The sequence below is a fragment of the Streptomyces daqingensis genome (assembly GCF_014645895.1).
In the GTDB taxonomy this organism is placed as follows: domain Bacteria; phylum Actinomycetota; class Actinomycetes; order Streptomycetales; family Streptomycetaceae; genus Streptomyces; species Streptomyces daqingensis.
This window is the reverse complement of the sequence record NZ_BMMP01000009.1, coordinates 1-230,686: the sequence shown is the minus strand read 5'-3', so window position 1 is coordinate 230,686 and position 230,686 is coordinate 1. Positions and strand designations below refer to the sequence as shown.

Here is a 230,686-nt window from a genome sequence, read left to right as displayed (position 1 = left end):
AAGGAGCTGGCTCTGCTGCGGGCGGTCGGTGCGAGCCGGCGGCAGGTGACCCGCTCCGTCCTCATCGAGGCGCTCGTGGTGGGGACCGTCGCGGCCGTCGCGGGTCTCGCGGCAGGCGTCGGGATCGGGGCGGCGCTGCGTTCGCTGATGGGCGAGATCGGCGCAACGGTCCCCGACGGGCCGCTCGTCGTGGACAGTTCGGCCGTCGTCACGTCGCTCGTCACCGGCATCGTGGTCACCGTGCTCGCGGCGTGGCTGCCGGCCCGGCGTGCCGCGAAGATCCCGCCGGTGGCGGCCATGAGCAGCGTCCACGCCACCGCCACCGTGCGTTCCCTCGTCGTGCGCAACTCGATCGGGGCGCTCTTCGCAGCCGCGGGCACGGCACTCGTGCTGTACGCGGCGACGCTCGACAGCGCCGGCGAGGGCGACCTGCCCATGGGGCTCGGCGCCGCCGTGCTGCTGATCGGCATGTTCGTGCTGACGCCTCTGCTCTCGCGTCCCGTCATCGCTGCGGCCGCTCCCCTGATGCGCGTCTTCGGGGTCTCGGGGAAGCTGGCCCGCCAGAACTCGGTGCGCAACCCGCGCCGTACGGCCGCGACCGCCTCGGCGCTGATGATCGGCCTGACCCTCATCACGGGCATGACCGTGATCGCGGGCAGCGTGCAGGAAGCCATCGACAAGATGGCGACCCAGTCGTTCAAGGCCGACTACACCATCAGCATGGCCAACTTCACGCCGCTCGCACCGCAGGTGGAGAAGAAGCTGGAGCGGGACGGCCAGATCACGGCGTCGAGCCCGATGCGCAACTCCCCTGCCCGCGTGGGCAAGGAAGTCGAGTACATGACCGGCGTGAACGGCGAGACCATCGGTGAGCTCACCGATCTCGACTTCACCTCCGGCAGCTTCGACGGCCTCACCGGCGACAAGGTCGTCGTCGACAAGAAGACGGCCGACAGCAGGAAGTGGAAGGTCGGCTCGGCCTTCCCGGTGGTCTACGAGGACGGCAAGAAGGGGACGCTGACCGTCTCTGGCGTCTACAAGGGCAACGAGATGCTGCAGGGCATGCTGCTGGACACCGGCACTCTCGATCCGCACATGGAACGCATCACGAGCATGCAGGTGATGGTCAAGACGGCGGACGGCGCGAGCGAGTCGGCCAAGTCCTCGCTGGAGAAGGCTCTCGGCAACAACCCGGCGATCCTCGTCCAGGACAGGGAGGATCTCTCCGAGTCCATCGCCGAGATCTTCACGCTGATGCTCAACATGCTCTACGGGCTGCTGGCGATGGCCGTGATCGTGGCGGTCCTAGGAGTCGTGAACACCCTGGCCATGTCCGTCTTCGAACGCTCGCAGGAGATCGGCATGCTGCGGGCCATCGGACTCGAACGCCGGGGCGTCAAGCGGATGGTGCGGCTGGAGTCGCTGGTGATCTCCCTCTTCGGCGGGGTGCTGGGAATCGGTCTGGGCGTCTTCTTCGGCTGGTCGGCCGGCGAGCTGATCGCGTCCTCGCTTCCGCAGTACTCGCTGGTGGTGCCGTGGGAGAGGATCGGCCTCTTCCTGGCGCTGGCGGCCGCCGTGGGCATGCTGGCGGCGCTGTGGCCGGCGCGACGTGCGGCGAAGCTGAACATGCTCGCCGCCATCAAGAGCGAGTGAGACGCGAAGACTGAGGCGCACTCCGCCTCAGCGGCGGGCAGTGGCCCGGCCCCCGGTAGACGGACGGGGACCGGGCCACTGCCGTACGCGCACCGGTTCCGGCCGGGGCGGCTGTGCGCCGCCCCGGCCGGCGGCGCTTCAGCGCGGCGGGTCCCCGAAGTCCGGCACCGCCAGCCGCTCGCCGTCCCTGCGCGCCGAGTCGTGGGCGACGATGCCCGGCACGGTGTAGCGGGCGGCGACCCAGGCGTTCACCGAAGGCAGCGTGCCCTCGTTGACGGAGTTGACGAAGTCGTCGACGAGGAAGTGGTGCGAGCCCTCGTGTCCGTTGGGCGCGTGCGCGAACTCGCGGGGCAGGCGCGAGCAGTCGTGGACGGGGGCCGTGCCGGAGATGAAGGCGTCCCGCAGCGCAGGCGCGACGTTCTTCAGGGACGGGTCGTCGGCCGCGAGCGTCGGCACCGCCTGGAGGTGTTCGGACACGTCCTGCACACCCGTCTTGTCCTGCCAGAAGCTGACGGTCGCCAGCTGCTCGAAGCTGGCCTCCGTGCCGAAGAAGCGGAAACGGGACTCGCGGATGTGGGAGGGGTAGCCGACCCTCCGGAACTCGTTCGTACGGAACGAGCCGCCGCCGGCCACCTCGAAGAGGGCGGTGGCGTTGGAGAAGTCGTTGCCGAACTGGCTGATCCCGCGGTCGAACACGCCGTCCCCGCGGTCGTCGGGGACCCCGACGGCGCTGACGCTGGTGGCGTACGTCTGCCACGCGCCGAGGATCCCGCCGATGGAGTGCGTGGGGTAGAGCAGCGGCGGGTAGCTGGCCGTCTCCTTCCACCGCTCCCCGCCGCTGTACCTGTACGCGTCGTAGAAGCCGAGATCCATGTCGTGGACGTAGTCGCCCTCGGCGTAGAAGAGGCGCCCGAAGCCCTCGGCGGCGATCTTCTCGCGGGCGTAGACGGTGGCGGGGTTGTAGTGGCTCGTCTCGCCCATCATGTACGTCAGGCCGGTCTCCTTGACCGCCTCGATGATGGCCTCGGTCTCCTCCAGGGAGACGGCCATAGGCACCGCCGAGTAGACGTGCTTCCCGGCGCGCAGCGCCTGCACCACGAGCGGCCCGTGCGTCCAGCGCTGGGTGAAGAGGGCGACTGCGTCCACGTCGCTGGCGAGGAGCTCCTCGTACGAGGCCACGCTGCCCGCCAGGCCCAGCTGCTTCACGAGTCCGTCCGCACGCTCGGGAAGCAGGTCGGTGACGTATATGTCACCTACACCGGGGTGCAGTTGGAAGAGTTTGGCGAACGAGCCGGCGAACTGTCCGGCGCCGACGATTCCGATGGAGAAGGGCACGGTGAAGCCTTTCCTGTGCGTGCCGTCATGGGATGACCAGCGAGGTGGTGCCAGTTGTCGTGCTGGCTCAATCGTCTTGCTGGAAGAGGAAGTTGACCTGCTTGTTCGTGGTCGTGAGGGAACTGGCCGGTGAGTCCCCCGCGTAGACCTCCTGCATGGCCGGGAGCATGATCGCGTTGATGTCCGCGGCGTGGTCCGTCACGGGGAACGAGAAGGTGGTCCCGTCCTCGATGTGGCGGGTGAACGGCGTGACGTCCAGCCCGTTCTTGCGGTGAGCGGCGACGGCCTTCTCCGTGCCCTCGGGGGTCGCGGGGAAGACGGTCGCGTCCTTGCCCACGATGTTCTGGCATTCGGCGGAGGCGAGGAAGGCGACCCATTTCGCCGCGCCCTTCTTGTTCTTCGCTCCCTTCGGTATGGAGTCGGCGAGACCGCCCATCATCGACGCGCGCTCGCCAGTCGGCCCCTTGGGCGTCGGCGCGATGCCCAGGTCGACGCCCTTGAGGCCGGAGAACGCGCTGAGCTTCCAGGAGCCCTCCGTGGCCATCGCCGCCTTCCCCGAACCGACCTGTACTTCCGGGAAGTTGGTCTGGGAGTAGTCCTCCAGCGGGGCCATGTAGCCCTTCTCGGCGAGACCGAAATACCAGTCGATGGTCTCCTGGAAGCGCTTCTGGTCGTAGTTGTAGCGCTCGCCCCACGGGTTCTTGTCCGTGTACTTCCAGCCGTTCGAGCCGGTGAAGGCGCTCCACTGCGACTGGCCGTGGTTGTCCCCGCCGGCGTCGTTGGTGGCCAGGCCGTAACGCACGACGTTGTCCTTATCGAAGCCCCGCTCGTCGCCGCGCTTGCCGTTCGCGTCGATGGTCAGCCGGGCGAGGACCTTCTCGAAGCTGCCGCCGTCCTCGGGGTTCCAGGCCATGTCGCGCAGTTCGGCGTCGCTGACGCCCGCCTCCCTGGTGACCTTCTTGTCGTAGAAGAGGCCGACGGTGTCCCAGTCCTTCGGGGCGCCGTAGCGGTGGCCGTCCCGCCCCGTCCAGGGCTTGGCGAGGCCCGGCTCGTAGTCCGACGCCTTGATCCCGCGGGTGGGGCCGAGTTCGTCCAGCGGGCTGAGCACGCCGATCTTCTCGTACTGCGGGTAGTGGGCCACGTGGTTGGTGAAGACGTCCGGTTCGGTGCCCGCGATGAAGCTCGACGTCAGCTTCGTCCAGTACGAATCCCACCCGATCTGGGTGATCTTCACGCGGAGTCCCGGGTTCTTCTTGTGGAACGCCTTGGCGCACTTCTCGTACGCCGGCTGCTGGGCCGCGTCCCACATCCAGTACGAGACGGTCTTCCCGTCCCCGGCGGAGCCGGCCTGCGGTGCGCAGCCGGCGGCGGAGACGGCGAGGGCGAGGGCCGCGAAGGAGGCCGCGCAGGCCCTGGCGGACGTGCGGCGCTGGTTGCCGCGTTGTGCGGTGCTCATCCCACTCTCCTTCACTTGATGCCGCTGAAGCCGATGGAGTTGACGATGCGCTTCGCCAGCAGGGCGAACAGCACGACCATGGGCAGCGCGGCCACGAACGTGGCGGCCATCAGCCCGGCCCAGTCGGTGCCCGTCTGCGGGGTCTGCGCCCGGAAGATGCTCAGCGCGACGGTGAGCACCCGCGAACTGCCGCTGTAGGAGACCATCAGCGGCCAGAAGTACTCGTTCCACGCGGTGATGTAGGTGAGGATGCTCAGCGTCGCGATGGGCGCCGTGGACATCGGCAGCACCAGCTGGAAGAAGACGCGGACCCGCCCCGCTCCGTCGATGAGAGCGGCCTCCTCCACCTCGTGGGATATCCCGAGGAAGAACTGGCGCAGGAAGAAGACGGCGAACGGCATCGTCATGAACACCATCGGCATCGTGATGCCGAACAGGCTGTCCACCAGGCCGGCTTCCTTGATCAGGACGAAGTTCGGCAGCAGCGTGAAGACCGCCGGGATCATCAGGCCGCCCAGCAGGAACCCGAAGGCGGCGTCCCGTCCGCGCCAGCGCAGCCGTGCGAACGCGTAGGCCGCCATGGAGGCGAAGAGCATCTGGCAGACGGTGACGAGCGTGGCGACGAGCACCGAATTGGCGAGGTACCGCCAGAAGTCGAGCGAGCCGCCCGCGCCTCCCTCCGCGAGCGCCTCCTCCGTGCTCTGCAGGCCGAACACCCGCAGGAAGCCGCCGAAGCTGAAGTCCACCGGAAGCGGGGAGGCCGGGGCCTGCGCGAGCGCGGTGTTGGTGGAGAGGGCCGTCCTCAGCATCCAGTAGAACGGGAAGAGCGTGAGCAGGGTGATCACGCCCATCGCCACCCAGGCGAGCACACGCCCCCACGACAGGGGCCGCCGCTCGCGCCTTCCGCCGTCCGGCTTCTCGCGGGCCTCGGGCCCGCCGCCGGTCTCCGCGTGCGTCATCGTTGCCGTCACTGCAGACCTTCCTTCTCAGCCGAGGTCCGACCGGCCGGCGCGCATGAGGCGGTACTGCATGACCGTGATGACGGTCAGTACGAGCATCAGCGCGACGGAGATGGCGGAGGCGTAACCGAACTGCAGGCGGTCGAATGCGAGGTCGTAGACGTACAGCTGCAGGACGTTGGTGGCGTTGGCGGGCTTGCCGTCGGTGGTGACGGAGACCGTGTCGAAGACCTGGAAGGAGCCGACGACGGTGATGATCAGGACCAGTGACAGGACCGGCCGCAGCAGCGGCACCGTGATGGAACGGAACATCCGCCACTCGCTCGCACCGTCGACGCGGCCCGCCTCGTAGACCGTCGGGGATATGGACTGCAGGCCCGCGAAGATCAGCAGCGCCGTGTAGCCCACGTGCCGCCACACGTTCACCAGGGCGATCGTCGGTATCGCCCACGAGGCGTCACCGAAGAAGGCGATCCTGTCGAAGCCGAGCCATTCGATGACCTCGTTGCCCACACCGAGCTGCGTGTCGAGGATCCACAGCCACACGATTCCGGCGACGACGTTCGAGACCAGATACGGCGCGAGGACGATTCCCCGCACGACGGTCGAGCGCGTCAGCCGGTGCATGAGGACGGCTATCAGCAGCGCGGCGACCGTCTGCACGCCGATATTGATCATCACGTACTGCAGCGTCACGCCCAGCGAGTCCCAGAAGACCGGGTCGTTGACCAGCCGCCTGTAGTTGTCGAGGCCGGTCCACTTCTCCTCGCTCAGCAGGTCGAAGCTGGTGAAGCTGAGGTAGACACCGCGCAGCGTCGGCCACACGAGGAAGACCAGATAGCCGAGCATCGCCGGGGCGACGAAGGCGAGGGCGACCCGGGTGTCGCCCCTTCTGCGGTTCGGTGCCGCGCTCGCCGACTTGATGACGGCCATCGGCAGACCCCCTCCTCCGCGTCGTCTCCGGCTTCCGCGTTCGTCGCCGGATCCGGCACTCCGGGGCGAGCGCCGACCGGATTACTTCTACGTGGAAGTTATAGGGCTGTCAAGGGATCGCACAGCACCTGATTTCCTCGGCTTTTGCCGTGGCTCCGCGACTCCTCCAGGGGGCTATAGTTTCAGATGGAAGTTACACGCTCCCGGCATAAGCTGAGGAGCCACCCATGAAGTGCCGTAGTGGAGGCCGCGGTTGACCAGCCCGAGCAATGCCAGCAATCCAGCGCCGAGCTGGAGACCCCTGTCGCCCACCGAGCGCGCGGTGGCGATCGAGGTGCTCACCAACGGGCCGAGCTCGCGCAGCGAGATCGCCCGTCGCCTCGGCATGTCCGGAGGCAGCCTCACCCGTCTCGCCAAGCCGCTGATCGATTCGGGGCTGCTGCTGGAGGTGCACCAGCCCCCGCAGGGCCTGACGGTCACTCTGGGGCAGGGGCGCCCCGGCCGGCCGCTCGACATCGTCACCGACCCCTGGCACTTCGTCGGCCTCAAGATCACCGGCGACACCGTTTACGGCGTCGTCACCACCCTGAAGAGCACAGTCGTGCGCCGCGAGGACCGGGTGCTGGAGTCGCACGAGCCCGAGGCGGTGGCGGACGCGGCTCACTCGATAGTGCGGTCCTTCTCCGAAGACTTCCCGCAGCTCGCCGGCATCGGCGTCGGAATCGGCGGCTCGGTGCGGGACCGCTCCGTCGCCGTCGACGCCCCGTGGCTGCACTGGCAGGACGTGCCCTTCGCCGATCTGCTGCGGGACCGCACGGGGCTCCCGGTGGTCCTGGAGAACGACGTAGCCGCCCTGGTCGAGGCGGAGACGTGGTTCGGCGCGGGCCGGGGATACGACCGCTTCGCCGTACTGACCATCGGCGCCGGCGTGGCCTACAGCCTCGTCATAGGCGGCGAGCCCATCCGCCCCTCGGACAACTACACGGGCACCGCTGAACGCTGGATCCTCGACCCGAACGGGCCGCTGACGCCCTACGGGGAACGCGGCAGCGCCACGTCGCTGCTCACCGTCCAGAGCATCGAGTACCAGGTACGGGCGGCGACCGGCCGGTGGGTCGGCTACGAGGAGATCCTCGAGGCCGCCGGAGACGGCGAACCGGCGGCCGCCCGCGTCGTCGACGAGGCAGCGCGGGGGCTGGGCTTCCTCATCGCCCAGATCGCGAACTTCGCCATGCCGGAGAAGATCCTGCTCGCGGGAGAGGGCGTCGGGCTGATGGACGTGGCGGGCGAGAAGGTCCACGAGTCCCTCGCGGCGAACCGCAATCCGCTGGCGGACCCGGTGAACCTGGAGACGAAGGTGTCCGACTTCCACGACTGGGCCCGCGGCGCCGCGGTTCTCGCCATCCAGGTGCTGGTCCTCGGCGGGGCCGCCGAGGACTGAACGCGGGACCGCCGCACGGCCCGTGGCCGTGCGGCGGACGAACGGCGCGGGAGTGTCAGCCGCCGAGCCACTCCCTCGTCCGCAGCGGAAGCCCCGACTCCCCGCTGACGGGTGTCCTCACCGCGAGGATCTGGTTGACGCCGATCCGGTTGCGCTCGAAGGCGAGCGCGCTCGCCGCCATGTACAGCCGCCAGACCCTGGCCCGCCCGGGCGAAGTGAGCGCTGCGGCACGGGCGAAGGCCCCCTCCAGGTTGTCGACCCAGGCCCGCAGCGTCAGGGCGTAGTGCTCCCGCAGCGACTCCACGTCCCGCACCTCGAAGCCCGCTTCCTCGAGCGCGCCGGCCGTGCGGGCGAGCGGCGCCAACTCGCCGTCCGGGAAGACGTACGCCTCGATGAAGTCGTCCACCTGGTAGGCCGATTCATCGCGCATCGGGCGCCGCGCGATCTGGTGGTTGAGCAGTCTCCCTCCGGACTTCAGCAGCGAGTACAGCCCGCTCGCGTACTCCAGGTAGCGCTCCCTGCCGACGTGTTCGGCCATGCCGATGGAGGCGATGGCCTCGTAGGGGCCGTCGGCGACGTCGCGGTAGTCCTGCACCCGGATCTCCACCCGGTCGGCCAGGCCCTCCTCCGCCACGCGTTTGCGTGCGTACGTCGCCTGCTCGTGCGAGAGCGTGATGCCGACGGCGCTCACGCCGTATTCGCGCGCCGCGTGCAGCACCAGCGAGCCCCACCCGCAGCCGACGTCGAGTAGCCGGCTGCCGGGGGTGAGCGCCAGCTTGCGGCAGACGAGGTCGAGTTTGGCGTGCTGAGCCTCTTCCAACGAAGGCGTGCGCCCTTCGTTGCCCGGCTCCCAGTAGGCGCACGAGTAGACCATGCTCGGGCCGAGCACCAGCTCGTAGAAGTCATTGCCCACGTCGTAGTGGTGCCTGACGGCCTGGCGGTCGCGCCCCGGCGTGTGCCGCACTCCGAAACGCCGCCGCCTCTCCTCACGGGGCGGCGCGGGAGGGGGCAGCGGACCGCCGAGGGACAGCAGTTCACGCACGGCCACCCGCACGTCCGGGTCGCGGACGAGCGCCGTCACGCGCTGCCGCGCGTGGCTGTCTTCGCTCTTCTCCCAGATCAGCGGGGCCAGTTGGGCGAGCAGGCCGTACAGGTCGCCGTCGACGTCGAGTTCACCGGCGACCCAGGCCCGGGCGAGGCCCAGCTCACCGGGGGACCACAGGACGCGGCGCAGCGCCCGGCGATGGCGGATACGCAGTGCGGGGGCGCCGGGCGGCCCGGCCTCACTGCCGTCCCAGGCCCTGATGCGGACCGGAAGCGGTTCCTCAAGCAGTCTCTCGGCGAGCGCGGCGAGCCGCGGCGCGACGTCGGTCAATGCACACACCTCCAGGACGGAAGGGGGCGAATCTCCCTTATGCAACCTGATTGTCGTGCAAAATATGCCGAACCACACTCAGTTGGGGACTATTCGTCACAGCAGCCGCGACCGTCCGCAACCCCGTCCGCACCCCGAACACGGCGCACCCCGAACACGGCGAAGGGGGCGCCCGCCCCACGGATGGCGGACGCCCCCTTCGCGGGGCTCTCGTATCTCTGTCTTACAGCCGTCAGGAGGCCCTGGCCTCTTCCCGCCGCTGCGCGCGGTCCTCCTTGACCTGGGTCTTGCGCTCGGCCTCCGCCACTTCGCCGGCGGCCCTGGAGACGGGCGACGCCGCCTCGTAGAACTCCTCTCGCGGGTGCTCCATGGCCCCCAGCGAGACGACCTCCCGCTTGAGGAACATCGCCAGCGTCCAGTCGGCGACGACACGGATCTTGCGGTTCCAGGTCGGCACGGCCAGACCGTGGTAGCCGCGGTGCATATACCAGGCGAGCCGGCCCTTGAGCTTGATCCGGGTCCTGCCCAGGACGATCATCGCGACGCCCTTGTGCAGACCGAGGCCGGCGACTGCGCCCTTGTTGGCGTGCTTGTAGTCGCGCTGCGGGAAGCTGCGCAGCCGGGAGATGACGTTGTCGCCCAGCACCTTGGCCTGGCGGAGCGCGTGCTGCGCGTTGGGCGGGCAGTACGCCTGCTCCTTGCCGGCCGCCAGGTCGGGGACCTGCGCGTTGTCGCCGGCGGCCCAGACGTGGTCCGTGCCGCGGACCTGCATCGTGGCGTCGACGTCGACGTGGCCCTTGGGGCCGAGCGGCAGACCGAACCGGGCCAGCGCCGGGTTGGGCTTGACGCCGGCCGTCCACACGATGGTGCTCGACTCGACGTCGAGGCCGTTCTTCAGCAGGACGCGGCCACCCACGCAGGACTCCAGCGAGGTGCTGAGGTAGACCTCCACGCCGCGGCTCTTGAGGTGCTCCAGACCCCACTCGCCCAGCTTCGGGCCGACCTCCGGCAGGATGCCGGGCGCCGCGTCGACCAGGATGAACCGCATGTCCTCGCGCCGGACGTTCGGGTAGTACTTCGCGGCGTCGCGGGCCATGTCCTCGACCTCGCCGACGGTCTCGGCACCCGCGAAGCCGCCTCCGACGAAGACGAAGGTCAGCGCGCGGCGCCGGACGTCCTCGTCGTTGGTCGAGTCGGCCTTGTCCAGCTGCTCGAGCACGTGGTTGCGCAGGCCGATGGCCTCCTCCACGCCCTTCATACCGATGCCGTTCTCGGCCAGGCCGGGGATCGGGAAGGTGCGGGAGACGGCTCCCATGGCGATGACCAGGTAGTCGAAGGGGAGGTCGTACGCCTCGCCGACCAGCGGGGCGATCGTGGCGACCTTGCGGTCCTGGTCGATGGTGGTGACGCGGCCGGTGAGGACCTCGGCCTTCGGCAGCACACGTCGCAGCGGCACCACGACGTGGCGCGGCGAGATGCTGCCGGCAGCGGCTTCGGGGAGGAAGGGCTGGTACGTCATGTACGAGCGCGGGTCGACGACAGTGACCGTCGCCTCGCCGTAGCGCATCTTCTTCAGGATGCGGCGCGCCGCGTACAAGCCGACGTACCCGCCGCCCACTACGAGGATTCGGGGACGCTCCGTGGTGCTCATGTCTCCGAGTATCCACCCGGCACCCGGGGGGACCTCGTGAGGGGCTTCACAAGCACCCTCCGAGGTGGTGCTACACTGCGCCGCCACGCATCGGAAGCCGTCCGGCCCGCCACGGGCCCGTTGCACGCCCGGAGCCCCCGCACACCCCTTGAACTGCACTTATCGTCGCCTCCACGAGAACAATGGAGGGGGCGCCGGCGCACGCGTCACACGGCTGGAATTCGCCGTTCACGCAACAGAGCCGCGGGCGAGGCCCGAATCGGGCTCTCAGCGGTGTGATACGCGCCCGACGAGGCACTTTCCCAAGTGAATTATTTCACGAGACTTCTTCGCGGGGGCTTGCGGAGGCGCTCTCCGGCCTGTTTCAAAGGAGCTGAGGGGGTGCTCAAGTGAGGCTCCACGCAATGCCGTCGAGGATGTCGTGCTCGCTGACGACGACCTCGCGCGCACCCGTCCGCTCCATGATCATCTGCAGTATCAGCGCTCCCGCGACGATCACGTCCACCCGTCCCGGATGCATCACGGGGATCGCGGCGCGCTCCGCGTGCGTGCTGTCCAGCAGGCGCTGGACGATCTCCCGTACCTGCCCGGCGGAGACGCGGGAGTGATGGATGGCGGCCGAGTCGTACTCGTTCAGCCCGAGCGCGATGCCGGCGACCGTCGTGACCGTCCCCGCGAGCCCGACGAGAGTCCGCGCCTCGGCCAGCGGGACGCTCCGTGCGGCCTCGTCGAGAGCGGCGGCGACGTCAGCGCGCATCGCCTCGATCTGGTCAGGAGTGGCGCGGTCCGAGAGGCCGTGGCGTTCGGTCAGCCGCACGCAGCCGACGTCGACGGAGCGCGCCGCGCGGACCTCCTCCGAACCCACCACGAACTCGGTCGAGCCGCCGCCGATGTCGACGACCGCGTAGGGCCGCTCCACGTCCTCACGTCCGGCGAGCTCCTTCGTGGCGCCGGTGAAGGAGAACTCCGCCTCCTGGTCACCGCTGATCACTTCCGGCTCCACGCCGAGGATCTCCACGACGCCGCGTACGAAGTCGCCCCGGTTCTCCGCGTCCCGCGACGCCGACGTGGCGGCGAAACGCAGGCGCTTCGCGCCGTGCTCCTCGATCACCTGCGCGTACTGGCGGCACGCGGCGAACGTCCGCTCCAGCGCCTCCGGCGCCAGCCGGCCCGTGCGGTCGACGCCCTGGCCGAGCCGGACGATCTCCATCCGCCGGTCCAGGGTCCGCAGTTCGCCGGTCGCGGGATCGACGTCCGCCACCAGAAGCCGGATCGAGTTCGTACCGCAGTCCACAGCGGCGACACGGGGCATGCGTTCTCCTCACGGCAGCCGCCTGCGCGACGGCCGCCTCACGACGGGCGGGCCACCAGCGTATTCGGCTCCGGCACCGGACCGGCCCGCTCCGCCCGTCAGTCCTCGCCGGGCCCGGCCGGGTCGGGGGTGACGCAGGGGCCCTTGGCCCACCATTCGGGCAGCATCGCCAGCGCCTCGTCTCCCAGCGGATTGACGCCGGGCCCCGCGACCAGGGAGTGCGCGACCAGGACGTGCAGGCACTTCACTCGGTCAGGCATGCCGCCCGCGCTGGGGAAGCCGACCAGCTCCTCGATGGCGTCGCGGCGGGCGATGTAGTCCTCGTGGGCCGCGCGGTAGGCGGCGGCCAGCTCCTCGTCCTCCTCCAGCCGCGCCGTCATCTCCCGCATCACGCCGTTCGCCTCCAGCGTGCCGATGGCGGAGGAGGCACGCGGGCACGTCAGGTAGTACGTCGTGGGGAAGGGGGTGCCGTCCTCCAGCCGGGGCGCCGTCTCCACCACGTCGGGGAGCCCGCAGGGGCAGCGGTGCGCGATGGCGCGCAGACCGCGCGGGGGGCGCCCCAACTGCGCCTTGAACGCGGCCACATCCGCGTCCGTCGGGGGCGTGGGCCGGGTCTGCGGCGGGGGCGATTCCATCGGTCGTCGGCTCTTTCCGGGTGAGGCGGTGGCGGGCGGGTTCAGGCCATCGGCGGGTCGGGCAACGGGCGGGCAGGCGTCGGGGGCGGAGGACGGGCTCGGGCGGACGGGGTTTCCGGCGAGCCCGGCCGGTGGGGCCGCGGAAGGGCGGCCCGGACGGAGGGGACGGTAGAGGACGCGGACGGGCCGGTGGACAGTTGGGCGTCAGCGCTTTCCGTCGGCCTCGTCCACGCCGTCCCACAGGTTCTGGTACCAGGCGCGGTCCGGACCGTGGTCCGAGGGACGGTGGGCGGCGCCCGTACCGTCGCGCACGGTGTAGCCGACCTCGCCGGGACGGACGAAGTGCAGGTGCTCGCGGGCCTGTTGCTCGACGAACGCCGGATCCTCCCACCTCGCCCGCAGTTCACGCAGCTGCTTGACCTTCTTGCGTGCGTGCTCCGCCTGGCGCTGCTGCTCGGCGATCTCCGAGCGCTGCGAGACGTACTGCCGCATCGGGTAGGCGAGCGCCACGACGAGGGAGCAGACGACCAGGGCCAGCAGCGCCGCACGTCCGGTCAGGCGGCTGCGGCGCGGTGTGCGCACGGTGCGGCCGCGGGCCCGGTAGAGACGTTCGGCAGCCTGGGCGCCGAAGGCCCTGATCCTGGTCGCGGTGGAGAACCGATCCGCGGGCACGTTCCTCCCCTGTCCCCTTCATCTGTTCATGGCCCGGTCCCGGCGGCCGCCGGCGGAGCACCGGCGAGCGGCTCCCGGGACGAAGCCCCCGCCACCGTACGGGAACGGGGGCGGGGACGGGCGCAGCGACGGCCGGTCGGGCCGGCCGCCGCTGCGCCTGTCGCGGGCCCGGACCGGTCTCAGCCCTTGTAGCGCGGGAAGGCGCTGCGGCCGGCGTACACGGCGGCGTCGTCGAGGATCTCCTCGATGCGCAGCAGCTGGTTGTACTTGGCGACCCGCTCCGAACGCGCCGGGGCACCGGTCTTGATCTGGCCGCAGTTGGTGGCGACGGCGAGGTCGGCGATCGTGACGTCCTCTGTCTCGCCGGAGCGGTGGGACATCATGCACTTGAAGCCGTTGCGCTGCGCCAGCTCAACGGCGTCCAGCGTCTCGGTGAGCGAGCCGATCTGGTTGACCTTCACCAGCAGGGCGTTGGCGGCGCCGTCCTCGATGCCGCGGGCGAGCCGCTCGGGGTTCGTGACGAACAGGTCGTCGCCGACGAGCTGGACCTTCGTGCCGAGCTTCTCGGTGATGGTCTGCCAGCCCGCCCAGTCGTCCTCGAACAGCGGGTCCTCGATGGACACCAGCGGGTAGGCGTCGACGAGTTCGGCGTAGTAGTCCGTCATCTCGGCGGCGGTGCGGTCCTTGCCCTCGAAGGAGTAGACGCCGTCCTTGTAGAACTCGGACGCGGCGACGTCGAGAGCGAGGGCGATGTCCTGGCCGACGGTGTAACCGGCCTTCTGGATCGCCTCGACGATGAGGTCGAGCGCCTCGCGGTTGGAGCCGAGGTTGGGCGCGAACCCGCCCTCGTCGCCCAGGCCGGTGGCCAGGCCGCGCTCCTTCAGCACGCCCTTCAGCGCGTGGTACGTCTCCGTACCCCAGCGCAGCGCCTCCGAGAAGGACTCGGCGCCGATCGGGGCGATCATGAACTCCTGGACGTCCACGTTGGAGTCGGCGTGGGAGCCGCCGTTGAGGATGTTCATCATCGGCACGGGCAGCAAGTGCGCGTTCGGACCGCCCAGGTAGCGGAAGAGCGGGAGGTCCGAGGCCTCCGACGCGGCGTGGGCGACGGCCAGCGAGACGCCGAGGATGGCGTTGGCGCCCAGGGACGACTTGTCGGCGGTGGCGTCCAGGTCGAACATCGCCTGGTCGATGAGGCGCTGCTCAGTGGCGTCGTACCCCACGAGCTCGGGGCCGATCTGCTCGATGACCGCGAGCACGGCCTTCTCGACGCCCTTGCCGCCGTAGCGGCCCGTGTCGCCGTCGCGGAGCTCAAGGGCCTCGAAGGCACCGGTCGAGGCACCCGACGGGACGGCAGCACGGCCCGTGCTGCCGTCGTCGAGGCCGACCTCGACCTCCACCGTGGGGTTGCCTCGCGAGTCGAGAATCTCGCGGGCTACGACGACGTCGATGGACGGCACGAGGGTCTCCTTCGTGAAGGGTCTGGCTTACTGCACCAGAGCCTAACGGGCGCGGAGGCCTGCCCTGCCCGTGCACTCGTGTCGGGCGGGACGACGGCCGGCGAAGCTCCAGCTCAGGAGGTGGAGAGTCGCCCCCGATTTTGTTTGACAGCGGAAGAAAAGGCGTGCTCCCGGCAACGGACCCGCAGGTCCGTGCCGGGAGAGCACGCTCGCGTGAAGGCGAAATGGGCGCGGGGAGCCCGGCGCGCGGGGGCCCGGCGCTCGGGGAGCCTGGCGCGCGGGCGCAAGGCGCACGGCAGGCGGGGGCGAGCCCGGCGCGGGTCCGGCGGCTGCGCGTCAGCCGCCGGGGAGTCCCGCCGTTGTCGCCGCAGCCGTCAGAAGCGCAGTTCCTGGCCGGGGCGGATCAGGTCCGGGTCCGAGCCGACGACGTCCCGGTTGTTCTCGTACAACTCGGGCCAGCCACCCTCGACTCCGTACTCCTCGGCGATACCGGAGAGGGACTCCCCGGGGGCGACGCGGTGGTCCTCGGCGTCCGCACCGGAGCCGGGGCGTGCGTCGTCGCCTTCGCGGGAGGGATGTTCGCCCGCGTCGCCGCGGCCCCCTTCGGAGCCGTCGCCGGAGCCGCCGGAACCGGAACCGGAAGAGTCGCCGGAGTCCGCGGAGCCGTCCGAGCCGCCGGAGCCCCCGGTGGCGCCGCCATCCGAACCGTCACCCGACTCCGAGTCGCCGCCGGGGTATGACGGATAGTCCGGATATCCGGACTCGTCCGGATCAGCGGATTCACCCGAGCCGTCCGATTCACCGGACCCTGAGGAGTCACCCGAGTCGTCCGGCGTGTCACCCGGCGAGGGGGACGCCTCATCGGACCCCTCGGAGGTGTCGCCGTCGCCCGAACCGCCGTCACCGTCATCGGACGAACTGCCGTCGTCCTCGGGCGCACTGTCCGACGGGTCCGTGGGATAAGGGCGTTCGGGAACGGGTTCGTACGATTCCTCCGAGCCGTCCGGTTCCGTCACATCGGGCGACTCGCCGGAATCCGCCGAAAGTCCCGCACTCTCAGCGCAGTCGGACCAGACCTCTGTCCCGCGGCCTTCGAGGATCTTCTCCGCGACCTCGATCTGCTGGCCGCGGCTTGCGAGGTCCGGGCGCTCCGCGAAGTCGGTTCCGCCGAACTCCTCCCAGGTCTCCTGGTCGAGTTGGAGTCCACCGTAGAAGCCGTTGTCCTCGTCGGCGCTCCACAGGCCGCCGCTCTCGCACTCGGCCACCTTGTCCCAGGTCGAGGCGTCAGCGGCGTTCGCACTGGTGGCTCCGAGCAGCGGGAGTGCGATACCCGCGCCCGTCACGCCTGCCGTGACCACGAAAGAGGGCGCCTGACGCGGACGCCGGTGGCGTCCGTTCCCGGAAAACAAGGGCGGCATGGGGGACCTCTCGTAAGGACTCGGAAGTTCGCCGCCCGAAGCTATCTTTGAATGTTCATCATCACAAGGCCGTGTCACACAGATCACGCGAAGGTCACACGGGGTTCAGGCGCCACACACGTCACAGTGATTCGGCCCGCCGAGTCCCGGCACCGCCCACCGCGCCGAACTGGACGGGCAGTTGGCGGAGCCCGCGCATGATCAGACCGCCGCGCCACCGCAATTCGGACGGGTCCGCTGCCAGCCGCACATCCGGAAGCCGGCGCAGGAGCGACTCCAGTGCCACCCGCCCCTCCAGCCGGGCCAGCGGGGCCCCCAGGCAGTAGTGGATCCCGTGCCCGTAGCCGAGGTGCTGGTTGTCGCGGCGCCCCAGATCCAGCACGTCCGGCCGGTCGAACTTGGCCGGATCACGGTCCGCGGCGGCGAGTACGACCAGCACCGGGTCCCCCTCGCCGATACGCTCCCCGCCGATCTCCAGCGGCTCGGTCGCGAAACGCCAGGTCGCCATCTCAACGGGCCCGTCGTAGCGGAGGAGTTCCTCGACCGCCGTGGCCAGCGCCGCATCGTCCCCGCCCTCGACGGCGCGTGTCAGCTCCGCGCGCTGACCCGGGTTGCGCAGCAGCGCGTACGTGCCGTTGCCGATCAGGTTGACCGTCGTCTCGAAACCCGCGAACAGCAGGATGAACGCCATGGCCGCGGCCTCGTTCTCGGTGAGCTGCTCACCGTGGTCGCTGGCGCGGGTGAGGCCCGAGATCAGGTCATCGCCCGGCTTCTCCCTTTTGCGGTGGATGAGTTCGGCCAGGTAGTTGCGCATCTTCTTCACCGCGCGCCCGACGCCGCCTCGCGGCGGGCCGGGCTGACCCGGCTTGTGGTGGCGCAGCATCATCCCCGCCCAGTCGCGGAAGTCGTCCTGGTCCTCGGCGGGGACGCCGAGCATGTCGCAGATCGCGTAGATGGGGAGGGGGAACGCGAACTCGTGGATCAGGTCTGCCTCTCCGCGGGCCGCGAAGCCGTCGATGAGCTGATCCGTCAACTCCCGTACGCGAGGCTCGAACTCCGCGGCCCGGGCCGGCGTGAACGCCTTCGAGACGAGACGCCGCAGCCGGGTGTGGTCGGGCGGGTCGATGTTGAGCAGGTGCGTCATCAAGTTCGCGCTGCGCTCGCCCGGGATGCCCACCTTCCCCTTGCCGTGGGCCGACCGCTCGCTGTGATGCCCGGGGTTCTTGCTCAGGCGCTGGTCGGCGAGTGCTTGCCGGGCGTCCGCGTAGCGCGTGACGAGCCACGCTTCGACGCCGCTGGGCAGTTCGGTCCTGCGGACGGGTGCGTGCTCGCGCAGCCAGGCGTAGGCGGGGTACGGGTCGGCTGCGAACTCCCAGTCGAACAGCGGGGGCATGGGGCACGGCGCGGCGGCGGGAGCCCCGGCGTCGGGAGAACCGGCGTCGGGAGAACCGGCGGCAGGTGTCCGGTCTGCGTCTGCGGGGTCCTCCGCTGCGGGGGGCGGCTCCGCGCCTGCGGGGGTCGGATCCGTGCCTGCGGGGGTCTCGTCTGCGGGCTTCTTGTCTTGCACACGTCGACGCTAGCGGGTGCGCAGGATCGCTCCGGGGCCGCGGCCGCATAGGGGGCGCGGGAAGGGGGCGCGGGGCTCGCCCAGCTCCAGCCAGTACGGGCCGCACCGCGGGCGGCCCTCACCGCCGCGCCATCAGCGGCACCCCGCCCCTCGGTACGACGAACGACGGTTCGACGGTTCGACGGTTCGACGAGCAGCGTGCGACGGGCGGGAGGGCTCGCGGCCCGTCTCACCCGCCGCACGATCGCAGCTCAGGAGCGTCCGGTCGGCGGACTCAGTGGTGGCCCAGGCCACCGCTCCCGAACGAACCGCTGCTGCCCTCGTCCCACTTGGGCTGAGGTCGTTCGTGTTCACCGGGGTGACTGTCGGAGTCGTAGTCCTTGAACTCGTAGGGCATGCGCCGCTGCCCGTCGTGCGGCACCTCGTCAGGGACGCGGTGACTCGTCTCGTACCCTTGCGGCTCCTCCGGCCCTGGCTCCCCGGGGCTGGACGGGCGTTGGTCACCGCGGCTGCGGATCCGGATGCCGTACGAGACGGCCAGAATCAGGCCGACCACGACCACAATGCCTGCCACCAGTGGAGCGATTCCCACCAGCAGGTCGCGGTTCTCGGCGAGCGGAATCATCGGAGTGTTTCCGGCGAGAGCTGCGTACATGGCCTACGGGTACCCCCGATCGACCGGATATGCGGTCCCTCCACAGGGGGTGGAGGCGAGGGGGGTGGAGGCAGGAGCTGGAGCGGGTCCCGGCGGGGCATTCCACGCGGGAGCACCACGTCGGGGCCGCCGACGTGCCCCATGGACACCACCGCAGGTCGCCCGGAACGGGATCACCACGCGGGACGGGAGAACCATCCCCCGGCGCGGAAACGGCAGCCAGGTTCTGGAGACCATTCGGACACCGTCCGCGGAGGGCCAGTGCCGCCCGCCGGGGTGGGCAGGGGGATCACCGTACCGAGCAGAGTGCACTGTCCCGCTGCGAGAGCACCAGACCGGGTCAGGCTGGACCCGAGCACCGCGCCGGGGCGAGAGCATCGCCTCGGAACAAGAGCACCGCGCCGGGAAGAGAGCACCGCCTCGGGCAAGAGCACCGCGCCGGGAAGAGAGCACCGCCTCGGGCAAGAGCGCCACTCTCGGACTGGCACGGCGTTCCGGGTTCTGTGCGCCGCTCTGAAAACGTCGCTCCGAACGGAGCACTGCTCTCACCGGCGGACGGTGCTCTCAGGCGCCACGGAGAGCGGAGAGCGAACAGGAGCGAGAGCGCTGCTCTCCACGCAGAGCTGCGCTCACGGGCGGCACGGCGCGTACAAAGGGAGAGCACTGCTCTCGCCCTCACGAACCTGCACCGCCCGGCCCGCCCCGTCCCACAGCCACGGATCACTCCGGTACCGCTTCCCCAGGCCCCCACCAGGCCCCGCCCGCTCAGGGCCCCGCTCAGGGCCCCAAGGCACACGCGCCCGCTGAGACCCCGCGCAATCAGTGCACTCAGACCCGGCGCCTGCGGGACCGCCCAATCAGGGCCCGGCGGCTGCGGGACCGCTCACTCAGGGTCGGCTGCGCCTTCTGCGGCGCGGATGGCGTCCCGGTACGTGCGGGCGGCGGCGCGAAGTGCCGTCTCCGGGTCGACCCCGTCGGCCTCCGCGCGTACGGCCAGCGCCAGAAGCTCGTATCCGACGCCGGGTCCCGCCGGCACTCCGTCCGGCAGTTCCAGTCCGGCCAGCCGCACCCGGCTTGCCAGCTTCGCGGCGAGGGCCAGAGCAGGCTGCCCCAGCGGGATCCCCTCCGTGACGGACTCGCGCTGCTTCTCCTCGGCCTTGGTGCGCAGCCAGTGGGCCCGTACGTCCTCGGCCGTCGCGGCCTGCTCCTCGCCGAAGACGTGCGGGTGCCGGTGGACGAGCTTCTCGACGATGGCGCCGGCGACGTCGTCGACGGAGAACGGCTCGTCCGGGTCCTCCTGAGCGATGCGGGCGTGGAAGACGACTTGCAGCAGCACGTCGCCGAGTTCCTCGCACAGCTCCGCGCGGTCGCCGTTCTCGATGGCTTCGACGAGTTCGTACATCTCCTCGATGCCGTACTTCGCCAGACCTTCGTGAGTGCGGGCGCCGCTCCACGGGCAGTCGCTGCGGATGCGGTCCATGACCTGCACCAGGTCCAGGAACCGAGCCCCGGGCAGGTCGTAGGAGCCCGGAAGCAGTTCCAGCTCGGGCATCGCGGTGCGGCCCGATCCGGCGAGGGCGGCGAGCGAGTCGGTCAGCTGCGTCTCGCCTTCCGGTGCGGCGATGACGACCGTCGTACGGCCTTCGGCGCCCGCGTCGACCAGGTCCTGCGCCTTGGGCTCGCTCCCGGCGTCCACCTCGATCCCCGCTTCCCGCACGTACGGCAGCTGCGGGTGGTCCGGGTCGGCGCACACGACGCGGTCCGCGTTGCGCAGAGCCTCCCAGGCGGGCCAGGACAGCAGTCCCGGAGCGACGCGGTGGCTGGTGGTGAGGAGGACGATGCGACCTGCGGGAACTGATGTGCTCACGCGTCGAACGTACCGCAGGGGCCGGTCAGTCCGGCCCTCGCGGCTACAGGTCGATCCCCCGGTGCCTGCCTGTGGCGCGCTGCGCCCGTCAGGGCTGCTGCTGGTGACGGTCCGCCTGCCGGCCGGTGGTGTCCTGCAGCCACGGCTCGGTGCGGTTGCCGAGCACGGACTGCTTCACGTCCCACTTGCCGAAGCGCGGGTTGACGCGGATGTGCATGCTCTTGGACGTCTTCGAGAACTTCTCGGACAGGGCCTTGTTGCTCTCGGGCGAACCCGGCTGGATGCCCGAAGCCTTGGCGATCTTGTCCACGGCGAGCTGCATGCGCAGGCGGTCGTCGATGTCGCCGGGAGCGATGGCCTGCTGCTGGAGCAGGGCCTCCTTCAGCTTCTTCGACCCGCCCGCCTGCTTCTCCAACTGCGCCCGCGCCTCGCCGACCTCGCGGCGGGTCACAGAGACGCCGGCGTCGTCGGCGGCCTTCTTCACGATGCGGTCGCGGATGAGGTTGTCGAGGGTGGCGCGGGTCAGCTGACCGCTGCCCTTGATGATCTCCTCGCCGCGCGGGGCCTCGCGCTGGGCGTCCCTGACTTCCTTCACCTTCGCCTGGAGCTCCCCCACCGTGATGCGTTCACCGCCGAGCACCGCGGCCGCACCGGGGTGCGCGTCGTTGCCGCACGCGGTGAGCAGCGGTGCTGCGACGAGCAGCGCGGCTGCACCGCAGACGGTGAGCACGGACCTACGGCGACGGCTTCCCTGTGTGCTGCTGTGCATCGATTCTCCCGGACGGCGGCAAGGGTCGTGCGAGGGTGCATGACCTGGCGTTGCTCGATGTTAAGTAGATCGCGGTGGTTGAGACCACCGCTTCAGCTCTCTTCCCGACAACGATTCGACGTTCCCGTGGACTCGCCCTGACCGCGATGGCCCTGCAACGGCTCCCTTGCGGCCGTGGAAGAGCGAAGAGCACGACTCCCGCCCAACCGCGCCTCACCCCCCGACCGCTCCGTCCCGCCCCGCGGTCCGCTCCGCCTCGTTCCCCTCCCCCAGCGGCCCCCAGCGGCCCCGGCAATCCCGGCAACCCCCCGGCGGCCCTTGGCGACTCCCGGAGACGCCCACCGGCCGGATCTTCGGCTCGGGTTAGCCCCACTCCCCTTCAGGGGCCTGCCGGATGGCCGCACCCGTGCCACGCGCCTAGCTTCCCTTCCATGCCTCTGACGACGTTCCGCGCGCACCGCCGTGCACCGTCCGCCGCCGTGCTCGCTCTCGCCCTCGCACTCGCCCTGCCGTTCGTGACGGCCGCCGACGCGGCAGCCGCGGCGGGAGGCGCGGGGACCGCCGCCCCACCGGGGCCGGCAGTGTCGACGCCGGACCCCGCCCGGGCAGCGGCGCCGGGCACTCCGCCCGGTGCGGTGCGCGAGAGGCTGGCGATTCCGCGTCCCTCGGGCCCGTACGCCGTGGGCGGCGACACGCTCCACCTCGTCGACCGCTCCCGTACCGATCCGTGGCAACCGCAGGCCGGGGCTCGGGAGTTGATGGTCTCCGCGTACTACCCGGCGCGACGCGGCACGGGCGGCCCCACGGCCCCGTACATGACCCGGCGCGAGGCCGAAGCCCTGCTGGAGGGTCAGGATCTGACCGGGAAGGTGCCGGTGGAGACGGTGACGTCGGTGCGCACGAACGCGCGGACAGACGCCCGCCCCGTCCGCGGCAGGCGGCCGCTGGTCGTGCTCTCCCCCGGTTTCACGCTGCAGCGCACCACGCTCACCGTCCTCGCGGAGGAACTCGCGGCGAGAGGTTACGTGGTGGCCGTCGTGGACCATGCCTGGGAGTCGTTCGGTACGTCCTTCCCCGGCGGACGGCTGACGACGTGCGCCGCCTGCGACGCCGTGGAGGAGGTGCCCGACGGGGACGAGTCGCGGGCGGTGCTGGCGAAGGTCGCGAGGGGCCGTTCCGCTGATATGTCCTTCCTGATCGACGAGTTGACCGGCCCCCGTCCCGCCTGGCGGCACGCTCGCATGATCGACCGTCGGAGCATCGGCGTGGCCGGCCACTCCATCGGCGGCAACTCGGCCGCTCAGCTCATGGCCGACGACGAGCGCGTCCGGGCAGGCGCCGATCTGGACGGCACGTTCTTCTCCCCCGTCCCCGAAGAGGGCCTGGACCGCCGCCCGTTCCTGATGATGGGCACCGCCGCGGGCCACAGCCCCGGCGGCGAGGACGGGACGTGGGACGCGGCATGGGAGCGGCTCGACGGCTGGAAGCGGTGGCTGACGGTCGAGGGCTCCGGGCACTTCACGTTCAACGATCTGCCGGTGCTGGCAGGGCAGTTGGGGATGACCGATCCCGATACGCCGCTGCCCGGCGACCGTTCGGGGCAGATCACCCGCGCCTACACGGGTGCGTTCTTCGACCGGCATCTGCGCGGCATCCCGCAACCGCTGCTGCGTGGGCCCTCACCCGCGAACCCGGAGGTGCGCTTCCACCGGCCGTGACCTGCGTAAGCCCCGCCGTCCTCGCGCCGCGCCCGCAGTCCCGGGAATCCGCGGGCCCCGCCCCCACGCGCCGTCTCCCGGTCAGAGTCGCGCGCCCCCGCTCCTACCGGTCCGGCCGCCGCCGCCTCACGCCCCCGGCACCGACGTGAGGAACTCCCCGACCCAGGCCAGCAGTTCACGGCCGACGACGGGCTTCCCGCCGATGCCGCCCGCCTTCGGACGCGGCACCAGGACCTGCCGCGTCGCGCTCTTGACGACCGAGCGCGGGTAGAGCCGGTTGAGCCGCAGCTCCTGCGACTCACGCAGCTCCACCGGGCTGAACCGCACGTTGTTGCCCTGGAGCGTGACGTCCGTGACGCCGCACGAGCGGGCGAGCATGCGGAGCCCCGCTACCAGCAGCAGGTTCTCGACCGGCTCCGGCAACGGCCCGTACCGGTCGGCCAGTTCCTCGCGGACGGCGGCGATGTCCTCCTCGGAGTTGGCGGAGGCGATGGCCCGGTACGCCTGGAGGCGCAGCCGCTCGCCGGGGGCGTAGTCGTGCGGTACGTGCGCGTCCACGGGCAGTTCGATCTTGACCTCGAGCGGGGCCTCCTCGGCCTCGCCGCCTCCCTCTTCCAGCGCCTTGCGGTAGTCGGCGACGGCCTCGCCGACCATCCGCACGTACAGGTCGAAGCCGACCCCGGCGATGTGGCCGGACTGCTCTCCGCCGAGGAGGTTGCCGGCGCCGCGGATCTCGAGGTCCTTCATCGCGACGTACATGCCGGCGCCCATCTCGGTGTGCTGGGCGATCGTCGCGAGGCGCTCGTGCGCGGTCTCCGTCAGCGGCTTCTCCGGCGGGTAGAGGAAGTAGGCGTAACCGCGCTCCCGGCCTCGCCCGACCCGGCCGCGCAGCTGGTGCAGCTGCGAGAGGCCGAAGTTGTCGCCGCGTTCGACGATGAGGGTGTTGGCGTTGGAGATGTCGATGCCGTTCTCGACGATCGTCGTGGCGACCAGCACGTCCGACTTCTTCTCCCAGAATTCGACGACGACCTGTTCGAGGGCCTGCTCCGACATCTGCCCGTGCGCCGTGGCGATCCGGGCCTCCGGCACGATCTGGCGCAGCCGCGCCGCCGCCCGCTCGATGGACTCCACACGGTTGTGGATGTAGAAGACCTGCCCCTCGCGCAGCAGTTCGCGGCGGATCGCGGCGCCGATCTGCTTCTCCTCGTACGGCCCGACGAACGTCAGCACGGGGTGACGCTCCTCGGGCGGGGTGGTGATCGTCGACATCTCGCGGATGCCGGTGACGGCCATCTCCAGGGTGCGCGGGATGGGGGTGGCCGACATGCTCAGCACGTCGACGTTGGCGCGGAGCTTCTTCAGCTGCTCCTTGTGCTCGACGCCGAAGCGCTGCTCCTCGTCGACGATGAGCAGTCCGAGGTCCTTGAACTTGGTGTCGGACGAGAAGAGGCGGTGCGTGCCGATGACCACGTCGACGGAGCCCTCGCGCAGCCCGTCGACGACGGCGCGGGCCTCGCTCTCCGTCTGGAACCGCGACAGCGCCCGCACGTTGACGGGGAACTGTCCGTACCGCTCGGAGAACGTGGAGAAGTGCTGCTGCACGAGCAGCGTCGTCGGTACGAGGACGGCGACCTGCTTGCCGTCCTGCACGGCCTTGAACGCGGCGCGCACGGCGATCTCGGTCTTGCCGTAGCCGACGTCTCCGCAGATCAGCCGGTCCATCGGGACCGACTTCTCCATGTCCTCCTTGACCTCGCCGATGGTGGTGAGCTGGTCGGGCGTCTCGGCGTAGGGGAAGGCGTCCTCCAGCTCCCGCTGCCAGGGCGAGTCCTGGCCGAAGGGGTGCCCCGGGGCCGCCATGCGCGCCGAGTACAGCTTGATCAGGTCGGCGGCGATCTCCTTGACGGCCTTCTTCGCGCGGGCCTTGGTCTTCGTCCAGTCGGCGCCGCCGAGGCGGTGCAGCGAGGGCTGCTCGCCTCCGACGTACTTGGTGACCTGCTCCAGCTGGTCCGTGGGGACGAACAGCCGGTCGCCGGGCTGCCCCCGCTTGGCGGGCGCGTACTCCACCAGCAGGTACTCGCGGGTGGCCCCCTGCACGGTGCGCTGGACCATCTCGACGTAGCGGCCGACGCCGTGCTGCTCGTGCACGATGTAGTCGCCCGGGACGAGGGTGAGCGGGTCGATCTGCTTGCGCCGCCGCACGGGCATGCGGGCGGCCTCCCTGCCCGCGGCCTTCTGCCCGGACAGGTCGGTCTCCGTCAGCACGGCCAGCTTCAGGCCAGGGTCGACGAAGCCGTTGTCGAGGCATCCCTGCGCCACGTGCACCACGGACGGCGCGATCTCGCCCAGGTCGCTCTCCAGGCGGGCCGCGATCCCCTCGTTCCCGAGCACTTCCGCCGTGCGGACGGCAGGCCCGTGCGCTTCGGTGACGTACACGCAGCGCCAGCCCGCCGACAGCCAGCCCTTGGTGTCGGCGAGGGCGCGGGCGGTGTCGCCGCGGTACGTCTCGGGCGCGTGCATGCCCAGCCGCAGGACGTCGTCCCCGCCGGTCTCCGGGCCGTCCGTGTCCAGGTCGGCGTCGGCGCTGAAGGGGCTGACCGACCACCACGGCATCCCCAGTTCGCGGGCGCGCTCCCGTACGTCGGCGATGCCCCACAGCGAGGCCGCGCCGAGGTCGACGGGCGCCTGCCCCGAGTCGGACATGGCGGTCGCGCTCCAGGAGGCCTGGAGGAACTCCTGCGACGTGGCGACGAGGTCGGCCGCCCTGGTACGCACCCGCTCCGGGTCGCAGACCACGGCCATCGTGCCCTCCGGCACGACGTCGAGCAGCAGCTCCATGTCGTCGACGAGGACCGGCGCCAGCGACTCCATGCCTTCGACGGCGATGCCCTCGGCGATCTTGCCGAGCAGTTCGCCGAGTTCGGGGTGGTCCTCCGCGAGGTCGGCGGCCCGCTGCCGCACCTCGTCCGTCAGCAGCAGCTCCCGGCACGGCGGTGCCCACAGACCGTGCTCGGCGGCTTCGAGGGAGCGCTGGTCGGCGACGCGGAAGTACCGGATCTCCTCGACCTCGTCGCCCCAGAACTCCACCCGGAGCGGGTGCTCCTCGGTGGGCGGGAAGACGTCCAGGATTCCGCCTCGTACGGCGAACTCGCCGCGCTTCTCGACGAGTTCGACCCGGGAGTAGGCCGCCGCGGCGAGGGCGTCGACCGCCTCGTCCATCTCGACGCTCTGCCCCTGCCGTATCGCGACGGGCTCCAGGTCTCCCAGGCCCTGCACCTGCGGCTGGAGCACGGACCGTACGGGTGCGACGACGACGCTGACGGGCCCGGCGCCGGGGTCGCCGGCGTCCGGGTGCGCGAGGCGGCGCAGCACGGCGAGGCGGCGGCCGACGGTGTCGGAGCGGGGCGAGAGCCGCTCGTGCGGCAGCGTCTCCCACGACGGGTACTCCACGACGCCCTCGGGCGGCAGCAGCGAGCGCAGCGACTCGGTGAGGTCCTCGGCCTCGCGGCCCGTCGCGGTCACGGCCAGCACGGTGCGGCCGGAGGAGCGGGCGAGCGCGGCGACGGAAAGGGGCCGGGCGGCGGCGGGGCCGACGAGGTCGACGTGGTGCCGGTTGCCGTCGGCGGCGGCCTTGACGGCCTCCTCGAGTGCGGGGTCGCGGGCGACGGCGTCGAGCAGTCCGGTGAGACTCATGTGGGGCTTCCCGTCCGGGGGTGGGCAACGCGAGATGCCCCGCAACGGCGCGACGCGGACGTTCCGGGGGTTTCCAAGCGTACGGCGGCCGGACGACCGCCGCCGACCCGATCGGCGGCGGCCCCTCGCAAGGGGGACGGGTCCGCCGGGACGGCCCGCCTGCCCCGCAGCGGCGGGACGACGGGCCCGGCAGCGGGCGGCCGAACACGCGGGCGCGGCAGGAGGGGCCGGCGCGGAGGCGGAACGGGCGGAGGCAGAACAGGCGCGGGGCCCGGGTGGCGTCCGTCACGCGCACCCGGGCCCCGCGTCGGGCCCCCGCCCGGGACCTACTCCGTGGCGATCGCGTTCAGGACGTTCATGCGGCCCGCGCGGAACGCGGGGGCCAGCGCCGCCACGAGGCCGACCAGGGCCGAGCCGACGAAGACGGCTCCGATCGTCTGCCACGGGATCTCCAGCACCCCCAGCCCCTCGAGCGCGAGCAGCTTCTGCGCCGCCGCGCCCCAGCACATGCCCAGGCCGAGGCCGAGAAGGGCGCCGAAGAGGGCGATGACGACCGACTCCAGGCGGATCATGCGGCGCAGCTGCCGCCGGGAGAGACCGATGGCCCGCATGAGGCCGATCTCACGGGTGCGTTCGACGACGGACAGCGCGAGGGTGTTCACGACGCCGAGCACCGCGACGATGATCGCCAGCGCCAGCAGCCCGTAGACCATGTTCAGCATCTGCCCTACCTGCTCCTGCAGGGTCTCCTTGTAGTCGGCCTGGTCGCGCACCTGGTACTGCGGGTACGGCTTCATCTGCTTCTTCAGGGCGGCGTACGCGGCCTTCTCGTGGCCCTCGTCGGCCGTGGCGAGCACCATCCAGCTCAGGGGGAACTGGTCGGCGGGCAGGTACCGGCGGGCGGTGTCGACGTGGATGTACTTCGCGCCCTTGTCGACGTTGGTGTCGTCGGAGGTGATCGCGGCGACCTTCAGTTCCGCCTCGCGTCCGCCGGAGAAGGCGACCTCCAGGGTGTCCCCGACCTCGACGCCGTGCTTATTCGCGTACTCGGCGCCGACCGACATGGAGTCCTTGCCGTACGCCGCCGCCAGGTCGCCCGACGTCGTCTCGCGCCGCAGGGCGTCCATGTACGCGGGTTCGGTGGCGGCGAGGTGCTCGGCCGCCGTGGAGCCGTCGGGGGCGGTGACGCGGGCGCCGACCATCTTGTACGTGGTGACGGTCTTCAGCCGCTCCGACTTCCGGGCCCTCTTCTCGGCCGCTGCCGTCACCGGCTGGCCGTTGTTGGACTGGACGATGAAGTCCGCTCCCACGGAACGGTCCAGTTCCTCCGTGGCGGAGGCGACCATCGAGGAGCCGACGACCGAGAGCGACGCGACGAGTGCGAGCCCGATCATCAGCGCCGCGGCGGTCGCACCGGTACGGCGCGGGTTGCGCAGGGCGTTGCGCTCGGCGAGGCGGCCGACGCGCCCGAAGGGGCGCAGCGTCACCACCGAGAGCACCCGCACGAGCCCGCCCGCGAGCAGCGGGCCGACGACGACGAAACCGACGAGGGTCAGCACCACGCCTGCCGCCAGCCACACCGATCCGTCCGAGGCCTTCTCGGCCTGCGTGGCCGCGTACAGGCCCGCTCCGCCGCCTGCCGTGAGGAGGAGGCCCAGCACGCCGCGCACCGTGCCGGCTTTGCCGTCGGCGGGGGTTCCGGCGTCCCGCAGCGCCGCCATCGGGGAGACCCGTCCGGCGCGCCGCGCCGGCAGGTAGGCCGCGAGGAGGGTGACGAGGATGCCGAGGACGAGTCCGGCGACGGGTGTCGTCCAGGCGAGCGTCAGCTCCGAGGTGCTGAGGTTCATGCCCAGGGCGCCCATCAGCTCCATCAGGCCGATGGCCAGGCCGACTCCGGCGCCTACGCCGACCACGGAACCGGCGACGCCCAGCAGCAGCGCCTCGATCATCACCGACCTGTTGACCTGGCGGCGGCTGGACCCGATGGCCCGCATGAGGCCGATCTCGCGGGTGCGCTGCGCGACGAGCATCGAGAAGGTGTTGACGATCAGGAAGATCCCGACGAGGAGCGCGATGCCGGCGAAACCGAGCAGGGCGTACTTGAGCACGTCCAGGAAGGAGCCGATCTGCTCGCGGCTGGAGTCGGCCGCCTCCTTCTTCGTCTGGTACGTGTACGTGCCCGCCCCGAGGGCTTCGGTGACGTTCTTCTTCAGCTCGGCGTGCGTGACGCCGCTGCCGGCGGTCACCGCGACGCCCGTGTAGGCGTCGGTGGCCCCCAGCAGCTCCCGCTGCGCTGTGCGGGTGTCGAAGTAGACGATCGCCGCGCCGGGATTGGTGACCTGGAAGGTCGCGATGCCGGAGATCCTCGCCTCGATGTCACCGGTCGCGGTGATGGTGCGCAGTTCGTCGCCCAGCTTCAGCTTCCGCTTCTTCGCCGTGTCGGCGTCGACCATGACGTCGGAGGCGCCGCGGGGCGCGTGCCCCGAGGTGATCTTCATCGTCGTGCGGTCGCCGGTGGTCCAGTTGGAGGCGATGGTGGGGGCGCCCGTCGTGGAGCCGATGTTCTTGTCGTCGCCGTCGACGACGGTGACCTTCTCGCTGGAGACCATGCCCTCCACGGACTTGGCGCCCTCCGCGGTCCGCGCCCCGGCGAGGGCGGACTCCGGCACCGACGGCGGACGGCCCGTCTCCTGCTGCGCCTTGTCGTCCTTCGGCTTCTTCGGGCTGACGGTGACGTCCGCGGACGTCGAGGCGAAGAGCTTGTCGAAGGTGGTCGTCATGGTGTCGGTGAAGACCAGCGTCCCGCAGACGAACGCCACGGACAGCACGACCGCGACGGCGCTGAGCGCCATGCGCCCCTTGTGCGCCAGGAAGTTGCGCAGGGATGCCTTGAGTACGGTCACGACGCGCTCCCGTGGGTGCCGTCGGCGCCGGGGACGTCCTCAGCGAGGCGCAGCATGCGGTCGAGCACCGCCTCGGCCGTGGGACTGTCCATCTCGTCGACGATGCGGCCGTCGGCGAGGTAGAGGACGCGGTCGGAGTAGGCGGCCGCCACCGGGTCGTGGGTCACCATCACGATGGTCTGCCCGAGCTCGTCGACGGAGCGGCGCAGGAACCTGAGCATCTCCGCGCCCGAACGGGAGTCGAGGTTGCCCGTCGGTTCGTCCGCGAAGATGATCTCGGGCCGCGCCGCCAGGGCGCGTGCGACGGCGACGCGCTGCTGCTGGCCGCCGGAGAGTTCGCTGGGGCGGTGCTTGAGCCGGCCTTCGAGGTTCACGGTGGCGATGACGTTCTCCAGCCACGCCTTGTCGGGCTTCCGGCCCGCGATGTCCATGGGGAGCGTGATGTTCTCCAGGGCGTCGAGGGTGGGCAGCAGGTTGAACGCCTGGAAGATGAAGCCGATCCGGTCGCGGCGCAGCCGCGTGAGCTTCTTCTCCTTCAGTCTCGTGATCTCCTGTCCGCCGACCCGGACTTCGCCCTCGGTCACGGAGTCGAGCCCGGCCAGGCAGTGCATCAGGGTCGACTTGCCGGACCCGGAGGGTCCCATGATCGCGGTGAAGGCGCCCCGGGCGATCTCCACGTCGACGTGGTCGAGCGCCACGACCCGGGTCTCACCGGAGCCGTAGGCCTTCACCAGTTTCCGGGCGGAGGCGGCGACAGCCGAACGTGCCCCGTTGCCCCCTGTCGCGGGTGTCGTCACAGCCGTCGTCACTTCTCTTCTCCTCGTTCGTCTGGCGGGCGGCCCGGAAGGGCAGCGGATCTCTCGGACGGGTCGGCGGCGGTCGCTCGGGACGCGTGGTGCCGGGCAGCGGTGCCGCCGGTGCCCGGCGCGGACGCCGCGGGGTGCCGCTTCGGACCGTCGGCGGACCGCCTCCGCATGCCGAGGGTCGGCGGGGCGGCCTGTGCGGCGGTTGCGGCCGCCGCACAGGCCAGCCTTACGCAGGAAGACGGCCGTCGCGATGGTGCCCGTACGCGTTCGCGTGCGGGGGTTACCCCCACCCCGAGCCGGATCCGGGCGCGGAGTGGGTGCGCGAGTAAGGAACAGGAACTGCCCCTGCCGGTACGGACGTTCCGGCAGGACGTATCAGCAGCTTATAGACCGCCCCAGCCGGACTCCTCCTGCCCCAGGACGAAACTCCCGGACCCGGATCAACCGGGTGCCGACAGGGGCCACCCCTAAGGGGCATTGACACTTTCTGTTATTACCGTAAGTAACAATGTGGAGTTTGTGACGGGTTCTCACGCAGCCCTTCCACCCGGACTCGACCCGCCGGTAACGTGCCGACGACCTCGGGTTTTACGCACTCCGGGCAGAAGGAGAGCCACGAATGGCGTTCAGTACCGATGATCATCGTGGGTTTCCCGACGACTACGGAACGTATCCACCTCCGCCCCCGTATCCCCCCTGGCACCCCCAGCCCCCGCCGCCCTCCCACGGGCCGCCGCCCGGCTACCCGCCGAGCGTCCCGGCACGGGAGAACACCGCCCTGCACCAGCTGCGCTCCGCGTACCGCCTGCTGCGCCGCGGCATGGCGGCGGCGCTCCTCGCCTACTACTCGGCCTTCCTGGTGATGGCCGCCTACCTGCCGGACGTCATGGGCGCGAAGGTCGCCGGGAACCTCAACCTCGGCGTGTGCCTGGGGCTTTCGCTCGTCCCGATCACCCTCGCGGCGATCCTCGTGTACGAGTTCCTCGCCCGCTCCACCGTCGACCCCGTCGCGCACCGCGTACGCATCGTCGAGGCCGAGGCCCGCGAGAAGGCCAGGGCACAGCAGAGGTGGAGCCGATGAACTCGCAGACAGTGGACGCCAGTTCGCAGTCGCTCTCGTTCGCGATCTTCGCGGGGCTGGTCAGCGTCACGTTGCTGCTGTGCATCATGACGAGCGCTGAGCGGGACGACCTCGACGAGTTCTACACCGGCTTCCGCACCCTCGCTCCCCTGCGCAACGGCCTCGCCATCGCGGGCGACTACATATCCGCCGCGACCGTCCTGTCGACCATCGGCATCATCGCCCTCACCGGCTTCGACGGACTCATCCTCGCTCTGAGCACCGCCCTGTCGCTCCTCCTGCTGATGGTGCTGCTCGCCGAACCGCTGCGCCACGCGGGCCGGTTCACCATCGGTGACGCGCTCACCCACCGGGCGCCCAGCCGCAGCGTGCGCCTCGCGACGACAGCCGTCACCCTGGCCTCGCTGCTGCCCCTGATGGTCTTCCAGCTCTCCGGCGCGGGACATCTCGTCACGCTCGTGCTGGGATTCGAGGGCTCGTCTGTCCGTACGGCGACGATCATCGCCCTCGGAGGGCTCATGATCGGCTACGCGGCCATCGGCGGCATGAAGGGCACTGCCCTCATCCACATCATCAAACTCGTCGTGCTCTTCGCCGCCTCGGCGCTGCTCGCCGTGCTCGTCATGGACAAGGTCGGCTGGAACCCCTCGCGCCTCCTCGCGCTCGCGGACCAGGGCAGCGGCGCCGGGCCGGCCTTCTCCCGGTCCGGGCTGCTCATCGAGGCGACGCCGCTGGGGAAGGTCGACCTCGTGTTCAGCGCGCTGACCGTGGTCTTCGGCGCGGCCTGCCTGCCGCACGTCACGATGCGCATGTTCACCGCGAAGAACGCGCCGGCGATCCGGCGCGCCATGTCGTACGCCGTGATGATCATGGGCGTCTTCGTCGTCCTCATCGCGGTCGTCGGCGCCGGCGCCACCGCCCTGCTGGGACGGGGCGTCATCGAGGCGGGCGGCCCCCAGGGCAGCACCGCGATCCTCCAGCTCGCCCAGGCGATCGTCGCGGACTCCGCGTCCTTCTCCACGCTCGTCTTCACCACGGTAGCCACCGCGGTGTTCCTGACGCTGCTCTCCTCGGTGGCCGGCATGATCCTGGCCTGCGGGAACTCCCTCGCCCACGACCTGTACGCGCACGTCACCACCCGCAAGGGCACCGAGCCCGAGCCACGGCGGGAGCTGCTGATCGCGCGTGCCGCGGCGTTCGCAGTAGGCGTGCCCGCCATCGTGATCGCCGTGCTCGTCCAGGACAACGGCCTGCGGGCGCTGATCATCCTGTCGTTCAGCATCGGTGCGTCCGCCATCGCGCCCGCTCTCGTCCTCAGCCTCTTCTGGCCGCGCTGCACCCGCACCGGTGTGCTCGGCTCCCTCATAGGGGGAACGGTCTCCGCGACGGTGGTAACGGTCTTCTCCACCACCGTCTCCGGGACGCCTCAGTCCCTGTTCCCCGACTCGGACTTCGACATCTTCCCGCTCACCACCAGCGGCCTGATCAGCATGCCGCTGGGCTTCCTCCTCGGGTGGGCGGGAACCCTCCTCAGCCGGCCGGAGAGCCAGGACCGGCAGATCCAGGAGTATGCGGCGGCCGAGCCGCGCCTCCTGGCGGGGGCGGAGCGGCGGTGACGGCGGAGGGGCCGCCCGGCCCCTCCGCCCGGCCCGTCCCGATGCCGTACGACTGCTACCCGTGGAAGTCCGAACTCCCCGCCTTTCGGGGCTCGTTCAGCGCGAGGACCCACCGGGCTGCTCGCCCTGCCCGGGCACGATGACCTGCGGGCCCCCCGCGGCGTTCCGCCCGTCCGTCCGCACGTCACGGCCGGCCGGTCCGTCCGCGCCCTCGCCGTCCGGCTCGGGCCCCATGTCCGGCTCACGGCCCGTGAGCGACGCGAGGGTGCTGCGCACGCGCGTCATGTGCTGCCTCAACTGCTCGGCCCGCTCTGCGTGTTCGTGCAGCACCCCGGCGGTCTCGCGCTCGACGGCCTCCTCGCGCACCCGCGCCTCCGCCAGCAGCTCCTCCCCCCGCGCGACCGCCTCCTCCTGCTTCAGCCGTGCCGCCTCCTCCGCCTCCGCTCGCTCCGCCCGCGCCTCGCGCAGCAACTGCTCGCCCCGCGCGGCCAGGCTCTCGATGTAGGCCTCGACCTCCCCCTCCCGGGCAGCGAAGCGGCGCTCCGCCTCCTCCTGCGCCTGAGCGCGGGCCCGCTCCTGCTCGGCCATGGCCTCAGCGCAGCGCCGCGAGACCTCCCGCAGGTTCTCCTCCGCGCCGGTACGGGCCTCCTCCGCCGCGGCGCGGGCCTCCGAGAGCAGCGTGACGGCCTCGCTCCGCGCCGCCTCGACCGTGCGGGCCGCGCCGGCTGCCGCTTCCGTACGCACACGCTGCGCGTCACGCTGTGCCGCCTCGCGCCACGCGACGGACACCGACTCCGCCTCCAGCATCGTCCGCCGCGCCTCCGCCTGGCCGGCCTCGCGCAGCCGCGCGCTCTCGGTCTCCGCCAGCGACAGCAACTGCCCCGCGTTCTCGCCCAGCGCCGCGTACTCCTCCGGTGGCCTGGCCGCGACCGCGTCCTGCAACCGGGCGGCCTCCAACCGCAACTCCTCTGCCCGTGCGGTGAGTTCGGCGACGTGCTCCCAGTCCTGCCGGGACTGCTCGATCAGGCCGGCCACCATCCTGTCGACCTGCTCGGGCCGGTAACCACGGCCCCGTACAACAGCGAAGGCATGCGGCGACGCACCCATTTCGAGCCCCTTACTCAGCGATCGGCAACACTCAACGGCGGAGAGGCACATCTTTCTTGATCCGAGCGAAGCGGGCATAACGCAACACTCCATACGAGCGCATCACGTACGGGGCGCGGAGTCACCAGGCCGCGCCGGAGCGGACGCGGCCAGGGCGTTGACCGGCCGGATTCGGCAGCAGGCGCGGGAATCGGCGGCCCGCGGCCCGCCGGTGTGCACGGGACGGCGCACCATCCGCGCGAGTGACAGGTCAGGCGTGGAGAGCCGCCGCGAAGGGTGAACGGCGGGCGCACCCCGGCTGCGAGATGCGGCTGCGGGGATGCCTGGACGCACGGATACGCAGGGGCGTACGCACACGGCGCGCTGCTCGCGCGGGCAGCCCCGCGGTGCCTCAACTCCCGGGAAAGACGCAGAACTCGTTGCCCTCGGGGTCGAGCAGGACGGCGTGGCCGTCGTGACGGGCCTGGACGGTCGCGCCCAGCCCGGTCAGCCGTCGGACCTCCGCCTCCATGTCCGGGGCCGTCACATCCAGGTGGGCCCGGTTCTTCACGCACTTCGCCTCGGGCACCAGCTGGAACCAGAGACGCGGCCCTCCGGCCGCCGGCTCCACGAGCACGGTCGGATCGTCCTCGACGCTGGTGATCCCCCTGGCCCGCAGGCGGGCGAGTTCCGCCTCGTCGTACGGGGCGACGGCGTACCCGTCCAGCACGGAGGCCCAGAACCGGGCCGCGGCCGCCGGGTGCACGCAGTCGAAGACGATGTCGCGAAGTCGCGCCATGCAGCCATCGTCGACGTCCACCCGGCAGTTGTCACGAGGGCCTCGGCCACCCCCGCGGGGCCGGCGGCGGTGACGGCAACGGCGGGGGCGGGGGCGGGGGCGGGTCTAGAAGAGCCCGTCCCACATCTGTTCCAGCAGCACCGCCCACCAGTTCTCCGGCGAGGAGAGCGCCGCCGGGTCCAGCGCGGCCAGCTGCAGCTGGAAGTCGACCGTCCAGCGGCCCGCCTGCTCCTGCGTGAGCCCGAACCGCAGCGGCCACATCCGGCCCAGCGCCGCCATGCAGCGGACGAACTCGGGCAGGCCGGTGTTGACGAACTGCGGCTGCGCCGCCCGCCCTTCAGGGCTTCCCTCCAGCGGGACGGCCACGATGTGGGCCGTCCCGTACTGCACGCACAGCTGACGGCCGAAGTCGTTCCCCATCACCAGGTACGACCCGGCGTCGGAGGCCGGCAGCACGCCGCGTTCCTGCGCGAGTTCCGCGAGCGTCGGCACCGGACGGCCGGGCTGGGCCTGCCCCCAGAAGAAGGGGTTCACGTCGACGGGGACGCCCGCCCACATCAGCGTCTGCCCCACGATGTCGGGCACGCCCTGCCGTGAGACCGCGTGCTGCTCGAAGCGGAAGACGCCCTGCGGGCCGAAGGCCTGGGCAAGTTCCTGCCCGACGGCGTCCGGCGGGAGCGGCGGCATGGGCGGGATCTGGTGCTGCGGCGGCAGCGGCACCCGGAACGGAGCGGGCCGCGCCGGACCGTCGGCGACCTGGTGCAGCTCGCCCTGGTGCTCCAGCAGGTGCCGCACGCCCTGCTGACGGGAGGCGTGGTCACGTCCGTACGGGGCGGTGTGCGTGATCCGCACCTGAGGCCAGGTCTCCCGGACCATGCGCGCGCAGTAGCCGCCCGGCAGGTCGCAGGACTCCAACTCGGTGTGCAGCTCCACCACTTGCTGCGGCGGGACGTTCATGTTCCGCAGCTCGTGCAGGATCTGCCACTCGGGATGCGGGGTTCCTGGAGCGGAACGCCGGATGAGCTGCTGCTCCGACCCGTCGGGCGCCCGGTAGCTGAGCACCGCCATGTAGCCGGGACCGACCGTGGGCTGCCCGCTGGGCTGCTGCTGTTGTTGTTGCTGGGGGTATCCGTACGCGGGCGGCGGTCCCCCGGGCTGCGGACCCGGCGCGCCCTGCGGGAAGCCGTACGCCTGCGGCGACACGCCCCCGCCCGGGGCGGCGGGCACTCCGGGAGGCGCGCCCGGGACGCCGGGCGGGGGCCCGGGGGGTGCGGGCGCGGCGGGGCCGCCGCTCTGTGCCGGGCCGGCGAGCATCGTCGCCGCATGGTGGACGTCGCCCCCGCCGCCCGGGGGAGGCGGAGTACCGGGAGCGGGAGGCGGAGTGCCCGGTGCGGGAGGCGGAGGCGGTGGGCCGCCCGGACCGCCCTGGGAAGGCCCCGCCAGCATCGTGGCCGCGTGGTGCACACCGCCCGAGCCGGGCCCCTGACCCTGGCCGCCGCCCTGCCCGGAGGCCGGTCCGGAACCTCCGGAGGAGCCCTCACCGCCGCCGGAACCACCGGCGGGCTGCCCGTTCTCGCCGAGCTGGCCCTCCACCTCGGCGGAAGAGACCAGCTGCGTCGGCACGTAGCCGCCGCCGGACGGCCCGGATGCGCCGGAGCCGTCTGACCGGGCACCGGGCGTGCCCGGGGCTCCCGGCGGGGGCGGCACGGACGGCCCGCCGCCCCGCGACGGGTTGTCACCGCGCGCGGCACGGCTCGTGTCGGCGTCGGCGAAGTCCCCGGCGCTGCCGGGCGCCCCCGGCGGAGCCGGAGGCGGAGGGGGCGTACCGTCCGGGCCCCCGGAAGCCGGACCGGCGAGCATCGTCGCCGCGTGGTGCACACCGCCGGAACCGGCGCCCGTTCCCTGGCCCGGAGCCGAACCGGCAGGCGGCGCGGGGACGTTCGGCGGCTGGGACGGGGGAGGCGGAGCCGAGGGCCCGGAGCCTGCCCCGGGTTCGTCCACTGCCGGGTTCACGGCCGTGCTGGGCAGCGGGCGCGTCTCCGGCATCATCTCCGTCTTCGCCTCCCACCGCTCGTCGTCGCCGCCGGAGTACTCGTCGTCGCTGCCGGAGAGCGGGGGCGCGAAGACCGTCGCGGGCGGCGACTGCGCTTCACCACCACCCGAACTGCTGGTGTCCGCGGCGTCCCAGGGGCTCACGCCCTCCGCGGCCGGAGCCTGCGGGGCGGCAGCGGCGGCGGCGTTCTGACCGGCGGTGCCGGACCCCGGCGACCGCCGGTCCGGGATGCCCATCTGGTCGGCCGCCTCCTGCAGCCACCCCGGCGGGGTCAGCAGGAACGACGTCGCCTCCAGGTCCAGGCGCTGCGGCGGTACGCCCGAAGAGGCGGGAACGGAAACAGAGTTGCCGTACTCCTCCTCGTAGCGCCGGATCACCTCGCCCACGGGCAGGGCGGGCCACAGGGTGGTGTCCCCGCTGTCCCGCGCTATCACCAGACGCTGACGGCCGACGCCCTGGTCCGCGCCGCCGTCGGAGTACTCCTCGGACGCCTCGGCCCACGCGACGAACCCGAGGTCGAACTCCCGGACCCGCACCTCGAACCGCCGGCGTCCCGGCTCCTCGGGGACACCCCCGTTGACCCAGCGCTCCGCGCGCTCCTGAGCCTGTGCGAAGGTCACCATCGCGTTCTCACCCCACCCTCACGTCACCCTCAGAGCTGGACGGCACGTGCGAAGCCGCCGTCCACCATGAGGTTCGCCACGGTCTCCAGCTCCGGCGGACTGCCGGCCAGCCGCAGCAGGAACTCGTCGAAGTCGGCACCGCACGGACGCAGCAGCCGCTCCGTCCGCTCCTGCACCTGGAGCCCGTCCCTGTCCCGTACGTCGTCGAACGGGCAGAACCACACCGAGCCGGCGGCCTCGCCCTTCACCTTCACGGCGAGCAGCCCGCCCTGCACGAACCCCACACCGAGGAAGTCCTTCGTGAAGTGGTCGCGCAGGCACTTGTTGACGTAGACCACGTCGTTGACGGCCGCGTCCTCGCGCACCGTGAAGAACGGCTGGTCCACCAGCAGCCCCAGCTCCGCGTCCAGGGCCACGCCCCGGGGCGCGCAGCCGCCCGCCGCCTTCAGGAAGGAGCGGTACGCGCCCGGCAGCCGGTACCCCAGCCGCTCCTCGACCTCCAGCACCTGCGACTCGCTCACCGCCGGTCCGTGCGGCACCGCGAAGTGCACGGGCCGGGTGTCCTGCAGAGGCCGCGTCCCCGTCTTCCCGTGATCGACGGCAGCCGCCGCCAGGCCGCCGTGATGCCGCAGCAGCGCCTTGACCTCCACGGGCACCAGCTCCATGCGCCGCCCCGAGGCGACGTGGTGCCACGTCCAGCCGTGCGGCGTGGCCACGGGCGGGAGGTCGGCCCACAGTTCGTGCCCGGCGGCGTGCAGAGCGGCGTTAGCCGAGACGTAGTCCGTCAGGCGCAGTTCGTCGCCGCCGAAACCCTCGGGCGGCTCCGCGATCTCGGCGGCGGCACGCGCGTACGGCGAGAAGTCGGGCAGGCCGTGCTCGTCCACCCGCACCCCTCCCGGATGGCGGGCGGCACGCACCGGATCGGGGAAGTTCACGACCTGCCCGGCGTAAGCCCGGTTCGGTGGCGCGGCGATCCCCGAGCCCTGGGAACCGCTAGGCGCCCCCAGCCCGAGCCGACCTGTCGTCATGGCTTTGGCCCCCTGCTGCACGTCCGGCTGACTCGTCACAGCCTATGCGGTAGGGCGAGAGCTCAGCACCGCCCGGGGACGCCCCGGCCCCCGGCCCGCCGGGACCTCCGCGCGGCTCCAGGCGCCCGATCCGGACACGGACGGACAAGCAGCGGGCGGACGGGCATCGGCGACGAACCCCGAAACCCCGCCGGGACCGGACGCGGACCCCGGCCAGACCGCACCGGCGTCCGGACCAGGGCGGGCGGTCGCGAATCAGTGCGGAGAGGAGCGGGCCGGAGCGCGCCCCGCCCCGAGGCTGCCGCCGTCGGTCGCCGTCAGCGGCCCCCGCCGAGCGCCGCCAGCTTCTGGTGCTGCTTCACCGCGAGGGCCTTCTCCACGGGCTGCGGCTTCCCCGAGAGCGAGATCGACATGAACGTGGCCGTCCTGCCGCCGGTCCGGACGACCGTGAAGACCAGCGGCGAATCGCTCTGCTGCTTCACGCGCAGCGTGAACTCCACCGAATCGTCCCCCACCACGCCCACCGGCCCCCGGGACGCGGTCAGCCGCACCTTGTCCCCCGCACCGTCCTTGGCGGTGAAGGACTTGCAGCCGCCCAGCGCCCTCTTCAGATCGGACAGCCACGCCTCGGCCTCGCCCTTCCCGTACGAAGCCAGCAGCACCTGCTGCACCGCACCGCCCGCCGAAGGCGAAGAGCCCTTCTGCAGCACGCCGTTGATGTACGCGGTACGGGCCCGCACGGGGTCCGAGTCCATCACGTCGGTGACAGCCGAGCACTTCCGCTCGTACGACTCCACGGTGCTCTGCGCGGGGAGCGCGTCCTTCTTGCTGCGCTGCACCCGGTACCCCTTCACATCCCCCGACTTCAGCAGCGCGGAAGCGAGCCGTTTCTCCTCCGCGGCCCCTCCCCCGCCGGAACCGCTACCGCCCTGCCCGGCCGAACCGCCCGAGCCCGAACCGCCGGAACCGCGCTCCTCCCGGCTGCCGTCCTTCTTCCCGCCGTCCCCCGCACCGTCCGAACCCGCCCCGCAGGCCACCACGGAGACGGCCAGCACCGGCACGCTCACCGCGACCCCGACGGCGCGCCGCACACGCGCGGACAGAGCACTACCACTCCGACCACACGTTCGAGTGTGACGGTCACGAGCATCGCGACGCCGTATAGAGGTGCTGAGCATTACCGGACTCCTGCCTCGAGGTTGGACGTACCGCGCATGCTGGCTCCCGCTCCGCGGAACCACCACCCCTGTTCCACACCACGTCGGAAACCGTCACAACTCCATGACATACGACGCGACATGATCGACTCGACGCCCACACTGCATACTTGGCGCCACACGCAGGCGACACACACGACACAAACGGCAGAAAGGGCCGTGCGGGGAGGAATCACCACATGAACACCGCACCGCTGCGCTCCGCACGGCTGCAGTCCACGCCGCCGCAACCCGGACCGCCCCCCGCGGGACCGCCCTACACCGGGCCCTCCCCCGCCGGCACACCCACCGCGACCGGCGCCGCAGCCGCGCCCGGCACCGCCCCGGCCGACCCCCGCCTCGGCTGGACCGCCACAGGCGACGACCACGCACCCCCGCTCCAGCACCGCCGCGACGGCATCCTCCCCGCCATCGCGGCCGCCCTCTCCGTACGCGGCCAGACCCTCACCTCCACCGCACACAAAGGCGACCAGGGACCCGCACCCCACCCCCTCGTCCAGGACTTCCTCGACACCCTCGCCACCGAACACCGCACCCGCCACACCGGCCGCTGCCCCGAAACCGTCCTGCTCTCCCGCTTCCTCACCTCCGCCGAGGACACCCGCACCGCCAAACGCACCCACCGCAGGACCACCGTCAAACCCCGCCAGATCACCCACAGCGAAGCCCGGCGCGCCCTCAAACACTCCAAGATCACCGCACGCCACATCCGCGAGGACGGCGACCCCCTGCACGGCCGCTACGCACCCCCCTGCCGCACCTGCGCGGCCCTCCTCGCCCACTTCGGCGTACGCCCCGTCGACCCCGCTGCCGCCGCCGAGGCCACGACGTGAGCCCACCCCGATCGCGCACCTCGGCCACCCGCTTCCCCATCGCCGTGGACGACGCCCTGCGCACCGCAGGATGGGAACCCGGCCGCTGGAACATGCTGCAGGCGGAACAGTGGGCCGACGCCCTCCGCGGCCACACCACCCCCGGCGGCCACCAGCACTCCGTCAGCGCCGCCGCCGTCGAAGTCTGGGCCGAATTCGGCAACCTCCCCATCGACCCCACCGGCCCCGGCACCCAGATCGCCCCGAGCAGCCTACGCATCGACCCCCTGCTCGCCCTCCACGCCGCCCGCACCCTCGCCGACCTCGGCCGCGCCCTCGACACCGCGATCTGCCCCCTCGGCACCGACGGACCCGACGCCGCCCTCCTCGCCATCGACACCGACGGACGCGTCTACAGCCTCGACCACACCGGCGACTGGTACCTCGGCCGCGACTTCGACACCGCCCTCTCGGCACTCCTCACCGGCACGCGGCCCCAGCGCCTCACACGCGAGAGCACACGCCCCGCCTGAGACCGCCGCACCCGGCCGGCCCACCCCCGGCGCTACCGCCGCCGCGCCTCCGGCCCACGCGCCGGAATCACCGCCGACACCCGGAACCCCCCCGAATCCGTCGGACCCGAAACGAAACCCCCGCCCAGCGCCGCCACCCGCTCCTTCATCCCCACCAGGCCGTTCCCCCCGCTCGGCAGCCCCGCACCCGCCGCGTCCCCGCCGTCCTGCGGCCGCTCGTTCTCCACCTGCACCGCGACCTCCCCCTCACGGTGCGCGAGCCGCACCCGGGTACGGGCACCCGACGCATGCTTGTGGACGTTCGTCAGCGCCTCCTGCACCACCCGGAACGCCGTCTGCTCCACACCCGGCCCGTAACCACGGGAGGCACCCGCACCGTCCACCGAGAACTCCACGGACATCCCCGCCTCACGCGACTGCCCGACCAGGGCCTCCAGCTCCTCCAGGCAAGGCCCCCCGTCCTCCCGGACGCCCGGCCCCCCGGAACCGCGTGACACGGACCCACCGTTCGACGCCGGACCACCCGACGCGGAACCACCGCCCGAACCCCCCGCCGGGCCGGCATCCCCCGCCTTCGACGACCCGGCCGCCGCCACCGCGAACTCCGCCAGCCGCTCCGACACACCGCCCTCCCCCGCACGGCCCTGCTGCCCCGGAAGGCCCGCCTGCCCGCCCTCCGGAGAACGCAGCACCCCGAGCATCGTCCGCAGCTCCGTCAGCGCCTGCCGCCCCATGTCCCCCACCAGCGCGGCGTTCTTCGAAGCCTTCTCCGGATCCTTCAGCGCCACCGCCTGCAACGCCGCCGAATGCACCACCATCAGACTCACCCGGTGAGCCACCACGTCGTGCATCTCCCGCGCGATACGGGTCCGCTCCTCGTTGCGCGCCCACTCGGCACGCTCCTCCGCCCGGTCCGCCAGCAGCGCCAACTCGCGCGCCAGACCGTCCGCCCGCTCCCGCAGCGACTCCACAAGCCGCCGCCGCGCCCCCACGTACAGGCCCATCAGCACCGGCGGCGCTGTCAGCACCAGAGCCAGGGCCAGGGACATCAGCGGAATGAACCACGCCGGCGGGTTGAACCCGCGGTCCTGCCCGATGCTCTGATGCATGCGTATCAGCGTGATGACCACGCCCGCAGCGGCCTGCATGCCCGTCAGCAGCACCAGGATGCGGCGCGGCACGTCGGCCACCGCCAGGCTGTAGAGCCCGACGAAACCCAGCAGCAGTCCCATCTCCGCCGGAGACACGGCCACCGAGACCAGCACGACAGCCACCGGCCACCGCCTGCGCAGCACCAGCGTCGCCCCGGCCAGAACCCCCAGCACCACACCCGCCGCGGCCGGCAGCCCGGCCGACTCCGCGAAACCGACCCCCTGGACACCGCACTCCGCCGACGACGCCGCAGCCAGGACGACGTCCAGCGCCATGCTCCTGCGGCGCTCCCACCACCAAGGCCCGCCGACCGCCGCCCGGCTCTCCCCCGTCTCGGTCATACGGCCCAGCGTACGACCGGCCGCCGGGCGTTTTCCCGCCTCCACCGAGGAACCGTCCATTCCGCCACAGAACCCGAACACTCCGTCGCACAGCCAGGACAGGGGCGACATCGCAATGGAAACGCAATTTCCCTACTCGAACTGGTGAATAACCCTCCAACTCGCCCCCACACGGTTCGGCCTGCACGGAGGCTGCCGTCATGGTGCAGGCGAAACCCGAACTGAAGGCCCGCGCTCGGGAGCTGCGGCAGGCCGGCAAGACGTACGACGAGATCGTCGCGGAACTGGGGGTGGCCAAGAGCTCGGTCTCCCTGTGGGTGCGCGATCTGCCGGCTCCGAAGCCCTCCGTGGCACGGGCCCGGATGATGGCCGAGGCGAGATGGGGCCCCTACAGGCATGAGCGGGATCTCGCCCGCGAAAGGACGGTGGCACAAGCGGCCGCGGAACTCGGCCGGCTCTCGCCGCGAGATCTGTTCGTCGTGGGAGTGGCTCTCTACTGGGCCGAGGGCACCAAGAGCAAGTCCTACCGCTTCAGCGAATCTGTCACCTTCGTCAACAGCGACCCGGACATGATCAAGGTCTACCTCGCCTGGCTCGGACTCCTGGAGGTGGCACCCGCTCGCCTGCGATTCTCGGTCATGATCCATGAGTCGGCGGACGTGAGCGCCGCGGAGCGCTTCTGGGCGGATCTCGTCGGACGGGAAGTGGCCGACTTCGGGAAGACGACACTCAAAAGGCACAACCCGAAGACCGTCCGCAAGAACGTGGGCGCCGCCTACCGCGGCTGCCTCGTCGTACGGGTCCTGCAGGGGGCCGATCTGTACCGTCGCATCGAGGGCTGGTGGTCGGGCATAGTATGTGGAGTCCGAGAACCCGAGACGGGGGATCGGGTGCAAGATCCTTCCCGGGTCGACTAAGGGCAAGTCCTTGGTTTTTGGTGCCAATGATGGGGGTTCGAATCCTCCCCCGGGAGCTCACCGTACGTAACCGCCGCGTTCGAGTTCCGCCCCTCCACATCCCCGGGGCCCGCTCGCGTGTCCGCGAATCCCGGCCTTACGCAACCCCCCGGTATCCTGCGGGTGTTCCCCCTGACCCCGTAGCCGAAGGGCACCCCCGTGAGCGCCAACCGCCCGGCAGCCGTCGTCGTACTCGCAGCGGGTGAGGGCACCCGTATGAAGTCCGCGAAACCCAAGGTCATGCACGACATCTGCGGTCGCTCCCTCGTCGGCCATGTCGTCGCCGCGTCCCGCAGTCTCGATCCGGAGCACCTCGTGGTGGTCGTCGGTCACGGCCGGGAGCAGGTGACGGCGCATCTCGCGGAGATCGACGCCGGTGTGCGCACGGCGGTGCAGCACGAGCAGAACGGGACCGGCCACGCGGTGCGGATGGGCCTGGAGGAGCTGTCCGACAGCGGTGTCGCGCTGGACGGCACGGTCGTCGTCACGTGCGGGGACACTCCGCTGCTGACCGGGGAGACGCTCCAGGCGCTGGCGGACACGCATGCGGCGGACGGCAACGCGGTCACGGTCCTGACGGCTCAGGTGCCGGATTCCACGGGTTACGGCCGCATCGTGCGCGACGCGGACAGCGGCGCGGTGACGGACATCGTCGAGCACAAGGACGCCACGGAGGCGCAGCGCGCCATCTCCGAGATCAATTCGGGGGTGTTCGCGTTCGACGCGCGGCTGCTGGTCGACGCTCTGGGCAAGGTGCGGACGGACAACAGCCAGGGCGAGGAGTATCTGACCGATGTGCTCGGCATCCTGCGCAGTTCCGGGCACCGGGTGGGGGCGTCGGTGGCGGGTGACCACCAGGAGATCCTGGGGATCAACAACCGTGTGCAGCTTGCGGAGGCGCGCCGTCTGCTGAACGGGCGGCTGCTGGAGCGGGCGATGCTGGCGGGTGTGACGGTGGTGGATCCGGCGTCGGTGCTGCTGGATGTGACGGTGTCGTACGAGCAGGACGTGACGGTGCTGCCGGGGACGCAGTTGACGGGTTCGACGCATCTCGCGGCGGGCTGTGAGGTGGGGCCGAATTCGCAGCTGGCGGACACCGTTGTGGGTGCGGGTGCGTCGGTGGGCAACACGGTCTCGCAGGGGGCGGAGATCGGGGCGGGCGCGAAGGTGGGTCCGTACACGTATCTGCGGCCGGGTACGCGGCTGGGTGCGGGGGCGAAGGCGGGCAGTTTCGTCGAGGTGAAGAACGCGGAGATCGGTGAGGGCACGAAGGTGCCGCATCTTTCTTATGTGGGTGACGCGTCGATCGGTGATCACAGCAACATCGGTGCGGCGTCGGTGTTCGTGAATTACGACGGGGTGAACAAGCACCGGACGACGATCGGGTCTCATTGCCGTACGGGTGCGGACAACATGTTTGTGGCGCCGGTCACTGTCGGGGACGGTGCTTATACGGCTGCGGGTTCTGTGATCACGAAGGATGTGCCGGCGGGTTCGCTCGCTGTGGCGAGGGGTCAGCAGCGCAATATCGCGGGCTGGGTGGCGCGTAAGCGGCCTGGGAGCGCCGCGGCGCGTGCGGCGGCGGGAGCCGGGGAGGCCGGTGACGCGGAGCGCGGGGAGGGCGACTGACGTGCACTGTCGGTTGCTGCCGGGTGCGGTGGGGGTTTCGCTGGGGCGTACGGTTGTGTCGCACGCACGCCCCGCGGAACTCAAGGAGACGGTGCAGTGACCGGGATCAAGACGACCGGCGAGAAGAAGTTGATGCTCTTCTCCGGCCGCGCCCACCCCGAGCTGGCGAAGGAGGTCGCGGATCAGCTGGGTATCGGTGTGGTCCCGACCAAGGCTTTCGACTTCGCCAACGGTGAGATCTACGTTCGTTTTCAGGAGTCGGCGCGTGGTGCTGACTGCTTTCTGATGCAGAGCCACACTGCTCCGATCAACAAGTCGATCATGGAGCAGCTGATCATGATCGATGCGTTGAAGCGGGCGTCCGCGCGCAGCATCACGGTGATCGTGCCGTTCTACGGTTATGCGCGGCAGGACAAGAAGCACCGTGGGCGGGAGCCGATTTCGGCACGGTTGATGGCGGATCTTCTGAAGACGGCGGGTGCGGACCGCATTCTGACTGTGGATCTGCACACGGATCAGATTCAGGGTTTCTTCGACGGTCCTGTGGATCATCTTTTCGCTCTGCCGGTGCTGGCGGACTACGTGGGCGGGAAGGTCGACCGCGACAAGCTGACGGTGGTGTCGCCGGACGCGGGCCGGGTGCGGGTGGCGGACCGGTGGGCCGACCGGCTGGGTGCGCCGCTGGCGATCGTGCACAAGCGCCGTGATCCTGAGGTGGCGAATCAGGTGACGGTGCACGAGGTGGTGGGTGATGTCGAGGGCCGGGTGTGCGTCCTGGTCGACGACATGATCGACACCGGGGGGACGATCTGCGCGGCGGCTGACGCGTTGTTCGCGAACGGCGCGGAGGACGTCATCGTGACGGCGACGCACGGTGTGCTGTCGGGTCCGGCGGCGGACCGTCTGAAGAATTCGAAGGTGAGCGAGTTCGTTCTGATGAACACGCTGCCGACGCCGAGTGAGCTGGATCTGGACAAGATCACGGTGTTGTCGATGGCGCCGACGATCGCGCGTGCGGTGCGTGAGGTGTTCGAGGACGGCTCTGTGACCAGCCTTTTCGACGAGCAGGCGTAGTTCTGCCGCGGTTTGTGCGGGCCGTTGCGGCGGCCGCGCGGGCTGCTCGTTGATCGATTTCCGCACGGCCTTCCTCGCCGCGTAGACTCCTGGGGTCGCTCGGCGAGGGAGGCCGTGTTCGTGCGTGGACGTGCGGGCCCGGCTCATCCGTTATCGACGCGCGCTCTTCGTCAGGGCTCCTGGGACGGTTCGTTCGTGGTCGGCTCTGCGGCGTAGCCGGTCTGTCGTGGACGGACCGAGTGACACCACAGATGCGGGATCCGTTTCGATTGCGAGGAGCGCAGCATGGCTGACGTCAATCTTTCCGCCAGTGTCCGTACCGAGTTCGGCAAGGGTGCGGCGCGGCGTCTGCGCCGCGAGGAGAAGGTCCCCGCGGTGATCTACGGGCACGGCGCTGAGCCGGTGCACGTGGCGCTGCCCAGCTACGACATGATGATGGCGCTGAAGTCCTCCAACGTGCTGATCCACCTGGAGGTCGACGGCAAGAAGCAGCTGGTCATTCCGAAGGCCGTGCAGCGTGAGGCTATCCGCGGCTTCCTGGTCCACATCGACCTGCTGATCGTCCGCAAGGGCGAGAAGGTCAACGTCGACATCCCGATCCACGTCGAGGGCGACCTGGCGCCGGGGCAGCACCTGCTGGAGCACGTGCTGATGGCTCTGCCCGTCGAGGCGGAGGCGACGCACATTCCGGAGTCGGTGACGGTCTCCGTCGAGGGTCTTGCCGCGGGTGACGCGGTGCACGCGCACGAGATCCAGCTGCCGAAGGGCACGTCGCTGGCGATCGACGGCGACGACATCGTGATCCAGGTTCTGTCGGCGCAGGCCGAGGAGCCGGCTGCCGACGAGGAGACCGAGGGCTCGGTGGAGGCTCCGAGCGAGGTCGCTCCTGAGTGATCCGCTGTCGCGGGTCGCCCGCCGGTGAGGTGCCTTGCGGGGCTGCCGCCGGGTGACCGTGGCTTTCCGCGGCTGCCGTCGCGTTCTCCGGCTCGTGCTGCTTGTGCGGCCGGGTGCGCGGCGGCAGTTGTTCCTCTTTCTTCGAAGGTTTCTCGAGGTCTTCCTCCCGGAGGTCTCTCTCGTGGCCTTCTTCTTGAAGCTTTCTTCCGAAGATTCTTCCCGAAGGTTTTCTCCCGAAGGACCGCATAGATGACGACCGATGCCAGTACGGGTGGGACGGCCGGGCCGTGGCTCGTGGCGGGGCTGGGCAATCCGGGTCCGGGTTACGCGGGCAACCGGCACAACGTGGGTTTCCTGGTGACCGATCTGCTCGCTTCGCGTCTCGGTGGGAAGTTCAGGACGCACAAGTCCCGTGCCCGCGTGGTGGAGGGGCGTGTGGGTGTGCCGGGGGTTTCGGGGCGGCGGGTGGTTCTGGCCCAGCCGATGTCGTTCATGAATCTTTCGGGCGGCCCTGTCGGGGCGCTGCGTGATTTCTACAAGGTGCCGGTGGAGCGGATCGTCGTGGTGCACGACGAGCTGGACATCGATTTCGGTGCGCTGCGCCTGAAGAAGGGCGGCGGTGACAACGGCCACAACGGGCTGAAGTCGCTGACGAAGACGCTGGGTCCGGACTATTTCCGGGTGCGGTTCGGTGTGGGCAGGCCGCCGGGCCGTATGCCGGTCGCTGATTACGTGCTGAAGGATTTCTCCGGCGCGGAGCGCAAGGAGCTGGACTACTTCGTGGACCGGGCCGCGGATGCGGTGGAGACGCTGATCGTCGACGGTCTGGAGCGGGCGCAGAGCACGTACAACTCGTAGACGGTTGACCCGCCGGTAGGTTTCCCAGAAGGATCTCGCCATGTCCTCCTCGACGAGCACCGTGAAGCGCAGCCGTACCCGCAGAGCCGGGGAGAGCGCGTTCGGGATGCTTCTCCTGGTCCGCAACATCGTGCTGCTGCTGGTCTGCCTGCTCGTGCTGGCGGGCGGGGCGTGGACGTCGTGGAAGACGGCGGGGCCCGCTCTGACGGGTGACGAGCGTGGCACTGTGCGGGTCACCAGGTGTGTGGCCGACGAGTGTTCGGGAACGTTCCGGCCGGCGTCCGGGGGTGGTCCGGACGTGCGGCGGGTGAAGGTCGCCGAGTCGGTCTCGGGGGTCGTCGGCGAGCGTCTGCAGGTGGCGTTGGTGCCGGGTTCGAAGGAGGCCGTGCGTACGGGGCCGGCGGGTGCTCTCTACGGTGCGGTGCCGTTCGGCGGTGCGCTGATGCTGGCGGCGCTGGTGCTGTGGCTCGGGCTGCGGTGGCGGGGTACGGCGCTGGTGGTGGGGTTGCTCGGTGCGGCTCTGACGATGACGTCGTGGGCGTTGCTGACGTTCTGAGCGTGTCCCGGCGGCCGCTGTGCGCGGGCCTGCCGTCTCTGATTTCTCTGTGGGTGCGGCTCGGCGCCGCCGCTGCGGGTGGTCGTCCGCTGCGGCGGCGCCGTGGCCGTTCCGCGGCCGGTGAGGGTCTCACCGGCCGCCCGGGGGTCAGCCGGTGTTGCGCAGTCCGGCGGCGACGCCGTTGACGGTCAGCAGCAGGGCGCGGCTGAGCATCTGGTCGGGTTCCTCGCCGCGTTCGGCTGCCGCACGCTGCCGGTGCAGGAGCGTCACCTGGAGGTAGGACAGCGGGTCGAGGTAGGCGTCGCGGATGGCGAAGGTCTGCTTGAGGACGGGGCTGGCGTCGAGGAGTTCGCGTTCTCCGGTGATACGGAGGACTTCCCGCACGGTCAGTTCGTGTTCGGTGCGGATGGTGCCGAAGACGTGCTTGAGCTCGTCCGGCACGAGGGTGTCGACGTAGTGCTGGGCGATGCGCAGGTCGGTCTTGGCGAGGGTCATCTCGACGTTGGCGAGGAAGTTCTGGAAGAAGTGCCAGTGTTCCTGGGCCTCTTCGAGCACTTCGCCGAGTCCTGCCTCGCGGGCGGCGGCGAGGCCGGTTCCGACGCCGAACCAGCCGGGGACGATCTGTCGGGACTGCGTCCAGCCGAAGACCCAGGGGATGGCGCGCAGTCCGTCGAGTCCGGCGCCGCTGTCGGGCCGCCGGGAGGGGCGGGAGCCGAGGTGGAGTTCGGCGAGCTGGTCGACGGGGGTGGAGGCAAAGAAGTAGGCGGGCAGGTCGGGGTCCTCGACGAGCCGCCGGTACGCGCCGTGTGCCGCGTCGGAGACGGTGTCCATGGCGGCGTCCCAGCGGGCGAGCGCTTCGTCGGACTGGCGGGGCGCGGTGTGCAGCGCGGACGCCTGGAGGGTGGCGGCGACGGTCAGTTCGAGGTTCTCCCGGGCCAGGGACGGCACGAGGTACTTGTCGGAGATGACCTCGCCCTGTTCGGTGACCTTGATCTCGCCTTCGAGGGTGCCCCAGGGCTGGGCGAGGATCGCGTCGTGGGTGGGGCCGCCGCCGCGGCCGACGGTGCCGCCGCGGCCGTGGAAGAGCCTCAGCCGCACGCCGTGCCGGTGCGCGACGTCGCGGAGGCGCCGCTGGGCGCGGTGGATCTCCCACTGGGAGGTGGTGATGCCGCCGAACTTGGAGGAGTCGGAGTAGCCGAGCATGACCTCCTGCAGGTCGCCGCGGAGGGAGACGAGCTTGCGGTAGGAGGGGTCGGAGAGCATCGCGTCGAGGAGTTCGTCGGCGATGCGCAGCTCGTCGGTGGTCTCCAGCAGCGGCACGATGCCGATGCGGGCCCAGCCGGCGTGCAGGTCGACGAGGCCGGCTTCGCGGGCGAGGACGGCGGCGGCGAAGACGTCGTCGGCGCCCTGGCACATGGAGATGATGTACGACTCGATGACTTCGGGTCCGAAGGTCTCCAGCGCCTTGCGGACGGTGGTGAACACTCCGAGGGTCTTGGCGCCCGCCGCGTCCAGTGGCGCGGGCGAGGGCGAGAGCGGGCGGCGGGAGCGCAGCTCCTTGGCGAGGAGGCGCTGCCGGTAGTCGCGGGGCATGTCGATGTAGCGCCAGGACTGCTCTCCGAGCCGGTCGAAGAGCTGCCCGAGGGCGTGGTGGTGGGCGTCGGCGTGTTCCCGTACGTCCATCGTGGCGAGTTGCAGGCCGAACGCGGCGAGTGTGCGCAGGACACGCTCGAGGCGTCCGTCGGCGACGAGTTCGCCGCGGTGGGCGCGCAGCGACGTCTGGAGAAGCTTCAGGTCGTCGACGAGTTCGGTGTTGCCGAGGTAGTCGCGTCCGTCGGCGTGGGGGGCTCCGGAGGCGAGCCGGTCGCGGGTGTTGAGGAGCTTCTGGCGGATGCAGGTGGCCTTGAGGCGGTAGGGCTCTTCGGCGTTGAGGCGCTTGTAGCGGGGGCTGATCTCGGGCAGCTGCTCCAGGTCGCGGCCGAGGGAGTCGAGCAGTTCGCGCGTGGCTCCGCTGTTGCGGATCGAGTTGGACAGGGCGCCGCGCAGCTCGTCGATGTGTTCGAGGGCGTCGGTGATGCCGTGTTCGTGCTGGAGGAGCAGCACTTCCCAGGTCACTTCGGGTGTGACGTTGGGGTTGCCGTCGCGGTCGCCGCCGATCCAGGTGCCGAAGGTGAGGGGGCGGGTGCCGGGGGGCAGGGGGGCGCCGGCACGGGCGAGTTCGGCGGCGAGGTCCTCCAGTACGTCGCCGACGGCGCCGCGGTGCAGTTCGTCCAGGTAGTAGACGGCGTTGCGGGCTTCGTCCGCGGGTTCGGGCCGTGCGACGCGCAGTTCGTCGGTCTGCCAGACGAGGTCGACGTTCTCCGCGAGGCGCAGGTCGGTGCGTCCGCGGTCCGTGGGGTCGGTGTTCTCCAGCAGTTCGGCGATCTTGCGGAGCTTGGTGAGGACGGAGCGGCGGGCGGCTTCGGTGGGGTGCGCGGTGAAGACGGGGCGCACGCCCAGGTTGCGCACGGTGGCGGCCAGGTGCGCGGGGTCGGCGTCCTTGAGCATGTCGGCGGTGCGGGAGAGGTTGCCGCCCTCGGCGGCGCGCTTGGCGCGCAGTTCGCGGCCGCGGTGCACCTGTTCGGTGACGTTCGCGAGGTGGAAGTACGTGGAGAAGGCCCGTACGAGCTTGGTGGCGGTCTCCAGGTCGGTGCGGCCCAGCAGGGCGGCGGCGGCTTCGCCGTCGCTGCGGGTCAGGGCCCGTACGCGTTCGACGAGTTCGAGCAGCTCGGCGCCTTCCTGGCGTACGAGGGTCTCGCCGAGCAGGTCGCCGAGGCGGCGGATGTCGGCGCGCAGCGCGCTCGTGGACTCGGCTTCCGCGGCGGTGCTGTCCGGGGGTGCGGCCTGCGCCGCGGAGTGGGTTCCGGTGGCGGTCGGCGCCTGATGTCCGAGGTCGTCGGCACGGTTCACATCGGCACTGCTCACAGGTGCGGCTCCTTGCAGATCTTGCAGTGTTCGCTTCTGGCAGGTCGCGGACCGCGCTGTCCGGCGCCTCCCAGGATAGGCGGGGCTACTCAGCGTCCGGACGTGCCGTCCGATGGGTGAGCACGGTGCCCGCTCCGCGAACCCCCTCTTGATAGGCCACTCAGGGCTGCCATACTTACGAGGCCGTAGGTTACGGTTCCGTAGGGCTTGGGTGGGTACCCGCCACCGGCCCGTTCCGCTTTCGACTCCCCGACTCCCCGACTCCCAACCCCTTACCGCTCTTGAACAAGGGACATCTATGACCAGCAGCCCCCCTGACGTACTCGACTCCCCGAAGACCGAGACCCGACCGGACTCCGACGAGGCCGCCTCCCTGGCGACGCTGGGTGGTGACAAGCGTCATTCGGCCGAGCAGATCGCCCTGCTGCTCTTCATCGTCGTCCCCTTCCTCGCCCTGGTGGCGGCCGTGCCGCTGATGTGGGGCTGGGGGGTGAGCTGGCTGGACCTGGGCCTGCTCACGGCGATGTACTTCATCGGCTGCCACGGCATCACCATCGGATTCCACCGCTACTTCACGCACGGCTCGTTCAAGGCGAAGCGGCCGTTGCGCATCGCGCTGGCGATCCTCGGGTCCCTCGCCGTCGAGGGCCCGGTCGTGCGGTGGGTCGCCGACCACCGCAAGCACCACAAGTTCTCCGACGCCGAGGGCGACCCGCACTCGCCGTGGCGCTACGGGGAGAGCGTCCCCGCCCTGATGAAGGGCCTGTGGTGGGCGCACGTCGGCTGGATGTTCGACGAGGAGCAGACTCCTCAGCACAAGTACGCGCCCGACCTGATCAAGGACCCGGCGATCCGGGCCGTCTCCCGGCAGTTCGTGCTGTGGACGACGGTGACGCTGTTGCTGCCCGCCGCCATCGGCGGCCTGGTGACGATGTCCTGGCAGGGCGCGCTGACTGCGTTCTTCTGGGGTTCGCTGGTGCGTGTGGCGCTGCTGCACCACGTGACGTGGTCCATCAACTCCATCTGCCACGCGGTGGGCAAGCGCCCCTTCAAGTCCCGCGACAAGTCGGGCAACGTGTGGTGGCTGGCGATCCTGTCCTGCGGTGAGTCCTGGCACAACCTGCACCACGCCGACCCGACGAGCGCGCGGCACGGTGTGGAGCGCGGCCAGATCGACTCCAGCGCCCGCATCATCCGCTGGTTCGAGAAGCTGGGCTGGGCGTACGACGTGCGCTGGCCGACCACTTCGCGAATCGACTCCCGCCGCAAGGAGCAGTCCGGCCAAGCGGCATGATGGAGGCTGTGCCGATCGACGACAGCACCGCCAAGCCGGCCAGGGCGCCCAAGAAGGAAAAGCGCGCTGCCCGGCGCCGCATGACCGGGAAAGAACGCCGCGAGCAGCTCCTCGACATCGGGCGTGCCCTCTTCGCCGAGCGCGGCTTCGAGGGCACGTCCGTGGAGGAGATCGCGGCGAAGGCCGGGGTCTCCAAGCCCGTCGTCTATGAGCACTTCGGCGGCAAGGAGGGCCTCTACGCGGTCGTCATCGACCGTGAGATGCGCCAGTTGCTGGACATGGTGACGAGTGCCCTCACCGGAGGGCACCCCCGTGAGCTGCTGGAGCAGGCGGCGTTCGCGCTGCTCGACTACATCGACCTGTACACGGACGGCTTCCGCATCCTCGTGCGGGACTCCCCGGTCGCCCAGTCGACGGGCAACTTCGCCTCTCTGATCAGCGACATCGCCACGCAGGTCGAGGACATCCTCGGCCGGGAGTTCAAGTCGCGGGGCTTCGACCCGAAGCTCTCGCCGCTGTACGCGCAGGCGCTGGTCGGGATGGTCGCCCTGACGGGGCAGTGGTGGCTGAACGTCCGGAAGCCGAAGAAGGCCGAGGTGGCCGCCCACTTGGTCAACCTCGCCTGGCACGGCCTGGACGGGCTGGAGGCCAAGCCCCGGCTCATAGGCCACCGGCGGAACTGAGGCCCTCCCGCCGCGCAGCGCCCCGGCCCGGTGCGCTCGGTGCAGTTCCCCGCAGACCCGGAAGGGGCGGCCCGCACACCGCGGGCCGCCCCTTCGTCATGTCGTCCGCCCGCACGTCTCCGTGCGGGGCCGCACCGTCAGCGGGTGCCGACGAGCGCCTGCCACGTCTGCGGACCGACGGAGCCGTCGACGGCGAGGCCGTGTGCCCGCTGGAAGTCGGTGACCGCCTTGTCCGTCGCGGGGCCGAAGCTGCCGTCGACCTCGAGGCCCGCGCCGTAGACGTTCAGCTGGGTCTGCGCGGCGCGGACAGCGTCGCCGGTGGCGCCCTTCTTGACGGCCTTGATCAGCTTGGGCCAGGTCTTGGGGCCGATCTCACCGTCGGCGACGAGCCCCGAGCCGGACTGGAACGCCTTGGCCTGCGCCACGGTCTTCGGCCCGTACGAGCCGTCCGCCTCGGTCATGTGGCCGCGGGCGCGCAGCAGGTACTGGGCCGCGGTCACGTCGGCGCCGGTGGCTCCCTGGGCGAGATTGGGGTACTGCGCGCTCGGGGGCGTCTCCGGCGGGACCTCGCCGGTCAGCTTCACGGGGCGGTAGGGCTTGTACTCGCTGCCGGCGTCGAGGCCGTACTTCAGCACGCGGTGGTCGGTGCCGTGGCCGCCGCGCTGCTCGAACGCGGAGTAGGCGGAGTGCGAGGAGTCCGTCCACTTCTCGAAGATGACGACGTGGCGGGTGGTGTTGGAGCCGTCCGCGTCGATGAGCAGGTCGCCGGGCTTGAGGTCGGCGAGGCTGATGGGCGTGGTGATGGAGCGGTCGCCCGCGAGTCCGACGGTGTTGGGACCGGGCTTGGACAGGCCGAGCGTCATCGAGACGTAGCCGGAGCAGTCCTGGCGGTAGCCGTCGGACCAGGTCTTGGTCTGGCTGTAGGGGACCTGCGAGCCGTTGTTGGCGGTGAGCCACGTCGCCGCCCGGTTCAGCATCTCCTGCGGGCTCAGCTCGGCCGCGGCCTTCTGCTCTGCGGCGGCGGTCTGCACCGAGCCGGGCTCGCCCGCGAACGAGGACGGTACGAGGACGGCTCCGACGACGGCGAACGCACCGGCGACGGCGGTGGCCGCGTAGATTCTGGCTCTGCGGCCCAGTCCGGACATGAGCACGGTGGTACCTCCTGGGGTGGGGGGACGGTTGCCCGACGCACCCGGAGAGAGCGGGGGTGCGGCGGCGCTCATATGGTTGTCCAGTTCACGTCAACTCCTGAACGCGCGAGCTAAATCTTCACGGCTCCGCCACAATCGGAATCAGCCCAAGCACCTCATCGCGGGATGTTCGGCGCATCTTCCGGGGTGCGCCCGCGCGCCCGGCCGCCGCACGGGCGCGGCTCACTCCGGCGGATCGGGCTCCAGGAACTCCAGCCGGTTGCCGACGGGGTCCTCGGTGTAGAAACGCCGGTGCGCGGGGAGCCCGTCGTCCCACGTCACCGGTGCGCCTCCACGGCCGAGCCGGGCCGCGAACACGTCGATCCCCCGCACCCGGATGCCGGGATGCGCCTTGCGGGCCGGGCGGAAGTCCTCCTCCACGCCGAGGTGCAGCACCACGGCGCCCGCCGCGAACCAGCAGCCGCCGCGCACGGCCAGCGCCGGCGGTTTCGCGATCTCCGCCATGCCGAGCGTCCCCGCGTAGAAGGCGCGCAGCACGTCCTCGGAGCCCGGGGGCGCGGCGAGCTGGACGTGGTCGAGGGAGTCGATCACCGGTCCGCCTCCTCCTTCACGGCGACGACGAAGACACGGCGGAAGGGGAGCACCGTCCCGGCGGATTCGCCCCCTGGCAGCGGCGGATAGGCCTCGCGGAGCAGCGCCCCGTACTCGCCGACGAACTCCTCCCGTGCCGCCGGGTCGTCCTCGAGGAGGGTGAGGACGGGGCGCAGCGCGGTGCCCTTGACCCAGTCGAGGACGGGGTTCTCGCCGTGGAGCAGGTGGGCGTAGGTCGTCTCCCACGCGTCGACCTCGCAGCCGAGGGGTGTCAGGGCGGCGAGGTAGCCGGCGGGGTCGAGAACGGCGCCGCCCCGGGGCTCCGCGCCGAGCCGGTCGCGCCAGCGCGGCGAGTTGCGCAGCTTCCACAGGAGGGTGTGGCTCGGGGCGTCGAAGTTGCCGGGCACCTGGAAGGCGAGAACGCCTCCGGGGCGGAGGGCCGCCGTCCAGCGGCGGAGGAACTCCACGAGACCCGCGTCCGCTTCCCCCTCTCCCGTGACGGGGTGTACCCGTCCCTTGCCTGCGGCAGGGAGAACCCAGTGGAGGGCGGCGTTGGAGAAGAGGAGGTCGAAGGTCTCCCCCGGCTCGGGGCGCCACGTCGTGAGGTCGGCGTGGGTGAAGTCGAGCCGGCCGCCCGAGGACGTCGTGCCGGAGTAGGCACGCGCCTCGTGGAGCATGGCCGGCGAGTTGTCGTAGCCGGTGACGTGCGCCCCGGGCCAGCGCTCGATCAGCGGCAGCGAGGGCCCGCCCGGCCCACAGCCGAGGTCGGCGACGCGGGGCCTCTCCTCGTCGGGCAGCGTCGGAACCCGGGCCAGCAGGTCGAGGACGGGGCGCAGGCGGTGCCCTGCGTGGCGGGAGTACTGGTGGGGATCCCACACGGGTGACGTCATGGCGGTCACGCCTCCTCCGGGCCGAGTATCTCGACATCGAGAGACTTCATCCTTCAACGGCATTATCTCGATGTCAAGAGACTTCACGTCGACACAACTACTACACTGATCACTATGGAGGACGAGGTCGATCGACTGGTGGCAGCCTGGCGCCGCGAGCGCCCGGACCTCGACGTGGAACCCCTGGAGGTGCTCAGCCGTGTAAGCCGCCTCGCGCGGCACCTCGACCGCGCACGCCGCCTCGCGTTCTCCGAACACAACCTGGAGCCATGGGAGTTCGACGTCCTGACCGCGCTCCGCCGCGCAGGCACGCCCTACCAGCTCTCGCCCGGGCAGCTCCTGACGCAGACACTCGTCACCTCCGGCACCATGACGAACCGCATCGACCGGCTCGCCAAGAAGGGCCTCGTCGAGCGGCTGCCCGACCCCAGCGACCGGCGCGGCGTCCTGGTGCGCCTCACCCCCGAGGGCCGCGACAGGGGCGACAGCGCACTCGCCGGGCTGCTCCACCAGGAACGCGCCATCCTCGCCGAGCTCTCCACCGCGCAGCGCGCCGAACTCGCCTCGCTGCTGCGCCACTTGACGGCACCGTTCGACAACGTCCCCGGCTGAGACGGGCGTAGCGCGTCCCCGGCCGGAGCTTGCCGGCCGGCGGGCAGCGGCCCGGCGTGAACCCCCGTACGGCGTAACGCTGTTGACCGCTGCCGGGCCGGCGGAGTGCCCCGGTGCATCCGGCGGTGCACAGCCCGTAGCATCCCTGGCATGGGCGGACGTCATTCAGATCGTTTCGCGGGGCGCACCGTCCTCGTCACCGGCGGTGGCGCGGGCATCGGTGCCGCCACCGCACACAGGCTCGCCGACGAGGGTGCGGCCGTCGTCATCCTCGACAGCGAGGAGGAGGGCGGCCACCGCACGGCCCGTGAGATCACCGCTTCGGGCTCCCGCGCGGCCTTCGTCCTGGGCGACGTCACCGACGAACCCGCCTGGCAGCGTGCCGTCCGCACCGCGCACGACGGCTTCGGCCCCCTCGACGGCCTGGTGAGCAACGCCGCCCTCATGCGTCCGGGTCCGGCGCACGCGCTCTCGCTGTCGGACTGGGAAGGGCAGTTAGGCGTGAACCTGACGGGCGCGTTCCTCGGCGTGCGGGCGTGCCTGGCGGATCTGCGGGCGCGGCGGGGCTCCATCGTGCTGACGTCCTCCGTGCAGGCCCACTTCGGGCTCCCCTCCCGCCCCGCCTACGCGGCCACCAAGGCCGGCCTCACGGGTCTCGGCCGCCAACTCGCCGTCGATTACGGGCCGATGGTCCGCGTCAACTGCGTCCTGCCCGGCCCCGTCCTCACCCGCGCGTGGGACGGGGCCGACGAGGCGGACATGCGGCGGACGGTCGAGGAGACCGTCGCCGGCCGGCACGGCCACCCCGACGAAGTGGCCGCGGCCATCGCGTTCCTGCTCTCCGACGACGCGTCCTACGTGACCGGGACGAGCCTCGTCGTGGACGGCGGCTGGAGCGTCCGCAAGAACTCCCTCTGACCCGGCCCGCCTGCCGCGCCCCGCCGCGCCTCCGAGCGGGAGCCGTGCGCCGATCCGCCCTGCGCCGGGCGTCAGTTGGCGGGGCTCGACTCGAGGTCGGCCGGGCCGACGCCCGCCCGGCGCGCCAGCGCCACGGCTGCCAGCGTCGAGTGGACGCCCAGCTTGCCCAGCACGTTCTGCATGTGCGTACGGACCGTGTGCGGGGACAGGAAGAGCCGCTCCGCCACCGCTTTGCGGCCGAGCCCGGCGACCATGCAGCGCAGCACCTCGCGCTCCCGGGGCGTGAGCGACGCGACCAGGCGCTCGCTCTCCGTGCGGTGCTTGCGGGAAGCGGTCAGCTCTTTCAGGACGCCCGTCAGCAGCGCGGGCGGAAGGTGCGTCTCGTCCTTCAGGACACCCCGGATCACCTGGAGAAGCCGGGAGAGCGAGCAGTCCTTGGCGACCCAGCCGCAGGCACCGGCCTGGAGGGCCGACGCCGCCAGGCGCGGGTCGTCGCGCTCGGCGAGGACGACGGTGCGCACGGCGGGGTGGTCCGTGCGCACGCGGGCGACGAGGGGAATGCCGCCCGGTTTCGTCTCGGCGGCCGCCGCGCGGCCCCCGTCGGGCGTGGCACCCGGCGTTCCTCCCGGTGTGCCGGAACTGCCGTCCCGCTGCACTACCGCGGACAACTGGCCGGCGACGCCGTTGAGTTGGGCGCCCCCCGGGGCAGTGGAAGCACCGCCCGCCGGTGAACTCCGCTCCGCGGAGGCGGAGTCCGGCGCGCCCGGAGGGGCCGTTCCCCCGCCCGTACCCGGCAGGCCGAGGTCCGCGTCGACGAGCACGACGTCGAACTCGCGCCCCTCCACGGCAGCCCGCTCCAGACAGCGGAGCGCCGCCGGCGTGCTGCCTGCCGCCGCGACCTCGACGTCGGGCTCGGCGGCGAGCGCCGCGGCCAGTGACTCGGCGAAGATGCGGTGGTCGTCGACCACCAGCACCCGGATACGTTGCATTGGCACCCCCTGGCAGTGCGGGTACGTCACCCGGTGCGGAGGGAAGAGATCCGCGTGAGCTGTGGGTACCTCCCCCACCAAGCCAGTGGGGCGGACACCGCCGCGCCTCTGCTGTCCCACCCGGCAAGCGCTGCCCGGCGTCGCTGCCCGGCGCTCTCGCCCCCTGAAATAAGGCACCGGCCCCCACCGGTGCGTGCATCACACTCAGGGTAAGGCCGCGCTGTGACTACCGAAACCGATTGGCGAAAGTGCCGGACCGGTCCTGGGCCCCGGTCCGGCGGCCGGGCGGTGACGCACCGGCCGCCGACGGCGTCCCGGGGGAAAGCGTTTGCCGTGCACCCGCCGTGGCGGCCGGCTCAGGACAGCGGGATCCGACGGGCGCCGTCCCCGGGGACCGCCTCGAAGACGCGCGGCTCCCGGTACTCCGCCTTCGCGAAGGCCTCACGGACCGCGGCGGCGACCGCTGCCGCGTCCGCCTCCTCGACGAGCACGATGGCCGAACCGCCGAAGCCTCCGCCCGTCATCCGCGCGCCGAGTGCGCCCGCCGCCTCGGCGGCCTCGACGGCCAGGTCGAGTTCCGCGCAGGAGACGGCGAAGTCGTCACGCAGCGAGGCGTGCCCCGCACTCAGCACGGGCCCGATGTCCCGCGTCCGTCCGGCCTCAAGCAGTCGTATGACCTCGCTGACGCGGTGGTTCTCCGTCACGACATGCCGCACAAGAGGCCGCAGCCGCGCCTCCCCGAGGCGTTCCAGCGCCGCCGCCAGCTCCTCGTGGGGCACCTCGCGCAGCGTCCCGACGCACAGGGCCACCGCACCCGCTTCGCATCCGGCGCGGCGCTCCGCGTAGGCGCCGTCGCCCAGCGAGTGCTTCACGCGGGTGTCGACGACCAGCAGCCGCATGCCCTGCGCGGCCAGGTCGAAGGGCACCTGCCGCTGCGTGAGGTCGCGGGTGTCCAGGTGCAGCGCGTGGCCCCGGGTGCAGCAGGCGGACGCCATCTGGTCCATGACGCCGCAGGGCACGCCGACGAACTCGTTCTCCGCGCGCTGGCAGAGCCGCGCGAGACGGGGCGCGTCGAGACCCAGGCCGTACAGGTCGTCGAGCGCCACGGCGGTCGCGACCTCCAGCGCCGCGGAGGAGGAGAGTCCCGCGCCGGTGGGCACGGTGCTCTCGAAGTGCAGGTCGGCGCCGCCCACTTGGAGGCCCGCCTCCCGCAGCGCCCACACGACGCCCGCCGGGTAGGCGGCCCAGCCGCCGCGGTCGCCGGTGGCGCCCAGCGGACCGAGCTTGTCGACGCGCAGTTCCGTGACGCCTCCCCGCACGTCCGAGGAGTGCAGCCGCAGCACGCCGTCGTCGCGCCGTGCCGCCTGGACCGCGCAGGTGTGCGGCAGTGCGAGCGGCATGCTCGCCGATCAGGTTGACCCGGCCGGGAGCCGCCCACGCGCCGTCGGGCTCGGCCCCGTAGACCTCCCGGAAGCGCTCGGTCATGCCGGTCTCCGTCAGGCTCTCCGTCATGCCGCGCCCGCCCGCTCGCCGAGCTGCCGGGCGAAGTCCCAGGCGTCCTGGACGATCCGGGCGAGGTCGGTCCGCGAGGGGTGCCAGCCCAGTCGTTCGGCCGCGCGCCGCGCGGAGGCGACCAGCGTCGCCGGGTCGCCGTCCCGGCGGGGCGCGGCGGTCTCGGGCACATCGTGCCCGGTCACCTTCCGTACGGTCTCCACGACTTCGCGGACCGAGAAGCCGTTGCCGTTGCCGAGGTTGCAGATCAGATGCTCGCCTGTGCCGACGCGGTACGGCGCAGCGTCCTCCGCTCCGCCCGTGGTCTGCGCCTCCCCGTCCGCGACGGTCATCGCGTCCATCGCGAGGAGGTGGGCCTCGGCGAGGTCGGCGACGTGGATGTAGTCGCGGACGCAGGTGCCGTCGGGCGTCGGGTAGTCGTCGCCGAAGACGGAGACCGCTTCGCGGCGGCCCTGCGCCACCTGCAGCACCAGCGGGATGAGGTGCGACTCGGGGTCGTGCCGCTCTCCGAATCCGCCGTACGCCCCGGCGACGTTGAAGTAGCGCAGCGAGACGGCGGACAGCCCGTAGGCCCGGCAGTGGCTGCCGATCATCCGGTCGACGGCGAGCTTGGAGGCGCCGTAGGGGTTGGTTGGCGCCTCGGCGGCGTCCTCGGGGATGGGTGAGACGTCGGGCTCGCCGTACGTGGCGGCCGTGGAGGAGAAGACGAGCCTGCGCACACCGGCCTGGCGCATCGCGCCGAGCAGCTCGATGGTGCCGCCCACGTTGTTGCGCCAGTACTTCTCCGGGTCCTGCACCGACTCGCCGACCTGCGAGTGCGCGGCGAAGTGCAGCACGCCGTCGAAGCCCGCACCCCGGCCGCCGTCCGCGGTCAGCCACCTGGCCGCGTCCTGGATACGGCCCTCGACGAACTCGGCGCCCTCGGGGACGGCTTCGCGGAAGCCCGTGGAGAGGTCGTCGAGGACGGTCACCGCGTGCCCCGCCTCCAGCAGGTGCGCGGTGACGACACTTCCGACGTAGCCGGCTCCACCGGTCACCAGGTATTTGCGCGGAGGCACGGAACCCGGCACGCGGGCCGCCGTGGGGGGCATGTCAGTCACTCGCTACCTCTCGCAGTCGCTCGGCCGCGCTCTCCGGCGGCACGTCGTTGATGAACACGTTCATCCCGGATTCGGAACCCGCGAGGAACTTCAGCTTGCCGGAAGTCCGTCGGATGGTGAAAAGCTCGAGGTGCAGCGCGAAGTCCTCGCGGGTCACGGCTGCCCCGGGAATTCCGGCAGCCGCCGCACCGTCGTCCTGCCCGTGGCGCTGTCCGTACCGGGACGAGGTGAACGGCGCCTGGTGCCAGGCGGCTATGTAGGGCGTCGGCGGCTCCTCCGGACCGAAGACCCGGTCGAAGCGGCGCAGCACTTCCAGGTACATGCCGGGGAACTCCTCGCGGGCCTCCTCGCTCAGCGCGAGCAGGTCCGGGACCCGCCGACGCGGGTAGAGATGCACCTCGTAGGGCCAGTGCGCGGCGTGCGGCACGAAGGCGACCCAGTGCTCGCCCTCGGCCACCACGCGCCTGCCGTCGGCCAGTTCGGCGGCGAGGACGTCGTCGAAGAGGTTGCGGCCGCCTGTGCGCGCGGCGTGCCCGGCGAGCGAGTCGAGCATGCGCGCGGTGCGGGGGGTGGTGAACGGGTATGCGTAGATCTGCCCGTGCGGATGCTGCAGAGTGACGCCGATCTCCTCGCCGCGGTTCTCGAAGCAGAAGACCTGCTCCACGCCCGGCAGCTGGGACAGTTCGGCGGTCCGGTCCGTCCAGGCGTCCAGCACCAGCCGCGCCTGGGCGTCGGTGAGGGAGGCGAAGGACGCCTCGTGGTCGGAGGTGAAGCACACGACTTCACAGCGGCCCGCGCCCGGCCGGTGGGCGAAGAGGCCGTGCGGGGCGTCCGCGGCCTCCGGGCCCGGGCCTCCGGTGAAGGACGGGAAGCGGTTCTCGAAGACGGCGACGTCGTAGTCGGCCTCCGGGATCTCGCTGAGCCGCCCGCCGCGCGTCGGGCAGAGCGGGCAGGCGTCGGCCGGCGGGTGATACGTGCGGCTCTGGCGGTGGGCGGTCACGGCCGTCCACTCCGAGAGCAGCGGGTCGTAGCGGATCTCCGACGCCGTGGCCGTGCGGTCGAGGGGGCGCTCGTCGGGGGCTTCGCGGACGGCGTCGTCGCGCAGGTCGTAGTAGATGATCTCGCGGCCGTCGGCGAGCCGGGTCGATGTCTTCTTCAACGGGTCACTCCTCATCTTCCGACCCGAACATAATCGCACACAAAGAATCAGAGACCAACATGTGAGCGCATCCCACCTGCTCGTGGACGGCGGGACGGCAGCCCGGGCGGGGAGCCACGGCGCGCGCCGAGCCCATCTCACCGGACGCGGACGGCGGGCGGCCGAGGAGCGGCGGAAAGGCGCGGCAGACGACCCGGATGCAGGCATGGGGTCTGGGACATGGGGCTCGGGGATGCGGCTCGGGCATGCGGTTCGTGGCATGCGGCATGGCGTAGCGCACCGGCCGGGCTGCCGCGGTGCGAAGCGAGCGCGAGGGGTACGGGGCGGGGCAGGCTGCCGCCTCCGGCGGTCCGCGCGCGTTCCGCCGGGTTCAGTCCGGCGAGGCACCGGGGCGCGGGACCCGCTCCAGCAGCCCCGTACGGGCCGCGAGCGCGGCGGCCTCCAGCCGCGAGCCCACACCGAGCTTCATCAGCACCCGCTGCACATGCGTACGCGCGGTGCTCGGCGCGATGCGCATACCCTCGGCGATGAGCCTCGTGTCCTCGCCCTCCGCGACGCGTGTCAGCACCTCCACCTCGCGCGGCGTCAGCATCTGCAGGAGCCGGGCGCCCTCGTCGTCGGGCTCCGCCACGGGATTGAGCAGCTCCGCGAAGGACTCCTGCAGCAGCTGCGGCGCCACGGCGGACTCCCCCGCCCGCGCCTTCATCATGGCGCGTTCCACACCCTCGATCCGCTCGTCGTGCCGTACATAGCCGGACGCCCCCGCGGCGAACGCGGAGGCGATACCTCGCGGGCTGGGCACCGGGCCCAGCACCACCACCGCTATCTGCGGCTTCTCCCGCTTGATGCGGACCACCGGATCGAAGACGCCCGCCTCGGCGGGCACCGCGGTCCCCAGCAGGCACACCTCCGGCGCCCGGCTCAGCACCAGGTCCGCGGCGCCGGCGCTGGGCGCCGCGGCGGCGAGCACCCGGTGCCCGCGCAGCTTCAGCGCCGAGGCCAGGGCCTCGGCGAGCAGCCTGTGCTCGTCCACGACCATGAGACGGACACCCATGCGCAACAACCCCCACCATCCCGCGGAGGCCGCGCCCTCCCCTCGCCCCGGCGGGCTCGGTGTCCCGGGCCGCCGCGCGGCAGCCGTGAGACCCCACCCGGGCACAGCCCCTCTCCTGTGCTCCCGGAAGCTACACGCTCGTCCGCCGTTCCGCGCCCCTTCGGTCCGAGAAGGGCGCAGAACGGTGGAGGACGGGCGCGCGGGCGCCGGGACGGGCGGTGGCGCGCCGCCCGCGCGCGGCGGCACCGCGCGCGGGCGGATCAGACGGTCACGCGGTCACTGCGGGCCGAAGCCGATCCCGAGGTACTCCGCGTAGCTGCGGGTGCTGTTCCGGGAGAGCAGCGTGTGGTGCAGGAAGAGGCGCCCGTTCTGGTACAGGGGCGGTTCACGCATGGAGAGCGACGCGAAGTTGTTCTCCTGGCGCGAGGAGGTACCGGGGTTGTCCAGGTAGACCTCCTGCTTGCCGCCTCCGTCGGGCTCCAGTGCCACGACCTGGCCGCCGCTGCCCGAGTAGGTCGGCTTCTTGTACGCGATGACCTTCCCGTCGAGCAGCCGCACGGGGATGATCGTCCGCTGCTCGCCCGCGTCCGACTTCCACTTCGGCTTGCCGCTCTCGAAGTCGAAGGCGAACAGCTCGTTCGTGGACGAGGTCTGGCCCTCGTGCGTGCCGGTGGGCATGTAGACGTACTTCTTGTCCGCCACCGCCGTCGCGCACGACTCGACCTCGATGCCGCAGCCCGGGTCGTACTTCCGGTCGCCGAGGGAGATCTTCGCCTTCAGCTTCTCGTCCTCGCCCACCGTCATCACGTCGGTGGTGGTGCTGGTTCCCGCGCTGACGGCGAGCACGACGGGGTCGGTGGAGATGATGCGCACCCGCTCGACGCCGTCCGGCACGTCGAACTCCCACTTCGACTTGCCCGTCCTCGGCTCGACCTTCTGCACCTTCAGCGTCGGGTCGGAGTAGCTGCCGCACTTGACGACGGCCATGAGCTCCTTGCCGCCGGCGAAGCCCTCGTCCTGGCAGCTGCCGTCCTCCTTGGAAGCCCACAGCTGCTTGCCGTCGGAGACCTTGTAGGCGACCGAGCCGCCGATCCACTGTGCGGCGACGGTGTTCTGGCTGATCGTCAGGCTCACGCCGCTCGACGTGGCGAGGCCGGTGCCCGGCAGCGGCTTCTCCCACACCTTCTTGCCGCTGTCGACGTCGAAGACCGCGGTCTTGCTGCAGTCCGAGCGGTACGACTCGTTCTCTCTGAAGATCACCGCCGTCCTGCCGGAGTCGGTGACGTGCTTGGAGGCCGCGCAGACCTCGCCGTCGAGGGCGAGCTCCCACGCCTTCTCGCCGCTCTTGGCGTCCATGCCGACGATGCCGTTGACCGTGGTCTTGGCGAACACGTCGTCCGTGGCCCACGCGCCGGGGGTGATGACCGCCCGGTCATCGTTGATCTTCGGCGACTTGATCTTGAAGAGCTCCTCGCCGGTGGTGTCCCCCGGCTTCCCGCCGCCGTTCTCCGACGTGGGACCGGGGTTCTTCTTCGACACCGTGGTGCTGTCGTCGTTGACCAGGAAGAAGCCCACGGTGCCGATGACCACGACGGCCGCGACCGCCGCGGCGACGATGGCGATCACCTTGCCGTTGGCGCCGCCGCCTCCCGGGGAGCCGGGGCCGCCCGGGCCGTAACCGCCGGGAGGTGCCGTCGGGTACATCCCCGGGCCGTAGGGCGGCTGGCCCGGCTGCTGCGGGTAGCCGTAACCGGCCTGCGGAGGCTGCTGGGGGGCGCCGTAGCCCGCGCCCGGGGGCGGCGGTGCGCCGAAGCCTCCCGGCTGCTGCGGATAGCCGTAACCGCCGGGCGGCTGCTGGGGATAGCCGTACCCGCCGCCGGGCGGCTGGGGCGGTACACCGAAACCGCCCGGCTGCTGCGGCGGCGCGGGAGGCGGCTGCTGGCCCGGGGCCTGCTGCCCGGAGGCCGGCTGCTCCGGACCTCCCGGAGTCTGCTGCTCGGGGCTGCCCGGGCCGTTCTGGTCCGAAGCGGGCTGGGCGGGCGTCTCCTTGGACAGGGAGGGGGTGCCCTCCGGTTCGTCCGGGGAGGCGCCGCCGGGCGGCTGGTTGGGAGGCGGAGGCGGAGGCGGCTGCGACATGACGGGTCCCCTCGTTGATGAACAGACCGGACGTCCGCCCCTCAAACCCCCGTAGGGCGGAGCGAATCGGACATCAGGCCCGCCTAGCGGCTGGCTTTGTAACCGGAAGCTCTTTCTATCACCGGACAACGCGAACCGGCGGTCCGGTTCCCGCTGGGACGTACGGGCCGAAACGCGCTCGATGCGGAGCCGTTGCCCGGCCGTTAACGCACCTTCGGGCCCCTCGCGGCGCCCTCAAGATCCCCCTGTGTCACTGCCCTTCGGCGAGCTCCAGCCAGCGGGATTCCAACTCCTCGCGCTGGCCGCCGAGTTGGCGGAGCTCAGCGTCGAGGTCGGCTACCCGCGCGAAGTCCGTCGCGCTCTCGGCCATCGCGGAGTGCAGCGCGGACTGCTTCTCCTCGATCTTCTCCAACTGCCGCTCGATGCGCTGCATCTCCTTCTGTTCCGCGCGGGCTGCCGCCGCCGGCTTCGCCGGAGCGGACTTCGCCGCGGCACCTCCCGACGCACCGCTCCCCGGCGATGCCGCGCCCCCGGAGCTCGCGGACCCGCCGCCGGACGACTTCGCGGGCGCCGCCACGGCCTCCCGCTGCCGGGCACGCCTCTCCAGGTACTCGTCGATGCCGCGCGGCAGCATGCGGAGCGTGCCGTCGCCCAGCAGCGCGAAGACCCGGTCTGTGGTGCGCTCCAGGAAGAAGCGGTCGTGCGAGATGACGACGAGCGAGCCCGCCCAGCCGTCGAGGAGGTCCTCGAGCTGCGTCAGGGTCTCGATGTCGAGGTCGTTGGTGGGCTCGTCGAGGAAGAGCACGTTGGGCTCGTCCATGAGCAGACGCAGGATCTGCAGACGGCGCCGCTCCCCGCCGGAGAGGTCCCCGACGGGCGTCCACTGCTTCTCCTTCACGAAGCCGAAGCGCTCGCACAGCTGGGAGGCGGTCATCTCACGGCCCTTGCCGAGGTCGACGCGTCCGCGCACCTGCTCGACGGCCTCCAGCACCCGCTTCCCCGGGTCCAACTCGGCGACCTCCTGCGAGAGATACGCCAGCTTCACCGTCCTGCCGACCTTGACGCGTCCGCCCGCCACCAGCTCCGACTGCACCTCGCCGCCGCTGCGCGCGGTGTCCGCCAGAGCCCGCAGCAGCGACGTCTTGCCCGAGCCGTTGACCCCGACCAGACCCACCCGGTCGCCCGGGCCGAGCTGCCACGTCAGGTGTTTCAGCAGCGTCTTCGGGCCGGCCTGCACGGAGACGTCCTCGAGGTCGAAGACGGTCTTGCCCAGCCGGGAGTTGGCGAACCGCATCAGCTCGGCGGTGTCCCTGGGCGGCGGTTCGCCCTCGATCAGGGCGTTGGCCGCCTCGATGCGGAACCGGGGCTTGCTGGTGCGCGCGGGTGCGCCGCGGCGCAACCAGGCGAGCTCCTTGCGCATGAGGTTCTGCCGCTTGCTCTCCTCCTGGGCGGCGATGCGCTCCCGCTCGGCGCGTGCGAAGACGTAGTCGGAGTAGCCGCCTTCGTACTCGTGGACCGCGCCGCGCTGGACGTCCCACATGCGGGTGCACACCTGGTCGAGGAACCAGCGGTCGTGCGTGACGCAGACGAGCGACGAGCGGCGTGAGCGCAGATGCCGGGCCAGCCAGGCGATGCCCTCCACGTCGAGGTGGTTGGTGGGCTCGTCGAGGACGATCAGATCCTGTTCGGCGATGAGGAGCTGGGCCAGGGCGATACGGCGGCGCTCCCCGCCGGAGAGCGGGCCGATGACCGTGTCGAGGCCCTGGGGGAAGCCGGGGAGGTCGAGGCCGCCGAAGAGTCCCGTCAGCACGTCGCGGATCTTCGCGTCGCCCGCCCACTCGTGGTCGGCCATGTCGCCGACGACCTCGTGCCGTACGGTCGCGGCGGGGTCGAGCGAGTCGTGCTGCGTCAGGACTCCCAGCCGCAGCCCTCCCGAGTGGGTCACGCGGCCCGCGTCCGCATCCTCCAGCTTCGACAGCAGCCGGATCAAGGTGGTCTTGCCGTCCCCGTTCCGCCCGACGACGCCGATCCGGTCGCCCTCGCTCACCCCGAGGGACACACCGTCGAGCAGCGCCCGGGTGCCGTAGACCTTGCCCACGGCTTCCAGATTGACGAGGTTGACGGCCATTTCACTCCTGTCATGCGTGCTTCCCCCGGCCTTCGGCGCGGGGGCCCCACCGGGCGCCGGACGCGGTGAGCTCCGGCATCAGCCCTCCAGGGTACTGAGGTGCCCGGAGGCTCCGGCGGGTGCGCCCGCCGGAGCCCGTGCGGGCCGGTGGACGGCGGTGAGGAGCGGCCGGTGGGGCGGGCGCTTGGCGTACGGGCCGGGACAGGCGGGGTGCGTCCGGCAAGGGCGGCAATGCGTCCGGAGTGCTCAACTCCCGTGCAGCATCAGGGCGATGCCGCCGACCATCAGCATGGACGCGGCCACGCGCGGCGCCCCGAAGCGCTCCTTGAAGAACAGCGCCCCTATGGCCGCGCCCGCGATGATCGAGGACTCGCGCAGCGCGGCGACGGGCGCCAGGGGCGCCCGGGTCTGCGCCCACAGCACCAGCCCGTATGCGACGACGGAGAGGGCGCCCGCCGTCAGTCCGCGCACCGCGACGGGACGGATCGCGGGGCCGAGCTCGCGGCGCCGGGTGAGGAGCGTGTAGAGAGGGATGGGGACGCCCTCCAGGAGCATCAGCCACGCGACGTAGCTCACCGCGGAGCCCGAAGCGCGCACGCCTGCCCCGTCGACGACGGTGTAGGAGGCGATGGCCAGGCCCGTGGCCACGGCGGCGGTCAGCGCGGGCAGCCTGCTGCCCGCCCGGGAGGAGCGTCCCGGCCGCTCCTGTTCCGAGCCGCCGGCGGGGCGCTCCCTGCGGATCCCCCACAGCGCGACGCCCAGCAGCCCCGCGGCGGCGACGGCCACACCGGCCGTCTGCCAGGCGCCGGGCCACTCGTGCAGGAAGACGGCGGCGAGGACGGTCACGACGAGCGGGGCGGTGCCGCGGGCGATCGGATACATCTGCCCGAAGTCGCCGAGCCCGAACGACCGCATCAGCAACAGCTGGTAGACGACGTGCAGCACCGCGGAGAGCAGCAGCGGCGGCCACGCCGCGGCGGCGGGCAGGGGGCCGGCGAACGCCAGCGCGAGCCCGCAGAGCGCTCCGCCCGTCCCCACGAGGGTGAAGGCGATGAGCTGGTCCTCGATGTGGTGCGCCAGCGCGTTCCACGAGGCGTGGGTGACCGCGGCGGCCAGGACGGCCGCGACGACCAGCGGTGTCACGGCACGTCGGCGCTCTGCTCGCGTACGTCCACGACGGAGCCGCCGGCGTGGGCGATCAGCGTCCGGGGGTCGAGCGCGAAGACGGTGTGGGGCGTGCCCGCGGCGGCCCATACGACCTCGTGGCCGAGCAGCCGGCGGTCGGCGAGCACCCGCATCGTCGTGACGTGCCCGAAGGGCGGGACGCCCCCGATCGCGTAGCCCGTCGCCTCGCGTACCAGGCCGGCGTCGGCGCGCTGCACGCTCCGGGCGTCCAGCTCGTCCCGCACGAGGCGCACGTCGACGCGCGAGGCGCCGTCCATCAGGACGAGGACGGGTTCGCCGTCCGCGGCGAAGACCAGGGACTTGACGATCTGGCTGAGCTCGCAGCCGACGGCCTCGGCGGCCTGGGCTGCGGTGCGGGTGGCCTCGGGGAAGGCGCGGATCTCGACGTCGCCCGGAGGCCGTCCCGGCGAGGCGATCGGGCCCAACGCCGCGAGGGCGGCGGCGAACCGCGGGTGCGCTGAAGGAGCCTTCGTCATGCGGGCGACGCTACCTGCCGGAGGGCGGCGCGGGCGAAGCGGTTCCGGCCGCCCCGCGCTCACGGCACGCACGCGGGGCCGGGACGGCGAGCGACGCGGGGCGCAGGCAGTACGCACCTTGGGGCGCGGGCGGCGGGCAACGCGCCGCGGGCGGCGCCCCGTTGAGGGAGCGCCGCCCGCTGTGCGTGCGCGCCTGCCGCGGTGCCTCGCAGGGCACCGCAGCGGGTCAGCCGGCCGAGGCGTCCAGGATCTGGCGGACGACCGGTCCCGCGTTGTCGCTGCCGTGGCCCGAGGCCGGAACGACCGCCGCCGCCGCGAGGTCGCCCCTGTACGCGGTGAACCAGGCGTTGGGCTTCTTCTGGCCGTCGACCTCCGCGGAGCCCGTCTTGGCGCCGACGTCACCGCTGAGGCCCGCCATGGGCTTGGCGGCGGTGCCGCTCGCTGCCGTCAGCTGCATCAGGCTCTTCAGGTCCGCCTGCGTCTGCGGCTTCATGGCCCGGCTCGCCTTGGCGATCGTGCGGTCGTCCAGCGACGGCGAGACGATCAGCGGCTGCTTGAACGTGCCGTTCTGGACGGTCGCCGCGACGGAGGCCATGTTGAGCGGGTTCATGCGGACCGCGCCCTGCCCGATGAGGGAGGCCGCCATCTGCGCGTCCGACTGGGTGGGGACGCTGCCGTCGAAGGTGCCGGTGCCCACCTGCCAGTTCTGGCCGATGCCGAAGACCTCGCGGGCCTCCTTGCCCAGGTCGCCGTCGTCGAGCTTCTCGGCCTGGGTGATGAACGCGGTGTTGCAGGAGCGGGCGAAGCTCTGCGCGAACGTGCCGTTCTCGATCTCGAACTTGTCGTCGTTCTGGAACTTCCAGCCGCCGTAGGTGTGGAACTTGGGGCAGGGGTGCTCCTTGCCGGGCGACGCGAGGCCCTTGTCCAGGAGCATGGCGCTGGAGACGACCTTCATCGTGGAGCCGGGCGCGAGGGAGCCGCGCAGCGCCGTGTTGAAGCCGTCCGCGGGCGAGTTGGCGACGGCGAGCACTTCGCCGGTGCTGGGCTTGAGGGCGACGGCACCCGCCTTCGCCTTGCCCTTGACCGCCTGCTCGGCGGCGGTCTGCACGTCCTTGTCGAGCGTGGTCTTGAGGGTGCCGGGCCGGCCCTTGGAGAGGGTACGCAGGGTGGTGCCGGTGTCCTTGCCCTTGGCGTCGACGATGCGGGTCTCGACACCGGGGGTGCCGTCCGTCTTGTCGCCGTAGCGCTTGCGGAGGTCGTCGAGGACGCCGGCGAGCATCGGGTGCGCTTCCTTGGTGAGCGGGGCGCCGTTGCGGTCGACGGCCTTGATCGGCGGGGTGCCCGCCTTGCCCGTCCTGACCGACTGGCCGTCCTTCAGCTTCGGGTTGATCACCGTCGGCTTCCAGTCGACGACTGCCTCGCCGCTCTTCTTGTCGCGCTTGACCTCGAGGGAGGAGCTGTAGTTCCAGGTGGCGCGGGACTGCTGGTACGCGACCTGGGCGTTGACGTCGAAGGGCACCTTCGTCCCCGAGGCGGAACCCTGCGCCAGGCCGACCTTGGAGACGTGGGCCTCGTCGCGGTACCCCTTCAGCTCCTTCGCCGCGGCGGCGGCGTCGTCGGTGAGCTTCGCGGCCTTCGCCGGGTCCCCGGAGGACCAGGCCGCGAGGAAGCGCTTCGCCGTGGTACGGACCTCCGCCGCGCTGGGCGGCCCGGCCTCGGTCTCGCCGGGACCCTTCCCGTCGGACGAGGCGACGCCTCCCTTACCGCCCTTGTCGTCACCTCCGACGAGGGCGTAGACGCCGAAGCCGGTGGCCGCGACGACGACTGCGGCGGCGCCCCCGATCAACGCCATCTTCTGAGTGTCACGCATTAGAGATTCTGCCCCTCCACCCCGCCTCAGCCGACGCGCCAAGGACCGTGCGAGGCACCCTAGAGCACTAGGGCAACATCACGTGCCCCTGGTATCCCCGTTAGGGCGCATATGGCCGGGAAGCGGATTCGAATAATCACCGGATCGAGACTACGGAAGCCGAACACACCCTACGCACAGGGGAGTCGGGCGGTCAGATCCAGGTGTCGAACCACATGCGCTGCCGCCACTCCCCCATGGGAATCGGCTGCCCCGTGTAGAGGGGCCAGAAATACACGAAGTTCCACACGATGAGCAGCACCAGTACGCCCGCGCCGACGATTCCCGCGGTCCGTCTGCGTTCCCCCACTCCCGGCGGTCCGGCGAGCGCGCCGATCATCATGGTCACGGCAAGACACAGGAACGGCACGAAGACGACCGCGTAGAAAAGGAAAATGGTCCGCTCCTGGTACATGAACCAGGGCAGATAACCGGCTGCGACGCCGCACAGCACGGCCCCCGCACGCCAGTCCCGCCGGAAGAACCAGCGGTAGAGGACGTAGAGCAGGGCGAAGCAGGCCGCCCACCACAGCAGCGGCGTCCCCAGGGCGAGGACTTCCCGGGCGCAGTCCTCGCCCTGCGCGGTGCAGCCGTCCTTGCCGGCCTTGGGCGACTCGTAGAAGTAGGAGACGGGACGGCCCAGTACGAGCCAGCTCCAGGGGTTGGACTCGTAGGTGTGGCCGGAGGTGAGGCCCACGTGGAACTCGTAGACCTCCGCCTCGTAGTGCCAGAGGCTGCGCAGCGGCCCCGGCAGCCAGCCCCACGGGCCGGCCGCGCCCGCCTTGTCCGCCCAGTCGCGGAAGTAGCCGCCCGAGGTGGCGAACCAGCCGGACCAGGACGCGACGTACGTGCCCAGCGACACCACGACGAGGGACGCGAACGCCGGGAGGGAGTCACGCCGCAGCATCGCCGCGAGGGGGCGGGGCGCTCCGGCCGTGCGGCGGGCGCCCATGTCCCACAGGACGGTGAGGAGCCCGAACGCGGCGAGGATGTACAGGCCGTTCCACTTCGTGGCGCAGCCGAGGCCCAGGCAGAGCCCGGCGAGGAGCCGCCACGGGCGCAGGCCGAACCCGAAGCGGGCGCCGGTCTCCGGGTCGGGGCGGACAGCGGCCGGGCCCGGCCCGGACGGTGGGTCGAGCGGGTGGGGCGGATCGTCCGGGGGCAGCGCGCGGGCGAGGGCCGCGCGGGTGCGGTCCCGGTCGATCAGCAGGCAGCCGAAGGCGGCCAGCACCCAGAACATCAGCACCAGGTCCAGCAGCGCGGCGCGGCTCATGACGAAGTGCAGCCCGTCGACGGCCATCAGCAGCCCCGCGAGGCAGCCGAGGGCGGTGGAGCGGAACAGGCGCCGCCCGATGCGGCACAGCATCAGCACGGACAGCGTGCCGAGCACGGCCGTCATGAAGCGCCAGCCGAAGGGGTTCAGCCCGAAGAGCCACTCGCCGAGCCCGATCGTCCACTTCCCGACGGGCGGGTGGACGACGTACGCGCCCTCCGGTGACAGCGGGATCCGCTGGGGGGTGGCGAGGATGCGGTCGTTGGCCTTGTCCGGCCAGCTGCCCTCGTAGCCGTACTGGAAGAGGGACCAGGCGTCCTTGGCGTAGTACGTCTCGTCGAATATCACGGCGTGCGGGGAGCCGAGCTCCCAGAAGCGCAGCACCCCCGCCAGCAGCGCGACCAGCAGCGGACCGCCCCATGCCGCCCAGTGCGCGAGGCGGGCCGCGGCGTGCGGCGAGAGACCGAAGAGGGCGCCGATGCGCCCGTCCGGCGCGGGGAAGGGCGGCACAAGCCGCTCGCGGGTGCCGACACGCGAGCGTCCCGCGTAGCCGAAGCCGCGGAGCCGGGCCTGCCATGTCGGCGCGGCCTCCGGGGTCTCCGCGCGTGGGACGTCTGCCGCGGTGTCACTGGTCGTCACCGGGCCATCGTAGGGAACGGTCCCCCGCGGGGGTGGCCGCACGGGAACACGCGCAGCGCTCCGCACGCGGATCCGGCCCGGCGGCCCGCCGCCGGATGCCTCCGGCCAGGGGTCCGCGCGGTCCGGCGCTCCGCGGCGGGCTGGGAGGATGGCGGGGTGACTGGAACGCTCGTACTCGCCGGAACGCCCATCGGGGACGTCGCGGACGCGCCGCCGCGTCTCGCCCGCGAGATCGCCGCCGCGGACATCGTCGCCGCCGAGGACACCCGGCGGCTGCGGCGGCTCACGCAGGCGCTGGAGGTGCGGCCCGGGGGCCGGATCGTCTCCTACTTCGAGGGCAACGAGGCCGCCCGCACCCCGGAGCTGGCGGACGCCCTCGCCGACGGCGCGCGGGTGCTGCTGGTGACGGACGCCGGCATGCCGTCGGTGTCCGACCCGGGGTACCGGCTGGTGGCGGCTGCGGTGGAGCGGGGCATCGCCGTCACGGCGGTTCCGGGGCCGTCGGCGGTGCTGACGGCGCTGGCACTGTCGGGGCTGCCCGTCGACCGGTTCTGCTTCGAGGGCTTCCTGCCGCGCAAGGGCGGAGAGCGGCAGGCCCGGCTGCAGGAGGCCGCGGACGAGCGGCGCACGCTGGTCTACTTCGAGTCCCCGCACCGGCTGGAGGCCGCTCTGACGGCGATGGCGGAGGTGTTCGGCCCCGGCCGCCGTGCGGCGGTGTGCAGGGAGCTGACGAAGACGTACGAGGAGGTCCGCCGCGGGCCGCTCGGCGAGCTGGCGGAGTGGGCCGCGGCCGGCGTGCGCGGAGAGATCACCGTCGTCGTGGAGGGCGCGGCGCGGGAGGACGGACGGCAGCTGGACGCGGCGGAGCTGGCGGGCAGGGTGGCCGTCCGCGAGGAGGCGGGCGAGCGCCGCAAGGAGGCGATCGCCGCCGTCGCGAAGGACGCCGGCGTGCCGAAACGCGAGGTGTTCGACGCGGTGGTGGCCGCGAAGAAGGTTGCGCCGGCGGCGACTTCGCCGGGGGCGTCCGGTGGCGCCTCGTAGAGGCCTGCCGCCGGGCGGGGCGCGGGCGGGCCGGAGAGCCGACGGACGCGCGGAGCACGGCCGGTGGGCGTCCGCACCACGGTGCGGCCCGAGTTCTCCTCGGATTCCGGGCACGCCAGGCGCCTTTCCCTCCGGCGAGGAGTCCACTGGGAGTGGACCCACCTGCCGGAAATAGGTGCGCCGCGGACCGCTCCGGAACGACAGCCCACGAGGCGTACTCCTTCGCCCGCATGAGGTGCGGATACGGCTGGGAACAGCGATACGGATCAGGCATCTCGAATATCCCGACGGCGCCCCCGTTCGCGGCGTCACGCGGACGGGAAACGCGTTCCCTCGCCGATCAAGCACCCGGCGTGCGGGAATTGCGACGGTCGCCAATTGCGGATCATGCGTGCGGGAAGAGTCGCCGGCGCCCGGCCGCCTGTGAAACCGCGCACGTCACCGGGAAGGCCGTCACCGGGAACGGGGACGTCCGCGCCGTCCCCGTTCCCGGAAACACCGTCGCGGGCGGACCCGCTGACGCGCGGCGAATCCCGGAGCTCCCCGGGCCGGACAACCGCCGCGGAGAAGCCGCCGGACAAGCGCGAGGGACCCGGCGCGGCCCCGCACGGGCTTGCGCTTCTCCGGACGGCGGGACGGGACGGTGACGTGCTGAGGTGCCGCACCGAGCGGGCCGCACCGTCCGGGCAGGACGGGCCGGGCAGCGCCGCGTAGCCACGTCCTAGGATCGCGGGCATGCCCAATTCCTCGCAGCAGCCCGCACCTCCGCTGCCCGAGCCGCTCCGCGTGCCGGTCGCCGACTCGCACACCCACCTCGACATGCAGGAGCCGTCGGTCGAGGAGGCCGTCGCGGCGGCGGCCTCGGTCGGGGTGACCACGCTCGTGCAGGTCGGGTGCGACCTGGAACGCTCGCGGTGGGCCGCGGAGACGGCCGCCGCGTTCCCGTCGGTGCACGCCGCCGTCGCGCTGCATCCCAACGAGGCGCCGCGCGTGGGCGACCGGGCCGCCCTGGACGCGGCTCTCGCCGAGATCGAGAAGCTCGCGGCGCTGCCCGAGGTGCTCGCCGTGGGAGAGACGGGCCTGGACTACTTCCGGACGGGCGAGGAGGGCGTCGAGGCCCAGCAGTACTCGTTCCGCGCGCACATCGCCATCGCCAAGCGGCTGGGGCGCGCCCTCGTCATCCACGACCGGGACGCCCACGACGACGTGCTGCGCATCCTCGACGAGGAAGGCGCCCCGGAGCGCACCGTCTTCCACTGCTACTCCGGCGACGCGGAGATGGCGCGGCACTGCGCGGCGAGGGGCTGGTTCATGTCCTTCGCGGGGAACGTCACCTTCAAGAACGCGCAGCCGCTGCGGGACGCGCTCGCCGTCGCCCCCGCGGAACTGGTGCTCGTGGAGACCGATGCGCCCTTCCTGACGCCGGTGCCGTACCGCGGACGGCCTAACGCGCCTTACCTCGTTCCGGTCACGCTGCGCGCGATGGCGGAGACGAAGGGGATGTCGGAAGACGCCCTGGCAGAGCACGTTGCCGTCAACACCGCGCGGGCCTTCGGCTATTGACGAACAGCCCCTGAGGCGCGCCGAATTCACGCGAAGACAACTCTGTGTAGTGACGCCGCTTTGGAGAGTGACGCGACTCCGGCTACAGTCCGCGCGACATCCCGCCGGAAGTTGGAGTGCGTCGTTGAGCCAGTCGCAGTCGCAGGGAAGTCACCGCGCGGTGCGCCGGGCGGAGCGCCTGACACGCGTGCAGGCCGCAACCGTGCCGCGCGTACCGGAGCAGGGATACGGTCCCCCGCCGCGCGGGCACTCCGTGCGTCCCGGGCGTCCCGCGATGTACGTCCCGCCGGTGTACGCGCAGCCTCCCGGCCGTCTCCAGCCGGACCGCACGCCGTCCTCCCCCGCTCCCGGCGGTTACGAGCGGAACCCCGACGACACGTACCGGCCCTCGTACGAGGCCCGGCGCCCGTCCGGCGTGCAGGCCCGGGCAGCCACCGCACCAGCTCCGGCATCCGCACCGGCGGCTCCGCCCGGCGCGCGACCCGCGAGCACGCCGCGCTCCCGCTCCGTCTCCCGCCCCGTTCCCGGATTCGGGTCCGGGTCCGGGTCCGGCGATGTCCCGCGCCCGGCGCGCACCGCACGCCCGCGTACGGAGGCGGCTCCCGCGTCCGGCGGGCCGGTGGTGCGCCCCGCGGGCGGACGGGCCGCCGCCCGCCGCGCCGAACGCGCCCGCAGAGCGGCCCAGCGGCCCGAGACGCTCCGCCGATTGGTGCCGCAGGCCCTCGTCGTCGCCTTCCTCGCGGGCGGCACGACCGCTTTCGTCGCACACGACAAGACGGTGCATCTCACCGTCGACGGGCAGGCGCGTACCGTCCACACCTTCGCCGACGACGTCGGTGAACTCCTCGACGAGCAGGACGTGCCCGTCGGCGGCCACGACGAGGTCGGGCCTTCTCCGCGGCACGCCATCGCCGACGGGGAGAAGGTCGCCGTACGGCACGGCCGGCGCATCGACCTCACCCTCGACGGCGACCGCAGCAGGGTGTGGACGACGGCCGCCACCGTCACGGGCGCGCTGCGGCAGCTCGGCGTCCGCACCGAGGGCGCGCGGCTTTCGACCGCTCCCGACGCCCGGATCGGGCAGGACGGCATCACCCTGGAGGTGGTAACCGAGCGGAGCATCACGTTCCTCGCCGACGGGCGTGAGAAGACGGTCTCGACGAACGCCGCCACGGTGCTCGAAGCGCTCGGGGACGCGGGCATCGAACTCGGCGGCCTGGACGCGACGTCGGCGCCGATCGACAGCTTCCCCCGCGAGGGGCAGACCGTCACCGTCATGCGGGTCACCGGCCGGGAGAAGGTCAAGGAGGAGCACATCCCGTTCAAGACGGTGCGGCAGGCGGACCCCACGCTGCTGCGGGGCACCGAGGTCGTCTCCCGGGCGGGGAGGCCCGGCCTGCGGCGGGTCACCTACCGGCTCCGCACCGTCGACGGGGTGCGTGAGAAGCCGCGGCGCATCGCCGTGGAGGTGCTGCGGCGCCCCCGCGAGCAGATCGTCCGCGTGGGCACGAGCCCCCTGTCCGTGCCCGGTGCGGACCATCTGAACTGGGCCGCCCTCGCGCAGTGCGAGTCGGGCGGCAGGCCCGGCGCCGTCGACGCCTCCGGACACCACGGAGGGCTGTACCAGCTCGACCACAGCACGTGGAACGGCCTGGGCGGAAGCGGCCGTCCCGAGCACGCGCCGCCGGGGGAGCAGACGTACCGGGCCAAGAAGCTCTACGTATCGCAGGGGGCGAGTCCGTGGCCTTACTGCGGCCGTAAACTGGCGCGGTGAACGCAGTCCCCGCCCCCGGCCACGGCCCAGACCGCGCCACCGGTTCCGGAGCCGGCGGCGAGAGCGGCAGTTCCGGATCCGGCCCCGGTGCCGGTCCCGCCCCCGTGCCGCAGGAAGGCAGCGGCGGGGCGGACGCCCTGCTCGGCCCCTCCGACGTCCGCGAACTCGCGGAGACGCTGGGGCTGCGGCCCACCAAGCAGCGGGGGCAGAACTTCGTCATCGACGCCAACACCGTGCGCCGCATCGTCCGCACCGCCGACGTGCGCGCGGACGACACCGTCCTGGAGGTCGGCCCGGGCCTCGGTTCGCTGACGCTCGCGCTGCTGCAGGCCGCGCGGCACGTGACCGCGGTCGAGGTCGACGACCAGCTGGCGGCCGCCCTTCCCGGGACGGTACGGGCCCGGCTGCCGCGGCGCGCGGACGACTTCACGCTCGTGCACGCGGACGCGATGCAGGTGGACGCGCTGCCCGGCCCTCCGCCGACCGCACTGGTCGCCAACCTCCCCTACAACGTGGCCGTTCCGGTGCTGCTGCACATGCTGGCCACGTTCCCGACGCTGCAACGGGTCCTCGTCATGGTGCAGTCGGAGGTCGCGGACCGGCTCGCGGCGCCGCCCGGTTCGAAGGTCTACGGCGTCCCTTCGGTCAAGGCCGCCTGGTACTGCGACGTCAAGCGGGCCGGCGCCATCGGGCGCAGCGTCTTCTGGCCCGCACCGAACGTCGACTCCGGGCTCGTCTCGCTCGTGCGGAGGGACCCTCCGCGCACGAGCGCGCGACGCGAGGAGGTCTTCGCCGTCGTCGACGCGGCGTTCGCGCAGCGCCGCAAGACGCTGCGCTCGGCGCTCTCCGGCTGGGCGGGGTCGGCGGCGGCCGCCGAGGAGGCGCTGACCCGGGCGGGGGTCTCACCGCAGGCGCGGGGCGAGGCGCTGACCGTCGAGGAGTTCGCCGCGGTCGCCGAGCAGCACGCACAGCACAGGGAGACAGCCGCGTGAATGACGCCGAGCACGTGAACGGCGCCGGGTACGTGACGGTGAGGGTGCCCGCGAAGGTCAACGTCCAGCTCTCCGTGGGGGGTCTGCGGCCGGACGGCTTCCACGGCCTGGCGAACGTCTTCCTCGCCGTCGGCCTGTACGACGAGGTCACCGCGTTCCCCGCGGACGGCCCGCAGGTCACCGCCGAGGGCGCCGACGCTGCCCAAGTACCCCTGGACGAGAGCAACCTGGCCGTCCGTGCCGCGCGGCTGCTCGCCTCCCGGCACGGCCTGGCCCCCGACGTGCGGCTGCACATCGCCAAGGACATCCCCGTCGCGGGAGGCATGGCCGGCGGCAGCGCCGACGCGGCGGGCGCGCTGGTCGCCTGCGACGCCCTGTGGGGCACGGCCACGTCTCGGGACGAACTTCTCGCCATGTGCGCGGAGTTGGGTTCGGACGTCCCCTTCTCCCTCGTGGGCGGCGCCGCGCTGGGACGCGGACGGGGCGAGCTGCTGACGCCCCTGGAGACCGGCGGCGCCTTCCACTGGGTGTTCGCCGTCGCCGACGGCGGCCTCTCCACGCCCGCCGTCTACCGCGAATGCGACAGGCTGCGCGAGGCCGGCGGCGGAGGCGCGACCGTGGAGGCGGTCCCGGAGCCGGAGGCGTCGGGGGCGCTGCTGGAGGCGCTGCGCGGCGGTGACGCCCGCGCTCTCGCGGACGCCCTCTCCAACGACCTCCAGGCGGCGGCCGTCTCGCTGCGCCCCTCGCTCGCCGACACCCTCAAGGCCGGTGAGGCCGCCGGCGCGCTGGCCGCTCTCGTGTCCGGCTCGGGCCCGACGTGCGCGTTCCTCACCGAGGACGCCGCCTCCGCCGAGGCCGTGGCGGCCACGCTGCGGGCCTCGGGTCACTGCCGTACCGCACGCACCGCCACGGGCCCCGCCCCCGGAGCGACGGTCGTGCGCCAGGGCTGAGGCCCGCCGGCCCGATCCCGGCGGCCGGGGTCACGTCCCGGCGCCTCCGTCGTCCCGAACCACCTGCCGGAAGCCCGAGTTGACGGACGTGATGCCGCCGTCGACGGGCAGGGTGACGCCCGTGATCCACGCCGCGTCGGCCGATGCGAGGAAGGCGACGGCGGCGGCGATGTCGTCCGGGCTGCCGACGCGGCCGAGCGGGTAGACCTCGCCGAGGCGTTCCAGCACCTCGTCGCGGCCGGACCACGCCGCGGTGCGGACCGTCCCGGGGGCGACGAGGTTGACGCGCACCCCTCGGGGCCCGCCGGCCCCGGCCAGCGTGCGGGTGAGGCTCGTCAGGCCCGCCTTGGCCGCGCTGTAGGCGTGGTTGCCGAAGTCCTGGAGGCCGTTGACCGAGCCGATGTGGACGATCGCGCCGCGGCCGCCCGCGGCCGCCAGGTGGGGCATCGCGGCCCGTGCGCAGCGGAAGGCTCCGGTGAGGGTGGTGTCGATGTCCTGTTCCCAGCTCCCGTCGGGCTCGTCCTCCAGCAGCTCCACGTCGGGATGGCAGGAGTAGGCGTTGCTGACGAGGACGTCCAGCCGGCCGAACCGCTCGACGGCATGCGCCACCGCGGCCTCGACACTGTCCCGGTCGCGCACGTCGCAGGCGAGGGCCTCCGCGTGGCCGCCGGCGGCGTCCTGTCCGCCCGCGGCGTCGCGGATCTCCTCCGCTGCTCGTTCGGCCCGCTCTCCGTCCACGTCCGTCACAAGCACCCTGGCTCCCTCTGCCGCCAGCCGGCGGGAGACGGCCGCGCCGATCCCCTGCCCGGCCGCGGTCACCAGCACCGCGTAACCCTCGAATCGCCGCATCGGGCGAGGTTAACGCCGTACCCCGCCGGACGGCGAGAGCCGTCCGGCGGCGGGCGCCGGGGCCGGTGCGGAGGCGGGCGCGTCAGGGCGGGGATCAGTCCTTCTGCTCGCCGTCGCCGCCCGGGCTCGGGGTGCCGTCGCGGCCCGCCCGCTTGAACGGGAGGACGGGCGCCAGGTGTTCGGACTCCCCGTACGTGCCGGGCGCCGGGAGGTTTCCGGCGTGCGGGGACGCCGCTGCGGCCTCGCTCCCGTACCGGCCCGCGCCCATGAAGACCGCGAGGACCCGTTCCAGGCTCTCCCCCGTCGTACGGGCACGGATGCGGGCCGCCTCCAGCTGCTGCGGCGTCGGCCCGCGTCCGGGCCCCGGTGAGCCCTTGCTCACCGGGGCGTTCACGGCTTCCTGCCCACGCCCGCGTAGAGCGTGGCGCTGCGCAGCTGCTCGGCGTCGGCGTCGAGTCCCTGGCCCTCGTCGGGGCGCCACTCGTGGGCGGCGGTCACACCGGGGTCGAGCAGCTCCAGGCCGTCGAAGAAGAGCCCGACCTCGCGGTGGGAGCGGAGCTGCACCGTCGTGCCGCCCGCGTCGTAGACCTTCTTCACGCCCTGCCAGGCGGCGGCGTCGAAGTCGGTGGTGCAGTGCGAGAGGACGAGGAAGCTGCCGGGAGCGAGCCGGTCGACCAGACCGCGGACGATCTCGTACGGCTTGTTCTCGTCGGGGACGAAGTGCAGGAGCGCGACGAGGGAGAGCGCCACCGGCTCGTCGAGGTCGACGATCTCGCGCAGCTGAGGCGATCCGAGGATGTCGTCCTCGCGGATGTCGGCGCTGATGTAGGCCGTGCGGCCCTCCGGCGAGCTGCGCATCAGGACGTGGGCGTACTCGAGCACCGTGGCGTCGTGGTCGGCGTAGACGACGCGCGCGTCCGGCGCCACGCCCTGTGCGACCTGGTGCAGGTTGGGCGAGGTGGGGATGCCGGTGCCGATGTCGACGAACTGCCGGACGCCGTGCTCGGAGGCGAGGATCCGCGTCGCCCGGTGCATGAACGAGCGGTTCGTCTCCGCGGTGAGACGGATCTGCGGGCAGACCGTCAGCACCTTCTCGGCGGCTTCCTCGTCGACGGGATACCAGTCCTTGCCGCCGAGGTAGTAGTCGTACATCCGGGCAGAGTGCGGCCTGCTGGTGTCGATCTCCGGCTTGCCGGACGTGGTCATCGTTCATCCCTTTTCTGCCTGCGGGCCGCGGGAGCACACGGCGCGTGCTCCGCGCGACCGGTCGGATTGGTCTGTGGATCCGGGGATGGTGCTGGGATCCGCGCTGGTCGGGCGCTCGTCCTCGTGGTTCTCGGTGCTGCTTCGGTACTGCTCCCCCGCTGTCCCCCGGTGCGGGCTCCGGCCGGCGGCCGGCCGGCGTTCCGCCCGCGGGCCGCTCGGCCACCCTCAGCCGGTGCGCGACCCGGGCTCCGGTGCGGGGACGGTCATCTGGCGTACTCCTTGCGCAGGTTCATCAAGTACGTCTGCGGGTCGGGCACGTACTCGGCGGCCAGCAGCGAGACGCGGGTCAGCGCCTCCAGATGCGTGACCACGTCGGGTCTCTGGTCCAGGTAGACGGCGCTGGTGAGCCCCACCTCGGTATAGACGATGTCCTGCAACTCCCGTTCGCGGAAGCGGAAATAGGTCAGATGGCCACCCGTGGCCGGGTGGGCCCCCGCGGCCATGGGGACGATCCGCAGCGTGATGCTGGGGTCCCCGGCCGCCTCGATGAGCCGGTCCATCTGGCCCCGCATGACCTCCGCGCCGCCCACGTCCCGCCGCAGCGCCGCCTCTTCGAGCACCACCCACAGCGTCGGGGCGTCCGGCTGCTCCAGCAGCGCCTGGCGGCGCACGCGCAGGTCCACGCGGTGCTCCAGCGCCTCTTCGGGCGCGTTGGGGAAGCCCGCTCGTATGACGGCGCGCGCGTAGTCGCGTGTCTGCAGGAGGCCGGTGACGTAGTGGGGTTCGTAGACGCGGATCACCTGGGCGTCCGTCTCCAGGCTGACGTACGCCCGGAACCAGTCCGGCAGCGCGTCGCGGAACGGGTACCACCAGCCGGGCGCGTTGGCCTGCTCGGCCATCGAGATGAACTCGCCGATCTCCGCGTCGCCGACGCCGTAGAGCCTCAACAGCTCCTTGACGTACGGGACTTTGAGGCCGACCTGCGCGTTCTCCATGCGCCTGATCGTCAGGTGGTTGACCCGAAGGGCCTTGGCGGCGTCGTCGACGCGGACGCCCGATCCCTCGCGCAGCTCCTTGAGCCGCTTTCCGAGGATGATGCGCAGCACTGTGGGGGCACTCGACCCACTCGGCAGTGCATCAGTCACGCCCCACCTCCGGGGATCGGCGTCTGACAGCGGTTCTCGTTCACAGCGACGCTGACAGTGTCCGACATCTGTCGGGGCGTCAACTTCCGTCTCTCCACCGGGTCTTCACTCTGAAATTATCAGAAGGAAGCTTGCGAGTTGAAGACCGCAGCGCTCATAGTGAACTCCGTGCTCCCCTTGAGCGTGCCCCCCACGCACCTCCCAACGCGCCATCCGTCCGACACGACCACGGATTCACACGCGCTCCGGCTGCCGGCCGAGGACGTCAGCGTCCCCCGGGCCCGCCATGCCCTGGACCGCTGGCTCCGCGATCGGGGCGTCTGCCCCGATTTACGAGAACAGGCGGCTCTCGTCATCTCGGAGCTGGCCACGAACGCCGTGAAGCACACAGACAGCAGCTGGATCGTGTGCGCCGCCACCTCCTCGCCGTACGGCGGGGTGCAGTTGGAGGTCCACGACGACGACTCCGGCAGCCGTGCTCCGTGCCGCCGCACACCGACGGCGGAGAAGGAGGGCGGCCGGGGGCTCCACATCGTCGAGGCGCTGTCCGAGAGCTGGGGCGCGGCGGCGTCGCCCGTCACGCGCGGCAACGTCGTGTGGGCCCGGCTGCGGGACTGACCGCGGGCGTTGCCCGCCGGGCACGCGGACGCGTGCGGCGTCCGCCCCTGCGGCGGAGCCGCCCTACAGGCAGGCCCTCAGGGCCCGTACCACGGCGTGCGTACGCGGGTCCGACGTCACCGAGCGCTGCATGGCGGCGGTGACGTACGCGACGGCCGTGCCCGACTCGGGGTCGGCGAAAGCCAGCGAACCGCCGCGTCCCGGGTGGCCGAACGAGCCCTGGGCCAGCATCGGCGCCGAGGGGCTGTGCAGCATGAATCCCAGCCCGAAGCGGGAGTTGACGACCAGCACCCGGTCCGGTCCGCTCGACTCCTGCGAGCGTGCCTGGGTGAGCGTCGCGGGCGTGAACAGCCGCTTCTGGGACGCCTGTACGCTCCGGGCCGTCCGCCGTTCCGCGACGGCCGTGCGAGCGGTCTCCGGTCCCGCCGCGGGCCCGGCTCCGTGCGGTCCTCCGGGAGTGCGTCCGGCGTCGGGCAGCGGGCCGATGAGCGCGGCGTAGAAGCGGGAGAGCGAGCGCGCCGTGGCGACTGCCCCCGAGCCGGGGAGCCCGGCTGCGAGGCACGCGGGACTGTTCTCGTCGGGACGCGGGTCTATGGAGTCGAAGGCCCGCCTCGTCAGCGAGGCGGGGTCGCCGTAGGCCTCGGTGACCTCACGCTTGGGCCGCACCCGCAGCCCTGCAGTGGCGGACGGCTCGGGGGTGGGCACGTCGGCGAGGCGCGCGAGGCCGGGCGGACCGTGCCCGGCGTCGGGGAGGCCGAACCAGATGTCGAGCCCCAGGGGCCGCGCCACTTCCTCCGCGAACCAGCGGCCCAGCGGACGGCCCGTGGCGCGCTGCACGAGCTCGCCGAGCAGCCAGCCGTAGGTGTGCGGGTGGTAGCCGTGCGCCGTGCCGGGCTCCCAGTCGGGCGCCTGCGCGGCCAGGGCGGCGGGGCCGCTGGTCCCGTCGTAGGCCTGCTCCGGGGTGAGCGGGACGTCCAGCGCGGGCAGCCCTCCGCGGTGCGCGAGCACGTGGCGGACGAGGAGCCGGTCCTTGCCGTTGGCCTTGAACTCCGGCCAGTAGGTCGCCACGGGCGCGTCCAGGTCCAACTGGCCCCGCTGGTGCAGCAGATGGAGCACGGCCGCCGCCGGGCCCTTGGAGGCGGAGCGCACGACGGCCGCGGTGCCGGGCTGCCAGGCCCCGCCGTCCGCCTCCGGCCCGCCGTCCGCCTGCGGCCCGCTCGCCGCGTGAGGATCCGCGTTCGTGGCGCCGGCCCACAGGTCGACGACGATCCGTCCCTCGCGGTGGACCGTCAGCGCGGCGCCGGTCTCCCCGCGCGTGCGGAAGTTCTCGGCGAACGCCTCACGGACCGGTTCGTACCCGTCCGCCACCTCGCCCCGGACGTCCACAGCGTCATCCGCGTTCTCAGCGTTCTGCGCGCTCACGCCCTCGTCCGTCCGCTCGTACCGTCTTCCTGTGCACCTACATGGTGCTACCGCCCCGGGACCGTCACCGATCCGGGGTCGAAGCCGAAGGGCAGTTCCAGACGGTGCCGCGCCATCAGCCCTTCGTCGCACAGGAGTTGCTGTGTACCCCCGTCGGCGGCGATCACGCCGCCGCTCAGCACCACGGAACGGGGGCAGAGCTGCAGGGCGTACGGCAGATCGTGCGTGACCATGAGCACCGTGACGTCCAACGTGCTCAGGATGTCGGCCAGTTCGCGGCGGGAGGCCGGGTCGAGGTTGGAGGACGGCTCGTCCAGCACGAGGATCTCCGGGCGCATGGCCAGCACCGTCGCCACGGCCACCCGGCGGCGCTGGCCGAAGGACAGGTGGTGCGGCGGCCGGTCCGCGTGCTCCTCCATGCCGACCTGCTCCAGCGCGTGCCGGACCCGCGAGGCCAGCTCCTCGCCGCGCAGTCCCGCCGTGGCGGGCCCGAAGGCGACGTCCTCCCGGACCGTCGGCATGAAGAGCTGGTCGTCGGGGTCCTGGAAGACGATGCCGACGCGGCGCCTGATCTCGGCGACGTTCCGCGGCTCCAGGGGCAGCCCCGCGACGCTCACGGAGCCCGCTCCGGCGGTGAGGATGCCGTTGAGGTGCAGCACGAGCGTGGTCTTGCCGGCCCCGTTGGGGCCGAGCAGCGCCACGCGTTCACCTCGCCGGACGGTCAAGTCGACGCCGAAGAGGGCCTGATGGCCGTCCGGATAGGCGTAGGCGAGGCCGGAGACCTGGAGGGAGGGCGGCGGGCCGTCCGCGGGCTGCGGGCTGCGTGCGCCGGTGCTGTCGGTGCGCGTCACAGCGCCCATCCCAGCAGACACACCGCGAGCGCCGCGAGCGGGAGGGCCGCGGCACCGCCCCACTGGGCACGCGTCGCGGCGGCCTCGTCGAGAACGGGCATCGTGCCGGTGTAGCCGCGGCTGACCATGGCCAGGTGGACGCGTTCCCCGCGCTCGTAGGAGCGGATGAACAGCGCCCCCGCCGACTTGGCGAGGACGCCCCACTGCCGTACGCCCGTGGCGCGGAACCCCCGGGACAGGCGGGCGACGCGCATCCGCCGCATCTCGTCCGCGATGACGTCGCCGTAGCGGACCATGAAGGAGGCGATCTGCACCAGCAGCGGCGGTAGCCGCAGTTTCTGCAGGCCGAGGAGGAGTTCGCGCAGCTCCGTCGTGGAGGCGAGCAGGACGGACGCGGCGACGCCCAGCGTCCCCTTGGCGAGGATGTTCCAGGCGCTCCACAGCCCGGACACCGAGAGGGAGACCCCGGACAGCCCCGGCACGCCGCCCAGTTCCGTGTACGGGCCCTCCGCGACGAACGGCATCAGCACCGCGAAACCGACGAACGGCACCTCGATCAGCATCCTCTTGAGCAGATGCCCGTACGGCACCCGCGCCGCCGCGGCGACCGCCGCGAGCAGCAGCGCGTACAGCCCGAAGGCCCACACCGCCTCGCGGGGCGTCGCGACGACGAGGAGGACGAACGCGAAGACGGCGGCGAGTTTGCAGTGCGCGGGGAGGGCGTGCACCGGCGAGTGGGTGTGCAGGTAGAGCTTGTGGGCGTGGCCCGCGTGGCGCGTGCTCATGTGCCGGTACGGGCGGTGCCTGCGGTGGTGCCGCCGGTGTCCGCGCCCGACGGGGCGTCCTCGGGCTGCCTGCGGCGCACGGCCACGAAGACGCCGCTGCCCACTGCGAGGGTCACGCCGACGCCGATGGTTCCCGCCAGGCCGCCGGAGAGGCGCGCGTCGGCGATGTCCGCGAATCCGTAGTCGGCGAGCGGGGAGCCCGCGGCGTCGTGGTCGCGCGCCTTCTCGTCGATGCCGTTGTCCGCCGCGACCTTCTCCAGGCCGTCGGGGCTCGCGGAGGCGTAGAAGCTGACGACGCCCGCGCAGAGCACCGTGGCCAGCAGGCCGCCCAGCCACATCCGCCGGTTGCTCCTGGGTGCGGCGGGAGCCGGCGCGGCAGCCGGGGCGGCGGACTCGGCCGTCGCGGCAGCGGGGGCGGGACCGCCGGCCGTCCCCGCGGCGCCGCCGCCGGGAGTGGCGACCTCGACGGTGCGCAGCTTCAGCGGACCGGACGCCAACTCCCGCGCCCCGTGGACGAGATCGGGCCGGACGGAGATGACCGCGCCCACCGTGGCGGCCGTGATGACCGCCTCGCCGATGCCGATCAGCACATGCACGCTCGCCATCGCGGCGAAGACCTTGCCCAGGGACACGTCGGCGGTGCCGCCGAGGGCGTAGAGCCCGGTGAACGCGATCGCGGAGGCGGGCACCGACACCAGGGCGGCGACGAAGGAGGCGGCTGTGACGCTGCCGCGGCTGCGGGGCAGGACACGCAGCAGCCCGCGGAGCAGCCCGTACGCGACGACGACCGTGACCACGCCCATGAGGACGATGTTCACGCCCAGCGCGGTGAGTCCGCCGTCCGCGAAGAGCAGGCCCTGCATCAGCAGGACGACCGAGACGCAGAGCACCCCCGTGAAGGGCCCCACGAGTATCGCGGCGAGCGCCCCGCCGAGCAGGTGTCCGCTGGTTCCGGCCGCGACGGGGAAGTTGAGCATCTGCACGGCGAAGATGAAGGCGGCCACCAGTCCGGCCAGCGGCGCCGTGCGCTCCCCGCCCACGGCGGAGCTCGGTTCGGCGGCGCCGCCTCCGCCGCTCAGTTCGCGGCGGGCACCGCGCAGCGAGAGGGCGACCGCCCCCGCCGCCGCCACTCCCGCGGCCGCCGAGACAGGGGCGTCGAAGAATCCGTCGGGGACATGCATATCGCCGCTCCGCTTCTCGATCCGGATAGTGGTTCCCGTACGTGCAAACCGTTCGATGATAGGGCCTTACTGCAAACTGATTGCAAGAGCGCCGTCGTGGCTGGAGCGGTCCGGCCGCGAGGATCGATCGGCGCCGCGAACCTTGGACAGGCGCCCGGGCGGGTAGACGCGTCTGGGGGAATTCACGTCCGGGGGGGCGGTCGTTCACTCCCAAAACGGACTCTGTGGCGTAGCTCACCCGGGTTTTCAAGTGACGTTTCGCCTCCTCGCGCGTCTAGCAGCGAGAAGGGGCAACCCAGTTCTGAGCGGCCAGCCGCCCGACGACAGAGGAGCAGAGGATGTCCGCAGTCTTCGATCACCCCGTGACGGCCCGGCTGATCGCGGAACCGCCCGCCGATCGCTACTTCGGCGCCCGCCTCCGCTACGACGGGACGGATCCGCTCGCGGTGCGGCTGGTCTTCCCCGCGGACGCCTCCCTCGACGGCACCGAGGTCGCCTGGGCCTTCGCCCGCGACCTCCTCGACACCGGCCTGCGGGAGCCCGCGGGCGAGGGGGACGTGCACGTCTGGCCGCGGGACGGCTCCCGCACCGTCGTCGAACTGCTCTCCGAGGAGGGCGTCGCAGTGGTCGAGTTCGCGAGCGCCGACCTGCGGCGGTTCCTGCTGCGCGCCTACGACGTGGTGCCCGCCGGCCAGGAGCACGGCGAACTGGACGTCGAGAACGGGCTGGCCGTGCTGCTGCGCGGCGTCTGACGTGGACGGGGGCGTCTGACGTGGACGGAATCGCCGGGGCCGCTGTGAACGGAGACGTCACGGCCCTGATCGCGCAGCCCCCGGCTCCTCGGCGCGGGCACCGCATACCGGCCCCTCGGGGAAGGGGCCCCGCCGCCAGGACGGGCGGCGTACCGGGCGCAGACCGACGGCGCGCCCTGGACGTCCGGGCCCTCCACCGTCCGGCCCGGCTCGCGCGGACCGCGCACACCGCACGCTGACCGCGCCGCACCCGCATCCGGCCCTCCCGCGGCCGCCGGCGTACGCGGCGCTCCCGGAGGGCCCTTCGGCGCACGGCCGCGCCTCTCCGGGGCGGCCACGAGTTGCCGGGGTTCCCACCTGCTCGAACCATGGCAGACATGGCCATGCACAGCGAACCCCGGTCGTGTGACGGAAGCATCCGCAGGGTCGCCAGCCGGAGTCACGGAAGCAGCGCGTCCCGGGTGGGGCTGCTCGCGCTCCGCCTCCGCGGGCCGGGGCGGGGCACGCCGTGACCGACGCCGACGGGGCCGGCGTCCCGTACCTGCGCTTCCCGCACCTCCACGGCGACCTCGTCTGCTTCGTCGCCGAGGACGACGTGTGGGTGGCGCCGATGACGCCGGGGATCACCCGCCGCGGCGAAGGCGGCATCGACCGCGGGCGTGCCTGGCGGCTGACGGTGGACCGGACCCGCATCAGCCACCCCCGCTTCTCACCGGACGGCCGGCAGATCGCCTTCACCTCCTGGCGCAGCCTCGACCCGGAGGTCCATCTCGTCCCCGCGGGCGGCGGCCCGTCCCGCCGGCTCACCTACTGGGGTGCAGGGCAGGCCCGCGTCTGCGGCTGGACCCCCGAGGGCGACGTGCTGGCCGTCTCCTCCCACGAACAGCCCTTCAGCTACCACACCTGGTCGTACCGCCTCCCCACGGACGGCAGCCCGGGCAGCCGCCTGCCGTGGGGTCCGGTCGCCGACATCGCCGTCGCCGGGACCGGCGGGGCGCGCCGCACCCTGCTGCTGACGGGCAAGCCGCCGCACGATCCCGCGTCATGGAAGCGCTACCGCGGCGGCGCCATGGGCCGGCTGTGGCTGCACGGCGAGCGGCTGCTGCCCGACCTCGAAGGACATCTGGACTCGGTGATGGTGCTGGAGAACTCCCGCGTCGCCTTCCTCTCCGACCACGAGGGCGTGGGGAACCTCTACTCGTGCCTCCCGGACGGCTCCGACCTGCGCCGCCACACCGACCACGACGACTTCTACGCCCGCAACGCCTCCACCGACGGCCACCGCGTCGTCTACCAGTGCGGCGGCCGGCTGTGGATCGTCGAGGACTTCGCCGCCCGGGGCAGGCCCCGCCGCCTCGACATCGCGCTCGGCGGCTCCCGGTCGGGACGCCGCACCTATCAGGTGCCGGCCGCGTCCAACCTGGACTCGCTGGCCGTCGACGCGACCGGCCGCGCCAGCGCCGTGTGCGTACGGGGCAGCCTGTACTGGCTCACGCACCGCGACGGCCCGGCGCGCGCCGTCGCGGACACCCCGGGCGTGCGGGTCCACACGCCGCACATGCTCGGCGACACGGGGAAGATCGTCTACGTCACGGACGTCACCGGCGAGGACGCCGTGGAGGTCGCGGACCTGCCCAGGGCGACGGGGGCGGGCCCGCCCCGGCGGCTCGGGGCGGGGCTGCTGGGCCGGGTACGCGAACTGGCGGCCGCCCCCGACGGGAGCCTGGTGGCGGTGGCCTCCCACGACGGGCGGCTGCTGCTGATCGACGTGGAAGAGCAGGAAGGCGCGGGAAGCACGGGCACCCGCGCGGGCGGCCCGGGCGACCCGGACGGCAGCGGCTCAGGAGGAGGCCCCGGCGGCATCACCGAACTGGTCCGCTCGGACAACGGACCCGTGCACGACCTGTCCTTCTCGCCCGACTCGCGCTGGCTCACCTGGGCGCACCCCGGGGTGGGCCGCTCACTGAGCCAGATCAAGATCGCGAAGCTGGCGGCGGGAGAGGACGGCGGCCGCACCGTCCTCGACGTCACCGACGGCCGCTTCGAGGACGAGCAGCCCGTCTTCACCCGGGACGGCCGCTACCTGGCCTTCCTCTCGTGGCGCGGCTTCGACCCGGTCTACGACGTGCACACCGGCGACCTCTCCTTCCCGCTGGGATGCCGCCCGTACCTCGTGCCGCTCTCGCCCGCCACGCCCTCGCCCTTCGCCCTCTCCCCCGAGGGCCGGCCCGCGCCGGGGGGCCTGGACCCCGAGGACGGCGGCGGGGAGGAAGGCCCCGTCCTGGTGGACGCGGAGGGCCTGGAGAGCAGGGTCACCCCGTTCCCCGTCACCGCGTCCAAGTACTCGTCGCTGCGCGCGGTCGCCGGGGGCGGGCTCGTGTGGCTGCGCTACCCGATCTCGGGCGCGCTGGGCGAGACGTTCGCCGACCCCGCCGACACCTCCGGACGGCCGACCCTCGAGCACTTCGACCTCGCCAAGGCCAAGCGCACCGAACTCACCGGCGACGTCGACTGGTTCGCGGTCAGCGGCGACGGTTCGCGACTCGTCGTCAACGACGACGGCGACCTGCGCGCCGTCCCCGCCGACGAGGCCGCCGAGGAGGAGAACACCACCCACATCGACCTGCGGCGCGTGATGCACACGGTCGATCCGGCCGCCGAGTGGCGCCAGGCGTACCAGGAGGCGGGCCGGATCGTACGGGCCCACTTCTGGGAGCCCGGGATGGGCGGCATCGACTGGGACGCCGTGCTCGACCAGTACCGGCCGCTGGTCGAACGCGTCGCCTCACCGGACGAGTTCGCGGACCTGCTGCGCGAGGTCCTCGGCGAACTCGGCACCTCCCACGCCTACGTCTCGCCCGCACGGCGCGACGAAGGGCCCTCGCCCTACCACCGGCCCATCGGGCTGCTCGGCGCGAACCTCGCCCGCACCCCGTCCGGGGAGTGGCACATCCAGCGCATCCTGCCCGGCGACTCGTCGGACTCCAAGGCCCGTTCACCGCTCGCGGGCACGGGCGTACGCGAGGGGGCCGTGCTCACCCACGTCGACGGACGCCCCGTCGACCCCGTCGCGGGACCGTGGCCGCTGCTGGCGGCGGCCGGAGGCACGACCGTCGAGATCGGCTTCCGGCAGCCCGGCCAGGACGGCGAGGGTGCCGCACCGGGCGAGCCGTCCGGACCGCCGATGCCGCCCCGCAGGGTGGCGGTGCTACCCCTCATCGACGACCGTCCGCTGCGCTATCAGGACTGGGTCGCCCAACGCCGGCAGGTCGTACGGGAGTTGAGCGACGGACGCTGCGGCTACCTGCACATCCCGGACATGGGCGGCTCGGGCTGGGCGCAGTTCAACCGCGACCTGCGCATGGAAGTGGCCCGTCCGGCGCTGATCATCGACGTACGGGGCAACGCGGGCGGCCACATCAGCGAACTGGTGGTCGAGACGCTCACCCGCACCATCCTGGGCTGGGACCTCACCCGCGACGCCGAGCCCGTCAGCTACGCCGGGAACGCTCCGCGCGGGCCGATCGTGGCGCTCGCGGACGAGATGACGTCCTCCGACGGCGACATGATCACGGCCGCCTTCCGGCTGCTCGGTCTGGGACCGGTCGTGGGGACCCGGACCTGGGGAGGCGTCGTCGGAGTGACGGGACGGCACCGGCTCGTCGACGGGACGGCCATCACCGTTCCCATGCACGCCGCCTGGTTCGACGCGTACGGATGGTCGGTGGAGAACCACGGCATCTCCCCCGACATTGAGGCGCTGCGGTCGCCGGTCGACTGGGCGGAGGGGCGGCCCCTGGTGCTGAAGACCGCCGTGCGCACGGCACTGGAGCTGCTGGAGAGGCACCCGGCCGCCGCTCCGCCCGGGTACCGCCGCCTTCCCGACCTGCGCCGTCCGCCGCTGCCGCCTCGGCACTGACGCCCGGAGGCCCGGCGCGGTGCGCGGCGCGGGCCCGCCTTACGGGCGCGCCCGTGCCGGGGCGCGCCCGCGCGGCGTCAGCTCTTGGCGGCGCGCTCGCTCTCGTCCGCCGCGCCGCCCGCACCCACGAGCCCCCGGTGCGTGCCCTCCGCCGAGAGCCGCGGCTCGAAACGGCGCATCTCACGCGGTCCGACGAGGCCGATGACGCCGGGCACGTACCCGCGGACGCTCTGCATGCCGCGCAGCCACCACTGCGCGTACACGTGGTGCGACCTGCGTTCGATCCCGGCGACGACGCGGTCGACGGCCGGGCCGAGCGGGTAGGTCCGGTTCGCGGGCCACGGAAGCCGCTTGCGCAGATCCCGCATGACGTCGTCCTGGTCGGCGCCGCGGACCATGTCGGTGTCCGTCCAGGAGAGGTAGCCGACGCCCACCCGTACGCCCTTGTGCCCCACTTCGGCACGCAGGCAGTGCGCGAAGGCCTCCACTCCCGACTTCGACGCGCAGTAGGCGCTCATCATCGGGGCGGGGGTGATCGCGGCGAGCGAGGCTATCTGCAGGAAGTAGCCGCGCGACGCGATGAGCCGGGGCAGGAAGGCGCGTGCCGTCACGGCACCGCCGATGAGGTTCACCTCGATGACGCGGCGCCAGGACTCCGGGTCGGAGCCGGCCAGGGGACCGCCGGTCGCGACCCCGGCGTTCGCGACGACGATGTCGACACCGCCGAAGTGCTCCCCGACCTCCTCGGCGACCCGCGCCATCGCCTCGTGGTCCGTGACGTCGGCGTGCCAGTACTCGCACTCGGTGCGCAGGGACCCGGCGACCCGCTTCAGCTCGTCGGGCTCCAGCCCGATCAGCACGATCTTCGCGCCCCGCGCCGAGAGTTTGCGGGCCAGCAGCTCGCCGACACCGCGTGCGGCGCCGGTGACGACCGCGACCTGTCCGTTCAGACTCCTACGGCTCACTGGGTCTCCTCCTTCGTCGCCGCGGGCGACTCCTCTCCGCCGCGCCGGGCGCCGGGCACCTTCCCCGCTTCCCCGGCGAGGTGCTGCCGCACCGACTCCCGCAGCACTCCGCTCACTTCCCCGGAGTTCTCCATCGGCGTCATATGCCCCAGACGGGGCAGTTGGTGCAGGCCCGTGCACTGCGGCAGCGCGTCGGCAATGTCGCGGGAGAGCTCCGGGGGCGTGAGCCTGTCGTGGGTCCCGGTGATGACGGCGGTGGGGAACCGCAGCCGGGAGACCCTTTCCTGGATGTCCAGTCCGGCGAGGACGGAGCCCCAGGCGCCGCGCACCCGCGGCGGGCAGGCGTGTACGAGGCACGCGACCGCGGCGACCTGCTCGGGTGTCGCGTCGGGACCCAGCGTTCCGTACTTCAGGGCCTTCCTGGAGAGGGGGGTGACGGGCCCCAGCGGCAGTTTCGAGAGGAGGAGGATCCGCTGCGCGCGGGTGCGGACGTTCTCGGACCGGAAGGGGAGCACCTGCGCCTTGGAGAGCAGCCGGTGCGCGCCGGTGCTGCACAGGACCAGGGCCGCGGCGCGCTGTGCGAGCTGCGGGCGGTCGGCGGCCGCGATGAGCGTCATCGCACCCATGGAGTGGCCGCCGAGCACGGCCCGTTCACCGGGTGCGAGCGCCGCGTCCAGTACGGCGCACAGGTCGTCGGCGAGCACCTCGGGGCTGTAGGCGCGGGTGTCGGCCGCCGGTGTACGGCCGTGCCCGCGCTGGTCGTACGCGACGACGCGGTGCCCCGTGGACGTCAGCTCCCGTACGACGGGCGCCCAGAAGTCCGTCTTGCACGTCCAGCCGTGGATGAGGACGACGGCCGGGTCCTCGTCGCGCCCGTGCACCTCCACGTGGAGACGGGCGCCGTCGGCGGACGTCGCCGTCAACTCCCGTGCCGCGGGCGGCGGATCGTACGGTCCGCGCTCCCCGCCCAGTGATGCCGTGAGACGTGCCATCAGCCCTCCTCCGCCGCGTGGAACGCGGCTGTCGCGGCGCCGCGTCCGTCCGGGACGGCGGCGCTCCTCCTCGACGTTCCGCCCTTGCCGCCCGCACCGCCCGAGCCGGGCGGCGCCTGCCGCAGCACCTCGTACTCCTCCAGCCGCAGCTCCCTGGTGACCTTGCGGAACTCGGACGTCGTCCCCGGCCAGACCGTCGTGTTGCGCCCGTTGGCGTCCAGGTACCAGCTGTCGCATCCCGTGTTCCAGACGCTGCGGCGCATGCGGTCCTGGACGTGGGTGTTCCACGCCTCGACGGCCTCGGGGCGTGCGTCGAGGGCGACCCTGCCGGACTCGCCGCCGAGGGTCTCCAGCTTCCGCACGTAGTCGACCATGTAGTTCAGCTGCGCCTCGATGATGAGGATCATCGAGCTGTTGCCGAGGCCGGTGTTGGGCCCGATGACGGTCATGAAGTTGGGGAAGCCGCTGGCCGAGCAGCCGCGCAGCGCCTCCATGCCCCCGGTCCACTCCTCGGCGAGCGTCGTCCCGCGGGCGCCTTTCACGCGGTGCGCGATCGGCATGTCGGTGACGTGGAAGCCTGTGCCGAAGACCACCGCGTCGACCTCGGCCTCCGTGCCGTCCGCCGCCACCAGCGTGTTGCCGCGTACCTCGGCCAGCCCGGAGGCGACCAGGTCCACGTTGGGCCTGGCCAGCGCCGGGTAGTAGCTGTTGGAGAGCAGGATGCGCTTACACCCGATGCGGTAGTCCGGGGTCAGCTTGCGCCGCAGTTCCCCGTCCTTCACGGCGCGCTTCATGTGCGCGGTGGCCAGCGACTCGATGAGCCCCAGCACGTTGGGGTGCTTGGAGAACGCGGAGACCTGCAACTCCCTGACGGCCCACAGCAGTTGACGCCGCAGGTAGCGCGTCGCGGGCACCGCGTTGTGCAGCCGGCGCTCCAGCTTGCTGATCTTGCGGTCCGCCCTGGGCATCACCCACGCCGGAGTGCGCTGGAAGAGGGTGAGCCGCTCCACGTCCGGCTGGATGGCCGGTACGACCTGGATCGCGGAGGCCCCGGTGCCGATGACGGCGACGCGCTTGCCGCGCAGGTCGTATTCGTGGTCCCACTGCGCGGTGTGGAAGACCTTGCCGCGGAACCCCTCGATGCCGGGGATGTCGGGGATTTTGGCGTCGGACAGCGGCCCGGTCGCGTTGACGACGAAGTCGGCCGTGTACTGGTGGCCCCGGCCGGTGGTGATCGTCCAGTGCAGCTCGTCCGGGTCCCAGCTCATCAGCTCGACCTCGGAGTTGAAGCGGATGTGCTGCCGCAGCCCGAAGTTGTCGGCGACACCCTCCAGATAGTCGCGGATGTGCTCCTGGCCCGAGAAGTTGCGCGGCCAGTCGGGGTTGGGGGCGAAGGAGAAGGAGTACAGGTGCGACGGCACGTCGCACGCGCATCCCGGGTACGTGTTGTCGTGCCAGGTCCCGCCCACCGCTTCCCGGCGCTCGAGGACGACGAAGTCCGTCACTCCGGCGCGCCGCAGCCGGACGGCCGCCCCGAGGCCGCCGAAGCCGGATCCGATCACCGCCACCCGTACGTGCTCGTGTTCGCGCTCGGCCGCCATGGCGTCGCCTCCCGGGGGTCTGCTGCTACCGGCTCCACAATGTGCCAGTAATCACTGGCACAGTCGGAGCGTAGAGCAGAGGCTTACCGATGGGTAGGGGTCAGGCGAAGAAAGTTACCGCCGGTTGCACCTGCCGCCTCCGACGGGCCCCGCTCCCGGCGCCCGGTACCCGCACCGTCGTCCCCGCTGGTCACAGCGCTGGTTGAGCGGCTGGTTAAGCTGCGACCGTGACCGACGACAGAAGGCGAGCAGACACCACGGGCCCGGGCGGCTCGGACGACCACGACGGCGGCCCCCGCGAATACCGCACCGCCGAGCTGGCCGAACTCGCGGGCATCACCACCCGCACACTGCGCTTCTACCGCGAACGCAGGCTTCTGCCGCCGCCCCGCCGCGAGGGCCGCATCGCCTGGTACGACGAGCACCACCTGGCCCGTCTGCGCACCATCTCCGGCCTCCTGGCCCGCGGCCACACCCTCGGCGGCATCGCCGATCTGCTGGGCGCGTTCGAGAGCGGACGGGACTCGCACGGCACAGCCGAACTCCTCGGCCTGGAAAGCTCGATGATCACCTCGCTGTTCGCCGAGGAGACGCCGGTCCGCCTCACCCCCGAAGAGCTGGCCGACTACTTCCAGGGCGACGTCAGCGTGGAGAACCTGGCCGACTCACTGGACATCGGCTACATCGCCGTCGACGGCGACGAGTTCGTGCACGCGAGCCGGCGCCTGCTGGACGCCTCGTCCGCGCTCGTCGGGAAGGGCATCCCGCTCGCCGCGATGCTGGCCGCCGGACGCGAACTGCGCACGCAGGCCGAGACCATCGCCGACGTCTTCACCGCGCTCTTCCGCACCCATCTGCTGCCGAAGGAGCAGGCCGCCTCCCCTGACGGCCTCGACGCCGACCGCCTCGGCGAGCTGCTGACCCAGCTCCGCCCGCTCGCGAAGCAGGTCGTGGAGGCCGAGCTGGGCCTGGCACTCGACCGCCGCATACGGGCCGAGGCCGACCAGTGGATCGCCCGTAACGACGCGACGCCACCCGTGGACACCCCGTCCGGTGAAGAGGGCGGGGCCGACGGAGAACGGACGGCGGACGCGGAAGAGCCGAAAGGGCCCAAGTTCCCGCCCTGACAGGTGTGTTCGAGATCGTCGGTCACGACGGGACGCTTCCGAGGGGCTCCAGGCGCTCCGGGGGCTTCTCCGGCGACCGGGCCCGGCGCCGTCAGAGCGCAGCCGCCTCCGCGGCCCCGCTCACAGCCCGAAGTCGACGGTCACGGGAGCGTGGTCGCTCCACCGCTCGTCGTGACACGCGGCACGCTCGACGACGGCCTTCACGGCCCGCGCCGCGAGCCGGGGCGTCGCGACCTGGTAGTCGATGCGCCAGCCCGAGTCGTTGTCGAAGGCCCGCCCCCGGTAGGACCACCACGAGTACGGCCCGGCGCCCTCCGGATGCAGCGCCCGGACCACGTCCGAGTAGCCGCCGTCCGAGGGGTCGAAGATCCGGGAGAGCCACTCCCGCTCCTCCGGCAGGAACCCCGAGGAGCGGCGGTTGGCCCGCCAGTTCTTCAGGTCCTCCTCGCGGTGCGCGATGTTCCAGTCCCCGCAGACCAGCACGTCCCTGCCGCCGGCCTCCGAACGCTCCCGCAGCTCGCGCAGATACGGCAGGAAGGCGGACATGAAGCGCTCCTTCTGCGCCTGCCGCTCTGTGCCCACCTCGCCGGAGGGCAGGTAGAGGCTGGCCACGGTCACACCGGGCAGGTCGACCTCCGCGTACCGGCCCGAGTCCTCGAACTCGGCCGCCCCGAAGCCCACTTGGACACGCTCCGGCGCGCGGCGCGTCAGCAGGGCGACCCCGGAACGCCCCTTGTCGGCGGAGGGTGCGAAGACGGTGTGCCAGCCCTCGGGGGCCCGTACGCCGTCGGATAGCTGATGCGGCTCCGCCCGCACCTCCTGAAGGCAGACGACGTCCGCCTCGGTAGCGGCCAGCCACTCCCGGTAGCCCTTCTTCGCCGCAGCACGCAGCCCGTTCACGTTGACCGTCGTCACCTTCAGCATCCGGGTCACCATACGATGCGGACATGCGAATCGTCCGTGCGCGTTACGACCATCCCGACGCGATGAAGCTCAACGACGCCGTGCAGCAGGAGTACTCCGTGCGCTACGGCGACGGGGGCGACGTGACGCCGCTCGACCCGTCGATGTTCGAGCCCCCGCACGGGCTCTACCTGCTGGCCTACGACGGGGAGGAGCGTCCCGTCGCCTCGGGCGCCTGGCGCACCCAGGACCGCAACGCGGAGGGGTACGCGGACGGGGACGCGGAGATCAAGCGCATGTACGTCGTACCGGAGTCGCGGGGGCGCGGGCTGGCCCGGCGGATCCTGGCGATGCTGGAGGACGACGCACGCGCGGCCGGACGGACGCGCATGGTCCTGGAGACGGGCACCGCGCAGCCCGAGGCGATCGCGCTGTACACCTCCTCCGGGTACGAGGCCGCGGAGAAGTTCGGCGTCTACCGGTTCGAGCCGCAGAGCCGCTGCTACGCCAAGCCCCTGTAGCCGCCCCACGGGTCCTCGCCGCCGACCGCGCGGTCCGCCGGCCACTCCCCGTGCGCGTCCGCGGCGTCTCCCGCGTCCGCTGCGTCTCCTGCGGCGCCGACTCCGTTTCCGCCGCCCCCGCCGGCTCCGTCGCCCCCCGCGGACGCGCCGGGGGACGCGGCCCGGGCCGCGTCCGCGGCGTCCGCCAGGCCGTGCTCCTCCACCGACACGGCCCGCATGCCGGGCACGGCCGCCGCCGTCCGGCTCGTCAGAGCACGCCCGGGCGGCAACTCCACGCAGCAGACCGCCCCTTCGCCCGCGAGCGCCTCGGCGACCTTCTCCCACTGCACAGGACTCGCCACCGACCGGGCCAGTTCGTCGAGCACGGCGTTCGTGTCGCCCCGCAGGCTGCGTCCGTGCACGCCGCTGACGTAAGGCACCTTCTGCGGCCTCCGTTTGACGGTCGCCAGATGCTGCGCGAGGCGGATCGCGACGTCGCCCTCCGGCTCGTCGCCCCGCTCCAGCAGCTCGCCGCGCAGCCGCACCGCCCTCAGCGCCTCCTCCAGGGTCAGCACCTCCGCGATCACGGCCGCCGCGTAGGCCCCGACGTCCTCGCCGGCGACCAACGCGGGCACCACCGCCTCGTCCTCCGCCATGGCCCGGGCGCCCGCCACCCCCGCGACCAGCAGCGCGACGTGGCAGGCCACCGGGGACTTCTCCAGCGCCTCCGCCGTGTCCAGCTCCGCGATGCCGTCCGCATACTCCCTGCCGGCGGCGCGGGCAGCGCGCTCCGCACCCGCCGCGTCCGGCCCCGCCTTGGACGCGAGCCGCCGCAGCGCCCAGTCCGCCTCGGCCAGCACGGTCGCGGACGCCGCCGTGTCGGGCAGCCGGTGCAGCATGCCGGGTCGCTGCGAACCCCGGCCGGGGAAGAGGAAGGCGATGCTCATGGGGGTCAGCCTCGCGCGCCCCGCACCCGCCGCGCCACCCGGGTCCGCACCGCCGCCGCGCCGAACTCCCCCCTCAGCACGGCGAATCGCACCGGCGGCCCTCCCCGCAATCACCCGAGCGAGGGACGCCGCGGACAGGACGGGCGGACATCGGGCCCCTCGCCCGCGTCCGGCACGCGCGTACGGGCCGGACCGGACGAATTGCCCTGCCGCTGCCGAAACCGCCCACGCCCGGGCCGCCACCGTGTGAAGCTGACCCCATGGATACCCCCGAGGACCCGCGGCTGGCCGAGAAGCTCAAGACGGACAAGCCCCATTCGGCACGTGTGTGGAACTACCTGCTCGGCGGCCGGGACAACTACAGCGCCGACCGCATGGCCGGGGACATGATCCTCGACACGTTCCCCGGCATCGCCCGGATCGCCCGCCTCCAGCGGTACTTCCTCGCCCGTGCGGTCCGCTACCTGGCCGGTGAGGCGGGCATCCGCCAGTTCCTGGACGTGGGGACGGGGCTGCCCACCGTGGACAACACGCACGAGGTGGCGCAGCGGGTCGCGCCGGAGTGCAGGGTCGTCTACGTCGACAACGACCCGCTCGTGCTCGTACACGCCAACGCGCTGCTCACCAGCAGCAGTGAGGGCTCCTGCGACTACATCGACGCAGACGTCCGCGACCCGGAGTCGATCCTCGAAGGAGCGGCCCGCACGCTGGACTTCAGCCGGCCGATCGCCCTCACCCTGCTCGGCACGATGGGGCAGCTGCCCGACTCGGACGACCCGTGGGCGATCGTGGCCCGCCTCATGGACCGCCTGCCGCCCGGCAGCCACCTCGCGCTGAGCGACGGCACGGACACCAACAAGGCGCTCAACGAGGCCATCGCCGCCTACAACGACAACTCCGCCAGCGAGTACCACCTGCGCGGCCACGAGCGCATCGTCCGCTTCTTCGACGGGCTGGAGCTGCTGGAGCCCGGGGTGGTGCCCACGACCGACTGGCGGCCCGAGCTGGCCGAACCGGACGGCGGTCCGGACGGCGTGGACGCTCTCTGCGGGATCGCACGCAAGCCGTGACGCCACGCGGAAGCGGGTCCGGCACGCTGCCGGGGCGGGAACGGGGCGGAGAAGCCGCGGACCCGCCGTACGGGAGCGGTCCGCATCCGCTGCTGCGGCTCCTCCTCGACGCCGCCGACGGGCGCTTCCCGTCGGCGGACGGCGGCGTGACCCTGCTCGGCCCCCTCCCCGGCGGGCTGGAGTGCTCGGTGGCCTTCACCGGGCACGCCGTGATCGCGACCGCGCTCCCCGGCGACGAGGTGCGCCGCATGGCCCCCGACGGCTACGGCGCGAATCTCGCTCCGGAGCTGCTGCGCGCCATGGCAGGGCGGGAGGGCGAGATCGGCGTCGTCGACGTCACGCTGGCTGCCCGTGGCACCGGCGACTCCGGTGCCACGGCCGCGGCACCGCTGCCCGAACGTCCCGATCTGCACGGACACCCGCGGGTCCGGTACGCGCGCGAACTCCGCAGCCACGTACGGACGTTCGGCGACGAGCGCGGACTCGTCACGCTCTCCGGCGGCCTCGCCGGACGCCGCGAGGTGAGCATCGAACTGCACGAGCCGGGCGAGCGGCCCCGCGGCCTCGGACGCTCCCTGCTCCGGGACGCCCTTGCCCAAGCACCCGACGGGGAGCCGGTGTTCGCCGCGGTCTCCCCCGGAAACGCCAGGTCGCTGCGCGCGTTCCTCGCCGCGGGCTTCACGCCGCTGGGCAGCGAAGTGATCGTCCGCCCCGGACGGCGCTCCGGGGACGCCGGGCCCGGACGGCGCTCCTGTTGACGGCGCCGGAGCCGGTCCCGGTCCTCCCCACCGAGCGGCTGGTGCTGCGGCCGCTGCGCGCCGCGCACGCGACGGAGATGGCCGAGGTGCTCTCCGACCCTGAGCTGTACTCCTTCATCGGTGGCGCGCCTCCGTCCGTCCGGACGCTCCGCTCCCGCTACGAGCGCTGGGAGGCGGGCTCCCCCGATCCGGCCGAACTCTGGTGCAACTGGGTGCTGGAGGCGCGCGACGACAGCCGCCTGACGGGCACGGTCCAGGCGACCGTCACCCGCCATGACGACGGGACCCGCACCGCCGAGATCGCCTGGGTGGTCGGAACTCCCTGGCAGGGCTGGGGAATCGCCACCGAGGCAGCCCGTGCCCTGGTCGCTTGGCTGCGGGGGCAGCGCGTGACGCGGATCGTCGCCCACGTCCACCCGCGCCACCCCGCGTCGGAGGCGGTCGCGGCGGCGGCGGGGCTCAGCCCCACGGACGACAGGCAGGACGGCGAGGTCCGCTGGGAGACGCGCGTCCTCACCGCGGACCTGGACGGCCTCCGCGACGCCGTGCGCCGAGACGCCGGGGCGGATCAGGAAACGGGAGGCGAGGATGGTCCTTGACCGCCGGCCGACGGATCTCGGCGCCTACGAGGCCAGGACCCGCTCCGGTCCCTGCTTCGTCTGCGCCTTCGTCGCGGGCGACCCCGAATACGCCCACGAGACGGTGTACGAGGACGGCGAGCACGTCGCGTTCCTCGACCGCTACCCCACACTGCCCGGCAAGGTCCTCGTCGCCCCGAAGCGCCATGTGGAGCACGCCGTACGCGATCTGGACGAGTCGCGGTACCTGCGCCTGATGGCGGTCGTGCGCAGGGTAGCCCTCGCCGTGGAGGACGTCCTCGCCCCCGAGCGGACCTATCTGCTGTCGCTCGGCAGCCAGCAGGGCAACGCCCATCTCCACTGGCACGTCGCGGGGTTGCCGCCCGGAGTGCCGTACGAACAGCAGCAGTACCACGCCCTGATGGCGGAGCACGGCGTACTGGCGGCGACGCCGCGTGAGACGGAGGAACTCGCCGCGCGGCTGCGCGAGGCGGTCGCCGCCATGTGAGCCGGGCGGTGTGCGTCCCCGCCGCAGGCTCCCGCTCCGCGCGCCGGAGGCACTCTGTGCCGCCGTGGCGATCCGTGCTTGTCTTGAGCATGACGATGAGACGCCGGCACTTCCTCCAGTCGCTGACCGCGCTGTCGGCCACCGCCGTACTCACCACCGCTGCCTCGGGCACGGCCAGCGCCACCACCCCCGCCGCGGCCCCCGATTCGTGGATGTCGCAGCTCCCCGACAGCGTGCTCCTGCGCGAACTCACCATCCCGGGGACGCACAACTCCGGTGCCCGCCACGGCGGTCCGTGGACGGAGTGCCAGAACACCGGCATCGACGAGCAGCTCGCCGCCGGGATCCGCTTCCTGGACGTGCGCTGCCGCCTCTTCGAAGGCTCCTTCACGATCCATCACGGCCCCTACTACCAGCACCTCAACTTCGACGACGTACTGGGCTCCTGCCGCGACTTCCTGACCGCTCACCCCTCGGAGACCGTCCTGATGCGGGTGAAGCAGGAGTACTCGGAGGAGAGCGCGGAGAGCTTCCGCGCCGTCTTCGACGACTACCTGGACGGGCGCGGCTGGCGCTCCCTGTTCCAACTGGACGCCTCACTGCCCCCGTTGGGCGGAGCACGGGGACGCGTCGTACTTCTCGGCGACTCGGACGGCCTGCCCGGAGTGCGGTACGGCGACGGCTCCGTCTTCGACATCCAGGACGATTACATGGCCGAGCCGGAGGCCAAGTACCCGCTCGTCGAAGCTCACTTCCGCAAGGCGGCCGCAGAGCCGGGCAAGCTGTACGTCAACTACGTGAGCACCGCCGCGCTCCTCCCGCCCCGCTCCAACGCCGACCGCCTCAACCCCCGCGTCCGCGATCTGCTGACGTCGCCCGACGGCGCCTCATGGACCGGGCTCGGCATCGTGCCGCTGGACTACCCCAACGAACACGACGTCGTGGGGACATTGCTGGAACGCCAGCCCGTCTGAACCCCCGTCGGCGCGGCCGCGCCCACCGCCTCTGCCGACGCGCGGCAAGGCGGGGCGCGGCCGCTCGAAACCGTCGCGGAGTCCCGATCGTCGCGGAACTTCGCCCGGTGTCAGGCGCGCGCCGGTTCCTCCCGGGCGACCTCCAGGTTGATGAACCGCGGCTCGCCGTCGCACAGGGAACGCATCCGCTCCGCTACGTGCTGCGTCTCCGGCAGTTCGTTGTTCCTCATCGCCGCCTCGTAGGAGGGGAACTCGACGATGTCGACGTAGTGTCCGGGCTTCTCGCGGTCCCGCGTGTGCAGCTCCTGCAGGACGGTCCGCTTGCCCTCGCTGGCGGCCAGCCACTCGTCGAAGGTGTCCTCCAACTCGTCTGCACGGGACGTCTCGTACTCGATGATCTGGACGAATGTCATCGGACCGGACCTCCTGTCCCAGTCGTGCCTCTGACGTGTCCTCCCGCGCTGATCCGCACGTCACCACGTCCCAGGCCGTCGGCTCCGGGCCGGCCGCTCCGGGGCGCCCGCGGCCCGGTGCTCCCGGGCCTGCGGGCATGTTCCGCGCATGCGGACCCCGCACGTCCATGGTGCTCCTCGGCGGCCCGTGGGCCAAAACAGCCCGAACGGGGAGAGCGGCTCCGACCTGCTCCTTCTCCTCGCCGCACGGCCGTGGCAGCCTGACCCGGGGCGTCGTCCGCGGGCCCCGTGCACGGCCACCGGCAGGGAGAGCTGAACGTGAGACTGGGCTGCATCGCCGACGACTTCACAGGCGCCACGGACCTCGCCAACAACCTCGTCCGGTCGGGGCTGCGCACCGTGCAGACCGTGGGCGTCCCCGGCGGGCCGCCGCCGGCCGACGCGGACGCGGTGGTGGTCGCCCTCAAGTCCCGTACGGTCCCGGCCCGCGAGGCCGTCGAACAGTCGCTGTCGGCGGCGACGTGGCTCCGGCGGAACGGAGCGGAACAGCTCTACTTCAAGTACTGCTCCACCTTCGACAGCACGGACGAGGGCAACATCGGTCCCGTCACGGAAGCGCTGATGGACCTGGCCGGCTGCGACTTCACCGTCGCCGCCCCCGCGTTCCCCGACAACCAGCGGACCGTCTACCAGGGCCACTTGTTCGTCGGGGACAGGCTGCTGCACGAGTCCGGCATGCGGCACCACCCGCTGACGCCGATGACGGACTCCGACCTCGTGCGCGTACTCCAGGCGCAGTGCCGGCGCACCGTGGGGCTGATCGGGCACAGCTCCGTCGCCGCCGGTCCCGCGGCGATCGGGGAGCGGATCGGCCGGCTGCGCTCGGAGGGCGTGGGGCTGGCGGTGCTGGACACCGTGTGCAACGAGGACCTCGTGCACGCCGGAGCGGCCCTGCGCGGCCTGCCCCTGGTGACCGGGGGCTCGGGGCTGGGGATCACGCTCGCCCGCAACTGGGGCGTCGAACCGGACACGGCCGCCGCCCGGCTGCCTGCCCCCAGGGGCGCGGCGGCCGTCGTCGCCGGAAGCTGCTCCGAGGCGACGAACAGGCAGGTCGAGCACTTCACGGCCGCGGGCCTCCCGGCCCTGGGCCTGGACCCGGTGGAGATCGCCTCTGGGGCGGACGTGCCGGGGGCCGCCCTGGAGTGGGCGGGACGGCACCTCGGCGAGGGGCCGGTGCTGATCTACTCGACCGCCCGTCCGGAGGCCGTACGGGAGACGCGGCGCCGGCTTCCACCGGCGGCGGAGGCCGGGGAGATGATCGAGGACGTGCTCTCCCGGATCGCCCGCGGGCTGGTCGGGCACGGCGTGGGACGGCTCGTCGTGGCGGGCGGCGAGACGAGCGGTGCCTGCGTGCGGGCTCTGGGCGTCAGCCGGCTGCGCACGGGCGCGCAGATCGACCCCGGCGTGCCGTGGTGCCACGCGGTCGCCGAGGACGCGGGCGGCGTGCCCGTCCACATCGCGCTGAAGTCGGGGAACTTCGGCACGGACGACTTCTTCACCAAGGCGTTCGACGTGCTCGGCCGGTGAACCCTTCACGGCCTCGCGGGTGAGCCCTTCGCGGTACCGCCGGTGACGCCCGCCGGTGACGCCCGCCCGCGCACTCGTCCGCCCGCTCGCGCCCGTCCAGCCCCCTTACGCCTGCCGCGCGGCCCGTCCCGCCTGCGGCCTCGGGGCGTCCCTCCGTCGGTTTCGGGCCGGGGTGCGGGAGCTCTTGACAGGGGAGGAAGCCCGGCGCACCATCCTCGGAACGTTAATTAACTATCTAGTGCGTTAACTGCTCCGCCGAGCCGGGAGCCAGCCGCCCGGCCGTACGCTCCACAAGAGCACCCGCGAGGGCAGCGCCGCCGTTCCCGCACGTCACATCCGGCGTCCGGCCCGCACACCGCGTCCCCGCTCCCTCCCGCGTCCCCCGGTGGAACGCGGGACCGTCCCGGAGGAGTCAGTCCGTGTCCTCACATCCGGCCGACCCCGCGTCCGCACCACCACCAGGCGACGGCCCCGGCGGCCCGGACTCCCCGTCCGCCGCGCCCCAGGGCAAGCCCCGCAAGGCCGCGATAGCCGCCTGGATCGGCAGCGCCCTTGAGTACTACGACTTCTTCATCTACGGCAGCGCCGCCGCCCTGGTCTTCCCGAAGGTCTTCTTCTCCCCGGACGACCCCGCCACCGCGACGCTGATCTCCCTGGCGACCTTCGGCGTCGCCTACGCGGCACGCCCCGTCGGCGCGCTGTTCCTCGGGCACTTCGGCGACCGCCTCGGCAGGCGGAAGATCATGGTGCTCACGCTGATCCTTATGGGCCTCTCCACGTTCCTCATCGGCGCCCTGCCCACGTACGAGCAGATCGGCACGGCGGCACCGGTCCTGCTGGTGCTGATGCGGGTCCTCCAGGGCCTCTCCGCGGCCGGCGAGCAGGCCAGCGCCAACTCCATGACGCTGGAACACGCTCCGGAGCACCGGCGCGGCTACTACGCCAGCTTCACGCTGAACGGCACGCAGGCCGGCCAGATCCTGGCGACGCTCGTCTTCATCCCGGTCGCCGCCCTGCCGGACGACCAGCTCTACACCTGGGGCTGGCGCATCCCGTTCCTGCTGAGCGCGGCCGTCGCCGTCGCCGGGTACGTCATCCGCCGCAAACTGGAGGAGACCCCGGTCTTCCAGCAGGTGGCGGCCGACAACGAGGTCGCGAAGCTCCCGCTCGTCGAGCTGGTCCGGAACCACTGGGCCGACGTGCTGCGCGTCGTGGCCGGCGCGCTCATCGCGACCGTGAGCACCATCTTCACCGTGTGGGCGCTGTCGTTCGCGACCAGCGACGCCGGCGGCCTGGAGGACTCCTCCATGCTGTGGGTCGGAGTCCTCGCCAACGCGGTGGCGCTGGTGGCGATCCCGCTGTGGGCGAAGCTCTCGGACCGCGTCGGCCGCAAGCCGGTCTTCCTGACCGGGGCGCTCGGCTCCGGCGTGATGATCTTCGTCTACCTGTGGGCGATCTCGACGGGGAGCCTCCCGCTGGTGCTGCTGACCGGCATCGTCTTCTTCGGCGTCGTCTACAGCGCCGCGAACGGCATCTGGCCCTCCCTGTACGGCGAGATGTTCACCGCGCAGGTGCGCCTGTCCGGCATGGCCGTGGGCACCCAGCTCGGCTTCGCCATCGCGGGGTTCGCCGTCGGCTTCGCCGAGCAGGTCGCGGGCCCGGGCGGGGACGGCTGGATCGGTGTCGCCGCGTTCACCGCGGCCTTCTGCGGCATCAGCGCGCTGGCCGTCGCGACGGGCCGCGAGACACACCGCGTGCCCACCGCCGCGCTGGGTCTCAAGCAGCAGCCCGCGCCTGAGCACGACGCCGGCAGGCCCGCCGGGCGGCCGTCCGGAGCCGCCAGGTGACCTCGAACGCCCCCGGCTCCTACCTGACCGGCCTCGTCGGCTCGGGCATCGGCCCCTCGCTGAGCCCGCCCCTCCACGAGCGCGAGGCCGACCGGCACGGCCTGCGGCTGCTGTACCGCACCATCGATCTCGAGGCGCTGCCGTGGCCTCCGGGGCTGCGGGTTCCCGGCGGCGGCACGGGCGGCATCCCGGACGGCGGTACGGGTGACGGCGGGGCCGACGTCCCGGGCGGCGGGGCCGGACCCGGCCTCGCCGCCGGCCGGCTGCTGCACGCCGCGCGGACGGTCGGCTTCGACGGACTCAACATCACCCACCCCTGCAAGCAGTCGGTCGTGCCGCATCTGGACGAACTGTCGTCCGAGGCAGCCGAATTGGGGGCCGTCAACACCGTCGTCCTCCGCGCGGGCACCGCCGTCGGGCACAACACCGACGTCACCGGGTTCAGGAAGTCCTTCACCCGGGGCCTGCCCGGCGCCCCCCTCCGCCGTGTCGTCCAGCTCGGAGCGGGCGGCGCGGGTGCCGCCGTCTCCCACGCCCTGCTGGGCCTCGGCACGGACAGGCTCGTCGTCGTCGACACGGACACGGACCGCGCCGGGCGCCTCGCCGCCTCGCTCGCCGGCCGCTTCGGCGAGGACCGCGTGACGGCCGCGGGCCGGTCCGTCCTGGAAGGCGAACTCGCGGGCGCCGACGGCCTGGTGAACGCCACTCCCGTCGGCATGGCCGCCCATCCGGGGACGCCGGTGCCCGAGGGGTTCCTCCACCCGGGGCTGTGGGTCGCCGAGGTCGTCTACCGGCCGCTGGAGACCGAACTCCTGCGCCGGGCCCGGCGCATCGGGTGCCGCACCCTCGACGGCGGCGCCATGGCCGCATTCCAGGCGGCGGACGCCTTCCGGCTGTTCACCGGGCTGGAGCCGCACACCGGCCGGATGCTCCAGGACCTCGCCGACCTCGTCGGCGCCCCCGCCGGAGCGGCGCGGGGATAGCGGGGCTCGCGGCCGCCGCCGGGCGGGAGCCCCCGTCCGGCAGGCGTCCGCGAGAAGTCCGGACGTACGAGAACACCGGCGCATCCGAGGAGAACGCCATGCGCAAGTCCATCGCCACGGTCTCGCTGAGCGGATCGCTCTCCGAGAAGCTGACCGCTGCTGCCGCAGCGGGTTTCGAGGGGGTGGAGATCTTCGAGAACGACCTGATCGCTTCGCCCCTCACCCCCGAGGAGGTACGGGCGCGCGCCGCCGACCTCGGCCTCGCCGTCGACCTGTACCAGCCGTTCCGCGACTTCGAGGCCGTACCGGACGCGCTCCTGGAGCGGAACCTGCGCCGCGCCGAGAGCAAGTTCGAGGTGATGGCGCGGCTGGGCGCGGACACGATGCTCGTGTGCTCCAGCGTCTCGCCGGACGCGATCGACGACGACGGACTCGCCGCGGAGCAGCTGAACCTGCTCGCCGGACGGGCCGAGCGGCACGGCGTCCGCATCGCCTACGAAGCGCTCGCGTGGGGGCGGCACATCAGCACGTACGACCACGCGTGGCGCGTGGTCGAGGCGGCGGACCACCCGGCGCTGGGAACCTGCCTGGACAGCTTCCACATCCTGTCCCGCGCGTCCGACCCGCGCGGCATCGAGGACATCCCCGGCGAGAAGATCTTCTTCCTGCAGCTCGCCGACGCCCCGCTCATGGCCATGGACGTCCTCCAGTGGAGCCGCCACTACCGGTGCTTCCCCGGTCAGGGCGGTCTGGACGTCGCCGGGCTGCTGGCGCACGCGGTGCGGGCCGGATACCGGGGGCCGCTCTCCCTCGAGGTCTTCAACGACGTCTTCCGGCAGGCCGACGCGGGGCGTACGGCGCTCGACGCGATGCGTTCGCTGCTCGCCCTGGAGGAGTCCGCGGGGCTGGCGGCCCTGCCGGAACCCGTCGTGCCGTCCGGCTTCGCCTTCGCCGAACTGACCGCGGCGGACTCCGAACCGCTCATCTCCCTGCTCGGCTCCCTCGGCTTCGCCCGCACCGGACGGCACCGTGGAAAGCCGGTGGAGCTGTGGGAGCAGGGCGAGGCCAGGGTCCTCATCAACACCGCGGGCTCGGACCGGCGTTCGGGCCCGTCGCTGGCCGCCGTGGGACTGGAGTCCGCCGACCCGGCCGCGTCCGTACGCCGCGCCGAGACCCTGCTCGCCCCCGTGGTACCGCGCCGCCGCGGTGAGGGCGAGGCACCGCTGGACGCGGTCGCGGGACCCGACGGGACGGAGCTGTTCTTCTGCCGCACCGGCAGTCCGGGACATCCGAGCTGGACGGACGACTTCGCCCCAGCGGGTGCGGCGGGGACGCCCGGAGCACCGGACGACGGCGGCGGCACCGGGCTCGGCACCATCGACCACGTGGCGCTCCCGCAGCCATGGCACCACTTCGACGAGGCCGCCCTGTTCTACCGCAGCGTCCTGGGCCTCAAGCCCGACGAGAGCCAGGACCTGGCCGATCCGTACGGCCTCTTCCGCAGCCTCGCCGTCGCCGGTTCCGGCGGCACGCCGCTGCGCATCGCGCTGAACGTCGCACCCAGCCCGGAGGGCGAGGCGACCCGCAGCCAGCACATCGCCCTCGCCACGGACGACATCGTCGACACCGCGCGGCGGCTGCGCGACCGGGGGACGCCCGTCCTTCCCATCCCGGCGAACTACTACGACGACCTCGGCGCCCGGTACGAGCTGCCCGCCGAACAGCTCGCCCGGCTGCGGGAGTTCGGCATCCTCTACGACCGGGACGGCGACGGCGAGTTCTTCCACTTCTACACGGTCACCGTGGGCAGGGTCTTCTTCGAAGTGGTCCAGCGCACCGGCGGTTACGACGGTTACGGCGCACGCAACGCCACGGTCAGGCTCGCCGCCCAGCACGCAGCCCAACTCGGCGCCGTATGACGTTCGCACCCGCGAGTCCGTAGCCTGTCGGGACCGGCGCTCGCCGGACCCGCGGAGCACACCGCCGAACAGAACCGCCGAGGAGCAGCATGCCCGCCGCCGTCTCCGGCCCGTCGCCCTCCCAGCCGCGGCCTTCCACGTCGTCCCGCCCGGCGAGGCGCACCAGGGACGCCGCACGTACGCGCGCGGAGATCCTGGAGGTCGCGACCCGGGAGTTCGCGAGGCTGGGCTACGCGGGGGCGAGGGTCGACGAGATCGCCGCGCGCATCCAGACCACGAAGCGGATGATCTACTACTACTTCGGCAGCAAGGAGGGCCTGTTCACGGCCGTGCTGGAGGAGGCCTACGCGGTCATCCGCCGCAAGGAGCAGCAGCTGGACGTCGAGCACTCGGACCCCGTGGCCGCGATCCGGCGCCTGGCCGAGCTGACCTTCGACCACCACGAGGCCCACCCGGACTTCATCCGCCTCGTCGGCATCGAGAACACCCACCAGGCGGAGCACCTCGCCGCTTCCGAGAGGCTCGGCTCCCTCAACTCGCCCGCGATCACGGTCATCGAGCGGATCCTGGAGGCCGGCAGGGCGGAAGGCGTCTTCACGGCCGACGTGGACGCCCTGGACCTCCACGCGATGATCAGCTCGTTCTGCTTCTTCCGCGTCGCCAACCGCCACACGTTCCGCGCGATCTTCGGGCGCGACCTCACGGCCCCGGACCGGCACGAGCACTACCGGACGATGCTGGGCGACATGGTCATCGCCTATCTCACCTCGGGGAAGCGGCCTTCGGACTGAGTCCGGCCCTCCGCCGCGCCCCCGGCTCAGGGACGTCGGCACGCCGCGGCCGGACGGCCTCCGCGAAGCGCACACGAAGTTTTCACTCTGATGACAAAGACGGCCCCGCCCCCGGCGTCCGTCCTAAAGTCGGAGACCGCTTTCGCCTTCACAGGAGCGCTGATGAGAGACCAGTTGCCAGCGGCCCGGGCCGCTCGCGTCCGGCAGCGCGAGGAGGGGGCTCCGCCGCACGAGGGGGCCCCGTCCCGGCCGGAGACGCCCAGGCGGCACCGCAGGTTCGTCCTTCCCGTACTCGCCGCCGCCTCGGTCGTGGCACTGCTCGGCGGTTGCAGCGATTCGGGCGACGGCACGGCGTCCGTGAGCGCGAAGGGCACTCCGCCCAGCGTGGAGAAGCTCGGCGGCGCCCTGGAGTGCAAGGTGAAGGTCACCAAGAAGGTCGAGGACTACCGGCTGGGCAGCTGCAAGAAGGACAAGACCCTCTTCACGATGGTCACCTTCAAGGACAACAGGGCCAAGCGCGGCTGGCTCGACTACTCCAAGCCCTACGGCGGCACCTACCTGGTCGGCTCCCGCTGGCTCGTACTCGCCGACTCCGACAAGAAGCTCATCCCCGTGCAGGCCAAGTTCGGCGGGACGATCGAGCAGGGCGCGTCCCACGGCCACGGCCGCAGCTGACGCGGCCGGCCGGACCGCTCAACGCCGACGAGGCAGCCGATGCAACCGCACTCCGCTCAGCGCACCGCCCTCCGCCCGTGCAGTCATGTAGGTGCAGTACGGCTGGCGGCGGCGGTCGGTGGGCGAGCCGGGGTTGAGCAGCCGCAGCCGCCCGTCGTCCGTCGTGGTGTCCCACGGGATGTGGCTGTGGCCGAAGACCAGCACGTCACGCCCGGAGAAACGTTCCGCGCAGCGGCGCTCGCGGCCCTGCGCGGGACCGGTCTCGTGCACGACGGAGAAGCGGACTCCCCCCAGTTCCACGTCGGCCCTCTCGCTCAGGCGCTCCCGCAGTCCGGGGCCGTCGTTGTTGCCGTAGACGGCGACGAGCAGCCGGGCGCGCGCCTCGAACAGGTCGAGGGTGGCGGTGTCGACCCAGTCCCCGGCGTGGAAGACGGCGTCGGCGCGCTCGATCTCGTCCAGCAGCCGTCCGGGAATCTGCTTGGCCCGCTTCGGCAGGTGGGTGTCCGAGGTCAGCAGAAGTCGCACACGGCGACCATAACGGACACCGGCGGGAGCCCGGCAAGGGCTTACGGTCCGGCCGCCGGCACCCCCGTCCTCCCGGCGATAAGGGAGAGGCGAGGGCAAACGACTCGTTAACGGGCCTGTGGGTCATTCCTTGGATATGGCCCGAAATGCAGACGAGATTTTGCCCGGGATCTGGCTGATTGTGTTCGAGCACACATTCTAATAAGGGTTTCAGCGGACCGTCCCCAAAGGATCGACGGGGAAGGAATCCGGCACTCCGGTACGTCGTCGCCCTTTCGGTGCGAGACGGCGCGAGCCCTCTGCGCGATGGGGTGTGCGCACAGGCACGTACGGCCGGTGCCCCGTGGCGGCGGAAGAGCCCGCAGCGGCCCGCGAAGAGGCGCGGGCATCAAGGGAATATGCAGGTCACGCATGCCGACAACGCAAACGGGCCACCGCACTCTCGGCGGCGGCCGACGGTTTTCCGCGGCGCTCCGCCAGTCGGCCGGAAATCAACCGCCCGGGAAGGCGCGGGATGTACCTCCGCACCCGACTGCCGGCTCGGCCCCGAACACCACATCAGGGGAGCGCGGCGGAGCGTCCGCGGAAAACCGCGTGGAAACCAGGTTCCCGCCCGCCTGGGCGTCCGGGAACCGTACCGGTCACGGCCCTCGGGCCTATCGGAGGCTGGCTCCGTTCTCACCGTCGCCGGCCGCGGGCCAGCCCTGGCCGATGCGCTCGAACTGGGAGGTCAGGTCCGCCGCGAGCTTCTGCTCGCTGCCGCTCGGGGCCTGCCCGGTGATGTTCATCGCCACGGTCAGGACGCCGCTGACGGGCGCCGTCGGAGACAGCCGGACGGGGGTGCAGGTGAAGGTGAAGACCTGCGGCTCCTCGTAGTCGTAGGACGCGATGCGCGCCTCGCCGAGCGACGCCGTCTGGCCCGAACTCAGCGCACGGTCCATGGTCTTGAAGACGCCGACGGAGTCGAGCCCCGGAAGGACCTGCCGGCCCTTGCTGAGCTGCTGGACCCGGCCGAAGGCCGCGCCCTGCTTGGCGTTGGCGTAGCGCAGCACGTGGTCGGGGCCCTCGGTGAGCATGATGGGGAAGGGCGCCCCGTCGAAGATGGCGAACATCTCCTGCTGCTGTGCGAGGAGGCTGTCGCGCAGCTGGAACTCGGAGAGCAGGGTCGAGGCCAGGCTCTGCATGCTCTCCATGTGGTCGGAACTCCACTGGCGGGGCCGCATGTCCGCCACGCACACGGTGCCGAGGATCACGCCGGTGTGGTCCAGGAGCGGGGTGCCGAGGTAGGACCGCACGCCCATCTCGTTCACCAGCGGGTTGCCCTTGAAGCGGGGGTAGTCGAAGACGTCGTCCAGGGCGAGCTGCGACTTGTCGGCGACCACGTGGGGGCAGAAGCCGTAGTCGATGGGGGCTTCGCGGGCGACCTCGGGGAGGTTGCTCAGGTCGAAGGCGATGCCTTCGGTGCCGCCGCTGTCGTCGCCGCTGGGCGGCGTGTACATGCCGCGGAACATCTGGCGCTCGTCGTTGATGAAGTTGACCATAGCCAGGGGGGCTTGGGCGAAACGGCCGGCGAGCCGGGCCACGCGGTCGAACTTCGCTTCGGGGTCCGAGGTGTTGAGGCCGAGTATTTGCAGCCGCCGCCGGCGCTGCTCGCCCTCTTCCGGGGTGGGGTTGGGTGTCCGGGGTTCCATGAGTGCACATGAAACCAGACCCGGGACCGTACGTACTGTCCCCGAGGCAACTACGGGTACTTCTGGTCACAACTCTCTTACAGCGACGACCCGTTGACGGACCGTACAGCAGTGACGGAGGCTGCTGGCACGGCCGGTGAGGGGCCAGCCTGGCATTCTGTCCAGTTTTCTCCTTCCGAACCGGCCGACGATCACTTCCCGCCATTCCCCCGAGCGCTATCGAGCATGAACGGTCTCGCATATGACAATGGGTGCCGCGTGTTTGACGTGTGATCGGAGACACGCGGTTGCCCTTGCGGCGGATGTGACCGGAGAATGCCGGCTCCCGACGCATGGGCGGGGTGTGACCCCCTCCCGCCGACCAGCGGTGCGAGGGGCCGGACTTGAGCCAAGGCGTGAGGAGGGAGCGAAGCGTGGCGAGCCGCGTACGTCACTCCACGGGGAGCATCGTGCCGCAGGCTTCCGCAGCAGGGCCCTGTCAGTGAAGCGGTTATGAGCTATCTCCTAAGAACTCCACGAATTCCTACGAGGCTTGCGGCAGCGGTGCGCCTCCCACGCATCAGCCGGATCGGCCCACCCCCACGAACCACCCGCCGCACCGGCACCATCGGCGAGTACGGACACGCCGGCAGAACCGGCAGAACCGGCGCCGAGAGGGCGGTCCCCCCATGGCCGTGCCGTGCACGACGCCGCCGTACACGTGCGCCCGAGCGCAGGGAGCGTACGGCGGAGAACCCGGCAAGACACCTGGCCGGGTGTCGCTGACCCGCACGAAGTCAGAGTCATTCGCAGAGTGACGAGTTCCTGCCTGCCCGTTCCCGGGACGCCCTCCCCGGCGCGGCGGTTCCGAAGGCGCGTCAGCCGCCTTCCGGACCCCGCCCCGCCGGGAGCAGCGGCGCAGGTGAGCGCGCCGGCGCAGGAACATCAGGGAAGCATTGAAGGGGTGTACGGGTGAAGAGGTCGAAGGCGGACATCGAGGCACGGTCGGTGGCTGTGATCGGCATGGCGTGCCGGTTCCCCGGCGCGTCCGGAGCCGACGAGCTGTGGGACATACTGAGCGACGGCCGGGACGTCACGAGTGAGACGCCCGCCGACCGCTACGACGTGGACGCCCTGTACTCCCCCGAGGGGAAACCCGGGACGGTGCGCAGCCGCCGTGCGGGATACCTGGAGGACATGGCCGACTTCGACGCCGAGTTCTTCGAGATGTCACACACCGAGGCCGTCGAACTCGACCCCCAGCACCGGCTGTTGCTGATGACGACCTGGGAGGCGCTGGAGGACGCCGGGCAGCGGCCCGACGCGCTCGCCGGCAGCAGGACGGGCGTGTACGTGGGCAACACCCGCGCCGACTTCCTCGAGACGCGCTTCCGGGAGGGCCTGGAGTCCGTCACGCCCTCCGCGTTCCACAACTTCCGTTCGCTGCTTCCGGCCCGGCTCTCCTGGGTCTACGACTTCCGGGGCCCGAGCGTCACGATCGACACCGCGTGCTCGTCCTCGCTCGCCGCGGTGCACGCGGCCGTGCAGAGCCTGCGCGCCAAGGAGACTCCGCTGGCGATCGCCGCCGGGGTCAACCTCGCGCTCCGTCCCGACGAGACCGTGATGATGACGCAGGCCGGGACCCTCGCGACCGACGGCCGCAGCAAGTTCGGGGACGCGGACGCCGACGGCTACGCACCGAGCGACGGCGTCGGCGTCGTCATCCTCAAGCCGCTCACGGAGGCCCGCGCCGACGGCGACCGCATCCGCGCCGTCATCCGCGGCAGCGCCGTCAGCAACGACGGCCGTACCAGCGAATCGCTGCTGACTCCCTCTCTGGCGGGCCAGATCGAGGTGCTCAGATGGGCCTACGAGGACGCCGGGGTCTCCCCGTCGGACGTCGACTTCGTCGAGGCGCACGGCACCGGGTCGCCGGCCCTCGACCCGCTCGAGCTCTGCGCGCTCGGCCAGGTCCTCGGAGAGGGAAGGCCGCTGGACCGCCGCTGCTACGTCGGTTCGGTGAAGACCAACGTCGGGCACGCGGAGGCGGCGGGCGGCATGGCCGGCCTGATCAAGACGGTCATGTGCCTCGAACACGGCCAGCTGCCGCCGACCCTCCACCACGACTCCCCCAACCCCCTCGTCCCCTGGGAGAACCTGCCGCTGGAGGTCCCCACCAAGCTGCAGGACCTGCCCGACCACGGCAGGCCCGTCCTCGCGGGGATCACCGGGCAGGGCGGCTCCTGCCTCAACGCGCACCTGGTGGTCGCCCAGGGCGAGACCACCGCGGGCGGCAACACCCCTCTGCTGCGGCGGCCGCGGCTGACGAGCAGGGCGTACATGCTCCCGCTCTCGGCCCGGACCCCCGCCGCGCTGGACACACTCGCCCGCGACTACATCCGGTACCTGGGACCCGACGGGCAGGGATCCACCCACCCGCTGCGCGACATCTGCTACAGCGCCGCGACCCGCCGCCAGCACCACGCGCACCGGATCGCGGTGACGGGCACCGCGCACGACGAGATCGTCACCGCCCTCGAACGGTTCCTGAACGGTGAGGCGCAGGTCGAGGACAAGCGCACCAGGAAGCTGTCCTCCTTCGTCGAGCAGTACCTCGCCGGCCGTCCCGTCGACTCCGACCAGCTCTTCGGCTCCGGCTGCCGGTTCGTGCCGCTGCCGACGTACCCGTGGCAGACGCAGCGCTACTGGCCCGGCGAGCAGGGCCCCGCGGAGGACAGCGCGGACCTGGCGGCGGCGGTGCTCCGCGAGCACGCGCGCAACCCGCAGACCGAGTTCAGCGACAGCTCGCTCCTGTCGGAGATCGGCATCGACTCCCTGGCGCGGCTGCAGATCACCGTCAAACTGGCGGGCGACCACAACTACGACGTAGACGCGGAGGAGCTGGCCGAGCTGCGCACCGTGGGCGAGCTGCGGCACTGGCTCAACGGGCTGGAGGCGCAAGCCGTATGAGCAGCGGCGACCACCGGACCGCGGGCAGCGGTCCGCAGACCCTGTACGAGTGGTTCGCGGAGTCCGCGGTCCGGTTCGGCGGTGAACCGGCCCTGGAAGTCGGCCCGTCCGTTCTGACGTACGCACAACTGCGGGCGTCCGCCGAGACGTTGGCGCGGCGGCTCGTCGACGCCCGCGGCGGCGAACCTCCCCGCCGCGTCGGCCTGCTGGCCGGCCGCTCGCTGACCGCCTACGCCGGCTACCTCGCCGTGCTGCGGACCGGCGCCACCGTCGTGCCCCTCAACCCGGACTTCCCGGCCACCCGCAACGCCGCGATGGCCGCGGCGGCCGCACTCGACCTCGTCGTCACCGACACGCACCAGCCGGCGGGCACGGCGGACGAGCTGGGCGTGCCCCTGCTCACCGTCGACCCGGACCAGCTCGCGGGGGCGGCGGATGCGGGGACGCCGGAGGCACCCGCGGCCGCGCCCGGGACCGGCAGTGGAGACGCTCTCCCCCCGTGCCCCTCCACCCCGGACGACGTCGCCTACATCATCTTCACGTCGGGATCCACGGGCACCCCGAAGGGCGTCCCGGTCCTGCACCGCAACGTCGCCGCGTACCTCTCCCACGTGGTCCCCCGCTACGGGGCGGGCCCCGGCAGCAGGCTCTCCCAGGCGTTCGACCTGACCTTCGACGGCTCCGTGTACGACCTGTTCGTCGCCTGGAGTTCGGGCGGCACGCTCGTCGTCCCGATGCGCAGCCAGCTGATGTCCCCGGTGAAGTTCATCAACACGCGGCGCATCACGCACTGGTTCTCGGTGCCCTCGCTGGTCTCCTTCGCCTCCAAGCTGGGGACGCTGGCGCCGGGCAGCATGCCCACCCTGCGCTGGAGCGTCTTCGGCGGCGAACCGCTGCCCATGGCGCTGGCGCTGGAGTGGCAGGCAGCGGCTCCGGACAGCGAGCTGGAGATCCTCTACGGTCCGACCGAGGTCACGGTCTCCTGCACGGAGTACCTCCTGCCCCGCGATCCGCGGCGGCGGCCCGAACCGTCCAACGGCACCGTCCCGATCGGGACCTGCTATCCCGAGCTGGAGCACGTCGTACTGGACGAGGACGGAAGACCGGCCGCCGAGGGCGAGTTGTGCGTGCGCGGCCCGCAGCGCTTCCCCGGTTACCTCGACCCCGCCAACAACGCGGGACGCTTCATCTCCACCGGTCCCGACGGCGCTGTCCGTCCCTTCACGGGCGAGACGGCCCTGACGGAGGAGCACTGGTACCGCACGGGCGACCGGGTCGGCCTGCAGGACGGGCAGCTCGTCCACCTGGGACGCGTCGACCACCAGGTGAAGATCCGCGGCTACCGGATCGAGCTCGGGGAGATCGAGGCCATGCTCAGGGAGCAGCCCGGTGTCCGCGACGCCGTGGTCCTGGCCGTGGAGGGCCGCGACGGGCAGAACGACCTGGAGGGCGCCGTCACCGGAGAGGCCGTCGACCCGGACGGCATGTACAAGGCTCTGGGCGAGCGGCTTCCGGCGTACATGGTTCCGCGGAGGATCACCGTCGTCGACGAGCTTCCGCTCAACGCGCACGGCAAGACCGACCGCAGAGCCCTCGCGGCGGCGCTCGCCGGCTCCCCCGCGGCAGGCGCCACGACCGCCGGCGCCCGCTGAGCCACGCCCCGCGGAGCCCGGCCCCGACCCCGGAGGCTTCGGCCGGAAACAGACTTGCGGCCGACGGGGCCCGGCCAAGCCTGAGCGGGCATGGGGCCATGCTGCCCGGAACCTCGTATATTCCTTCTCTTTCGCGCCGTCCCGCTCGTCCCCGTCCGCCCCCGCTGCCTCGCCCCGTTCCTGCGCGCCGACCTCTGTGAGGACAACATGTTCGATGCGATCGTCGTAGGAGCCCGCTGTGCCGGTTCCCCAACGGCCATGCTGCTGGCCCGCGCGGGCTACCGGGTGCTGATGCTCGACCGGGCGGAGTTCCCGTCCGACACCCTCTCCACGCACCTCGTCCACCAGCCCGGAGTGGCGGCGCTCGCCCGCTGGGGCCTGCTGGACCGGGTGCGCGCGTCGGGCTGCCCGCCGCTGGACCAGGCGGTCTACGAGGTCGCCGACATCCGCCTCGAAGGCTGCAGCCGCGGAGTCGAGGGCCAGCGCTGCGGCTACGCACCGCGCCGCCACGTCCTCGACGCGATCCTCGTGGACGGCGCCGTGGAGTCCGGCGTCGAGTTCCGGCCGCACTGCTCCGTCAGCGGACTGCTGCGCGACGAGTCCGGCCGGGTCACCGGCGTGGAAGGCACGTACGGCGGCCGCCGGTTCACCGAGCACGCGCGCCTCGTCATCGGCGCGGACGGCATGCGCTCCCGGGTCGCGGAGCACTGCGGAGCGGAGTACACCTCGCGGAAGCCGCGGCTGACGTGCGCGTACTACGCGTACTGGGCCGGCGTGCCCGCCGATCTGGAGCTGTACGAGCGGCCCCGCAGCTGGGTGGCGGCCGTGCCGACCAACGACGACGCGACGCTCGTCCTCACCTACTTCCCCCAGGACCGCTTCGACGAGGTCCGTGCCGACGCGCAGGGCGCCTACCTCGCCCAAGTACGCGACGGCGCCCCCGCGTTGTACGAGCGCCTCCGGGGCAGGGAACGCGTCGAGCGGCTCCGCGGAACCGGCGACCAGCAGAACTTCTTCCGGCAGGCGGCCGGGCCGGGCTGGGCGCTCGTCGGCGATGCCGCGCACCACAAGGACTCCATCACCGCACGCGGCATCAGCGACGCGTTCTTCCAGGCCGAGTGCCTCACCCGGCACATCGGGGACCGGCTCGGCGAACCCGCCCTGCTGGACGCCGCGTTGCGCTCCTACGAGCAGGAGCGGGACGCGCAGCTGACCGAGGGCTTCGAGGCGACGCTGTCCGCGGCCCGTCTGGAGACGCACGAGAAGCGCCTCGCGCTGCTGCGCGCGGTGCAGGCGGACCCTGAACTCACCACGACGTACTTCGACATCGTCGCCGGTATCAAATCCGTCACGGACCTCTACACGCCGCGCCTGCTGGCGTTGCTGTGACACCGGCGCGGGGCGGCCGGGCCCGCCGGTCCTGACCGCGCCGGCGGACGGGCCGGCGTCCGGATACCGGTCAGCGCGCAGCGTCCGCCGGTGATTCTGCCGGGTAAGGGAGCAATTCCCGATTTCCGGGCGGCCTCCCGGCCGGACGCTACGAGGTGCGTTCCGGGGAAGTCGCGGACACGAAGTCGCGTCCCGCTTACGTATTTCCGGGACAAACAACCGGAATCGCCGCCTCCCGCCTTTCCCCGGAAACTGATAGAACAGGGGTCCGTGAGAGGGAAGTCCGCCTGGACCGGCAGCCGCAACCGCACGGGAAATCACCGCCGTTCACCGGCGCGCGCCCGCATAGTGCAAGGTCGCGGAGCAAGTGGCCTGCTCACGGCTACAGTTCGCGTTCAGGCTTCGATGCGACCCTGGTACCGTGCACCGGGTCGGTCGGCCGCTGGTGACGCACCCTCAGCTCGTGGGACGGCGCCCGCGGTACACCGCACGGACATTGTGCTCAGCTTCTCCGCACCTCCCATGCACCTCCACCATCGCCACCATCGTTCCGCTGCCGCACAAGGAATCAGATGCCAGGCATACGCGACCGGCACTCAGTGCCCAGGGCCCTCCACCGCAGATCTCTGCGTTACTCGGTGGCCCTGCCCATCGTCATTCCCATGCTCGCTCTCACGGGATTGTGGGGATACGCGGCGAACGGCCTCGTCCAGGAGGCGCTGACATTAAGAGGTGACGCGGAGACCGCCTCTACCGCGGGCAAGCCGGCGATCAGCCTCGCAGCTCGGCTGCAGGAGGAACGCCGGCTCACCGCCGCGTGGCAGGCCGCTTCCACGAAATCCGCGCGGACCGCGCTCGACAACGCGCGCAGCGGCACCGACTCGGCCGTCGCCGACTTCCGTGAGGCGCGCGTGGGCCTCGGTTCCGCCGACCCCGCGGTCCGGAACCAGGCGGACGACCTGAACGACGCGCTGGGCAAGCTCTCGAAGCAGCGCAGCGCCGTCAACGGCCGCAAGGTCTCCGCGCCCGGAGCCCTGAGCTACTACTCCGACACCGTCACCGAGGCCACCGGCCTGCTGGCGGCGACCGCCCGGACCGACGACGGCGGCCTGTCGCGTTCCGCGGCCGCCACGGCGTCCCTGACGGACTTCACCGAGGTGCTCTCCCGCGAGGAGGCGCAGCTCGCCGGCCCGCGTCCGAAGGTCGCGCCGAACCCGCTCGCGGAGAACCCCTCGGAGACCGCCGAACGCGCGGAGTTCGGCCGGTACCTCGCGGTGCAGCGGCAGACCCGCGCCGCGCTGCAGCCCGGGAACCTGGCCGGCGACGCGGCCGGGGCGTACGAGCGGCTGACCGGCACCCAGCAGTGGAAGACGCTGGTGGAGGCCGAGGAGGCCGCTTCGTCGCGTCCCTCGTCGCTGACGCAGAAGACCGACGAGTGGCAGGAGTCGGCCGGCGTCGTCGGCAAGGAGCTGCGGCGCATCGGCTCCGACTCGCTCAACGGCGTCGTCTCCGACGGCTCCGGCCGGGCGGACGGGCTCCTGCTGGGCGCGGCGGTCGGCACCGTCCTCGTCCTCGGCGTCCTCGCCGGCGGTGCCGTGGTGGCGGTGCGCTTCGCACGCTCCCTGACGGGCCGTCTCTCCCGCCTGCAGCACGCGACCGGCGAATGGGCGGGCAGCACGTTCCCCCAGCTGATCGCGCAGCTCGACGAGGACGAGAAGTCCGACCCCGCGCCGCAGTCCATGCCGGGCGAGTACGGCAGCGACGAGATCGCCTGGCTCGCCCAGGAGATCCAGCGGCAGTGGCAGACGGTCGTCGAGACGGCGGTCCAGCAGGCGCGCGGGCGTGAGGGCGCGGAGACCGTCTTCCTGGGCCTCGCACGCCGCACGCAGGTCCTCATCAACCGGATGATCCCCAAGCTCGACAAGCTGGAGCGGGAGCACGAGGACTCCAAGCTGCTGAAGGACATCTTCGCCGTCGACCACCTGGCGACGCGTGTACGGCGCCACACCGAGAACCTGCTGATCCTCGGCGGCGCCCTCCCCGGGCGGCGGTGGAGCAAGGCCGTCCCCATCTACGACGTGCTGCGCAGCGCCATATCCGAGACCGAGGACTACAGCAGGGTCGAGGCCCTGCCCGCCCCGCCGGTCTCCCTGGTCGGCCAGGCCGTCGCCGACGTCGGCCACCTCCTCGCCGAACTCATCGAGAACGGCACGTCGTTCTCCCCGCCGGACACCCGTGTGTGCGTCAGCGCAGAGAAGGTGGCCAGGGGCCTCGCGCTCGAAGTCGTCGACCGCGGCCTGGGCATGCCCACCGAGCAGTACGACGAGCTTAACCGCATGCTCGCCGACCCGCCGAAGCCCGACATGATGGCGCTGGGCGAGGCTCCGCGTCTCGGCCTGTTCGTCGTTGCCCGGCTGGCGAACCGCCACGGCCTCGAAGTCACGCTGCAGAAGTCGGCCTACGGCGGCACACTCGCCGTCGTGCTCCTCCCCTCCGATCTGCTGGAGGAGACGCAGTCCCTGCTGTCGACTCTCGTGACGGACGCCCGTCAGGAGGCGGACGAGCAGGAAGAGCTGCCGTCGGCACCCGCCGCTCCGGCCATCGCCTCCGCGGCGTCGACGCCGGAACTCACCGCGCCCGACACCTCGTACGCGGACCCGGAGCCGTTCCCCGTCGGCGCGACCGCCTGGACGAGCGAGCCCAGCGCCATGCCGGGACGTCCGGCGGAGAGCAACGGCGCACGCCCGGCGGCCGAGAAGCAGCCCGGCACGGAGGACGCCAGCCCGCAGCCGCACCTCGACCAGTACGGCGGCTACCCCGCCTACGCGGGCGCCGGCCTGCTGCCGTCGACCCCGGGGGCCGACTCCCCCGAAACCCTGGGCACCTCCCCGCTGAGCCCCGGAACGCTCAGCGTGCCGGGCCCGGGAATGCTCGACACCTTCGGCCGGGGCATCAGTCTCGGCTCGATGACGATGAGTTCGCCGGGCTCCGGCAGGAGCCCGCACGGCGCGGGGCTCCTCTCGGGGCCCGCCGACACGGAACCCTCTGTGGAGGACGCCCCTATGGCCGCGTCGCGCCCACACCCCCCACACAGCCTCACCGGCGAGGCGGAGCCGCCCGGACCCGCCGAGGACCGGGCGCCCCAGGAAACGCGCGACCAGCCCCTGGCGTCCCCCGCAAGGCTGCCCGTCAGAGTGCGGGGTGAGAACCTCGCCGAGCCTCTGCGCCAGTCGTCGCACGGCTTCTCCGTGCCGGAGAACCCCGACGCCGGCATGTCCACACCGGACAGAGCGGGCGCGACGATGGCCGCCATCCAGTCGGGAAGCAAACGCGCCCGCTCCTCCAAGCCTGCAGAGCCCGACGATGATCAGCAGGCGGAAACGCCCGGTCATGGGACGGGCGCCGATGATTCTGTGTGGAAGGACCTGTGATGACTGACCGGAACCAAACCGACGGCCGCCTGAATTGGCTGCTTGACAAGCTGGTGACCGGGGTCCCCGAGACTCACCACGCCATCGTGCTGTCTCAGGACGGACTGCTGCTCGCGCGTTCCAAGGACCTCAGCCGGGACGACGCCGAGCACCTGTCGGCGGTGGCCTCCGGGCTGCAGAGCCTCTCGCGCGGTGCCGCCCACCGTTTCGAGGGCGGCCAGGTCCGGCAGACGGTCATCGAGATGGAGAACGCGTTCCTCTTCGTCACCAACGCGGGCCAGGGAGCACGGCTCGCCATGCTCGCCTCGTCGGGAGTCGACGCCGGGATGGCGGCGTACGAGATGACCAGGATCGTCCAGCAGGTCGGCGCCTACCTCAGCGCCGCACCTCGCACGGGAGTCCCGGCCGCCGGGCAGCCGCGGTAAGGGTCTGTGGCCTCGAAGAAGACGTCCTGGTTCGATGAAGGGTCCGGATACCTGATCCGGCCCTATGCCATCACCGGCGGACGTACACAACCCAACGGCGCCGACTTCCCGCTCATCACACAGGTGGCCACTACTGGTTCTGCCAAGAGCAGCGCAGTCCAAGGCGTGCAGCCGGAGCTGGTGGCGATTCTCGATTTATGCCGGGAGCGGCCACTGGCGATCGTGGAGATCGCGGCCCTTCTGGACCTGCCGGCGAGCGTGGTGAAGGTGCTCTGCGGGGACTTGCTCGCCAAGTCCCTGGTCGCCATCAAGACGCCGGGCGAGGAGACGAGCGCCCCCAGCGTGGAACTACTTGAGAGGGTAATCCGTGGTATCCGCAAGCTCTGAGCGGCCGGGTGGCTCCGTCGCCATGCCGACAGCGCTGAAAATCCTGGTCGCAGGTGGTTTCGGGGTAGGCAAGACCACCATGATCAGCTCGGTCAGCGAGGTCCCGCCGCTGGAGACCGACGAGTACATGACGCAGGCCAGCCTCGGCGTCGACGACCTCGCCGGCACCCCGGAGAAGTCGACCACGACTGTCGCCATGGACTTCGGCCGCATCACGCTGGATCTCGACCATGTGCTGTACATGTTCGGGACACCCGGCCAGGAGCGCTTCTGGTTCATGTGGGACGACCTGGCGCTCGGTTCGCTGGGCGCCGTGGTCCTGGCCGACCCGCGGCGCCTCACCGACAGCTTCGCCTCCGTCGACTTCTTCGAGCAGCGCCAGATCCCCTTCGCCGTCGGCGTCAACTGCTTCTGGGGGCAGTCGGACTTCTCGGCGCAGGAGGTCCAGACGGCCATGAACCTGCGCACCCCCGCCCCCGTCGTCATGTGCGACGTGCGGCACCGCGGTTCCAGCAAACAGGTCCTGCTGGCGCTGCTGGAGTCCGCCAAGGCCCAGGCGGCCCGGCGCCTCTCCCCCTCGCCGGGGTACTGACGCGGCGTCACCGCCCCCGCCCCGCTGCAGAGGGACCTGCCGACCTGCCCCCGGGTCCCCGCACCGGGCGGGGTGAGCCGCCGTCGCCCCACGGGTAGAGACACGGTGGACGCACGAAGGGCCGAGCCGGGGGAGGGCAGCGTGCGTGAATGGATGCGGGCTGAGGACGGGCGCCAGCTCAGGGTGGAGTGGGCGGGGGATCCGAACGGGCGACCGGTCTTCCTCCTGCACGGCATGCCCGGCTGCCGGATGGGGCCCCGGCCGCGCGACATGGTCCTCTACCAGCGGCGCACCCGCCTGATCTCGTACGACCGTCCCGGCTACGGCGGTTCGGACCGCCAGCCCGGCCGGCGCGTCTCCGACGGCATCCGCGACGTGGTGGCCGTCGCGGACAGGCTCGGCGTCGACCGGTTCGCCGTCGTCGGCCGGTCGGCCGGAGCCCCCCACGCCCTCGCCTGCGCCGCGCTGCTTCCGGAGAGGGTGACGCGGGTGGCCGCCCTCGTCAGCCTCGCTCCGGTGGATGCGGAAGGACTCGACTGGTACGAGGGCATGGCCGAGTCGAACATCGACGACTTCCGCACGGCCGTCCGGGACCCGGAAGGTCTCGCCCGGCGCCTCATCCCGCGCTCGGAAGCGATCCGCACCGACCCCGCCCACCTCATCGAGGCGCTGCGGGACGAACTGACCGACGACGACCTGCGCATCCTCTCCGACACGGGGCTGAGGTCCATGCTGCTGCGCACCTACGTGGAGGCCGTACGGCGGTCCCCCTACGGCTGGATCGACGACGCGCTGGCACTGTGCAGTCCGTGGGGCTTCGACCCCGCGGAGGTGCGGACGCCCGTACTGCTGTGGCACGGGCGCCGGGACCCGTTCTCCCCGGCCTCGCACGCCGCGTGGCTTGCCGCCCGTATGCCCCGCGCGCACTCCGTGCTCGAACCGGCCGCCGCGCACTTCGCCGCGTTCCGGGCGCTGCCGAGGGCGCTGCGCTGGGTGGTGGACGGCGCGCCCGCGTAGGACGGCGGCGTCCCGTCGCGGGCCGCCACCCTCCTCCCGGCCAGTCGGCGCGGTCGTGCGCGGGCCCGTCCCGCCGGGACTCACACCGCGAGTGGCTCCAGGTCGCGGTAGATCCGCCGCTCGTCCGACGCGACCTGCAGGATGCCGCTGTCCTCGCCGAGCAGCAGCCGCAGTTCGCTGAGCGCGTCCTCACGCAGCCGGTGCGCCTCGCCCGGGAGTCCCAGCGCGGCCAGGGTGAGGCCCTGGTTGGTGATGACGCCCAGCGTCTCCGGATGGTGCGGCCCCAGCGTGCTCCGCAGGGCGGTCACGGCGGTCGCCTCCAGGGCCCGCGACTCCTCCAGCTCCCCCCCGTCGGCAAGGGCGTTGGCGTAGTTCACCGCGCAGAACAGGGTGTGGGGATGCTGGTCCCCGAGCACCTCCGTCATCCGCTCCCACGCACGCTTCAGCAGCTGCGACGCCTTCGCCGCGTCGCCGCAGCCCCAGTGGAACACCCCGAGGTTGTTGAGCGCGGCCTGGGTGTACGGATGCTCCTCGCCGGGGACCTTGATGTACTCCGCCAGCGCCTCCTCGGCGACACGGCGCGCGGCCTCGCGGTCGTCGGCGGCGAAGAGGTCCGCGGCCAGGTTGAGGTCGCAGGCCAGGCTGGCGGGCGTGGGGGTGGCGTACTGGGCGCGGTAGTGCGCCTGGGTGGCCTGCGTCAGGCGCCGGGCGTCCTCCAGCTTCCCGTCGCGGCGCAACGACACCGCGAGCGACTTGGCACAGGCGAGGGTGCCGGGGAAGGACTTGCCGAGTATGCGCTTGTGCGACTCGTACGTCCGCGAGAGCAGCGCCGTGGACTCGCTGTAGCGGCCGACCTCGCGCAGGTCCCGGCCGAGGGCCGCGGCCGAGGCGAGGGTGTAGGGATGCTCCGGGCCGAGGACTTCGACGCGGCGGTCCAGGACGTCCTGGTCGAGCGCGCGGGCCTCGCCGAAGCGGCCGACCATCCGGAGCGCGAGTGCCAGGTTGTTGGCGGCGGACAGGGTACGGGGATGGGAGTCGTGGAAGATCTGGCCGAAGCCCTCGTGCGCCTGGCGGGCCAGCTCGACTGCCTCCTGGTACTCGCCCAGCGCTGCGAGGTCGCTGGCGAGGCTGGAGGTGGTCACGTAGGCGTGCGGATGGCTGTCGCCCAGCACGTCCTTCTGCCGGTCGAGCAGGTCCGTGTCGATCTGCCGGGCTTCGACGTAGAGGCCCATGGAGCGCTGGATGTTGGCGAGCTGCCCGCGCAGGTACAGGTACTGCACGTCGTCCTCGCCGAGCAGCCCGCGCCAGTCCTCGATGAGGTCCTCGGCGAGATGGCGGGCACTGGGGAAGTCGCCGCGCTTCCACAGGTAGCGGACGCGGTCGATGAGCAGCCTGCGCGTCTCCGGTTCGACGCAGTGCCGGGCGTCGGACGCCCCCAGGTGGGGCCAGATCAGGTCGAAGCGCGGCCATGTGCCGAGGTCGTCGATCGGCTCGTCCTCGTCCGGTCTGACGCTGGACAGGACGGTGTGCACGACGTGCCGTGCCTCCCGCTGCTCCTCCTCGCTGAGCTGGGAGCGGATGATGGCCTGGACGAGCCGGTGCACCTGGATGCTGTTGCCCATCTGGTCGATCTTGGCCAGCGCGAACCGGCCGATCTCCCGGATGACGCGCCCCAGGACGAGCTTCTCCTGCAGCGCCGGGTCGTACGGCTTCAGCGCCTCGATCATCTCCCTGCTGTAGAGCAGCTGGTTCGAGATGGGCTCGGGAGCCAGGAAGGCGCACAGCTGCAGGAGGCGCACGGACGCCGGTGAGCGCTCCCTGAGACGGGCGATGGAGACGTTCCACGTCGCGGCGACCGACTCGGGGTAGCTGGGGGCCCTGTTCATCAGGGCCAGCACCTCGACGGTCTGCGCCGCGAGCTGGGCGAGGTACTCGTCCACCGGGCTGGCGGTCTCGGCGAGCCACGCCGCCGCCTGCTCCACGGCGAGCGGCAGGTCGCCGAGGGTGGCGGCCACCTGCTCCGCCTCGCCGGTGCTCAGCGCGGGTGCACGCCGCGTCAGATGCTCCACGCTCTCCTCGCGGCGGAAGACGTCGACGGGGAGGGAGGCACCGTGCTGCGCCCACGCCTGGTTGCGGGAGGTGACGAGGATGTGGCCGCTCCCCGCGGCGGGGAAGTACTGGGTGAGCTGCGCGGGGTCGTCGGCGTTGTCGAAGACGAGCAGCCACTGTTCGGTGGGGGTGCCGCGGCTGAGCAGGCGGACGGCCTCGGAGCACGCGAGGGCCATGTCGTCGGCGGGGGCGCCGAGCCTGGCGGCGAGTTCGGCGAGCGAGGCGACGACCTGCTCCGTCTCCTCGGCGGATATCCACCACACCAGGTCGTAGTCGGCGAGGAAGCGGTGCACGTACTCGATGGCGACCTGCGTCTTGCCGACGCCCCCGAGGCCGTAGAGCGCCTGCGGCTGCGGCAGGACGGCCGACACACCGCCGGCGAGCTGGTCGCGGAGCTGGTCGAGCACCTCGTCGCGTCCGGTGAAGGTGGTGTTGCGCAGCGGAGCGTTCCACACCGCCGGGACCCTGCCGGGGAAGCGCGGTCCGGGGCTCGCCCCGTCCAGCGCCTGCGGCATGAGGCCGGCGCATCGCAGCAGCGCGGCGATGCACTGCTGCTCGTCGGCGCGGTTGAGGTCGACGGGGTTGAACTCCTGGTACGCGGCGGGCAGCCGCGCGTCCTCGATGCGGAGCGGATACAGCCGGTGGTCCGGGTTCCCGGGGTCCCCGGCGTGTGTCAGGGAACGCCAGGCGGCCTGCGCCCAGCGGGACTTGATGAACGACGGCGAGAGCAGCACCAGCGTCCTGGCCTCGGGCCCCCCGGTGGCCGGCGTGCCTCCGGCCTGCTCGTAGGAGAGGTCCCGCTGCGTCACGTGGCACCCGGCATGGGTGAGGACGGCTTCGATCCAGTCCGCCCACATGCGGTTCTCGGCGACGTAGACGAGCGTGACCTCGGTCGTGGGGGTGTGGGGGCGCCTCCGCAGGAAGGCGTCCCTGCACCGCAGCCGCACCTGTTCGGCGACCGCCGGCAGCGACGTCACCTCCCCGTCGGTGAGGACCGCGGTGAGCCGCTCGAAGGAGGAGAGCAGCGAGTTGGCGACGCCCGGTTCGTCGCCGACCGTGGCGAGCGTCTCCTCGTACGCGTAGTACGGCCGGTACGGGATCTCCACCGCGCCCCAGTAGGTGGTGAGTTCCTCCCCCGTCAGTCCCCTGGGGAGCCCGTCGAACTTCAGGCGGGCCAGCGCCCGGCCCGCGTCGACCTTCTCCTTCTCTCCTTCGTCGATCCGCATCGGCACCGGCAGCACCCGGATGGGACGGCCCCTGTACCCGGCCTCGACGCTGCGGGCGATCGCGGCGGCGCCGTCCAGGGCCTGATCGGAGAGCGTGAAGCAGTCGACGAGCAGGTCGGGCATGTGGATGGTGCAGATGTCGGCGTTGTCGGACAGCCCGGTGCGGGAGTCGATGAGGATGTAGTCGTAGTGGGCCTTCATGTCGGCGCGGAGCGCGTCGAGGAACAGGCCGCCGCCGAGCCGCTCGTAGAAGTTGTCCCACTCGAACGACGACACGCTCGCGGAGTACTCGCGGTTCTGCCGGCCCGCCGAGAGGAAGTCGAGGGTGGCCTCCTTCGGGAACCGCCACCCCAGCCGCTCGGGCGTGAGGGAGACGACGTGCGGTTCGACGCGCGCGTAGTCCCGGTGCCAGGGGCCGGTGCGGGGCCCGCTCGTCGTCGCCTGCCAGCAGTACTCCGTGATGATGTCGATGACGCCGCTGGTCGCTCCGAGGACGTTCGAGTCGAGGAAGGGGTGGAAGAAGCGGTGCAGGCCCGGGGCCTCCAGGTCCCAGTCGACGGCGAGCACCTGCTTGCCGCTCGCGGCGAGGATCCAGGCGGTGTTGGCCAGCGCCATCGTCCGCCCGGTGCCGCCCTTGTACGAGTAGAACGTGATGATGCGTCCGTCGCGGGCAGCGTTCATGCGGACCCTCCAGGCGCGAGTGACGGCGGTGGCTCTCCGTCCGGCTCCCACTGTGTGGGGCCGGTGAGGCGGGGGCGCGGCATGCGCTCCCCGGCCGGCGGGTGAGCCTTGGCGTGGGTGAAGAAGAGGTTGGCCGACTCGGCGACGACCTTCGGCAGCACGTGGCTGAAGGCGTCCAGCGTCGGCACTCCGTCGACGGCGGTGCGGCAGCCCGAGAGTTTGCCCCGCGCGGTGAGGGTGGGCAGGGTGTCGGCGACGGATCTGAAGAGCCGTTCGCCCTCCTCGCCGCGGTTCTGCACGTCGTCGCCGCAGCGCGGCACGACCATGCTCGTCCACGGCTGCGCAGTCGCGTCGTAGGCGGCGAGCCGGCGGCGCCGCCCCTCGTCGCCGAGCGCCCAGAAGTCGAGCAGCAGGACGTTCGGCCTGTCGGCGCCCGCCGAGGCGCCCTGCGAGTCCGCCGCGGCCTGCTCGTCGAAGTCGGAGACGCTCAACTGGTAGTCGAGCGAGCGGATCTGCTCGCTGACGACCTTGGCGAGGGGCCGCGTCGTCTCCTGGTAGGGGCCCCATTCCTGTGCCGTCGTCCCGTACGGCGCGGGGGTCCGGTTCTCGGGCAGGGTGTAGCGCGTGGGCGCGGCGACGGTGATGTGGATGGAGCGGGCGCTGCTGCCCTGCGGTCTGAAGGCGCTGGGTGTGGACTCGTAGTCGCGGGGTTCGCACGGGGGCGGGGAGGACGTCCGCGCCACGTCGACGATGCGCCGGGCGAGACGGAAGACGGCCTCCGAGTAGGCGTCGTGCAAGCGCTTCACTTTGATCAGCCCGTAGAACCCGTCACGTGCGTACTCGGTGCCGTACTCAGCGTGGTCGACGTGGATGTGCCGGGCGGGCTCCGGTAAGTCGTTCAGCGGGACGGGAGTCCACAGTGCGGGCACGATGGCCGAGAAGTCGCCCTGGCCCGTGCGCCGGGCGCGTAGTACGCGGTCGTTGAACGCATACCATTCCCGCCCGCACTCCATGCTGCTGAAGTACCGGGGCGCGTACAGCGGTACGAACACCCGGCAGCCGGCGAGGTTCTGGCTCAGCTTGTCCGGCCAGCCGTCCCCCGCCCGCAGCTGCCTGTCCATGAACCCGGCGTCGGCGGCGCCCGGCAGCGTGGTCAGCTGGAGGATGTCCCGGCACAGGTCCTTGAACAGGACGCGTACCCAGTGGTCGGGGTCGGGGCCGTCGGGGTCGGCAGGCGTGTGCGCGTAGCTCAGGAAGAAGTACGGGCCCTCCTCCGTCTGTTGCGGCATGCGTCGCGTCCCGCCGTCCCCCGCCTCCATACACCCCCCTGGCCACGATCGGATACCTAATGTGCCCGATGATTCGGGGACGGTGGCCGCTTAATACAAGACATTCATCGGCGATGCGCGAGCATGTCCTTGCATGCGTGGTCGACGGCGTCGCGCAACCCGAAGAGTGAGACGGGCCTTCCCCGCAGGACACGGCGGGTGACGAGGCGTCCCTGCATCCGGGATCCGATAGCCGTGAAATCGCTGTCGTCCAGGACGACGTCCCGGTACGTGACCCAGCGCCCCGGGCTCCCGGCCACACAGCGGTACGAGCGCGTCGGCGGGTGGGGCCGAGCCCTGTACTCGGCCAGGTGGAAGGCGCTGCACTGCCCGAAGTCGGCACGCAGCAGGAGCACTTGAGCATCCTCCTCGTACAGCTTCCCGAGCGGCGAACGCTCTCCCAGGTGGCACTCCGGGTCGTGCCCGTCCATGAGCTGCGCGGCCCGCGCGCCGACGGCGGCGAACGACGACTGGGGGTGCGCGCTGCGGTACGCGTCCGGTGCGCACCGCACGTGCTCGGCGAGCGCCCCCATGGCCGGGCAGGGCGTCGTCCGCGGATCGAACGGCTTCATGGCGGCCCGGTCGGCCTCCCGCTCGGCGGGCGACATGTGCGCGGTGCGTTCCAGGTACGCCTGCGACGTGTCGGAGTTCTCGGGCGTGAACGCGGGGACCACCAGCGTGCCTTGGGCCCCGAGGACGGCGCGGAGGGCCGTGAGGACGTCCGCGGGTGTCATGCCGATTCCGCTGAGGGAGGCGTGGACGAGCAGCGTGCCTCCCGCTGCGACGCCCGACCCGGCCAGGAACGACACGAACTCCGGGACCGTGCGGGGGGTGCCGTGGTCAGCCACAGCGTCCCGCGGCGAGTTCCGCGCGCAGCCGGGCGGCGACCTCACGTCCGCTGCCCGTGAGGTGGCCGGACTCGATCGCGTCGAGGGCACGGCCGGCGTTGTCCCGGGCGTGGTCGCGGTCGCCGGGCGACCAGGCGAACACCGCCTCGGCGGCGGACCGGTCGGCTTCGTCGAGCAGCTGCCCCGCGGGGCTTCCGACGAGCGTCAGATCCGTGCACTCCCGCAGCGCCCTCAGCCAGCCCTGCCGCGTGGCGCGGAAGACCTCCAGCGCCAGCTCCTCGGGAGACGTGTCGATGCCGACGCCGAGAGCGCCCTCACCGTGCAGGCACAGATGAACGCCCGTACCCGGCCGGAGCGGAGTCACCGCGACGACCCTGCGGGTCTGCCCGGACACCCGCGACTCGAGGAGGCGCCGCGCCTCCTTCCAGAGCCCGGAGAACGCCTCGCGCTCCGCCTCGCTGAGGCGCCCGGCGTCGGGAACGCCGAAGCAGTCGCGGTGGGGGTCGGCGTCGTCGAGGAGCACCCCGTCGTGGAGCACTTCCAGCGGACGCCAGGCGTCCTCGCCCTGGCGGAGCACCACGGTCTTCTTGACCCCCGCGTCCTCGTCCCGGACGTCGAGGGTGCGGCCGTCGCCGTGGACGACCACCTCGATGCGGCCCTCGACCGCCGCTCCGCCTCCGCGGGAGCCCCTCATTCCGCCGAGGGTCAGGGTGCCGAGGGACGGCAGGTGCAACCGGGGCCCCTGACCTCGCCAGGACACCCTCACCTCGGTCCGGGAGCGCACCGCCGCAGCCACGGCCGTGGCACCGAGCCGGGCGGCGCCGGCGCCGCGTCCGGCGGCCGCCGCAAGGAGAGCACCGCGGACGTAGGGGTAGCGGAGCACGTCGTCGAGTCCCGCCGCTCCGGCCGGGGAGGCGTCGAGCGCGGTGAACGCCTCCCACACCGGCCCCTCCGGTTCGAGCCCGGCGAGCACGGTGCGGTTCAGCACCGACTGCTCGTAGGCGAGTTCGTCGTCGCTCCGCACCACCGGCGACGTGTCCCAGCTGGTCACGCGTTCGGCCACGCCTTGAATAAGCGACTTCAGGTCCGCGCAGTATACGGACGGGTTCCGGAAGCCGTGGCCGCTGCGGTAGCGGTGCGCGTACAGGCCGCCCCCGCAGGAGTCGACCACCGGGCAGGAGCGGCACTCCGCCGCCAGCCCGTCGATGCCGGTCTGTCGGGCCAGCACCCCCGGGTGCGCGGCCAGCGTCTCGAATCCGTGCCGGTGGACGTCGTATCCGGTCGCGGCGGCGCCGTCGAAGGCCGTCTTCAGCGAGTCCGCCTGCTCGAAGCTGCCGTCCGTCTCCACGACGGCCAGGTCGGACGGTTCCAGCCCCAAGGCTTCCGTGAGGCTCGGACCGCCCCGCAGGGTGGAGAGGACGGAGTCGAAGAGGCGCACGGGCGTGGCCTGCCCCTGCTCGTCCCACCGGTCGAATACGGCCAGCAGCCAGTCGGCGTAGGGAGTCTCCTCGCGCCCTGAGACCGTCACGGGGCGGCCGGGCGGGTGATCCCACGTCGCGTGCGGAAGCAGATAGTCGATCCTGGGCGGATCGAGCGCGACGAGCGCGTCGTGGACGGCCACGGGATCGTTGGCGACGTCGACCGTGCAGAGCAGCCCCTGGTACAGATGGCGGAACTCGGGCTCGCTCAGTAACTCCACGGCACGCAGCACGCGGTCGTAACTGCTGCGGCCCCGCCGGTCCCGCCGGTGCCTGTCGTTCGCGGCCCGGTCGCCGTCCAGCGAGATCCCGACCTTCACGCCCAACTCGTCGAAGAGCCGCAGGAATGTGCGGTTCAGCGTGACGCCGTTGGTGTGGATCCGCAGGTCGAGCGAGGTGACGGGCGACAGCTCCTCGATCAGCCGCTCGCAGATGGCCCGCATGCGCCGCGGGCCGACGAGAAGCGGCTCACCGCCGTGGAGGATGACGAGGACTTCCTCCAGCCCCTGGTCCACGGCGTACTGCGAGAAGCGCCGGGCCACACGGGCGGCCGTCTCCTCCGACATCACCTTCGGCAGCGAGGCCCAGGTGGAGTCGCCGTGCTCATAGATGTAGCAGTGGTCGCAGGCGAGATCGCATCTGCTGTGGATCTTGAGCACTAACTGCCGGAGCGCGGTTGACACCGGCACACCCTAGGGCGCGTTTAACGGCCATGCCAGGAGGGAAGACACTTTTTTTCGGCGTCGTGTCGGGACCGGCGGACCCGGACTGGCGTCACGGTACCGACGGACTCAAGTGAAGTGTCAGACGGCCGAGTTGAAGGTGGCGGACTTCAGAGGTCCCGAACCGGAGACCTGCAGCAGCCGTGTAGTCGTCCGGCGGACAGCGGCAGCACGGGGGTCGATCGCATGGAGGGCCGCCAGCCGCTTGGTCGCAGCGACGGTGTTCGTAACCACACATGGCTTCATGGCTCGCTGCTCTCGTGTGTGCTGGCGGGATATTTGCTCGCATCCTAGGGGCTGACGGCACGTCATGCACGTTCGCAACGAGAGCAGATTTTCGCCGAGGCCGACCTGACGGACTGGAGGCTGCCCGTGGCTCCCGTCGCTCCCCGAACGACCTTCGATGCTAACGATCTTGCCCCCTTGTACCTGGCCAACGACCGCCTCGCCGTCCACCGCCAGAGCGAGGCCGTGAAGGCGGTCCGCTCACAGCTCTCCCTGCTGCTGCTCGCCACCCTCATATCCGCCGTGGCCAACTGGGCCGACTGGTCGCCCGGGGCGTGGCTGGCGGCCGCGGCATATGCGCTGGCGCTGGGGGCCGGCATCCACACGAGCCGGAGGCGGGCCCGCGTCCATCACCACGCCCACCGCGCGGCCGCCGAGATGGTCAAGAGCCTCTGCTGGCTCTACATGGCGGGCGGCGGAGAGTTCCGGATCGGGACCCCCAACCCGGACGCGCTGTTCGCCACCCGCCTCGAGGACGGGCTGCGGGAGTTACGCAGGGCCGGCTGGGACACCGCGCGCTGCGGACCTCAGTCGGCCGGCGAAGGGCAGATCACGGAGGCGATGCGCAGGGTACGGCAGAAGTCGTTCCTCAGCCGCCGCGACATATACCTGCGGGACCGCGTCCAGGAGCAACTGGCATGGTACGGCGGAAAATCCGAGCGGTCCCAGCGCTCAGCGGCCGTCTGGTCGAGCGTCATCGCCCTGCTCACGCTCCTGGCCTTCTTCTCGACGGTCGTCAAGGCGGCCGGCATGATCGGCGACGACCTGACCGGACTGTGCTCCGCATGCGCCGCGGCGGCGGTCGCCTGGAGCGAGATGCGGCGCCAGCAGCCGCTCACCTACGCGCACCGGCTGATCTGGCAGGAGCTCGACGTGGCCGGGACGAGCATGCAGGAGCTCCCGGCGGGCGAGGAGCAGCACGGCGAGGAGCGCTGGGCCGAAGCCGTCGCGGAGGTCGAGCGGCTGGTGTCGCCGCAGCACACGGACTGGCTGGCCCAGTTCGGCAGCGCGTGAGCGCCACCGGGGCTCAGGCCCGGACGACGCCCTGCGGCCAGACGACCGTCACCGGGACGTGCACCTCGCGCGCGTAGGCGGCGATCTGCGCGGTACCGCCCAGGCCGCGTGCCGGGAGGCCGTCCCACACCGCGATGAGGTGGTCGACGTGGTCGACGATCCAGTGGCCGGCAGCCGCGTACGCCGGAGGGCCGCTGACGCGGTAGGGCATCCGCACCGTGCGGGTGCAGGACGCCAGAAGCCGGCGGTAGCGGGCGACGGCGGCGGCGCTCCCCAGGTGTTCCTCGTAGTCGTCGGCGGGGATCACGGCGGTGAGGGGAACGCGTGCCTCGACGGCGACGGCGGCGAAGAGCTGGTCGGCGCCGTCCGCCAGGCAGCTCAGCGCCTCGTCCGCCGGAGCCTTCAGCTCGCTGACGAGCCGGTGCAGGATCTCCGGCCGCGCGGCCCGGGGGATGCTCCGGTGCCCCGTGATGCCGATCCGCGTCATGACGCATCTCCTCGCTCGGACCTGCCGCGAGCAGCCGTTCGGCCCGCCCGCGGACCCGCCTCCGGCCGCCGTCATCGGTGACGTACCCAAGATGGCAATATCAGGCACTTTCGGCGCAACTGTGCTGAGAATCCCCATCGGCCGTGCCGCCCGTGCCGCCCGTGCCGAGCCAGGCGGACCGCCCCGCCGGGCCGGCTCTCAGGATTCCAGGTGGGCCCTGAGGAGGTCGTCCAGCGCGTCGTGGACTCCCGCTCCGCCCGCGACCTCCAGCAGGGCGCGAGCCATCGCGGAGTCGCGCTCGTGTGCCGCGACGACCAGGCCGACGCTGGGGCGGCGTGCCCCCTCCGGGTCCCTCAGACGTACGACCCGCATGCCGGCGGGGATGCCGAACATGTGGAGCCAGGCGTGGGAGATGGCGCTCGACCAGCGGCCGGAGGCGAGGTGCGCGTAGAGGGCGTCGACCGTGTCGGTCTCCACGGCGGGTGATGCCGCAGAACCGTCGGCGGCGAAGAACTCGTCGAGGACGCGGCGGTTGCGCATCCTCCGCGAGAGCAGCACCAGGGGCAGCTCGGCTGCCTGCGCCCAGCCGATCTCCGTCTGCGTGGCGCACGGCCCGTCCACGGGGGTGAGCAGGAGGTACCGCTCCTCGTAGAGGGGGAACTTGCGCACGCCCTGGAGGGCGTCGTCGTCCAGGTAGGTCAGGGCCGCGTCGATCTCGTACTCGGCGAACCTCCGCATGATGTCGCGAGAGGAGAGCGACTCCAGCGCGACCGTCACCTGCTGGTGCTGCTCGCAGAACGGGGTCGTCAGCAGCGACGCGACGGTCATGGCGGTCGGAATGGCCCCCAGCCGCAGGGTCCCGGTCAGCTGCCCCCGCATCTCGGACAGCTCCTGGTGCAGTGCGTCGCGCTCGTGGAGGATGCGCCGGGCCCGGTGCAGGACGCGCTCGCCCTCCGGAGTCAGCCCCTCGAAGCGGGCCCCGTGCTGGACGACGGGGACGTTCAGGTCGCTCTCCAGCTTCCGGATGCCCGCCGACAGCGAGGGCTGCGAGACGAAGCACGCCGCGGCGGCGCGGGCGAAGTGCCGCTCCCGGGCGAGGGCGACGAGGTATTCCAACTGGCGAAGCAGCATGCCTCAGCATGTCCCCGGCCCCCGAGCGCAGTCCAGAGACGACGCCAGGCGCACCGGTACAGGGCCCCGCGTACCGACTGCGGGCCTCCCCCGCCGCGCTCAGCCGTCGCAACTGCGGCTGGTGTGCGCGATTTACGCCGCTGTTGCCATGCGGATACCGCTCGACATCTTGCAGATGCGGCACCGAAGCCATACCTTGCGGGCATGCAGAGCTACACGATCGGCCAGGCGGCCCGGCTGCTGGGCGTCAGTCCCGACACCGCTCGCCGCTGGGCCGACGCGGGGCGGGTCGCCACCCACCGCGACGAAGGGGGACGCCGCCTCATCGACGGCAGGGACCTGGCCGCCTTCTCCGTCGAGGTCGGCCAGGGCGGCGCCGGGGAGGACGACGAGCCGTACACCTCGGCCCGCAACGCCTTCCCGGGCATCGTGACCGCCGTCAAGGTCGGCGACGTGGCCGCGCAGGTGGAGATCCAGGCAGGCCCTCACCGGCTCGTGTCCCTGCTGACGCGCGAAGCCGTGGAGGAACTCGGCCTGGAAGTCGGCATGCAGGCCACCGCCCGCGTGAAGTCGACCAACGTGCACATCGACCGTGCCTGAGCACACCCGCCTCGGACGCCGTGGCGGCCGGACCGCGCGCCTTCCCCAGGCCGTACGGCCACGGGCAGTACGCCCGCATGCGTCCCCCTGCCCGTCACGCCCTCACCGCCCGTCGCACCGCCGCCGCACCACTCCGAGGAGATCCGCAGCCATGTCTTCCACGGTCATACGGCGACGGTCCGCCGCCGCGTTCGCCGCGGCGCTCCTCGTGCTGCTCACCGGCTGCGGCAGCGGCGGGACGGACGGCGGCGCCAAGGGCGGTGCGCCGAACGGCGACCTGACGGTGCTCGCCGCCTCGTCCCTCACCGACGTCTTCAAGAAGGCCGGTAAGGCATACGAACGGAAACACCCCGGGGCGCGGGTGAAGTTCTCCTTCGCCGGTTCACAGGAACTCGCCGCGCAGGTCGAACAGGGCGCGCCCGCGGACGCGCTGGTCACGGCGGACACCAAGACCATGGACGGGCTGGAATCCGACACCGGCACTCCCACCGTCGTCGCGAAGAACCGGCTGGTCATCGCGGTCGGCGAGGGCAACCCGAAGAAGATCGGCGGTCTCGGGGACCTCGCGGACGAGCGGCTGAAGGTCGTACTCGCCGCGCCGGAGGTACCGGTCGGCCGCTACAGCCGCCAGGTGCTGGACGCCCGGAAGGCCGGCGTCCGGGCCGTCTCGGAGGAGCCGAACGCAAGGGCCGTACTGAGCAAGGTGGTGCTCGGGGAAGCCGACGCGGGCCTCGTCTACGCGACGGACGCCGCCACCGTCCCCGGCGAGGTCGACGCCGTCGGCATCCCCGACGGGCAGAACGCCGTCGCCTCCTACCCCGCCGCCACGCTCAAGTCGTCGGAGAACGCGGAGGCCGCGTCCGACTTCGTGAAGTGGCTGAGCACCGCCGAAGCGCAGAAGCTCCTGCGGAGCGCGGGCTTCCAGAAGCCCTAGCCGCACGCCGGCACCGACGCCGCCACCGTCCCCGTCCCGTACGAAACCTGGAACCGCCGATGAGCCGCCTCTCCGCGCCCGGGACGCGCGCCCGCACGCGTCCCCCCGCCGTCCTCGCGGTGCCCGCGCTGCTCGCTGTCGCGTTCCTGCTGCTGCCGCTGGCCGGCATCCTCGCCCGTACCGAGTGGGGCGAGCTCGGCGCGCACCTGTCCAGCGACGGCGTCCTGACGGCGCTGCGCCTGTCGCTGGTGGTGTCGGGCTGGGCGCTCGCGGCGTCCCTGGTGCTCGGTGTCCCGCTGGCCTGGCTCCTGGCGCGCGTCAGCTTCCCCGGCAAGGCGCTGGTGCGTTCGCTCGTCCTGCTGCCGATGGTGCTGCCTCCGACCGTGGGCGGGGTCGCCCTGCTGCTGGGGTTCGGCCGGCGCGGCCTGCTCGGCCCCTGGCTGGAGGACGACCTCGGGATCGTTCTGCCCTTCCACACCGCCGGAGCCGTCGTCGCGGCGACGTTCGTCGCGATGCCGTTCCTGGTCATCAGCCTCGAAGGGACCATCACCGGGCTCCCGACGAGTTACGAGGAGACCGCTGCCTCCCTCGGAGCGTCACCTGTACGGGTGTTCTTCACCGTCACCCTGCCCCTGGCCGTCCCCGGTCTGGCGGCGGGAAGCGCCCTCACCTGGGCACGGGCGCTCGGCGAGTTCGGCGCGACCATCACGTTCGCCGGCAACCTCCCCGGCGCGACGCAGACGCTCCCGCTCCAGGTCTACCTCCTCCTGCAGGAGCAACCGGAGGCCGCGACCTCCGTCTCCCTGCTCCTGCTCGCCGTCGCCATGGCCGTACTCGTCGCCCTCCGGGGCCGCTGGGCCGGCGCCGCCGGCGGTACCCGGCCCGCTCGCGCCCGTCAGCCGGCGGAGGGCCCGGAGCCCGCTCCGGTCACGGACAGCCCCCCGGCTGCGGCCGCAGCGCCTCCGCAACGGCAGTGCTCGCTGCACGCTGACGTCACGGGCTTCAACGACCTCACCCTCGACGCCCCGGCAGGCACCACCATCGCCGTGGTCGGTCCCAACGGGGCGGGCAAGACGACCCTGCTGCGCGCGCTGCTGGGCCTCACCACCCGCGCCCACGCGCAGCTCCGCCTCGGCGACACGGACGTCACCGCGCTCCCCCCGCACCGGCGCGGAGTGGCCTGGGTGCCCCAGGACGGGGCGCTCCTCCCGCACCTCACCGCACTCGCCAACACCTCCTACGGGCTGCGCGCCCAGGGCACGCGGAAGGACGAGGCAGCACGCGCCGCGCAGGACTGGCTGGACCGGCTCGGCGTCGGGCATCTCGCCCACCGCAAGCCCGCGCAGCTCTCCGGCGGTCAGTCCCAACGCGTCGCGCTGGCACGGGCGTTGGCGGCGCGTCCCCGGCTGCTGCTCCTCGACGAGCCCCTCGCCGCGCTCGACCAGACCACCCGCGCGCAGGTCCGCCACACCCTGCGGACGCACCTCGACGGCTTCGGCGGAGTCTGCCTGCTGGTCACGCACGACCCCGTCGAGGCCGTCTCCCTGGGCGGCCGCGTGCTCGTCCTCGACGGCGGCCGGGCCCTGCAGGACGGCACGCCGGGCGACGTCTCGCGCCATCCCCGCTCCCCCTGGGTGGCGCGGATGCTCGGCAGCAACGCCTGGCCCGGGAAGGCGGCTCCGGACGGGACGCTCTCCCTCGCCGGAGGAGGCACCCTCGTCGTCGCGGACCCCGTCACCGAGGGGGCGCGGACACTGGCGATCATCGCCCCCGAGGCCGTCTCGCTGCACCGGCGGCGTCCGACGGGCAGCCCGCGCAACGTATGGCGCGGAACGGTCCGGGAGATCACCGCGGCCGGCAGCCGGCTCCGCGTGGTGGTCGACTCGGACGAGAGTCCCGAACTGGTCGCGGAGATCACGCCCCAGGCGGCGAGCGAGCTCGAACTCGGCGACGGCACCGGCGTGTGGACCAGCGTCAAAGCCACCGAGGTCACGGTCGTCGCTCTCTGAACGCGGCGGACACCGGCCCGTCCGCTCCGGCCTTCCGGACCGTCCGGGCGGAAATCGCCTACCGCGGCCGGAGGAAAGGCCGGAGACTCGTCCCATGGCAGAGACAGCTCGCAGGTCCGACGTCACGGACGCGGAGCCGGACGGCGCCGGAGGCGTGGCGGACGTCGCGGACGTGGACTCGTTCCGGGAGGCGGTCATCCGCTGGGCGGCCGGCGGCCCGGGCGACCGCGCACGCGAGCTGGCCGCGCAGGCGCCCGTCCGGACAGCGGTGCTCCTCGAAGGGCTGAGCGACGCAGCGGCAGTGAACGCACTGGCCGCCTGCCGTGGCCGGAACCTCGCGGCCGAAGGGGTCTGCGTCGTGCCGATGGGCGGCGCGATGAGCGTCGGACGCTTCGCCGAGCTCCTCGGCCCGCCCGGCCTGGGACTCCGGCTCACGGGCCTGTGCGACGAGGCGGAGCACCGCTTCTACGCCCGCGGCCTGGAACGGTCCGGAGCGGCGGGACAGCGGTTCTTCGTCTGCGCGGCCGACCTGGAGGACGAACTCATCCGCGCGCTGGGGGTGGAACGCGTCGAGGAACTCATCCGGGCGGAGGGCGACTCGCGCGCCCTGCAGACCTTCCTCCGCCAGCCCGCACAGCGGGGCCGCGCCCCTCAGCAGCAGCTGCGGCGCTTCCTCGGCACGAAGAAGGGGCGGAAGATCCACTACGGGCGCGTCCTCGTCGAGGCCCTCGCCCCGCACGCCACGCCCGCCCCGCTCGACGCCCTGCTCGCCCACCTCTGACGCTCACCTCGTACCGCAGACCGCTGACCCCACCCGCCGCAGACCGCCGCCCGGCCCCCGAGCCGGTTGTGACGACAGGAGACCGCCCGTGACGGAACCGGAACCGCAGCCGCGAAGGGAACCGATGCCAACGGCTACGCCGGACGCGGGCACGGGGCCGGCGCCCGAGCCGGGCTGGGTGCCCGAGGCGTGCACGCTGCCCACCGAGGAGCGCCCGTTGCGGCTCGCCGAGTGGGACGGTCTGTTCGCCACGCAGGTGGCCGCGCCGTCGCGGCACAGCCCCTCGCAGGTGCGTCTCCGGCTGCCGGGCGGCACCGAAAGCGCCTCGCGGGTACGGGAGTTGGCGGAGCGGGAGAGCGACTGCTGCTCCTTCTTCGAGTTCGCCGCCACCGCCGACGGGCCGTCAGCGGACGTGCTGCTGACGATCTCGGTGGACCAGGCGCACGAAGGTGTGCTGAACGCTCTGGCGGAGCGAGCGGCGGAGGCGGCCGCTCACCAGGGGCGTGGTGAGCGGCCGCCTCCGGGCTGACGCCGGGAGCGGGAGCGGGGCGTGCGCGGCACGGCACGGTGTCCGGCGCGCAGGCCCGTCACCTCCCGGCGGGTTCGAGCCGGCAGACGACGCCCTTCGACGTGGGCGTGTTGCTGATGTCGGCGACGCTGTCCAGCGGGACGAGGACGTTGGTCTCCGGGTAGTACGAGGCGGCGGAGCCCCGGGCCGTCGGGTACGCCACCACGCGGAACCCCTTGGCCCGCCGTTCCACGCCGTCGTGCCAGACGCCGACGAGGTCGACCTCCGAGCGGTCCGCGATGCCCAGCTCGTCGAGGTCGCCGGGGTTGACGAGGACGACCCTGCGGGCGTTGTGGATGCCGCGGTAGCGGTCGTTCATCGCGTACGGGACGGTGTTCCACTGGTCGTGCGAGCGCAGTGTCTGCAGCAGCAGATGCCCCTCCGGTGCCTGGAGCATCGTGAACTCGTTGCGGGTGAAGACCGCTTTGCCGCTCGGGGTGTCGAACTTCCTCTCGTTCACCGGGTTGGGCAGCTTGAAGCCCCCGGGTCGCGCAACACGGGCGTTGAAGTCCTCGAAGCCCGGCACGACTCGTGAGATGCGGTCCCTGATCGTGCCGTAGTCGGCCTCGAACTCCTCCCAGGGGACGGGCGTTCCGTCTCCGAGCGTGGCCCGTGCCAGCCTGCTGAGGATGGACACCTCGCTGAGCAGGTGCGGCGACGCGGGAGCCAGGCGGCCTCGCGAGACGTGCACTTCGCTCATCGAGTCCTCGACGGTGACGAACTGCTCGCCCGCCGCCTGGAAGTCGCGGTCGCTGCGGCCGAGGGTGGGCAGGATCAGCGCCGTCTCCCCGCAAACGGTGTGCGACCGGTTGAGCTTCGTGGAGATGTGCGCCGTCAGCCGGCAGCGGCGCAGGGCCTCTTCGGTCGCCTCGCTGTCGGGGCTGGCCCGTACGAAGTTCCCCGCGACTCCGACGAACAGCTTCGCCCGGCCGTCCCTCATGGCCCTGATGGCGTTCACGGAGTCCAGTCCGTGCCGGGCGGGCGGGGTGAAGCCGAACTCGTGGCCCAGGGCGTCGAGGAAGGGCTGCGGCATCCTCTCCCAGATGCCCATGGTGCGGTCGCCCTGTACGTTGCTGTGGCCGCGCACGGGGCAGACCCCGGCGCCCGGCCTGCCGATGTTGCCGCGCAGCATCAGGAAGTTGACGATCTCGCGGATCGTCGGCACTCCGTGCTTGTGCTGCGTCAGCCCCATCGCCCAGCAGACGACCACCTTCCGGGAGCCCAGGACGCGGGCGTGCACCTCCTCGATCTCTTCGCGGGTCAACCCCGTCGCCGTGAGGACGTCGTCCCAGCAGACCTGGCGCGCGTGCGCGGCGTACTCGGCGAAGCCCGTGCTGTGGGCGTCGATGAAGCCGTGGTCGAGCACCTCCCCCGGTGACTCGTCCTCCGCCTCCAGCAGCAGCCGGTTGAGCGCCTGGAAGAGGGCGAGGTCGCCGCCGGGCCGGATCTGCAGGAACTGGTCGGCGATGTCGGTGCCCCGCCCGAGCACGCCCCTGACCTTCTGCGGGTGCTTGAACCGCAGAAGTCCCGCCTCGGGCAGGGGGTTCACCGCCACGACCCGGCCGCCGTTGCGCTTGGTCTCCTCCAGCGCGGAGAGCATCCGGGGATGGTTGGTGCCCGGGTTCTGACCGACGACGAAGACGAGGTCCGCGTCGTGGATGTCCTGCACGCTGACGCTGCCCTTGCCTATGCCGAGCGTCTCCTGAAGCGCCGAACCGCTCGACTCGTGGCACATGTTGGAGCAGTCCGGCAGGTTGTTCGTTCCGTAGGAGCGGGCGAAGAGCTGCAGCAGGAACGCGGCTTCGTTGCTGACGCGTCCGGAGGTGTAGAAGAGCGCCTCGTCGGGGGAGGCGAGAGCGCGCAGTTCGCGGGCAAGGAGGCCGATCGCCTCGTCCCAGCTCACTGGCTCGTAATGGTCCGACCCGGGGCGCTTGACCATGGGTTCCGTCAGACGGCCCTGCTGGTTGAGCCAGTAGTCCGACTTCTGGTCCAGCTCGGAGACGGAGTGCTCGCGGAAGAAGCGGGCGGTCACGCGGCGCGAAGTGGCCTCGTCCGTGACGTGCTTGGCGCCGTTCTCGCAGTACTCGTTCCTGTGCCGCTTGCCCGGCGGCTCGGGCCAGGCGCAGCCCGGGCAGTCGATCCCGCCGGCCTGGTTGACGTTCAGGAGGGTGAGCGCGGTGCGGCGTGCCGAGGTCTGGCCGAGCGAGTAGCGGAGGGCGTTGGTCACGCCGGGCACGCCCGTCGCCCATGTCTTGGGCGGGGTGACGGACAGCTCGTCGTCCGGGTCCTCGTTCTCGCGCATCCCCCTGCTCTGCCCCTCTCCGGTACGTGCCTCGGATTCGCCCTGCCATGGCTTCCGCACACGCGGCACACCGCACGCGGACAGGCAGGCGCGAATTCGGCTGCTCTGTCCGCGTAACGACCTGTGTGCGGTGCTTACAGCGTCAGGCCGGGGAACAGCCGGAGTCAAAGAGCTCTCTTTGATGAGGTGATAGGCGCCGTCTATGAATCGCCTCTTCCGCGGTAGTGACGGACTTTCCGTTCACCGGCATGAGCCGTCCCGAGAGGGCGTACCCGCGGCTGCCCTGAACCGTGCCGCGGGTACGCCGGTCCTCAATGGGCCGACCGGCCGCCGGGCTCGGGGTCCGGCCCCCGGGCTCGGCCCGGCGTCCAGCCGTCGATGCGGCTGGCGCGTCCGACGGCGGTCAGCCGTTCCGGGACGCCGGGCCGTACGCCCCGTCCAGGTCGTCGGGGTCGTCGGACATCCAGCCGTCCGGAGGCGTGTCCGCAGGCCTCGCAGGTGTGAGGAACCACTCGCGGGCCGTGTCGCCCAGCACCGTCCACAGGCCGACGGCGTCGATGAACAGGACAGGCAGGGCACCGGTGTTGGGCGCCCCGAAGCCCACGGAGACGATGAAGGCCAGCAACTCGGCGACCATGAGGAAGCCGAGCCAGACGGCGAACACCACGCGGATCCAGGGGCGGCGCGTCCGTGCCAGCGCGACGCACAGGAGCGTGAACGCCGCCAGCCCCACACTGACCGCCGCCACCCCCCAGGCCGCGCCCATCGGCATGATCAACTCCTGGTTGTGCTCCTGCTTGCTGTAGTTCTCGGAGACGACCGCCCAGGCGCCGAAGACCGTCATCAGCGCGTGCAGGCCGACGATCACGAGTACGCCGACGACCGCTCCGGGCATGCGCTGCTTCATCTGCTTCACGGGCTCGGCCAGGGGACCACCGGACGGGCCGGCCACGGCAGCGGGACCGTCACCGTCCGGGCCGGACGCACCGGCCTGGCTGGACGGACCGGCCGGACTCGTCCCGCCGGCCGGACTCGACGTCGGGAACTGGGAATCGGTCATGGCAGATCACCTCGCGTTTTCGTTGTCCGGCAGGTCGTAGACACGGGCCCACGCCACCTCGTAGACGGCGCTCTGCATGCCGGACCCGTGGAAGTTGTCGAGCTGGATCGTCTGGTGCATGGACGGCGCGCACTGGATGCAGTCGCGGTCCTCGCCGGCGCCTCCGGAGAAGCGGAACCACTCCTCCCCGTCGACGAATCCGCGCAGGTGGTCCGGCGTCCACTCGACGGCGACGTTGTGCCACTGCGAGAGGTCCACACCGCACTTCTGCGCGAACTCCTGCTGCACGGGCACCTCTTCGGAGTGCGGATAGTGCAGGAAGGCCTCCGCGCACTGCTCACCCGGCGCGCCGTTCTCCAGGTAGTCGTACTCGCCGTCCCGAGGGTGCTCGTTCGAGTCCGGCCACAGGATCAGCAGCGGGTGGTACTGCCGCCCGTTGTCGGCGGCTGTGGCACGGGAGCGGACGCGGGCCTCCCACCGGCCGTAGCGCTGGCCGTACGCCGAGGCCAGCCAGCCGGAGTCGCCGTCCTCCCGCCCCGTCATGCGCAGTACGTGGCCGACGACGCGCGTCCGCTCTTCGCAGCGGCGGCCGTTGCCGCCGTGTCCGGGCCAGCACTCGCCGGGGCCGCCGCCCGCGAGGCGCCACCTGCCGCGGTCCGGCACCGCGGGGTCGGACTCCGAGCCGTACTCGAACTCGTCCGACCATTCCGGCAGGGGATCGCCCCACCCGTACCGCTCGGCGGCGGTCGCCGGACGCTGCGGGGCGGGCTGCGCCGCTGCCCCCAGCGCCACCGTGAGCGCGACCGCGCCCAGCCCGACGGCCAGGCGCCGTACGCGAGTTCGTCCGTACATGACTCCCCTTCAGCCTGCCGCCCCTCAGAGCGGCGAGGACGGCGGACCGGGCCCCTCCCCCGATGGCGAGGCCCGGATCCGCCGTGGCCTGTCCGGCCACCACAGGCATTCGACCGCCGCCGGTCTTTGTTCGGCAGCCCCTCCTCCCGCACCGAACAACGCGGCGGCAAGAGCCGGCGAAGGACGGCGACGGACAGGGGCGCCGGACGGGCCCCGCCCGGCCGGAACTCCAGGACGTCGAGGCGAACTCCCCGCGTGCCGCCCGAGGTTGGCCCGGACCGCGGTTGCAGCCGTCCCCGTCAGTGCCTACCGTGGGCGCCCGGGCAGACGCGCTGGGTGACACGCCGGGTGACGTCCCAGCGGCATGGGGGAACGGGGGCGGGGCGGGGCAGTGTCAGGACGACCAGGGCCGGGGCGCAACGAGGGCGATCTGGATCCGGACGCAGGACCGGTCCAGCGGTTCGCCGCGGGACTGCGCGCGCTGCGCGAGTCCGCGGGAAGGCCCACCTACCGGGTGATGGCCGAGCGGGCGAAGTACGGAGTGACCACCCTGTCGCAGGCCGCGGCGGGCAAACAGCTGCCGACCCGCGCGGTGGCGCTCGCCTACGTCAAGGCATGCGGCGGCGACGTGGCCGAGTGGGAGCGGCTCTGGCGCGAGGCGTCGGCCGAAGCGGCCGCCGGAAGCGCGGAGAACGACACCGCCCGCGCGCCCTACCGGGGCCTCACCCGCTACGAACCGGACGACGCCGCGCTGTTCTTCGGCCGCGACCAGCTCGTGGAACGGCTCACCGAGCTCAACCGCAAGCACCGCTTCACCGCCGTCTTCGGCCCCTCCGGCAGCGGCAAGTCCTCGCTGCTGCGCGCCGGCCTCATCCCCCGGCTGCGCACCCCCCGAGACGGGGAGGGCGGCGACAGCGGCACCGCCCCCGCGGCCGTACGCATCCTCACACCCGGAGCGGAACCGCTGCGCACACACGCCGAACGGCTGCTGCCGGCGCCGGACACCGACGCCGACACCTGGCTGATCGTCGACCAGTTCGAGGAGCTGTACACCCTCTGCTCCGACCCCGCGGAACGTGACGCCTTCACGGACCGCCTCCTCGCCGCCACCGCCGCCGGCAGCCGGCTGCGCGTCGTCATCGCCGTACGAGCCGACTTCCTGGGCCGCTGCGCCGAACACCCCGGTCTGACGGCCGCGTTGCAGGACGCCACGCTGCTCGTCGGGCCCATGAGCCGAGCGGAGCTGCGGGAGGCGATCGTCCGCCCGGCCGCCGCGGATTCCCTGATTGTCGAACGCGCCCTCACCGACCGCCTGCTGGACGAGGTCGAGGGCGCCCCCGGCGGGCTGCCGATGATGTCCCACGCCCTGCTGGAGACGTGGCGCCACCGCAGCGGCCGGGCCCTCACCGAGTCGGCGTACGAGGCGGCGGGCGGGCTGCACGGCGCCGTCGTCCGCACGGCCGAGCAGGTATACGGCGAACTCACCCCGCCCCAGGCCGAGATCGCCCGCCGCATCCTGCTGCGTCTGGTCGCCCCGGGCGAGGGCACGCCCGACACGCGCCGCCCCGCCGAGCACGCGGAGCTCGACTTCGGCGACCCCGCCGACACGCGTGTCGTCCTGGAGCGCCTGGTCCGCGCCCGGCTCGTCACCTTCGACGACGGCACCGTCGACCTCGCCCACGAAGCGCTCATCAACGCCTGGCCGCGCCTGCGCGCGTGGATCGACGCCGAGCGCGACCGGCTGCGCGTCCACCGGGCCCTCTCGGAGTCGGCGCGTACCTGGCAGGCGCTCGACCGCGAGAACGCCGCGCTGTACGCGGGCAGCCGGCTGAGCGCCGCACGCGACGCCTTCATGCCGCGGGACGCCGCGCACCGCACCGCACAACGCGCGGACGGTGACGACGCCGGCGGCGCCGAACTCACCCCGCTGGAGCGGCAGTTCCTCTCAGCCTCGCTCCGCCGACGGCATCGCGCCGTGCGGCTGCGGCGTACCGTCGTCGCCGTGCTCGCCGCACTGGGGCTGCTCGCCGGCGGCACCGCCGTCGCCGCCCTGCAGGCGCGGGCCACCGCGCAGGCCGAGCGGGACGACGTCGTCTTCGGCCGTATCACAGCCGAGGCGGACGGTCTCCGCGAGACGCACGCCGGGCTCGCCGCACGGCTCGACACCGCCGCCTACCGCATGCGCTCCACTCCCGACCTGCGGACCCGGCTGGCTTCGGACGCGGGCCGCGTCCTGTCGACGAAGCTGCCCGGCCACCGCGGCGTCGTCAGCGCCGTCGCCTACACACCCGACGGGCGCACCCTCGCCGGCGGCGGCCACGACGGCACCGTCCGGCTGTGGGACACCGCCGCCCGTCGCGGCAAGGCGTCCCGTCCGGCGGACTCGGGCAGCCCCCTGGGCCGGCCGCTTCGTCTGCGTACGGGCCGGATCAGCTCGGTCGCCTTCTCGCCCTCGGGCCACCTGCTGGCGGCCACGGGTGACGGCGGCACGATCCGCCTCTGGGACGTCCGCGACCGGAAGCGGCCCCGCCCCGCCGGCCGGCCGGTGACGAGCCACGACGAGAAGCACGTCGTCTCCGCGGCCTTCTCCCCCGACGGGAAGGTCCTGGCCACCGCCGGCGACGACGCCACGCTGCGGCTGTGGGACGTACGCGACCCGGCCCGTCCCCAGCCCGTGGGCAAGCCCGTCGAGGCCGACGAATCGGCGCATCACAGCGTCCGGGACGTCGCGTTCTCCCCCGACGGCGAGACCCTGGCCACCGCCGGCTACGACGAGACCGTGCGCATGTGGCGCTACGACGAGGACGGGGCCGAACCGCTCGGCAAGCCCCGGCGTGAACACACCGAACCCGTCTGGACGCTGGACTTCTCCCCAGACGGCAAGACCCTCGCCAGCGCCGGCTACGACGAGACCGTACGGCTGTGGGACGCGTCCGACCCGGACCGGCTCGAACCTCTCGGCGACCCGCTCACCGCGCACACCTCGGCGGTCTTCTCCGTCGCCTTCAGCCCCGACGGGAAGGCGCTGGCCACCGCCGGCGAGGACGACTCCCCGATCCTGTGGAACGTGGCCAACCCCGCGTATCCGCAGCAGCTCGGCGAACCGCTGACCGGCCACACCGAGGCGGTGTGGGAAGTGGAGTTCGGCCACGACGGCCGCACCCTCGCCACCGCGGGCGCCGACCGGGACGTCCGCCTGTGGCACCGGCCGCCGGCCGTCCTGACCGACTTCACCAACCCCCTGACCTCCGTCGCCTACACCTCCGACGGCCGCACGCTCGCCACCGCGAGCACCGACGACCTGCTGGTCCGCCTGTGGGACGTGCGAGAGCCGGGCCGCCCGCGCCGGGCCGGCACGCTCACCGGCCACGAGGACGACGTGCGGGCGGTCGCGTTCGCCCCCGACGGCCGCACGGCGGCCAGCGGCTCGATGGACGGAACGGTGCGCCTGTGGGACGTGTCGGACCCCGAACACCCCACGCCCGCCGGCGAACCGCTGAAGGCGCACGACGGCGGCGCCCTCACCGTCGCGTTCGCCCCCGACGGCCGCACACTCGCGACCGGCGGGAACGACGACACGGTGCGGCTGTGGGACGTACGGCGGCCGAACCGGGCACGCCAGCTCGGAGAACCGCTGCGCGGACATGAGGACAGCGTCGTCTCCGCGGACTTCGCACGCGGCGGCCGCACCCTGGCCACCGGCAGCGAGGACGGCACGGCACGGCTGTGGGACGTACGGCGGCCCGGCCGGGCACGCCCCGCGGGCAGCGCCCTCACCGGCCACGAACGGGCAGTCCACGCCGTGGCCTTCGCCCCGGACGGCGAGACCCTCGCCACCGGCGGGGAGGACCGCACGATCCGGCTGTGGGACGTACGACGGCCCGACCGGGCACGCCCGGTGGGGAGCCGGCTGGACGGACACCGCGGGGCGGTGCGGAGCCTGGACTTCGCCCCCGACGGCGAGACCCTCGCCACCGGCGGCGGCGACAGCACCGTCCGGCTGTGGGACGTCGCGGACCCCGCCAGGGCCGGGCAGTACGGCCAGGAGCTGGCCGGGCACGTCGACACCGTCACCTCCGTCGCGTTCAACCCGAAGGGCGGCACCCTCACCTCGACGAGCTACGACCTGACGGCCCGGGTATGGACCCTGGACCCGGACCGCGCGGCGTCCTACGTCTGCGACCGCACCGGCGGCGTCCTCAACCGGTCCGACTGGCGCGAGCACCTGCCGCAACTCGGCTACCGGGAGGCCTGCGAGGAGCGCTGACCGGCGCGGGGCGCGTGAGCGTCAAACGCGCCCCGCGCCCGCACGCCGGTCCGGCGGCCTGCGGGGCGGCGCCGGCGGGGCGGCGCTCAGGGAGCGGCGAACTTCAGCACGGCGCCGTCCTTGTTGTGCGCGAGGACGGTCACGGCCACCTCGTCCCCGAACGAGGCCACGCCTCCGACGCCGCCCAACTGCATGATCGTGCCGCCCGAACTGAACGTGACGGACTCCTCCGAGACGGAGATGTGCACGTTCACCCCCTTGGCGGTGACGTTCTCCGTCGAGGTCACCAGGATCTCGCACGCGCCGTCCGTGCAGGCGCTGGTCTTCTTGCCGTCCGCCGCCTTCGGCAGGGGACCGGTGGAGGCGGGCGCCGGAGCATCCTCCTCCGGTTCGGGCTTCCAGCCGGGGGCGCACTGCTTCGCACGCTTGTGCGCGGCCTTGAGCTGCGGGTCCTTCTTCATCAGCGCGGGAAGGCCCGGCTTGGGGGACGTGAGGGACTGGACGTGCTCGTCCACGTCCTCGGCGCTGCCCTCGGCGTCGTCGAAGGCGTCACCCGGGGACACGTCGTCGAGTTCGGACACGACGCGCTTCAGCTTCTTCCGCCACTCTTCGAGCAGCCTGTCCGCCTTGGGAACGTCCGAGCTGCCGAACTCCCCCATGTCGCGCTCCACGTCCTCCACGACCGTGGGCGTGTGCGAGACGTAGCCGACGGCGAGGACTTCGGCGCCCGGACCGTGCTCGTCCGGGTTCCTGATCTCCTTCAGCTGCGCCGCGCTCTCCTTGCGGACCGCCTTCAGCTCCGCCGTCGACTCGCACATGTCGCCGACCCACTCCACCAGCTTCTTCGACGGCGGCCGGGTCGGCGTGGCGTCAGCCGATGCCTTCCCCGACGCGTCCGCCTTCCCGTCCGCGCCGCCCCCGCAGCCGCCCGACACCAGAACCAGCCCGGCGGCCACCACCGCGGTACCAACCCTCTTGAACACCGACGACCCCTCTCCTGTGCATGACCCGTCCGGACGCCCACCTTTCGGCCGCCCAGGACAACTCCAGCTCAGGAGCGCATTGTTCGGAAACCGGCTCCGCCGCCGTGAACAACCACCGGCCCCGACGTGCCGGCCGGCCCGGAGGGCCACGAGCTCCGCGTCCCGCCCGGCGCTCGCCTCGAAGGGCTGCGGAGCCTTCCCCCTCAGCGCAGTTGCTCGGCCAGGCCGACGATGATCCCCTCCGGACCACGGACGTAGCAGAGCAGAAAGATGTCCTCGAACCGGGCGACCTCGCCGAGGAGTTCGGCGCCGTGAGGTCGCAGGCGGGCGACGGTGTCCTCGATGTCGTCGACGGCGAACATCACACGGTGCGTGCCCACGATGTTGTGCGGCTGGTCCCGCGGCCCGGTTCTGACGGCGGCGGGGCTGAGGTACTTCGCCAGTTCGAGCCGGCTGTGACCGTCCGGGGTGCGGAGCATCGCGACGTCGCAGTGAACGCCCTCCAGCCCGGTGCACTTGTCAGCGAAGGGCCCCTCGACCTCCGCCCTGCCCTCCAGCTCCATACCGAGCTCCACGAAGAACGCGACGGCGGCGTCCATGTCCTCGACGACGATGCCGACGTTGTCCATCCGCTGAATCGCCATGCTGCTCTCCCTTTCTCGGTGCGCCCGCTGCCGGCCGCTGAGACCCCTGGGACGGAGCCGCCGTCGGCGTCTCGACATCCACTCACACAGAACCTCGTACAGCTGGCTCAATCGGTGCTGTGTCGGTTCGCAGTCGGACAGAACCGGCGTAGGGACTCGCGCAGATCCTCGGAATCGCGATAGAGCACTCCCGCCATTCCGAGCCTGACGGCGGTCTCTACGTTCGCCTGCCGGTCGTCCACGAAGAGGCAGCGATCGGGGGTGGCCCTTGCTCGCTCTGCGGCGATCTCGTATATGCGGGCGTCCGGCTTGGCACTGCCGACACGGGCACTGTTCACCACGTCGTCCGCCAGGTCGGCGATACCGAGTTGAGCAAGATCGTCGTCCAGCCACGTGGTTGCGTTGGTCACGAGGACGACGGTGCAGTGCTCTCGGGCCTCGCGGAGAAGGGCGACCGCTATCGGGTCCACCCAGACCGGGGTCTGGGTGAAAGCATCGGCCAACCCACGGGCGTCGGCCTTAGGAATGCGCTCCGCGAGCGCGCGGGCGATCGAGTCCGCCCACTGCTTCTTGGTGATCTGCCCCAGCACCAGGGCCGTGCCGTTCTCCGGGCCGAACGCCGCTGCGGCCGTGCTGCCCGCTGTTAACCCCGCATCGCGCTCAAGGCGAATCACCTCGGCATGGTCGAAGAATCGGATCACACCGTCGAGATCGCACAGGACGGCGTCACAGGGCTGGCGGGTGAATGCCTCAGTCATCCGATCTGGATACCACCCTGATAAAAGCCCGGGGTGCTCATTCCGAACTCAGCACTCGCCCCCAGCGATGGAGGGCGGTCACCACCGGCACTACTGCCCTCCGCTGCTGTAAGGCACGACGAAGCCCCCGCCGGATCCCGGCCCCCTCGCGGGGACTGTCGTCGCCGACCGCCACCTGCGCGTCACGGTCCGCGCGACTGAACCGGCACGTCGATGCACTCGGCTTCAGTCGCTGGTCAGGGTTGCCCCTGTCGGCCGCCTTGCTGCAGTCGAAGAATGACGGTGCTTCTATGCACGGTCAGCGCGTCAGTTCACGCAAGTACTTTCCGAACCTCTCCAGGCCGTCGATGTTGCGGGGGCCGCTGATTCCCTCGTTGTAGTCGAGGATGAAGAAGTTGTTCTTCTTCACGGCGGGCAACTCCCGCGTCTGCGGTGACTTCTTGAGGAATTCGATCTTCTTCTTTGCGGGCTTGTCACCGTAGTCGAGGATGACGACGACCTCGGGCTCGGCCTTGGTGACGCTCTCCCAGTTCACCTGCGTCCAGCGCTGGCCGAGGCTGGAGAAGATGTTCTTCCCGCCGGCCTTCCCGATGATGTCGTCGGGCGGGACCTGGCCCCCCGCCGTGAAGGGCTGGTCCGTGCCCGAGTCGTAGAGGAAGACCGGTACCGGGCTGCCTTTGGGCGCCTTCGCCTCCACCGCTTTCTCGCGCCGCTTGAGGTCATCGACGACCTTCCTCGCCTTCTCCTCCACCTTGAATATCTTCCCGAGCCGCTCCAGGTCGGTGTACAGGGCTTCGAAGGGCTTCTTCTTCTCAGGGTGCTTCGGGTAGTTGTAGCAGCTCTCTGTGTGCATGAAGCTCTGGATCTTGAGCTTGTCGAGTATCTCGGGTGTGATGCCGCGCTGGTCGCTGAAGCCGGAGTTCCAGCCGGCCACGACAAAGTCGGCCTTTGCGTCGACGACGACTTCCTTGTTGAGGAGATCGTCGCTGAGCTTCTTCACCTTGGCGTATTCGGACGCCCACGGCGACTCCTTCACGGGAGGGTTCGCCGGTGGCATCACATAGCCGTGCACGTGGTCGGTCAGTCCGAGGCTGAAGAGCTTGTCGGCGCTGCCGCCTTCATAGGCGACGGTGCGCTTGGGAACGGTGTATTCGACCGGCTCGCCGCACCTCTTGACGGTGGTCTTCTCGGACTTCTTTCCGTCGGTCACGACATCGGCACCGCATCCGCTGAGCAGGAGTGCGGCAGCCGCGGTCGATCCGGCAACGGCGCGCCGCCATGGATGGTTCAGTGGCCGGGCGAGGGGCATGAGGTGTCACTTCCGTCCGGTGATGGAGGGGTGGGGGTGAGGGAATAGAGCAGTTGCGGATCGCCGGTCAGCGGGTGGCTGACGACGGTTGTGCGGACGCCGAAGACGTCGTGAACCAGTTCCGGCGTCAGGACCTTTTCGGGAGCCCCGTTGGCGACCAGGCATCCGTCGGAGAGCACGCCGAGCTGGTCGCAGGCCGCTGCGGCGAGGTTGAGGTCGTGCAGGACGACCAAGGTGGTCAGACCGGTGCTGCGCAGCAGCGACAGCAGCTCCACCTGATGACGTACGTCGAGGTGGTTGGTCGGCTCGTCGAGGACGAGGATCTGCGGCTCCTGGACGAAGGCGCGGGCCACGAGAACGCGTTGACGCTCACCGCCGGAGAGCGTCAGCACGCCGCGCCGGGCAAGGTGAGAGATGTCGAGCTGCTCCATGGCCCGCTCGCACAGCTCCCGCTCCCTGGCACTGAGCACCTGGTTGCCCCGGATGTGGGGCGTGCGGCCCAACGCGACGACCTCCTCCACGGTGAAGTCGAGTTCGACCTCCCCGTCCTGAGCAAGGGCGGCGACCATTTGGGCACTTCGCCGCATGCTCAGATGGGAGAGTTCCTCCTCACCGATCCGCACGGTGCCGGAACTCGGCCGCAGGGCTCGGTAGATGCACTTCAGCGCGGTGGACTTGCCGCTGCCGTTGGGCCCGACGAGGCCCACGCACCGGCCGTCCTGCACGTTCAGGGAGAGGTCGTGCAGGAGCTTCTTGCCGTCGGTGACGACGGAGAGCCGGTCGAGGGTGAGGTCCATGTCAACGGCCTCCGAACATGTAGGCCTTGCGGCGCATCAGCGTGACGAAGACCGGGACACCGACCAGTGCGGTGATGACGCCGAGGGGCAGTTCCCGCGGGGCCACGAGCGTTCGGGCGACGAGGTCCGTCCACACCATGAAGACGGCTCCGACGAGGGGGCTGACCGCGAGTACGCGCGCGTGCGTGGACCCGACGACCATGCGCACCAAATGGGGCATGACCAGGCCGACGAAACTGATGGCACCGCTCACGGCGACCATGGCACCGGTCACGAGCGAGATGAGGACCAGGAGTTGCTTGCGGTGCCGGTCAGGGTCGACGCCCAGGCTCGCCGCCGTCTCGTCGCCGAGCGCCATCACGTCCAGGGCACGGCCGTAGCGCCGCAGCACGACCAGGCCGAGCAGCACCGCCGCGGCCACGGCGGGCAGCGCTGCCCACGTCACGGCGCCGAAGCTGCCCATGGTCCAGTACAGAACCGTGCTGGTGGCCTCGCTGTTGGGGACCAGATAGATGATCACGCTCATCACAGCCTGGAAACCGAGCGCCATGGCGACGCCGGTGAGGATGAGGCGCAGCGGGGACATCCCGGCCCGACTGGCGGCAGCTGCGTACACCATGGCGGATGCCGCCAGCGCCCCCAGGAAGGCCCCGGCGGACACGGCGTAGACACCCAGAACCGCGAGCCCTCCGGTGACGGTGACGCCGACCGCGCCCACGGACGCCCCGGAGGAGACGCCCAGCACGTACGGGTCGGCCAGCGCGTTGCGCACCATCGCCTGGACGGCGACGCCGACGGTGCTCAGCCCGGCCCCGACCAGGGCGGCCAGGAGTACGCGTGGCGTGCGGATCTCCCAGACGATCTGATAGGTCGTCGCCTCGCTCGCGCCGATCTTCCCGCCGGTCAGGGCCGCCCACAGGTACCAGGCCGTGTCGCCGGGAGTGACCACCGCGGTTCCGAGGCCGATCGCAACGACGACCGACACCAGCAGCAGAGCGAGGAGGACGAAGCAGGTCGTCGTCAACCGCATACGTGAGGCGGAGGATTCGGAACCTCGGGCGCCGGGAGCCTGGTTCGCCTTCCCGTCCGGGATGCGGCAATCGCTGCTCACCGGCGGCGCCGGGGATGCTGACGGGCGCATACGCACTCCTCTCCGGGACGGACGGTGGACGCCGTGTCCGTCGTGAGTGAGCCGGTCACGGGGTCGCGGACGTGTCGGACGACTCAGGGTTCTCCGTGCCGTCCTCGCCGGTGTGTTCGTCGCCGGAGAGACGCGAGACCAGGAAGGCAGCTCCCAATGCCGCCGCCATGAGCGCCCCGAAGGCCAAGGCGATTCCGGGATAGCCGGCGAGGCCGAGGCCGGCGCCGCCGAGGGCGGCCCCGACGAAGACACCGAGGCTCATCCCTGCGGCATTGATGCTCAAGGCGGATCCCCGCAGCGCCCCACAACGCCGGACGAGCAGACTCACAGCGCACGCGGCGACGACCGCGTGACTGGCCGCGTGGAGCGAGGTGAGCACAAGAGCCAGCGGAAGCCAGTGCGTGAAGTAGAACCCGACGACGGAGGCCAGAGCCGCGACGAGGCCGAGGATCAGCAAGTGCTCCGTACGCACCCGAGGCCCCGCGGAGTTCGTGAGCCGTCCCGTGAGGAGGTTGCTCGCGAAGAACGAAGCACCGCTGAGCGTCCACACCAAGGAGAAGAGACCCGGGTCGAGTTGGAAGCGGCTGTCGTAGTACGCGGCCAGATACGCCAAGTACCCCATGAACACGGCCGTGCGGAGAAGGGAGATCAGCAGCAGCGGAACGGCACCCCGCACCGCGGCAAGGGCCATGAAGGAGGCGAGGTAGCTCAACTTCTCCCCGCCGTCAGCCTCTTCCTCTCCCTCGACGCGGGAGCGGCCGCGCCAGGAGAGAAGGATCACCGCGAGCAGCAGCGAGACGGCTGTGACCGCGAGAAGGTCTCCCTCCCACCCCCAGAACACCGCGGGCAGCGCGATCACGGGCGCCGCCAGCATCGCCGTCATGGACTGGGTGGCCGTGACCAGCGTCGCCGCTCTGCCGGCCGCCTTCCCGGAGCCGAACCGGTCGGCTGCCGCCGCGGTCAGAGCCGGATTGAGCACGGCTGTCCCAGCCCCGACGAGCAGGCAGAACGCCACCAGGAGGATGTATTCGCCGCTCGCCCCGAGAGCGGCCGACACCGCCAGTACTCCGAGCCCGCCAGCAGCGGCCCACTCCTTCGGCACCCGGTCGATCAGCGGCGCCAGAGCCGTACCGACCAGCAGGGCCGCCAGGCCCCCGAGTCCCCGGAGCCCGCCCATCGCCGCGACGCTGCTTCCGGACTCGTCCGCGATCGGCACCAGATACGTGCTGAAGACGGTGAAGGGCAGCAACCCGACCGCTGAGGCCAGCAGTATCGGCCACAGCGTGCGCGTCATCTTCAGGTCGCCCGGAAGCTGCTCATCGGTGTCCTGACCGTCGCGCTTCATCTGTGAAGTCCCGGCGCCGACGCTCACGATGCCTCCTCTAGTCCCGCCGCGAAGCTGTCGGCCCGGTAGCGGTACAGGGCGGTCGCGTCCGCGCTGAACTGCGAGAACGGGAAGGCCTCGGCCGACAGGGCGGTGACGCCGCTGGACAGGAACGCGCGGGCGACGGCACTGCCCGTCTGCGCGTAGACCACCAACGGAACGTCGTTCTGCCTGCAGTGCTCGAGAATCAGGTCGAACGTGCCGTTGCCGAGGGTCATTCCGGTGGCCACCACAGCATCGGCCTGCTCGAGAACCTCGGTCATGTCGTCCGAGACGGGTTCACCCCACTGGGTCGTGCGCAGGTTCAGGTCACAGGGCAGACAGACACCGCCCCGGTCACGTATCGCTTCGATCAGCGGATTCACCACACCGATCAGAGCCACCTTGGCACCCGGCTCAAGGTCGAGCAGTCCGGCGATGGCGGCGTCCCGCGCCCTCGCCCGTATCTCCGGCGTTCCCGAGGGCAGCGTGACCGGTTCGGCCTCACCGGCCTCCCGGTGAGGCCGAACGCGCGAGAGATAGGCGTCCAGCGCGGCGATGCGGACGGAAGCGGACTCGCTGCGCAGGAGTGTCTCCAGGGTGGAACCGGAGGCGTTCTCGCAGAAGTCGGAGCTCACCTCGCCCGCTTCGAAGGAGCAGGCTCCGAAGCTCTCTCCCACGCGCAGCAGGAGATAGTGGTTGTGGTATGTGACGTCGCCGCCCGCCAGTCGCGTGGTGTGGTAGAGCCAGAAGGCGCTGGTGACGGTCACGTCCTTCGGATCCGGGCCGTAGGCGCCCTCAAGTATTCCCTCGGTGAGTTCCGCCACGGTGTGCGGCTTCGGGTAGGGCATTCTCAGTTCTCTCGTCGAGTGGTGAATGTGTCTGGCTGCTCTGCGAGCAGGGAGCTGGCCGTCGTTGACGAGCCCGGCCAGGTTCGTTGTCGGCCGGTCTCAACTGCCGTGCGCCGGCGGGGATATGTCGCGCCAGTTCGCCGCCGACCAGGGGGGTTTCAGTTCGTCGAGGGAGGCGATCTCGTGCGGCCTCAGGGTCTCGATGTCCCTGGCACCTCGGTGCTGGGCGTAGGCGTCCTCGACGTAGCGGTGGCCCGTGTCGGCCGCGATGAAGACGTACGTGCGAGAGCCGTCTCCGCGCCGTTCGCACAGGGTGGTCAGGTACGCCGCTCCGGCCGACAGCCCGGCGAATATGCCGGTGTTTCGCAGCAGTTCGACGGACCCCGACAGGGCGCATTCGAAGTTGACCCAGTGGATCCTGTCGTACAGGTCGTGCCGGACGTTCTTGAACTCGATGGCGCTGCCGATGCCGGCGATGATCATGTCCGGGTCCGGTACGTGTTCCGAGCCGAATGTCACGCTACCGAAGGGCTGTATGCCCACGACGGACACATCCCGTCCGGCTTCCCTGAGATAGGTGGCGATGGCCCCGGTCGACGCCCCCGATCCGACGCCGCCGACCAACGTGACCGGCCCCGCGGGGATTTCACGGTCCATGTCATCGGCGACCTCGCGGTAGCCGTAGTAGTGGATCTCGTCGTGGTACTGCCGCATCCAGTGGTACGACGGGTTCTCCTCGAGGATTTCCGCGATTCGGCGAACCCTCAGTTCCTGGTCCAACCGCAGGTTCTTCGAGGGCTCGACCTGTTCCAGGGTGGCGCCGAGAATCTCCAGCTGTATGCGGAGCGTGCGGTCCACGGTCGTGGAGCCCACGATGTGGCAGTTGAGCCCGTAGCGGTGGCAGGCGAGCGCAAGGGCCTGCGCGTAGATGCCACTTGAGCTGTCGATGAGCGTGTCGCCAGGCTTCACGGCTCCCGAATCGAGCAGATGACGAACCGCTCCCAGGGCCGAGTAGATCTTCATCGTCTCGAAACGCAGGCAGATCAGATCCGGCTCGAGACGGATCAGATCGGGCTGCTTGATCGCTTCCGCTATGTGTGAGTGCATCCCCGGGCCTCAGACCGCTGCGCTTCGGCGCAGCTTGAACAGGAAGGTCTGCACGTCGTCCGTGTTCCACGTCTGATGGTGCATCACCTCCGGGAAGAACCCGGAGGTGATCGCGTACGCGACGATGTTCCGCAGCTCGGAGGTGTTGGAGACGATGAAGTAGATCTCGCCGTCGTCCACCAGCAGGTCCCGCTGCACGATCTGGTCGAAGAACTGCCGCACTATGCCGATGCCCACGCACACGTTCCGCACGACGGCCGGGTCCTCGCTCACCGTCTCCCGCACGGCGGGCGGGTTGAAGGTGATCACGTCGAACTGCGCTCCGTCGGGCACGCTTTCGAACAGGTCGGAGACCCAGGGGTGGAAGAGGGTTCCGGGCTTGTCGCCCACGATGCGCTCGTAGGCTTCCGTCATCGCCCGCACGCTCTCGGGGTCGATGTCCACCGCGTGGACCTCCTTCGCCCCGCGGAGCCCGGCGACGACCGCCTCGACACCGAGGCCGACCCCCATCGCGGCGTACGACCTGCCGCCGACGGGGATGGTCCCGTCCAAGATGCGGTCGTGGATCATCCGGCTCGTCTCTCCCGGCGTGAAGACGCCGGGAGGCATTTCGAACGTCCACTCCCGGTACGCGTACGTGCGCCACGTGTGCAGGTCCGCCTTCGGGGTGTTGAGGGCGATGATCTCGGCTGCTGGAAGCGTGTGCGGAAGGGTTTCGTGAAGAGCCCACGCCCTATCCGCTGTCGGGTCGTCGGCTGAGAGTGCTGTCCTCGTACGGTTCTGCTCGCCCATGGCTCCTCCTGCTGGGGTTCTTCCTGCGGGTTCCGTCTCCGCCGGCCGCGCCGTTTCGTCATGACGCGCGCCTCCCGGAGGAGGTGAACTCCGAGGCAGCCCGCCGCAGCTCTCGCATCCCGGAGTCGCACACCCCGATACGGCACGACTGAAACCGGGCGGCTGCCTGGTGCAGCGAGCATCAGTTAAATGGAAATGATTGTCAAGAGCAGTTTGCCGCCGCACGCCGTCGACAGCACAGCGAGGTGACTCGCGTCCGAGGACGCCCATGCACGCAGACGCCGCCGACTTGCCTCATCACACTCGGATGAGTTAGAACGATTATCAGTTTCATCTGATACCCCGGCGTGACCTCGATGCCGCCCTCGCCACACCGCCAACTGATCTCGCCCGTACGCGAGAAGACCCCGTCCCCGCATGGCCTTCAGCCGGGCTCTTGCATGGTGTGCGGTCCCCTGAACCCTCAGATGCCTTCACGTGATGTGACGTCGAGCCGGCCGGCGGCAGGTGCACGGAGGCTCTCAGACACGCGCACCCATGCGTTCGCACAGCTACGGCTACGAGGAGGCGACGCAGGAAGAAGAGAGGAAACACGTGAAGCGCTCCCACGACGTGACACCGCGACAGGGGCTGACGGGCACTGGTACGGCCTTCGGCACCTTCGGCGAACTGCTGCAGGGTGTGCTGCCGGGGGATGGTGGCGACTTCCTCGTGACCCTGCCGGTCGCCCGGTGGAGCATGGCGACGTTCCGTCAGGACCCGGGAGCCGACGGGATCACCGTACGGCCCGAGCACAAGAAGAAGGCCCTGCGACTGGCGCACTTGATCACCGAGGAGGAGCGACGTCCCGTCAGGGGCATCCTGACCGTCAGCAGCGTGATCCCCGAGGGCAAGGGACTGGCCAGCTCCTCAGCGGACCTCGTCGCCACCGCGCGAGCCGTGGCGAAGTCCCTCGGTACTCCGATGCCGCCCCGCAGGATCGAGCGGCTGCTGGCCCGGATCGAACCGACGGACGGCGTTCTCTACCCGGGGATCGTCGCGTTCCATCACCGGGAGGTGCGGCTGCGCGCGGTCCTCGGATCCCTTCCGGCGATGACCGTGGTGGGGATCGACGAGGGGGGCGCGGTTGACACCGTCGCCTACAACCGCATCCCGAAGTCCTACTCCACTGCGCAGGGTTACGAGTACGCCCGTCTGCTGAACAGGCTCATCGACGCCATTCCGCGTCACGACCTGGCAGAAGTGGGCAGGGTCGCGACCCGGAGCGCGCTGATGAACCAGCCGCTCCGGTACAAGCGGTCACTTGAGCCGATGCGGGAGATCTGCAGCGAGGTGGGCGGTCTCGGCGTGGCCGTCGGGCACAGCGGCACGACTCTCGGAGTGCTCCTCGACTCGCGGGACCCGTCCTGCGCGCGCAGGACCACCGCGGCTGCCGCGGCATGCGCCGAACTGGCCGACCGTGTCGCGGTCTACCGCACGCTCAGCTTCTCCGCCATGCGAGCGCCCACCGCCGAACCCCTGCTCACGGCTTGAGGGAGGGGCCCGGGGGGGGGGAGCGCCGCGTCGCGTCAGGGCAATTCGAAAGGCAGCGCCATCCTCTTCGTCGCCGTGCGCGCGAGAGTTTCTGGACCCTTTCGTGCGGGGTCCGGATCGGGCTGCCCAGCCGGGGATCATCATGGGCCGGGTCGTCGACACAAGAAATCCCGTCCGATCTCCATGATCGGACGGGACCTCGTCAACCGTTCTCCAGCCAACTCAAGAACGGCCCGCTGTGGACCTGAGGGGATTTGAACCCCTGACCCTCTCGTTGCGAACTATGGGCACGACGGTCGCTGAGGTCACCTCGCCCGGTCAGCTGGCCATCTGAAGCCACCACCGTCCGGCAGCGGTCGCGGTGGTTGCTGTACTTCGCTGCTGTACAGCAACCACTCCTAAACGGGTTGACCTCAACACGCTGTAGTAGGCCCCCTGCACTTGGCTTACCGATTGTCGGTGGCGATGCCTAGCCTGCGGTCGTGGATTGGCTGACCGACGGAGAGATCGCCGAGCTTACCCAAGAGGAGTTCGACGCTTGGGTGGAAACTTTAGAGCCGTGTGCGACGTGTTCGGACAAGCTCTGGCGCGTGGATGCGGGCCCCAAGGGCAGGGTGTGCCCGGAGTGCCGCAACGCAGGACGGCAAGCGCGCCGGCACAAGCTGACCCGCGCTCGCGTCAATGCGATCCTCAGAGCCCAAGACGACACATGTCCGCTGTGTGGCAGCGTCTGTGGTGACTTCTGGGAGGGGCCGTCGTGGTGGCACATCGACCACGACCACGCCTGCTGTCCAGGCCCGTCCTCGTGCGGAGAGTGCGTACGAGGACTGCTGTGCAGAGACTGCAACACACGCGGCTTGTCGTGGTACGAGCAGCTCACACCAGAAATGCAGACGTGGGATCACGTCAACGCCTACCTCGCCGATCCCCCTGCACGTAGACCTGAAGCGGTGGTGCTGTTCCACGGCGATCTTCACGGAGTGCGCTCACGAGACGGTTCGTTTGCCAGCTGGCGGTCCATTCGACCGTTGCAGCCCAGTGATCGATCTTGAAAACCGTCGTGAGGTGATCCCTCACCGTGGGTTCGAATCCCACCGCCTCCGCTCGCTGAGCAGTGAAACGGCCCCCGACCAGGGAAATTGGTCGGGGGCCGTTGTCGTGGGGCGCTGCCCGCAGGTGACCGTGGTTCCCCGCTGTTTCCCGCTGGATGGGGCACGCGAGGGGCACGGCACCTTCTGATCCGTAGCTTAGGGGTGCCGAGAGTTGCCGCGCATCGGAGACTGTCATGCCGCCAACTGCTCTGCCTGGCACGTGTATTCGAATGTGAACAGCGAGAGCCGATCACCATGTACCCTGGGATCGGCTCTCACGCAACGAGTCACCCCCGCGGGACCGCAAAGTCATAACCCGAGGAGGTGAATTCAATATGTGTGACGGTCACAAGAAGGATCGGTGGGCGCTGATCAATCTGTTGATCAAGGTCGCCAACCTGTTGATCAGGTTGGGTCTTCTGATCGTGCGTCTGATGAACTCGCTCTAGCGATCCGGCCCGTTCCCCCTGCTCCCACAGGGGGGCGGGTCTTCTTGTGGCCCTTGTTGTCTTGCCTCAACCCTACATCTGGCCTAGGCCACCCGTATGGTTGAGGTAACACCGTGATGGTACACAACATTAGCGCACACGGCACGCGACGTTGCGAGTGTGCTCAGGTTGCGCACCGCCCCTGAGGTCGGCGCAACGGCTTTGGGGTGGAGCTGGCTTGGAGCGAGAGATCATGGCCCTTACGCTTCCGCGAATCGGGCTGGCTCCTCGCCTGCCCGCAATAGCCCGATCTGGGCCATGATCGTAGAGGCTCGCTCCAAGTTGGCTCCGTAAAGCCGTGGAGTCGGCCGTCCCAGCCACGATGGCGCCCCTCTTCTGTGGCTTGCCTCCGCGCGCGGGCCGGCGGCCGGGCCGGAGCGGGGCGGAGACATGAGCGTCGGCCCGGCGGCAAGCCGGGCCGCGCGGCGAGCGGAGCGAGCCCTTGATGAAGTAGGGAAAGTCTTACCGCGCTGTCTACGTGGCTCTCTGGAAGAGGGCTCCCGAGCGGCGGTGTCCTAGGTCGACCTTCCTGACGAAGTCGAAGCCGTGATCGCGGTAGTAGCGGTGCAGCCCAGCGTTGTCCTTCCAGGCGTCCAGACGAAGCCACTTCTTCCCCTGCTGGGCGGCGCGTTTGGCTGCCCAGTCGAGCATGACGCCACCCAAGTCCCTGCCGGCCGCTGTCCGGCTCATGGCCATGCGGTGCACGTACAACGCGTCATGAGGGTGGTCGGTGTCTCGCCAGAACTCGGGGTCCGCGTGCTCGTCGACCGTGATGGTGCCAAGGGCCTGGTGAGCCTCAACGAGAAGGAAGCACTCCCCGTGGCTCAACGCATGCTCGATGCGGTCCCGGTGCGGAGGGAACTGCCATTGATCGATCCCTCGCGAAGCGAGCCACTCGGATGCCTCGACCAACAGCCCCTCAACGACTGCCAGTTCATCGGGCCTGGCTGCCCTGATCTCCATGCCCGTCATGCTTCACTGTCCGGCTGTGCCTCTCGGCGCCGCTCGTACGAGATCACGTGTCGGTCCCCTGGATAGACAGAGATCGCGACGCGCACAGGCTTGCCATCTTCGGTGTAGCCCGTACACACGTGGTACGCCACGGGGGTCCCGGGGCCAAGTTCGAGGCGACGAACTTCATCTGGCGTGGGCATCCGGACGTAGATCTCATCGATGGCTCGGACTTGACGGAAGCCCAGTTCAGCCAACGTCTCGTTGGCACCTGGGGTGATGTTCTCCGGACGCATGATGGCTGAGTCCCGCACGAGGTCGAGCGGGAAGAAGCTGTCGTTGATGTTGAACGGCTCGCCATCGAGATGCCGAACGCGCCGGCGGGCCACCACGAGTTCGCCCGACTCCAGTTGCAGGCGCTTCGCTACCTCACCGGACGGCTCCCAGATGCTGACCTCGATCTTCTGATCCGGGGCTCTGCCTTCGTGCTCGGTCATGAAGGCGTCCATCTCCGGCGTGTACGGCCGGGGACGGAACTCCGCCTGAGGGCGGACGACCATCGGCTTCCGATCCCGTACGAAGTGGCCAACCGGCCGGGCAGAGATGATCAATCCCTCGTTGACCAGGATCTCCAGGGCTGCTCGCACGGTCCCGCGGGTGACGCCGTACTGGTCCGTGAGCTTGGCCTCCGTTGGCAGCTTGGCGCCGGGCGCAAGCGTGCCGTCCGCGATCTGCTGACGCAGGTCGTCAGAGATCTGCTGCTTGTACGTGCCGCGTCCGACCTTCTTGACTGCCATGCCCTCCATGAAACCGCTGGTCGTTCACATTGTCCAGCCAATGCAACCAATGCTCTTGACGCCAGGGGCACACCGCGTCATCATCTCAACTGTTCGCATTGTTCAAACAATGCAGACGATGACTCACTGTCCCTGGATCAAGGAGCACGCTCATGCGTCAGATTCCCGTCGACACTTCCGCCGCTTCGATCATGGCGGCTCAGCCTCCGCAGCCGAAGGTGGCCAACCGGCAGACCGGTGAGATCGCGCTGGACCGTGAGACCGGCGCCAAGCTGATGACCGTGGACGTGATGTTCGTCCTGGACGGCAACGCCGAGATCATGACCGTCGTCATCCCCGAATCCGGTGTCCCGGCCGATCTCGCCATGGGCACCCCGGTGGCCCTGACCGGTCTGGTGGCCCGGCCGTGGGAGAACGAGTTCAACGGCCAGAAGCGGCACGGCATCAGCTTCCGCGCCGTCGCGGTCACCTCCCTCGCCGACGCTGGTGCGAAGGCGGCCTGATCATGACGACGCTGACGATCGCTGCTGCGGTCATCCTGGGCACGGCGGGGCTGCTTCGGTGGCTCCGCCCGGCCTGGTACTGGCTGAGCATCGGCGCCCTGGTCGCCGTGATCCGGCTGCGGTTCCGCTGGGCCTCGGTCATGGAAGCCTGCGGCCTGACCGTCCCGCCCTCCCGCCTGCGTCTCGCCATGGCTCGGGCCACCCGCACTGAGGTGCCTGCGTCGCGTGTTCCGCAGATCCGGCGGCTCAAGGTGACTCGGACTGGGCTGGTGCTGCGGGTGAAGCTGCGGCCTGGTCAGGACGCGTTCGACTTCGCCGCCTCGGCTGACCGGCTGCGGCACTCCTTCGGCATGCAGGGTGTCTCCGCCCGTGAGGTCAAGGCAGGTGTGGTCGAGCTGCGGATGACCGGATACGACGTGCTCAAGCGCGTCCACATGCCCGCCCGTTGTGACTCGGACCTGCTGCGGGTGCCGGTCTCGCTGTGTGAGGACGGCTCCGTGCGCTACCGGGACTACCGGCAGACTCCGCACGAGCTGAACATCGGCGCCACGCAGTCGGGCAAGTCCGTCTACCAGCGCCGTCTCGTCGCTGCTCTCGCATCGCAGCCGGTTGCCCTGGTGGGGATCGACTGCAAGAACGGCGTGGAACTCGGGCCGCTCGCCCGGCGGTTCTCCGCGCTGGCCGACAATCCCGATGACGCGCTCGGTCTGCTGGATGCGTTGGTGGAGCGGATGGCGGCGACCTATGAGGTGATCCGGGCAGAGCAGCGCATCAGCTCGGACGTGCCGGATGCGGAGATCACCGCCGACATCTGGGGACTCCCGGAAGCTCTGCGGCCCACACCCGTGGTGCTGCTGGTCGATGAGGTCGCCGAACTCGCCCTCTACGCCAGCAAGTCGGAGGAGAAGCGCCGCGACGCCATCATCACCGCCCTCGTGCGGCTGGTGCAGCTGGGCCGGGCCGCCGGCATCTACGTGGAGATCTGCGGTCAGCGCTTCGGCTCCGACCTGGGTAAGGGCATCACCCTGCTCCGTGCCCAGCTCACCGGCAGGGTCGCCCACCGGGTCAACGACGAAGCCTCGGCGAACATGGCCTTCGCCGACATCTCCCCGGACGCCGTCCTCGCCACGGTCCAGATCCCCGACCACCGGCCCGGCACCGCCATCGTCGGCGACTCCACCGGCGGCTGGATGACCACCAGGACCCCGCTCACCTCGCTGCGGGACGCGGTCAACCTCTGCAACCAGCACGCAGACCTCACCCCGGACCTGCCCGAACTCGCCGACTACCGGCCCACCTTGGCCGCATCGCTCAAGGCTGTCGAGCACATCTCCGAAGCAGCCTGACCCATACCCCGATTCCGGTTGGCGTGACCGCCTCGCGCCGCGTCCCTACCCCACCCACGCCCGAAACACCTGGAAGGGAGGAGAAGCCAATGCGCTCGATCCGCCTGGACGCCGTGCTCGTGCAAGCGGTCATCGCCGGAGCCCTGTCCTTCGCGCACCTCCACGACATCGCCGCCGCTGCCGGACAGGACGGCTGGAAAGCCTGGGCCTACCCCATCAGCGTCGACCTCCTGCTCGTCGCCGCCTGGCGCCGCATCCGCACCCTCCGCGCCGCCGAAGCCTCGGCACGGGTGGCCTGGTGCTGGTTCTCCATCGCCCTGGCCGCCTCACTCGGCGCCAACGTCGCAACCGCCGGACTCCTCAACGTGCAGGAAGTACCTGCCTGGCTGCGCATCCTCGTCGCCGGATGGCCCGCACTTGCCTTCTTCGGCGGAACCCTCCTCGCCCACACCACACCCCCCGAAGCAGAGGAGCCCGCGGCTGCCTCTCCGGTGCCGGTCGAGGAGGCTTCGGAGCCTGCGCCCGCGTCTGCGGTGTCGGTCGAGCGGCCCGAACTGGCTGAGCCTGCACCGGAGATCGAGCCCTCACCGGCTCCGATCCCGGCTGAGTCGGCCCCGGTACCGGCGCCTGCTGCGGCTGCGGGTGTGCCTCCGGCTCTGGTCGAGCACGCGCGGAAGCTCGCCGACTCCCACCGCGCACAGACCGGCGAGCCGATCGGCACGGACACCCTCCGCTCCCGCCTCGGCGTCCCCGCGCCGCTGGCCGAGGCCATCGCAACCCAACTCACCTGATCAGAAAGGACAACGCGTCATGCCTGCCCGCGACTTCTTCCACTCCGTCGAACGCATCGGCCCCGTGCAGATCGGCACCACCCGATCCCGCCGCACCGGCCAGACCGTCCACGCCGCCGTGTGCACCGCCGAACGCTGCGGATGGTCCGCCAACTACGGGACACGCACCGCCGCCCAGCTCGCCGCCCGCACCCACCGCTGCCGCGTCCGCTGAAAGGAGACCTGCTGATGACCATCGAACTTCCGCTGATCGCCGTGGTCGGGCTCGTCGGCTACTTCGGCATCCGCCTCTTCCGCCCACCGACCTGGCTCATCGTCGTGCTCCTCCTGGGCGGCTTCCTCCTGGCGGACACCTTCCTAGCTCCCGCCATCGAGGGCGGCACCCGCACCGGCACCCAGATCGTCAACGACACCAACGACTGACAGGAGACCCGGCCATGCTCCGCCCCAAGTACCCCAACACCCCGGTCCCGACCGGCATGACGGCGGCCGCTCAGGTGGTCACTCCCACCGCCATCCACACGGCACAGGCACCCTCCGTTCCGCCCGCTCAGGCTCCCGCCCCGGTCGCTGCATCTCCGGCCCGGCTCACGCCCGGCTCCGTGGCTGCCCTCGTCGCCGGGGGAGCGGGCGCCGTACTCGTCGTCGGCACGGTCCTGGTCTCCCTGCTCCTGGCCGTCGCCGTCACCGCCGCATCCGTCGCCGTCTGCGCCGTCGTCCTGCGCTCACTGCTCAACCGGCAAGGGGGCGCTCGCTGATGGACAAGCCGGCCGATCCCCGCGTCTTCGGTCCGGAGTACGCGCCAACTCTCGACGTGGAGTCCGAGCGGTACATGCCAGAGGTTCACGACTCGCCCGAAGAACGGGCGGAGCGGGACCACCGCCTTCTACAGCGAGATCTCTACGGCCTCCGTAGCTGACCGGCCCTCCGGGGCGGCCAAAGCCGCCAAGCGTCCGCCGCCCCGGCAGGGCCCTGGCCCCCAACCAACCCAAGCGAGATCAGAAGGGACACCCATCATGACCCAGCCCACCCCTGCCCCCGCCCGCACCCGCATCTGCGGCGACTGCGACGGCTTCCCCGTCGTCGCCATCGACACCGGCACCCGCAACCCCGACGGCAGCCGCCGCACCCTCCCCGTCATCTGCCAGAGCTGCCACGGTGCCGGCACCGTCCTGATGCGTCGCCTCGTCGCCGGAGGCCGCGCATGAGCAACACCGCCACCATGGCGGGCCTGGACCCGATCACCCTCGCCGATGCGCTGAGGGTGGCCGGGTCCCCCGGTTTCGCCCGCTGGGAAGACCAAGTGCGCCGCACCGGCGGCTGCTCCAAACCGATCCACCTGACCGGCTGGACCCTCACCAAGGACAAGACGACCGGCCAGACCCTTCACCGGTACTCCACGGAGGATGAGCCTGGCGGACGGCTCCGGGTCGCCTGTGGCAACCGCCGTGCCTCCCGCTGCCCGGCCTGCGCCCGTACGTACTCTGCGGACACCTACCACCTCATCCGCGCCGGCCTCGCCGGAGACTCCGACAAGGACATCCCCGCCACCGTGCGCGATCACCCTCGCGTGTTCGCCACCCTCACCGCACCGTCCTTCGGCCCGGTCCACAACCAGCGAGGCAACCAGGCCTGCCGCTGCGGCACGAAGCACCGGGACGACGATCCCGCCCTGGGCACACCGCTCGATCCCGACTCCTACGACTACGCCGGCGCGGTGCTGTTCAACAACCATGCCGGGCAGCTCTGGCAGCGCTTCACCAACCGACTGCGCCGCGAGATCGCCGCCCGTGCCGGCATCACCCAGACCCTGCTCAAGGAGACCGCGCGGATCTCTTACGGCAAGGTCGCAGAGTTCCAGAAGCGCGGAGCGATTCACTTTCACGTCATCGCCCGCATCGACGGGCCTGACGGACCCGAGACCCCTCCGCCGCACTGGGCCAGTCCCGTGTTGCTCGAGGATGCGATCCGCGCCGCCGCCGCGCACTCCTACACCACCATCACCGTCCCCGCGACCGGTGACGAACCCTCACGCACACTGCGCTGGGGTGACCAGCTCGACGTGCGACCGGTCAAAGCCTTCGGCGACGGCTCGGAGCTGACCGAACAAGCCGTCGCGTCCTACGTGGCCAAGTACGCCACCAAGGCAGCCGAGAACACTGGCACCCTCGACCGCCGCATCGGCGAACTCGCCGAACTCGACCGGCACGACGTACCCGACCACACCCGCCGCCTCATCCAAGCCTGCAAGGAACTCGATCCGCTGTATCCGGACCGCAGATTGTGGGCGTGGGCTCACATGCTCGGCTTCCGAGGCCACTTCTCGACCAAGTCCCGCCGCTACTCCACCACCTTGGGAGCCCTCCGGCAGGCACGAGCCGACTACCGCGCCGCCGAACAAGCCCAAGTCCTCGGCCTGGACGACATCGAGCCGGACACCGTGCTCGTCCTCGCCGACTGGCAATACGCCGGCAACGGCCACAGCCCCGGCGAATCCGCCCTCGCCGCAACCATCGCCCGAGACCTCCAACTCAACCGCGACACCGCACGCGAAGCCCTGCACGACCTACGCGCACAGGAAGGAGAAGGCCAGTGACAACCGCCGTGATCGAGAGGAAGTGGCACACCACAGCCGAGGTCGCCGACATGCTCGGCTTCGGTCTGTCCAAGACCAAGATGCTCGTGCTGACAGGCGAGATCCGCTCCGTCAAGGTCGGCCGCAACCGCCGCATCCTTCCGGCCTGGGTCGACGAGTACGTCGAACGCTGCGCTGCCGAAGCCGAGGACATGAGGTGGTCGGCATGAGCGGCAAGCGGGGCAACGGAGAAGGCTCCATCTACCCGTACCGCAACAACAGCTTCGCCGCGTACGTCTGGGTCTCCACCCCGGACGGCAAGCGCAAGCGCAAGTACGTCTACGGCAAGACCCGCGAGGAAGTCCACGACAAGTGGATCAAACTCCACGCCGAAGCCAAGAAGGGTCCCGTCGCGACTCGCACGCCGACCGTGCAGCAGTACCTCACGTATTGGCTGCGGGAAGTCGTGAAGCCAGACCTCAAGCCCAAGACCTACGAGAACTACGAACTCCTCGTTCGCCTCTTCCTGGTGCCGGGCCTGGGCGGCAAGCGGCTCGACAAGCTGTCCGTGCGTGATGTCCGGGAGTGGATGAACAGGGCGATGGAGCAGTGCCGTTGCTGTGCCCGAGGCGTGGATGCGGATCGCTCTCCCGAGAAGCGGCGTTGCTGTGCAGTCGGTCAGTGCTGCCGCCGCCGGCCGTCCCGACGCACCGTGAACGACGCGAGAGCGGTTCTCCGATCCGCCCTCACGCACGCCATGACAGAGGAGTTGATCAGCAAGAATGCGGCCGGTCTGGTCAAGGTCCGGGCTGGTCGCAAGCAACGTCGCGAACCCTGGACGGTGGAGGAAGCGCGGACCTTCCTGGAAGCTGCCCGTGGGGCCCGTGACCCTCTCTACCCGGCCTACGTCCTGGTCCTGGTCCTCGGCTTCCGCCGTGGTGAGGTCCTGGGGCTGTCATGGCAGGACGTGGACCTGGAAGCAGGACAGATCACCGTGGGTCGTCAGCTCCAGCGAATCAGCCGGCGCCTGGTGCACGACGAGACGAAGACCGAGGCATCGACAGCGACGCTGCCCCTCCCCCAGATCTGCGTCACCGCCCTCCAGCTCCGACGCAAGACGCAGCAGGCAGCCCGAAAGGCCGCGGGTGAGCTGTGGACCGACTCCGATTTCGTCTTCACCACTCGCTACGGAACGCCGATTGAGCCGCGGAACTTTAATCGCTCATTCGACGCCCGGTCGGCCAAGGCAAGGGTGCGGAAGATCAGGCTGCACGACACCCGCCACACATGCGGCTCATTGCTCGCGGCCCTCGACGTGCACCCGCGCGTTGCCATGCAGATCCTTCGCCACAGCAAGATCGCGATAACGATGGAGGTGTACACGCACGTCCCGTCCGACGCGACTCGGAAGGCACTGAGGAAGCTCGGCAAGCACCTCGGCGGACCCTCCAGCGATCAAGGACAGTCACCGTAGTTGCTGTACTTCGCTGCTGTACGGCACGACAAAGCCCCCGCTGGATCTTCCCGGCGGGGGCTTTGACCTGCTGTGGACCTGAGGGGATTTGAACCCCTGACCCTCTCGTTGCGAACGAGATGCGCTACCGGACTGCGCTACAGGCCCTTGCGACGGGTGAAACCTTAGCATCCCCGCAGCGCTGCGAGGAAATCCGATAGAGCGCTGGTCACCGCGCTCCCGTGCGGCCCGCCGCAGCGCCCGCCGGGCGCTGCGCCCGCCCCCGCAGGGGCGGACAGCGGTCACCGCCTGTCACTCGTTGGCTGCGCGGGGCCGCTCGCCGTCCTCGTACTGGTCGAAGAGCGGCGTACGGCCGTGCCCGCGTCCGCGGCGGCGCGAGGGGGCCGGATCGTCGGGCCCCTCGTCGCCGCCCGGCTCGCCCCCGGCCGTGGTGGAGCGGGCCGAGCTCCAGGTGCCGGGTCCCTCCAGGTCCACGCCGCGGGTGGTGCGCGGGGCGACGGGAGCGCTGACGTACGTGGGCAGCGGCACCGGGACGGGGTCCCAGCCCTCGCCGGGCTCGCCGTCCCGATTCCGCTGCTGGTCGACCCACTCGGCGTGGTCCGTCTGCTCGACGAGGGCGCGCCGGTCGGCGGCCGTGGGCTCCTGGGCCGCCCGGGCGGCGGGCCGGGCCGCCGGCTGCGTACCGGGCTGGGCGGCGGCCTCCGGCTCCGGCGGCCGGACGTTCGAGGGAGGACCGGGGAAGGACTCGGTCTGCCCGTCCGGGTCCTCCGAAGGCTCCGGGCTGTCCTGCAGACGGTGCGCCACGGCCTCCGCCCGGCGCTTCTCCATGCCGGCGGCGAATCGGCGGCGCTCCTGCACCCGCAGATGCACGATGTACGCGCTGAGCAGCAGCCCCGGCCCGCCGGGCGCCCACAGGTACGTGATGCCGCCGACTCCCGCGACGACAGTGCCCGCCGTGAAGGCGAGAAAGAGCACCATCGTGGTGCGCCGGCGCCGGGCGAGCACCTTGGCGCGCGTGCTCTTTCCGCGGTTCCGCGGTTCGGCCCGTCCGTCGCCCGACGGCCCGTCGCCGCCCCGTACTTCGGCGGCGTGGTCACCGTGCGCGGACAGGACCTCGGTGGGGGCGGCCGCACCGGCCTCGCCCACCATGGTCTTGGGGTCGGCGTAGGCGCGGACGTCCACCGTCTCGTCGGCTGCGTCGTCTCCGCAGGGAACGGCCCCTTGCGCGTCGCCGGGCTCGGGGAAGCCGCCCGCCGTGGCCGCCTCGCGCCGCCCGGCAAGGGGATCACTCAGGGGGTCGGCGAACTCGCCGTGGGCGTCGGGGATTTCACCGTCGCGCTCCGACTCCTTGGCGTATCGCCGCTCCATCGCCGCCTTGCCGGACAGCAGACGGATGGCGGTACTGAAGCGTTCGGTGGGGCGGGACTCGTTCAGTTCGTCCTGCCTGCGGAGCCACATCGGCACCAGATAGGCGGCCCAGGCCCCGACGATGACTGCGTAGATGAGGCCGCTGCTGTTCACCCTCACACGGTAGAGGGGTTTAGCCGCACCCATCTGCCAAATACCGCGGTGTGTCGCACGATCTGGCTGATCTCTCCAGCTTTTTTTCCGATCGCGCCTACCGGGTGGCCGTTCGTCAATTCCCCGGCGGCCGGGGGCCGTTCAGGGAACGGTGATTACTTTCGAATAAATATTCTATTTATTGGAGGTGTGCGGTGCCTCGCGATGCCAGCGCGCCAGCAGCCCTTCGGGGACTTCTTCCGAGGTCAGTGCGTAAACCAGATGGTCACGCCAGGCACCGTCGATATGCAGATAACGGGGCCTCAACCCCTCCTCACGGAAGCCCAGTTTCTCCACGACGCGGCGGCTCGGCGCGTTCTCCGGACGGATGCAGATTTCGATGCGGTGCAGCCCAACCGTGCGGAAGCAGTGGTCCGTTGCCAGCGCCACGGCCGTCGGCATCACACCGCGGCCCGCGACTTCACGGTCCACCCAATAGCCGATGTGTCCGGAGCACATCGATCCCCAGGTGATGCCCGCGACCGTCAACTGCCCCGCCAGGCGCCCCTGGTGCTCCACGACGAACGGCAGCATGCGCCCCGCCTGCGCCTCCCCCCGCAGATGGCGGACCATCTGCCGGTACGTCGGGCGGCGCGGAGGCGCGAGCCCCGCCGGCGCGGGCGGGATCGTGGCCTCCCAGGGCCGCAGCCAGTCGCGGTTGCGCTGGTTGACCTCACGCCAGGCACGCTGGTCGCGCAGCTTTATGGGACGGAGCGAGGTTGCTCCGTCCGTCAGTACGACCGGCCAGGGCGCGTTCAGTTGGGGGCCCCTCTGGGGTGATCGCCTCCGTGGATCTGGTCGACCGCGTGGACCAGAAGCCGGCGGAGGACGGCGAGCCCGTCGCGTACGCCGCCGGACGAACCCGGCAGGTTGACGATCAGTGTGCTGCCGGCGACGCCCGCAACTCCGCGGGAGAGAGCCGCAGTCGGGACCTTGTCGGCTCCCTCCGCGCGGATCGCCTCCGCGATGCCCGGGATCTCGTAGTCGAGGAGGCGGCGCGTCATCTCCGGGGTCTTGTCCGTCGGGGAGATGCCTGTGCCGCCGGTGGTGAGGACGACGTCGTAGCGGGCGTTGACAGCCGCCGTCAGCACCTCGGCGACGGGTTCTCCGTCCGGGACGACGCTCGGGCCCTCCGTCTCGAAGCCCATGGCGTTCAGGGCCTCGACGAGGAGCGGGCCGCCCTCGTCCTCGTAGACGCCGTCCGCTGCCCGGTTCGACGCCGTCACGGCCAGAGCGCGGTAGGAGTGCTGTGCGGGGCTCATGCGCCTGTTCCCTCCTGACGCCCGTCCTCGCCGCCGGAGGGGGACGGGCTCGAAATCGCTGCGGAACGCGTCCAGTTGCCGGACCGGCCGCCGGACTTCTCCTCCACCCGTACGTCCGCGATGACGGCTGACTTGTCGACGGCCTTCACCATGTCGATCACGGTGAGGGCGGCGACCGTCACGGCCGTCAGGGCCTCCATCTCCACGCCCGTACGGTCCGTGGTCTTCACCTGTGCGGTGATCTCGACGGCGTCGTCCGCGACCGAGAGGCCGACTTCTACGCCCGAGATCGCGAGCGGATGGCACAGCGGGACGAGATCCGGTGTCCTCTTCGCTCCCATGATTCCCGCGATGCGCGCCGTCGCGAGGGCGTCCCCCTTGGGCATGCCCTCGCCGCGCAGCAGCTCCACGACGCGCGGCGACACGAGGACTCTGCCGGCCGCACGCGCGGTGCGGGCGGTGACGTCCTTCGCGGAGACATCGACCATGCGGGCTGCCCCACCCTCGTCGATGTGGGTGAGGTGCTGCTGTTCGGCGCTGTTCAATCGTTCTCCCGGAACCGTCCCTGTGACCGGATACGGTACCGGGCCCTCGGCGTCCCGGCGTCGCTCCGGGCGTACGGACCGTGACAGCGACCCGCCCCGGGGCCAGGCAGGAGCGGTGCCGGCGGGGCCGCACAGGCCCGTGGACGGGAGGGTGCAGGTCGGGGTAGGGGCTAGTCCAGCAGGACGACCGTCACCTCTTCGCCCGCCGCGAGCCGCACCGTCTTCTCCGGGACGTCGATCAGCACGTTCGCCTGCGCGAGAGCGGCGACGAGGTGGGAGCCGGCGCCCCCGACGGGACGCACCGAGCCACGGGCCTCCCCCGGCGCGGGCGGCAGGTAACTGCCGCGGAGGAACTGCCGCTTGCCGTCCGGGGAGCTGAGCGGCTCCTCGGTCTCCAGCCGCGCCCGGGCGGTCTCCCGGCGTACGGAGGCGCGCCCCATCAGCGCCCGCACCGCGGGCCGGACGAACAGCTCGAAGGAGACGTACGCGCTCACCGGATTGCCGGGCAGGGCGAGCAGCGGGGTGCGGTCCGGGCCGATCAGGCCGAAACCCTGGGGCTTGCCGGGCTGCATGGCCAGGCGGCGGAACTCGACGCTGCCGCTCCCCTCGTCGATCTTGGAGAGCACTTCCTTGACGACGTCGTACGCGCCCACGCTGACACCGCCGCTGGTGACCACCAGGTCGGCCCGGATGAGCTGGTCCTCGATCGTGGCGCGGAGGGTGTCCGCGTCGTCGGCGACGGCACCCACCCGGTAGGCGATCGCGCCGGCGTCGCGTGCGGCGGCGGTCAGCGCGAAGCTGTTGGAGTCGTAGATCTGACCGGAGCCCAACTGCTCGTCGGGCGGTACGAGTTCGCTCCCCGTGGAGAGGACGACCACCCGGGGCCGCGGGCGGACGCGTACGCTGCCTCGGCCGATGGCGGCCAGCAGGCCCACCTGGGGTGGGCCGAGGACCGTGCCGGCGCCGAGCGCGAGCGACCCCGCCCGCACGTCGCTGCCGCGCGGACGGACGTGCCGGCCCGCCGAGACGGGACGGTGGACGCGCACCTCACCTGCCGCACCCTCCGGCGAGGCGCTGCGGGCGCTCATGGAGTCCACGGGCCCGCCGCCGAGACCGCCGTCGGTCCACTCGACGGGGACGACCGCCTCCGCTCCGGGCGGCATCGCGGCCCCCGTCATGATGCGGGCGGCCTGGCCGGGCCCTACGACGGGGAGGTCTCCGGCGCCCGCCGCCACGTCCCCTATGACGGACAGCACTGCCGGGAACTCCTCGGACGCCCCTTCGACGTCGGCGGTGCGCACCGCGTAGCCGTCCATCGAGCTGTTGTCGAAGGGAGGCAGCGAGGTGGGCACCGGGATGTCCTCGACGAGCACGCACCCCTGTGCGTCGAGGAGTTGGAGCTCGATGGGCTCCAAGGGGCGCACGCTGCGCAGGATGTCGTCCAGGTGCTCCTCGACCGACCAGGTCTCGCTCAACGGCTCACATCTCCTCGGTGACGAAACTCCGCAGCCAGTCCCGGAAGTCCGGGCCCAGGTCCTCACGTTCGCATGCCAGTCTGACGATGGCGCGCAGATAGTCTCCCCTGTCACCGGTGTCGTAGCGCCTGCCGCGGAAGACCACTCCGTGCACCGGGCCGCCCAGCGACGGCTCCGCCGCGAGGGTCTGCAGGGCGTCGGTGATCTGGATCTCGCCGCCGCGTCCCGGCTCGGTCTTGCGGAGCACGTCGAAGACGGCCGGGTCGAGCACGTAGCGGCCGATGATCGCGAGGTTGGACGGCGCCTCGTCGCTCGACGGCTTCTCCACGAGGTCGGACACCCGGACGACGTCCTCCTCGCCGGTGGGCTGCGCGGCCGCGCAGCCGTAGAGGTGGATGTTCTGCGGTTCGACCTCCATGAGCGCGATGACGCTGCCGCCGTGCTGCTCGCGCACCTGGGTCATGCGGGTGAGCAGCGGATCACGCGGGTCGATCAGGTCGTCGCCCAGGAGGACGGCGAAGGCCTCGTCCCCCACGTGCGGTGCCGCGCAGAGAATGGCGTGGCCGAGACCGCGGGGGTCGCCCTGGCGCACGTAGTGCATCGTCGCCAGGGCGCTGGACTCCTCGACCTTGCTCAGCTTGGCCTCGTCGCCCTTGTCGCGCAGAACCTGTTCCAGTTCGTAATTGCGGTCGAAATGGTCTTCGAGGGGCCGCTTGTTGCGGCCGGTGACCATCAGAACGTCGGACAACCCGGCGGAGACGGCCTCCTCGACCACATACTGGATCGCCGGCTTGTCGACGACCGGCAGCATCTCCTTGGGCGTGGACTTGGTAGCCGGCAGGAAGCGGGTGCCCAAACCCGCCGCCGGGATGACAGCCTTGGTGATCTGTGCTCGGGGAGTAGTCATGTCCCGCACGATAACCGGAGGCTTTGACCGGAAGGTACGCCTTCGCTCCGATATGTAGCGGTGTGAGCATGCCTGTTCACGCCGGAAGGGACCGGCCGGCCTGTGACCCCCATCGACGGTAGTAAGCGCGCTTTGCGGGAGAGCATCCTCGCGGTGAGGGCGCGGTTGACTGCCCGCGACGCGGAGGAGACGGCGGCCGTCCTGTCGGAGCGCGCCCTGGAGCTGCCCGAGCTGGCGGAGGCACGGAGCGTCGCGGCGTATGTCTCGGTGGGCCGCGAGCCGGGGACGCTGCCGCTGCTGGAGGCCCTGCGCCTGCGCGGGGTGCGCGTGCTGCTGCCGGTGCTGCTCCCCGACAACGACCTGGACTGGGCCGCGTACGAGGGCGCGCACCGCCTCGAACGCGCCGGACGTGGACTGCTGGAGCCCGACGGCCCGCGCCTCGGTCCGGACGCGGTGACGGACGCCGAGGTGGTGCTGCTGCCCGGGCTGGCCGTCGACGGGCAGGGCATCAGGCTGGGGCGCGGCGGCGGGTCGTACGACCGCGTGCTGGCGCGGATCGGGGCGTCCGGGGCGCGGCCCGCTCTCGCCGTGCTGCTCTACGACGCCGAACTGGTCGGCAGCGTGCCGGCGGAGCCGCACGACCTGCCCGTCGCCGCCGCGGTGACGCCCTCCGGGATCCACCGCTTCAAGGCTCCGCCGCCGCACCACCGTCACTGACGAGGCCGCGGCCGGCAGACGGTCGGGACGGGGCGGGGGTCGGCGGCGGGCCTGCCCCTCAGGGACAGGCCCCTCCTTCTACGGCGTGAACGCCATCTTGTCCTCGGTGGCCTTCTCCACGGCCTTCTCGGAGAACGCCCACTTCAGCGTCGCACCCTCGGACCACTTGTCCATCTGGTCGACGTAGTGCGGGTTGTAGGTGTGGCCCGAGGCGCCGGTGAGGTTGATCCAGCGGGACTTGTCGAAGTCGTCGAGGTTGACGACCATCCGCATCGAGGGCACCCAGACCACTTCGTAGCCTCCGGCCGCGTTCCACCCGGTGGCGTTCACGGCGTCCTCGCCGCCGCCGAGGTCCCAGGGACCGCGGTTGAGCAGCCACTGCATGAAGCCCGGGCCTTCCGTACCGATGGTCTGGTTCTTCAGCATCAGGAGGTGGAGGCGGCCCCAGCTCCAGGTCTCTATGTCCTTGCCCAGCTTGGAGGTCAGCTCCCAGCGGGCGTTCTTCATGGCGTGGGCGAGGAGCTCGTCGCGGTTCTGGTCGCCGGGACGCCCCTTGTTGGCCGGGGTCTTCCACCAGTCGCTGTCGGAGTCCTTGATCAGCTTCCGTACGACCTCGTACCAGCGGTCGCCGCCGTCCGGCTGCCCGGAAGCCGCGTCCCGCACGCCGCACTCGCGCACCAGGCGGGTGTTGCCGCTGAGGTCGTCGACGGGAGCGGAGTCGTCGGTGGGCCTCACGTTCAGGCAGTCGCCCTTGACGCGCAGCTCCTTGGGGAGCTTGTTGCCGAAGGCCAGCAGCAGCATGTTGCGCCAGACGGCGTTGAAGTACGCGGCGGGCGCCGAGTCGCGGTCCTGGGTGTAGTCCCAGCCCTCGAGGAGCTGCTGCGCCTCGCGTACGTAGCCGTCCTTCACGTCGATCTTCAGCAGGTAGGGCACGAGCAGCTTGGCGATCTCGCTGCTGTTGTCCATCTGCATGGTCTGCATGTCGTTGGTGGAGATCTTGCCGCCGTCTTCGATCTTCGACTTGATCAGGTCGTTGATCCGCTGGCTGCGCGTCCCGTAGCTCCAGTCCTCGGTGAGCATGTACGGGTACTTCTTCTTGTCCACGACGGCCTGGTTGGCTGTGACTATGTAGCCGCGTTCGGGGTTGTACTCCCAGGGCAGCGCGTCCTGCGGCACGTAGCCCTTCCACCGGTAGCGCGAGTCCCAGCCGGGCGCGGGGTAGCGGCCGTCGCCGGCGGCGCGCACGGGGATGCGGCCGGGGGCCTGGTAGCCGATGTTGCCCTTGGTGTCGGCGTAGATCAGGTTCTGCGAGGGCGCCGCGAAGTCCCGGGCGGCGGCACGGAATTCCCCGAAGTCGGTCGCCTGGTTCAACTTGAAGATCGCGTCCATGGACTTGGACGGGCTCAGCGCCGTCCACCGCAGCGAGACGCCGTAGCCGTCGCCGCGGTCGGGGGCCGCGTTGTCCACGGGGGCCTCGTCGCCGACCTTGCGCAGTTCGCTGTCGCGGTCGGAGATGACAGGGCCGTTGTTGGTCTCGCGCACCGTGATCTCACGGCTAGGCCCGTCGGCCACCTTGATGGTCTCCTGGCGGGTGCGGTACGGGCGCCGCTTGCCGTCGTACAGGTAGGTGCCGTCGCGGAACTTCTCCAGGTACAGGTCCGTGACGTCCGCGCCGAGGTTGGTCATGCCCCAGGAGATCTGCTGGTTGTGGCCGATGACGACGCCCGGCATACCGGAGAAGGTGAAGCCCGAGACGTCGTACGGGCAGGCCTTGCTCACCGTCCTGCAGTGCAGTCCCATCTGGTACCAGACGGACGGCAACTGTGGCGCCAGGTGAGGGTCGTTGGCCAGCAGCGGCTTGCCCGTCGTCGTGTGCTCGCCCGACACGACCCACGAGTTGGAGCCGATGCCGCTGTTGCTGGGTCCGAGCATCGCGGGGACCTTGTCGAGCTGCGTCGCCACGGAACTCAGCCGGGAGCCGGCCTTCCGCACGGCGGCCTGCTGAGCGGCGGCCGCACCGCCGTTCGGCGAGGCGGAGGAGCTGGCGCCCGGGACGAACTTCTTGCGGCCGGCTTTCGCTTCGCTGTCGACGATCGGCTCGTGGCGGTCGACGGGATACTCCGGGTACAGCTCCTCGATCTGCTGCCGGGTCAGCCGGCTCGTCATCAGCGAGCGGTCGACCTCGGACTTCATGTTCGACCGGAGGTCCCACGCCATGGCCTTCAGCCAGGCGACGGAGTCGACGGGGCTCCACTTGTGCGGCGTGTAGTCGTTGGACAGCTCCAGTGCCCCGTACTCGACGGAGGCGGCAGTGCCCTTGTGGTCCTTCAGGTAGGCGTTGACGCCCGCGGAGTACGCCTTGAGGTTGGCCTTCGTCGACGGCGCGAGGTTCGCGTACTCCTTCTCCGCGACGCGGCGCCAGCCGAGGGTGCGCAGGAAGGCGTCGGTCTTGACCTGGCTCTCGCCGAACATCTCGGAGAGGCGGCCGGCGGTCGTGTGCCTCCGTACGTCCATCTCCCAGAACCGGTCCTGGGCCTGCACGTACCCCTGCGCCGTGAAGAGGTCCTTCGAACTGTCCGCGTAGACCTGCGGGATGCCCTCGCGGTCACGCTGGACGGTCACCGGGTCGTCGAGCCCTTTGAGCTTCAGCGAACCCGTCGTCTGCGGGAACGAGTCCCGCACGGAACTTATGGACCAGAACGTGCCGCCCCCGATACCGGCCACGAGCAGCAGCACGACTGCGATCACGATCAGACGGGCGCGTCGCGAGGTCTTCTTGGCGGGCATCTCTGTCCTTCGAGGGGCAGGGCGGACCTGGGTCGGGCGGACCGGGTACGGATTCACGCTGGAGCAACCATAGGCGGAGCCTGCCCGGCACTACACAGGGAGTCACCGGCGAACCCGGAGGGACGTTCAAGCGATGGTAAATTGTTAGCCACGCGAACGATTTGGCGGATCTGCTAGGGACTTCGCCGCGATCTGGAAAGGATCTGCCCCTGACTGTCGACCGCCTCAACCAACTCCTGCTCCTCAGCACCCTCGTCCTGCTCTTCGCGGTCGCCGCTGTCAGGCTCTCCTCCCGCAGCGGACTGCCGAGTCTGCTGGTCTACCTCGGCATAGGGATCGCCATCGGGCAGGACGGTCTCGGTGTGCAGTTCGACAACACGACGCTGACCAGAACGCTCGGCTACGCCGCGCTCGTCGTGATCCTCACCGAGGGCGGACTCAGCACCAAGTGGCGGGAGATCCGGCCTGCGGTCCCGGCGGCCGCGGTGCTGTCCACGCTGGGCGTGGGGGTGAGTGTCGCGGTCACGGCGTCCGCCGCCCACTATCTCGTCGGGCTGAACTGGCAGGCGGCGCTGCTGATGGGAGCGGTCGTCTCGTCGACGGACGCGGCGGCAGTCTTCTCCGTGCTGCGCAAGGTTCCGCTGCCGAAGCGGCTCACGGGCGTGCTGGAGGCGGAGTCGGGGTTCAACGACGCCCCGGTCGTGATCCTCGTCGTCGCGATCTCCGCGCACGATTTCGCGGCAGTGCACTGGTACGTGCTGGTCGCGGAGATCGCGCTGGAGCTGGCGATCGGGCTGATCGTCGGACTCGCCGTCGGCAAGCTGGGCGAACTGGGCCTGGGACGGGTGGCACTGCCGTCGTCGGGCCTCTACCCGATCGCGGTGATGGCACTGTGCGTGCTGTCCTACGCGGGCGGAGCGATCGCGCACGGCTCCGGATTCCTCGCGGTCTACGTCACCTCCCTGATCCTGGGCAACGCCCGGCTTCCACACCGCCCCGCGGTACGCGGATTCGCCGACGGGCTGGCGTGGATCGCACAGATCGGCCTGTTCGTGCTGCTCGGTCTGCTGGTCACGCCGCACGACCTGCTGGACGACGTCGTACCGGCGATCGTCGTCGGCCTCGCGCTCACCGTGGTCGCACGCCCCCTGTCGGTGGTGTGCAGCATGCTGCCCTTCGACCAACGCTGGCGCGACCAGGCGCTGCTGTCATGGGCGGGGCTGCGCGGAGCCGTCCCCATCGTGCTGGCGACCATCCCGCGAGTGGCCGAAGTCCCCGGCAGCGAGCGCATCTTCAACATCGTCTTCGTGCTCGTGATCATCTTCACCGCCGTGCAGGGCCCGACGCTTCCCTGGCTGGCGCGGAAGCTGCAACTCGGCGACAGCGAGGAACCGATGGACATGGACATCGAGTCCGCCCCGCTGGAACGCCTGCGCGGCCATCTGCTCTCCGTCGCCATCCCGCAGCACTCCAGGATGCACGGAGTCGAGGTCGGCGAACTGCGTCTCCCGCCAGGAGCGGCGGTCACCCTCGTCGTACGCGACGGCAACAGCTTCGTCCCGCTGCCGACGACGATGCTGCGGCACGGGGACGAACTGCTGGTCGTGGCGACCGACCCGGTGCGCGACGCCGCGGAGCAGCGGCTCCTGGACGTGGGCAGGGGCGGCAAGCTGGCCGGATGGCTGAAGTCGGACGGGGAGGGCCGGGCCGCCGGCCCGAACGCGCGCCGCCGCAGTCCGCGACGCCCCTGGGGCATCCGTGTACCGGGCTCGAGGCACGCCCAGGCAGGGCATCCCGGGGCAGGGCAGGCCGAGGCAGGGCACGCCGGCTCCGAGAGGTCCGGCGGATTCCGGCGGCCCTGGGACCTGCGGAAGCACTGAAGCGGCTCCGGGCTCGCCCCGTGAGGGCGGCCGCGGCTCTCGATCGCTCCGACGGGCCGTCCCTGCCCCGTCCACGGGGATTCCCCTCGTCGCGCAGGCCGTTATCCTGCCTGACGGCAAGACATTTCACCGATCCTGCCTGATGCAGGGCTGGCGCGACCGGAGGTACGCGCTAGAGGACAGCCCTCGGCGGACAGCCCTCGGTGCGAGCGGCGCGCTACCAGGCGGCAGAGAGGCCCGGCCGTGACGTCTCCGGCCACCCCGGCAGGCGAACGCCGCCCCGGATACCGCGAGTTGCTCCGCACGCCTGGGGCCTGGCGCTTCGTGATCCCCGGCTTCCTGGCCCGGCAGCCGATCGCCATGCTCGGCATCGGCACCGTGCTGCTGGTCGAGCACACCACCGGCTCCTACGGGGTCGCGGGCACCGTCACCGCGGTCTCCGGCGTCTCGATGGCACTGATCGCGCCGCAGAGCGGAAAGCTCACCGACCGGTTCGGACAGGGAGCCGTCCTCGTACCCGCCGTGTTGCTGCACGCGCTGACGGTCTCGCTGCTGATCGTCCTGGCCCTGCGGGACGCACCGCTGTGGGCGCTGTTCGCCGCAGCGATACCTGCAGGAGCGACCACCCCGCCGATCAGCCCGATGGTGCGGGCCCGCTGGTCGTCGTCCCTGGACGGCAGCTCGCCGCTGACGACGACCGCGGCGGCCTTCGAGTCGGTCACGGACGAGTTCACCTTCATCGTCGGCCCCGTGCTGACGACCGCCCTGTGCACGACCGTGCATCCGGCCGCGGGACTGGTCGCGGAGGCACTGCTGATCCTGGGCGGCGGGCTCTTCTTCGCCGCGCAGCGGAGCACACAACCGCCCAGGGCGCGCGGACAGAACACGGGGAACGCGAAGAGCAAGGCGAACATCCGACGGGACAGTGCGGCGCGCACGCGCACGGACAGCGCGACGCGTCCCGACGGTGGGGGACGTTCCGGCAGCGCGACGTACACCGACGGCTCTCTCGACCGACCTCTCGACGGCAGGGACGCCGCGGACAGTGCTCCGGAAGGCGCCGCCCCCCAAGCCGAGCCGGCCACGGCACGGACAGACGACGGTGAGCGGTCCGCGCTGGCCGTCCCCGGCGTGCGCGTGCTGATCCCCGCGCTCCTGGGCATCGGAAGCGTCTTCGGAGGCATGCAGGTCTCCATCGCCGCGGTCACACAGTTCGCGGGCCGACCGGAGCTCAACGGCGTGCTGTACGGGATATTCGCCACCGGGAACACGCTGGCCGCCGTGGCCGTCGGGACGATCCGCTGGAGGCGCAGTGCCCAGGCCCGGCTGCTGATCGCCTACCCCCTTCTCGTATTGGCCACCGTGACGCTGGCCACCGCGGCCCAGCTGACTCCGTGGCTGACGCTGCTGGGTGCGCTGGGCCTGGTGGCGGGGCTGAGCGTGGCGCCGTCGATGATCACCGGCTTCACGCTCGTCGACCTGCTGGTTCCGGCGGCCGTCCGCACAGAGGCCTTCACATGGCTGACCGGGGCGGTGGCACTGGGTCAGGCCGCGGGCTCGATGGCCGCCGGACAGCTGACGGACGGCTTCGGCGCGGGCGCCGGCTTCCTCGCCTCGGCTGCGGGTACGGGGCTGGCGCTGGCGGCCCTCGTCATCTTCCGCCGCCGGCTGGCCGGCCGGCACGGCGGACGGGGATCACCGGGTGGGGTGGGTCACCGTGCACCTGCAACGGTGGACTGACGCGCGGGAATGCTGCACTATGGAGCGTCGTTAGCACTCACCGAGTAAGAGTGCCAGGAGGAAGAGACGTGCCGACGTACCAGTACCAGTGCACCCAGTGCGGCGAGGGCCTTGAGGTGGTGCAGAAGTTCACCGACGACTCACTGACCGAGTGCCCCGCGTGCGAGGGCCGCCTGAAGAAGGTCTTCTCGGCAGTCGGCATCGTCTTCAAGGGCTCCGGCTTCTACCGCAACGACAGCCGCAGCACCACGTCGAGCTCGACGAGCGGATCGTCGTCGAGCTCGTCCGACACCTCCTCCAAGAGCAACGGCGACAGCTCGTCGTCCTCGAAGTCCTCGGACTCCGGTTCGTCGGGTTCCGGTTCGGGCTCCTCGAAGTCGGACTCGTCCGGCAGCTCCAAGAGCACCAGCACGGCGGGCAGTTCGGCCGCCTGACGGTCCTGCCGGGCCTTGCGCCCGGCACCCTCCGTCCCGTCCCGGAGCTGCCCTTAGGGTGGGCCGTATGAGCGAACAGGCTGAGATCGGCGTCATCGGTGGCTCCGGCTTCTACTCCTTCCTGGAGGACGTGACCGAGGTCACGGTCGACACCCCGTACGGCGCCCCGAGCGATTCGCTCTTCCTGGGTGAGATCGACGGACGGCGGGTCGCCTTCCTCCCCCGCCACGGCCGCAAGCACCACCTGCCGCCGCACCGCATCAACTACCGCGCCAACATGTGGGCGTTGCGCTCCGCCGGCGTGCGCCAGGTGCTGGGGCCCTGCGCGGTCGGCGGCCTGCGCGAGGAGCACGGGCCGGGCACGCTTCTGATCCCGGACCAGCTCGTCGACCGTACGAAGACGCGCGTGCAGACGTACTTCGACGGCGAGGCCCTCCCCGACGGCTCCATCCCGAACGTCGTGCACCTGACCTTCGCCGACCCCTACTGCGAGGCCGGACGGCAGGCATGCCTCTCCGCCGCACAGGACCACGGCTGGGCAGCCGTGGACGGGGGCACCCTGTGCGTCGTCGAGGGGCCCCGCTTCTCCACCCGCGCGGAGTCGCGTTGGCATGCGGCGCAGGGCTGGTCGGTAGTCGGCATGACGGGCCACCCGGAGGCGGCACTGGCCCGCGAACTCGGGCTCTGCTACGCCTCGCTGACCCTCGTTACCGACCTCGACGCGGGCGCCGAGACGGGCGAGGGCGTCTCCCACGAAGAGGTCCTGCGGGTCTTCGGGGAGAACGTCGGACGCTTGCGGAACGTGCTGTTCGACGCTGTCGGGAAGCTCCCCGTGGAGCGCTCGTGCGGCTGCTCCGAGTCGCTGGGCGGGCTGGACCCGGGCATCGAGCTGCCGTAGCGGCGGACTGCGGCCCGCTCCTGGGATGCGGGGCGCGGTCGGGGGCACGGGCGGCCGCGAGGGGCTGCAGTGGGAGCTGCCGGTGCACTCGCTGACGCTGACGTACCGGGTCCCGCACGCGGATGGCCGCAGCCCGGTGGACGGGTGCGGCAACCTCACCCCGCGGGGGTTTGAGTTATCCACAACTGCCCGGTTATCCACGGTTTTCAGCGCGATTCCCCGACCCACGGCGATATGCCGCACTCTGACGTCTGAAGCGGAAGCGAAGACCTTCTGACGCGGGCGGGGTGTGGTGTCTGGTGTCCCGGAATTTCCAGCCTGGGCGGGGGCCCTGGCACGAGCGCGACGGCGGCCGGCCGGACGGGCACGGCAGGAGCGAGAACGGCGAGAACAGGGGCAGCGACAGGGGCGGCGGCGGAAAGCGCGGCGCCGGTGCGGGTGGCGGGGCTGATGGGGTCGGCGGCCGCCGGTTCCGCGGCGCGGGAGCGTGCGTCGTACCGGACCTCGTTCCGGTGCGGGTGGGCGGGGGCGGCAGACATCGCATGCGGCGGCTCCTGCGAGGGCGGCGCCGCGCGACAGCGGCGGGGCTGGCGGTCGCCGCGGCCGCGCTGGCGGCCTCAGCCGCCCGCGGCCAGGGCCCGGCCGGGGCGTCACACCCCGATGACCTCGCGTCCACACGGTCCGCCACCAGCGGCCGCACGGCGCCCGAAGCGGGTTCCGCGGCGGATTCAGCGGCGGGGGAAGGCTCGAGTTCTGGGGAGGGGGACGACCGGGCAGGCGCGTCCGATCCCGGACAGCGTCCCACGTCCGTCTCCGCCCCCGTGCGCATCGCGGACGCCGCCGCCGTACGCCTGCTGAGACCGGGCGACAGGGTGGATGTGATCGCGTCCCAGGAGGGCTCCGCTCCCCCGCGGACCGTCGCGACGGGGGCCAGGGTGGAGCGATTGCCCAAGCACGTGGAGACTGACCCGGTCGACGGGGCGCTCGTCGTGCTGGCAGTGCCGCGCAGGACTGCGACGGCGCTCGCCGGGGCGGCGGTCACCTCCCGTCTCGCGGTGACGCTGCGCTGAGCAGTGACGCGGTGCGCGGACCGCGAGGCGGACAGGAACGAAAGCACAGAAGGGCGGCGCGAAGACCGGATGCCGGACGCCGAAGTCGAGAAGAAGAGCCTGCTGGCCGGATTCAGGGAATTCCTGATGCGCGGCAACGTGGTCGAACTGGCCGTCGCCGTGGTCGTGGGCACCGCATTCAGCAAGATCGTCGATTCGGTCGTCAAGGGCCTGATCAACCCGCTCGTGGGGGCGATAGGCACGAAGGACCTGGACAAGTACAGCTCCTGCCTCAAGGCCCCGTGCGAGATCAGCAAGACCACCGGTGAAGTCACCGAAGGCGTCCCGATCAACTGGGGGCCGGTCCTCAGCGCATCGCTGACGTTCCTGATCACCGCTGCCGTCGTCTACTTCCTCATGATCCTTCCGATGTCGAAGTACAAGGAGCGGCGGGCAGCCAAGAACCCGACGCCGGAGGCCCCGCCGGAGCTCAGCGAGGTCGACCTGCTGGCAGAGATACGCGACCTCCTCGCAGCGCAGCGGAACGGCTCGGGCAGCACGCACGGCGGGGCAGGCGGCGAGGCTTCCGTCGGGGCGCAACGTGACGGGCTGGACATACGCAAGGAGTAGGGCCGGAAAGGGAGGAGGGCCCAGCAGAGCCACCCGGTTCGTTCCATGGAGACGTACGTCACAGGTGCCCGTGTCACATCGCGCGGGACCACTCCGTCGTAGGTGTGTGAGCACTGACAACGACAGAGGAGTCCCCATGGAAGCCCGCTTGAACGTCTTCGGCAACGCCGTCGCGGACAAGGTCGTGAAGCACCTCGTCTCGGCGAACCAGGCGATCTCGCACTCGACGCTGCCCGCCTCGACGCAGGAGCTGATGAGGCTTCGGGCGAGTCAGATCAACGGCTGCGCATTCTGCACGGACATGCACACCAAGGAGGCCATCGCCGCGGGTGAGACGTCGGTGCGCCTCCACATGGTCGCGACGTGGCGGGAGGCCACCGTCTTCACAGAGGCGGAGCGGGCCGCTCTGGAGCTGACCGAGGAGGGCACCCGCATCGCAGACGCCGCGGGTGGCGTCTCCGACGAGGTCTGGGCGAACGCAGCGAAGCACTACGACGAGGAGCAGCTCGGAGCGATGGTCGTCCTGATCGCGCTCATCAACGCCTTCAACAGGGCGAACGTCATCATCCAGCAGCCGGGCGGCGACTACCAGGCCGGCCAGTTCGGATAAGCGGAAGCCGGCTGCTCCGGAGGTGATCCGGTGCGGCCGAGTGTGACTGGGGTGGCCGGGTGTGGCCGGTGCACCGACCGCAGCCGTGATCAGGCCGCGGGTCGTGGTCAGACCGCGGGCCGCCTGGCGCGGCCGGGCTTCCATGCGCGGAATGCGGCCGGTCACCGGGGGCGGGGGGGGTGGGGGTAGGGGGTGGGGGCCCCAGAACCGCGAGCGAGCGGGTCCCAACAGCCCCGGGCCAGGCGGCGGAGCGCCGGCTACCGGCTCCGGTGCTGGAGACCGGCTGGCCGTGGCGGCTGAGGGAGCCGGGCGGCTTTGGCCGACCGGCTCGGCTGACTGGCTGCCTGGGCTGGTTGGGCTGGTTGGCGTACCGCGTCGGCCTGGCTGGGCTGGCTGGCTGCGGGGCCGCCGTCAGTCACCAGAGCCGGGCCGTGCCAGAGCCGTGCCCGGGCCAGAGCCCGTTGCAGAGCCGGGTCCCGTGTCAGCACGTGCCAAGCCCGGGCTGGTGACGGTCACAGATGGTGCGGGGGTTTCTCGTCCAGGAAGCGGGCGAGGTCCGCAGCAGCGTCCGCACCGCTGCCGCCGGACGAGGCGGCGCCTCTGCCCGTCCGCTCTCCCCAGCCGCTGTCGGTGTCGTCCGCGGAGCGCATGCTGAGCGGATCGCCGAAGTCCAGCGCGTCGGCGGCGTCGGAGGGCCGTTCGGAACCGGTGGTCATGCGACAAGCCTACGGGCCGTCCACGTCCCTGATATCCATGCCGCATGACGACTCAGGATGCGCTTACGGACGTGCCGGGCCTGCGGGTGGGGCACGCGCAGCGGACCGGGAACGACCAGCCTGGCTGGCTGAGCGGTACGACTGTGGTCCTCGCGCCCGAGGGCGGTGCCGTCGCCGGTGTCGACTCCCGCGGGGGTGCTCCCGGCACGCGGGAGACCGACGCGCTGGACCCGCGGAACGTGGTCGAGCGCATCCACGCGGTGGTGCTGACCGGAGGCAGCGCCTTCGGGCTCGACTGCGTCGCCGGCGTGATGGGCTGGCTGGAGGAGCACGGCCGCGGCGTCCTCGTGGGACGCGACCCGGCCCAGGTCGTCCCCGTCGTACCTGCCGCCGTCCTCTTCGATCTCGGCCGCGGCGGCGACTGGCGGGCCCGGCCGGACGCGTCCCTGGGGCGGGAGGCGGTAGAGGCCGCGGGACGGTCGGAGGCGGGGGCCCCGGTTCCGCAGGGCAACGTCGGGGCCGGCACGGGCGCCGTGGTGGGCGGTCTCAAAGGCGGGATCGGCTCGGCGAGCACCGTGCTCCCCTCCGGGGTGACCGTGGGAGCGCTGGCGGCCGTCAACGCGGCCGGTTCGGCGCTGGACCCCGACACCGGCGTGCTCTACGGCGAGATGTGGGAAGGGCACGCACCATGGCTGCCCGGGGCAGCCGCACACGACGAGGCGCGGCGCCGTCTGGCCCAGGCGCAGCAGGAGACGGGCGCCCGCTCCGCGGGAGTGCTGCGTCCTCCCTTCAACACGACGCTGGCAGTGGTCGCGACGGACGCGGCGCTCACCCGGCCCCAGGCGCAGAAGCTCGCGGGCACCGCCCACGACGGGTTGGCGCGAGGGGTTCGGCCCGTCCACCTCATGCACGACGGCGACACCGTCTTCGCCTTGTCGACCGGCGAACGTCCGCTTGCTGGAACGGAGTTGAACGATGTGCTCGCCGCAGGGGCGGACGTGCTGACCCGCGCCGTGGTGAAGGCAGTCCTGGCGGCCGAAAGCGTGGACGGTCCCGGCGGGGTCTTCCCCTCGTTCCGCGACCTGTACGGGCGCCCGCCATCAGACCCGACCGCGACCGATGCGGACAGCACCGGTTCGGACTAGACGGGTTCGGACGGCCGTCCGTCTTGGCAGCTTCGGACGGCGCTGGTTCGCTGGGCGCCCGTACGACGGGCGGCCGCAGACCGGCGACAACGTCCGCCCGCGGTCTGACGGACGCCTGGCCACCCACGCAGTCCGGAGACGGCGTCCTGGCCCGGCCCCCACGCCCCGTCTCACGCGGCACCGGCTCGTATGGACCTGACCCGGCGCGCCCCGTCCCGTACAGCCGCGGCCCGCGCGGTACCCGCAGTACACGATGAGCCGGCACACGAAAGAGTCCCGGCGCTCGGGGGAGGGCGCCGGGACTCGACCTGGGGCGGCGGCTCACCGGCCGCCACGTAAGGGATGCAGTTGTCGCGCTGATGCTCGCGCGCGTCGGTGCGGTCGCCGCCGGTCGGGAACGGCTGGGCGAGAGCCCGCCCGGCCGCGCCGCCGGATCTCGGCCACACCTCCGGGTCACCGCCGGAGCGGCGCCCCACGGGCTTCGACGCCGATCAGGCAGCGGCGTCGAAACCGGTGTCGGAGGCCAGCTTCTTCAGCTCCAGCAGCGCGTGCTTCTCGATCTGCCGGATCCGCTCGCGAGTGAGGCCGTGCTGCTTGCCGACCTCCGTCAGCGTGCGCTCGCGGCCGTCCACCATGCCGTAGCGCGCCTTGATGATGGACGCCGTACGGGAGTCGAGACGGCTGATGAGCCCGTCGAGCTCCTCCCGGCGCAGCAGTGTCAGCACGGACTGCTCGGGCGAGGCCGCGGAGGTGTCTTCCAGCAGATCGCCGAACTGCGTCTCGCCTTCGTCGTCGACCGACATGTTGAGGCTGACGGGGTCGCGCGCCCAGTCGAGCACGTCGATCACGCGCTCGGGCGTGGAGTTCAGCTCGGCGGCGACCTCCGAGGGCTCCGGTTCGCGGCCGTTCTCCCTGTTGAACTCCCGCTGCACACGCCGGATCCGGCCGAGCTCCTCCACCAGGTGGACGGGCAGGCGGATCGTCCGCGACTGGTCGGCGATCGATCGCGTGATGGCCTGGCGGATCCACCACGTCGCGTACGTGGAGAACTTGAATCCCTTGCGGTAGTCGAACTTCTCCACGGCGCGTACGAGGCCCGCGTTGCCCTCCTGGATCAGGTCCAGCAGCGGCAGTCCGCTGCGGGGGTACCGGCGGGCGACCGCGACGACGAGGCGGAGGTTGGACCGGATGAAGACGTCCTTGGCGCGCTCGCCCTCCGCGACGATCGCTTCCAGCTCTTCGCGGTCCGCGGTCGCGCTGGCCGAGTCGGCGCTGAGCGGCTGCTCTTCCTGGTCCAGTATTCGGCGGGCGTAGACACCTGCCTCGATGGCGAGCGACAGCTCGACTTCCTTTGCCGCGTCGAGCAGTGGCGTGCGGGCGATCTCGTCGAGATACATGCCGACCAGGTCGCGGTCCGCGACTTCGCTGCCTGCGGCGCGAACACTGCTTGCCGTGTCAGCTGCACCGGTCGTGGCGGCCTGACGACGGGCGACGGCACGGGTTGCCATGCGTGCTCCCTTGCGAGTGGACTCATTCTGGTCGGTGGCTTCGATCGGACACTCCCCGAGTGCCCCCATCCGAAGGAAACAACGAGTGGAAACCGGACTTAATTCCCAACCGCCGCGTCGAATTCGTGATCATGCAGTACCCTGTCCGGCCCACCTGGAGGGATCCGAAGGTGAGCGAGTCGACAGAGATCCTGGTCAGAGCGGGCGCCGAGGAAGATCTCAAGGCGCTGACCGACATCTACAACCACTACGTCCGCGAGTCGGCCGCCACGTTCGACACAGAGCCGTTCACACCGACTGAAAGGCGTGAGTGGCTGCTCTCCCACCGTGAAGACGACCCGTACCGCCTGATGGTTGCGCTGGAGCAGCAGATCGCCGCCACCGGACGCCTCAAGGAGCGCGCGGAGTCCTCGGGCCTCGTCGGGCTGCCGGCGACCTCCGGAAGGCTTCCCTGCCCCGCGGGCACACGATCCGGCGCGAGGGCTTCCGCTTTCGGCCAAGTTCTCGGCTTCGCCAGCAGCAGCCCGTTCCGCCCGAGACCCGCGTACAGCACTTCGGTCGAGGTCAGTGTCTACGTGGCGCCGGAGGCGGCGGGCCGCGGGATCGGAACCCTGCTCTACGAGCATCTCTTCGCAGCGCTAAAGGGGCAGGATCTGCACCGGGCCTACGCCGGGATCACGGTGCCCAACGCCGCTTCGGTGCGTCTGCACGAGCGCTTCGGTTTCGCACTGGTCGGTACGTACAGCGAGGCGGGCCGGAAGTTCGGCCGCTACCACGACGTGCAGCGCTACGAGAAGGCACTGGGCCGTTGACCTGCGACTTCCGGCGCGGTGAGCCATGGGGAGAGGCGGGCGGAGGCGGCGCCCGGACGGGCAATCTCCCTGCCGCATAACGCACTTGTGGGGCGGATCACACCCATTGCCCAGCCCTCAGCGGGTAGTTCCACCTTCAACGAATTCTTCGCGAAGCGGCTCCCCGCTCGGCGGAGCGTCGCCACGCAACGCACAGCACAGCACCACACCTGGACAGGAGGTTCTCTGCATGAGCACCCCGGCTCCGACCACCGCAGCACCGAACACCGCAGCACCGAACACCGCGGGACCGCTCAGGATCGCCGTCGTCTACTACTCGTCGACCGGAACGATCGCCGCACTCGCCCGCGAGATCAGCGAGACCGCCGAGAAGGCCGGCGCGGAGGTGCGGCTGCGCCGCGCACCCGAGCTGGCGCCCCGGTCGGCCATCGAGTCCAACCCCGCGTGGGCGGAGAACCTGCGGGCGACGGAGGACATCCCGGAGGCCTCGCCCTCCGACGTGGACTGGGCGGACGCCGTACTCCTCGGGACGCCCACCCGCTTCGGCAACGTCTCCGCGCAGCTCAAGCAGGTGCTCGACCAGCTCGGGCCCCTCTGGGCGGAGGGCCGCCTGGCCGACAAGGTGTACAGCGGGTTCACGTCCTCGGCCTCGCCGCACGGCGGCCAGGAGTCGACGCTGCTCGCCCTGTACAACTCGGTCCACCATTTCGGCGGACTGACCGTCGCACCGGGCTACACCGATCAGTCCAAGTTCGTCGACGGCAATCCGTACGGCACCTCGCACACCGACGCCCAGGGGAACAACCCTGTGGACGAGACGGCACGCACAGCTGCCAGGGTGCAGACGGAGCGAGTGATCCGCATCGCCGAAGCGCTGAAGGCCGGACTGGCAGTCAGCTGACTCTGCGACGCACCGTCAGAGCAGCGCCCCCGCAGAGCAACACCTCCGACCGCTGAGGCGGGCCGTCCCGTCACCGTCGCCACCAGTCCGGCGACGGTGGCGGCGACCGTCACCTCGCGCCGTCCGGTGCCACCGGTTCCGCTGCGGCGGTTTCACGTCCGTCCGCACAGCCCGCTCTCAACGCCCCTCCGCGGCCCCTGCTGCGCCGTCCCGACCTGGTCTTCGCCCGTTCGTCGCCACTGGACTGGACCGATGAACTTCAGCGCGGCGTCTGGTCCTTCACAACCCGGCACTGCGACTATGTGCGCTCCCGTATGCCCGGCTCCACGTCGCCCGTTCGAGTCGCATGTTCGAGTCGCCCGTTTGAGGAGCACCACGATGCAGCAGACGCCGCCGCAGCCGCACCACCCCACCTCCCGCAGACAGGTCCTGGCCGGTGCCGCCGGCGCCGCGGCCGCCTTCGGCCTCACCGCCGCCTCCGCCGGACCGGCCCAGGCGGCCGGACCGGCCGGCGCCGCGGAGGAGGCCGCCCGCATCCGTCGCAACGCCCGGACGATGCTCGGCCGGATGTCGCTGAAGGAGAAGATCGGCCAGCTCTTCGTCCTCGAGGTCTACGGCACCCGTGCCGACAGCTCGCACGCCAAGAACAAGGAGCTGTACGGGGTTTCGACGCCGGCCGAGGTCGTCTCCAAGTACCGCCCCGGCGGCGTGATCTACTTCGACGCCCGCCGCGGCCCCGACAACCTCAAGGACGCCCGGCAGGTCGCGAAGCTCTCCAACGGGCTGCAGCGGGCGGCCCTCCGCTCGGGGGCACGCATCCCGCTGCTGGTCTCCATCGACCAGGAAGGCGGCAGCGTCGTCTTCCGGATGCTGGAGCCCGCCACGCAGCTGCCGGGCAACATGGCGCTCGCCGCGGGCCGTTCACGCACGGACGTCCGCCGCTCGGCCGAGATCATCGGCAGCGAACTGGCCGCGATGGGCATCAACCAGAACTACGCCCCGGTCGCCGACGTCAACATCAACCCGAACAACCCGATCATCGGCGTCCGCTCCTTCGGCTCCGACCCCGAGTTGTGCTCGACGTTCGTCGCCGACTCCGTGCGGGGCTATCACCGCGGCGAAGTCGCCAGCGCCGCCAAGCACTTCCCCGGGCACGGGGACACGGACGTCGACAGCCACACCGGCCTGCCGGTCATCAAGCACACCCGCGAAGAGCTGGACAGCATCGACCTGCCGCCGTTCCGCGCGGCCATCGCACGCGGTGTCGACACGATCATGACCGCGCACATCGTCGTCCCCTCGCTGGACTCCAGCGAGGTCCCCGCGACCATGTCGAAGCCCATCGTCACGGGCCTGCTCCGCGAGGAACTGGGCTTCGACGGGCTCATCGTCACGGACGCCCTCGACATGGGCGGTGCGACGGAGGACTTCCCGCCGGACGTCGCCCCCGTACGCGCACTGCAGGCGGGCTGCGACCAGCTGGTGCTCGCCCCGAAGACGGACACCGCACACGCCGCCGTGCTCGCGGCAGTCGAATCCGGCGACGTGACCGAGTCGCGTCTCGACGCCTCCGTGCTGCGCATCCTCGAACACAAGATGCGCAACGGTCTCTTCCCCCGCCCGTACGTCGACGAGGCACGCGCCGAGCGCTTCGTCGGGAACCGGCGGCACGCAGCCGACGCGGCACGCATCACCGACCGCACGGTCACGCTCGTACGCAACGAGGGCAAGGTGCTCCCCCTCTCGGGCGCGGAGCGCTCCGTGCTGGTCACCGGCTGGGGAGCGGACCAGGTCGCGGCGCTCGCCAAGGCCGTCGGGAAGCGCTCCGGGCAGTCCGCCACCCCCCTGGAGACCGGTCCGACGCCCACCGAGGCGAAGATCGAGGAGGCGGCCTCCGCCGCGCGCGACCACGACGTGACTGTGGTGGTGACCAACGCCGCCGCGTCCGCGAAGGACAAGGGCGCCGCCCAGGCGTCGTTGGTGAAGGCCCTCATGAAGAGCGGCAGCCAGGTCGTCGCGGTCGCCGTCCGGAACGCCTACGACATCCAGCGCTTCCCCGACGTCCCCGCCTACCTCGCCACGTTCTCCTACGGCGACCTCTCCCTCGCCTCTGTGGACGACGCCCTGTACGGCGATCTCAACCCCTCGGGAAGACTTCCCGTCAGCATTCCCGCCCTCGACGACCCGGAGAAGTCGCTCTACGACTTCGGCGACGGGCTGAGCTACTGACGCGGACGGACAGAAGCACGCAGGACGGAAATAGGCCGGACAGAAGCACGGCCGCGAACAGGGCGGATCTGCGGCTCCCTGAGGCAGCACCCCGTCGGGACTCCCGGCGGGGTGCTGCCTCTTGTCCGTGCCGCGTGCGCCGTACCGCGTGCGCCGTGCCGCGTGCGCCGTGCCGCGTGCGCCGTGCCGCGTGCGTCGTGCCGGGGCCCGGGTGCGGGCTTTCGCCGTCTCCCGCGCGCCCCTGTCCCCCATGTCCAGGGACATTCGGCCCCATTTCCGGTTCCCCAGGGCCCTCGCCGCTCGCGCGTCCGGCGCAGCAGGCTGTCGAGTGAGACACCGGTCTCGTCACTTCGTGAAGCGGTCGTGAACCGGAAAGGAGGCAGGAGACGCTCATGCATCCCACCTCATTCACTGACGACGAGGTGGTCGAGAGTCTTGTCCGCGATGCCTCTACGGCACCGTCCATGCACAACGCACAGCCGTGGCGATTCCGCTACAGGCGAGCCGACCATTCGATAACCCTGTACGCGCACTTCGGACGCGGGATGTCGCAGTCCGATCCTCAGATGCGCTCCCTCCACGTGGGCTGCGGAGCTGCGCTGTTCAACCTGCGGGTCGCCGCTCTGCATGCCGGGTTCCGTCCAGTGACACGTCTCCTGCCCGACCCGGCCGACCCCCAGACGCTCGCCACGGTGACGCTGATGGACACGGGCAACTCGATCGACCCGGATGTGGCACGGCTCCACAGTGCGATCGCGGAACGGCGGAAGAACCACTATCCGTACGCCGAGCGGCCGATCCCGTCCCCGCTGGTGAACCTCCTCGTCGACCAGGTCCGCGCGGAGGGTGCGCGGCTGGCCTTCATCTCCGGCTGGCACCTGGCCCTCGTCCTCGACCTGATCGAGCAGGCGGAGCTGGACTCGCACCGGCTCGGCGACCCGGAAGAGGCGCGCCTGTTCCGTACCGGAGTGACTCTGGAGGGCACGTCGTCGGCCGGCCCGCACGTCGTGGAGGGCATGTCCGACAACGCCCTCGGTCCTGCCGAGCGCGACGAGCGGACGCCCCCGCGTGACTCTTCCCGCGCCCCCGCGGAGACGGGTCGGCGCAGCCAGTCCGACGACCGGCCGGTACCGCACCTGGGGCTGATCTACACCGAGCAGGACCGGCCCGCCGACTGGCTTGCCGCCGGACAGGCCATGGAGCGCCTGCTGCTGGTGGCGACGAGAGAGGGGTTGGCCAGCTCGTTCGCGACGCAGGCTCTGGAGCGTACGGAGCTGCGCTGGCTGCTGCGCGACCCCGTGTGGGGGACGGGTCCCGTGCAGACAGTGATCCGGCTGACCTACGGGCCGCGCGGTGAGCCGATGCAGCCGCGGCCGGCCGGTGACGTGCTCGACATCGTGCCCTGACGCCGCTCCAGCGCCGCTCCCGGAGAGCCGGAGAGCTGTCGAGGATCGGCCAGAGTGCCGGGGGCGAGCGCCGGGGAGAGCGCCGGCGGTGAGTTCCGGGGACAGCGGTGCGGAGGGCTCGGCAAGCTCAGGCAGATGCTTGAGGGAGGACGCCGATCCGCCGGGCATCGGCCTGAGCCGGTCCGGTCCGGCGGCCGGTCCCTTCCGGGAGCCCGCGGTGCACTATTCGCTGCGGCTCCACCACGGCCCGACGGCCGCCCACTCCCGCTCCCACTCCTTGTCCCGGGTTGCGTCGATGCGCCGTCGCGAGAGCCAGCAGCCGCCCGCGATCACGAAGCAGGTCGCCACAGCCGCGGCGCTGCCCGCCGCGGCGCTCTCCCCCCGGATCTCCGTCGTGCCCGGTGGCGGCTGCCGCGGGACTCCGCGGCTGTCGAGCCACACCGTGACGTTCTCCCGGGCAGGAGTGCCCGCCTCGACAGGTGCACGGGCCGTCCTGGAGTGTCCGTCCGCCGACTCCCAGCGGACCTTCGCGGGAACCCTGGGATCACCCGTCACGGTGGCGAAGCTGTCCGTGGTCGGCGCGTCCTCGAGCAGCACGGCCTTCGTCCGGGTCAGGTGTGAGCTCTCCCTCAGGTTGTCCCCGAGGGCGTCCGAAGCCGACGCTCCGGCGACCGGCGCACTGACCGCCATGGCGGCCACGGCGGCGAGACCCACCCACGCCTCCACCCGGTCGGAACGGCGCTTCAGCGGGTTCTTCCGCCAGCGCCACAGCCACTTTCTGGTCTTCATCAGCCGACTCCCCTCAGCGGGCGGCAATTCGGCTTCACGCATCAGGTGACCTGTCCGCGGACTCCCAAGGGGGCCGAACGGCCACCGATCGGTGGACGACCGGCCTCCTCTTGGCCCTGGTCGGGTCCGTTCGGCCCTATTCGCGCGCCGGACCGGGGAGTGACGATGCGGACAGACGGCTGCGAAGCGGATATCGACTGGCAGATATCGACAGACAGGCACTGTCAGGTGCCGACAGGTGCCGACAGGTGCCGACAGACGCGAACAGCCGTGACGGCGGAAACGAGCGGAATCACGAGGCCGACATGAGCGATCTGCGCACGTTCTCCGAGCAGAACCCCATCCGGGTCCTGCTGCTGGACGATCACGAGGTCGTACGGCGCGGAGTGCACGACCTGCTGGAGTCCGAGGCGGACATCGACGTCGTCGGTGAGGCGGCGACCGCCGATCAGGCGCTCACGCGCGGGCCGGCCCTGCGGCCCCACGTGGCGGTCCTGGACGTACGGCTGCCCGACGGCGACGGCGTGACCGTCTGCCGGGAGCTGCGCTCCCAGATGCCCGACCTCGCGTGCCTGATGCTGACCTCCTTCGACGACGACGAAGCGCTGCTCGACGCGATCATGGCGGGTGCGGCCGGCTATGTCCTCAAGCAGATCAAGGGCTCCGACCTGGTCTCGGCCGTGCGGACAGTGGCAGCCGGGCAGTCGATGCTCGACCCGGCGACGACCGCGCGGCTGATGGGCAGCCTCCGGGGCCCGGACGCGCACAAGGACGAGCAGGGTCCCGCCGCCTTCGCGGACCTCTCCCCCCGGGAACGCGACATCCTCGAACTCATCGGGGAGGGGATGACGAACCACGAGATCGGCAAGCGGCTCTACCTGTCCGAGAAGACGGTCAAGAACCACATCTCACGGCTGCTGGCGAAGCTGGGCGTCGAACGGCGCGTACAGGCCGCCGTCCTGGCCACGCAGGCGCACGTCCAGGAGGAGACCCGGCAGCACCATTCGCACTGAAGCCCCGGAAGTCGCGCGGTCTACGCCGGTGTCAGCCCGGTGCTGCGACGTACGGCGGCACACCTCCCCGCTGAGCGACCCCCGGCGTACGACTGACTGCGACGGGCGAGCGGCACCGGAGAGTCAGCCACCGTGCGGGTCACTGGCGGGTACAGGGCGGGGTCGGCCCTAAGCGTTGGCGCACTGGCCGACTGGCCTATTGGCGCGCTGGTCGACTGGCTGAACCACTGCGCCATCTCGATGGCGCCCAGCCCGTGCGTCACGCCGAAGTTCCGACAGGCAGGCAGAGGCTGAGAGGCACAGAGGTTCAGCCAGTGGGCATGCGCAGCGGAACCCGCCACAGCAGCCTCGTCCCGCCCGCTTCCGGGGTCTCCAGACGCAGTTCGCCGCCCAGCCGTTCGGCACGCTCGGCGAGGTTGTGCAGGCCGCTGTGCTGCGCCCCGGCGGGGACGCCCACACCGTCGTCCTCGACCGTGAGCCGGAAGGCGCCCCCTTCCGCCTCCGCCGCCACCTGGACGGCACCCGCTCCGGAGTGGCGGGCCGCGTTGGACAGGGCCTCCCGCAGCACGGCAACTGCCTGGTCGGCGATCTCCGCCGGCACCTCCGTCTCCAGCAGGCCCTCCAGACGCAGCGCGGGTGTGAATCCCAGTGCCGGGGCGACGTCCTGCACCGCGTCCGTGAGGCGGCTGCGCAGCCCCTCCCCGCCCGGCTCGGTGTCGTGCGCGCGCAGTCCGAAGATCGTCGAGCGGATGATCTTGATGGTGGCGTCGAGGTCGTCGACAGCGCGCGTCAGCCGTTCGCCCGCCTCGGGGTGTTCGACGAACCGCATGGCGCTCTGCAGGGTCATTCCCGTCGCGAACAATCGCTGGATCGCCAGATCGTGCAGGTCGCGTGCGATGCGGTCGCGGTCCTCGAAGAGTGCGATCTGCTCGGCGTCGCGCCTCCGTTCGGCCAGTTCCATGGCGACCGCCGCCTGGCCCGCGAACGCGCTGAGGGGCGCCGTCTGGGTGTCGGCGAAGGGCGGGCGCGGCTTGGACCGCGCGAGGAGCAGCACTCCGCGCGAGGCGTCCTCCGCGATCATCGGCACCGCGACGGCGGGCCCCATGCCGGCCCAGCGGGGCGGCCCCGCGGTGACGCGGGGATCGTGCTCGACGTCCACGCTCGTGGTGACCTCGCCCGCGTCGACCGCCGCACCCGCGAAGGACCCCTCACGCGGCAGCAGCAGCCCGCGGTGGGCGTCGGCGTCGGTCCCGTACGCCACGGCCACCCTCAGCACCTCGCCGTTCTCCTCGGGCAGGGCCAGCACGCCCAGATCGGCGGAGAGGATGTCGCGCGCCAGTTCGACGATCAGTCCGAGGACCCGCCTCTCCCCGACCCCGGAGAGCAACGCACGCGTGACCTCGGCGTTCGCCTCCATCCAGCGCTGACGGTAGTTGGCCTCCTCGTACAGCCTGGCGTTCTCGATGGCCACTCCGGCGGCGGCGGCGAGCGTCGAGAGCACCGTCTCGTCCTCGCTGTCGAACTCCTTGCTGTCCCGCTTCTCGGCCAGGTAGAGGTTGCCGAACACCTCGTCGCGCACGCGGATCGGCACCCCGAGGAACGAGCGCATCGGGGGATGGTCCAGCGGGAAGCCCCGCGAGGACGGGTGCTGCGCGAGATCGGGCAGCCTCAGGGGCATCGGATTGCGGATGAGTTCGCCGAGCAGTCCGTGCCCGGTGGGCAGCGGGCCGACGGACCTGACCTGCTCGTCGGTCACTCCCACAGGGATGAACTGCGCGAATGTGCCGTCCTCACCGATCACTCCGAGCGCACCGTACTCCGCGTCGACGAGCAGCACCGCCGCTTCCGCGATGCGCTGCAGCACCTGTGACAGCTCCAGCTCCCGTCCCACGGAGAGCACTGCTTCGAGGAGGCTGTGGATGCGGTCGCGCGTGCCGCGCACGGCGTCGATCCGTACCTGCAGCTCCTCGAGGAGGTCGTCGAGCTGCATACGGGGCAGGTGGCCGGTGGGTCCGTCGTCTTCGTGCTGCACAGCGCTCATCGACCTCCGCCCGCAACGGGAGGATTCGGCAGAAATGCCGGTTTCTCTCGTCCAAACAGTAGCCCCGCGCCTGCGCGACGGCACGGGATGCGCCCCGCAGCCCATGGAGGTCCTCTGGAGCCCACCGCAGCCTCGCTGCACGCGCCCCGTCCCGGACAGAGGACGGCCTTGACGGGCACCACTGCGGACGCCCATCGCACACCCGCAAAGCGCCCGCCGTCGGGCCGGTCGGGACAGGGGAACGGACGCGGTCGGATCCTGCGGGACGGGACCAACAGTCGCCCTTTGTGTGTCGTTCGGATCTGCACCCCGGCCTCCGAGGGGATGAGACTGGGGTGCAGGACCCAATCCAGCGCCCTCACGGACAGAGGGGCCGGAAAGGGAGGTGGGACCGTTGCACTCCGGCAGCGTCGGCGAGCTGATGTCCGCCCCGGGCGTCGCGGTGCGGCGCGGCACCGGTCTGGAGGAGGTCGCGGCGCTGATCGCCGAACACCGCGTTCACGCTGTCGCGGTGATCGACGACGAGGGGCACCCCGTGGGCGTCGTCTCGCAGCGGGACCTGCGATACGGCGGAGACCGCTCCCCCGCTGCCCGCGCGCCGCTGCCCGCGCTGCCGCGTACGCCTGGCCGAGCCGCCGGAGCGCGCCACAGTAGCCGCGCCGCCCCGACAGCCGGTGACGTCATGACCAGCCCTGCCGTCACGGCGCTGCCCACGTGGTCTCTGCCGGAGGCGGTGCGGACGATGGAACGCCGCCGGGTCAAGCGGCTCCCCGTCGTCGACGCGGGCGATCAGCTCGTCGGCTTCCTCAGCAGGAGCGACATCCTGCGTTCGTTCCTCCGCGAGGATGCGGACGTGCGGGCGGAGATCACGGCCGAGGTCCTGTCGGACACGCTCGGCATCGGCCCGTCCCAGGTCAGGGTCACGGTGACGGACGGGCGGGTGACGCTGCAGGGCATCGTCGCCCACCGTGATCTGCTGCTCGTCGTGGACAGGCTCGTCCGCGGGGTGGCCGGCGTGGTCGAGGTCCGCAACCACCTCGCCTACTCCACCGACGCGCCGTCCGGCCGTTCGGCGATCCAGCCCGCGCAGCCCCGCTGATCATGCGCCCGCGCCTCTCGCAAGCCGGGCAAGGCTCTCAGGGGTGCTCGCCCACGCCTGTGCGCAGTTCGCGGAACCTGCCGCCGCCGGGCATGCGCCTGGCCAGCGTCGGTGTGTCCATTCCGGCGACCGTCCGCAGACCCTGCAGGAACTCGCCCAGTGCTTCCTCCGACGACCACCTGGGTGACCATCCCAGCTCCTGCCGTGCCTTGCCGGAGTTCATCAGCGGCAGCCGTAGCACCGCGTCGAACAGCTGGGGCGACGCGGGGAGCAGGTGCGAGTGCCACCCAGCGACGAGAGCTGTACGCACGGGGCGCAGCGGCATCCGGACGACCCTGGCGTCCAGCAGCCCGGCGAGCAGCTCGGCGTCGACCACAGGGTCCGCGGCGAGGTTGAACGCCCCGCGTGCGCTGCCCGTGACGGCGAGGCGGTAGGCCTCGGCCGCGTCGTCGGTGTGCATCGCCTGGAAGCGCAGGCCCGGCAGGTCGGGGACGATCGGCAGCAGCCCCGGACGGACCAGCCGCTGCGGCACGAACGGCCCCGCGAACAGCCGGCGCTGTTCGCTCGCGGACTCCTTCTTGAACAGGAAACCCGGCCTCATGCGCACGACGCGGACGCCCGGGTGTTCGCGCTCGTAGCTGTCGAGAGCGCGCTCCAGGTACGACTTCTCGCGGCAGTAGGCCGCTTCCGGCCAGCCGTGCGTGGGCCAGGCCTCGTCGACCTGCCGGTGCTTCGGGCCGGGAGCGTAGGCGCCGACGGAGGAGGCGTGGACGAGCGCGGGGACGCCGGCGTCCGCCACCGCCTGGAAGACGCGCAGGCTGCCGAGCACGTTCGTACGCCACGTGACGACGGGACGGTGCGTCGGCTGGAACAGCCACGCCAGGTGGACGACCGCGTCAGCGCCCTTGAACAGCCGCACCAGATCGTCCTTCGCCTCGTCCCTCTGGCCGACGGCGTGCCATCCGCCGGCGCCGCTCCCGGCGTCCGCAGCGCCGCCTCCGTCGTAGCCGCCCCGGCCGATGTCGACGGAGGCCCAGTCCGTCTTCGGCGGTGACCAGCCGGGGATGCGGCGCGAGATGCCGAGGACCGATCCGACCTGCGGGTCGTCCGACAGTGCCTTGACGACGCTCGTGCCGACGTTGCCGGTGGCTCCGACGACCACGACGCGCAGTCCGGCACCGTCCCCCCGGCCGCCGCCAGGTCCGCCGCCGGCTCCGTCGGCGCTGCGGGAAGTGCGAGGGTTCCCAGGATTCATGTGCGTCTCCTTCTCTCCGCCGGGCGCTCCGGGTGCCCCGCGTCGGTGGTCTGCGTAACGGTGCTCAGCTCTGCTGTTCGCGCGGGGTGCGTCTCTCTGTCCGGTTGCCGGCGTCTCCTGACGTCGGCCGGCTCGGTTCGCCTGCGGCTGTGCGGACGCGCGGGACCGTACGGGCGCATGCGGCTGCGGGCCCTCGCGGGTCCGCTGCACTCCCGGTCCGTTTCACTGTGCTGCCGCGTCGTCCGGCGGCCCGGCCGCGCCGCCCGGCATACCGGCTCGGCCGGAGGGCATGACGTCGCGGATGTCCGGCGGCAGCGCTCCCTCCAGCTTCCGCATGAGTTCGGGCGCCACGGCCGCGTCCAGAACGTTCAGCACGGCCGCCGCCCGCACCAGGGCGTCCTCTTCGGATGTCTCCGCCCGCCACGCCACGCGTCCGGCGAAGACCGGCAGATCGAACGGCTCGCCCCGCACCCGGGCCTCTGCCCGCACGTGCGGCGACGCCTCGTGCTCGGCGACGGCGCGCCGCAGCGGCTGGGCCGCCTCGTGCGGGAGCTGCGCGGCGAGGTGGTCGGCCACTCCGTCGGGGACGCGTTCGGCGACGGTCTCCAGAGTGGCCCGTACGGCCGCCTCGGCGTCCTGGCGGCTCCCCAGCCCGGCGCGCGCCTGCACCTGCCCGGTGAACTCCTCGTAGCGCATCCGTCCGCACCCCTTCGGGTCTGCTTCGTCCGCTACGGGGCCGGGTGACCGTTCAGGGCGCTCCGACACACGCGGCCCGTCCGCTCCGCCCTCTCAGCGGGACGGCACGCCCTCCGGGGCCCCGCCCCCACCGCTGGTGCTCCCGGCGGTGCGGGCCGTGAGCCGGAGCCCGGAGAGGATCCGCTCCCTCGCGTCGCGCCCCTCGGGCACGGGCCACAGGGGATAGGCATGGATCTGCCCGGGAGCTTCATGGAGGTCGACGGCGACTCCGGCGGATGTCGCCCGCTCAGTGAAACGCCTGGCGTCGGGGAGGAGGATGTCGCGGTCACCGATGTAGACCTCCGTGGCAGGCAGTCCGTCCATACGGCCGTTCAGGGGGCTCACCGCGGGATCGGACGGGGCCAGGTCTCCCGCCCACAGTGCGCCCGTGTACCGGAGCGGTTCGACGGCCAGCATCGGGTCTCTCGGCTGGATCTTCTCCGCGTCCGGGTCGCCGAGCGCGGCGTCCAGCCACGGCGAGAGAAGGGCGAGCCGAGCGGGCGGCGCGTCGCCCTGCTCGTGCAGGCGCTGTGCCACTGCGAGGGAGAGACCGCCGCCCGCGGAGTCGCCCATGAAGACCGCGGGCGCCGGTGCGGTTGTCAGCTCCCTGGCCAGTGCGGTGAGACGGGGCAGGGACTCCTCCGCCGTTCCCCGCGGGGCCAGCGGATAGACGGGGACGACGATCTGGGCGGGCGTCTGCCCGGCCAGTTCCTTGATCAGCGCCCAGTGGTTGTAGCCGATCTCCTCGATGTAGGCCCCTCCGTGCAGATAGAGCACGCTCAGCTGAGGGGTCCGCCCGTGCGGGACGACCTCGTAGCAGGGGAAGCCGTGGCCGAAGCGCAACGTCACGGCGCACGTCTTGTCCAAATGCCCGGGCGGTCCGAAGTGGGCCGGACGCGTCAGCTGCTTCTCCACCTTGCGCCGGACCTGAGCGAGGTCGCGATACCCGAATTTGTGTCCGACTGCGGACATGGCCTGCGCCAGCACACGGCTGCTCGTGCTCGGCATGCCCTGCCTCCTCTCCTCGTCGCGGCGGTCGCCCGGGCGTCAGGTCAGCTCCGGCGGCCGCTCTCCCCTGCGGCCTTCTCCAGTACGTCGCGGGTGTGCCGTATCTCGTCCGTGAGGCGGACCGCCTCGGCCAGGAGGATTCCGTACGGCTCGGAAGGATCACTCACCGGGAGCGAACTCACGTCCGCGTACTCGGCCATCCGGGTGCGCGCTCTCTCGGCCCGGTCCACGGCGTCGCGCAACTCGTGCGACTGCTGCGTGACCCGGTCCTCGTCGAGACGGGTGAGCACCTCAGCCGCCTCCTCGAAACCGGTCAGGAACGCGCCGTAGTGCCACAGGAATTCGCGGTGCTCGGGGCCGCCCCCCTCCTCAGGGCTCTGGTCGAAGCTGCGCGTCATCGACGCGACCTGATACGTGACCCGCTCCAGGGCGTCGACGAGTGACTGGTAGCCGCTGAAACCCGACCACTGCCGCCGCCGCCCCAGGATGCGGCGCGGGTGGAAGCGGATGCTCTCCCGGGCCGTGCGCACGGACGACTGCGCCTGCTCCGCCAGCGGTGCGAGCCGCGTCGCGCGCTGCCGCCAGCGCTGCGTGAGCTCCTTGTCCGGAGTTCCTTCCCGCAACGTCGGGGACATCTCGCCGGCGAGGTTCAGGAGGCCCTGTCCGAGTGCGTGGATCCCGTGCTCGGCGCTGCGGTAACGCATCGGCGGCATCACCAAAACGTTCACCACGACCCCCACGCCGCACCCGATCAGCACGAGCAGAATGATCTGTCCGAGAGACTCCAGGCCCTGGCGCTCCCCCGGCGCGGCCGCATAGATGGAGAAGGCGAAGAACGCCGCAGTCGACACCTGCGTGCCCTGCGACCCCAGACGCCCCCACCGTCCGATCAGCAAGGCCACCAGCGCGACGAGCGCGAAGCTCAGCATGGTCGGCCCCGCCAGGGGGCCCACCAGTCCGGACAGCGCCACTCCGGCCGTCACGGCTCCCACGTAGCGCAACGCCTGCACGATCGACTGATACGCGGTGATCTGCACGATCAGCACCGCGGAGAACGGCGCGAACGCGGGGCTCTGGGCCTGCATGACGTCGTCGGCCAAGTACCACGAGAGGGTCGCGACCAGCGCACTCTTGCCGATGAGGGTCAGCGTGTGCCGCTCAGGACCCGCCGTGCGGACCGCTCGCCGCCACCACTGCACGGCTCTGCCCGGCAGACCCTGCGGCGAGGTCGCCCGCGCAGGGCTGGGTGCTGCCGCTGCTCCGGCCATCGGTCTGCTCCCTGGTGTCGGCTGCCTCTGCGACTCCCCTGCGTACCCCTGTCCGTCTCTTCGACCCACGAGTGCGACGCCCCTCGGCCGCCCTGAGCGCCGCCTCAGCAGATCAACGCCATCTGGGCACGGCCCACGTATGGGTGAAGTGCTCGTTTCCGGAGGAGCGGAAGGTACCAACGTCGTGAAAGTCGTGAAACCGGCATCGCAACGCCCGCCGCAGTCGTACGGGTTGCCGCGATCACAGACGAACACAGACGCAACACAGGCGAGCAAAGGGGCCACCATGTCAGTGCTGACCGAGCCGCCACGGGAGCGTGCCCGTGAACGCACACCGGGGGCCGTGGCCGTCACGTGGCTCACCACCACCGACCACAAGAAGATCGGCTCGCTGTACATGGTGAGCGGCTTCGTCTTCTTCCTCCTCGGAGGACTGCTCGCCCTGCTCATGCGGGCCGAACTGGCCCGGCCCGGGATGCAGTTGATCTCCGCCGAGCAGTACAACCAGGCGTTCACGATGCACGGCACCATCATGATGCTGTTCTTCGCGACCCCGCTCTTCGCCGGTTTCGCCAACGCGATCATGCCGCTGCAGATCGGCTCGCCCGACGTGGCGTTCCCCCGGCTGAACATGCTGTCGTACTGGCTGTATTTCTTCGGCGGCCTGATCGCGGTGGCGGGGTTCCTCACCCCGCAAGGAGCCGCCGACTTCGGCTGGTTCGCGTACACGCCGCTCTCCGACGGCGAGCACACCCCGTACATCGGCGGGGACTTGTGGGTGATGGGGCTGGCGCTCTCCGGGTTCGGCACCATCCTCGGCGCCGTCAACTTCATCACGACGATCATCTGCATGCGCGCGCCCGGAATGACGATGTTCCGCATGCCGATCTTCACCTGGAACGTGCTGCTGACGAGCGTGCTCGTGCTGCTGGCGTTCCCCGTGCTCGCGGCGGCGCTCTTCGCGCTGGAGGCGGACCGCAAGTTCGGTGCGCACATCTACGACGCCGCCAACGGCGGGCCGCTGCTGTGGCAGCACCTGTTCTGGTTCTTCGGCCACCCCGAGGTCTACATCATCGCGCTGCCGTTCTTCGGAGTGGTGACCGAGATCTTTCCCGTCTTCAGCCGCAAGCCGACGTTCGGCTACGTCGGCCTGGTGGGCGCCACGATCGCCATCACGGGGCTGTCGGTCACGGTCTGGGCCCACCACATGTTCGCGACCGGGGCGGTGCTCCTGCCGTTCTTCTCCTTCATGTCGTTCCTCATCGCGGTGCCCACGGGAGTGAAGTTCTTCAACTGGATCGGCACCATGTGGAGAGGTTCGCTGTCGTTCGAGACGCCGATGCTGTGGAGCGTCGGCTTCCTCGTGACCTTCCTCTTCGGCGGCCTGACGGGCGTGCTGCTCGCGTCCCCGCCGATGGACTTCCACGTGACCGACAGCTACTTCGTCGTGGCCCACTTCCACTACGTGGTCTTCGGGACGGTCGTCTTCGCGATGTTCGCCGGCTTCTACTTCTGGTGGCCGAAGTTCACGGGCCGCATGCTCGACGAGACCCTCGGCAAGATCCACTTCTGGACCCTGTTCATCGGCTTCCACACCACGTTCCTCATCCACCACTGGCTGGGCGCCGAGGGAATGCCGCGCCGGTACGCGGACTACCTCGCCAGCGACGGGTTCACCGCGCTCAACACCATCTCCACCATCGGCGCGTTCGTACTCGGCCTCTCGACCCTGCCGTTCCTCTACAACGTGTGGAAGACCGCCGTGTCCGGCGAGAAGGTCACCGTGGACGACCCGTGGGGATACGGCCGTTCGCTGGAGTGGGCGACGTCCTGCCCGCCCCCCAGGCACAACTTCCTCACGCTGCCCCGCATCCGTTCCGAGTCCCCCGCCTTCGACCTGCACCACCCCGAGCAGGCGTCCATCGAACCGCCCGCGGTGGTCAACCCGCCGCGCGAGAGCTGACGTACGGCCGTGCGGAGGTCCACGACCGGCCAGGACGAGGCAACCAGGGGCATCGCCCAGCTGGAGGGCTACCTGCTGGCGCAGACGTACCGGGAGAACGCCCGCACCGAGGCGGAGGCATTCGCGGACCGGCTGCCGTGGCTGACGTCCGCCCAGCACGAGGAGGTCGTGAGCCTCTACACCGCCGAGCGGATGGCGCTCACTCGGCGGGTGCTGGAGGCGACAGTGCAACGCTGCGGGGAGCTCCGGCAGGAGTACACGGACCGCTACGAGCAGCTCCGCGGCCGTCTCCTGCTGCGGGTGACGGTGGCGCTGCTGGCGATGTTCGCCGCGTGCGCCACGGCGTCCGCGGTACTGCTCACCGTCGCCCGCTGACGCCCGGACAGCGCGACGCCAGACGACAAGCTGGTGCGACGGCGGCAGACGACAACCGGCTGCCGGCCGTCGTCTGCCGCGTCGTCCGCGGCGCACGAGTCAGCGCGCGAATCAGCCCGCGGTGGCGACGAGGGACGCGCGGTCGGCCCTGTAGACCTGCGGGCCCCTGACGGCGACCTTCAACGCTCCGGTGTCCTCCGCACCCGCGAAGACCTCGTACGCCTCCTCCATCGAGTCGAGTTCGAAGACGTGTGTCACCAGCGGCGACGTCGTCAGCCTCCCGGCGTTCAGCATGCTCAGCAGCATCGGCACCGAGGAGGTGTCGACGAGGCCGGTGCGGATCGTCAAGTCCTTCTGCCACAGGTCCTCGAGGTGGAGGGCCGCGGGCTTGCCGTGCACTCCGACGTTGGCGACGTGCCCTCCGGCACGGACCATGCGCGTGCACATCTCGAACGTCTCCGGCAGCCCCACCGCCTCGATCGCCACGTCGGCCCCGAGCCCGTCCGTCAGGTCTGCGACGAGCTGCTCGGGTTCGTCCGACGCGAGCACGTGCGCGTCGGCGCCCAGCCGTGCGGCCGACTGCAGGCGGCCGGACAGCCTGTCCACCGCGATGATCCGGTCGGGCGAGTACAGCCGCGCCGTGGCGACGGCCGCGAGACCGACCGGTCCGGCGCCCACGACGGCGACCGTGTCACCGGGACGCACCGAACCGTTCAGCACGCCGACCTCGTAACCCGTCGGGAAGGTGTCGGCGAACAGCACCGCGTCCTGACTGTCGACGGCGCCGGGCAGCAGATGCACGGAGTGGTCGGCGAACGGCACACGGACGTACTCAGCTTGCGTGCCGTCGATGCGGTTCCCCAGCAGCCAGCCCCCTCCGCCACGGCACTGCCCGTACGTGCCTTCGCGGCAGTACCGGCAGCGTCCGCACGCGGTGATGCAGGAGACGAGCACACGGTCACCCGGCCGTACCGTCCGCACTTCGCGTCCCGTCTCGACGACCTCCCCGACGGCCTCGTGGCCGAGCACCGTCCCGTCCGCCACCCCGGGCACGTCGCCCTGGAGGATGTGCAGGTCTGTACCGCAGATGCTCGCCGTCTCCACCCGGACGACGGCGTCCGCGGGGTCCTTCAGGTCGGGCTCGGCGACGTCCTCCCACGCGGACCTGCCGGGGCCATGGAAGACGAACCCCTTCATGGATCTCTCCTCCCGTCGTGCGCGGCTCGTGCCTGCCTTCTCGGCCGTTCACCCGCCGCGCTTCGTCCGGCCCGCCTCCAGCCTGGACGTCCCGGCCCCGCGTGTGCATGGGCCGTTCGGTCCCGGCTTCGGGCCGCGAGGCCCCTCGGGCGGACGCGTCGCGAACGGGGACGTTCGGCCCGTCTCCGGGTCCCTACGGCCCTGGTCGCCGCAGCGCAGGGGCGGCCACGCTGAGAGTGAGACGTTCGCGACGCGCACTGTTCGACGTGGACTCGCCGCTGCCGGGTGCTCCCAACTCCTTGGTTCGCACGCGCAGCGATCCGGACGCGTCGGACGGCGGACGGATCGACGGCCACGACAGATCGACGGCCGTCGCGCGGACAGCTCGAGGGCCCGAGTCCGAGCAGTTCGACGCGGTCCGTACACCGACGGCGTCCGGGCGGACGGGCGGACCGGCCCCGTTCGGGCAGTCAGGCGTGACGCTCGCGCCGCGGGCGCTCACGGAAGCGGGAGGGAGAATCATGACCGAGTCCGTGACGGTCGGGGTGGACGGCACCCGGGAGAGCCACAGCGCCGTCGACTGGGCCGCCCGCGAAGCACTGACACGCGGCGTGCCGCTGCAACTGCTCCACATCCGGGAGGCCGGGGCGTACCCCTACTCCCCCATCGCCGACGACGAGGTAGAGCGCGAGTGGGCGCAGAACCTCGTCAACGAGGTGCTCGACGAACTCAACCGCCGCGCCCCGGAGCTGAACGTGGAGGTCGAGATGGCTGCCGGGCGGCCGTCCCACGTACTCGCCGACGCGTCAGCGGAGACCGGCCTGCTCGTACTCGGCTCGCGCGGCCTGAGTTCCCTGCTGGGTTTCATCGTCGGATCGGCCGCGCTGCCGACCGTCGCACACTGCGCGTGCCCCGTCGTACTGGTGCGGGCGCATGCGGGCGACGCCCACTCCAGCGGTGACCATCAGGCGGAGACGCTCGCCGCGCTTCCCCTGCAGGAGCGGACGACGACGGGCGAGATCGTCCTGGGCGTCGATCTGCGGCACCCGTGTGACGAGCTGATGGCCTTCGCCTTCCAGGAGGCCGCCCTGCACTCGCTGCCGCTGCGCGTGCTGAACGCCTGGAGCGTGGGCGACCACCACCGCGCCATGCGCCCCAGTCCCATTCCTCCCGCGATGCAGGGCGAACTGCTCGCCGCGCAGAACGACGCGCTCACAGCCGCTCTGCGCCCTTGGAGCGAGCGGTACCCCGACATCAAGGTGCACGCCGAAGCGCTGACCGACCAGCCCGCGCATCTGCTCGTGGAGGCAGCCGCACAGGCGTCGATGCTGGTCGTCGGACGGCGCAACCGGCGCTCGCGGATCGGTACGCACGTGGGTTCCGTCACGCACGCCGTCATGCACCACGCCCGCGCTCCCCTCGCCGTCGTCCCGTACGGCTGAACCGTTCTCCGGAGGTGCCTGGAGATGTCCGATGCCAGGACCACTGACCTGTACGAACTGACGATGGCGATGTCGTACGTGCGGGAGGGCATGACCGGTCCCGCCACCTTCAGTCTCTACGTGCGCGACCTGCCACCTGACCGGGGCTTCCTGGTCGCCGCCGGGGTCGAACCCGTCCTCGACCACCTCGCCGGATTCCGGATCGGACCCGACGACATCGACGCCTTCGCGGCCGCGCTCGGCCGTCCGCCCCGCGACCTCGTGCCCCTGCTCGGCATCGCCTTCCGCGGAGAGGTGCGTGCCGTCCCCGAGGGGAGCCTGGTCTTCGCGAACGAGCCGCTGCTGGAGATCACCGCGCCGCTGCCGGTCGCCCAGCTCGTCGAGACGTACGTGCTGAACCTGATCAGCCATCAGACGGCGATCGCGTCGAAGTCCGCGCGGTGCGTTCTCGCCGCCGGCGGCCGTCCCGTCGTGGACTTCTCCCTGCGCCGTACGCACGGGCCGTGCGCCGGGTTCGACGCCGCCCGGCTCGGGGCGCTGGTGGGCTTCGCCGGGACGAGCAACGTGGCGGCGGCGACGTCGCTGGGGCTGCCCGCCGTCGGCACCATGGCCCACTCGTACGTAGAGGCGTTCGGCTCCGAGGAGACGGCGTTCCGCGCCTTCTCCCGCGCACACCCCGGCCCTGTCACCTATCTGGTCGACACCTACGACACTGAGGAAGGCGTGCGTACGGCGGCGCGGGTCCTCAAGTCGCTCGGCCTGGGCGCCGGTTCGGCGGTCCGGCTGGACAGCGGCGACCTGGGCGCGCTGGCCGTACGGTCCCGCCGCATCCTGGACGCCGCCGGGCTGCCGGAGGTGCAGATCGTCGTCAGCGGCGGCCTCGACGAGACGAAGGTGGAGCGCCTGGTGCGGGAGCGCGCCCCTGTCGACGTCTTCGCCGTCGGCACGAAGGTGGGCGTCTCCGCGGACGCGCCCTACCTGGACTCGGCCTACAAAATGGTCGCCTACGACGGCCGCCCCGTGATGAAGCTGTCCGCGAAGAAGACCACGGCCCCCGGCGCCAAGCAGGTCTTCCGCCGCCACGGCTTCGCCGACACGCTCGCGCTCGCGGACGAGCCGGCTCCGGCGGGGGCGCGTCCGCTGCTGCGCCCCGTGATGCGGGACGGAGAGCGCGTCGCTGCGGCGCCCCCGCTGCGGGAGGCGCAGGACCGGTTCGCGGCGGACCTCGCCGAACTGCCGCAGGAGGCGCGGAGGATCGCCCGCCCGGTGGCGCCGGAGCCCCTGGAATCGGACCGCCTGCGGAGCCTGAGCGAGCTGGTGCGGCAGCGCATCCAAAGCGAATACCTCGCGCCGCAGGGCGCATAGACAGCCGGCCGGGGCACCGGGAGACCGGCCCGGGCGGGCCGTCCCCGGCCCCCGGGAGCCGGCGCGGCAACGGAACCAGCCGAGGAGGACACCATGGCCACCACGCGGGAGTGGAACGTACGGATATTCATCTTCGAGGAGGAGGGCACCACCACGGCGCGTGCGGTGCTGGACACCGGCGAGTCGACGATCACCGGCCGCGGTGTCGCGCGCTGCAACCCCGAGGACGTCGACATCCCCGAGATCGGCGACGAACTGGCGGCGAGCCGGGCGATGGCCGAACTGGGGCGGCAGTTGATGCGGGTGGCCGACCGCGACCTGCAGGGCGTGGGCGCCGGCCCGCTGCCTCCCAGGACGCAGGCGTCCTTCGGATGGCCGGACCCGAATCTCTGAGGCACGGCCCGGCGGCGGCCCGTCCGGGGGATCCTCGGGCGCCTGTCCGGGGGCGGCCCGCCTCGTGCGCCGCCCGCACGGTGTCCGCCCAGTCGCTCCGTCAGCCACCGCACGGCGGCGCGGCGTCGGCACGCGCTCGGCCCCGCGCGGGCGGCCCGGGGAGCGGCTTCGGACGTCCGGCTTCACATCCGAGCGTCCAAGGTCACATCCGTTCCCGCTCCCGGCTGAGCGGGCGCTCGCCTAGCCTTGCGCCATGACGGTCCTGCCTGACGACGAGTTCTCCCTCGCCGCCGAGTTCCCCGACGCGAGCCGCGACGACTGGCGGCGCCTCGTGGAAGGCGTGCTGCGCAAGACGGGTGCCGCGGAAGCCTCCGGACCGGCGGTCGAGGACGTCCTCGCCACCGAGCTGGAGGACGGGCTCACGGTCCGCCCGCTGTACACGTCCTCCGACTTCGCCGGTGACGCCGGCTGCCCGGGCGCGCCTCCGTTCGTGCGCGGCGGCAAGCCGGAAGGCAACGCCCTCACGGGCTGGGACGTACGTCAGCTCCACCGGCAGCCCGACGCGGCGCGCTGCAACGAGGAGATGCTCGCCGACCTCGAGAACGGCGTGACGTCGCTGTGGGTCTCGGCCGGCGCCGCGGGCGTCCCCGTCGAGCGGCTGCCGGACGCCCTGGACGGCGTCCACCTCGACCTCGCCCCGGTCCATCTCGACGCGGGGGCCGAATTCGACGCCGCCGCACGGGAGTTGCTGCGGCTCTACGAGACGCGTTCCGTCCCGCCCCGCGCCGCGCTCGGCAACCTCGGCGCCGATCCGCTGGGCCTGCTCGCCCGTACCGGCGACGCGTCGGACCTCGACGGGCAGTGCGCGAGCGCCGCCCGCCTCGCCGAGACCTGCCACGGCGGCTATCCGGGGCTGCGGGCCCTCACCGTCGACGCTCTGCCGTACCACGAGGCGGGCGGCTCCGCCGCTCAGGAGCTGGGCGCCTCGCTCGCCACCGGCGTCGCCTACCTCCGTGAACTGACCGCCGCGGGCCTCACGGCCGAAGCGGCATGCGCGCAGCTGGAGTTCCGGTACGCGGCCACCGCGGACCAGTTCCTGACCACCGCCAAGCTGCGCGCCGCGCGGCGCCTGTGGGCCCGCGTCGCCCAAGTCTGCTCCGTCGGCCCGGCCGGCGCGGCGCAGCGGCAGCACGCCGTCACGTCGAGGGTGATGATGGCCCGCCGGGACCCGTGGGTGAACATGCTGCGCACGACCGTCGCGTGCCTGGCCGCGGGCGTCGGCGGGGCCGACGCGGTGACCGTCCTGCCCTTCGACTCGGCGCTCGGCCTGCCCGACGCCTTCGCGCGCCGCATCGCGCGCAACACCTCCTCGATCCTGCTGGAGGAATCGCACCTGGCGCAGGTGATCGATCCCGCGGGCGGCTCCTGGTACGTGGAGCGGCTGACGGACGAACTCGCCCGCAAGGCATGGGAGTTCTTCCAGGAGATCGAGAACGCGGGCGGCCAGGCGGCGGCTTGGCGGTCCGGTCTGGTCGCGGAACGGCTCGCTCAGTCGTGGGAGCGGCGCAGCGCCGATCTGGCGCACCGCCGTGAACCGGTCACCGGCGTCAGCGAGTTCCCCCATCTCGCCGAGGAGCCCGTCCAACGCGCCCCGGCGCCGCCCGAGCCCGGCGGGGGGCTTCCGAAGGTACGCCGCGACGAGGCCTTCGAGGAGCTGCGTGCCCGCTCTGACGCCCACCTCGCCGCCACCGGCGCCCGTCCCCGCGTCTTCATCGCGGCGCTCGGCCCGGCCGCGGCGCACACGGCACGCGTCGGGTTCGCCGCCAACCTCCTGCAGGCGGGCGGCATCGAGCCCGTCCACGAGCCCGAGACGGTCGGCGAGGCCGACGTGGCGGAGGCGTTCACGGACAGCGGGGCGAAGGCCGCGTGCGTGTGCTCCAGCGACAAGCTGTACGCCGAGCAGGCCGAGGGTGTCGCCGCCGCGCTGGTCGCGGCGGGCGCGGACCCGGTGCTGCTCGCGGGGCGGCCGTCCGGGGCGGAACGCGAGGCGTATCTGCGGGCCGGCGTCGGCGAGTTCGTCTACTCGGGCGGCGACGCCGTCGCCCTCCTCTCCTCCGTCCTCGACCGATTGGGAGTGGCCTGATGCAGGGCGCGGCACAGCAGCCTGGTGCGGGGGACGCCGTCCCCGACTTCTCCGGGATCGCCCTCGACGGGCCGGACGGGGGTGCGCCGGCAGCCTCCGGGAACGGTGAACAGGCCTATGGGGCATGGCAGTCGGCCGTGCAGGAGAGCACCGGCAAGAGCGAGAGCGACCTCGTGTGGGAGACCCCCGAGGGCATCGCCGTCAAGCCGCTGTACACCGAAGGGGACGTCGCGGGGCTGGACTTCCTGGAGACGTACCCCGGCATCGCGCCGTACCTGCGGGGCCCGTACCCCACGATGTACGTCAACCAGCCGTGGACCATCCGCCAGTACGCGGGGTTCTCCACGGCGGAGGAGTCGAACGCCTTCTACCGGCGCAACCTCGCGGCGGGGCAGAAGGGCCTGTCCGTCGCGTTCGACCTGCCCACGCACCGGGGTTACGACAGCGACCATCCGCGCGTGACCGGTGACGTCGGCATGGCGGGCGTCGCGATCGACTCCATCTACGACATGCGTCAGCTCTTCGACGGCATCCCGCTGGAGAAGATGAGCGTGTCGATGACGATGAACGGCGCCGTGCTGCCCGTCCTCGCGCTGTACATCGTCGCCGCCGAGGAGCAGGGCGTACCGCCCGAGAAGCTGGCCGGGACCATCCAGAACGACATCCTCAAGGAGTTCATGGTCCGCAACACCTACATCTATCCGCCGCAGCCCTCGATGCGGATCATCTCCGACATCTTCGCGTTCACCTCGCAGCGGATGCCGCGCTACAACTCCATCTCGATCTCCGGCTACCACATCCAGGAGGCGGGCGCGACAGCCGACCTGGAGCTCGCCTACACCCTCGCCGACGGTGTCGAGTACCTGCGCGCGGGCCTCGACGCCGGGCTGGACGTCGACGCCTTCGCGCCGCGCCTGTCGTTCTTCTGGGCGATCGGCATGAACTTCTTCATGGAGATCGCGAAGCTGCGTGCGGGCAGGCTGCTGTGGGCCAGGCTGGTGAAGAAGTTCGGACCGCGGAACCCCAAGTCGCTGTCGCTGCGCACCCATTGCCAGACCTCCGGCTGGTCGCTCACCGCGCAGGACGTCTACAACAACGTGGCCCGCACCTGCGTCGAGGCGATGGCCGCCACCCAGGGCCACACGCAGTCGCTGCACACCAACGCCCTCGACGAGGCCCTCGCCCTCCCGACGGACTTCTCCGCGCGCATCGCCCGCAACACGCAGCTGCTGCTGCAGCAGGAGTCGGGCACCGGACGCGTCATCGACCCGTGGGGCGGCAGCGCGTACGTCGAACGCCTCACGCACGACCTGGCCCGCCGGGCGTGGCAGCACATCGAGGAGGTGGAGGCGGCCGGGGGCATGGCGAAGGCCATCGACGCCGGCATCCCCAAGCTCCGCGTCGAGGAGGCCGCCGCCCGCACTCAGGCGCGGATCGACTCCGGACGGCAGGCGCTGATCGGCGTCAACAAGTACCGCGTCGACAGCGACGAGAAGATCGACGTCCTCAAGGTCGACAACTCCGCGGTCCGCGCCCAGCAGATCGACAAGCTCCGCCGGCTGCGCGAGGAACGCGACGAGGACGCCTGCCAGGACGCGCTGCGCGCCCTGACCGCGGCGGCGGCCGAGGGGCACCGCTCCGGCGGCGGGCTGGAGGGCAACCTCCTGGCGCTCGCGGTGGACGCGGCCCGTGCGAAGGCCACCGTCGGCGAGATCTCCGACGCCCTGGAGAAGGAGTACGGGCGCCACGCGGGGCAGATCCGTACGATCTCCGGCGTGTACCGCGACGAAGCAGGGACCTCACCGGGTGTGGAGCGCACGCGTGCCCTCGTGGAGGCGTTCGAGGAGGCCGAGGGGCGGCGCCCGCGCATCCTCGTCGCCAAGATGGGCCAGGACGGCCACGACCGCGGGCAGAAGGTCATCGCGACGGCCTTCGCAGACCTGGGCTTCGACGTCGACGTCGGCGCGCTGTTCCAGACGCCCGCGGAGGTGGCGCGGCAGGCGGTGGAGGCCGACGTGCACATCGTCGGCGTCTCCTCGCTGGCCGCCGGGCACCTCACGCTCGTGCCGGCGCTGCGGGAGGAGCTGGCCGAGGCCGGCCGGGAAGACGTCATGATCGTCGTCGGCGGCGTGATCCCGCCGCAGGACGTCGAGGCGCTGAAGGAGATGGGCGCCGCGGCCGTCTTCCCGCCCGGCACCGTGATTCCGGACGCGGCGCACGGCCTGCTCCAGAGCCTGGCCGGCGCGCTCGGCCACGAGCTGTGATCCAGTGCGGCCCATGGCACCGAAAGCACCCGCGATCGACATCGACGGCTACGCCGACGGCGTCCTCGCCGGCTCCCGAGCACACATCGCCCGCGCGATCACGCTCGTGGAGTCCGGTAAGGCCGCCCACCGGGAACTCGCCCAGCAGCTGCTGACCCGGCTGCTGCCCCACGCCGGGGGCGCCGTGCGGGTCGGCATCAGCGGCGTGCCCGGCGTCGGCAAGTCCACGTTCATCGACGCGCTGGGCAGCATGCTGACCGGGCTCGGCCACCGCGTCGCCGTCCTCGCCGTCGACCCGTCCTCCAGCCGCACCGGCGGCTCCATCCTCGGCGACAAGACCCGCATGGCGCGGCTCGCCGTCGACCCGGCGGCGTTCGTGCGGCCCTCCCCCACCTCGGGGACGCTCGGCGGAGTCGCCCGCGCCACCCGCGAGACGATGATCGTCATGGAGGCGGCCGGGTACGACGTGGTGCTCGTGGAGACCGTCGGCGTGGGCCAGTCGGAGACGGCCGTGGCCAACATGGTCGACTCGTTCCTGCTGCTCACCCTCGCCCGCACCGGAGACCAGCTGCAGGGCATCAAGAAGGGCGTGCTGGAACTCGCCGACGTCGTCGCCGTCAACAAGGCCGACGGGCCGCACGAACGCGACGCCCGCTCCGCCGCCCGCGAGCTCTCCGGCGCCCTGCGGATGCTCCAGGGGCCGGACGCCGCCTGGCGGCCGCCCGTCCTCACCTGCAGCGCCCGGGAGGGCACCGGCCTCGACACCGTCTGGGAACGCCTCCGGGCGCATCGCGAACTCCTGAACTCCGACGGCGAGTTGACACGGAAGCGACGCGAGCAGCAGGTCGAGTGGGTCTGGTCCATGGTCCGCGAGCAGCTCCTCGCGAGCCTCCGCGACGACCCCGAGGTGCGGAAGCTCGCCCCCGTCCTCGAACAGCGGGTCAGGGACGGCGAGTTGCCGGCGTCGCTGGCGGCGGAACGGCTGCTGCGCACCTTCCGCGGCAGCGGCGGGGAGCCGGACGCGGACGACGGACGGGGCGGCTGAGAGACGACGGCCAGGGCTCTGCGGCCGTCCTCACCGTTTCGGGAATCCCCCGCGCGGGGCCGGAAGTTCCGCACCACTGTGACCGCTGGCAGCCCGCGGCCCTCCCCATCCGGGAGGAGACACCCCTACGGCCGGCCCGCCCCGTCACCACCGCGCGCCACGTAGACGGTGTTCGTGGCGGTGCCGCCGGTCAGCGGATTGGCGAACGTCACGACATGCCCGGCCGCTTCGGCGAACACCTCCCGCAGCGAGGCGGCGAACGCATCGTCCGGCGGATCGTCGGACCACAGTGCGAACACGCCCTCCGGCTTCAACTGCCCGGCCAGCGCCCGCAGTCCGGCAGGACCGTAGAACGACGAGTGGCCCTCGGCCAGCACATGGTCGGGCGAGTGGTCGATGTCGACGAGCACCGCGTCGAAGCGGCGGCCCGGCTGCCCGGGGTCCAGCCCTTCGGCGCCGGCGGCCAGGGCGAAGAAGTCGCCGTGCACCAGCCGGCAGCGCGGGTCGGACGTCAACCGCTCGCCCAGCGGCACGAGTTGACGCTCGTGCCAGTCGATCACCGTCTCCAGGCCCTCGATCACCGTCAGCGAGGCCACCCGCTCCTCCCGCAGCACGGCCTCCGCCGTGTAGCCGAGGCCCAGTCCGCCCACCACGACGTCCAGCCCGCCCGCGCCGGGGTGCGCCGCCAGGCCAAGCTCCGCGAGCGCCACCTCACCGGCCGTGAACAGGCTCGACATGAGGAACTCGTCGCCCAGCTTGACCTCGTGGACCTCCACGTCCGAGCCCGGCAGCCGCCGGCGCCGCAGGCTGATCTCCCCCATCGGCGTCGCACGCCAGTCGATCTCCTCGAAACGTGCGCTCATCTCTCCCGCTCTCCTGCCGACGCCGTGCGAACGCGCCGCCCGCCGGACGGGCGGTGGCGCGACGCCCCGACCGTACAGGCCTCGCCGGCAGACCCCCGGGCCGTACGCGGCGCGAGACGGGCACGGCCCGGGGCCCCGCCGCGGAGGGCTGCCCGTCGTCCGCTGGCCGCCCCTCCCCCGCGGCTTCACACGCCTTCTGGAGGCAGCTCACCGGCACCGCACGGCCACGGACACAATGAATTGTTTCAATCCACCAGGGCCAGGGAAGCCGGAGGCCGGACAATGGGCCTCAAGTGGCCGTACTACAGGCAGGTCGTCGGCCCCGGCGCCGCAAGCCTTGACGGCCGCGGAGGACTGGCCCTACGTTTCCGGCATCGCGTATTGAATCGTTTTGCATGTGCCCCGGTCGGCCCTCACGGGCCCGGGCATCGCTCCGCGCAGAGGAGACGTATGTCAGACCCCGACCTGACGGCCGTCGAGGCCGCCCTCCAGTCCCAGCGGATCGAGACGCCCTCGTGGGCCTACGGCAACTCGGGCACCCGGTTCAAGGTGTTCGCACAGCCGGGCGTTCCCCGCACCCCCGAGGAGAAGCTCGACGACGCCGCACGCGTCCACGAGCACACCGGGGTCGCGCCGAGCGTCGCGCTGCACATCCCCTGGGACAAGGTGGACGACTACGGCGCGCTGGCCGCCCACGCGAAGGACCGGGGCCTGCGCCTGGGCACGATCAACGCCAACGTCTTCCAGGACGACGACTACAAGCTCGGATCCGTCACGCACCCGGACGCCGCGGTCCGCCGCAAGGCGCTGGACCACTTGTTGGAGTGCGTCGACATCATGGACGCGACCGGCTCACGCGACCTGAAGCTGTGGTTCGCCGACGGCACCAACTACCCGGGCCAGGACGACATCCGCGCGCGCCAGGACCGGCTGGCCGAGTCGCTGACAGCGGTGTACGACCGCCTCGGCGAAGGTCAGCGGATGCTTCTGGAGTACAAGTTCTTCGAGCCCGCCTTCTACACCACCGACGTCCCCGACTGGGGCACCGCCTACGCCCACTGCCTGCGCCTCGGCCCGAAGGCGCAGGTCGTCGTGGACACCGGCCACCACGCGCCGGGCACCAACATCGAGTTCATCGTCGCGCTGCTGCTGCGCGAGGGGAAGCTCGGCGGATTCGACTTCAACTCGCGCTTCTACGCCGACGACGACCTGATGGTCGGCTCGGCCGACCCCTTCCAGCTCTTCCGCATCATGTACGAGGTGGTGCGCGGAGGAGCCCTGGAGGAGGACGCGGGCATCGCCTTCATGCTCGACCAGTGCCACAACATCGAGCCGAAGATCCCCGCCATCATCCGCTCGGTCATGAACGTCCAGGAAGCCACCGCCAAAGCCCTCCTCGTGGACCGTGAGACGCTCGCCGTCGCGCAGCGCTCCGGGGACGTGCTCGGGGCGAACGCCGTGCTGATGGACGCCTACAACACCGACGTGCGGCCTCTGCTCGCCCGGATCCGCCAGGAGCGGGGCCTCGGCCCCGACCCCGTCGCGGCGTACCACCGCTCCGGCTGGGCGGAGAAGATCACCGGCGAACGCAAGGGCGGCCGGCAGGCCGGCTGGGGGGCGTAATCCGCATGACCGCACAGCACTCCCGGACCGTCGACGCCCTCCTCGCCCGCTCGCACCGGCTCGGCGCCGACCCCCGCAACACCAACTACGCGGGCGGCAACACCTCCGCGAAGGGCACCGCCCCCGACCCCGTCACCGGCTCGGACACCGAACTGCTGTGGGTGAAGGGCTCCGGCGGCGACCTCGGCACCCTCACCGCGGGCGGCCTCGCCGCCCTGCGCCTCGACCGGCTGCGCGCGCTCAAGGCCGTCTACCCGGGGGTGGAGCGCGAGGACGAGATGGTCGACGCCTTCGACTACTGCCTGCACGGCAGGGGCGGCGCCGCTCCCTCGATCGACACCGCCATGCACGGCCTGGTCGAGGCCGCGCACGTGGACCATCTGCACCCCGACTCCGGAATCGCCCTGGCCTGCGCGGCCGACGGGGAGCGGCTCACCCGGGAATGCTTCGGCGACAGCGTGGTGTGGGTCCCGTGGCGGCGCCCCGGCTTCCAGCTCGGCCTGGACATCGCCGCCGTGCAGGAGGCCCACCCGCAGGCGGTCGGCTGCGTCCTCGGCGGGCACGGCATCACCGCGTGGGGCGCGACGAGCGAGGAGTGCGAGCGGAACTCGCTGCACATCATCCGCACCGCCGAGAGCTTCCTCGAACAGCACGGCCGCGCCGAGCCGTTCGGGCCCGTACGCGAGGGATGCGAACCTCTTCCCGAGGCGGAGCGACGTGAACGGGCCGCGGCGCTGGCGCCGTTCGTACGCGGCCTGGCCTCCACCGACAACCCGCAGGTCGGCCACTTCACGGACTCCGAGGCGGTGCTGGACTTCCTCTCCCGCGAGGAGCACCCGCGGCTCGCCGCGCTCGGCACGTCCTGCCCGGACCACTTCCTGCGTACGAAGGTGCGCCCGCTCGTCCTCGACCTGCCCGCGCGGGCCCCGCTCGACGAGGCCGTGGACCGCCTGCGCGAACTGCACGAGGCCTACCGCGCCGAGTACCGGGAGTACTACGAGCGGCACGCCGTGCCCGGCTCTCCCGCCATGCGGGGCGCCGACCCCGCCGTCGTGCTGGTGCCGGGCGTGGGCATGTTCACGTTCGGCAAGGACAAGCAGACAGCGAGGGTGGCGGGCGAGTTCTACGTCAACGCCGTGAACGTGATGCGCGGCGCCGAAGCCGTCTCGTCCTACGCGCCCATCGAGGAGTCGGAGAAGTTCCGCATCGAGTACTGGGAGCTGGAGGAGGCCAAACTGCGCCGCATGCCCGCCCCGAAGCCGCTGGCGACGCGAGTGGCGCTGGTGACGGGCGCCGGTTCGGGCATCGGACGGGCCGTGGCGCGGAGGCTGGTGGCCGAGGGCGCCTGCGTCGTCGTGGCCGACCGGGCGGCGGACAGCGCGGCCGAGACCGCCGCCGGACTGGGCGGGCCCGACAAGGCCGTCGCCGTCACGGTCGACGTCACCTCGCAGGAGCAGATCGCCGCGGCGTTCCGTGAGGCGGCGCTGGCCTTCGGCGGCGTGGACCTCGTGGTCAACAACGCCGGCGTCTCCCTGTCGAAACCGCTGCTGGAGACCACGGCGGACGACTGGGACCTGCAGCACGGCATCATGCCGCGCGGCTCCTTCCTGACCTCGCGCGAGGCGGCCCGCATGATGCGCGCGCAGGGCATGGGAGGCGACATCGTCTACATCTCCTCCAAGAACGGCGTCTTCGCCGGTCCGGACAACATCGCCTACGGTGCCGCGAAAGCAGACCAGGCACACCAAGTGCGCCTTCTCGCAGCAGAGTTGGGTCAGGACGGAATCCGCGTCAACGGCATCAACCCCGACGGCGTCGTACGCGGCTCCGGCATCTTCGCGGGCGGCTGGGGCGCCCAGCGGGCGGCCGTCTACGGCGTACCCGAGGAGCGGCTCGGCGAGTTCTACGCCCAGCGCACCCTCCTCAAGCGCGAAGTGCTGCCCGAGCACGTCGCCAACGCCGTCTTCGCCCTGACCGGCGGCGACCTCAGCCACACCACGGGGATGCACGTTCCCGTCGACGCGGGTGTGGCCGCCGCCTTCCTGCGCTGATCCCCGCTCCCGACGATCCGAGGTCCGCCACCGTGCCACCGCCCGCACCCGCAGCGTCCCCCGCGACCGGCTCGTACGCGGCCGTCGACCTCGGTGCGTCCAGCGGCCGCGTCATGACCGGCCACGTCGGGCCGGGAACCGTGGAGCTGCGGGAGGTCCACCGCTTTCCCAACAGGCCGGTGCGTACGGGCGGAACACTGCACTGGGACGTGCTCGCCCTCTACCAGGGCGTCCTCGACGGGCTCCGCGCCGCCAGCCCCGTCGACTCGGCCGGCGTCGACTCCTGGGCCGTCGACTACGGCCTCCTCGACGCGCACGGCGCGCTGCTGGGCAACCCCGTCCACTACAGGGATGCCCGCACGGACGGCATGGCGGCCCGCGTCTCGGAACGGATCACGCCCGAGGAGCTGTACGCGCACACCGGCCTGCAGCACCTCCCCTTCAACACCCTCTACCAGCTCGCCGCCGCCCGCGGCACACCCCAACTCGCCGCCGCACAGCAGCTGCTGCTCATACCCGACCTGCTCTCGTACTGGCTGACGGGCGTACGCGGCACCGAGCTGACCAACGCCTCCACCACCCAGCTCGTCGACCCGCGCACCCGGGACTTCTCACCGGCTGTCGCCGAGGCCGCAGACATCGAGCTGTCGCTCTTCCCTCCGCTGCGGCAGCCGGGCGACCCCGCCGGCGAGCTGCTGCCCGAAGTGCTGGAGGAGACGGGCCTGACGGGACCGGTGCCCGTCACCGCCGTCGCCTCCCACGACACCGCCTCCGCGGTCGCCGCCGTGCCGGCCGCGACCGGCCGTTTCGCCTACATCGCCACCGGCACCTGGTCGCTGGCCGGCCTCGAACTGACCTCGCCGGTGCTGTCGGACGAGAGCAGGCAGGCGAACTTCACCAACGAGCTCGGCGTCGACGGCACCGTCCGCTACCTGCGCAACATCATGGGCCTGTGGCTGCTCCAGGAGTGCCTGCGGACCTGGGAGTCGCAGGGGCGGCCACAGGACCTGGAGACGCTGCTCCGCGACGCCGCGGCCGCCCCGCCCCTGCGGTCGGTGATCGACGCGGGCGATCCCCGGTTCCTCGCACCCGGCGACATGCCCCGGCGCATCGCCGACGCCTGCCGCCGCACCGGCCGCCCCGTCCCGGAGGACCCGGCCGGGTACGCACGGTGCGTGTTGGACTCGCTCGCCCTGGCACACCGGTTGGCCGTCGAGGACGCGCAGCGGCTGGCCGCCCGCGAGGTCGACGCCGTGCACGTCGTAGGGGGCGGGGTGCACAACGCGCTGCTGTGCCAACTCACCGCCGACGCCTGCCGGTTGCCCGTGACCGCGGGCCCGGCCGAGGCCTCGGCGCTCGGCAACGTCGTGGTGCAGGCACGGGCGCACGGCACGCTCCGGGGCGACATCGGCGACGTCAGGAGGGTGCTGCGCGGCGCCCTGCCGCTGCGGACGTACGAACCGTCCGGCGACCACGGCAGCCCGCAGGAGTGGGCACGTGCCGCTCAGCACCTCCGCACCAGGACCTGACGGCGCACTCCGCCGACGCGCCCGGGCGGGCGGCCGGTCACCGCCGACGGGGGAAAGTGGAGCGCCGCACGACGAGTTCGGGCTGGAACGTGATGCTCTGATGCACGTGCTCCGGGTTGCCGCTGGTCTCGTCGATCAGCAGCTCGGCCGCCGTCCGCCCCATCCGTACCGCGGGCTGCCGCACCGACGTGAGGGGGACCGCGGCGGCCGCGGCGAACTCGATGTCGTCGTAGCCGACGATCGAGACGTCCTCGGGCAGCCGCACGCCCGCCGCGAACAGCGTCTGCAGCACCCCGAGAGCGAGCAGGTCGTTGGAGCAGAAGATCGCGGTGGGACGGGAGTGCAGGCCAAGGAAGCGCGAGCCGGCGTCGCGCCCCGACGCCACGTCGTCCGCGCGGTTCTCCAGCACCGTCAGCCCCTCGGGCTGGAGCCCGGCGTCGCCGAGGGCCTTCAGCGCACCCGTCATCCGGTCCTGGCACTGCGCGAGGTGCAGCGGCCCGGTGACGTAGGCGATCGAGGTGTGGCCCCCGTCGATCAGATGCCGAACGGCCAGCTCGCCGCCGGCGACGTCGTCGACCGACACGGAGCACGCCTCGTCCGCGGCCACCACCCTGTCCACGAAGACGTAGGGCGTGCCGTGCCGCTGGAACGATCGCATCGTCTTGCCGGTGAGGTCCGCGGGCGTGATGAGCACGCCGCGCACGCGCTGCTCCGCGAACAGGGAGAGGTACAGCGCCTCGGCCGTCTCGTCCTGATCGCTGTTGCAGAGCATGACGCCGAGACCTTCGGCGCGGGCCGCCTGCTCGGCTCCCCGCGCGACGTCCACGAAGAACGGGTTGCCCATGTCGAGCACGAGCAGCGCCATGATGCGGCTCTGCCCGGCGCGGAGCTGGCGGGCGGACTCGCTGCGCACGTAGCCGAGTTCGTCGACGGCCGACATGACGCGAGCCCGCGTGTCGGGGGAGACCCGGTCCGGCCTGTTCAGCGCGTTCGACACGGTGCCGATGGACACGCCGGCCCGGCGCGCGACGTCCTTGATGCTGACCATGAAGGTGCCCCCGCCTCCGACGGCTGCCACCGGTGTGTTCCCACCGCTCTCACCTCGCACCATACTCCCGCGTCGAGAAATACGTTTCACACCGGTCGGGGACGCGTATCACGGGGGACGGGACGGCCCCCCGTCCACCGCACTGCCGGCGGACGGCGCGTCCGGTGCGGACCGACCCCTTTCCCCCTCTGGCCAGCCGTGATGTGCTACGTCAGGCCCGCCGCCGCCGTGCCGGGCCGCGGGTCCCCGCCGCCACGCGGGCGCGCCGACCGCAGGCGGGCGACCGCGCTGCTCACCGCGTGTGCGGGCGGCGGGTGACGGCCCGCCGGGAAGCAGCCGCGGCATCACATGGCGCCGCGACCAGCTCATAAAACGTTCACACGAACCTCGTTCCAGGTGTTGTCACCCATCCATGAGGCAACTACGGTGCCCGCTTAATACGTTTCAATGCCTGGCAGCAATGAGGACATAGGAGTCCGGCATGGCATCTACGGAAGCGGTCGGCACAGGTCCAGCCGACGACGGCGGGACGATCAGCCGGCAGCAGTGGAAGTGGGCGATCCTGGCCGGAATGGCCTCGTACATCGACGCCGGCTCCATCGTCGCGCTCAGCGCGGGGCTGTCCCTCTTCCAGTCCGAACTCGGCCTCAGCAGCGGGGCCGTCGGCGCGCTCGCCGCGATCGGCCCGAACGCCCTCGGGTGCGCACTGGGCGCTTTCATCGGCGGCCGCCTGGGCGACAAGCTGGGCCGCAAGCGCATCTACAAGTACGACCTGCTCGTCTACGCGGCGGGCGTGCTGATGATCGCGCTGTCGTTCAACTCGCCCACGCTGTTCATCGGCACGTTCATCGTGGGCGTCGCGGTAGGGGCCGACGTGCCCGCCTCCCTCGCCCTCGTGGGCGAGTTCTCACCGGCCAAGGCACGCGGCAAGCTGCTGGGCTTCACCCACCTCGCCTGGAACGCGGGCCCCCTGGTCGTACTGCTGCTCGCCTTCTTCCTCGCCCCGCTGGGCATGCTCGGGATCCGCATCGTGTTCCTGCACCTCGTGCTGGTCGCGATGGTCACGTGGGCCCTGCGCCAGGGGCTGACCGAATCCCCGCGGTGGAAGGAGGCCGCGGCCTCACAGGCCCCCGTCCAGCAGAAGCTCCGCAACCTGTTCAGGGGCGCGAACCTGCGGGCGCTGGTGTGGACCGTGACCATCTACGCGTTCTGGAACCTCGCCGCCGGCACCAAGGGCATCTTCAACCCGTACATCATCAAGTCCCTCGACGCGGGCAGTCAGGCGGTCAGCGTCGGCCTCACCGCCCTCGGCTTCGCGCTCGGCATCGTGGCGACCTGGGTGCTGTTCATGCGGCTCGCCGACCGCTCCCACACGATCCGCAAGCGCATGTGGGGCGTCGGCGCGCTGATGCAGGTCACGGCCTTCGCGATCTACCTGGTCCTCCCCTTCACCATCCCGGTGATCATCGGCAACATCCTCTTCTGGGCCGTGGGCGCCGCGCTCGCCGGAGAGGCGATGTACAAGGTCTTCAGCCAGGAGCTGTTCCCGACCATCCTGCGCGGTACCGCCCAGGGCCTCACCTTCGGCACCGCGCGGGTGCTGCTGGGCATCTGGAGCTTCTTCGTCCCCGTACTGGCGAGCACGGGGATCGAGCCCGTCGCGGGCCTGCTGGTGGTCTTCCTCGTGATCAGCGGCGCCGTGGGCTACTTCTTCATGCCCGACACCTCGGGCAAGTCACTCGAGCAGATCGAATCGGAGCGTGCCACGGCATGAACGCGAACGCCCCCACCATCAGCCCTGTCCGCTTCGAGCACCTCGACTCCCCACTCGGCATCGGCACACCCGCGCCCCGCCTGTCCTGGCAGACCGTCACCGACGACCCCGAGTGGCGCCAGACCGCGTACGAAGTGGAACTGAACGGCGAGACGACCGTCCGCGTCGAATCGGACGAGCAGGTCCTCGTCCCCTGGCCCTTCGAGCCGCTCCCCTCACGCACGCGGGCGTCCGTGCGGGTACGGGTGGCCTCCGGCGAGCGCTGGACGGAGTTCGGCGCACCCTCCGCCGTCGAGACGGGCCTGCTCGAACCCGGCGACTGGACGGGCCGCTTCATCACCCCCGCCGCCATCGGCCGCATCGGAGAGCCGGCACCCGTCGTGGCGCGGACCGCGGTCCTCCGCTCCGGCATCGCCTCCGCACGCCTCTACGCCACCGCGCACGGCCTCTACACGGCGACCCTGAACGGCAGCCAGGTCGGCGACCACGTACTCGCCCCCGGGTGGACGAGCTACCACAACCGGCTGCGCTACCAGACGTACGACGTCACGGACCTGCTGCGCGAAGGCGAGAACACGCTCGAGGTGCTGCTCGGCAACGGCTGGTACCGCGGCCGGATCGGCCTGGGCGGAGGCCGGCGGGCGACCTACGGCGACCGGCTGGCCCTGTGCGCCCAACTGGAAGTGACCTACCACGACAGCTCCCGCGACGTCATCGCCACCAACGGGCAGTGGACGGCCCGTGAGAGCGGCATCCTCGAGAACGAGCTGTACGACGGGCAGCGCACCGACCTGCGGGTACGCGAGCCGGCCGTCGACGGCGTGGACGTCCTCGACGCGGACCTCAGCCGCCTGACCGCACCCACGGGCCCACCCGTACGGGTCACCGAAGTGGTGCCCGCCGGCAGGGTCTTCCGGTCGCCGTCCGGCAAGACACTCGTCGACTTCGGGCAGAACCTCGTCGGCTGGGTGCGCCTCCGCGTGCGGAAGACGACGTCGGGCGACGAGGTCACCGTCCGCCACGCGGAGGTACTGGAGAACGGCGAACTGGGCGTCCGCCCGCTCCGCACGGCGAAGGCGACCGACAGCTACGTGCTCGCCGACGCCGAAGAGGCGCTGCTCGAACCCGGCCTGACCTTCCACGGCTTCCGCTACGCCGAGGTCACCGGCGTCCCCGGCCTCGAAGAGGGCGACGTCGAAGCGGTCGTCGTGGGCACGGACCTGCGCCGCACCGGCTGGTTCTCCTGCTCCGAACCGGACCTGGAACGCTTCCACGAGAACGTCGTGTGGAGCACGCGCGGCAACTTCCTCGACGTCCCGACCGACTGCCCCCAGCGGGACGAACGGCTCGGCTGGACCGGCGACATCCAGGTCTTCGCCCCCACCGCGAGTTTCCTCTTCGACACCGCCGGCTTCCTCGATTCCTGGCTCGCGGACCTCGCCGCCGAACAGCACCCGGACGGGTCGGTGCCGTGGGTGATCCCGGAGCTGCGGCACCCGCGGGAGAGGGTGAGCAACGAGAGCCCCACAGCGGCCGCCTGGGGCGACGCGACCGTGATCGTGCCGTGGGTGCAGTACCAGCGCTACGGCGACGCCGCACTCCTCGCACGGCAGTTCCCCAGCATGCGCAAGTGGGTCGAGAAGATCGCCTCACTGACCACGGACGGCATCTGGGCCGGAGGCTTCCAGTTCGGCGACTGGCTCGACCCCACCGCCCCGCCCGACGACCCGTTCGCCGCGAAGGCGGACCCCGACGCCGTCGCCACCGCACACCTCGCCCGGTCCGCCGAGATCCTCGCGGACACCGCCCGCGTACTGGGCCGCGAGACGGACGCCGACCACTACGCGTCGCTCGCCGCACGCACCCGGGAAGCCTTCGCCCGCGAGTACGTGACCGCCTCGGGCCGCATCGTCAGCGACGCACCGGCCCTGTACGCGCTGGCCCTCGAATGGGCGCTCCTGCCCGAAGCGTCCCAGCGGGAACGCGCCGCGGAGCAGCTCGCCGACCTCGTACGGGTCAACGGCTTCCGCATCAGCACCGGGTTCGTCGGCACCCCCCTGATCACGGACGCGCTCACCGCCGCGGGCCACCTCGGCCTGGCCTACAAGCTGCTGCTCGAACGCGGCTGCCCGTCGTGGCTGTACCCCGTCGGCATGGGCGCGACCACGATCTGGGAGCGGTGGGACAGCATGCTGCCCGACGGGTCGATCAACCCCGGCCAGATGACGTCGTTCAACCACTACGCGCTCGGCGCCGTCGCCGACTGGATGCACCGCGTCGTGGCCGGGCTCGCCCCCGCGGCCCCCGGCTACCGGGAGATCACGGTGCGGCCCAGGCCCCACAGCCGGCTCACACACGCCTCGGCACGGCACGAGACGCCCTACGGCCAGGCGTCGGTCGCATGGACGCGGGCAGACGGCCACCTCACCGTCGACGCCGAGGTGCCCGCCGGCACCCGCGCCACGGTGGACCTGCCGGGACGCGAGCCCTTCACCGTGAGCCACGGCCGGCACTCCTGGACGGTGCCCGACCCGAACGCAGCACCCGAACCGGCGCCGCGGACGGTACGCGAACTCATGGACAGCGAACTGTGGCCGAAGGCGGTCTCGATCCTCGTCGGCAACGGACTGGTGCACGACGCGGCTGAGGCAGCCAAACGCACCGACCGCTACCTCGACCTCCCGGCGGGCGACCTCCCCGGCCTGATCGCGGACAAGAACACCCGCGACCAAGTGGCGGGCGCCGTCAAGGAACTCGCGGAGCTGCTGGGCGCGGGGTGAGGGGTGATGACGCGGGTTGTCGGCGTGAGGGGTCGCCTGGCACGGGGCGCGACGCATCCCGGCGACGCGTCGCCGACGCCGGTACTGGTGTCAGGTGGCTGGGGCGGCTGGCGTTGAGGCACCGGCCCGCCTGCCGAGCGACGCCTGGCCGCTGCCTCCGCGCGAGCGGGGGCGCGGCAGCGGTGACGGTACGGCGTCAGCCACTTGCGTCACCACGCCGAGGCATCAGCTAACCTGTCCAGGGTCGCCCTCACGGGCGGCCCTGGAGCTCGCACCACCACCACGGTACGAGCCCCGCCTCCGTAGCTCAGGGGATAGAGCACCGCTCTCCTAAAGCGGGTGTCGCAGGTTCGAATCCTGCCGGGGGCACAGTGCCGGAAGAGGCCGAAAGCCCCCGCGATCACGGATCGCGGGGGCTTTGACAGTAGCGGTTGACGGCAGTCACTACTTCGTAGTGCCCCAAGATCTCGATCACGACCTCGCGGGGCGACGCCGACCGCGAAGAGCAGCGAAGCGCAACCGTGCCACGTGTCGTGTCACCGGGTCCTCGGAAGATCGGCTGTTGTCGTATCCGTCCGAAGGGATTGGTATGGGTTCTGCGGTTCGATCGGGCGACCACTCCGTGTAGTGAACACGTCATCGCAGTCTGGCCAGTTCGTTCCAGCGACTACCCACTCCACCGCCTGTCGCAGACGCTGCCAATTCAGCGGCGCGATGCACATAGGCGGGAGGGGAACCGTCTTCGGGCGACGATCCTTGGTCGTGTCGACGTACAGCATCTACGTACCGCTCTGGAACTGTCGCCGAACGGTCAGGGTTCGTCGTTCAATATCGATGTCCTGCCAGTGCAGCCCCAGGAACTCTCTCCCCCGTTATGTTTTTCGCGGTCCTGCAATGGGGCCGTTGGCCTCCGGGCCCGGCATGACTGTTGCCCCCTGTCGAA

Annotated in this window: 187 protein-coding genes, 3 tRNA genes and 1 pseudogene (1 of these 191 cut by a window edge); 95 read left to right on the top strand and 96 right to left on the bottom strand. The window is 71.5% G+C overall.

Annotated features, from left to right (window positions below):
* A protein-coding gene (locus tag IEY56_RS15460) for an ABC transporter permease (RefSeq protein ID WP_189037754.1) crosses the window boundary here: on the top strand, positions 1-1,653 show its 3' portion. It extends 897 nt beyond the left edge of the window; the window shows 1,653 of its 2,550 coding nt (coding positions 898-2,550); its start codon lies off the left edge, out of view; the stop codon is at positions 1,651-1,653.
* A gap of 138 nt (positions 1,654-1,791) precedes the next feature.
* On the opposite strand, the gene IEY56_RS15455 is transcribed toward IEY56_RS15460, so the two are convergent.
* The 4 genes from IEY56_RS15455 to IEY56_RS15440 all read right to left on the bottom strand — a co-directional run bounded on the left by IEY56_RS15455 (position 1,792) and on the right by IEY56_RS15440 (position 6,336).
* Complete coding sequence (locus tag IEY56_RS15455; protein ID WP_189037753.1) at positions 1,792-2,988, bottom strand: Gfo/Idh/MocA family protein; 1,197 nt, start codon at positions 2,986-2,988, stop codon at positions 1,792-1,794.
* A gap of 67 nt (positions 2,989-3,055) precedes the next feature.
* Entirely contained in the window at positions 3,056-4,444 is a 1,389-nt protein-coding gene (locus IEY56_RS15450) for an ABC transporter substrate-binding protein (RefSeq protein WP_189037752.1), read from the bottom strand.
* Between the two features lie 11 nt (positions 4,445-4,455).
* Positions 4,456-5,403 (bottom strand): carbohydrate ABC transporter permease, encoded by a 948-nt coding sequence (locus IEY56_RS15445; protein WP_189037847.1) that lies wholly within the window; start codon positions 5,401-5,403, stop codon positions 4,456-4,458.
* Positions 5,404-5,430: 27 nt separating this feature from the next.
* A complete protein-coding gene (locus IEY56_RS15440; protein ID WP_189037751.1) occupies positions 5,431-6,336 on the bottom strand; it encodes a carbohydrate ABC transporter permease in 906 nt (301 codons plus the stop codon).
* A gap of 322 nt (positions 6,337-6,658) precedes the next feature.
* Here IEY56_RS15440 and IEY56_RS15435 point away from each other — a divergent pair, with 322 nt between their 5' ends.
* On the top strand, positions 6,659-7,777 hold the full coding sequence (locus tag IEY56_RS15435) for an ROK family transcriptional regulator (RefSeq protein WP_229711919.1): 1,119 nt from the start codon (positions 6,659-6,661) through the stop codon (positions 7,775-7,777).
* 55 nt (positions 7,778-7,832) lie between these two features.
* Here the strand turns inward: IEY56_RS15435 and IEY56_RS15430 are convergent, their stop codons facing one another.
* The 11 genes from IEY56_RS15430 to IEY56_RS15380 form a co-directional block, all read right to left on the bottom strand.
* Entirely contained in the window at positions 7,833-9,152 is a 1,320-nt protein-coding gene (locus IEY56_RS15430) for an SAM-dependent methyltransferase (protein ID WP_189037749.1), read from the bottom strand.
* A gap of 232 nt (positions 9,153-9,384) precedes the next feature.
* Positions 9,385-10,803 carry an NAD(P)/FAD-dependent oxidoreductase gene (locus tag IEY56_RS15425; protein ID WP_189037748.1) on the bottom strand — a complete coding sequence of 473 codons (1,419 nt, stop codon included), beginning with the start codon at positions 10,801-10,803 and terminating at the stop codon, positions 9,385-9,387.
* Positions 10,804-11,188: 385 nt separating this feature from the next.
* Positions 11,189-12,115, bottom strand: coding sequence for a Ppx/GppA phosphatase family protein (locus IEY56_RS15420; RefSeq protein ID WP_189037747.1), 927 nt, complete (start codon positions 12,113-12,115; stop codon positions 11,189-11,191).
* Positions 12,116-12,213: 98 nt separating this feature from the next.
* On the bottom strand, positions 12,214-12,750 hold the full coding sequence (locus IEY56_RS15415) for a DUF501 domain-containing protein (RefSeq protein ID WP_189037746.1): 537 nt from the start codon (positions 12,748-12,750) through the stop codon (positions 12,214-12,216).
* A gap of 204 nt (positions 12,751-12,954) precedes the next feature.
* Positions 12,955-13,422 carry an FtsB family cell division protein gene (locus tag IEY56_RS15410; protein ID WP_189037745.1) on the bottom strand — a complete coding sequence of 156 codons (468 nt, stop codon included), beginning with the start codon at positions 13,420-13,422 and terminating at the stop codon, positions 12,955-12,957.
* 179 nt (positions 13,423-13,601) lie between these two features.
* Entirely contained in the window at positions 13,602-14,882 is a 1,281-nt protein-coding gene (gene eno, locus IEY56_RS15405) for a phosphopyruvate hydratase (protein WP_189037744.1), read from the bottom strand.
* 374 nt (positions 14,883-15,256) lie between these two features.
* A complete protein-coding gene (locus IEY56_RS28940) occupies positions 15,257-16,240 on the bottom strand; it encodes a transglycosylase family protein (protein ID WP_308424146.1) in 984 nt (327 codons plus the stop codon).
* Between the two features lie 181 nt (positions 16,241-16,421).
* Entirely contained in the window at positions 16,422-17,693 is a 1,272-nt protein-coding gene (locus tag IEY56_RS15395) for a cytochrome P450 family protein (RefSeq protein ID WP_189037846.1), read from the bottom strand.
* Positions 17,694-18,141: 448 nt separating this feature from the next.
* The gene (locus tag IEY56_RS15390) at positions 18,142-18,522 is read right to left on the bottom strand and encodes a DUF6479 family protein (RefSeq protein ID WP_052708603.1); all 381 of its coding nucleotides are present in this window, start codon (positions 18,520-18,522) and stop codon (positions 18,142-18,144) included.
* Positions 18,523-19,405: 883 nt separating this feature from the next.
* The gene (locus IEY56_RS15385) at positions 19,406-20,389 is read right to left on the bottom strand and encodes a nucleoside triphosphate pyrophosphohydrolase (protein ID WP_229711918.1); all 984 of its coding nucleotides are present in this window, start codon (positions 20,387-20,389) and stop codon (positions 19,406-19,408) included.
* 88 nt (positions 20,390-20,477) lie between these two features.
* On the bottom strand, positions 20,478-21,158 hold the full coding sequence (locus IEY56_RS15380; protein ID WP_189037742.1) for a SurA N-terminal domain-containing protein: 681 nt from the start codon (positions 21,156-21,158) through the stop codon (positions 20,478-20,480).
* Positions 21,159-21,589: 431 nt separating this feature from the next.
* Here IEY56_RS15380 and IEY56_RS15375 point away from each other — a divergent pair, with 431 nt between their 5' ends.
* Complete coding sequence (locus IEY56_RS15375; RefSeq protein ID WP_189037741.1) at positions 21,590-22,876, top strand: alpha/beta hydrolase family protein; 1,287 nt, start codon at positions 21,590-21,592, stop codon at positions 22,874-22,876.
* 126 nt (positions 22,877-23,002) lie between these two features.
* Here the strand turns inward: IEY56_RS15375 and mfd are convergent, their stop codons facing one another.
* The 3 genes from mfd to IEY56_RS15360 all read right to left on the bottom strand — a co-directional run bounded on the left by mfd (position 23,003) and on the right by IEY56_RS15360 (position 30,281).
* Positions 23,003-26,569, bottom strand: a complete 3,567-nt coding sequence (mfd, locus tag IEY56_RS15370; protein ID WP_189037740.1) for a transcription-repair coupling factor — start codon at positions 26,567-26,569, stop codon at positions 23,003-23,005.
* Positions 26,570-26,895: 326 nt separating this feature from the next.
* Positions 26,896-29,472: an ABC transporter permease gene (locus tag IEY56_RS15365; protein WP_189037739.1), complete on the bottom strand. Its 2,577-nt coding sequence runs from the start codon at positions 29,470-29,472 to the stop codon at positions 26,896-26,898.
* Positions 29,469-30,281, bottom strand: a complete 813-nt coding sequence (locus tag IEY56_RS15360; RefSeq protein ID WP_189037738.1) for an ABC transporter ATP-binding protein — start codon at positions 30,279-30,281, stop codon at positions 29,469-29,471. The genes IEY56_RS15365 and IEY56_RS15360 overlap by 4 nt, the downstream gene beginning before the upstream one ends.
* A 616-nt stretch (positions 30,282-30,897) precedes the next feature.
* On the opposite strand from IEY56_RS15360, the gene IEY56_RS15355 reads away from it, so the two are divergent.
* Both IEY56_RS15355 and IEY56_RS15350 read left to right on the top strand, forming a co-directional pair.
* A complete protein-coding gene (locus IEY56_RS15355; RefSeq protein ID WP_189037737.1) occupies positions 30,898-31,359 on the top strand; it encodes a DUF485 domain-containing protein in 462 nt (153 codons plus the stop codon).
* Positions 31,356-32,975 (top strand): sodium/solute symporter, encoded by a 1,620-nt coding sequence (locus tag IEY56_RS15350; RefSeq protein ID WP_189037736.1) that lies wholly within the window; start codon positions 31,356-31,358, stop codon positions 32,973-32,975. The genes IEY56_RS15355 and IEY56_RS15350 overlap by 4 nt, the downstream gene beginning before the upstream one ends.
* 96 nt (positions 32,976-33,071) lie before the next feature.
* Here the strand turns inward: IEY56_RS15350 and IEY56_RS15345 are convergent, their stop codons facing one another.
* From IEY56_RS15345 to IEY56_RS15325, 5 genes are all read right to left on the bottom strand, one after another.
* Entirely contained in the window at positions 33,072-34,082 is a 1,011-nt protein-coding gene (locus IEY56_RS15345) for a coiled-coil domain-containing protein (protein ID WP_189037735.1), read from the bottom strand.
* A gap of 391 nt (positions 34,083-34,473) precedes the next feature.
* On the bottom strand, positions 34,474-34,860 hold the full coding sequence (locus IEY56_RS15340; RefSeq protein WP_189037734.1) for a VOC family protein: 387 nt from the start codon (positions 34,858-34,860) through the stop codon (positions 34,474-34,476).
* Positions 34,861-34,965: 105 nt separating this feature from the next.
* Complete coding sequence (locus IEY56_RS15335; RefSeq protein ID WP_189037733.1) at positions 34,966-37,536, bottom strand: SUKH-4 family immunity protein; 2,571 nt, start codon at positions 37,534-37,536, stop codon at positions 34,966-34,968.
* Positions 37,537-37,565: 29 nt separating this feature from the next.
* On the bottom strand, positions 37,566-38,564 hold the full coding sequence (locus IEY56_RS15330) for an SMI1/KNR4 family protein (RefSeq protein WP_189037844.1): 999 nt from the start codon (positions 38,562-38,564) through the stop codon (positions 37,566-37,568).
* A gap of 317 nt (positions 38,565-38,881) precedes the next feature.
* On the bottom strand, positions 38,882-39,631 hold the full coding sequence (locus tag IEY56_RS15325) for a hypothetical protein (RefSeq protein ID WP_189037732.1): 750 nt from the start codon (positions 39,629-39,631) through the stop codon (positions 38,882-38,884).
* A 329-nt stretch (positions 39,632-39,960) separates the two neighbouring features.
* Between IEY56_RS15325 and IEY56_RS15320 the strand changes: the two genes are divergently transcribed.
* Both IEY56_RS15320 and IEY56_RS15315 read left to right on the top strand, forming a co-directional pair.
* Positions 39,961-40,614, top strand: a complete 654-nt coding sequence (locus IEY56_RS15320; RefSeq protein ID WP_189037731.1) for a YwqJ-related putative deaminase — start codon at positions 39,961-39,963, stop codon at positions 40,612-40,614.
* The gene (locus IEY56_RS15315) at positions 40,611-41,126 is read left to right on the top strand and encodes an SUKH-3 domain-containing protein (protein WP_189037730.1); all 516 of its coding nucleotides are present in this window, start codon (positions 40,611-40,613) and stop codon (positions 41,124-41,126) included. The genes IEY56_RS15320 and IEY56_RS15315 overlap by 4 nt, the downstream gene beginning before the upstream one ends.
* Before the next feature lie 32 nt (positions 41,127-41,158).
* Here IEY56_RS15315 and IEY56_RS15310 read toward each other — a convergent pair whose 3' ends face one another.
* Entirely contained in the window at positions 41,159-42,619 is a 1,461-nt protein-coding gene (locus tag IEY56_RS15310; RefSeq protein ID WP_189037729.1) for a sensor histidine kinase, read from the bottom strand.
* Positions 42,620-42,819: 200 nt separating this feature from the next.
* Between IEY56_RS15310 and IEY56_RS15305 the strand changes: the two genes are divergently transcribed.
* From IEY56_RS15305 to IEY56_RS15275, 7 genes are all read left to right on the top strand, one after another.
* Complete coding sequence (locus IEY56_RS15305) at positions 42,820-43,536, top strand: hypothetical protein (protein ID WP_189037728.1); 717 nt, start codon at positions 42,820-42,822, stop codon at positions 43,534-43,536.
* A tRNA-Gln gene (locus IEY56_RS15300) sits at positions 43,522-43,592 on the top strand. Before IEY56_RS15305 ends, IEY56_RS15300 begins: the two co-directional genes overlap by 15 nt.
* Before the next feature lie 142 nt (positions 43,593-43,734).
* A complete protein-coding gene (gene glmU / locus IEY56_RS15295) occupies positions 43,735-45,204 on the top strand; it encodes a bifunctional UDP-N-acetylglucosamine diphosphorylase/glucosamine-1-phosphate N-acetyltransferase GlmU (protein ID WP_189037727.1) in 1,470 nt (489 codons plus the stop codon).
* Between the two features lie 96 nt (positions 45,205-45,300).
* Positions 45,301-46,278, top strand: coding sequence for a ribose-phosphate diphosphokinase (locus IEY56_RS15290; RefSeq protein WP_045865200.1), 978 nt, complete (start codon positions 45,301-45,303; stop codon positions 46,276-46,278).
* Between the two features lie 285 nt (positions 46,279-46,563).
* Complete coding sequence (locus IEY56_RS15285) at positions 46,564-47,172, top strand: 50S ribosomal protein L25/general stress protein Ctc (protein ID WP_189037726.1); 609 nt, start codon at positions 46,564-46,566, stop codon at positions 47,170-47,172.
* 249 nt (positions 47,173-47,421) lie between these two features.
* A complete protein-coding gene (gene pth, locus IEY56_RS15280; protein ID WP_189037725.1) occupies positions 47,422-48,030 on the top strand; it encodes an aminoacyl-tRNA hydrolase in 609 nt (202 codons plus the stop codon).
* 40 nt (positions 48,031-48,070) lie between these two features.
* Complete coding sequence (locus IEY56_RS15275) at positions 48,071-48,586, top strand: hypothetical protein (RefSeq protein WP_189037724.1); 516 nt, start codon at positions 48,071-48,073, stop codon at positions 48,584-48,586.
* 147 nt (positions 48,587-48,733) lie between these two features.
* On the opposite strand, the gene ppc is transcribed toward IEY56_RS15275, so the two are convergent.
* The gene (gene ppc, locus IEY56_RS15270) at positions 48,734-51,421 is read right to left on the bottom strand and encodes a phosphoenolpyruvate carboxylase (RefSeq protein ID WP_229711929.1); all 2,688 of its coding nucleotides are present in this window, start codon (positions 51,419-51,421) and stop codon (positions 48,734-48,736) included.
* A 427-nt stretch (positions 51,422-51,848) separates the two neighbouring features.
* On the opposite strand from ppc, the gene IEY56_RS15265 reads away from it, so the two are divergent.
* A complete protein-coding gene (locus tag IEY56_RS15265) occupies positions 51,849-52,844 on the top strand; it encodes an acyl-CoA desaturase (RefSeq protein WP_189037723.1) in 996 nt (331 codons plus the stop codon).
* On the top strand, positions 52,841-53,527 hold the full coding sequence (locus IEY56_RS15260) for a TetR/AcrR family transcriptional regulator (RefSeq protein ID WP_045865206.1): 687 nt from the start codon (positions 52,841-52,843) through the stop codon (positions 53,525-53,527). Before IEY56_RS15265 ends, IEY56_RS15260 begins: the two co-directional genes overlap by 4 nt.
* Positions 53,528-53,664: 137 nt before the next feature.
* Here the strand turns inward: IEY56_RS15260 and IEY56_RS15255 are convergent, their stop codons facing one another.
* The 3 genes from IEY56_RS15255 to IEY56_RS15245 all read right to left on the bottom strand — a co-directional run bounded on the left by IEY56_RS15255 (position 53,665) and on the right by IEY56_RS15245 (position 56,159).
* Positions 53,665-54,672: a peptidoglycan-binding domain-containing protein gene (locus IEY56_RS15255; RefSeq protein ID WP_229711928.1), complete on the bottom strand. Its 1,008-nt coding sequence runs from the start codon at positions 54,670-54,672 to the stop codon at positions 53,665-53,667.
* A gap of 228 nt (positions 54,673-54,900) precedes the next feature.
* The gene (locus tag IEY56_RS15250) at positions 54,901-55,269 is read right to left on the bottom strand and encodes a VOC family protein (RefSeq protein ID WP_189037721.1); all 369 of its coding nucleotides are present in this window, start codon (positions 55,267-55,269) and stop codon (positions 54,901-54,903) included.
* On the bottom strand, positions 55,266-56,159 hold the full coding sequence (locus IEY56_RS15245) for a methyltransferase domain-containing protein (RefSeq protein ID WP_189037720.1): 894 nt from the start codon (positions 56,157-56,159) through the stop codon (positions 55,266-55,268). The genes IEY56_RS15250 and IEY56_RS15245 overlap by 4 nt, the downstream gene beginning before the upstream one ends.
* 114 nt (positions 56,160-56,273) lie before the next feature.
* Here IEY56_RS15245 and IEY56_RS15240 point away from each other — a divergent pair, with 114 nt between their 5' ends.
* Positions 56,274-56,771, top strand: coding sequence for a MarR family winged helix-turn-helix transcriptional regulator (locus IEY56_RS15240; RefSeq protein ID WP_189037719.1), 498 nt, complete (start codon positions 56,274-56,276; stop codon positions 56,769-56,771).
* Between the two features lie 150 nt (positions 56,772-56,921).
* Positions 56,922-57,689 carry an SDR family NAD(P)-dependent oxidoreductase gene (locus IEY56_RS15235; RefSeq protein ID WP_189037718.1) on the top strand — a complete coding sequence of 256 codons (768 nt, stop codon included), beginning with the start codon at positions 56,922-56,924 and terminating at the stop codon, positions 57,687-57,689.
* Positions 57,690-57,760: 71 nt separating this feature from the next.
* On the opposite strand, the gene IEY56_RS15230 is transcribed toward IEY56_RS15235, so the two are convergent.
* From IEY56_RS15230 to IEY56_RS15180, 11 genes and pseudogenes are all read right to left on the bottom strand, one after another.
* Complete coding sequence (locus IEY56_RS15230) at positions 57,761-58,678, bottom strand: response regulator transcription factor (RefSeq protein ID WP_189037717.1); 918 nt, start codon at positions 58,676-58,678, stop codon at positions 57,761-57,763.
* Positions 58,679-59,034: 356 nt separating this feature from the next.
* Positions 59,035-60,190, bottom strand: a pseudogene (galK, locus tag IEY56_RS15225) (galactokinase).
* Entirely contained in the window at positions 60,187-61,281 is a 1,095-nt protein-coding gene (galE, locus tag IEY56_RS15220; protein ID WP_189037842.1) for a UDP-glucose 4-epimerase GalE, read from the bottom strand. The pseudogene galK and the gene galE overlap by 4 nt, the downstream one beginning before the upstream one ends.
* A 1-nt stretch (position 61,282) precedes the next feature.
* A complete protein-coding gene (galT, locus tag IEY56_RS15215) occupies positions 61,283-62,449 on the bottom strand; it encodes a galactose-1-phosphate uridylyltransferase (protein WP_189037716.1) in 1,167 nt (388 codons plus the stop codon).
* Positions 62,450-62,819: 370 nt separating this feature from the next.
* Entirely contained in the window at positions 62,820-63,503 is a 684-nt protein-coding gene (locus IEY56_RS15210; RefSeq protein WP_045865215.1) for a response regulator transcription factor, read from the bottom strand.
* A 276-nt stretch (positions 63,504-63,779) separates the two neighbouring features.
* Positions 63,780-65,639, bottom strand: coding sequence for an outer membrane protein assembly factor BamB family protein (locus IEY56_RS15205; protein ID WP_189037715.1), 1,860 nt, complete (start codon positions 65,637-65,639; stop codon positions 63,780-63,782).
* Between the two features lie 250 nt (positions 65,640-65,889).
* Entirely contained in the window at positions 65,890-67,767 is a 1,878-nt protein-coding gene (locus IEY56_RS15200; RefSeq protein WP_189037714.1) for an ABC-F family ATP-binding cassette domain-containing protein, read from the bottom strand.
* A gap of 246 nt (positions 67,768-68,013) precedes the next feature.
* Complete coding sequence (locus IEY56_RS15195; RefSeq protein WP_189037713.1) at positions 68,014-68,910, bottom strand: EamA family transporter; 897 nt, start codon at positions 68,908-68,910, stop codon at positions 68,014-68,016.
* Positions 68,907-69,428, bottom strand: a complete 522-nt coding sequence (locus IEY56_RS15190; RefSeq protein WP_189037712.1) for a YbaK/EbsC family protein — start codon at positions 69,426-69,428, stop codon at positions 68,907-68,909. Before IEY56_RS15190 ends, IEY56_RS15195 begins: the two co-directional genes overlap by 4 nt.
* A 226-nt stretch (positions 69,429-69,654) precedes the next feature.
* On the bottom strand, positions 69,655-71,298 hold the full coding sequence (locus tag IEY56_RS15185) for a penicillin-binding transpeptidase domain-containing protein (protein ID WP_189037711.1): 1,644 nt from the start codon (positions 71,296-71,298) through the stop codon (positions 69,655-69,657).
* A 193-nt stretch (positions 71,299-71,491) separates the two neighbouring features.
* Positions 71,492-73,249: a dolichyl-phosphate-mannose--protein mannosyltransferase gene (locus IEY56_RS15180; protein ID WP_189037710.1), complete on the bottom strand. Its 1,758-nt coding sequence runs from the start codon at positions 73,247-73,249 to the stop codon at positions 71,492-71,494.
* A 156-nt stretch (positions 73,250-73,405) separates the two neighbouring features.
* On the opposite strand from IEY56_RS15180, the gene rsmI reads away from it, so the two are divergent.
* From rsmI to IEY56_RS15155, 5 genes are all read left to right on the top strand, one after another.
* Positions 73,406-74,290 (top strand): 16S rRNA (cytidine(1402)-2'-O)-methyltransferase, encoded by an 885-nt coding sequence (gene rsmI / locus IEY56_RS15175; protein WP_189037709.1) that lies wholly within the window; start codon positions 73,406-73,408, stop codon positions 74,288-74,290.
* A 735-nt stretch (positions 74,291-75,025) separates the two neighbouring features.
* Positions 75,026-75,853, top strand: coding sequence for a TatD family hydrolase (locus tag IEY56_RS15170; RefSeq protein ID WP_189037708.1), 828 nt, complete (start codon positions 75,026-75,028; stop codon positions 75,851-75,853).
* Positions 75,854-76,127: 274 nt separating this feature from the next.
* Positions 76,128-77,627, top strand: coding sequence for a resuscitation-promoting factor (locus tag IEY56_RS15165; RefSeq protein ID WP_189037841.1), 1,500 nt, complete (start codon positions 76,128-76,130; stop codon positions 77,625-77,627).
* 104 nt (positions 77,628-77,731) lie between these two features.
* Positions 77,732-78,619 carry a 16S rRNA (adenine(1518)-N(6)/adenine(1519)-N(6))-dimethyltransferase RsmA gene (gene rsmA / locus IEY56_RS15160; protein WP_189037840.1) on the top strand — a complete coding sequence of 296 codons (888 nt, stop codon included), beginning with the start codon at positions 77,732-77,734 and terminating at the stop codon, positions 78,617-78,619.
* Positions 78,616-79,569 carry a 4-(cytidine 5'-diphospho)-2-C-methyl-D-erythritol kinase gene (locus IEY56_RS15155; RefSeq protein ID WP_229711916.1) on the top strand — a complete coding sequence of 318 codons (954 nt, stop codon included), beginning with the start codon at positions 78,616-78,618 and terminating at the stop codon, positions 79,567-79,569. Before rsmA ends, IEY56_RS15155 begins: the two co-directional genes overlap by 4 nt.
* A 30-nt stretch (positions 79,570-79,599) precedes the next feature.
* On the opposite strand, the gene IEY56_RS15150 is transcribed toward IEY56_RS15155, so the two are convergent.
* From IEY56_RS15150 to IEY56_RS15135, 4 genes are all read right to left on the bottom strand, one after another.
* The gene (locus tag IEY56_RS15150) at positions 79,600-80,418 is read right to left on the bottom strand and encodes an SDR family NAD(P)-dependent oxidoreductase (protein WP_189037707.1); all 819 of its coding nucleotides are present in this window, start codon (positions 80,416-80,418) and stop codon (positions 79,600-79,602) included.
* 94 nt (positions 80,419-80,512) lie between these two features.
* Positions 80,513-80,812 carry a hypothetical protein gene (locus IEY56_RS15145; protein WP_189037706.1) on the bottom strand — a complete coding sequence of 100 codons (300 nt, stop codon included), beginning with the start codon at positions 80,810-80,812 and terminating at the stop codon, positions 80,513-80,515.
* Entirely contained in the window at positions 80,809-81,624 is an 816-nt protein-coding gene (locus IEY56_RS15140) for an SAM-dependent methyltransferase (RefSeq protein WP_189037705.1), read from the bottom strand. The genes IEY56_RS15145 and IEY56_RS15140 overlap by 4 nt, the downstream gene beginning before the upstream one ends.
* 263 nt (positions 81,625-81,887) lie before the next feature.
* Positions 81,888-82,769, bottom strand: a complete 882-nt coding sequence (locus IEY56_RS15135) for a Sco1979 family transcriptional regulator (protein ID WP_189037704.1) — start codon at positions 82,767-82,769, stop codon at positions 81,888-81,890.
* A gap of 168 nt (positions 82,770-82,937) precedes the next feature.
* Between IEY56_RS15135 and IEY56_RS15130 the strand changes: the two genes are divergently transcribed.
* Positions 82,938-83,387: an ATP-binding protein gene (locus IEY56_RS15130; RefSeq protein WP_189037703.1), complete on the top strand. Its 450-nt coding sequence runs from the start codon at positions 82,938-82,940 to the stop codon at positions 83,385-83,387.
* A 63-nt stretch (positions 83,388-83,450) separates the two neighbouring features.
* On the opposite strand, the gene IEY56_RS15125 is transcribed toward IEY56_RS15130, so the two are convergent.
* From IEY56_RS15125 to IEY56_RS15110, 4 genes are read right to left on the bottom strand one after another with little or no spacing between them, the layout of a single operon-like run.
* Complete coding sequence (locus tag IEY56_RS15125; protein ID WP_229711915.1) at positions 83,451-84,809, bottom strand: serine hydrolase domain-containing protein; 1,359 nt, start codon at positions 84,807-84,809, stop codon at positions 83,451-83,453.
* 47 nt (positions 84,810-84,856) lie between these two features.
* Positions 84,857-85,669 (bottom strand): energy-coupling factor ABC transporter ATP-binding protein, encoded by an 813-nt coding sequence (locus IEY56_RS15120; RefSeq protein WP_189037702.1) that lies wholly within the window; start codon positions 85,667-85,669, stop codon positions 84,857-84,859.
* The gene (gene cbiQ, locus IEY56_RS15115) at positions 85,657-86,445 is read right to left on the bottom strand and encodes a cobalt ECF transporter T component CbiQ (protein ID WP_189037701.1); all 789 of its coding nucleotides are present in this window, start codon (positions 86,443-86,445) and stop codon (positions 85,657-85,659) included. Before cbiQ ends, IEY56_RS15120 begins: the two co-directional genes overlap by 13 nt.
* On the bottom strand, positions 86,442-87,626 hold the full coding sequence (locus IEY56_RS15110) for an energy-coupling factor ABC transporter permease (protein ID WP_189037700.1): 1,185 nt from the start codon (positions 87,624-87,626) through the stop codon (positions 86,442-86,444). The genes cbiQ and IEY56_RS15110 overlap by 4 nt, the downstream gene beginning before the upstream one ends.
* 338 nt (positions 87,627-87,964) lie before the next feature.
* On the opposite strand from IEY56_RS15110, the gene IEY56_RS15105 reads away from it, so the two are divergent.
* Both IEY56_RS15105 and IEY56_RS15100 read left to right on the top strand, forming a co-directional pair.
* Complete coding sequence (locus IEY56_RS15105; protein ID WP_189037699.1) at positions 87,965-88,378, top strand: SsgA family sporulation/cell division regulator; 414 nt, start codon at positions 87,965-87,967, stop codon at positions 88,376-88,378.
* A 508-nt stretch (positions 88,379-88,886) separates the two neighbouring features.
* The gene (locus IEY56_RS15100) at positions 88,887-92,297 is read left to right on the top strand and encodes a S41 family peptidase (protein ID WP_229711913.1); all 3,411 of its coding nucleotides are present in this window, start codon (positions 88,887-88,889) and stop codon (positions 92,295-92,297) included.
* Positions 92,298-92,374: 77 nt separating this feature from the next.
* Here IEY56_RS15100 and IEY56_RS15095 read toward each other — a convergent pair whose 3' ends face one another.
* The 3 genes from IEY56_RS15095 to IEY56_RS15085 are packed head-to-tail and all read right to left on the bottom strand — an operon-like array spanning position 92,375 to position 95,855.
* Positions 92,375-93,262, bottom strand: a complete 888-nt coding sequence (locus tag IEY56_RS15095; protein WP_189037698.1) for an SDR family oxidoreductase — start codon at positions 93,260-93,262, stop codon at positions 92,375-92,377.
* Entirely contained in the window at positions 93,259-94,254 is a 996-nt protein-coding gene (locus tag IEY56_RS15090; RefSeq protein WP_189037697.1) for an alpha/beta fold hydrolase, read from the bottom strand. Before IEY56_RS15090 ends, IEY56_RS15095 begins: the two co-directional genes overlap by 4 nt.
* A complete protein-coding gene (locus tag IEY56_RS15085) occupies positions 94,254-95,855 on the bottom strand; it encodes a flavin-containing monooxygenase (protein WP_189037696.1) in 1,602 nt (533 codons plus the stop codon). Before IEY56_RS15085 ends, IEY56_RS15090 begins: the two co-directional genes overlap by 1 nt.
* 227 nt (positions 95,856-96,082) lie before the next feature.
* On the opposite strand from IEY56_RS15085, the gene IEY56_RS15080 reads away from it, so the two are divergent.
* Positions 96,083-96,982: a MerR family transcriptional regulator gene (locus IEY56_RS15080; protein ID WP_189037695.1), complete on the top strand. Its 900-nt coding sequence runs from the start codon at positions 96,083-96,085 to the stop codon at positions 96,980-96,982.
* Positions 96,983-97,102: 120 nt separating this feature from the next.
* Here IEY56_RS15080 and IEY56_RS15075 read toward each other — a convergent pair whose 3' ends face one another.
* Positions 97,103-97,906, bottom strand: coding sequence for an exodeoxyribonuclease III (locus IEY56_RS15075; protein ID WP_189037694.1), 804 nt, complete (start codon positions 97,904-97,906; stop codon positions 97,103-97,105).
* Positions 97,907-97,929: 23 nt separating this feature from the next.
* Between IEY56_RS15075 and IEY56_RS15070 the strand changes: the two genes are divergently transcribed.
* A complete protein-coding gene (locus IEY56_RS15070) occupies positions 97,930-98,406 on the top strand; it encodes a GNAT family N-acetyltransferase (protein WP_189037693.1) in 477 nt (158 codons plus the stop codon).
* On the opposite strand, the gene IEY56_RS15065 is transcribed toward IEY56_RS15070, so the two are convergent.
* On the bottom strand, positions 98,388-99,332 hold the full coding sequence (locus tag IEY56_RS15065; protein ID WP_189037692.1) for an ACP S-malonyltransferase: 945 nt from the start codon (positions 99,330-99,332) through the stop codon (positions 98,388-98,390). The genes IEY56_RS15070 and IEY56_RS15065 overlap by 19 nt on opposite strands.
* Before the next feature lie 260 nt (positions 99,333-99,592).
* Between IEY56_RS15065 and IEY56_RS15060 the strand changes: the two genes are divergently transcribed.
* The 5 genes from IEY56_RS15060 to IEY56_RS15040 all read left to right on the top strand — a co-directional run bounded on the left by IEY56_RS15060 (position 99,593) and on the right by IEY56_RS15040 (position 103,220).
* On the top strand, positions 99,593-100,402 hold the full coding sequence (locus IEY56_RS15060; RefSeq protein WP_189037691.1) for an SAM-dependent methyltransferase: 810 nt from the start codon (positions 99,593-99,595) through the stop codon (positions 100,400-100,402).
* The gene (locus tag IEY56_RS15055) at positions 100,399-101,160 is read left to right on the top strand and encodes a GNAT family N-acetyltransferase (protein WP_229711912.1); all 762 of its coding nucleotides are present in this window, start codon (positions 100,399-100,401) and stop codon (positions 101,158-101,160) included. Before IEY56_RS15060 ends, IEY56_RS15055 begins: the two co-directional genes overlap by 4 nt.
* Entirely contained in the window at positions 101,157-101,759 is a 603-nt protein-coding gene (locus IEY56_RS15050) for a GNAT family N-acetyltransferase (protein ID WP_189037690.1), read from the top strand. The genes IEY56_RS15055 and IEY56_RS15050 overlap by 4 nt, the downstream gene beginning before the upstream one ends.
* Positions 101,749-102,246 carry an HIT family protein gene (locus IEY56_RS15045; RefSeq protein ID WP_189037689.1) on the top strand — a complete coding sequence of 166 codons (498 nt, stop codon included), beginning with the start codon at positions 101,749-101,751 and terminating at the stop codon, positions 102,244-102,246. Before IEY56_RS15050 ends, IEY56_RS15045 begins: the two co-directional genes overlap by 11 nt.
* A 95-nt stretch (positions 102,247-102,341) precedes the next feature.
* A complete protein-coding gene (locus IEY56_RS15040) occupies positions 102,342-103,220 on the top strand; it encodes a phosphatidylinositol-specific phospholipase C (protein WP_189037835.1) in 879 nt (292 codons plus the stop codon).
* Between the two features lie 110 nt (positions 103,221-103,330).
* Here the strand turns inward: IEY56_RS15040 and IEY56_RS15035 are convergent, their stop codons facing one another.
* Positions 103,331-103,633 (bottom strand): hypothetical protein, encoded by a 303-nt coding sequence (locus IEY56_RS15035; protein WP_189037688.1) that lies wholly within the window; start codon positions 103,631-103,633, stop codon positions 103,331-103,333.
* Between the two features lie 318 nt (positions 103,634-103,951).
* Between IEY56_RS15035 and otnK the strand changes: the two genes are divergently transcribed.
* The 6 genes from otnK (at position 103,952) to IEY56_RS15005 (ending at position 111,435) form a co-directional block, all read left to right on the top strand.
* The gene (otnK, locus tag IEY56_RS15030) at positions 103,952-105,220 is read left to right on the top strand and encodes a 3-oxo-tetronate kinase (protein WP_308424145.1); all 1,269 of its coding nucleotides are present in this window, start codon (positions 103,952-103,954) and stop codon (positions 105,218-105,220) included.
* A 527-nt stretch (positions 105,221-105,747) separates the two neighbouring features.
* Positions 105,748-107,067, top strand: a complete 1,320-nt coding sequence (locus IEY56_RS15025; RefSeq protein ID WP_229711926.1) for an MFS transporter — start codon at positions 105,748-105,750, stop codon at positions 107,065-107,067.
* On the top strand, positions 107,064-108,050 hold the full coding sequence (locus IEY56_RS15020) for a shikimate dehydrogenase (RefSeq protein WP_189037686.1): 987 nt from the start codon (positions 107,064-107,066) through the stop codon (positions 108,048-108,050). The genes IEY56_RS15025 and IEY56_RS15020 overlap by 4 nt, the downstream gene beginning before the upstream one ends.
* 98 nt (positions 108,051-108,148) lie before the next feature.
* The gene (locus IEY56_RS15015) at positions 108,149-109,969 is read left to right on the top strand and encodes a bifunctional sugar phosphate isomerase/epimerase/4-hydroxyphenylpyruvate dioxygenase family protein (protein ID WP_189037685.1); all 1,821 of its coding nucleotides are present in this window, start codon (positions 108,149-108,151) and stop codon (positions 109,967-109,969) included.
* Positions 109,970-110,058: 89 nt separating this feature from the next.
* The gene (locus IEY56_RS15010) at positions 110,059-110,760 is read left to right on the top strand and encodes a TetR/AcrR family transcriptional regulator (protein ID WP_189037684.1); all 702 of its coding nucleotides are present in this window, start codon (positions 110,059-110,061) and stop codon (positions 110,758-110,760) included.
* A gap of 162 nt (positions 110,761-110,922) precedes the next feature.
* Entirely contained in the window at positions 110,923-111,435 is a 513-nt protein-coding gene (locus IEY56_RS15005) for a hypothetical protein (RefSeq protein WP_189037683.1), read from the top strand.
* Between the two features lie 18 nt (positions 111,436-111,453).
* Here IEY56_RS15005 and IEY56_RS15000 read toward each other — a convergent pair whose 3' ends face one another.
* Together IEY56_RS15000 and IEY56_RS14995 are read right to left on the bottom strand one after the other, a co-directional pair.
* Positions 111,454-111,960: a metallophosphoesterase family protein gene (locus tag IEY56_RS15000; RefSeq protein ID WP_189037682.1), complete on the bottom strand. Its 507-nt coding sequence runs from the start codon at positions 111,958-111,960 to the stop codon at positions 111,454-111,456.
* 656 nt (positions 111,961-112,616) lie between these two features.
* Complete coding sequence (locus IEY56_RS14995; protein WP_189037681.1) at positions 112,617-113,651, bottom strand: GAF domain-containing protein; 1,035 nt, start codon at positions 113,649-113,651, stop codon at positions 112,617-112,619.
* A gap of 951 nt (positions 113,652-114,602) precedes the next feature.
* On the opposite strand from IEY56_RS14995, the gene IEY56_RS14990 reads away from it, so the two are divergent.
* From IEY56_RS14990 to IEY56_RS14955, 8 genes are all read left to right on the top strand, one after another.
* Positions 114,603-116,600 (top strand): type I polyketide synthase, encoded by a 1,998-nt coding sequence (locus IEY56_RS14990; protein ID WP_229711911.1) that lies wholly within the window; start codon positions 114,603-114,605, stop codon positions 116,598-116,600.
* Entirely contained in the window at positions 116,597-118,252 is a 1,656-nt protein-coding gene (locus tag IEY56_RS14985; protein WP_189037680.1) for an amino acid adenylation domain-containing protein, read from the top strand. Before IEY56_RS14990 ends, IEY56_RS14985 begins: the two co-directional genes overlap by 4 nt.
* 207 nt (positions 118,253-118,459) lie before the next feature.
* On the top strand, positions 118,460-119,641 hold the full coding sequence (locus IEY56_RS14980) for an NAD(P)/FAD-dependent oxidoreductase (protein WP_189037679.1): 1,182 nt from the start codon (positions 118,460-118,462) through the stop codon (positions 119,639-119,641).
* Positions 119,642-120,303: 662 nt separating this feature from the next.
* A complete protein-coding gene (locus IEY56_RS14975; protein WP_189037678.1) occupies positions 120,304-123,072 on the top strand; it encodes a sensor histidine kinase in 2,769 nt (922 codons plus the stop codon).
* Positions 123,072-123,497: a roadblock/LC7 domain-containing protein gene (locus tag IEY56_RS14970; RefSeq protein WP_045865250.1), complete on the top strand. Its 426-nt coding sequence runs from the start codon at positions 123,072-123,074 to the stop codon at positions 123,495-123,497. The genes IEY56_RS14975 and IEY56_RS14970 overlap by 1 nt, the downstream gene beginning before the upstream one ends.
* A 6-nt stretch (positions 123,498-123,503) precedes the next feature.
* Positions 123,504-123,884 (top strand): DUF742 domain-containing protein, encoded by a 381-nt coding sequence (locus IEY56_RS14965; RefSeq protein WP_189037677.1) that lies wholly within the window; start codon positions 123,504-123,506, stop codon positions 123,882-123,884.
* A complete protein-coding gene (locus tag IEY56_RS14960; protein ID WP_373292090.1) occupies positions 123,865-124,476 on the top strand; it encodes a GTP-binding protein in 612 nt (203 codons plus the stop codon). The genes IEY56_RS14965 and IEY56_RS14960 overlap by 20 nt, the downstream gene beginning before the upstream one ends.
* Before the next feature lie 153 nt (positions 124,477-124,629).
* Complete coding sequence (locus tag IEY56_RS14955) at positions 124,630-125,493, top strand: alpha/beta fold hydrolase (RefSeq protein WP_189037832.1); 864 nt, start codon at positions 124,630-124,632, stop codon at positions 125,491-125,493.
* An 80-nt stretch (positions 125,494-125,573) separates the two neighbouring features.
* On the opposite strand, the gene fxsT is transcribed toward IEY56_RS14955, so the two are convergent.
* The 5 genes from fxsT to IEY56_RS14930 form a co-directional block, all read right to left on the bottom strand.
* The gene (gene fxsT, locus IEY56_RS14950) at positions 125,574-129,509 is read right to left on the bottom strand and encodes an FxSxx-COOH system tetratricopeptide repeat protein (protein ID WP_189037675.1); all 3,936 of its coding nucleotides are present in this window, start codon (positions 129,507-129,509) and stop codon (positions 125,574-125,576) included.
* Entirely contained in the window at positions 129,506-130,798 is a 1,293-nt protein-coding gene (locus IEY56_RS14945; protein ID WP_229711909.1) for a TIR-like protein FxsC, read from the bottom strand. The genes fxsT and IEY56_RS14945 overlap by 4 nt, the downstream gene beginning before the upstream one ends.
* Before the next feature lie 104 nt (positions 130,799-130,902).
* Complete coding sequence (locus IEY56_RS14940) at positions 130,903-131,685, bottom strand: AAC(3) family N-acetyltransferase (protein WP_229711908.1); 783 nt, start codon at positions 131,683-131,685, stop codon at positions 130,903-130,905.
* On the bottom strand, positions 131,678-133,846 hold the full coding sequence (locus IEY56_RS14935; RefSeq protein ID WP_189037673.1) for an FxsB family cyclophane-forming radical SAM/SPASM peptide maturase: 2,169 nt from the start codon (positions 133,844-133,846) through the stop codon (positions 131,678-131,680). The genes IEY56_RS14940 and IEY56_RS14935 overlap by 8 nt, the downstream gene beginning before the upstream one ends.
* A gap of 120 nt (positions 133,847-133,966) precedes the next feature.
* Positions 133,967-134,119 carry a hypothetical protein gene (locus IEY56_RS14930; RefSeq protein ID WP_189037672.1) on the bottom strand — a complete coding sequence of 51 codons (153 nt, stop codon included), beginning with the start codon at positions 134,117-134,119 and terminating at the stop codon, positions 133,967-133,969.
* A gap of 189 nt (positions 134,120-134,308) precedes the next feature.
* On the opposite strand from IEY56_RS14930, the gene IEY56_RS14925 reads away from it, so the two are divergent.
* Positions 134,309-135,184, top strand: coding sequence for a DUF4231 domain-containing protein (locus tag IEY56_RS14925; RefSeq protein WP_189037671.1), 876 nt, complete (start codon positions 134,309-134,311; stop codon positions 135,182-135,184).
* A 13-nt stretch (positions 135,185-135,197) separates the two neighbouring features.
* Here the strand turns inward: IEY56_RS14925 and IEY56_RS14920 are convergent, their stop codons facing one another.
* Together IEY56_RS14920 and IEY56_RS14915 are read right to left on the bottom strand one after the other, a co-directional pair.
* On the bottom strand, positions 135,198-135,671 hold the full coding sequence (locus IEY56_RS14920) for a hypothetical protein (protein WP_189037670.1): 474 nt from the start codon (positions 135,669-135,671) through the stop codon (positions 135,198-135,200).
* Positions 135,672-135,869: 198 nt separating this feature from the next.
* Positions 135,870-136,802, bottom strand: a complete 933-nt coding sequence (locus IEY56_RS14915) for a LysR family transcriptional regulator (RefSeq protein WP_189037669.1) — start codon at positions 136,800-136,802, stop codon at positions 135,870-135,872.
* 204 nt (positions 136,803-137,006) lie between these two features.
* Between IEY56_RS14915 and IEY56_RS14910 the strand changes: the two genes are divergently transcribed.
* From IEY56_RS14910 to IEY56_RS14890, 5 genes are all read left to right on the top strand, one after another.
* Entirely contained in the window at positions 137,007-137,402 is a 396-nt protein-coding gene (locus IEY56_RS14910) for a TOBE domain-containing protein (RefSeq protein ID WP_189037668.1), read from the top strand.
* A 151-nt stretch (positions 137,403-137,553) separates the two neighbouring features.
* Positions 137,554-138,336 (top strand): molybdate ABC transporter substrate-binding protein, encoded by a 783-nt coding sequence (gene modA, locus IEY56_RS14905; protein WP_189037667.1) that lies wholly within the window; start codon positions 137,554-137,556, stop codon positions 138,334-138,336.
* Between the two features lie 59 nt (positions 138,337-138,395).
* Positions 138,396-140,345, top strand: a complete 1,950-nt coding sequence (locus IEY56_RS14900; protein ID WP_189037666.1) for an ABC transporter permease — start codon at positions 138,396-138,398, stop codon at positions 140,343-140,345.
* 172 nt (positions 140,346-140,517) lie between these two features.
* Positions 140,518-141,126, top strand: a complete 609-nt coding sequence (locus IEY56_RS14895) for a TOPRIM nucleotidyl transferase/hydrolase domain-containing protein (protein ID WP_189037830.1) — start codon at positions 140,518-140,520, stop codon at positions 141,124-141,126.
* Positions 141,127-141,250: 124 nt separating this feature from the next.
* The gene (locus tag IEY56_RS14890) at positions 141,251-141,655 is read left to right on the top strand and encodes a hypothetical protein (RefSeq protein ID WP_189037665.1); all 405 of its coding nucleotides are present in this window, start codon (positions 141,251-141,253) and stop codon (positions 141,653-141,655) included.
* Between the two features lie 58 nt (positions 141,656-141,713).
* Here IEY56_RS14890 and IEY56_RS14885 read toward each other — a convergent pair whose 3' ends face one another.
* The 3 genes from IEY56_RS14885 to IEY56_RS14875 all read right to left on the bottom strand — a co-directional run bounded on the left by IEY56_RS14885 (position 141,714) and on the right by IEY56_RS14875 (position 145,908).
* Positions 141,714-143,996, bottom strand: coding sequence for an FdhF/YdeP family oxidoreductase (locus IEY56_RS14885; protein WP_189037664.1), 2,283 nt, complete (start codon positions 143,994-143,996; stop codon positions 141,714-141,716).
* Between the two features lie 403 nt (positions 143,997-144,399).
* On the bottom strand, positions 144,400-145,056 hold the full coding sequence (locus tag IEY56_RS14880) for a hypothetical protein (protein WP_189037663.1): 657 nt from the start codon (positions 145,054-145,056) through the stop codon (positions 144,400-144,402).
* Positions 145,057-145,062: 6 nt separating this feature from the next.
* On the bottom strand, positions 145,063-145,908 hold the full coding sequence (locus IEY56_RS14875; protein WP_189037662.1) for a glycoside hydrolase family 16 protein: 846 nt from the start codon (positions 145,906-145,908) through the stop codon (positions 145,063-145,065).
* Between the two features lie 391 nt (positions 145,909-146,299).
* On the opposite strand from IEY56_RS14875, the gene IEY56_RS14870 reads away from it, so the two are divergent.
* Positions 146,300-150,175 (top strand): nSTAND1 domain-containing NTPase, encoded by a 3,876-nt coding sequence (locus IEY56_RS14870; RefSeq protein WP_229711907.1) that lies wholly within the window; start codon positions 146,300-146,302, stop codon positions 150,173-150,175.
* An 86-nt stretch (positions 150,176-150,261) separates the two neighbouring features.
* On the opposite strand, the gene IEY56_RS14865 is transcribed toward IEY56_RS14870, so the two are convergent.
* The 10 genes from IEY56_RS14865 to IEY56_RS14820 all read right to left on the bottom strand — a co-directional run bounded on the left by IEY56_RS14865 (position 150,262) and on the right by IEY56_RS14820 (position 159,920).
* On the bottom strand, positions 150,262-151,158 hold the full coding sequence (locus tag IEY56_RS14865) for a hypothetical protein (RefSeq protein WP_189037660.1): 897 nt from the start codon (positions 151,156-151,158) through the stop codon (positions 150,262-150,264).
* 203 nt (positions 151,159-151,361) lie between these two features.
* Complete coding sequence (locus IEY56_RS14860; RefSeq protein ID WP_189037659.1) at positions 151,362-151,802, bottom strand: VOC family protein; 441 nt, start codon at positions 151,800-151,802, stop codon at positions 151,362-151,364.
* Between the two features lie 107 nt (positions 151,803-151,909).
* A complete protein-coding gene (locus IEY56_RS14855; protein WP_189037658.1) occupies positions 151,910-152,560 on the bottom strand; it encodes an HAD family hydrolase in 651 nt (216 codons plus the stop codon).
* A 298-nt stretch (positions 152,561-152,858) separates the two neighbouring features.
* On the bottom strand, positions 152,859-153,869 hold the full coding sequence (locus IEY56_RS14850) for an ABC transporter substrate-binding protein (protein ID WP_189037657.1): 1,011 nt from the start codon (positions 153,867-153,869) through the stop codon (positions 152,859-152,861).
* Positions 153,848-154,666, bottom strand: a complete 819-nt coding sequence (locus tag IEY56_RS14845; RefSeq protein ID WP_189037656.1) for an ABC transporter ATP-binding protein — start codon at positions 154,664-154,666, stop codon at positions 153,848-153,850. The genes IEY56_RS14850 and IEY56_RS14845 overlap by 22 nt, the downstream gene beginning before the upstream one ends.
* A gap of 1 nt (position 154,667) precedes the next feature.
* The gene (locus IEY56_RS14840) at positions 154,668-155,696 is read right to left on the bottom strand and encodes a FecCD family ABC transporter permease (protein WP_229711925.1); all 1,029 of its coding nucleotides are present in this window, start codon (positions 155,694-155,696) and stop codon (positions 154,668-154,670) included.
* 166 nt (positions 155,697-155,862) lie between these two features.
* Positions 155,863-157,179 (bottom strand): MFS transporter, encoded by a 1,317-nt coding sequence (locus tag IEY56_RS14835; RefSeq protein ID WP_229711906.1) that lies wholly within the window; start codon positions 157,177-157,179, stop codon positions 155,863-155,865.
* Positions 157,176-158,021, bottom strand: coding sequence for a Rossmann-like domain-containing protein (locus IEY56_RS14830; protein ID WP_189037654.1), 846 nt, complete (start codon positions 158,019-158,021; stop codon positions 157,176-157,178). Before IEY56_RS14830 ends, IEY56_RS14835 begins: the two co-directional genes overlap by 4 nt.
* Positions 158,022-158,120: 99 nt before the next feature.
* Positions 158,121-159,128, bottom strand: a complete 1,008-nt coding sequence (locus IEY56_RS14825) for a pyridoxal-phosphate dependent enzyme (RefSeq protein WP_189037653.1) — start codon at positions 159,126-159,128, stop codon at positions 158,121-158,123.
* Between the two features lie 9 nt (positions 159,129-159,137).
* Positions 159,138-159,920, bottom strand: coding sequence for a class I SAM-dependent methyltransferase (locus IEY56_RS14820; protein ID WP_189037652.1), 783 nt, complete (start codon positions 159,918-159,920; stop codon positions 159,138-159,140).
* Between the two features lie 537 nt (positions 159,921-160,457).
* Here IEY56_RS14820 and IEY56_RS14815 point away from each other — a divergent pair.
* Positions 160,458-161,453: a GHMP family kinase ATP-binding protein gene (locus tag IEY56_RS14815; RefSeq protein ID WP_189037651.1), complete on the top strand. Its 996-nt coding sequence runs from the start codon at positions 160,458-160,460 to the stop codon at positions 161,451-161,453.
* 482 nt (positions 161,454-161,935) lie between these two features.
* Complete coding sequence (locus tag IEY56_RS29080; protein ID WP_189037650.1) at positions 161,936-162,505, top strand: endonuclease domain-containing protein; 570 nt, start codon at positions 161,936-161,938, stop codon at positions 162,503-162,505.
* 1,001 nt (positions 162,506-163,506) lie between these two features.
* On the opposite strand, the gene IEY56_RS14805 is transcribed toward IEY56_RS29080, so the two are convergent.
* Together IEY56_RS14805 and IEY56_RS14800 are read right to left on the bottom strand one after the other, a co-directional pair.
* Positions 163,507-163,995 carry a GNAT family N-acetyltransferase gene (locus IEY56_RS14805; protein WP_229711905.1) on the bottom strand — a complete coding sequence of 163 codons (489 nt, stop codon included), beginning with the start codon at positions 163,993-163,995 and terminating at the stop codon, positions 163,507-163,509.
* A gap of 5 nt (positions 163,996-164,000) precedes the next feature.
* Complete coding sequence (locus IEY56_RS14800; RefSeq protein WP_189037648.1) at positions 164,001-164,780, bottom strand: GntR family transcriptional regulator; 780 nt, start codon at positions 164,778-164,780, stop codon at positions 164,001-164,003.
* A gap of 152 nt (positions 164,781-164,932) precedes the next feature.
* Here IEY56_RS14800 and IEY56_RS14795 point away from each other — a divergent pair, with 152 nt between their 5' ends.
* The 10 genes from IEY56_RS14795 to IEY56_RS14750 all read left to right on the top strand — a co-directional run bounded on the left by IEY56_RS14795 (position 164,933) and on the right by IEY56_RS14750 (position 171,469).
* Positions 164,933-165,283 carry an SCO3933 family regulatory protein gene (locus IEY56_RS14795; RefSeq protein WP_189037647.1) on the top strand — a complete coding sequence of 117 codons (351 nt, stop codon included), beginning with the start codon at positions 164,933-164,935 and terminating at the stop codon, positions 165,281-165,283.
* A gap of 2 nt (positions 165,284-165,285) precedes the next feature.
* A complete protein-coding gene (locus tag IEY56_RS14790; protein ID WP_189037646.1) occupies positions 165,286-166,629 on the top strand; it encodes an FtsK/SpoIIIE domain-containing protein in 1,344 nt (447 codons plus the stop codon).
* An 89-nt stretch (positions 166,630-166,718) separates the two neighbouring features.
* Positions 166,719-167,420, top strand: coding sequence for a DUF2637 domain-containing protein (locus tag IEY56_RS14785; protein WP_189037645.1), 702 nt, complete (start codon positions 166,719-166,721; stop codon positions 167,418-167,420).
* 19 nt (positions 167,421-167,439) lie between these two features.
* The gene (locus IEY56_RS14780; protein ID WP_189037644.1) at positions 167,440-167,634 is read left to right on the top strand and encodes a mobile element transfer protein; all 195 of its coding nucleotides are present in this window, start codon (positions 167,440-167,442) and stop codon (positions 167,632-167,634) included.
* Positions 167,635-167,648: 14 nt separating this feature from the next.
* Positions 167,649-167,843, top strand: coding sequence for a hypothetical protein (locus IEY56_RS14775; RefSeq protein WP_189037643.1), 195 nt, complete (start codon positions 167,649-167,651; stop codon positions 167,841-167,843).
* Between the two features lie 14 nt (positions 167,844-167,857).
* A complete protein-coding gene (locus IEY56_RS14770; RefSeq protein ID WP_189037642.1) occupies positions 167,858-168,178 on the top strand; it encodes a SpdD-like protein in 321 nt (106 codons plus the stop codon).
* Between the two features lie 258 nt (positions 168,179-168,436).
* On the top strand, positions 168,437-168,628 hold the full coding sequence (locus IEY56_RS14765; RefSeq protein WP_189037641.1) for a hypothetical protein: 192 nt from the start codon (positions 168,437-168,439) through the stop codon (positions 168,626-168,628).
* Positions 168,625-170,016 (top strand): replication initiator protein RepSA, encoded by a 1,392-nt coding sequence (gene repSA / locus IEY56_RS14760; protein ID WP_229711904.1) that lies wholly within the window; start codon positions 168,625-168,627, stop codon positions 170,014-170,016. Before IEY56_RS14765 ends, repSA begins: the two co-directional genes overlap by 4 nt.
* Positions 170,013-170,225, top strand: coding sequence for an excisionase family DNA-binding protein (locus tag IEY56_RS14755; protein WP_189037640.1), 213 nt, complete (start codon positions 170,013-170,015; stop codon positions 170,223-170,225). The genes repSA and IEY56_RS14755 overlap by 4 nt, the downstream gene beginning before the upstream one ends.
* A complete protein-coding gene (locus IEY56_RS14750) occupies positions 170,213-171,469 on the top strand; it encodes a site-specific integrase (RefSeq protein ID WP_229711903.1) in 1,257 nt (418 codons plus the stop codon). The genes IEY56_RS14755 and IEY56_RS14750 overlap by 13 nt, the downstream gene beginning before the upstream one ends.
* Before the next feature lie 73 nt (positions 171,470-171,542).
* Here the strand turns inward: IEY56_RS14750 and IEY56_RS14745 are convergent.
* From IEY56_RS14745 to galU, 7 genes are all read right to left on the bottom strand, one after another.
* Positions 171,543-171,616, bottom strand: a tRNA-Ala gene (locus IEY56_RS14745).
* Positions 171,617-171,760: 144 nt separating this feature from the next.
* Positions 171,761-172,990 carry a divisome protein SepX/GlpR gene (sepX, locus tag IEY56_RS14740; protein ID WP_189037638.1) on the bottom strand — a complete coding sequence of 410 codons (1,230 nt, stop codon included), beginning with the start codon at positions 172,988-172,990 and terminating at the stop codon, positions 171,761-171,763.
* A gap of 174 nt (positions 172,991-173,164) precedes the next feature.
* Positions 173,165-173,788, bottom strand: coding sequence for a GNAT family N-acetyltransferase (locus IEY56_RS14735; protein ID WP_189037827.1), 624 nt, complete (start codon positions 173,786-173,788; stop codon positions 173,165-173,167).
* Entirely contained in the window at positions 173,785-174,291 is a 507-nt protein-coding gene (locus IEY56_RS14730) for a MogA/MoaB family molybdenum cofactor biosynthesis protein (RefSeq protein ID WP_189037637.1), read from the bottom strand. Before IEY56_RS14730 ends, IEY56_RS14735 begins: the two co-directional genes overlap by 4 nt.
* Positions 174,288-174,779 (bottom strand): cyclic pyranopterin monophosphate synthase MoaC, encoded by a 492-nt coding sequence (gene moaC / locus IEY56_RS14725; protein WP_189037826.1) that lies wholly within the window; start codon positions 174,777-174,779, stop codon positions 174,288-174,290. Before moaC ends, IEY56_RS14730 begins: the two co-directional genes overlap by 4 nt.
* A gap of 227 nt (positions 174,780-175,006) precedes the next feature.
* The gene (glp, locus tag IEY56_RS14720) at positions 175,007-176,311 is read right to left on the bottom strand and encodes a molybdotransferase-like divisome protein Glp (protein WP_189037636.1); all 1,305 of its coding nucleotides are present in this window, start codon (positions 176,309-176,311) and stop codon (positions 175,007-175,009) included.
* 4 nt (positions 176,312-176,315) lie between these two features.
* A complete protein-coding gene (galU, locus tag IEY56_RS14715) occupies positions 176,316-177,218 on the bottom strand; it encodes a UTP--glucose-1-phosphate uridylyltransferase GalU (RefSeq protein ID WP_189037635.1) in 903 nt (300 codons plus the stop codon).
* 102 nt (positions 177,219-177,320) lie between these two features.
* Here galU and IEY56_RS14710 point away from each other — a divergent pair, with 102 nt between their 5' ends.
* Positions 177,321-177,935 carry a 5-formyltetrahydrofolate cyclo-ligase gene (locus IEY56_RS14710; RefSeq protein WP_189037634.1) on the top strand — a complete coding sequence of 205 codons (615 nt, stop codon included), beginning with the start codon at positions 177,321-177,323 and terminating at the stop codon, positions 177,933-177,935.
* 78 nt (positions 177,936-178,013) lie between these two features.
* Here the strand turns inward: IEY56_RS14710 and IEY56_RS14705 are convergent, their stop codons facing one another.
* On the bottom strand, positions 178,014-180,722 hold the full coding sequence (locus tag IEY56_RS14705) for a penicillin acylase family protein (RefSeq protein ID WP_189037633.1): 2,709 nt from the start codon (positions 180,720-180,722) through the stop codon (positions 178,014-178,016).
* Between the two features lie 161 nt (positions 180,723-180,883).
* Between IEY56_RS14705 and IEY56_RS14700 the strand changes: the two genes are divergently transcribed.
* The 7 genes from IEY56_RS14700 to IEY56_RS14670 all read left to right on the top strand — a co-directional run bounded on the left by IEY56_RS14700 (position 180,884) and on the right by IEY56_RS14670 (position 187,963).
* On the top strand, positions 180,884-182,602 hold the full coding sequence (locus IEY56_RS14700; protein WP_373292089.1) for a potassium/proton antiporter: 1,719 nt from the start codon (positions 180,884-180,886) through the stop codon (positions 182,600-182,602).
* Between the two features lie 243 nt (positions 182,603-182,845).
* On the top strand, positions 182,846-184,342 hold the full coding sequence (locus tag IEY56_RS14695) for an MFS transporter (RefSeq protein WP_229711902.1): 1,497 nt from the start codon (positions 182,846-182,848) through the stop codon (positions 184,340-184,342).
* Positions 184,343-184,410: 68 nt separating this feature from the next.
* The gene (locus IEY56_RS14690; RefSeq protein ID WP_189037632.1) at positions 184,411-184,776 is read left to right on the top strand and encodes an FmdB family zinc ribbon protein; all 366 of its coding nucleotides are present in this window, start codon (positions 184,411-184,413) and stop codon (positions 184,774-184,776) included.
* A 67-nt stretch (positions 184,777-184,843) separates the two neighbouring features.
* Positions 184,844-185,674: an S-methyl-5'-thioadenosine phosphorylase gene (locus tag IEY56_RS14685; RefSeq protein WP_189037631.1), complete on the top strand. Its 831-nt coding sequence runs from the start codon at positions 184,844-184,846 to the stop codon at positions 185,672-185,674.
* Positions 185,675-186,216: 542 nt separating this feature from the next.
* Positions 186,217-186,744 (top strand): hypothetical protein, encoded by a 528-nt coding sequence (locus IEY56_RS14680; protein WP_229711901.1) that lies wholly within the window; start codon positions 186,217-186,219, stop codon positions 186,742-186,744.
* Between the two features lie 69 nt (positions 186,745-186,813).
* Positions 186,814-187,353 carry a large conductance mechanosensitive channel protein MscL gene (gene mscL / locus IEY56_RS14675; RefSeq protein ID WP_189037630.1) on the top strand — a complete coding sequence of 180 codons (540 nt, stop codon included), beginning with the start codon at positions 186,814-186,816 and terminating at the stop codon, positions 187,351-187,353.
* A 136-nt stretch (positions 187,354-187,489) separates the two neighbouring features.
* Entirely contained in the window at positions 187,490-187,963 is a 474-nt protein-coding gene (locus IEY56_RS14670) for a carboxymuconolactone decarboxylase family protein (protein WP_189037629.1), read from the top strand.
* 512 nt (positions 187,964-188,475) lie between these two features.
* On the opposite strand, the gene IEY56_RS14665 is transcribed toward IEY56_RS14670, so the two are convergent.
* Positions 188,476-188,679 carry a hypothetical protein gene (locus tag IEY56_RS14665; protein WP_189037628.1) on the bottom strand — a complete coding sequence of 68 codons (204 nt, stop codon included), beginning with the start codon at positions 188,677-188,679 and terminating at the stop codon, positions 188,476-188,478.
* Positions 188,680-188,723: 44 nt separating this feature from the next.
* Between IEY56_RS14665 and IEY56_RS14660 the strand changes: the two genes are divergently transcribed.
* A complete protein-coding gene (locus tag IEY56_RS14660; protein ID WP_189037627.1) occupies positions 188,724-189,824 on the top strand; it encodes a P1 family peptidase in 1,101 nt (366 codons plus the stop codon).
* Between the two features lie 491 nt (positions 189,825-190,315).
* Here the strand turns inward: IEY56_RS14660 and IEY56_RS14655 are convergent, their stop codons facing one another.
* Entirely contained in the window at positions 190,316-191,332 is a 1,017-nt protein-coding gene (locus IEY56_RS14655) for a sigma-70 family RNA polymerase sigma factor (protein ID WP_045865284.1), read from the bottom strand.
* A gap of 131 nt (positions 191,333-191,463) precedes the next feature.
* On the opposite strand from IEY56_RS14655, the gene IEY56_RS14650 reads away from it, so the two are divergent.
* From IEY56_RS14650 to IEY56_RS14635, 4 genes are all read left to right on the top strand, one after another.
* Positions 191,464-192,144: a GNAT family N-acetyltransferase gene (locus IEY56_RS14650; RefSeq protein WP_189037626.1), complete on the top strand. Its 681-nt coding sequence runs from the start codon at positions 191,464-191,466 to the stop codon at positions 192,142-192,144.
* 229 nt (positions 192,145-192,373) lie between these two features.
* Positions 192,374-193,045 (top strand): NAD(P)H:quinone oxidoreductase, encoded by a 672-nt coding sequence (gene wrbA / locus IEY56_RS14645; RefSeq protein WP_189037625.1) that lies wholly within the window; start codon positions 192,374-192,376, stop codon positions 193,043-193,045.
* Positions 193,046-193,423: 378 nt separating this feature from the next.
* On the top strand, positions 193,424-195,274 hold the full coding sequence (locus tag IEY56_RS14640; protein ID WP_189037624.1) for a glycoside hydrolase family 3 protein: 1,851 nt from the start codon (positions 193,424-193,426) through the stop codon (positions 195,272-195,274).
* Positions 195,275-195,666: 392 nt separating this feature from the next.
* Positions 195,667-196,680, top strand: a complete 1,014-nt coding sequence (locus IEY56_RS14635; protein WP_189037623.1) for an Acg family FMN-binding oxidoreductase — start codon at positions 195,667-195,669, stop codon at positions 196,678-196,680.
* Between the two features lie 222 nt (positions 196,681-196,902).
* Here IEY56_RS14635 and IEY56_RS14630 read toward each other — a convergent pair whose 3' ends face one another.
* Complete coding sequence (locus tag IEY56_RS14630; RefSeq protein ID WP_189037622.1) at positions 196,903-197,469, bottom strand: Rv1733c family protein; 567 nt, start codon at positions 197,467-197,469, stop codon at positions 196,903-196,905.
* Between the two features lie 305 nt (positions 197,470-197,774).
* On the opposite strand from IEY56_RS14630, the gene IEY56_RS14625 reads away from it, so the two are divergent.
* Positions 197,775-198,482, top strand: coding sequence for a response regulator (locus tag IEY56_RS14625; protein WP_189037822.1), 708 nt, complete (start codon positions 197,775-197,777; stop codon positions 198,480-198,482).
* Between the two features lie 307 nt (positions 198,483-198,789).
* Here IEY56_RS14625 and IEY56_RS14620 read toward each other — a convergent pair whose 3' ends face one another.
* A complete protein-coding gene (locus IEY56_RS14620; RefSeq protein WP_189037621.1) occupies positions 198,790-200,523 on the bottom strand; it encodes a sensor histidine kinase in 1,734 nt (577 codons plus the stop codon).
* Positions 200,524-200,917: 394 nt separating this feature from the next.
* Here IEY56_RS14620 and IEY56_RS14615 point away from each other — a divergent pair, with 394 nt between their 5' ends.
* A complete protein-coding gene (locus IEY56_RS14615; RefSeq protein WP_229711899.1) occupies positions 200,918-201,622 on the top strand; it encodes a CBS domain-containing protein in 705 nt (234 codons plus the stop codon).
* A 37-nt stretch (positions 201,623-201,659) separates the two neighbouring features.
* On the opposite strand, the gene IEY56_RS14610 is transcribed toward IEY56_RS14615, so the two are convergent.
* The 4 genes from IEY56_RS14610 to IEY56_RS14595 all read right to left on the bottom strand — a co-directional run bounded on the left by IEY56_RS14610 (position 201,660) and on the right by IEY56_RS14595 (position 205,888).
* Positions 201,660-202,877 carry an NAD-dependent epimerase/dehydratase family protein gene (locus IEY56_RS14610; protein ID WP_189037620.1) on the bottom strand — a complete coding sequence of 406 codons (1,218 nt, stop codon included), beginning with the start codon at positions 202,875-202,877 and terminating at the stop codon, positions 201,660-201,662.
* 222 nt (positions 202,878-203,099) lie between these two features.
* The gene (locus tag IEY56_RS14605; RefSeq protein WP_189037619.1) at positions 203,100-203,573 is read right to left on the bottom strand and encodes a DUF2267 domain-containing protein; all 474 of its coding nucleotides are present in this window, start codon (positions 203,571-203,573) and stop codon (positions 203,100-203,102) included.
* Between the two features lie 93 nt (positions 203,574-203,666).
* Positions 203,667-204,620, bottom strand: coding sequence for an alpha/beta hydrolase fold domain-containing protein (locus tag IEY56_RS14600; protein WP_189037618.1), 954 nt, complete (start codon positions 204,618-204,620; stop codon positions 203,667-203,669).
* Positions 204,621-204,664: 44 nt separating this feature from the next.
* Positions 204,665-205,888, bottom strand: a complete 1,224-nt coding sequence (locus IEY56_RS14595) for an FUSC family protein (RefSeq protein ID WP_189037617.1) — start codon at positions 205,886-205,888, stop codon at positions 204,665-204,667.
* Between the two features lie 286 nt (positions 205,889-206,174).
* Here IEY56_RS14595 and ctaD point away from each other — a divergent pair, with 286 nt between their 5' ends.
* Together ctaD and IEY56_RS14585 are read left to right on the top strand one after the other, a co-directional pair.
* A complete protein-coding gene (ctaD, locus tag IEY56_RS14590; RefSeq protein ID WP_189037616.1) occupies positions 206,175-207,851 on the top strand; it encodes an aa3-type cytochrome oxidase subunit I in 1,677 nt (558 codons plus the stop codon).
* A 9-nt stretch (positions 207,852-207,860) separates the two neighbouring features.
* The gene (locus IEY56_RS14585) at positions 207,861-208,226 is read left to right on the top strand and encodes a hypothetical protein (protein ID WP_189037615.1); all 366 of its coding nucleotides are present in this window, start codon (positions 207,861-207,863) and stop codon (positions 208,224-208,226) included.
* A gap of 111 nt (positions 208,227-208,337) precedes the next feature.
* Here the strand turns inward: IEY56_RS14585 and IEY56_RS14580 are convergent, their stop codons facing one another.
* Complete coding sequence (locus IEY56_RS14580; RefSeq protein WP_189037614.1) at positions 208,338-209,423, bottom strand: alcohol dehydrogenase catalytic domain-containing protein; 1,086 nt, start codon at positions 209,421-209,423, stop codon at positions 208,338-208,340.
* 521 nt (positions 209,424-209,944) lie between these two features.
* Between IEY56_RS14580 and IEY56_RS14575 the strand changes: the two genes are divergently transcribed.
* The 6 genes from IEY56_RS14575 (at position 209,945) to meaB (ending at position 218,075) form a co-directional block, all read left to right on the top strand.
* The gene (locus tag IEY56_RS14575) at positions 209,945-210,865 is read left to right on the top strand and encodes a universal stress protein (RefSeq protein WP_189037613.1); all 921 of its coding nucleotides are present in this window, start codon (positions 209,945-209,947) and stop codon (positions 210,863-210,865) included.
* 24 nt (positions 210,866-210,889) lie between these two features.
* Positions 210,890-212,230: a nicotinate phosphoribosyltransferase gene (locus IEY56_RS14570; RefSeq protein ID WP_189037612.1), complete on the top strand. Its 1,341-nt coding sequence runs from the start codon at positions 210,890-210,892 to the stop codon at positions 212,228-212,230.
* A gap of 93 nt (positions 212,231-212,323) precedes the next feature.
* Positions 212,324-212,623: a DUF1876 domain-containing protein gene (locus IEY56_RS14565; protein ID WP_189037611.1), complete on the top strand. Its 300-nt coding sequence runs from the start codon at positions 212,324-212,326 to the stop codon at positions 212,621-212,623.
* Between the two features lie 253 nt (positions 212,624-212,876).
* Positions 212,877-214,766, top strand: a complete 1,890-nt coding sequence (locus IEY56_RS14560; RefSeq protein ID WP_189037610.1) for a methylmalonyl-CoA mutase family protein — start codon at positions 212,877-212,879, stop codon at positions 214,764-214,766.
* Positions 214,766-217,030 (top strand): methylmalonyl-CoA mutase, encoded by a 2,265-nt coding sequence (gene scpA, locus IEY56_RS14555; RefSeq protein ID WP_189037609.1) that lies wholly within the window; start codon positions 214,766-214,768, stop codon positions 217,028-217,030. Before IEY56_RS14560 ends, scpA begins: the two co-directional genes overlap by 1 nt.
* 13 nt (positions 217,031-217,043) lie before the next feature.
* Positions 217,044-218,075 carry a methylmalonyl Co-A mutase-associated GTPase MeaB gene (gene meaB / locus IEY56_RS14550; protein WP_189037608.1) on the top strand — a complete coding sequence of 344 codons (1,032 nt, stop codon included), beginning with the start codon at positions 217,044-217,046 and terminating at the stop codon, positions 218,073-218,075.
* Positions 218,076-218,200: 125 nt separating this feature from the next.
* Here meaB and IEY56_RS14545 read toward each other — a convergent pair whose 3' ends face one another.
* Positions 218,201-218,938, bottom strand: coding sequence for a spermidine synthase (locus IEY56_RS14545; RefSeq protein WP_189037607.1), 738 nt, complete (start codon positions 218,936-218,938; stop codon positions 218,201-218,203).
* A 450-nt stretch (positions 218,939-219,388) separates the two neighbouring features.
* Here IEY56_RS14545 and rhaI point away from each other — a divergent pair, with 450 nt between their 5' ends.
* The 3 genes from rhaI (at position 219,389) to IEY56_RS14530 (ending at position 224,141) form a co-directional block, all read left to right on the top strand.
* Positions 219,389-220,561, top strand: coding sequence for an L-rhamnose isomerase (gene rhaI / locus IEY56_RS14540; RefSeq protein ID WP_189037606.1), 1,173 nt, complete (start codon positions 219,389-219,391; stop codon positions 220,559-220,561).
* Between the two features lie 5 nt (positions 220,562-220,566).
* Entirely contained in the window at positions 220,567-222,612 is a 2,046-nt protein-coding gene (locus IEY56_RS14535; RefSeq protein ID WP_189037605.1) for a bifunctional aldolase/short-chain dehydrogenase, read from the top strand.
* Positions 222,613-222,725: 113 nt separating this feature from the next.
* Positions 222,726-224,141 carry a rhamnulokinase gene (locus tag IEY56_RS14530; RefSeq protein ID WP_189037820.1) on the top strand — a complete coding sequence of 472 codons (1,416 nt, stop codon included), beginning with the start codon at positions 222,726-222,728 and terminating at the stop codon, positions 224,139-224,141.
* 37 nt (positions 224,142-224,178) lie between these two features.
* Here the strand turns inward: IEY56_RS14530 and IEY56_RS14525 are convergent, their stop codons facing one another.
* Positions 224,179-225,189 (bottom strand): LacI family DNA-binding transcriptional regulator, encoded by a 1,011-nt coding sequence (locus IEY56_RS14525; protein WP_189037819.1) that lies wholly within the window; start codon positions 225,187-225,189, stop codon positions 224,179-224,181.
* Positions 225,190-225,670: 481 nt separating this feature from the next.
* Here IEY56_RS14525 and IEY56_RS14520 point away from each other — a divergent pair, with 481 nt between their 5' ends.
* The 3 genes from IEY56_RS14520 to IEY56_RS14510 all read left to right on the top strand — a co-directional run bounded on the left by IEY56_RS14520 (position 225,671) and on the right by IEY56_RS14510 (position 230,112).
* A complete protein-coding gene (locus IEY56_RS14520; RefSeq protein ID WP_189037604.1) occupies positions 225,671-226,963 on the top strand; it encodes an MFS transporter in 1,293 nt (430 codons plus the stop codon).
* On the top strand, positions 226,960-229,743 hold the full coding sequence (locus IEY56_RS14515) for a family 78 glycoside hydrolase catalytic domain (protein ID WP_189037603.1): 2,784 nt from the start codon (positions 226,960-226,962) through the stop codon (positions 229,741-229,743). Before IEY56_RS14520 ends, IEY56_RS14515 begins: the two co-directional genes overlap by 4 nt.
* A gap of 296 nt (positions 229,744-230,039) precedes the next feature.
* Positions 230,040-230,112, top strand: a tRNA-Arg gene (locus IEY56_RS14510).
* Positions 230,113-230,686: the final 574 nt, after the last annotated feature.

Coding starts and splice junctions, on each gene's coding strand:
- IEY56_RS14770 (WP_189037642.1), top strand. CDS start 167,858: ATGCTCCGCCCCAAGTACCCCAACACCCCGGTCCCGACCGGCATGACG.
- IEY56_RS14790 (WP_189037646.1), top strand. CDS start 165,286: ATGACGACGCTGACGATCGCTGCTGCGGTCATCCTGGGCACGGCGGGG.
- IEY56_RS15120 (WP_189037702.1), bottom strand. CDS start 85,669: ATGGGCGCTGTGACGCGCACCGACAGCACCGGCGCACGCAGCCCGCAG.
- IEY56_RS14840 (WP_229711925.1), bottom strand. CDS start 155,696: ATGCGGTTGACGACGACCTGCTTCGTCCTCCTCGCTCTGCTGCTGGTG.
- IEY56_RS14980 (WP_189037679.1), top strand. CDS start 118,460: ATGTTCGATGCGATCGTCGTAGGAGCCCGCTGTGCCGGTTCCCCAACG.
- IEY56_RS14525 (WP_189037819.1), bottom strand. CDS start 225,189: ATGGTCAGCATCAAGGACGTCGCGCGCCGGGCCGGCGTGTCCATCGGC.
- IEY56_RS15085 (WP_189037696.1), bottom strand. CDS start 95,855: ATGGCGGCCGAGCGCGAACACGAGCACGTACGGGTGGCGGTGATCGGA.
- IEY56_RS14900 (WP_189037666.1), top strand. CDS start 138,396: ATGAGCCGCCTCTCCGCGCCCGGGACGCGCGCCCGCACGCGTCCCCCC.
- IEY56_RS14535 (WP_189037605.1), top strand. CDS start 220,567: ATGACCGCACAGCACTCCCGGACCGTCGACGCCCTCCTCGCCCGCTCG.
- IEY56_RS15390 (WP_052708603.1), bottom strand. CDS start 18,522: ATGTACGCAGCTCTCGCCGGAAACACTCCGATGATTCCGCTCGCCGAG.
- IEY56_RS14795 (WP_189037647.1), top strand. CDS start 164,933: ATGCGTCAGATTCCCGTCGACACTTCCGCCGCTTCGATCATGGCGGCT.
- IEY56_RS14630 (WP_189037622.1), bottom strand. CDS start 197,469: ATGAAGACCAGAAAGTGGCTGTGGCGCTGGCGGAAGAACCCGCTGAAG.
- IEY56_RS14830 (WP_189037654.1), bottom strand. CDS start 158,021: ATGCCCTACCCGAAGCCGCACACCGTGGCGGAACTCACCGAGGGAATA.
- IEY56_RS15415 (WP_189037746.1), bottom strand. CDS start 12,750: ATGGAATCGCCCCCGCCGCAGACCCGGCCCACGCCCCCGACGGACGCG.
- IEY56_RS14520 (WP_189037604.1), top strand. CDS start 225,671: ATGGCATCTACGGAAGCGGTCGGCACAGGTCCAGCCGACGACGGCGGG.
- IEY56_RS14600 (WP_189037618.1), bottom strand. CDS start 204,620: ATGCCGAGCACGAGCAGCCGTGTGCTGGCGCAGGCCATGTCCGCAGTC.
- IEY56_RS15035 (WP_189037688.1), bottom strand. CDS start 103,633: ATGACATTCGTCCAGATCATCGAGTACGAGACGTCCCGTGCAGACGAG.
- IEY56_RS14800 (WP_189037648.1), bottom strand. CDS start 164,780: ATGGCAGTCAAGAAGGTCGGACGCGGCACGTACAAGCAGCAGATCTCT.
- IEY56_RS14680 (WP_229711901.1), top strand. CDS start 186,217: ATGCGGCGGCTCCTGCGAGGGCGGCGCCGCGCGACAGCGGCGGGGCTG.
- fxsT (WP_189037675.1), bottom strand. CDS start 129,509: ATGAACGCTGCCCGCGACGGACGCATCATCACGTTCTACTCGTACAAG.
- IEY56_RS14610 (WP_189037620.1), bottom strand. CDS start 202,877: ATGAATCCTGGGAACCCTCGCACTTCCCGCAGCGCCGACGGAGCCGGC.
- galE (WP_189037842.1), bottom strand. CDS start 61,281: ATGCCCCCCACGGCGGCCCGCGTGCCGGGTTCCGTGCCTCCGCGCAAA.
- IEY56_RS14820 (WP_189037652.1), bottom strand. CDS start 159,920: ATGGGCGAGCAGAACCGTACGAGGACAGCACTCTCAGCCGACGACCCG.
- IEY56_RS14985 (WP_189037680.1), top strand. CDS start 116,597: ATGAGCAGCGGCGACCACCGGACCGCGGGCAGCGGTCCGCAGACCCTG.
- IEY56_RS15275 (WP_189037724.1), top strand. CDS start 48,071: ATGTCCTCCTCGACGAGCACCGTGAAGCGCAGCCGTACCCGCAGAGCC.
- IEY56_RS15255 (WP_229711928.1), bottom strand. CDS start 54,672: ATGTCCGGACTGGGCCGCAGAGCCAGAATCTACGCGGCCACCGCCGTC.
- repSA (WP_229711904.1), top strand. CDS start 168,625: ATGAGCAACACCGCCACCATGGCGGGCCTGGACCCGATCACCCTCGCC.
- IEY56_RS15395 (WP_189037846.1), bottom strand. CDS start 17,693: ATGCCCCCGCTGTTCGACTGGGAGTTCGCAGCCGACCCGTACCCCGCC.
- IEY56_RS14970 (WP_045865250.1), top strand. CDS start 123,072: ATGACTGACCGGAACCAAACCGACGGCCGCCTGAATTGGCTGCTTGAC.
- IEY56_RS14765 (WP_189037641.1), top strand. CDS start 168,437: ATGACCCAGCCCACCCCTGCCCCCGCCCGCACCCGCATCTGCGGCGAC.
- IEY56_RS15260 (WP_045865206.1), top strand. CDS start 52,841: ATGATGGAGGCTGTGCCGATCGACGACAGCACCGCCAAGCCGGCCAGG.
- IEY56_RS14730 (WP_189037637.1), bottom strand. CDS start 174,291: ATGAGCCCCGCACAGCACTCCTACCGCGCTCTGGCCGTGACGGCGTCG.
- IEY56_RS15425 (WP_189037748.1), bottom strand. CDS start 10,803: ATGAGCACCACGGAGCGTCCCCGAATCCTCGTAGTGGGCGGCGGGTAC.
- IEY56_RS15005 (WP_189037683.1), top strand. CDS start 110,923: ATGAGAGACCAGTTGCCAGCGGCCCGGGCCGCTCGCGTCCGGCAGCGC.
- IEY56_RS14545 (WP_189037607.1), bottom strand. CDS start 218,938: ATGAGCGCACGTTTCGAGGAGATCGACTGGCGTGCGACGCCGATGGGG.
- IEY56_RS15240 (WP_189037719.1), top strand. CDS start 56,274: ATGGAGGACGAGGTCGATCGACTGGTGGCAGCCTGGCGCCGCGAGCGC.
- meaB (WP_189037608.1), top strand. CDS start 217,044: ATGGCACCGAAAGCACCCGCGATCGACATCGACGGCTACGCCGACGGC.
- modA (WP_189037667.1), top strand. CDS start 137,554: ATGTCTTCCACGGTCATACGGCGACGGTCCGCCGCCGCGTTCGCCGCG.
- IEY56_RS15335 (WP_189037733.1), bottom strand. CDS start 37,536: ATGGTGACCTTCGCACAGGCTCAGGAGCGCGCGGAGCGCTGGGTCAAC.
- IEY56_RS14860 (WP_189037659.1), bottom strand. CDS start 151,802: ATGGCGATTCAGCGGATGGACAACGTCGGCATCGTCGTCGAGGACATG.
- IEY56_RS15205 (WP_189037715.1), bottom strand. CDS start 65,639: ATGTCGCAGCCGCCTCCGCCTCCGCCTCCCAACCAGCCGCCCGGCGGC.
- IEY56_RS14805 (WP_229711905.1), bottom strand. CDS start 163,995: ATGGAGATCAGGGCAGCCAGGCCCGATGAACTGGCAGTCGTTGAGGGG.
- moaC (WP_189037826.1), bottom strand. CDS start 174,779: ATGGTCGATGTCTCCGCGAAGGACGTCACCGCCCGCACCGCGCGTGCG.
- IEY56_RS15015 (WP_189037685.1), top strand. CDS start 108,149: ATGCGCAAGTCCATCGCCACGGTCTCGCTGAGCGGATCGCTCTCCGAG.
- IEY56_RS14655 (WP_045865284.1), bottom strand. CDS start 191,332: ATGGCAACCCGTGCCGTCGCCCGTCGTCAGGCCGCCACGACCGGTGCA.
- IEY56_RS14685 (WP_189037631.1), top strand. CDS start 184,844: ATGAGCGAACAGGCTGAGATCGGCGTCATCGGTGGCTCCGGCTTCTAC.
- IEY56_RS14620 (WP_189037621.1), bottom strand. CDS start 200,523: ATGAGCGCTGTGCAGCACGAAGACGACGGACCCACCGGCCACCTGCCC.
- IEY56_RS14845 (WP_189037656.1), bottom strand. CDS start 154,666: ATGGACCTCACCCTCGACCGGCTCTCCGTCGTCACCGACGGCAAGAAG.
- IEY56_RS15245 (WP_189037720.1), bottom strand. CDS start 56,159: ATGACGTCACCCGTGTGGGATCCCCACCAGTACTCCCGCCACGCAGGG.
- IEY56_RS15230 (WP_189037717.1), bottom strand. CDS start 58,678: ATGCAACGTATCCGGGTGCTGGTGGTCGACGACCACCGCATCTTCGCC.
- IEY56_RS14955 (WP_189037832.1), top strand. CDS start 124,630: ATGCGGGCTGAGGACGGGCGCCAGCTCAGGGTGGAGTGGGCGGGGGAT.
- IEY56_RS14595 (WP_189037617.1), bottom strand. CDS start 205,888: ATGGCCGGAGCAGCGGCAGCACCCAGCCCTGCGCGGGCGACCTCGCCG.
- IEY56_RS15345 (WP_189037735.1), bottom strand. CDS start 34,082: ATGGGTGCGTCGCCGCATGCCTTCGCTGTTGTACGGGGCCGTGGTTAC.
- scpA (WP_189037609.1), top strand. CDS start 214,766: ATGCAGGGCGCGGCACAGCAGCCTGGTGCGGGGGACGCCGTCCCCGAC.
- IEY56_RS15065 (WP_189037692.1), bottom strand. CDS start 99,332: ATGAGCATCGCCTTCCTCTTCCCCGGCCGGGGTTCGCAGCGACCCGGC.
- mfd (WP_189037740.1), bottom strand. CDS start 26,569: ATGAGTCTCACCGGACTGCTCGACGCCGTCGCCCGCGACCCCGCACTC.
- IEY56_RS15210 (WP_045865215.1), bottom strand. CDS start 63,503: ATGGGTGTCCGTCTCATGGTCGTGGACGAGCACAGGCTGCTCGCCGAG.
- IEY56_RS14890 (WP_189037665.1), top strand. CDS start 141,251: ATGCCAACGGCTACGCCGGACGCGGGCACGGGGCCGGCGCCCGAGCCG.
- IEY56_RS15445 (WP_189037847.1), bottom strand. CDS start 5,403: ATGACGCACGCGGAGACCGGCGGCGGGCCCGAGGCCCGCGAGAAGCCG.
- IEY56_RS14915 (WP_189037669.1), bottom strand. CDS start 136,802: ATGCTGCTTCGCCAGTTGGAATACCTCGTCGCCCTCGCCCGGGAGCGG.
- cbiQ (WP_189037701.1), bottom strand. CDS start 86,445: ATGAGCACGCGCCACGCGGGCCACGCCCACAAGCTCTACCTGCACACC.
- IEY56_RS15165 (WP_189037841.1), top strand. CDS start 76,128: ATGTACGTCCCGCCGGTGTACGCGCAGCCTCCCGGCCGTCTCCAGCCG.
- IEY56_RS14885 (WP_189037664.1), bottom strand. CDS start 143,996: ATGCGCGAGAACGAGGACCCGGACGACGAGCTGTCCGTCACCCCGCCC.
- IEY56_RS15350 (WP_189037736.1), top strand. CDS start 31,356: ATGAACTCGCAGACAGTGGACGCCAGTTCGCAGTCGCTCTCGTTCGCG.
- IEY56_RS14580 (WP_189037614.1), bottom strand. CDS start 209,423: ATGAAGGGGTTCGTCTTCCATGGCCCCGGCAGGTCCGCGTGGGAGGAC.
- IEY56_RS15330 (WP_189037844.1), bottom strand. CDS start 38,564: ATGACGACAGGTCGGCTCGGGCTGGGGGCGCCTAGCGGTTCCCAGGGC.
- IEY56_RS14705 (WP_189037633.1), bottom strand. CDS start 180,722: ATGCCCGCCAAGAAGACCTCGCGACGCGCCCGTCTGATCGTGATCGCA.
- IEY56_RS14850 (WP_189037657.1), bottom strand. CDS start 153,869: ATGCCCCTCGCCCGGCCACTGAACCATCCATGGCGGCGCGCCGTTGCC.
- IEY56_RS15110 (WP_189037700.1), bottom strand. CDS start 87,626: ATGCATGTCCCCGACGGATTCTTCGACGCCCCTGTCTCGGCGGCCGCG.
- IEY56_RS15420 (WP_189037747.1), bottom strand. CDS start 12,115: ATGCCCCGTGTCGCCGCTGTGGACTGCGGTACGAACTCGATCCGGCTT.
- mscL (WP_189037630.1), top strand. CDS start 186,814: ATGCCGGACGCCGAAGTCGAGAAGAAGAGCCTGCTGGCCGGATTCAGG.
- IEY56_RS15010 (WP_189037684.1), top strand. CDS start 110,059: ATGCCCGCCGCCGTCTCCGGCCCGTCGCCCTCCCAGCCGCGGCCTTCC.
- IEY56_RS14875 (WP_189037662.1), bottom strand. CDS start 145,908: ATGTACGGACGAACTCGCGTACGGCGCCTGGCCGTCGGGCTGGGCGCG.
- IEY56_RS15060 (WP_189037691.1), top strand. CDS start 99,593: ATGGATACCCCCGAGGACCCGCGGCTGGCCGAGAAGCTCAAGACGGAC.
- IEY56_RS14995 (WP_189037681.1), bottom strand. CDS start 113,651: ATGGAACCCCGGACACCCAACCCCACCCCGGAAGAGGGCGAGCAGCGC.
- IEY56_RS14635 (WP_189037623.1), top strand. CDS start 195,667: ATGCATCCCACCTCATTCACTGACGACGAGGTGGTCGAGAGTCTTGTC.
- IEY56_RS15200 (WP_189037714.1), bottom strand. CDS start 67,767: ATGGCCGTCAACCTCGTCAATCTGGAAGCCGTGGGCAAGGTCTACGGC.
- IEY56_RS14570 (WP_189037612.1), top strand. CDS start 210,890: ATGTCCGATGCCAGGACCACTGACCTGTACGAACTGACGATGGCGATG.
- IEY56_RS14660 (WP_189037627.1), top strand. CDS start 188,724: ATGACGACTCAGGATGCGCTTACGGACGTGCCGGGCCTGCGGGTGGGG.
- IEY56_RS14825 (WP_189037653.1), bottom strand. CDS start 159,128: ATGCACTCACACATAGCGGAAGCGATCAAGCAGCCCGATCTGATCCGT.
- IEY56_RS15440 (WP_189037751.1), bottom strand. CDS start 6,336: ATGGCCGTCATCAAGTCGGCGAGCGCGGCACCGAACCGCAGAAGGGGC.
- IEY56_RS15090 (WP_189037697.1), bottom strand. CDS start 94,254: ATGGCACGTCTCACGGCATCACTGGGCGGGGAGCGCGGACCGTACGAT.
- IEY56_RS14625 (WP_189037822.1), top strand. CDS start 197,775: ATGAGCGATCTGCGCACGTTCTCCGAGCAGAACCCCATCCGGGTCCTG.
- IEY56_RS14665 (WP_189037628.1), bottom strand. CDS start 188,679: ATGACCACCGGTTCCGAACGGCCCTCCGACGCCGCCGACGCGCTGGAC.
- IEY56_RS14530 (WP_189037820.1), top strand. CDS start 222,726: ATGACCGGCCACGTCGGGCCGGGAACCGTGGAGCTGCGGGAGGTCCAC.
- IEY56_RS15285 (WP_189037726.1), top strand. CDS start 46,564: ATGGCTGACGTCAATCTTTCCGCCAGTGTCCGTACCGAGTTCGGCAAG.
- IEY56_RS14670 (WP_189037629.1), top strand. CDS start 187,490: ATGGAAGCCCGCTTGAACGTCTTCGGCAACGCCGTCGCGGACAAGGTC.
- IEY56_RS15190 (WP_189037712.1), bottom strand. CDS start 69,428: ATGACGAAGGCTCCTTCAGCGCACCCGCGGTTCGCCGCCGCCCTCGCG.
- IEY56_RS14640 (WP_189037624.1), top strand. CDS start 193,424: ATGCAGCAGACGCCGCCGCAGCCGCACCACCCCACCTCCCGCAGACAG.
- IEY56_RS14605 (WP_189037619.1), bottom strand. CDS start 203,573: ATGCGCTACGAGGAGTTCACCGGGCAGGTGCAGGCGCGCGCCGGGCTG.
- IEY56_RS14560 (WP_189037610.1), top strand. CDS start 212,877: ATGACGGTCCTGCCTGACGACGAGTTCTCCCTCGCCGCCGAGTTCCCC.
- rhaI (WP_189037606.1), top strand. CDS start 219,389: ATGTCAGACCCCGACCTGACGGCCGTCGAGGCCGCCCTCCAGTCCCAG.
- IEY56_RS15320 (WP_189037731.1), top strand. CDS start 39,961: ATGAACACCGCACCGCTGCGCTCCGCACGGCTGCAGTCCACGCCGCCG.
- IEY56_RS15140 (WP_189037705.1), bottom strand. CDS start 81,624: ATGACCACGTCCGGCAAGCCGGAGATCGACACCAGCAGGCCGCACTCT.
- IEY56_RS15265 (WP_189037723.1), top strand. CDS start 51,849: ATGACCAGCAGCCCCCCTGACGTACTCGACTCCCCGAAGACCGAGACC.
- IEY56_RS15375 (WP_189037741.1), top strand. CDS start 21,590: ATGCCTCTGACGACGTTCCGCGCGCACCGCCGTGCACCGTCCGCCGCC.
- IEY56_RS14855 (WP_189037658.1), bottom strand. CDS start 152,560: ATGACTGAGGCATTCACCCGCCAGCCCTGTGACGCCGTCCTGTGCGAT.
- ctaD (WP_189037616.1), top strand. CDS start 206,175: ATGTCAGTGCTGACCGAGCCGCCACGGGAGCGTGCCCGTGAACGCACA.
- IEY56_RS15310 (WP_189037729.1), bottom strand. CDS start 42,619: ATGACCGAGACGGGGGAGAGCCGGGCGGCGGTCGGCGGGCCTTGGTGG.
- IEY56_RS15305 (WP_189037728.1), top strand. CDS start 42,820: ATGGTGCAGGCGAAACCCGAACTGAAGGCCCGCGCTCGGGAGCTGCGG.
- IEY56_RS15075 (WP_189037694.1), bottom strand. CDS start 97,906: ATGCTGAAGGTGACGACGGTCAACGTGAACGGGCTGCGTGCTGCGGCG.
- IEY56_RS14975 (WP_189037678.1), top strand. CDS start 120,304: ATGCTCGCTCTCACGGGATTGTGGGGATACGCGGCGAACGGCCTCGTC.
- IEY56_RS15355 (WP_189037737.1), top strand. CDS start 30,898: ATGGCGTTCAGTACCGATGATCATCGTGGGTTTCCCGACGACTACGGA.
- IEY56_RS15380 (WP_189037742.1), bottom strand. CDS start 21,158: ATGCACAGCAGCACACAGGGAAGCCGTCGCCGTAGGTCCGTGCTCACC.
- IEY56_RS14650 (WP_189037626.1), top strand. CDS start 191,464: ATGCAGTACCCTGTCCGGCCCACCTGGAGGGATCCGAAGGTGAGCGAG.
- IEY56_RS15185 (WP_189037711.1), bottom strand. CDS start 71,298: ATGCGTGACACTCAGAAGATGGCGTTGATCGGGGGCGCCGCCGCAGTC.
- IEY56_RS14945 (WP_229711909.1), bottom strand. CDS start 130,798: ATGCCGCAACAGACGGAGGAGGGCCCGTACTTCTTCCTGAGCTACGCG.
- wrbA (WP_189037625.1), top strand. CDS start 192,374: ATGAGCACCCCGGCTCCGACCACCGCAGCACCGAACACCGCAGCACCG.
- IEY56_RS14880 (WP_189037663.1), bottom strand. CDS start 145,056: ATGACCGATTCCCAGTTCCCGACGTCGAGTCCGGCCGGCGGGACGAGT.
- IEY56_RS15340 (WP_189037734.1), bottom strand. CDS start 34,860: ATGGCGCGACTTCGCGACATCGTCTTCGACTGCGTGCACCCGGCGGCC.
- IEY56_RS14815 (WP_189037651.1), top strand. CDS start 160,458: ATGCGTTCGCACAGCTACGGCTACGAGGAGGCGACGCAGGAAGAAGAG.
- IEY56_RS14910 (WP_189037668.1), top strand. CDS start 137,007: ATGCAGAGCTACACGATCGGCCAGGCGGCCCGGCTGCTGGGCGTCAGT.
- IEY56_RS15045 (WP_189037689.1), top strand. CDS start 101,749: ATGGTCCTTGACCGCCGGCCGACGGATCTCGGCGCCTACGAGGCCAGG.
- IEY56_RS15150 (WP_189037707.1), bottom strand. CDS start 80,418: ATGCGGCGATTCGAGGGTTACGCGGTGCTGGTGACCGCGGCCGGGCAG.
- IEY56_RS15170 (WP_189037708.1), top strand. CDS start 75,026: ATGCCCAATTCCTCGCAGCAGCCCGCACCTCCGCTGCCCGAGCCGCTC.
- IEY56_RS15235 (WP_189037718.1), top strand. CDS start 56,922: ATGGGCGGACGTCATTCAGATCGTTTCGCGGGGCGCACCGTCCTCGTC.
- IEY56_RS14775 (WP_189037643.1), top strand. CDS start 167,649: ATGACCATCGAACTTCCGCTGATCGCCGTGGTCGGGCTCGTCGGCTAC.
- IEY56_RS14565 (WP_189037611.1), top strand. CDS start 212,324: ATGGCCACCACGCGGGAGTGGAACGTACGGATATTCATCTTCGAGGAG.
- IEY56_RS14920 (WP_189037670.1), bottom strand. CDS start 135,671: ATGACGCGGATCGGCATCACGGGGCACCGGAGCATCCCCCGGGCCGCG.
- IEY56_RS15040 (WP_189037835.1), top strand. CDS start 102,342: ATGAGACGCCGGCACTTCCTCCAGTCGCTGACCGCGCTGTCGGCCACC.
- IEY56_RS14785 (WP_189037645.1), top strand. CDS start 166,719: ATGCGCTCGATCCGCCTGGACGCCGTGCTCGTGCAAGCGGTCATCGCC.
- IEY56_RS14575 (WP_189037613.1), top strand. CDS start 209,945: ATGACCGAGTCCGTGACGGTCGGGGTGGACGGCACCCGGGAGAGCCAC.
- IEY56_RS14515 (WP_189037603.1), top strand. CDS start 226,960: ATGAACGCGAACGCCCCCACCATCAGCCCTGTCCGCTTCGAGCACCTC.
- IEY56_RS15450 (WP_189037752.1), bottom strand. CDS start 4,444: ATGAGCACCGCACAACGCGGCAACCAGCGCCGCACGTCCGCCAGGGCC.
- IEY56_RS14780 (WP_189037644.1), top strand. CDS start 167,440: ATGCCTGCCCGCGACTTCTTCCACTCCGTCGAACGCATCGGCCCCGTG.
- pth (WP_189037725.1), top strand. CDS start 47,422: ATGACGACCGATGCCAGTACGGGTGGGACGGCCGGGCCGTGGCTCGTG.
- IEY56_RS15105 (WP_189037699.1), top strand. CDS start 87,965: ATGTCCGCAGTCTTCGATCACCCCGTGACGGCCCGGCTGATCGCGGAA.
- IEY56_RS15070 (WP_189037693.1), top strand. CDS start 97,930: ATGCGAATCGTCCGTGCGCGTTACGACCATCCCGACGCGATGAAGCTC.
- galU (WP_189037635.1), bottom strand. CDS start 177,218: ATGACTACTCCCCGAGCACAGATCACCAAGGCTGTCATCCCGGCGGCG.